We start from the raw sequence: 163,653 nt of genomic DNA on the forward strand, positions 1-163,653 counted from the left end.
ATAAGGCTAAAATATTGGTTCTTATCCATTCCGATAATGGCGGAACTTACGAACTGGCTAAAGAAATAGCCAAAGGAATGGAAAGTGAAAATAATGCAGTTCCTTATATCAAATTAGTCAAGACCTCACAAAATCCAACCCTGAAAAATCTTCCTGTAGCCACAGTGGATGAATTAACCTCTTATGATGGAATTGCTTTTGGTTCACCGGTTTACTTCGGGAATATCAGTACAGGAATGAGTGAGTTTTTATCGAAAACCGTTCCGTTGTGGACCAATCATGCTTTGGAAGGAGTTCCTGCTACGGTTTTCATGTCAGCGGGAAGCGGAGCAGGAAAGGAACTTGCTCTTCAGGCCTTCTGGAACAGTCTTGCTGTGCACGGGATGGTATTGGTATCTAATGGAATTCGTGGAACAGAAGAGCTGAATAAAGCCATTCCACAGGGAAATACGGTGTTGGGAGTTACCAGCATGGCCTCATTAAAAGATGTGGAAAGACCTACCAAAGGAGAACGGAATATTGCTGAACTTCAGGGAAGGAATTTCGCAAAAATAGCACTGGCGTTAAAGGATACTCACCCAAAGAAAACAGTTGCGGTTGCGGAAAATCACCAGAATTTCAATGAAATATTAAAACAGAAAAATATTACACTTCCACAGGTTCCAAAACCGGCAGGAAATTATCAGCCGTTTATCCGTTCCGGAAATCTGGTATTTATCAATCAGGTTGCTTTAAAAGACGGTAAAATTTTCAATCCGGGGAAATTAGGAGTAGAAGTGAATGAACAGCAGGTAAAAGACGCAACAAAAGTAACCATGCTGAACGTAATTTCAGTGTTAAATGAAGCAGTAGGAGGAGATTTGAGCAGAGTAAAGCAATGTGTTCAGCTTACGGGAATCTTTAATACTAAAGATGATTATACAAAACATGCAGATCTGATGAACGTTGCTTCTGATCTGGCTGTAGAAGTCTTCGGGGAAAAAGGAAAACATGCCAGAGCAACTTTGGGAGCTTCTTCTATTCCTGTAGGCTCTTCAGTAGAGATTCAGGCTGTTTTTGAAGTAGAATAGTTTTCCGTAATCATTTAATGTTTTTTCACATAAAAATCTTTCAGATCTGACAGATTACACTGACCATACAAATCTGCGTAATCTGTAAAATCTGCGAGGAATAAAGAATTATATTCTCATTATAACCTGTGCGGTCAAAATCTGGAAAAAATCTCAGCAATCAAAGGAATACTCTGTTCCAGCTGTTCCTCAGAAAGCGCTCCATAGCTTAATCTGAACCCATTTATATTATTTTGACTGTATTGTTTGGGATGAATAATCTTAATGTTTTTTTCCAGTAATAAAGTTGTTACCACATCCCAATCCAATTGTACTTTAGGAACAATCCAAAACGCCAGACCACCTTCGGGCAGCGTAAAATCGGCTATATCTTTCATGTGTTTCTTCAACAATTCAAAAACAAAGTCTCTTTTGTTCTTATAATGAACAGTTGCTTTTCTGATATGCTTTTTTATGGCACCTTCTTTAATGAGCTGGAGGACCGCCTGTTCCATAATGACATCTCCATGTACATCAATAATCTTTCTCAGATCGCCAATTCTTTTCAGCAAGTCCTGGTTTTTGGTTGCCAGATAACCAATTCTCAAGGCAGGTGCTACTACTTTACTTAATGTTCCGATATACATGTAATTGTGCAGTTCGGGAAAACTTGAAATCGGGAGAATAGGGCGATATCCGAAATGAAACTCATTATCATAATCATCTTCAATAATGGTCATATTATATTGATTTGACAACTCAATCAGTTTGAGTCTTCTTGACAGGCTTAGGGTAACTGTTGTAGGATATTGTCTGTGAGGAGTACTATATAATGCTTTTATATTCTGATGTTGTTTTAAAAGCTTTTCCACAGCCTCAATATCAATTCCTTCATGATCTACAGGTACTGACAAAAGCTGTGCTCCTGCATACTGAAACGCTTGCCATGCAGGCTGATAGCCGGGATCTTCTACAATAACTATGTCACCGGGACTTAAAAGACTCTGAGCTGTAAGGAACATTCCCATCTGACTGCCTCTGGTGATAGAAATTTCGTTTTCATGAATATGCATTCCCCGTTGATGATTAAGCATCTGAGAGACCATTTTTCTGAATTCCATATCGCCATGTTCATCTCCATAACCCATCATCTGCCATTTGGCTTTGATGCTGAAAATTTGCCTGTAAGCTCTTGCCAGTTCTGTTACAGGGGCAATTTTACTATCGGGATGGCCATCATCGAAATTAATTAAAATTCCATTAGGCAAGACCTGCTGATTTTTAGAATCATGGAGTGCATCTGCATTTTTTACATGCAAGACAGGGAGCTTTTCTGATACGAAAATACCTTTTCTTTCTTTTGAAATGACCCATTCTTCATTGATCAGCACCTGATAGGCTTCTACAACAGTATTTCTGTTGATTTTTAACGTTTGGGCAAGGTTTCGGCTTCCTGGAAGGGCATCCCCCGCTTTTAATCTTCCTGTACGAATATCAGTGATAATAGTATCCGCAATCTGTAGATAAACTGCTTTATCAAGCTTTTTATCAATTTCTAATTCCAATTTCCAAGGACGTAACATCTGGACTATCTATTTATGTAAAAACTGAATCATTTAAACAGTCCAAATATAAAATAATTTTGTCATGCAATAAAGCACAAAACCATAATAATTTTAAAATCATGGACAAGAAACAATTCAGCTCTAAAGATTTCCACGAAACTTTCGCAAGACCAAAGTATGTAAAACCAAGCCATTTGATTCATAAAAATGTAGAAAACGCAGGAGAACACAATCAGTTTTCAACAGAAAGAAAGCATCCCGTTTTCTTTGTAGATCTACCGAGTAAGAATGTGAGCATGACGATTGGAGGCTTAACTCCCGGACAGCAAACCAACAGACACCGTCATACTTATGAAACCGTATTATTTGTAATCGAAGGAAAAGGCTGGACAGAAGTAGAAGATGAAAGAGTACACTGGGAAGCTGGTGATGCGGTATACATTCCTTCCTGGGCCTGGCACAAACACCAGAATCTGAGCGATACCGAACCTGCCAAATACATCGCCTGTGAAAATGCTCCTCAGCTGCAAAACTTAGGTGTAGCCCTGAGAGAAGAAGAAGGAAGAGACCTTTAGTATCAAGAGTTTAAACCATTAAGGCGAGTAGTTGTTAATTGGATTGATATCGGATATGATTTTTTTTAAGCGAAGCTACCCTTAATACTCTTAACAATTTATTCTCGCTTAATGGTTTAAAAATAATCTTAAACTTTTAAACAAAGAACATGAAAAATGTACCATTCAAAGGGATTATAGCCTATCCCATAACGCCTTTTGATAAAAACGAAAAAGTAGATATTCCGCTTTTCAAACATTTGGTAGAAAGGCTCATCACCTCCGGAAGCCATGGTATCGCTCCATTGGGGAGTACAGGAGTCATGCCTTATCTGTCGGACGAAGAAAAAGAAGAAGTGACGGAAGCTACTTTACAACAGGTAAAAGGCAGAATTCCGACATTGGTAGGGGTTTCTAATCTTACAACAGAAAAAACCATTCACCATGCTCAGTTCGCAGAAAAAGCTGGAGCAGATGCGGTAATGATTATCCCGATGAGCTACTGGAAGCTGACTGATGATGAAATTGTAGCGCATTATGATGCCGTAGCCAGTAAAATTTCCATTCCAATTATGGCGTACAATAATCCGGCAACAAGTGGAGTAGACATGTCTCCGGCTCTCTTGAAAAGACTTCTTGAAATTCCTAATGTAACGATGATCAAAGAAAGTACGGGAGACATACAGAGAATGCATTATCTAAGGAGAGAACTTGGTGAAGAGGTTGCATTCTATAATGGTTCCAATCCTTTGGCTCTGGCTGCATTTTCTGCGGGAGCGAGAGGCTGGTGCACCGCAGCTCCCAATCTCATTCCCGAACTGAATATCAGTCTTTATAATGCAGTGGAGGAAGGTGATCTTGAGAAAGCAAAAACAATTTTCTATCACCAGTTTGATCTTTTAAAATTCATTGTGAACAAAGGATTGCCAAGAGCCGTGAAATCCGGTCTTAATATTCTGGGGGAAGATGGCGGTAATTTACGAAGCCCTTTAAAACCTTTACACGAAAAAGAAACCGAAGAATTAAAAAATATTATTGAAACCCTTATTAATTAGTAAAAATCGTATGAAAAAGTCCATTTTTTATCATGCAGGATGCCCTGTATGTATCAGTGCAGAACATGATATTGTTAGCCTTATAGGTTCGGAAAATGTTGAGATTATCCATTTAGGTAATGACAAAGGCAAAATTGAAGAGGCTGAAAAAGCGGGTGTAAAATCTGTACCTGCAATAGTAACTCCCAACGGGAATGTTCTTCATATTAATTTTGGAGCGTCTATGGAAGATGTGAAAGGTTAGATTATCGCATTAATTCTTGTATAAACGGCTCAAACTTTTGAGCCGTTTTTAGTATTGAAAAACGCAAGGACGCAGAACAAATATATGCGTTGTGTTTATCTCCGATAAAATTGAATGCTGCTGATTTATCTCTCGCAGATTATACAGATTACGCAGAAAATTACACAGAAATCTGCTTAATTTGCAGCATCTGCGAGAGAATTATTTTTATTCAGAACTTTTTAAATCGTTGCATTTCCCTCAACACCGTCTGAATTATCGGTTTTGTTTCCTGTGATTGCAGATGCGACAAAGCTAAAGAGACTGACCAGTTTCCCTGCTTTGGTGTCCCAATAATAAGTTTCTTTAGGTTCTACACGGATAATGGTAACATTGGGGTCATCTTTTCCGTCAAACCATGCTTTAGCCAGTGGAGACCATTTATCTTCTATCGTTGCTTTATCTTTATAAACAGAAGCTTTTCCGTAAACTGAAAGATACTGGGAATCGCTGTTGTTCATAAAAAACAGCTGTACTCTCCGGTCTTCTTTTATTTCAAAATTCTTGTTGCTGGTTCCGCTGCTGATAAACCATAGATTTCCACTGTCATCAGTTTCTTGTAGAGTCATAGGTCTTGAATTGACAGGAATCGTTTCCAATTCTGTACAGAACATACATATTCTTGCTTTTTCTGACAGTTCTTTGATCTTTTTGATCGCTTCAAGGTGGGTAAGGTTTTCTGTTGACATATTCTTATATTTTAGTGATTGGTAAGTAGTATAAGATTCAAATACCTGACCAAAAGAGGATAAAGTGTGGTATCTTATATAAATTTCTTTTCGTTTTTGGAAATCACAACGAAGAAGGATGAGTGTTAATTCCACATAAAGTTCAAGAATTTTATCAATTTTATCTCCCGCAGATCACTCAGATTTCGCAGTTGATTGTGTATATATCTTTGTAATTGACAAAATATGCGAGAGAATTAAATAAGTGATTTTGCATGTCTTAAATTTGGAGATTGTCTTTTTCTGTCAATAAGTTTTCTGTAAATTTGATGGATGCAGATTTCGCCTCCCAAACACTTGGCTCCTTATATCAGACATTATATCTTTTTGGAAAATTCCCAAGAGGATATAAAAAGTTTAAGGCTCTTTACGGATGGAAGTTCCGGATTGATACTATCCGGAGACATGAATCTGTATTCCGGTATTTCCGAGGACCAGATGCCATTTTCCTTTTTCTATGGTACATTAAACGGTTACAGGGATTTCTTTTCAAAAGGTAAATTTTCTCTTATGGCCATCGTATTTCAACCTTATTTTTTGAATATTCTTTTAAAAACCTCTGCCAAAGAAATTCGCAATCAGATCATTTCCGTGGAAGATATTTTGAAAAATAAGCTGGAAGTGTTTCAGGAGAAATTGTTTAATAAAGAAAGTCCTTTAGCTATAATCAATGATCTGAATATCTTTTTTACGCGTTTTTTATCCGAAAGAATGAGTGCAGATCATCATTTAATAACAGCGACACAGCAATATATTCTTCAAAGTAAAGGCTCTGTATCCTCCAAAGATTTGCAGTATTTCACCGGATATTCTGAGCGTCATTTAGAACGAAAGTTTGACTATCATATAGGAATATCTCCCAAAAAATATGGAAATATCATCCGTCTTCATTATTTTTTAAGCCTTATGAATAACGGGATTGATGATAAAAATATGACCACACTTTCTTACGAAGCGGGATATTCTGACCAGTCTCATCTGATCAGGGAATTTAAAAATAATATCGGGCTTACTCCTAAACAATATTTACATACAGAAAATAAAATGGCAGTTAATTTTATTGAGCTGTAAATTGAAATGGCGGTTTTATACAATTTTTAAGAAGCGAGACAGCCTAGTTTTGCTTTAAAAAAATTATGAATATCAAAATTTCGACGGCACAATTTGAAAACAAAAGTGGTGATAAAGTTTATAACCTATCCGTTATAGAAAAATTAGCTGGTGAGGCAGCATCCAAAGGGTCTCATGTAATTGCCTTCCATGAATGCTCCATTACAGGCTATACTTTTGCCCGAAAGCTTTCCAGAGAACAGCTTCTTGATATTGCAGAACTTATTCCGGATGGTGAGAGTATTACAAGGCTACAAGAGATTTCTACTCAATATAATATCACCATACTAGCCGGATTGTTTGAGAAAGATGAACATGATAACCTCTTCAAGGCTTATGTTTGTGTAGATAAAACAGGACTGAAGGCGAAATACAGAAAATTACATCCTTTTATTAATCCTAATCTTACACCCGGAAATGAGTACTGTGTATTTGATATTATGGGTTGGAAGTGTGGAATTCTTATCTGTTATGATAACAACATCATTGAAAACGTGAGAGCGACCAGACTTCTCGGTGCAGAAATTATTTTTATGCCTCACGTCACCATGTGTACACCATCCACAAGGCCGGGAGCTGGGTTTGTAGACCCACAGCTTTGGGAAAATAGGGTAGCAGATCCTACGTCTTTACGTCTGGAATTTAATGGAATGAAGGGCCGGGACTGGCTGATGAAGTGGCTTCCGTCCAGAGCTTATGATAACGGAGCGTATATTGTTTTTTCAAACCCAGTTGGTATGGATGATGACCAGCTTAAAAACGGGTGTTCCATGATTATAGATCCTTTTGGAGATGTGATTGCAGAATGTCACTCATGGGAAGACAGTTTTGAATCAGCAGTAATTACTCCTGAAAGACTTACTCAGGCAGGAGGATATCGCTATATTAAAGCCAGAAGACCTGAATTATACAGAGATATCATTGGGCAGGAACATTCACCAGAACAAAAAGTAGTTTGGCTTACTGATAAAACTCTTTAAAAAAATTGAATCTCTTCTGTCAGTAATGTTCGGAAGAGATTCATTGCTTATGGGTTAATTGTTTTCTGAAGATCTGTCCAGGCACCTCCGTTGTAGATATGTTTAAAACCTCTTTCTTTGAGGATATTCTCTGCTTTTACACTTCTGAGTCCGTGAGAACACACTGTGATGTATGTTTTTTTCGGGTCTAATTCTACATACCGTTCTCTGATTGTTCCTAAAGAAATATTCACAGAACCTTCTATATGTCCTGTTTCATATTCCTTTTCTGTTCTTACATCCAAAATAACAGCTCCTTTTCTGAGGAGTTCCGGCAAACCATTATCTAAAGTCTGGAATCGGTAAACTCTGTAAACTATATACAGAATGAGAGCTATTCCACAGAATATAAAAAGGCTTTTCATAGCTTGCTCAGAATTTTTTTGTCAATATAAAAGGTTCCGAAAGGAATAAAGCATGCCAAAATAACTTTCCAGGTTATTTCTTTAAATTTCCAGTTTTGTTCCACTCCAACACTTAATGTATTGAACAGAAATAGCAGGAATAATGTTCCGTGAACAGGGCCAATAAGTCTTACCCATAAAGGATTGTCCATCCAGTATTTCATAGGGACTGCAATAAATATCAGAGTCAGTAAGGAAATTCCTTCCAAAATAGCCAGAATCCTCAACCGGCCGATTTTTGTTTTAAATAAATCTATCATAATTATCTGAAATAAGGTCTGTTTGCAAAAGGAGAAAAAGGCCACGGAATGACAATGAAAATTATGATCAGTGCTATAGAAAACCAGATCCCCATAGTTTTGAATTGTTCTTTATCCGAAGGTTTTCTTTTGGCTAATGCAGAACCGATCGTGATGATAATAATGGCTGTAATCATCAGCGAAATATGGATCAGTCCGAAAAATACATGTTCCAAAGAGTCTTTGGCTTCGTTAAAATTTTTCCAGAAGTATTGAATCATTGGGCTTTTGAAGTAAAATATCATTCCTATGACCAGTTGAATATGAGCTATCGTTGCAGTCCAGTGTCTTACCTTATTATCTGCTCCTGCAAATTTTCTGTTGGAAAAATATCCATTGAAAGAACGGTAAATCGCATAGATCAGGCTTATTAAAACCAACCATCGGGTGAGTGAATGTAAAAAAGTAAGGGTTTGATACATCGTTTATTTTTTTGAACACAGCAAAGGTAAAATAAAAACATACTAATTAGTATGTTTTTTGAGAAAAAAATTATTGAAGCGTGTTGAAATAAGACTTAAGTCCTTTTAAATAAATAAGATATACTTCTTTTGAGTTTTCTAATTTGCCCAGGTTTCTTACTCCCCAATAGCCCGAAATGACAAAAACACTTACTTCTTTTGCATTTACTTCTTTGTTGATGATTCCTGCTTCTTTACCTATCTCAATACTTTGTGCAAGGGCCTGTTCCCATTCTTTTGAAAGTTCATGCAAAGCGTGTGTAAAAGCATGATGCCAGGGGGCCATTTGCTGTACGAAATTGGAAGTAGGGCAGCCATATTCCACTTTTAAAAAATCGTTTTCAATCAACAGATGATACATGATATCATAAATACTGTCTAAAGGATTCTGACTGTTTTGAAGAGAGTCAATGAACATTTTCCTGAAATTGGGTTTCATCAGATCTGTAATAATAGCAAGCCCCATTTCATCCTTGGTTTTAAAATGATAATAAAAAGCTCCTTTCGTCACCTGAGTCGTTGCAATAATTTCATCTATGCTTGTAGTCTGAAAACCTTTCACATAGATCAATTCGAACGCTTTCTGGAGAATGGTAAGACGGGTTGCTTCTGATTTCTTCATTAAAACTGATGATTATTTACAAAGGAACACATTTTAAATGTAAAATAAAAACTATCATTATTCTGATACTTTAATACAATTTAAATAATTTTTATAATACGAAAAATCGTCAGAACTTTGCCTTGTCAATATCAACAAAATACAAGACAATGAACTTTCAAAAAGAAATACAGATCAATCCTGCAACACAGACCGCTAAAAAAGGTCTTCCTGCAGCTTTATGGGCATTAACAATAAGTGCTTTCGGAATAGGAACTACAGAATTTGTTATTGTAGGGCTGCTTCCTACCGTAGCCTCAGACCTGGGAATTACCATACCTTCCGCAGGGCTGCTGGTGAGTCTCTATGCGATAGGAGTGGCAATCGGAGCACCGATATTAACGGCATTAACAGGGAAAATCCCACGCAAGATGCTATTGGTATCCATCATGCTTTTATTTGTTATCGGGAACGGGCTGGCATCTATAGCTCCTGGTTTTATCACTTTAGTTCTGGCCAGAATACTTACGGGATTGGCCCACGGGGTTTACTTTTCCATAGGTTCTACCATTGCAGCGTCGCTGGTTCCTGAGGAGAAAAGAGCCACCGCTATTTCTATTATGTTTGCCGGGCTTACCCTGGCGATTGTAACAGGAGTTCCACTAGGAACATTTATAGGACAGCATTTCGGATGGAGAGCGACTTTCATAGGCGTTTCAATCCTTGGGATTATAGGGTTAATTGCCAGTTTACTATTGGTTCCCAACAATCTGAAAAACGGGAAAACAGCATCTTTAAAAAGTCAGTTTAAAGTGCTGGGAAACAAACGTTTGATTTTTACCTTTTTAATGACTGCAATGGGATATGGAGGTACGTTTGTGGTGTTTACGTATCTGTCGCCAATTTTGCAGAAAATTACAGGGTTTAAGGAATCTACGGTTACTTTTATCCTTCTGGTTTATGGAATTGCCATTGCTTTAGGAAACCTGATTGGTGGGAAAGTAGCGAATAAAAATCCTCTGAAAGCCCTTCTATGGATGTTTGCCGCACAGGGATTGGTATTGCTGGCGTTTTATTTCACTGTAAGCAGTCCTGTTTTAAGCATCATTACCCTTTTTCTGTTAGGAGCTTTATCATTTGCTTCTGTTCCCGGACTTCAGTTATTGGTGGTACAGATTGCTGAAAAAGAACTTCCGGGAACTGAGGATGTAGCTTCGGGGATCAATATTGCTGCTTTTAATATCGGTATTGCGATCGGATCTTATGCGGGAGGAATGATTGTTACCTCTTCCTTAGGTTTGGCAAGTACGCCATGGATAGGTGCTTTATTCCTGCTGGTTACAGTTTTGATAACCATGTATAGTATTGGTTTAAGTAAGAAAAATTAAGATTTACTATATTTATTGGAATTATCAACCCTTGTCAAGGTTTTAAACCTTGACAAGGGTTTCATGTAAAAAAATTTCAACATTTTAGTAAAACTCATTTTCGAGCAACAAAATCTACCAGAGTTAACACCTTTAGATCACTAAATTTCATAGATTTCAGCATCGGTAAACACAAAAAATGTACTTTTCTTAGGCAGATTTTTTGTATCCAGTCCTGTAAACTCACTGAAAGCGGGTAATAATAATTGATTGCTGCTAAGGGCAAAACAGGGTAATCTGATATTTTTCACCGCAGAATTCAGTACAATTCCAGGGTGAATATGCCCGGTAATCTGAAATCCGGATTTTATGCTGTCAAAATCATGGATAAAAGTAATATCTTCTATTTCGAGAAATTCAGACTTATGATTAAAGCATAATTTTTCCTCCAAAGTTTTTGAAATACGATCGTGATTTCCTTCAATAAGATAAAATTGTATATCTGGATACCGGTTTTTCCATATACAGAATTCATCCACATCAGAATTATCCCCGGCATGCAGCAAGTCTCCAACAACAATAAATTTTTCAGGCTGAAAATATTCAATCAGTGCGGATAATCTTTCCAGATCACTTTTCATAATGTGATTGGCCAGTGCAATCCCATTTTTGCGGAAATGAGCGGTTTTTCCAATATGCAGATCAGATAGAATCAAGGCTTTTTCTTTTTGCCAGAATGCTGCCCGCTGATTGGTCAGAGTGAAAGTTTTATTTTGGATGGAAATATTTTTGGTTGCTATAAACACTTGATAGATTGAAAATTGAAGGATCAAAGTTACATTATTTAAACCGGATCAGCTAACTTTCCGGCTTACATGAAATTTCTCATCAAAAATATAAGTCAGTGGAAACCCCGTAGCAATTTCTCTTTCTAAAATCTCTTCAGGAGAAAGATGTTCCAAATACATAATTAAAGCACGCAGGCTGTTTCCATGGGCTACAATCAATACATTTTCGCCCTGCTTCAATAAGGGCTTTATTTCGCTTTCGAAATAAGGAATCACTCTGTTATAAGTATCTTTAAGGCTTTCACCTCCGGGAGGAACCACATCGTAAGACCTGCGCCAGATATGAACCTGCTCTGCACCATATTTCAAGGCGGTATCTGCTTTATTTAATCCTTCCAGATTTCCGTAACAGCGTTCATTGAGTGCTTTATCTTTAACGACAGGAATATCCGGATTTCCTATTTCATCCAGAATGACAGAGAGGGTATGCTGTGCTCTGATCAGGGCAGAGGTGAATGCTATATCTATTCTTTCTCCTTTTAGCGCAATACCTGCTTTTTTAGCTTCTTCAATACCGGCTTCAGTTATATCGATATCTTTCCACCCTGTAAATCTGTTTTCCAGATTCCAGAGTGACTGTCCGTGACGGACTAAGAACAATTTTTCCATTTTTAAATTTTATTTCAACTTCCAGGAAGGTATACTCTAAGTTACGATGATTATCCAGACTTTTCAAGAAAATTAACATAGAATATTAGGCTATGAATAAGATTAAAAAGAGCAGGGAACTCATTGAAAAAACATCGGATTGACCATCAAAGATCACTTATATCAGACAGTTTCAGCATTCTTTTAATTCTCGCATCCAGTCCTTCACTTGAAAGCGTCTGTCTTAAGCTGTCTACTTTAATGGGGAAACTCAACGGAGTAAAAGAACGGGAATGTTTTAAAATAATTTTGGATTTTTCAATTCTTTTAAAAGCTTCAACAAGCCGTTGTTCCTGAAGCTGCATATTGAAGACTTCGGTATATGCCTGTTTTATTAAAAAATGATTGGGGTCATGATCTTCCAATACTTTAAAAATCAGTCCGGCAGAACTCTGTAATGATTTGTTAGAACGTTGCTGGCCTGCATAATTTTGAATCACCATTCCGGAAATTACTGCAATATCACGAAATTTTCTCCTTGCCATTTCCGCAGAATTGATACTTGCGATCACATCATTCATCAGATGATCCCGGGTTAAAATCTGCTGGAGATTGTCTTCATTTAAAGGAATTTCTTTATCACTGAACAGCTCAAATCCGTAATCGTTCATTGCCATGGAAAAGGAGATAGGCGCAAGTTTTGAGATCCGATAAGCAATCAAGGCAGCCATTACTTCATGAACGAGACGCCCTTCGAAAGGATACATAAACAAATGATATCCTTCACGGTTTTTGATCATTTCGACCAGAAATTCATTTTCTTTGGGAATATGGGAGTTTTTTTCCTGGTTGATTAAAAGCGGGTGTAAAAATTTAAGCTCTTTTTCTGAAGCTTTCGGATTTAGAGCATGTGATAATTTTTCTCTCAGAAAATGCCCCAGATTGGAACTCAAAGGAAGCCTTCCTCCCAGATAACTCGGAACCAGGGCTTTTCCTTTAGCTGCTCTCACATACACTGTCATATCTTTAATAATGACAACCTCCAGTGTACGTCCCGCCAGAATGAATTTTTCTTCTTTTTTTAATTTTGAAATAAAATATTCTTCAATCATTCCGATATAGCCTCCGGAAATAAATTTTACCTTCAACATGGCATCACTCACAATGACCCCCATATTCATCCGGTGGAGCATAGCAATTTTCCGTGAGGTGACTTTATAAAGACCGTCTTCCATAATGACGATCTTGTGGTATTCTTCATAGTTTTTTAATACACTGCCGCCAATGGTAAGGAATTCCAGAATACTTTTCCATTCCTCGTCCAACATTTCCTGAAAAGCATATACTTTTTTAATTCTCTGATACAGTTCATCGGGATAAAATCCGTCTCCAACCGCCAATGTCATCAGAAACTGAACCAGCACATCAAAACACAAAACCTGTGGTTCTCTGGGCTCAACCACTTTCTGTTTTACGGCTTCTTTTAGCGCTGCCACTTCAATGAGTTCCAGAGAATGGGTCGGAACACAATAAATTTTAGAGGTTTCAAAAGGGGAGTGCCCGCTTCGTCCTGCTCTTTGAAGAAAGCGCGCAACACCTTTGGCTGATCCTACCTGAATAACAGTGTCTACAGGTTTAAAATCAATTCCAAGGTCTAAAGATGACGTTGAAACTACAGCTTTTAATTTTCCGGAACTTAAATTTTCTTCAATCCAGATTCTCAGATGGGCATCAATGGAGCTGTGATGGATCGCAATCTGGCCTGCAAAATCAGGGTAAGCCTCCAGTAAAAGCTGATACCACATTTCACTCTGGCTTCTGGTATTTGTGAATACAATGGTAGATTTTGATTCCAGAATAATAGGAACCACTTTATCTGCCAGTTTGTTTCCAAGATGTCCTGCCCATGGCAATATTTCAATTTCGTTCGGGAACACCGGCAGAATATCTATTTTCTTATGTTCTTTGGCTGTAATTTTTGTCTTTTTAATATCATACGGAATAAGCACTTCCATGGCTTCATCCAGATTTCCGATGGTTGCGGTGATTCCCCATATTTTGATCTTCGGAACATATTTTTTAAGCTGAGAAATCCCAAGTTCTACCATGACACCGCGCTTTGAACCCAGTAATTCATGCCATTCATCCACAGCTACGCATTTCATATCGGTGAAAAACCTTTCATTATTTTTCTGCGCAAGGAGCAAATGAAGACTTTCAGGGGTTACGACAAGAATTTCAGGCATCTTTTTGACCTGCTGTTGTCTTACTTTCGGATCCGTATCTCCATTTCTCACGCCTACAGTCCAGTCAAGCCCGATTTCATCAATGGCTTCCTGCATCGCTTTTGCAATATCTTTTGACAGAGACCGGAGAGGAGTAATCCAGACCATTTTCAAGCCTTTTTTGTATTGTTCGGGATGATTCAGGAAATCAGAAATTAAGGCTAAAAAAACAGAAAAAGTCTTTCCAAAACCGGTAGGAGCAACGACCATTCCGCTGTATCCGTTTCCAAATTTCTTCCAGGTTTCCAACTGAAATTTGAAAGGAGCAATACCTTTATCAGTCATCCATTGCTGAATGATCTTTAATCCGGTGGTATGTTCGAAAGTTGCCAATTCTATTTTTATTTAATTTTTAACGCTAAGACGCTAAGATTTTATAGGATATTATTTATTTTTTGATCGCAAGGGCGTTTCACTTAGCAAAGTTTGCATTTTTACATAGCTGAACGGAGTGCCTTTGCGAACGAAAATATTAGAAATAATTTTAAAAACTTTTGCGTTCATTGCATTAAAATATTACTGCATTAATTTTTTTAAACCAAATTCCAACGCAAACGGCGCTAAGAGTTTGTATGAGAGTGTTTTATTTTTCGTTCGCAAGGGCGTTTCACTTAGCAAAGTTTTCATTTTATCAAAGCTGAACGGAGTGCCTTTGCGAACGAAAAAATTAGAAATAATTTTAAAAACTTTTGCGTTCATTGCGTTAAAATGATTACTGCATTAATTTTTTTAAACCAAATTCCAACGCAACCGGCGCTAAGATTTTGTATGATCGTGTTTTATTTTTCGATCGCAAGGGCGTTTCACTTAGCAAAGTTTGCATTTTATCATAGCTGAACGGAGTGCCTTTGCGAACGAAAATATTAGAAATAATTTTAAAAACTTTTGCGTTCATTGCGTTAAAATAATTACTGCATTAATTTTTTTAAACCAAATTCCAACACAAACGGCGCTAAGAGTTTGTATGAGAGTGTTTTATTTTTCGATCGCAAGGGCGTTTCACTTAGCAAAGTTTGCATTTTTACATAGCTGAACGGAGTGCCTTTGCGAACGAAAATATTAGAAATAATTTTAAAAACTTTTGAGTTCATTGCGTTTAAATAATTACTGTATTAATTTTTTAATTTCTTCCAAATCGTCAATTTCGTCTACGGTTTTGTCTTTCCGCCATCTTACAATTCTTGGGAATCGGAGAGCTACACCACTTTTATGACGATTGCTGAAACCTATGCCTTCAAAAGCAATTTCAAAAACCAGTTCTGCTTTTACCGTTCTTACAGGACCGAACTTCTCAATGGCATTCTTGGTAACAAACCGGCTCACCTCCATGATTTCTTTATCCGTTAATCCTGAGTAGGCTTTGGCAATGGTCACCAGACTATCTCCGTTTTTCACGGCAAAACTATAATCTGTGTAGTAAGCACTTCGTCTGCCGCTTCCTTTTTGCGCGTAGATCAGAACGGCATCAATGGTAAAAGGATTAATTTTCCACTTCCACCAGTCGCCTTTTTTCCTTCCGGAATGGTAAGGTGAATTTTTTTGTTTTAACATCAGTCCTTCGCTGTTTACGTCTCTTGAATTTTCACGAAGAGAATTCAGTTCTTCCCATTTTTCAAATTCCAGACTTTTGGAAATACTGATACGTTCGGGCTTCTCATTCAGTAATAATTCTCCCAGTAAAGCTCTTCTTGCAGAGATGGGTTTTTCTCTCAGGTCGTTATCTTCAAGTTCCAGTAAGTCGTAGACGAAGACTTCAATCGGAATTTCTGAGAGCATTTTTTTAGTTAAAGTTTTCCTGTTTAATCTCTTTTGTAATTCGTTAAAATTTAAGACCTTACCATCGTTCACTGCAAGTATTTCTCCATCCAGGACAAAGTTGCCTTTCATAGCTTGTACGGCTTCTGAAATTTCCGGAAATTGTTCTGTGACGAGTTCTTCACCTCTTGACCAGATGAAAACCTCATCATTTCTTCTTATGATTTGCCCGCGTATTCCGTCCCATTTGTATTCTACCAGCCATTCATCAGGATTTCCAAGTTCTTTGGTTTCTTTTTCCAAAGGATAGGCTAGGCAGAAGGGATAAGGTTTTGAATTGTCAGGATTTACATTTTCTGCATCAATAAGTTCTTTGAAGGAAACTTCTTCAGGCTGCCATTTTCCCATTAAGCTATGCATTAAAGCACTCGGTTCCTGTCCTGAAAATTTCGTCAGTGCATTGATTAATGTTTTATCTGAAACTCCAATCCGGAAGCTTCCGCCAATTAATTTATTGAAAATCAATCGCTCGGTATAATCCAGCCCATTCCATGACTGCAGTACAAATTCTTTTTTTTCTACATCTGTTTTGCCTTTCAGACTTACGATATCATTCATCCATTCTGATAATGAACGTTCTATTTTTTCCTTCGGAGGCGGAAGAATTAGTGACAACGTTTCTCCAAGATCGCCTACCGAAGAGTAGGATTCCTGAAACAGCCAATAAGGAAGTTTGGTAATTTCCAGCGCCCATTCTTTCATGTAATTGGTATTGACATTTCTCTTAGGTCTCTTGCCGGTAAATAAAGCGATAAACCATACTTTATCTTCATCAGGAGCACGCTCGAGATAATCAATGATCGCATCAATTTTAGCATTGGTTTTATTGGTTGTTTCCAACGCGTTGATAAGGTCTGCAAAATGTCTCATGATGCCGGATTTTGTGAGATTTCTTTTTCAGATTCTTCTTCGTCTTCTCCGTAAAGTGTTTCTACAACATCTGCTTTAATTCCTGTTTCATTCAGATATTTGGAAAAAACTTCTGTCTGTCCGTGAGTAACATGAACCAGCTCTGCTTCAGTTGCTTTTACCGTTTGCAATAATCCTTTCCAATCTGCATGATCACTCATGGCAAATCCTGCATCAGCGCTTCGCCATCTTCTGGCACCGCGCACCTGCATCCAGCCGGAACATATCGCTGTTGCCGGATCTGGAATCTTTTTAATAATATTACTGTCGAGCAAAGCAGGTGGTACAATGACAATTTCGTGTTCCATCTCTTTCGGGCGTTCTCTAAAATCCGCAATGGTGTATTCAGGAAGATCAATTCCTACTGTTTCGAAGGCTTCATTAAGCTTTCCGATAGAATAATGAACATATATTTTCCCTAATTCTTCCACTGCTTTCATAATGCGCTGGGCTTTCCCTAAAGAATACCCGATGAATACAGAAGTTTTATTGTTTTCTTTATTTTTCAGAACCCAGTTCTGGAGTTTTTTATTTAAGTCCGGAACTTCCAGCCAGTTGTAAATAGGCAGCCCAAAGGTGCTTTCTGTCACAAATTCATTGCATTTTACCAGTTCGAAAGGAGTACTTAGCCCATCATCCTGAACTTTATAATCTCCAGAAATGACAGCCACGTAGCCTTTATACTCAAGCTTTATCTGTGCTGAACCAATGATATGTCCGGCAGGGTGAAGTGAAAGTTTTACTCCATTGATGGTAATCACTTCTCCATATTCTACGCTCTGGCATTCAATATCTGGTCCAATTCTCTGGTACAGAATAGGTTTGGTAAAATGGTGACAAAGGTATTTTTTCATTCCCCAGCGGGCATGATCAGCATGACCATGGGTGATAACAGCCATCTCTACGGGTCTCCAGGGATCTATATAAAATTTTCCCTGGGGACAGTAAATGCCTTTTTTTGTAAATGTGATTAATTTCAATGGTGTAACTGGTTTATAGAATTAGCTTCAAAAACTTAACCAATTTACAATAAAGTGTTTATTTTTTAATTTTTGTGGTATGAGATTTTATGAAGTATTCCATATTGTAGGAATGATTATTTATAATAGGTTTTGGCTTAAGCCAATGGAATGTTTTAAAGAATAAATGGGCTAAAGCCCATTTCTATTGATATTCTGTAATGTTAAATAATGAAAGGAGGGATTACAATTGGATTGTAAAGAATAAAAAAAGCTGTTCCCAATTGAAACAGCTTGTATCGTTTATTTTTCATTCAGCACGTCATTTACGAAGTCAATCCATTGATAATCCGGAATGGTTTTGTCGATGAAATAATCGGGTTGAATACCTTTTTCGTCAATGGCCATATCAGGAATACGAAAGCTTTTGGAGAGTGCATAGCCCAGTTTAAACTCGTTACAAGGGGAATTTACAAAATACATATTGGAGATATCCAGAACTCCGGCAGTAGTGGTTCCGAAAAGCTTTACTTTTTTACTTTGTTTGGCAGCCAGTAAAAATTCTTCTGCAGTACTTCCGTTTCCGTTGTTAATGATGATTCCTACATTCTTTGGATATGGTGAAATTTTATCCATTTTGGTGATTCCTACAATTTTTCCATCATCCTGAAGGCTTACAAATTTACCTAAGTTCTTGCTGAGCTTGTCATAAGCTTTCTTCAGATATTCTCTTTCATCTGCCTGCATACCATATTTCTGATAGTTGTCATAGAAATCAAGCATTCTCTGGTTATTCAGTTTTGTAGAATAAAGCTGTGTTCTTACACTTCGGATAGGGTTTGTGTAGAGATAAGGAATAATTTTGGCAAAACTGTTATCACTTCCACCACCATTATATCTGATATCAATTATTAGGTTTTCTGTACTTTCAATTTTAGATTTATTGGCTGTAATGACGCTGTCAATATCTTTTTTCAAAGCACCATTAAATGAAGGGATTCTCAAAAGCAGTGTAGTTTTATTAAGCTGCTTCAGGAACGGTTTTTGTGCCATAATAGCCTCATAATACGTTTCAATTCCTTCTTCTTTTTCAAATTTCGGGGAAACTCTTTTCAAGGTAAAGTCATTGATTTCAAGATAGTTTTTTCCTACAAGTCTCATATCGTGAATTTCCTGTCCGGTTTTATTTCTCAGATAATAGGTTCCTTTGGTTTTATCGGCGTTGAAAGTCAGTTTTAATTCATTAGGTTTCCAGTTTTCGGCTCCGGACTGTATGATAAAACCTTTATAGACTTCCCCGAACTTTTTAATACCTATTGTATAGGGTTCAACTTCCCAGATTCCTTCAATATCTGAATCATTTTTAGATGCAGCTTCTTTTTTGAACTTTTCAAGATCTATTTTCACCAATTCTGTTTTGGTATTTTCATTGACTGCTGGGAGGGCCTCGGTAGCTTTATTTTCTATTTTTGAAACTGAAAAATGACCTGATCTGAAGAATTTAAGCCAGTCATATATTGTCTGATAACATTCTGTATCGGATTTTGCATTTTTGATTCTTTTCAGAAAGTCATCATTATGAGCCTGATAAGCTGGAAGACCTTTTTTATCAATCACATACTGATATCCGGCATCATTTTCTTCAAAGGTCTTTTTTACCCACTGATAATTACTTTCACAATTGCAGTTTTGAGCAGAGCTAAAAGAAGTAGAAGTGATAAAAATTAAAAAAAGTGTTTTAATTTTAAGCATATGTTAGTTATTAGTTTTGTTGTAAAGCTTACAAATCTAACGATAATTCTGTTTTTTTATGATGCAAAAAAGAGAATTATTCTAAAAAAAATGTTTTCTGGTGCACTTTCTGAGCTTTTCAGCACTATGAAAATGAACTTTCAGGCAATATGGACCTTCTTAAAATCTTTGAAATTTGTCCATCATTAAAAAAGAATACAATGAGTAAAACAATTTTAATTACAGGGGCAGCAAGTGGATTTGGAAAGATAGCAGCTTTTGATCTTGCTAAAAAAGGACACAGAATAATCGCTACAGCTCAGGTCTATCCTCAAATGAGTGATTTAATCCGTGAAGCTAAAGAACAGGGAGTTGATCTGACTGTCGACAAACTGGATGTAACAAGCCAAAGAGATGTAGAGTATATTGTAAAGAAGTATAATGATATTGATATTCTCATCAGCAATGCCGGAATTATGGAAGGCGGTCCGATTGCTGAACAGCCCGTAGACATTATCCGTTCTATGTTTGAAGTGAATGTATTTGGTGCCTTGAATCTTGCACAGGGTTTTATCAAAAGGTTTGTAGAAAAGAAAAGTGGAAAGATTATTTTCACGTCTTCGATGGGAGGTTTATGGACCGTTCCTTATGTTGCGGCTTATTGTGCTTCAAAACATGCTTTGGAGTCTATTGCAGAAGGGTTGAGGACTGAATTGGCTCCGTTCAATATCAAGATTGCAACTTGTAATCCTGGTGTATTTGGAACAGGTTTCAATGATAGAGGCGTAGATTCTATTTTCCATTGGTATGATCCGAAAACCAACTTTACTCCGGAATCAGCGTTTGACGGGGCTGCAGAATCTTTAACACATCAGCTTGATCCTCAGTCTATGGCCGAAGTGATTGTAAATGTAGCTTTAGATGACAACAGCAACTTCAGAAATGTTCATCCGAAGGAAACCGAAGAGTTTGTAAAACAGCTTCAGGCAGAGGCATGGACCGCAAAAAGTTAATGTCATGGAATTGAGTTATGAAACAGCCGAAAAGGCTTTGCAAACAGCCAGGGAAAAAGCATTATCTCTAAATATTCCTGTAACTATTGCTGTGGTTGATATGGGCGGACACCTTATTGCATTAGCAAGACTGGATAGTGTTTATGGAGTGATTGATTTTGCCGTTAAAAAAGCAAGAACTGCCGCTATGTTTGCTGTAAATACTGAAATGATGGGAAGTATTATCTCAGAAACAGGCATCCATGGATACGGAATGCTCAATTCAAATGAAGGACTTTTAACTATTGCAGGTGGTGTTGTTCTGAAGAATACAGAAGGAAAAATTATTGGTGCTATAGGTTCTTCAGGGGGAAGCCCGGAGCAGGATAAGGAAATTGCAGAAGCAGGAGCACAGGCTATTGCTTAAATTTCAGATATTTGCATGATGGAAAATACTTCTGAGATCATATTTGACCAACTGGTTTATTCATGCGCCTTTGAATCTTACAGAGGCCATGAGGAATTTATTCCGGATCACTTTCTGGGATTTCAGATATCCGGAGAGACTCATGCTTTTCATGAGCATGGTAAAACGGTGATTAAAGAAAATACAGTAGTTCTGGTCAGAAAAAACCAACTGATCAGAACGATCAAATATCCTTCAAGCCATGAAAAGTATCAGTTTGTTTCCATTACATTGGATGATGAAACGCTGAGACAGTATGCTACAGAAAATAAAATAACCGTAAATACAGTTTTTAGTGGTAATGAGCGGTTATTTTTTGAGCCTGATGATTTTTTTAAGAGCTATTTTACTTCTCTTATTCCTTACATTAATAAAACAAAGAAAATTCCCCCAAAGTTAGCAGCATTAAAGGTGAAGGAAGCTATTGAGTTACTTTTGCTGAGTAATCCGGATCTTAAAAACCTTCTTTTTGATTTTTCTGAACCGCATAAAATTGATCTTAAGGAGTTTATGAATAAAAACTTTATGTTCAATGTTTCTGTGAATGCTTTTGCAAGGCTTACAGGGCGTAGTCTTTCGGGATTTAAAAGAGATTTCAGCAAAACTTTTGAGATGACACCCAAGCAATGGCTGAAAGAAAAAAGATTACAAGAAGCCTATTATTTAATTAAGAACAGAGATAAAAAGCCTTCAGATATTTATCTTGATCTGGGGTTTGAGAATTTGTCTCACTTTTATTCTTCTTTCAAAAAGAAATTCGGGGTGAGAACTACTGAAATATAGCTTTAACCCTTAAAAAAACACAATTATTCTATATGTAACTGTTGGAAAAACGCAAAGACGCAAGAAAGGTTTTACAATGTGACTGTTCTAAGGCGCAAAGATTTTATCTCTGATAAAATGTGATCCTAAATTGTTGATTAATCACAACATCTGCGTAATTCTCCAGGATCTGCGAGAATCTATCAATCATTTATGATTTTCCTGCCTCTTTGCGTTTTCTTACTGTTATGGGATCATATTTTCTGATCTCAATCTTTCAAATACCTGTGTAAAAGAGTCTTCTGTACTTGTGTAAGCTGTAAAGCCCAGTTTTCTGCTTTTAGACATATCACACATCACTTCCAATGGTCTTCCCAGATCCAGGTCAGTATGCCATGCAGACGACAGACGGTTAAGATTACTTTCTTTGAGATTATATTTTTCTGCAATGGCTGTCCAGGTTTCGTGATCGTTTTCAATTTCTTTTTCAAGAGGTCTTATAGTTCCGTTGAAACCTTCAGCTTCTACACCGAACCAGTCTGCCAATCTTTTCCAAAGCCATTTCCATCGGAAAACATCTCCGTTAGCAATATTAAAAGCCTGGTTTTTTGCTGATTCTGTAGATGATGCCCAAACCAATTGCTTAGCCAGGATTCTTGCATCAGTTACATCTGAAACTCCGTTCCATTGAGCTTCTGAGCCCGGCCAGATGAATTTTCTTCCGGTTTCTTTGCAGATGCTGGCATATACAGCCAATGTAGCTCCGATATTCATAAGATTTCCTACGGCATATCCAACGACTGTGTGAGGTCTGTGAATACTCCATGTAAAACCGTCTCTTTCAGAAGCTTTGTATACTTCGTCTTCCTGTGCATAATAAAAGTTGGGAAGCGGAAGTCTTGGATGTTCTTCTCTGACAGGTGTTTCAGGTAAAACTCCTTCTTTAGCATAAGCCTCGAATGGGCCCAGATAATGTTTAAGTCCTGTAACCAAAGCTACATGCTGAACCGATTTTTTAGGAGATAAAACGTTTAGCAGGTTTCTCACCAATAGGCTGTTGACACGGATATTTTCTTCTTCGGTGTCATTGCGCATCCATGTGGTAAAGTAAATATGAGTGGGAGAGATCCCTTCTAATGCTTCTGTAAGGTTCTGCTCATTCAACAGGTCTGCTTTAATGGGACGAAGTCCCGGGATATTGGTGTTCGGGTTTCTGGATAATCCGTATGTTGTCCAGCCTTGTGCAATCAATTCCTCAGCAAGGTTACTTCCTGTAATTCCGGTAGCACCTACTACCAATGCAATATTTTCCATAAGTATTGTAAAATTTCTTGTACAAAATTATGGCTGACAGAAGGCTTCTCCCCTTGATCTGGATCATACATTTGGGTTGATCTGGATCAAGGATTATTCAGAGAATTTTTTTTACGGATTCTGCTTACGGTTTCAGGAGCAAGACCAAGATAAGAAGCAATAAGGTTGTGTGGCACTCTTTTGATCATTTCAGGATTCTTTTGTGCCAGTTGAAGATATTTTTCTTCAGCAGTATAGCTATTGGAAACAATGAGCCTGTAATCTTTCGTTACGAGACTGTTTTGGTATAAAATTCTGAAATACCGATCCATCACCGGGATCTCCAGCATCATTTTTTCGTAGTTTTCCAATGTGATCGTCAGTACTTCGGTTTCTTCAATTGCATCAATATTGAGTACTGATTTTTCCTGATTGATAAAGCTGTTGAAATCTGAGATCCACCAGCCTTCAAAGGCAAACATATTGATGTGCTCATTTCCTTTTTCATCCAGAAAATAAGACTTCAGTAGTCCTTTGCTTACAAAAGACAACGATTTGCAGACATCTCCTTCCTGAAGAAGATACTGTTTTCTGCGAAGTTTTTTAAGGGTAAAATAAGATTGAACCTGATTCTTCTGTTCGTCTGTGATATCAACCTTATTTTCGATATGGGAAAGCAGCACTTCAAACATCCAATAAATATTTCATCAAAATTACTATTTTCAAATGCATCAGAAACTTTATTTTTCAAAATCATAGAGGTTGATGCCTATTTCCTCATTTTTAATTTTTACAACCCTTGTATTCAACGGATAGAAAATAAATTCTGCAGCTCCCTGAATTTTCGCCTCCAGAAGATGGCCTGCCAAGGCGGTGTAATCTTCTCTTCCCAATGTAATATGAAGGTGAAGAGTTTGTTTTCCTTCTATTTCAGACACATTTCCGGAAATATTGGTGACTTCCATCTGTTCTTTGAAAGTCTTGTCTACATATTTTTTGGTCGCCGGATTAAAGAAACGAAGGGTGGCTTCACTTACAGCTCCTATACCGGTAACTTCTCCCGCCAGGATATTTTGGTTTTGAATAAAGTCTGTTAAACTCTCTACAATATTGGAATGATTATAAAGACTAACAATGTAAATATGATCGGCTTTTCTGGCAGACCAATGTTTTCCTTTATAATTCATAATCGAAAAATTTATTCTATAGTTTTTAAATAATTGATGATTCCTATCACATCCTCTTCACCAAAACCTTTGTCATGCGCATTTTGATAGGTTTGAATCAAAGATTCGGATAAAGGATAATCAGCGCCTGCATTTTTAGCGAGAAGAATATCTTTCAGCATCAGATCAAGGGCAAATGCCGGAGCGTACTCATTAGCAATAAGCATAGGTGTTTTTACTTTGGTAGCACCGCTTCCGCTGGCACTTTCATTGATGATTTCCAGCATATCTGATCGTTCAATTCCTAATTTTCCTGCCAATAGAACTGTTTCTGCCAGTCCCTGATAAATGGTAGACAGAAAATAATTGATCGATAGTTTTCCTGCAATTCCTTTTCCGTTTTCACCCAAATGTTTTACAGATTTTCCTATTTTCAAAAGATAAGGCATCGCACGGTGGATGTCTTTTTCTTCACCTCCCGCCATAATAATCAGGGTTCCTTCTTTTGCAGGTAAGGTACTTCCGGCTACAGGAGCATCAATAAACGATGCTTCTTTTATTTTGAGAGCCGCAGCGGTTTCTGTAGAAGTTTCCGGAGAAATGGTACTCATATCCACAAAGAGCTTTCCCTGAATATTTAATGGAATGATTTCTTCATATACTGCTTTTACAGCAGTGTCATTAGTTAACATTGTGAATATAATATCACTGTTTTGTACCAGGTCTTTAACTTCGGTATAGACTGTAGACTTTTCCTGAAAATCTTTGGCTTTTTCAGAGGATCTGTTATAAACCGAAAGAGGGAATCCTGCTTTTTCAATATTTTTTGCCATTGGATGGCCCATATTTCCTAATCCGATGAATCCGATTTTTTCCATTGTCCTGATTTCTATTTTGTTATTAATTAAATTGTTATGTTTTCAATCTTCTGAGTGAAGAGGAGTGATCTTAAGGAAATCGATAAGTATATAAAATACGTCTGTTTTGCAGCAAAATACCGACCAAACAGCTCCATTACAAAATTAAGTTTTAATTATATTTTCAAACATAAGTTTTTAAAACCGGAGAAACTTTCAGAAATTTACAGCAAATAAGAATTAATGAAGATTGTAGATATAGACAACTGGAACAGAAAAGAGCATTTTGAATTTTTTTCTAACATGGCAAGCCCTTATTTTGGATTTACAACGGAGGTAGACTGTACAAAAGCATATGATATTGCAAAAGAAAAAGGCTATTCTTTTTTTGCCTATTATTTTCACAAATCTATGGTGGCGATCAACAGAGTGGAGGAGCTAAAGCTCAGAATTATTGATGGGCAGGTGATACTGTTTGACACCGTTCATGCCGGCAGTACAATTGGCAGACCGGATGGTACTTTCGGTTTTTCATTCACTCCTTTCTCAGAAGATTTCGAAACATTCAATGCAGCTCTGCAGGAAGAAATAAAAGGAGTACATGAAAGTGCAGGGTTGAGACTTAGCAATGAAAGGTTGGGGAAAGATCATGTCAGACATACTACTATTCCTTGGAATTCATTCAGTGCGATATTGCATCCAACAGATTTTAATACTACAGAATCGGTTCCTAAAATTGCTTTTGGACGATTCAATATCCGTGAAGGAAGAAAATATCTTCCGGTGTCTGTTGAAGCACATCACGGATTGGCAGATGGAATTCACCTTTCGAAATATCTGGAAGAGTTTCAGAAAGAGTTGGACCAGAATTAGAGACCATATTTTTAATCAAGTATAAGCAGAAGCCGGCTGAGTCCGGCTTTTCCATTTTAATAATAAATCTTCCCGCGTTCTATTTTCAAAATCTGATCTTTTTCCAGTTGTTTTATGGTTCTTATAACCGTTTCCACACGCAATCCTGTCAATGAAGCAAGCTGCTGCCGGGTAAGGGGAATCTGGAAAGAATAATGGTTTTTATCATCATGGTAGCTTTTCAGATAATCCATCAGAAGTTTTAGTTTGGAAACGGGGTTTTGAAATGAGAGGTTATAAAGCATGATATATTTATAATACATCCTTTCGGCAAGACATTGATAGACATTGAGTGAAATTTCAGGGTTACTTTGAAGCAGTTCCAGAAAATTCTGTCCCGGCATTATAAAAATACTCGAATCTTCTATTGCGACAGCATTCATAGGATAAGGTCTGTTGACGAAAAGTAACGACTCTCCAAAGCTGTGACCGTCTGATAATATATTTTGGATAAACTCTTTACCGTTTTCCGTATAATTATTGAGTTTAATTTTCCCTTTTTCAATCTGGTAATAATGTATAGGAGAATCGTCCTCACGAAAAATAATATCTTCTGCTTTATAATTTTTCATTTCGGCACCAAATGAGATAAGTAAATTTTCAGGGATCATGGTAGTTATTTAATTTTCATCTAAAATTTTAAATAATCTTTTAGAGACTGCTGATGTTTAAAATTTTATAATGATAAAGGAACACCCATTTCATTTATTTCTCCTATGATGTGGTACCATTCATATACCACAAATGTTTAGTTTTTTCCGATGAACAGGTTGAAAACATTGATTGAGATCATAAAAAGTTAACGGAATTACACAGTACATTTACTTCCTGTCAAAATAAGGACCCAAGTAATAGGGAACAAGCTGATAAAAGCAATTATGATATTTTACTCAAAATATAACGTGGTATCTATGTGGTACACGTATTTAATAAAATTTTAATCATTTTTTCTTTCTTTGCCAATGTAAAAATGGAAAGAAATTCAAATGTGTGATTTTTTAACAGAATTATTCAATTAAATCGAGTTATATACCATAATTTGTTACGTAATATTAACTAAAACTTGTAGAATTTTGAATACATAAAAATTATTTTGTTCCCGGTATTGATTCAGCAAAACACAAATTGAACAGTAAAAAAAAGACTTTGTACAGATACACAAAAGATGTGGTATCTGAAATAAGAGATGAAAAAGTATTATGAAAAATAGAAACCCTGAAACCAACTTAGAGGATTTAACCCAAAAGATTCTTGTACAAGACGAAATAATGGCATTAGCTAAGGCAAATTCTCCTCGTCTTTTGAATAAATTCAGATTGGTTTATCCTGATTTTTTTAAAAAGTTATCTGATATACAGCCTTCGCTTAAAAACTCTGAACTGATCTTTTGTATTTATCTTAAGCTCAATATGACTACCAAGGAAATAGCAACCTGTATTTTTGTGACTCCAAAAGCAATACAGAACAGGAAAAACAGGATCAGAAAAAAGCTGAATATCCCTTCTGAATTCGATATCTACAAATGGTTTAATGAAATTTAAACCATTTTTTCTGTATTTACACTTCCACTATGGCTTTATCCAAATCATGATATAAAAGAATTTTCCAGTTGTTCTCTCTCGCTTCTTTTTCCCATCTGAGCCTTAATTCCATAGCTTTCCTGCCATCGTAATCGCTTTTATAGGCTAAATGGTATTTTAAATAGGAAGCCTGCGGAAGATCATCAGCGCCGTAGAAAGCCGTTTCATCATTTTCTCTGATCCAGAACACCTGCATAAAAGGAGTGTGCCCACCTACCACTTCATAGGAAATTTCATCTGTGATCTGCCCCCGATCTTCATTCATCCAAATAATATTGGGGAGCTGAATCAACTTTTCCAGCATATCAAAATCAAAAGAAGGATTTCCTTTCTTTTCCATGGCAAAATCCAGTTCACGTTTCTGGATATAAATCTGAGCATTCGGAAAAGCAGCTTCGAAACCAGTTTCTGTAAGCTTTACAGCGCCTTCAATATGATCTTTATGGAGATGGGAGAGTAATAACTTGGTGATCTGTTCAGGACGAATATTTTCCTTTTTAAGAATTTCTGAAACCACCGTTGTTCCGGACTCATTTTTCCAGCCAATCCCGGCATCCAAAAGGATATAATCATTTTCCGTAATGATAAGAAACGGTTGAACAGACATTTTGATTCCTCCGATGGTATCAAAATTTTCTTCTGTTAAAAGGGTAAAGTCTTTGGTTTTGCTTGCCGAAAAATTACCTTCTTTAAGTGGAATGATTTTCATGCTGCAAATTTCCTCAATATTTCTAATATTCAAAAGGTTTTTCATCGATATATATGATCAATAAAAACAATCACAGCGTCATAATACTGAAATTATTCAACTTATCGCAGAATTACGAATCATTCATAAAGATGTAAAAGATAAGAGTGGAAATTTTCTTTTTTTAATGATTATCTTTGATCTCTTAAAAATCTGACGGTACCTTCCGTTGGGCAACTTTCAATTCAAAAAAACTTTATACGCAATGCAGGAGAATTCTTCCCATGGTATTTCCCGGACGGTCATCTGGCTTATGGCCATTATTTCCGGACTTGTAGTCGCCAACAATTATTATAATCAGCCTTTATTGGCACTCATCTCTGAAGAACTTCAGGTTTCTGAAAGTGCTGCGAGTAAAATTTCTGTCCTTACACAGATTGGCTATGCATTAGGATTGCTGCTGATTGTTCCTTTGGGAGATAAGTTTTTCCGCAAGAAATTAATTTTAATTGATTTGTGCCTGGTTTTCGGATCACTTTTATGGATGACTTTTGCCACTCAGTTGTGGATGCTGTATGCAGCCAGTTTACTGATTGGAGCTACATCAGTAATTCCGCAGTTGTTTGTCCCTATTGCTGCAGAGCTTTCATCTGATAAAGAAAAATCTTCTAACATAGGATTGGTCATGTCCGGATTATTACTGGGAATTCTTCTTTCCCGTTTTGTGGGTGGAATTGTAGGAGAAGTCTGGGGATGGAGAGCCATGTTTGGAATTGCAGCGGGACTGATGATCCTTGTCTGGCTTGCTGTTTATAAAATGCTTCCGGAGTTGTCTCCTAATTTTAAAGGAACTTATAGAGAGCTGATGTGTTCTGTAGCCCAACTTGCCAAAACACAACCGATTCTTCAGCTGGCATCATTCCGTGGAGCAATGGCATTCGGATCGATGTGTGCTTTGTTTACCACATTGGTTTTTCATATGGAAAAACCACCTTTTAATGCAGGATCTTCTGTAGTGGGGAGCTTTGGGTTGGCAGGTGCCGTAGGAGCTTTAGCCGCTGCGAAAGTGGGAAAATTGCAAAAGTATCTGGATATTAACAGGATTATATTGTACTCTTTATTGATTGTGATTGGAAGCTGGGGCTTTACCTATTTTGCAGGAGAGACCTATTGGGGTTTGATTGTAGGAGTAATTCTCGTGGATCTGGGAGTACAGTCAAGTCACATTATGAACCAGACCAATTATTTTTTGATTAAATCCAATGCTGTCAACAGACTGAATACCGTATATATGGTATCTTACTTCATCGGAGGATCACTGGGAACCTGGCTGGCCTCTATTGCCTGGCAAAAGGCTCAATGGACCGGTGTTTGCTTTGTAGGAACAGTATTTGGCGTATTGGCTTTGATTGCCCATGTTCTGTTTTGTAAAAAAGTGAATAAAGCGTAGGGGAAAAGTATTTTTGTTTTATACTTAACCTGTTTTGGGTTTCGGGGGATTTTATCGCAGATAAAATCCCCCGAAGTTTTTTTATGATAATTCGTCTGCATTTTCCTGTGCCTGCATCAGTTCTCTGTGTTTACCGCCCCATTCATCAAGCTGTTTCCAAATGGGGATCAGTTCTCTGGCAATATCCGTAAGTTCATAGTCTACTCTTGGCGGAACTTCAGCATGGACCGTTCTTTTTACCAGGCTTTCTTTCTCCAGTTCTCTCAGCTGAAGAGTTAGCATTCTTTCCGTTATTCCTGAAATAGAGTTTCTGATTTCACTGAAACGTAGTTTTCCGTCCTTTAATTTATTTAAAATAATCAATTTCCATCGTCCGCCGATTTTACATACAGCATAGCTCAGATCACATCCCTGGATATATTGTCTGTTGATATTATTCGTTGAATTTTCTTTGATCTTACCCATTACTTACAAATTTGTTAGTACCATACATTTAGCCGTATACACTGCAAATGTAAGGTTTGAGATTTAATTTTGTCCATCAAAACAGAAAATAACTGCAATAGAAGAACGATAGCGCTCAAGTTCTCAGCAGAAACAACAATAATTTAAATTAAAAATATAATGCAATTAACACCTAAGATAACACAGATTTTAAATCACTTAGAAACCATACAACCTTTCAATCCTCAGGATTCTTTAGATGGTGCACGCAAATTTCTTGAAACCATGTCTCTTCAGCTTAGCGGGAAGAAAGAATCAGTAAACATGATTGAAGAGCTGGATATTCAACAGAATAATCATCAGATTCCGATCAGAATTTATCGTCCTAAGGGAAGAGAAATTCAACAGTCGTCAGCTATTATTTATATTCATGGCGGATGGTTTATTGCAGGTGGTTATGAAACCCATGATGCGGTTGTCCGTAAACTGGCGAATAAAACCGGATCAGTCGTTATTTTTATAGATTACCGTCTTGCTCCCGAACATCCTTTTCCTGCTGGTTTAAATGATTGTATTGATGGGGTAAAATGGGTATTTGAAAATGCAGAATCTTTAGGAATTGATCCTGATAAGGTTGGAATCATAGGTGACAGTGCCGGAGCAGCTTTATCAACGGCAGTTTCTATTCAGCTAGGAAAGCATCTGAAGTTTCAGACCTTGATTTATCCTGCAGTAGACAATCAATTGAATTCAAAGACCTGGGAAACTTATGAAAACGGCCCGGTTCTTAATAAACAAGGGGGCATAGAAGCCTGGGCAGGGTATCTTCCGGAAGATGAGAAGGATAACCCTCTGGCAATTCCTGTTTTAATCAAAGATTTTAAAGAAACACCACCTACTTTAATCATTCTGGCAGAACATGACCCTTTGCTGGATGATGGGAAACAGCTTTCTGAAAATATGAAAAATGCAGGAGTTGAGTTTAAAACAAGCCTCTACAAAGATATGGTTCACGGATTTATGCACATGGGAGAATTGTTGGAAGAAGTACAGTCAGCGGTAAATGAAATGGCTGATTTTGCCCATCAAAACTTAAAATCTGAGGAATAAGGATCATGAAGAAATATGCATACATTGGTTGTCTCGGATTTATAGCGGTTATTACAACAGAATTTGGGGTCATCGGAATTCTCCCGCAAATTGCAGAACATTATAAAATCAGTATAGACAAAGCAGGATATCTCTTGAGTGCATTTGCTTTAATCATTGCGCTTACAGGACCTTTTATGACCTTGCTTACATCAGATTTTGACCGTAAGAAGATAATGCTTACTGCGATTTTCATGTTTCTGATTACAGGATTTGTATCGTCTTTTTCGCCTCCTTTCTGGCTGCTGATGCTGGTGAGAATTTTACCCGCATTCCTTCAGCCGGTGTATATCGCGACGGCACTATCTGTGGCGGTATCCAAGGCAGATGAACGGAAAAAGAATCAATTGATGGGAATCGTTTTTAATGGAGTAGCTATTGCCATGGTAACAACAGTACCTTTTGCCACCTGGATTGCCGGGCTTTGGACCTGGGAATATTCATTTATGATACAGACTGTAGTGAGTTTGATTGCTCTGGTAGTCATTTATTGTATGCTTCCTCCAATGCCTGTGAAAGAGAAAAAGTCTTATGGGAATCAGATCAGAATATTGAAACAGCCTCCATTTGTACTGAGTACGCTGACTAATTTTTTCATGATTACAGCATGGTTTTCTACGTACAGTTATTTTGCAGATTATCTGAACAAAGCCAAAGGAATGGATACATCAATGGTAAGCTATATGCTTCTGTTATTTGGAATTATCGGAGTATTTGCCAATGGAGTAGCCGGAAAAATGCTGAATAGAAATGTCGCAGGTACCACCGCTATTTTTCTTTCCGGAACGATTGTAGTACCTGTTCTTCTCTATTTTTCTGACGGAAACTTATGGGCAACAATGGCAGTGATCGGAATCTGGGGATTTCTGTATTCACCTAGCTTTTTGAATGCATCCACTTATATGATCTCTTCAGCTCCGGAATCTCTGGAGTTTGCCAACAGCCTTGCTACATCTTTTGGAAATCTTGGAGTAACGGTGGGAACTACAATCGGAGGATGGGTAATCGTTACAAAAGGAGTAGAGTATATCCCATGGATAGGTGTTGTTTTTGGACTTCTTGCTTTTACAATGATGATTCTAAAAGGGGTCGTAGAGAAGCGTAGCCACGTACTGTCCACCTGTCAGAATTAAACTGTAATAATTTTTGTTACATTAAATAAAATACACTATCTTTGTACTATTAATTTGAAATTGGTTTAAGCTTTTATTTTTAAACCATTAAGATTTAAAATGAGAGTTTAAGAGTATTAAGATAAGCTTCGCTTTAAGCTTTAAAATCAGAATGATTCATCTTAACTATACTTTATCTCTTAAAGCTTTCTTAATGGTCTTAATAGATATTGAATATTTTTTTATAAGTTTAAATAGTTTCTTGATGTAAAATTAAATACAATGAAAATAGAAATCTGGTCGGACGTGATGTGTCCGTTTTGTTATATCGGAAAAAATAATTTTGAACAGGCTTTGAATAAGCTTCCTTTTAAAGATGAAGTAGAAGTAGAATGGAAGAGTTTTCAATTGGATCCAAGCTTAGATCCGAAGGAAACTCAGGATACCCTGCAATATTTCAGAGAAAAGAAAGGATTCCCTGAAACTCAGGCTACCCAAATGCTTGGACAGGTAACTCAAATGGGAAAAGGAGCGGGAATTGATTTTAATTTTGGCAAAACTTTGATCACCAATACCTTCAGTGCCCATAAATTGCTTCATTTAGCTAAAAAGCATAACAAATCCAATGAAATGGAAGAAGCATTATTTATTGCCCATTTTATTGACGGTAAGAATGTGGGAGATACAGAAGTTCTCGTTGCTCTGGCCGAAAGCTTAGGAATTGATAAAGAAGAAGCAAGACAGGCCATTACAACAGATCAACTTGATGATGAAGTCAATCAGGATATTCAGGAGGCGAGAAACAATGGGATTTCCGGAGTTCCTTTCTTCGTTTTGAATGGTAAATATGCTGTTTCCGGAGCGCAGCCTGCAGAAGTATTTGAAAATGCACTCCAGCAGACGTACAAAGAAACGGTGAGCCCGTTTAAGGATCTTTCCGGTGAAAACGGAGCTTCCTGTGATGCAGAGGGATGCAGCATGTAAGATATAAGAACCCCAAAATAGTTTTATTTTGGGGTTTTTAATTGAATAGAGTCTCGTATCTTTGTCATACAGTGTTAATAGCTGTATAAATCTGATCTCTCAATGATAAAAATTAACAACGAAACGCATTATTCAATTGACGATACTCTTTTTGTTTTCGCATTAGATTCTGAAGCAGGAACTGTTTTCGACGATAAAAATAAATTAATTACCGGCATCGGAAAAGTAAATGCCGCTATTGAATTAACCAAAGAAATTCACGTCAGAAAACCTAAACTGATTGTGAACTTAGGTTCTGCGGGTAGTAAAGGATTTCACAAAGGTGAAGTGGTATGCTGTACAAAGTTCATCCAGAGAGATATGGATGTAAGAGGATTAGGATTTCAATTGTATGAAACACCACTATCCGGAGTACCACCAGTGCTGGAATACGGTCTTAAAATGGAAACCCTCAAAGAAGGAATCTGCGGAAGCGGAGACAGTTTTGAAATGAATCATTCTGAGACAGATTACAATATTGTAGACATGGAAGCTTATCCGTTGGCATTGATTGCTCAAAAGGAAAACATTCCGTTCCTGTGTTTAAAATATATCTCCGATGATGCCGGAAGTGATGCGGCAGACGACTGGAGCGTACAGGTGCATCTTGCTTCTGAAGCCTTCAAAAAAATATTATTTTCATAAACAAATATAAATCCTGAACAAAGTTTCAGGATTTTGTTTTCTATTTGTATTTTTACTTTCAACTCACCACTCCTATGAAAGTTACTTTTTATCAACCGATGCATTCTGTTTTGAAAGATTATATTGAAGGATATTATTTTATAGAAAAAGATGACAGTCAGAAAACGATAAAATATCTTACATTTCCAGACAATTATTTTATTGTATCAGCATGTCAGGATGTTGCTATGACGCAGGATAAAGGATGGGTAGAAATCACCAGATCTTCTTCTGAGAATTTTGTGGTTGATTTTGTATTCAGATGCTCTGTTCCTACTGAAATTTTTTACCGTCAATCGGTAAATGAAATTACAGTCTACTTTAAACCATTAGGGATTTATCATTTTTTTACCGCCCACAAAAGTCAGGATCTGGAGCAGGAAATCCATCTTTCAGACTTTATAGACATTATGAATACTGTTTTGAAAGAGTCGGACAGGACAATACAGATTGAAATTCTGGAAAATTACTGGCTATCAAAATTCCGAAAGAGAGAACTACCGTTGGCTTATACCCTGTTGGAAGATTTTGAAACCGAAATGAGCATTGAAGCAATTGCGGTAAAAAATAATATTACACGGCAATATGTAAACAAAATTTGCCAGCGGTATCTGGCTAAACCAGCGTCAGAATTCAGAAAAATCCAACGGTTTCGTAATGTATTGATATCCAATAAAAAATCCAGGAATCTTACAGAGCTGTCCTATGAAAATCTATTTTATGATCAGTCTCATCTTATTAAAAATTTTAAAGAACTCACCAGAATAAGCCCGGGAAAATTCTTTGAGAATGTAGATACCAGACAAAATAATATCTGGTTATTTATCTGAGTTTCCATTTTTACAATTTACACAGATTTCATTGAAATACATTTGTTGAAATATTAAATTCTTATTTCAATGAAAAAAATAGGTATCGGGCTTTTCCTTGCCACTTCCTTGTTCTCGTATGCCCAGAGAAATGATACTTCAGGGGTGCTTATTGATATTACCGAAAAAGTTAAAAGTCATTATATTGATAAAGAAACTTATAAAAAAGTAGACTCTCTGTTTCAGAGTGAAATGAAAAAAGGAACTTTTAATGAACTCAATAAAAAAGATTTCGCGGCTCTTCTGACCCAAAAGTTGAGAACAACGATTAAAGATGAACATTTTTTCGTGAAATATATTGAAAACTATACCTCAGAAAAACAGCTGAGTAAAAAAGAAAAAGAAAAATTAAACAATGAACATAACCGTCTTGAAAATTTTGGATTTGAAACAGTACAGCGGCTTCCGGGTAACATCGGATACATTAATTATAAAGGCTTTGCCTCTCCTGAAGCCAGTGAAAAAACATTGGCTGCCACTATGAATTTTGTTGCCAACACCCATTCCCTGATTATTGATCTCAGAGAAAACGGCGGAGGAGAAAACGGGATGCTCCTTTTATTTTTAAGCTATTTTTTTGATCAGAAAAAAGATCTTTATACCACTTATTTCAGACATAATCAGAAAACGGTTGTAGACAGTACTCAACCCAAAGTTCTCGGACAGAAATATCTTCATAAAAAGATTTATATTCTTACCAGTAAAAAAACTTTTTCGGCTGGAGAAGCTGTAGCCTATTTTTTGCAGCAATATAAACTTGCCGAAGTAATTGGTGAAAAAACAGGGGGTGCCGCTAATCCTGTAGATCATTTTATGGTTCAAAATCAATATTTACTGCTTGTTCCAGCAGGAAAAATAACCGCTTTAAGTACTCAAAAGAACTGGGAACATATAGGAGTGATCCCCGATCAGGAAGTGAACAGCGAAGATGCTTTAAAGACGGCTCACATCAAAATTTTAAAAAATATAATAACATCAGAAACAAAAACAGAACTAACCTTACCCGAAATAAGAAATCTTATTTATAAATTAGAACAATAAATACCTATTATGTCATCGATCATTATCAATACATCCAGCGAAAAAGACCTCGAAATACTTCAAAATATTGGTATACAAACCTTCACTGAAACGTTTGCAGAAGATAATACTGAAGAGGCTATGAAAAAGTATCTGGAAGAAAGCTTTAATACTGAAAAGATAAAATCAGAGTTGAATAATCCTGGTTCATTTTTCTATATTGCCTGGGAAGAAGACAATCCGGTTGGTTACCTGAAAGTCAATGCCGGAAAAGCACAGACAGAACTTCAGGATGAGAGCAGCCTGGAAATTGAAAGAATCTATGTAAAGAAAAGTCATCATGGAAAAAAAGTAGGGCAGCTTCTTTATAATCAATCTCTGGAAACTGCTAAGCAGCTTGGTAAATCATACTTATGGCTTGGAGTTTGGGAAAGAAACCTGAGAGCTTTACAATTTTACAAAAAGAATGGATTCGTTGAGTTTGATAAGCATATTTTCAGACTGGGGGAAGAAGAACAGACGGATCTGATGATGAAAAAAATACTGGATTAAACCTTTTTAACCACAGATGACACAAATTTTCACAGATGATTATGTAATACAATTCTTTATACCTTCTACATACTAAAATGAACCATTCAGAATTTATAAAGCAGATTAATCAGTATTATCCTTTATCCGAAGAAACAATTAAAGATTTACTGGATATCTGTACAGAAGAGTACTACCGCAAAAATGATCTTCTGCTGGAATCCGGTTCTATGGCCAGATATTATTACTTTCTGCGGTCGGGACTGATAGGGTATTATACCGTGGATGATGACGGAAATAATATCTATAAAATCTTCTTTGAAGAAAACAGCTTCGTAGCTTCCACAGCAGCCATTATTAAAAATGAACCCAGCGATTTCAATATCATAGCACTGGAAGACTGCTCAGTGATACAATACCCTGCCAAAGCCTACCGTGAATTACTTGAAAAGCATCATGACCTGGCTCTTTTTCACCTCTGTTACCTGGAAAAAAACTGGGTAGTGAAAAAAGAACCATTGGAAGTCTCCCTGAAATACGAAACTGCAAAAAAACGATATTTACAGTTACTGGAAACCCCGTCTTTATATAACAGACTGAAACAGCATCACATTGCTTCTTATCTTGGAATAACACCTACACAATTAAGCCGGATCAAAAAGGAAATAAATACTGATTAAATTTTTCAGATATTTTTAAGCATCAGCTATTAAATGATTTATTTCATGTTACTGGGATATATTTTAATATTATGTTAACTTTGTAGTATATCACAAATAAGAGATATAAATAAATCCAAATCATGAAACTACACCACACGTATTTTTATCATCCTGAGTTGGTAGAAAATAATGCTGCTGTTATTGAGCACTTTGAACTCCAGGAAATTTCAATGCAAAAAATCCAGAATGCTTTAGGCAGGGAAGTCCGTTTTATTGTTCCTGAGAATTCTTTTGAAACTTCACTTTCCATGGGAATAAAAGCTGCAAGAGGAGTTCTTCATGAAAGTAATATTTCTATTCTCGATATCGATATTATTATTTTTGTGAGCAGCTCTCCCGAGCATCATATTCCTTGTGATGCTATCCATATCCATCATGCATTGGAGGGAAAACCTGATACTATGTGTTATGATATTAACGCCAACTGTATTGGAGGGTTTATCGCACTGGATCAGGTATCAAAATACTTAAAAGAAGCCGGCACAGGAACAAATGCTTTAGTCGTTTGTGCTGAAAAATTTTCAACGATATTAGATCCTGATAATCCTACGACAGCTTTTGGTTTTTCAGATTCTGCTTTTGCCTTCATTGTAGAAAATGATGGGGATTCTGCCTCAGGATTAATAGATGTATTGTATTATACAGACAGCAGCTTTTGCAATACCGTACTGTATCCGCCTAAAGGAAGGTCGGAGCATCGTCATGGTGATCTAGCAACCTGGGACCGTATTTTTGACGGAATGGGAAGTGTCAATTTTGCGGTGGATAATATCAGACAGTTTTTAAAACGGAATCAGATCAACCTGGAACAGATTGATTTGTTTTTATTTTCACAATTTTCCATAAAGAATATCAATATGATCCAGGGTTATTTTCAGCTGCCAGAGGAAAAAATTCCTTTTTACTCTAAAGAACTGGGATATACCGGAGCTTCCAGTCCATTTTTAGCTTTACACAAATATCAAAAAGAAGTAAAGCGTTTGAAAAAAGGAGATTATATTCTCATATGGACGCTGGGAACAGGTTATCAGGCAGGGTTAATGCTTTGGAGATACTAATGATCACCATTTTGCAAATTGATCCCATAGTATTAAAACAAAATAAATTAACAAAAGCTTCAACATATGTTGAGGCTTTTTCTCTTTTTCTGACGCAATTTTGCGCTGTCATAAAATCATTGGTACACTATATGTTTTACAATAAGAAACCTGTGATCATCATTAATTAAACATTTCTCAACATGAAGAAGCTTATCAACATTGTATTTGTACTGACGGCATGTATTCAGTTATCAGCACAAAAAATTATTCATCAGGAAATTTTCAGTCCGAAAATGAATAAAAAGATCAAAACAGTGATCATTACCCCAAATCTTCAGCCTAATACCACCTATCCATCAGTTTATATCCTTCATGGTTTCAGTGGAAATCCGGACAGAATTATTAAGCAGGATATTCCGGATCTGGTAAAAAAAGCACAGGAACTGAAAACAATCTATGTGCTTCCGGATGGGAATTACAGTTCATGGTATGTAGACAGTCCAATCGTTAAAGACTCACAATATCAAACCTTTATCGGAAAAGAACTGGTTGAATTTATTGATAAAAATTATCCAGTGAAAGCAGAGAAAAAATTCCGCGGTATTTTGGGATGGAGTATGGGAGGCTATGGGGCAACCAATATCGGAGTGACTTATAATAAAACATTTGGTATTGTAGGAAGTTCCTGTGGAGCGTTGGATTTTAACTCTTTCGGAGAAGGCTATCAGAAATACATGGTGAATAAAGTTTTGGGACCACTAGAATCTATCAATCCTAATTTCCTTACTGACAATAAAGTAAAATTGATGGCAGGAGCAGGACAGCAATATATTTTTGATTGTGGTACAGATGATACCCAAATGATCAATATGAACCGTAATTTTCATAAAAAGCTGACTGAAATGAAGGTCCAGCATCTCTACACAGAATCTTTAGGCGGGCACGTTCCGGAATACTGGAGCAGATCATTATCGGAGCAATTGTCTTTGTTTGACAGGTTTTTTAAACAATGAACCCTTTTTTAAGTTTCGGCTAAAGCCATTTTGAATTTATATTTAATTATTAAACGGGCTAAAGCCCGTTCCTATTAAATATTGATTAGTTTTTATATCAATAGAAGCGGGCTTTAGCCCGCTTGTTTTTTATTGTTAGTGTAATATTGGCTTTAGCCGAAACTTAATACCCCTATATCCTTGTCAAGGTTTAAAACCTTGACAAGGATTAACCAGAAAAAATCCTTTTTGAGCCATGCCCAAAAAGGATTTCAATTGATTGATGTTCAAAAATGCTAACTAAACTGCATTTTAAAAATGTTGAAAGTTTTTACCCAAATGTTCCTCTATCACAAAGAACGGATCTTCTGTAAGCGTGTGTGCTCTCATATCAATAAGGCTCACTTTACTCATCATACGAAGCATAATTCTTCTCTCGCACGGATGTTCTATTCCGTCAATATTTCTTACTCCCGCACGGAAAGCTGATCTTCCATGAGCACATAAATGATTATTAACCAGAATAACATCTCCTGCCTGAGGTGTGAATCCTGAATAAATCAAATGTCTGGCTTCTTCCCAGAACTCATGCAGTGTACTTTGGGCTTCTTCTGATTGTCTTATACTGGAATTGAAAAGTTGTTCTGCAGCATCAAACCTCATAAACGGAAGGCTGTAATTCCCATACAATACAGAATCTAATGTCTCTTCTTCATTTTCTCCTGTTTCCAGATTGGCATCTTTCGGAATTTTATAAATAGGCTCAAAAAGAGGTCTGTAATTGTCCCCGATAGACTCATGAGAACGGATAGAATAAAGGGTAGAAGGAACCTGTTCCTCATTTCTGACATACATAAAGCTTAAAAAGTCAGCCTGATGTTTCAGAAAAGCGTCTTCCGTATGGACATATAAATCTGTAGAAGATCCTGATCCTGTCTGTGTTTCCTTCATTTTTTCGTCAGGAATAATGGCATGGATCAGTCCGCCGCCCTTACGTTGTGAATAATATTGTACAGGTTTTGAAGGAAGTGCCCCATGGATAAGTGCACATGCAAAACCATATAAATTAAATTTTGAATAATCTGCCGCCTGCCAATTGGGAGGGGTAGAGCCTATATCCTCCTGATCGATATCCATTAATCCTGTAAAGATCAGGGCACCATACTGATTTTTTGAAAAGTCACTTGCAAAATCAGCCGCTATGTTTAAAATTCTCTCCGGTAAGAAATAAGACGCCAGCTGATGTACATGCTTTATAAAATCACGGTTTTCATAATTGTCATACTTTTTCTGAAGATGCAATGCCGCATCTTTTATCATTCTTCTTTCCTGAGAGGTGACTTCTATGACCGTAGGAAGCAGTTTTACCGCTGTTAAACAGTCTTTATCTAAAATTTCTGTAGAATTCATTAAAAAAAATTTGGTGTTAAGTAATAATTTTTATCTTTGTTTTTAATTATTCTAAATAACAATAGCTGGTTCAAATTTAGTAATAATTACGTAATCACCAAATAAAATATAATAAAAAATGCAAAATTTAAAAACCTGACTATCAGATATATATAATCGCATATCAAAAAAACCATAACAACTCACAGATTTAAAAAATCACATTACAAAACTTTTATGAACAACAATTTAATATCCCTAGAAGAGCTCGCAAGTACAACTGCACCCCACATTTCGGGGAATTTTGGGAATATTTTTCATCCTGACAATTATGATCATTATCGTAATGCTGTCAACAGTACTTTAGACCTGGTTCAGGAATTTCTTTACAGAAACAACAAACCTTTCAGTGGTATCGAAGCCAAAACAATGAAAGGAATGGTACAACAGATAGACCTTAATCAAAAACTTTCCAATTATAATGAGCTTCTGGCAGAAGTAGATGATATTTATGTGAAACATGCCACAGCTTTTCACCTTCCACAATATGTAGCTCACCTTAACTGTCCTGTAGTAATCCCGGCATTGGCAGGAGAAATTCTTGTAAGTGCCATCAATTCTTCACAGGATACTTATGATCAGAGTGCCGGAGGAACTTTTATGGAAAGAAAACTGATCGATTGGACTGCCGGTCAGATCGGATATAATACGAATGAAAGCGACGGTGTTTTCACCGCAGGAGGCTCACAGAGTAATCTGATGGGATTGGTCATGATGCGTGACTGTTTTTCTCAGAAAAGATATAACCACAATATTAAAATGGATGGTCTGCCAGCGGAGGCAAGCCGTTTCAGAATATTTGTTTCAGATAAATCTCACTTCAGCAATCTGAAAAATGCGTCTATTATGGGGCTGGGTGAGAAAAGTATCGTTAAAGTTCCTACTGATGACCGTTTCCGTATGGATATTTCTCTTTTGAAAAAATACATCAAGAGAGAAGAACAATTAGGAAATATTCCAATTGGAATTGTTGCTACCGCCGGAACCACAGACTTTGGAAATATTGATCCACTGGATGATATCGCGAATATTGCAGAACAATATAACATCTGGATGCACGTAGATGCCGCCTATGGTTGTGCTTTATTATTAAGTGAAAAGTACCGTGATCTGATCAATGGTATTGAAAGAGCAGACTCTGTAACGATTGATTACCACAAATCATTCTTCCAGCCGATCAGCAGCAGCGCTTTTATTGTTAAAAACAAAAAAGAACTGTTGATTCTTAAACATCACGCCGATTATCTGAATCCGAAAGAAATGGACGAAGAGGAAATTCCGGCACAGATCAATAAATCCATTACGCAAAGTACCCGAAGATTTGATGCTTTAAAACTTTGGTTTACCATAAGAATGATGGGGAAAGAACAGTTGGCAGAATATACAGACACGGTGATTGATCTTACCAAAGATGCAGCCGCAATGATTACGGAAGATGCAGATTTTGAACTTCTTTCTGATTCTGACTTAAGTGTTCTTGTTTTCAGATATATCAATCCGGAAATCAGTGATCTGAATGCGCTGAATCAGTACATCAAGATGAAACTGTTCTACAGCGGGGAAATCCTTGTTGCAAGTACCAAAGTGGATGGAAACTTCTATCTGAAGTTTACTTTCCTGAATCCGATTACGACTACGGAAGACATTCATCAAATTCTCACCACAATCAAAAATCATGGAAAAGACTTTAATTCAGAAAAATAGAACGGGAGAAAAAGCCAGAGAAATTACTTTCAGAATTCTGTTGAACGGAATGCTGAGAGAACTGGGAAACGGAAAATTCTATCAGGGCGTTCCGAAATATGATCTTCTTACAGCAAAGGCTCTTCGGAACAGTGATTATTCATTGTTTATGAGATTTGAAATGAAGAAAAGCGGACTGTTTTTATTTGCTCCGGTTTCCTATCGTTCCGAAACTCTTTTTCATGAATACGGACCTGTTTTGTGGGCGGTAGATCATCAAAATCAGGAAGTTTTTGAAGTGAATGATCAAAAGCTTACTGAGCTGGTTTACAAAGAACTTTCTGAGACTACCAACGAAACGGGTTTCAGAAATTTTGTGGAAAGAATTCAAAGCAGCTTAAGAAATCTGGAACTGACAACAGAAGCGTGTCTCCAGGATGATCAGCTTTTAACTTATTCTTTTCTTGAATCTGAGCAAATGCTTCCGGCAGGACACAATCTGCATCCTTTCACCAAATCAAGAATGGGATTCTCTGAGGAAGAACAGCTATTGTACGGTCCTGAATTCGGGAAAGGATTTCAGCTGGATTATTTCCTGATTCATAAAGACTGCATCACGGAAAAGTCACTTCCAGGAATTTCAGCAAAAGAAATCTTCGAAAAATGGACTTCTTTACCGGAAAGCTACGATTTTGAAAACATCAATGATTTTTATATAGTTCCATGCCATCCATGGGAGGCACAGTATCTTTTATCAACAGCAGAATATCCTGAAATGCTGGGTTCCGGGAAAATTATTCACATCGGACCTTTGGGAGAGGATTTTTATGCAACATCTTCTATAAGAACGGTATACAATCCGGATTTCAGCTGGATGTTGAAATTTTCTCTGCATGTTTTAATGACAGGCTCTGTAAGAACGAACAGCTTAAAAGATCTCAACAGAGGATATGCTTCCGCAATATGGTGGCAGCATCAAAAAACTTCATTTGAACAAGATTTCCCGAATTTTAAATTATTACTGGAACCATCCACGTTAAGCGTTCATTATGAAGGAAAGAATATGGATAGTCTGAATATACTGCTTCGCGAAAATCCTTTTTCAAATGAAGATAAAGTCATTCTCTTAGCAAGACTTTGCCAGGATGAATCTACAGATGGTTTCAATTTTACAACGCACTTCTTTAAAAATGTTTCCAATCAATTAGGAGTAGATGCAGAAAAAGCAGCGATTATCTGGTTTGAAAAGTATGTAAATCTATTGCTTTCTCCTTTAAACAGATTGTACAATCAATTAGGCATGGCTCCTGAAGTTCATCAGCAGAATCTGCTTGTACAGCTGGATAATCAATTGCTTCCTCAATCTATTTATGTGAGAGACGGACAAGGTTATTTAATCAAAGACAGTTTTAAAGAAAAATATGAGTCTCTGATCAAAGATTATCCTGAAATAGAAGATCTTTTCATCAGAGATGAGCGTCTTCTGGACATTATTTCTCATCATCTTTTGGTAAGTAATCTGAGTGCATTGATTGCTTCAATAGGCAAAACAGGATTGGTGAAAGAAAGAAGATTAATCCATATTCTGTACAGAGAGTTTGAAAATCTTCACGAAACTGAACCTTCATCATTAACGGAGTATGCTTTGAATCAAAGATATTGGGCAGTAAAATCAAACCTTCAGTCGGCGGTTGCTGATGTAGACGGCGGCGTGAATGCTTCTTCAATTTCATATGCTAAAGTTCCGAATCTTCTTCACAAACATTTCTTCTCGGATCAGCTAATCAATCCACAGGGAACAGAAGTTTTCTTTAAAAGATACTTCCAGAAAGAAGACGTAACCATGAGTATGCGTCCTATAGATCTTGAAAACGACCTTGAAATGCTTCATGAATGGTTCAACCGTGAACATGCCGTAAAAATTTGGCAGATGAACTGGCCCATTGATGAGCTGGAAACGTACTACAGACTAATGCTTCCAAGTGATGAAGCGCACAGTTATATCATCGCAGGAAACGATGAACCTTCTTGTAATATTGAGGTGTATTGGGCTTGCAGAGATATCGTAGGCGATTATTACGAAGTGCTGCCTACCGATTACGGAACGCACCAGTTCATTGCACCTATTGATCCTAAAAAGAAATTTGTATCTCCATCCACCCAATCTATGGTTGACTATGTTTTTGCACAGCCACAGGTAGGAAAAATGGTAGGAGAAGGGTCTGTAGACTCTCTTGCGTCTATGATGAACAAAGCTCATGTAGGCTTCAAAGTAGATAAAGTAATAGAAATGCCTCATAAAAAAGCCAATCTGAACTTCTGTTACAGAGAATGGTACTGGGAAAAATTTCCACAGAATAAAGAGGTACAAATCACCACAAACATCACAAAAAATGACTAACGAAGCCGTATACAATGTAATAGGCATAGGTATAGGTCCTTTCAATCTGGGACTTGCCGCATTATCTAATCCGATTTCGGAACTGAAAACCCTTTTCCTGGACCAGAGAGATGGTTTCGACTGGCATCCGGGACTGATGATTGACCATGTAACCCTGCAGACCCCATTTTTATGCGACTGCGTTTCCATGGCTGATCCTACGAATCCTTTAAGTCTTTTGAATTATCTGAAAGAAACCGGAAGACTGTATAAGTTTTTTATCAGAGAAGATTTTTTCATTCCGAGAAAAGAATACAACCGTTACTGCCAATGGGTAATTGAACAGCTTCCACAATGCCGTTTCTCTACTCAGGTAGTGGATATTACTTATGAAGAAGGTTTATATCATGTAACTACGATTCACACCAAAACCAAAGAAACTACGGTTTTCAAAACGGAAAGGTTGATTTTAGGAACAGGAACACAGCCTCATATTCCTTCTTTCATTCCGAAGGATGATTCCCGTGTTATTCACACCAGTTCTTATCTGTACAGAAAAGAAGAGCTTTTGTCTCGTGGTAAAAAAATAGCAATTATCGGTTCTGGCCAGAGTTCTGCAGAAGTTTTTTATGACCTTCTTCAAAACAGAAATGAAGAGACACAACTGGGATGGTATTCCCGTCCGGACAGATTTTTCCCCATGGAATATTCTAAGTTGACGCTGGAGCTTACTTCACCTGATTATGTAGAGTATTTCTACAACAGAAGTGAGTCTGCAAGGAAAACCATTTTAAGCAAGCAGCAAGCTCAGTTTAAAGGAATCAATTATGATCTGATCAATGATATCTACGATTTTATTTATGATCTGAATATCGACAATGCGGATCCTAATCTTAAAATTATTCCTAACAGCCAGTTGAATAGAGTAGACAACAGCAATCCGGATTTCATCAATCTTGAATTTACCCAACTGGAACAGGAAGTACCTTATGATCAGGAAGCAGATTATCTGATTTTGGGAACAGGATACCGTTACCACGAACCTGCATTCTTAAAGAATATTCAGGATAGAATCAAGAGAGATTCCAGCGGATTGTTTGATGTTAACAGAAATTATTCAATAGACCACAACGGAGGGGAAATTTATGTGCTTCATGCTGAAGTACACACTCACAGTTATATTTCTACTGATCTTGGAATGGCTGCATACCGTAATTCCTACATCATCAATGATATTCTGGGAAGAGAGCATTATAAAATTGAAAAGAAAATTGCTTTCCAGGATTTCGATGTGGAAAAATATGCTGATTTACCAACTGCCAAAATTTAATCAAAAAATGAACACCAACTTAAAAAATACAATAAGCCAGGAAACCTGGAATCAGGCCAACAGAAATTTAATGGCTAAAACCATCGCAGAATTGATGCACGAAGAGCTTCTAAAGCCTGTGATAACCTTTGAAAATAAAAACGGATATACTGTTTTTACCCTTGAAACCGGAGTTGAAAATATTGTCTACAGCTTCCGCGGACAGGAAAGAATGATGGATTACTGGCATATTGATAAAGACAGTATTACAAAAACAGAAAACGGTGAAGATTTGTCTTCTGTAGATGTAGCGGCTTTCTTCCTGGAAATGCAGACTGTTTTTGATTTAGACCCTTATACCATTGCAAGATATACTGAAGAATTACTGCATACTTTGTATTGTGATGCTTTAATTTTATCAAGAGGAGTAATGTCTTCAAAAGACCTTGCGGATGCGGATTATCAAACGGTAGAGCACAATATGACCGGACATCCTTGGGTAATTGTGAACAAAAGCCGATTAGGTTTTTCTCCAAGAGATCTTAAAACATTTGCCCCTGAAGCCGATGAAAATTTAAAAGTAATCTGGCTGGCTTCTCATAAAAGCAGATCGTCATTCCAGTCTTTGGAACACATTAACAGAGACGAGTTTTACCGTTCAGAAATAGGAGAGGATTTATATAATGATTTTCAGCAGCAGCTGTTGAACAAAAGAAAAGTTGTTGAAGATTATCATTTTATCCCGGTACATCCATGGCAGTGGGAGCATAAGCTTCAGATTCATTTTGCCGGAGATATTGCTTCCGGACTTTTAATCCAATTGGGTGAGGGTAGTGATACGTACAGTCCGCAGCAGAGTATCCGTACTTTATTCAACGTAGATCATCCTAAAAAAAGATACCTGAAAACGGCTGTTTCTATTCTGAGCACGGGAAATATCAGAGGATTATCACCTAAACAGATGAAAATTGCTCCAGCTATTACAGATTGGGTAAAAGGCTTAATTAAAGACGATGCTTACCTTGAGAACAAAGAGACTATTTTCTTAGGAGAAGAAGCAGCAATCACCTATCTGCATCCACAATATGGAGCTATTGCGAGTGTACCTTATCAATATAATGAATTCCTTGGAGCATTATGGAGAGAAAGTGCTGAAAATTATCTGAAAGAAGACGAACAAATGGTAACTATGGCTTCTTTACTGTATGTAGATGAAAGTGGAGTTCCATTGGTTCAGGCATTTGCTGAAAAAGCAGGAGTGAGCATTAAAGAATGGATTGAAAGCTATCTTGATGCTTATCTTACCCCATTATTACACATTTATTACACCCATTCATTATGTGTAACACCACACGGAGAAAACATTATGGTTGTTTTGAAAAACGGAGTTCCGAAGAGAATCGTCATCAAAGACTTTGTGGATGATATTGTACTTACCACAGAAGCCAGAGAAAAGCTTCCTGCACACCTTGCGGACGGTTTGATCCAGTCTTCCAATAAAGAAAATATCCCATTGTTTATTTTGCTTGGAGTTTTTGATGCCTTCTTCAGATACCTGTCGAATGCTTTGCATACCTATTCCAACTTTAATGAAGAAACATTCTGGGAATTGGTTCACAACTGTGTAGAAAATTATAAAGCTGAGAATACTCACCTTCAGGAAAGATACGAAAAGTATGACCTGTATGTGCCGGCATTCAAAAGATTCTATATCAACAGTCTGCGTCTGAAAAATAACGGTTACAGTGAGAATAAAGCATTTGCTATTCCGAGAAAAGACGGAGCACTGCCAAATCCGCTGTATCAGATTGCCAATAAAAATTCAGTAGCAGCAGTATGAGGAAATTCCTGCATATACTAAAAGAAGGAGCGGTTTTTACGTATGGAGCCATAGCCGGAAAGAAAGTTGAACTGACTTCCGGAAGTATAAACCGTTCCATCTTTAGTCTTGCCATTCCTATGGTGATGGAACTTGTCATGGAATCTGTTTTTGTAAGTGTCAATTTATTGATTATTGCAAAATTAGGCGACAAGGTTCTTGGGCTTGTGGGAATTACCGATAACTACATCAACTTTGCTTATGCCATTGCAGTAGGTTTGGGAATTGCAGCAGCAACCCTTACCGCCAGAAGAGCGGGCGAAAAAGATAAAGAAGGAATGGGCAGAACAGCCCAATACATTATCTTGCTGGCTCTGTTTTTTGCAGTGCTTATTGGCGGTGTTTCCTGCTTTTTCGCATCAGAAATTGTTGGTTTTCTGGGAATCAATGCCAGTACGGTAACCGAAGGCGTTTCTTTCTCAAGACTGGTCTTCCTGAGTATCGGGCTTGTGATTCTCCGCCTGTCTGTGAATGGACTTTTCAGAGGGGCTGGTGATGCCGATATTGCTATGAAATCACTTTGGATCTGCCATATTTCCAATATCATCTTTGCGGTGATCCTTGTTTTCGGATTAGGATTTATTCCTGCTTTTGGATTGATGGGATTGGCTTATGCTACGGTTTTATCAAGGCTTTTAGGAGTTTTATACCAGGCTTTTGTATTTGCCGCAGGAAAAACCAGCATCAGCATCAGAGTTCCTTTACAGCTTGATATTCCTTTGCTGCAAAAGATTCTGAAACTCGCCTTTGGAGGATTGGTTCAGTATATCATTCCAACATCCAGCTGGCTGATTATGGTGAAGATTATCTCCACTTTCGGAACCACAGCGCTTGCAGGATATATTATTGCCCAGCGTATTGCTTCCGTAGCTACGATGCCTGCCTGGGGAATAGGAAATGCTGCCGGAGTTCTTACAGGACAGAACTTAGGTGCCGGAGAACCGGAACGTGCTGAAAAAACAGTCTGGAGAGCCGGAACAATCAACATGACGTATCTGGTACTTGTAGCCTTATTCTGGCAGATTGCAGCGGAATATGTGGTGAAATTCTTCACTACAGAACCGGAAGTTGCCAGATATGCGGTTCAATACATCCATGTAGTATCTATGGCTTATCTGCTTTTAGGATTCACTATGGTGATCAGCCGTGCTCTGAATGCGGCCGGAAATATATTACAGGTTACGTTGCTGTACCTCGTCATGTTTTATGTGATTCAGCTTCCGCTGGCTTATCTCTTAGGAGTAAGATTTCAGTGGGAACTGAGAGGAATATTTACTGCCATTGTTTCTTCGGAAATAGTTTTGGCTGTGCTATTCCTCATGATTTTTAAAAATGGAAAATGGAAAACTATAAAAATTTAAAATGAACACTACAGAAGAATTTTATGAAATTATCGCCTCTGCCATCGCCATAAAGAAAGAATTGGTAGATGAAAAACTAACGTATCAGGAAATCCCGGAATGGGATTCTATGTCTCATCTTCTTATCGTAGAAGCACTTGAGCAGTTTTATCAGATCAAGTTTGATTTTAACGATATTCTGGAGATGGGAACCGTCGGAAAGATTCGCGAAAAAATGAAAAAATACGATGTATTCGTAGAAAACTAAGCATATGAAAATTTTAGAAAATGTAATTGCTAATAAGAACTTAAGGTTTACAGATGCTTCCACCGGTACAACAATACCGGTGGGAACACTGTACCGGTCTTTAGGCTTAAACCCGGTAGAAAAAGGGCTGCTCTTTTTATACAATGACAATCAGCTGTCCAGTATTGAAGTGCTGCTCAATTTTTACGGAACAGCACATACCATTGCGGTACTAGGGCAGAAACTGCATGAGGAATTCAAAGAACGTATTGAGGCAGAATACCGTCCGAAATACATCTTTGATCCGCAAAGAGAAGTCATTGAAGGATATACTCTGAAAGCATTCTCAGACAACATCAACATCTTCGCAAAGGATGATTATAAGAGTGAAGTTACCATTCATCCTGACATTAAAATCCTTTTGAGTACGTCCGGAACAACTGGTGTTCCGAAACTTGTTAAATTATCTGATGAAAGCCTTTATCAGAACGCATTGAGCATCCTTCAGTACATGCCGGTTCAGGGAACGGATGTAGTTCCTTTAAACGTTCCGATCAATTTTGTGTATGGATTCTCTATTTTTACCACCAACTGTATGCGTGCCGGAAGAATCGTGTGTACAGATAAAGACATTATGCAAAAAGCATTCTGGGACGAAATGGAGGAGTACGGCTACAGTACTTTGGGCGGTGTTCCTTTTCTTTATGAAAACCTGAACAGAATAGGATTCTTCAGAAAAGATTCTCCAAGTCTGAGATATTTTACCCATACCGGAGGAGTAATCAACGCTGAGCTGAGAAAAACGATTTTCTCTTATTGCCACGAGTTTAAGAAAGATTTTTTTGCACAATACGGACAAACGGAAGCAGGAGGCAGAATGGCTTACCTAACCACAGAAGGATTGCTGGAAGAAGAAACATCAATCGGAAATGTGGTAGAAAGAGGAAGCTTCAAAATTGATCCTGAAACGGACGAATTGCTTTTTTCTCATGTCAGTATTTTCGGAGGGTATGCCAATAAACTGGAAGATCTTGCTATGTATGAGCAGCCTTCTGTACTGCATACCGGAGATACCGCCAGAAAAGGTGAAAACGGAATTTATTATATCACAGGAAGAATAAAACGTATTATGAAGCTTTTCGGAATACGTCTTAATCTGGATGAGGTAGAATTTATTCTTAAAAATGAAATGCAGGGCAATACTTTCGTCTGTCTGAATGCCAATGATAAAAAAATCGTGGTATTGTATGACAATCCGGAAATAGATCCTCAGATCATCACCGAAACCATTAAAAATAAACTGCGTATTAACCCCCAATATGTACGCACAGAACGTATAGAATCATTCCCATTATCACAAAACGGTAAAATAAACTATCCCCTGTTACAAAACTTACAGCATGAAAACATCTAAAACCCTTATATTACTTCTTGGTCTTGCTTTATCTTCAAATTCGCTTTCTGCACAACAGGGCGACAGAATTCATGGCAAAATCATGCTGTCTGAAAAAGCACCGGTAAAAAATGCTATTTTAAGACTTGTCAACACGTCTTATCAGGCAAAAACCAATAATTTAGGAGAATATTACTTTGAAAATGTGCCACCTGGAGAATATACGCTTCAGGTGGTTTTAAATGACATCGAACTGATGAGGGAACCCATCCACATTCAGAAAGATGTCTATGAAATCCCTGCGATCTACGCTCCTTTACACAACAATGTGATTGAAGGAATTACCGTATATGCAGTGAGCAGAAATAAATTTTTGGATAAAGACAGTACTTCAGTGGCTAAAATGCCTTTGAAAGTGCTTGAAAATCCACAGGCTTACACCAGCATCAACCAGCAGATCATGAAGGAACAGCTTACTTACGATATTTCGGAAGTATTGAAAAACGTTCCGGGTATGGTAAAAATGCAAGGTAGCCCGGGAAGAGGTTCCGGAGACGGAAGTTTCTACTATAGCCTTAGAGGTTTCCCTACCAAAGTATCGATGGTAGATGGAGTGCCTGCAACCACCAACGGAGAAATAGATCCTGCCGATCTTGAGCGTCTTGAAGTGATCAAAGGACCTTCAGGAACATTGTACGGAGGTGCTGTAACTTCTTTTGGAGGTTTGATTAACGCTGTAACCAAAAAACCGAAAGATTATTTCGGGGGTGAAGCTTCTTATCTGATGGGAAGCTATAATCTGAACCGTGTAACCGCTGATGTTTACGGTCCGATCACAGAATCCAGAAATATGTTATTCCGTTTGAATGCCGCTTATCAGTATCAGAACGGATTCAGAGATTCTGAATTCAGGAAATCATTCTTTGTGGCACCTACTGTAAGCTATCAGGTTAATGAAAGGTTGAAATTTAACTTAGGAGCTCAGATCTATAATTATGAAGGAACAAACACTCCGATTATTTTTCTGGCCAGAACAAGACCTTATGTTGCTCATACACCAGATGAACTTGGATTCGACTGGAAAAGATCTTACTCCAACAATGATATGACTTTAAAAGCTCCGTCTATCAATGTAAAAGCAGAGGCCAATTACAAAATTTCGGATCAATGGACTTCGCAAACGTTGCTTTCAAGAAACTTCAGAAAAACAGAAGGGTTATATCAATATCAGTTTATCAGAGGGACAACCAGTGATGCTCTGCTGGAACGTAACGTACAGTGGCAGAACTCGGAAGCTTCTTCTACAAGTGTTCAGCAGAACTTCAACGGAGAATTTAATATCGGAAAAATTAAAAATAAAGTGTTGATCGGATTAGATTATTTAAATCAATCGATCAACAATAATCATTCTCCGATTGTAGTATATGATTATATTGATGGGACAAATCCTACGGGGCCGGTAGTGGCACCTGTAACCGGAGTTTATGGTAACATATCCAGAGATCTGGCACTTCAGAAAATTCAGACTGCAACTCAGGCTGCTATTGTGGCAGGTAAAACACCTTTGGTGAGAAATAATTCTGCATCCAACCTTTATGGAGCCTATATTTCAAACGTCACTTATATTACAGACCGTTTGATTACGCTTTTAAGCTTACGTATGGATCATTATGAAAGTAAAGGACAGCTTAACCTTAATGATAACAAGCGTACGGGTGATTTTAACCAGACTGCATGGTCTCCAAAAGTGGGAATCGTTTACCAGATCCTTAAAGATCAGTTATCTGCTTATGGTAACTATATGAATGGTTTCAGCTATACAGCACCTGTTGTGCAGCAGCTTCCGGACATTAGCGGGGAAATGAAGCCTCAGATGGCTAATCAATGGGAAGTAGGATTAAAAGGAAATCTTTGGAGAAATAAAATTAATTTCACCGTTGGATACTACGATATTCTTGTGGATAATATCCAGAGAGGAAGTGGCGTAATCCGTGACGGAAAAGAATATAATATTGTTGTTCAGGATGGAACACAGAGAAGTAAAGGAATTGAGATTGAAACCATCATGAATCCTGTTCAGGGATTAAACATTATGGCCGGATATTCCTATAACCACAGCAGATTTGAAAAAGCAGATGCAGATGTAGAAGGACGTCGTCCTGAGTCTGCAGGTCCTGCGAATGTATTCAATTCATGGATAAGTTATATTCTTCCGATCAAAGGACTACAGGGACTTGGAGTTGGTTTCGGGGTAAACCGTGTCGGAAAACAGATTACCGGAAATAAAGTGAGAACCGGACAGTTTATATTTCCTGCCTACACCTTGATCAATGCTTCTATCTCCCTTGAAAAAGAAAGATACAGATTAGGATTTAAAATGAATAATCTGGGCAATGCACAATATTTTGCAGGACAGGGAGTGGTAGTCGCTCAGATGCCTCGTAATTTTGTCGCTGAGGTAAGCTTTAAATTTTAAGGATGAAATTAAAGTTGAGAAAAATTGCATATCAGTTACATCTATGGCTCGGACTAACGTCCGGGCTTATAGTTGTTATCATGGCCGCTACAGGATGTATCCTGGCTTTTGAAGAAGAATTAAAACATATTGTTCACCCCAACCGACATTACGTTGAAAATATCGGAAGAAACAAGCTTTCACTGTCTGAACTTACGGAAAAAGCAGAAAAAGTACTTCCTGAAGGTTTAAAGGTCAAAAGGGTAGTCATGCCTTCTGATCCCTCACGAACCTATGTATTCCGTACCTTAAAAATGGATAACGAAGCATGGACGTATTGGGGAACTTATCTTTATTATTATCGGATTTATATAGATCCTTACACCGGAAAAGTGCAGGAAGTAGAAGACGCCAAAAAGGACTTCTTTGAAATTGTACTGGATCTTCACAGAAGACTTCTGCTGGGGGAGAAAATCGGAAAAACGATTACCGGTTATTCCACATTGATATTTGCCGTGATTCTTCTATCGGGCCTTGTGATATGGTATCCCCGAAAAATGAGTAAAGCCATGCTCAAAGGTATGTTCTTCATTAAAACGTCAGCCAATTGGAAAAGGATTAACTATGATGCTCATAATGTATTGGGATTCTACGCCATCATTCCTTTACTTTTAATCTCTTATTCTGCATTGATATGGAGCTTTGAAGATGTAGATCAATGGGTAAAGAATACATTGAACGGAAATACGCCCACAGAAAAGAAAGCAAAAAGTATAATCCCTTCCGAAGAATTTTCAAACCGGAAAAATATCCTCAATCTGATTGGAAATACTATGGAAAAAGGATTGAAAGACAAGAAATCAGCCCTTGTCAATTTTCCAAGATCGGAAGAAGGAACGTATTATGCTGAGCTGACTTATGACGGCAGGCAATACAGAAATGAACATTTTAATTTTGATCAATATTCAGGAGATATTTTAAAATCTCAATCGTATAAAAATAAAAATATCGGATATGGAACCGCATTAAGAGACAGAAATTATGATCTTCACACCGGAAGCATCCTGGGACTAACCACCAGAATGATCTATTTTCTGGCTGCTATTATCGCACTTTCACTCCCGATTACCGGTTTTATTATCTATTTGAATAAGAAAAAGAAGAAACCAAAACATAAGAAAAACAAAGTGGTTTTTCCTTCTCATCATTAATAAAGAGAAGAGGTTATTTCAAAAGTGTCATTCTGAGCGAAATGAAATGTAGTGAAGAATCTCATAAAAGATATTATTGAGATTCTTCCTTCGTCAGAATGACAAAAGTCAAATCATTTGACCTTTGACATAGCTTTTTCTTCTTTCAAAAGTAAAATATAAAGTATCAAATTTTATCGCAGATAAAATCCTCGCGCCTTAAAAACAAAACGTTATCATCTAACTTGCGTCTTTGCGTTCAAAAAATTAAATAATCTTTTTTTTGGAAAATCGCAAAGGCGCAATTTTTTAATCTCTTAGTACTTTTTTTTAAGACACAGGAACATTTCGACTTCGCACCATATTAGATATAATTTTTCACAAACTTTATTGGTATCTATGAAAAATCTGCAGAATCTCCTAAATCTGCGAGAGATGTAATTACCCAATCAATCCCTTTACATTTTTTGAAAAAACTTCAATTCCTTTATTCATCTCATCAAAATTAAGATCTCCAAATCCCAGACGCATGGCTGTAAGCCCTTTATTCTGATACAGCAACGTTTTTGGAATGAAAAGGTTGTCCTTTGCACAATTTCGGCTTAGCTGCATCAGATTCAGTGGAATATTCCATTCCAGCCATATAGCAAGCCCTCCGGAAGGTCTTTGAAAAGTAATAAAATCCCCAAGATTTTCTTCTAACAGCAAAGCAAAATAATCACGTCTTTCCTGATATACCTTTAAAGACTTTTTCAGATAACGGTTGATTTCCCCTTCTGCAATCATTTCTCCAAGGGCTCTTTCCATCAGAATATCCCCCTGACGGTCAATAATTCCCAGATATTTACGCATTTCTGTCATCAGATTCTCAGGAGCAACAATAAATCCTGTTCTGAATCCTGGAGCTAAAGACTTCCCGAAAGAGCCGATATAGATCACCATTCCGTTCGTATCCGCACTGGCTAAAGGAAGAATGGGACTTTTATCGTAGTGAAATTCATAATCGTAATCGTCTTCCAGGATAATAAATCCGTATTCATTCGCTAATTCTAATAACTCAAATCTTCTTTGAGCACTTAGTGCAACGGTAGTAGGATAGTGGTGATGAGGTGTCAGATAAAGCATCCGTATTTTCTGCTTTTTACACGCTTCCCGTACACTTTCAACGATAATTCCTTCCTCATCAATGGGAATAGAAACAATGTCAACTCCAGCTTTCATAAAGATCATATTGACGGAAAAATAGCTTAAAGCTCCTACCAATACGGTGTCACCAGCCGAGAGAAGAATTTCGGAAACAATATAAATACTCATTTCCGTGCTTCGGGTGATGAGCAGATTGTTCTTGGAAATAGGAAGTCCACGGGAAAGATTCAGGTATTGGGATAAATGTTCTTTAAAAAATTCACTCCCGTCATGATTATAATGGCCAAAAGCTTTCTGGCTGGATTTACGTTTCAAAATAGAACTGTAAAACCGGGAATGCTGTCCGATTTGGGTTAAACGGATATCCGGTACCCCATCATTAAAGACATACTCACAATTTGAATGCTCAAAAGGGTTGTCAAGAATATTGGATGTTTTGAATGAAAAACCAGTGGAAACAGGATAGTTTTGAAGGTTATTGTGCTCAAAATCGTTCAATTTAACAGGTTTTTCCTGATCTTTTCCAATGACAAACGTTCCTTTGTTGGGAAAACTCTCGGTCCAACCTTGTGCAGAGAGTTCATCATATACCGCAACCGCTGTATTTCTATGGATTTCCAGTATTTCACTGAAAGTTCTTGTTCCTGGAAGTTTCGTTCCAAAGGGAAGAAACCCTCTCTGAATCGCGTTGATCAGCTGATTGGCAATTTGCAGATAGATAGAAGTCTCTGATTTTCTATCAATTCTTATAAAACTTTCGTAGGGAATCTTAACCGGACTATCCATAATATCAAAACTGGCACCATGTAACCATCCGGCAATATACTACTTTTGACATCAAAATAAAAATCTATGGAATTTCATCATCTGTTAAAAAAAATTGTACAGGAAGGAAGTACCCACGCCAAATGGCTGAACACCCTTTCTTTTATGGAAAATGCCGGTGCAAGAAAAATATCAAAATGTGAACATCCAACTCTGGTTTCTCAGATCCAGCTGAAACATGCTGCTGAGGAACACCGCCACGCTTATTATTTAAAAAAACAAATTGGCAAAATAAACCCTGAGCTCTGCAAAACCTACGAAAGCACAGAACTTCTGGCGCCTATCGCCACAAGCCAATATCTTCATTCGTTGGATATTAAAGCCTGTCGTTATCTTCAGAAGGCTTTCAATCTTGACAAAACAGATATTAAATATGCCGCTTACCTTTTTGTAACGTATGCGATCGAAGTTCGTGCAGATGAGCTTTATCCGGTCTATCAGGAGGCGCTTACTGAAGCTTCTTCTAAAATCATGGTGAAATCTATTATTCTGGAAGAAGAAGGGCATCTGGAAGAAATGATTCATCAGCTTAATGAATTTTCACCAGACTGGAAAAACCATGCGGACCATATTCTGACTATAGAAAAAGAATTGCATGAAGAGTGGATCAATGCCATTACCCAGGAAGTCGCTCAGTTGAATTATGCTTAGCCATAGCCCTCATTTTCAGGAATCTCTTGACAAAAGAAAAGAGGAGGGAACGTTAAGATGTTTAAAACTTCAATCAGATGGAATTGATTTTTATTCCAATGATTATCTGGGATTGGCAAAAAGTAAAGACCTTCAACATTTAATGCTGGAAAAGGTTATCAATAGCCCTCAGTTGCTTTCCGGAAGTACAGGTTCAAGATTGATTAGCGGGAACAGTGATATGGCAGTTTCCGTGGAAAAGGATATCGCTCAAAAACATCAGTTTGAGTCTGCATTGCTTTTTCCATCCGGATATAATGCAAATCTGGCTTTGTTTTCTACGTTTCCCAACCGCCATGATACTGTGATTGTTGACGAACAGATTCATCGTTCAGTACATGATGGCTGCAAACTATCCAATGCTAAAAAACTTAAATTCAAACACAATGATACTGAAGATCTTGAAAATATTTTAAAAAGACAGGAAGGTCATTGTTATATCGCGATAGAAAGTGTTTACTCCATGGAAGGCGATTTTGCTCCTCTTCAGGAAATAGCATCGATTGCCAGTACATATAAAGCCTCTTTGATTGTAGATGAAGCTCACGCGTTCGGCGTTTTTGGATATGGATTGATTGAAAAATTACAGTTACAGAACCATGTTTCAGCAGTAGTTGTGACGTACGGAAAAGCTCTTGGGGCTCATGGAGCAGCTATTCTTTGCAATGAAACAGTGAAATCTTACCTGATCAATTTTGCAAGCCCATTTATTTATACTACATCAACACAGGATTTCCAGTGGATGAGTATCAAAACAGGATATGAATTTTTAGATCAAAACCATGAACTGGCTGAAAAACTTCAGAATAACATCAAAGTTTTTCGCAGCAGAAAATTAAAGTCTCCATCAGCAGAAAACAGTCCGGTTCAGGCTATTGTGATCCCTGACAATCAAAAACTGAAAGAATTACAAAACATTTTATCCGGAGAAGGACTTTTAACCTATGCCATCTACAGCCCTACAGTAAAAGAAGGAAGTGAACGCTTAAGAATATGCCTTCACAGCTTTAATACTGAAGAAGAAATTATAAAACTGACAGGAATTATTAAAGAATTTATTTAAAACTTTCACGAATCCCGAACCCCGCATCACGAAAAACATGAAATTATTTATAACAGGAATAGGAACCGAAATAGGAAAAACAGTCTGCTCAGCCGTTTTGGTACAGCACTTTAAAACAGAATATTGGAAGCCCATACAGTCCGGAGATCTTCATTATACGGACAGTCATAAAATTGAAGCCTGGACAGATACCGGCTTTTGCCACCCGGAAACTTACCGTTTACAGCTGGCAGCCTCACCCCATCAGTCCGCAAGAGAAGAAAATATCACCATCAATCTGAATGATTTTCAACTTCCCAAAACAGCAAGCCCATTAATTGTAGAGGGAGCCGGAGGCCTTATGGTACCCATTTCGGACACTACTTTTATGATTGATCTTATTGAGGAGTTAAACCTTCCTGCAGCATTGGTAGTCAGAAATTATTTAGGATGTATTAATCATAGTTTATTATCAATCATCGCGTTACGACAGAGAGAAATTCAGTTGGAATATTTAATTCTTAACGGAGATTTTCCGGAAGACACAGCAAGAGTGATCTGCAGTTTTATCGAAAAAGAAACAAAAATTATAAAGATTCCCGAAATCAAAAACACAGATAAGGAATCTATACAACTTGCTGCAAAGCAATTAACAATAACAAAAATAGGATAATGGATACAAAAACAACATTGAGAAACAATTGGACGAAAGAAGAAATTGAGGAAATTTATCACCTTCCACTCATGGAACTGATCTATAAGGCAGCCACCGTACATCGTGAATGGCATGATCCTTCTGAAGTACAGATTTCCACTTTATTATCCATCAAAACAGGCGGATGTCCTGAGGATTGTTCATACTGCGGACAGGCAGCCCGTTATCATACCAATATTAAAGTACAGGCTTTGTTACCTACAGAAACTGTAATTGCTCACGCTCAAAAAGCAAAAGATTCGGGATCTTCAAGGTTCTGTATGGCAGCAGCATGGCGTGAAGTTCGTAATAACCGTGATTTTGACAGGGTAATTGATATGGTAAAGGGAGTCAATGATCTTGGTCTGGAAGTTTGCTGCACGCTGGGAATGCTTACCGAAGAACAGGCAATCAGACTACAAGAAGCTGGATTATATGCTTACAATCATAATCTTGATACTTCCGAACAGTATTATGAAGAGATCATCTCTACCAGAACTTTTGACAATAGAATCAATACCATCAATAATGTAAGAAAAGCAGGAATCACAGTATGTTCCGGAGGAATTATCGGACTTGGAGAAACCCACAGAGACAGAATTTCTATGCTTTTAACGTTGGCAACAATGCCAAAACATCCGGAATCCGTTCCTATCAATGCATTAGCGAGAGTAGCAGGAACACCATTAGAAGATAACGAAAAAGTTGACACGTGGGAAATGGTAAGAATGATTGCTACTGCAAGAATCGTAATGCCGTCTTCTATGGTAAGATTAAGTGCCGGACGTATTGAAATGTCTGAAACAGAGCAGGCGTGGTGCTTTATGGCAGGTGCCAATTCCATTTTTACAGGAGAAAGAGAAACCTTATTGGTAACACCTAATCCGGGAGTTTCAGAAGATATGCAGATGCTTCAGACATTAGGGCTGAAACCTATGATGAAAAAAGAAACATGCTGTTAAATAATTATGAATTATAAATGATAAATAATGAGTGATGAGTTGGATTATTGGTATTATAGCGCTTATTATAAAATTGGTTTTTGAATTTTTATAAACTGCTCTACAAGTTGGAAAACGCAAAGACGCAAAATCTTTTGTAGTAAGTAATATTTTAAGGCGCAAGGATTTTATCTCCGATAAAATTAAACACATTCTTTGCTGAAAATCTTTGATTTTCTTGCGCCTTAAAATATTCGCAATCTATGATAAAACTTTGCGCCTTTGCGATTAGTCCAACATTTACGCCAACATATTCAACTAAATTATTGTTAAATCCAATTCCATCACTCATTTCTACTTTTTAGATCTATAATATGAATACAATAACAAAAGAAATCAGCCTGCAGGAGAGAGATAAAGCGGTGAACTGGCATCCGTACACGCAGATGAAAACAGCTGATGATGCCATTCCTATTGTAAAAGGAAAAGGAATTTATCTTTATGATACCGAAGGAAAAAAATATCTGGATGTCGTTTCATCATGGTGGGTAACATTGCACGGCCATTCTCATCCTTATATTGCGCAACGTGTTTTTGAACAGTTGAATACACTGGAACAGGTGATTTTTGCAGGATTTACCCATGAACCTGCTGTACAGCTTTCAGAAAATTTACTGAAACTTCTTCCGGGTGGCCAGGAAAAGGTCTTTTATTCGGATAATGGCTCTACCGCAGTAGAAGTTGCTTTGAAAATGTGTATTCAATATGCATACAATAAAGAGAATAAGAAAACAAAGATTTTAGCTTTTAAAAATGCCTATCACGGAGATACCTTCGGAGCCATGTCTGTAAGTGGAAAAAGCTTCTGGACAAAACCTTTTGAAAGCATGCTGTTTGAAGTTGTTTTTATAGATACACCCAATGCAGAAAATCTTGAAAGCCTGCAGAAACTGATTAAAGAATTAGCTGATGAAGTGGCTTGTTTTATCTATGAGCCATTAGTTCAGGGAGCTGCCGGAATGTTGATGTATAAAGCTGAAGACCTTACTCAGCTGATGAAATTCTGTAGGGAAGAAAGCGTTCTTATGATTCAGGATGAAGTTTTTACAGGATTTGGAAGAACAGGTAAGCTTTTCGCTGCAGATTATCTTACGGAAAAGCCGGATATTATGTGTTTTTCAAAAGGATTGACAGGAGGAACGATGCCTATGGGAATTACAACCTGCTCCAATGAGATTTATGAGGCTTTCCTTTCTGAAGACCGTTATAAAACCTTATTTCACGGGCATTCGTTTACAGCCAATCCTTTAGCCTGTACAGCGGCTCTTGCCAGTATGGAATTACTATTGACAAATGAAACTCAAATGAATATCAACCGCATCACTCATCAGCATTCAGAGTTTGTGAAAGCACTTGCTTTGCATCCTCATGTAGAAAAGGTACGTCAGATCGGAACTATTTTAGCGTTCGATTTTAAAACCGGGAATGATACTTCTTATTTCAATGAAATAGGGAAGAAGCTTTACAATGAATTCTTACAGAGAGGGATTATCATGAGGCCGTTGGGAAATGTAATCTATCTGGTTCCTCCTTATTGTATTACATCAGAAGAATTGGATTTTGTCTATCAGAATATTACGGAGGTTCTGGATCAGTTTAGAGAATAAACGATCTGTTCCGGTAATAATTATTTTTAATTTTTTTAATATACCTTATAGGTTTCCAGAACCTATAAGGTTTTTATGTTGAATGTAAGCACCTGTATTTTTTAAATTTCCTGTTCTGCTTTCTTCAAAATAGTAATCAATTCTTTTAATTCATCTTTGTTGAATTCCAGTAAGTTCTGATTAAAATGATTGGAAGGAATTTTTATATAATGAATCCATGAAGAAAGTTTTTCACGATAAACACTTCCGAATTCAATATTACTCATCGTTACAAACTTATATCTGGTTTCCTGGCCAGCCTTTTCGTTTTCTTTCTGTTCTACAGTCTGAAGAGCCTGAATCAGTTTTCCCAACTCATTTTTGTCAATAGTAAGTGTCTTTTTGGAGATTTCATCAAAGGTTTCATATTCATACATGATTCCAAGAAGAGTATCCGAAGAATTGCCGGAAATATCTTTCGTTACAATTTTTTGAATATTCAGATTTTTAAACTTACCTAAATTGGTGATTTTCTTTTCAATTAATGTCCCTTTTCTTGAATTGACAGTTAGTCCGCGGGATGTGGTACTGGATCTTTGAATCGTTGGTGGTGGTGCTATCTGTGCAGTTATCCATGCGCCTATTGCGCAGGAGATCAAAATAATGATTCTTTTCATTTGTAAAAATTGTTATTAGTTTTTATATCATTCAAATTACAGTGTAATTTTCAACAATATATAAAATATTCAAAAATAATTTTATCCCAATTCATTTCCCCATGAATGAAGTTCGGAAAGGATAGGTCCCAGTTTTTGTCCTTTCTCTGTTAATTTATAATACACTTCCGGTGGGAAATTATAAACTTCAATCCTTTCAATAATAAGGTCTTCTTCCAACTGTTTCAGCTGTTCTGCCAATACTTTCTTGGAAACCCGGGGCATATTCCGCCAAAGTTCCACAAAACGGACCTGGTTTTCTTCAAAAAGGTTGTGCAGGATCAAAGGTTTCCATTTCCCTGAAAGAATATCCAGGCTTCGTCTTAATCCGCAGTTTTTAAATTCTTCAAAATTCATAACACAGTTGAATATTTGTGGTTAACTTTTTGGTAACCTTCGATTGTTTTACCCTCTTCGGGCAATAGCTTTGTTCTACAAACATACTCAAAATGAAATTACAATTATGGCGCAATGCTACATTGCTATTGAATATTGATGGAATTTCCATCCTCGTAGATCCCATGCTGGGCGAAAAAGGCTCTATGGGAAAAATGCCGATGACAGAAAGCAAATTACTGAATCCATTGGTAGATTTGCCTTTTAATAAAGAAGAATTAAGTAACAGATTAAAAGAAATTGATGCTGTTGCCGTCACTCATCTTCACCCTGATCATTGGGATTCTGAAGCTGTGAGACTTCTTGATAAAAATATTCCTATCATCTGCTCAGATGTTATTTCAGATCATATTGCAGCACAGGGTTTTACCAATATTATTGCTGTGAATAATAAGATTCAATGGAAAAACATTACAATATCAACCACCAAAGGGCAACATGGAACCGGAGAAATCGGAGAGAAAATGGGCACCGTGAATGGTTTTGTTTTAAAAAAAGACAATCAATCAGTCTATATTGCAGGCGACACGATTTGGTATGATGAAATTGCAGGGGAAATTGACAAACATCAGCCGCAGCACATCATTGTGGCAGGAGGAGCCGCCACTTTCTCTGTAGGAGATCCTATTATTATGACCAGTGAAGACATCGTAAAAGTTTGTGAATATGCACCGGAATCTACTGTTTGGGTAACGCATCTGGAAGCCCTGAGCCACTGTAGGGAAGACAGAAAATTTATTCAGAAAAAGATCCTTGAAAACGGATTAGCGGAAAGATGTTTTATACTTGATGACGGTGAAGAGGTAAGCCTGAAATATCTATGAAATAAATAGCAGGAGTTCTGGCTTATTTTTTGAATATTCCCTGATAAATAATGTGTATGCTGTCAGTTTTTCTCTTACATCTTGATTGGAAAGAATTATTATTGGGGCATGAAGAATGGTCTTTTCTTTTAGAGATCATTCTTCGTACCATGATTATGTTTCTGGCTATTATTATCGGACTTAGAATTTTGGGAAAAAGAGGAGTAAAACAGCTCTCAATCTTTGAGCTGGTCGTCATTATTGGCCTGGGATCGGCAGCAGGAGATCCTATGTTTAATAAGGATGTCGGAATCATTTCATCCCTTATTGTTTTTATTGTTATTATTCTCCTTTATTCTATTGTGACGTATTTTATCGGCAAAAGTAAAAAATTTGAAAATCTGGTGGAAGGAAAGTCCATCTGTCTGATAGAAAGTGGTGAATTCTCCATCAAAAACTTTCAAAAAGAAAATCTTGGGAGTGACGAATTCTTTGCAGAGTTGAGGCTCAAAGGGGTTTCTCAGCTTGGGCAGGTTGAAATGGCTATAGAAGAAATATCAGGAGAAATCAGTGTATTCTTTTTCGAAGATGAATCTGTCAGATACGGGCTTCCTATTATGCCAGGCTCATTAAATTATCCGCTACAACACCTTCACGAGGAGGGACATTACTCTTGTATATTCTGTGGGTATACTGAACATAAAAAAGCAGGTAATGCCGGACGCTGCCCCAAATGCCAAAAAGAAGAATGGGTAGCATCCAGCAATAAAAGACGTGTGACCTGACCTTTGACCATCCTAATCCTCAACAAACTTATTTCTTGCCGCTTTCATTCCAAAATACAGCATCAGCAATACAGCACAGCTTAATAAATAGAATGAACTGTTCCAGGAAATATCCCAGTCATGTAGTTTTCCAAACAGCGGTGGCCCGAACGCAGCAATCAGATATCCCACAGACTGAGCCATTCCTGATATTTTAACCGCATTGATACTGTTTTTCGTTCTTGTGGAAAAGAAAAGAATTGACAAGCTGAAAGACAATCCATTAGAGATACCAATAATTACTGCATTCACATAAATCCACTGTGATTTCAGGAAGACAAACATCATGGTACTTCCAAACATCAAAGTACATATGAAAAGGATCATAAGTCTCTGGTCTTTCATTTTACTGGCAATAATCGGACAACAGAATGTCACAGGAATCATGGTAATCTGAATCACAAAGAACACCCAGCCGGAGCTTTCTCCCTGCATATGAAAGTCAGCAAGAAAGGAGGGAAGCCATGCTACCAGGCAATAATAAAATAAAGACTGCAGTCCCATAAAAATACTGATATTCCATGCCTGTGCAGATTTGAACATATTAAAATCTGATGTACTGAGTGCTGTTTTAGGTGGAGCCGGATTTCTTTTGTTAAATATGAATTCCAATGATAAAACAAGGAAACCCAATGCAGCAATCACCAGCCATATTCCCAGAGATCCTTTCCATCCAAAACCTGTCAGTTCTCCAATTTTTACACTGAACCCGGAAGCTAAAGCTGCCGTAAGATTCATTGATACAGCAAAAATTCCTGTCATAAGACCTATCTGCTTCGGAAAATTATTCTTAACATATCCCGGAGTAACCACATTTCCGATGCATATTCCTAAACCAATAAATAGAGAGCCTAAAAACAAAAGCCACAGGGAACCACTGATCCTTAAAAATAGCCCAAAGCTTAAAATAATTAGAGAATACATCAGAAGTTTGCTGATTCCGAACTTATTGGAAAATCTGCTTACCAATACAGAACAGGCGGCAAACATAAACAGCGGAATAGAAGTAAGTAAACTCACCTGAAAATTATCCAGTTTCAAAGCATCCCGTACTTCTCCGAGAACGGGAGCAACCGCCACAATCGGTGAGCGGAGATTGCTGGAAATGAGGACAACTACCAGAACATTAATGATTAATAAAACATACGAAGCATTCTTTTTTACTTCATTCTTCATCATAATAAAACTTTTGTACAAAATTAACACAGTAATTTTGTTTAATTTTGCCAAAGTTTTAACCTGAAACGACATGAACGGCAACGACAGTATCAAAATAGATGAACTTAAAAAGCCTTATTTTGTATGGTTTGAAGAAAACTGGGTGCACGATAATGTTCTGCATCACCATCAGAAGGGACAGCTCGTGTACGTGGAAAGTGGTTTCCAGTATATTACGATTGAAGAAAAAATCTATCTCCTTCCTCAGAATCATGCGGTATGGATTCCTCCCAATGCCGTCCATAAAACCGATTCTCATTCTGAAAAGATCAAGCTGATGATTATGTTTGCGGAGATCAGTACACAAGAACCTTTTTATCACGAAGTGAATGTATTTTCTGTTCCTCCTGTACTGAAGGAAATGATAAAATATGCAGAAAAATGGTCTAAACTGATGACTCCGGATCATCATGAGAGCCTGTTTCTGAAAGCATTGTTCAACGAACTTCCACGATTTGTAGAACATTCCCTGACTCTTCATATCAGTCTTCCTAAAGATAAACGCCTTGCCAAGGTCATAGAACATCTCCACAGTCATTACCGGCAGGAGATTACAATGGAAGATCTCAGTGATGAAGCCCTGCTATCTTTCCGTACTCTGGAACGTATTTTCAAAAAAGAAACAGGTCTCACCCTAAGCAAATATCAGCAAATGCTTCGGATCATCAAAAGTCTTGAATATTTAAGCTCCGGGAATCTTACGGTTTCAGAAACAGCTTATGAAGTAGGGTACAAGAGTATTCAGGCTTATACCAGAAGTTTTTATTCTGTGATGAAATTCAGGCCGACTGATTTTATTAAAACCATTCAATAGGTTTTTAATTTGTATAAAAGCAGACTAAAATTATTAAAAAAGGAGAGTTATTAACATTATAAAACTTCATACATTCCTTTAAAGAAAAGCAATTAACCGAATTAAAAAAGAAAATATTTCACATTTTGGCCATTTTTCCACTTCAATAGTCAATATTCAATTATGATATTATTGAAAATAAAAAGGTCTCCACGGATGGAGACCTTAAAAAAACACAAATGATGAAAAAAAATTATTTCGATTCACAAATATAAACAAAAATCATGTTATGCAAAACACCATATGCTTATTTTTTTTAAAAATTATTGATTTTTCCTACGAATAATTATTTCATAAATCTTCCCTGTTTTCTTTAAGATTCCGAAATCAGCAATATAAAAACCTCTCCTGATAAATATAATTCGCCATCTGAAGAATTGTACGCATGTTTTTTAAGCAAAATAAAGAAATCTAAAAAAGTGAATTATTATTAGAATACCACATTATAAAGTCAATAATTAAACAAACGTTTAACTATTTTGTGATTCTACTCATAAAATTCTGAAAGTTTTTTGTACTACTTTGGATCAAAACCTATCGTATGAGTCCAAAGATATTTAAAGGAGTTCCTGCACAAAAATTCGGTGGCTTCCATGATACGGAAAGCAGAAAAGTATTTGATCAGGACCTGATTCCGGAAAAGTTTAACCTGTTAAAAGAAAGGTTCTTTTCAGTTAATAATTGGGAAAATTATACCGGGAAAGCTTTCGCTGCATTTAAATTGTATGATTTTGATGGTAGTCCTGTGGATCGCGAACCTCAAAAAGGAGATTTTATCCGCATTGATATTCCGGGTCCGGGAGATCCTGAGGCTAAAGGGTACGATTGGGTAGAAATAACAGATATCTGCTTCTATCAGGACAGTTTTTCTGAAAGTATATCGATCACCTGCAGGCCATCAGTAGATCCCCAAAATAAGAAAAACCGTCACATTGCTCATTTTTACAGTTCTGCAGCCAGCTCAACCTTTATGATATCCAGAAATATTGCTTATTTAAAAGCAGCGGTATACGGACGAAATGAAAGACCCAACTGGAACGCAAAGTTTCCAGATGTCATCAGAAATCTTGCTACTGCTATAGGCGGAATGATGGGGATTGCAAAAATACAGTGGAAGCAGCTTACTGATAGTTTTCTGGATTTTGATTGAATCCATGCGCCGTTTTTGATCCCGATCATCGTTCTGCCTGCTCCGGCATTTTAATTTCGCAGGATATGATTATTATTTCCGTAAAAGACAAAATAAAGCTGGCTCTTCCAATATTACTACTGGTCGTTGCAGGGCTTATAGTAAGTTTTACCGTGATCGTTCCCTCTATTGATAAGAGCCCGGAAATGATTTTTTATGTTGTCCTTCCTCCCATATTATTTGATGCAGCCTGAAATACTTCTTTCCGGATTTCAAAAAAAGAGTTTGCATCAATTTCCCTGCTGGCAGTAGGATTGGTTTTCCTGACACTACAATTATTGCAGCACCATCAGTTATATATTTACATTGTGTAGTTAAATGTTTACGAATTTCATTATTTGTTCTCATGGCTGTTTTTATAGATTTGTAACGTTTTCAGTACATCATCTGACAAAAGTAATTATTTTAAAAGTGCTTTGATTTTTCCTTTTTTAAGAAGGGATGAAAACATCTGGAGCATGATTCCGGTCCCTGTTGCTGGGGAAGCATTGATAAAATTTTAGCGTTGTCAGCTGTTCCTGCTTTTGCAAAGGCAATAAGCAGAGTGGGTCAGGAGAGAAGATGTGTTTGGGTAAAAAAGATGACTTAACACTGCAAAAATAAAGGCCATTCTACCATTGTATTCAGGGCCTCTGCAAAAGATTACAGAATTTTTAAAAAAAATAAATAATGAGATTACAAGAATTTATTGATTTTGATTACACTCAATTTGATGGGCATGTTCATAGTGCTATTCGCAATTATATAGATAGCACTATGAATTGGGAAATCTATGGTCAGCTTACTAATGAATCAGAGGAAATAGGAATGCTTGGTAAGCAGGCAATTGAGAAAGCATTTGAACAATACAAAGAAAGTCACCCTGCATCTAAAAACACATTTGAATTTTTTGCGGGTAAAGAGCTTGATGAATTGGTGGGAGACTTTAAAGCAAAGGGAGTTGATTTTTATGTACTGACAGCATCTGCCTATCCAAAAGTTATAAAGTATTTATATCAACAAAATGGATTTAAAAATCTGGAGAATATTCCAATATTAACAGTTAGTGCTACTAAGAAGGAGCAGATGGCTATTGATAAGAACAAATTGATAGGTAAAATAGAAGATGAGATCCGAAAAGAAAATGATCAGGTATTCAGCGTTTTCTTAGATGATACAGCTGAAAATATAAATGTATTTAAAGAAGACAAAACAAGAACTGAAGATTGTTTTTTGGGAGAACTTATTGGTGAAAATGGGATGAACAAAGATTTTATCAACAAACATCGAGAATTTTTAGATTCTACAATACAAAAGTATAATATAAAGCCTAAAGATACCAGTGTTCAAGAATCAAAATCAAATTTTATACCTACTGCTGATATACCTGCTACATCTGGCGCAAGCGAGCAATTAAAACCAGAAGATAGTAAGCCTGTTTTTGTTCTGAACTCAAGTAAATTGCTGGCTAAGAGAAAAATGCGAAACAACCAGGCTTTGACAGACAAACAAACAACTGATCAGCCTGATTATGCAAACCAGAAAGAAAAAGCAATAGGAGGTGAAAATCATCAGGCCAATAATAGTGAAGCTAATAATTTAAAAACTGGTAAACCTAATCTGGAAAAGTTTATGAACACCAGTAATGCACTCAACCCACAAATAAAAATATCACCAATAACTTCAAAAGCGAATAGCATGCAAAAAGGTGAATCTCAAAATACAATTGATAGTAAAGCGGTTCGCAGATAATTGACAACAATTAAAAAACCGCCTAAAGCTAATTGGTAAATTCCTTGATATTCAGCATTATCCTTGCTTTCCTAAGTAAGGATAATATTTAAAAGCAGCCGTATATAGACGAAATGAAAAACCCAACTGGAACGCGGAGTTTCCCGATGTCATCTGAAATATTGCTACTGCTATAGGCGGAATGATGGGTGTTGCAAAAATACAATGGAAGCAGCTTACTGATAGTTTTCTGGATTTTGATTGAATCCATGCGCCGTTTTTGATCTAGATCATAGTTCTGCCTGCTCCGGCATTTTAATTTCGCAGGATATTATCACGCTATGGCAGAACTTGAAAAGATCATATGGGTATCCATCATTTTAATGATTATCATTTCCGTAAAAGACAGAATAAAGCTGGCTCTTCCTATAGTACTGGTCGTTGCAGGGCTTATAGTAAGTCTTACCGGAATCGTTCCCTCTATTGATATGAGCCCGGAAATGATTTTTTATGTTGTCCTTCCTCCCATATTATTTGATGCAGCCTGGAATACTTCGATTCCGGATTTCAAAAAAGAATTTCCAACAATTTCCCTGCTGGCAGTAGGGCTGGTTTTCCTGACCACCACCATTATTGCCGTGATTGTTCACAGCATCATTCCCGGATTTACGTGGCCTTTATCTTTTGTATTGGGTGCTATCATTTCACCACCTGACGCTGTTGCAGCAACAAGTATTACAAAGAATCTTCCGTTACCACAAAAATTAACCACTATTCTTGAAGGAGAAAGTCTTCTGAATGATGCATCCGCCTTGATTGCCTATAAATGTGCTGTTATTGCTATTACAAGCGGTATATTTTCTTTCTGGAATACGGGAATACAATTTATGGGGATCAGTATTGGAGGGATATTCATTGGATTTCTGATAGGTTTTATATTTTTAAAATTGCATAAGTATTTTAATACCAACTCCAGTGCAGAAACTTTTGCTGTGATCCTGCTTCCTTTTGCAGCGTATAGCTTTGCCGAACATTTAGGATGTTCGGGAGTATTGGCAGTTGTGGTATTGGGAATGTTTCTATCCTGGAATTCATTTTCCTTATTCAGCTCAGCCAGTAGATTACAGATGAGCCATTTCTGGGATGTTATTATTTTTATTCTGAACGGATTGATTTTTTTGATTCTGGGAATGCAGCTGCCTTCAAGTATTTCACATATACCCTCTACTGAATTACCATTATTGATTCTATATGGCTTTCTCCTATTTATTATACTCGTCATGATAAGGTTGGCTGTACTTGCTTTATTTCCTGTTTTTTCCAACCAGTCATCCATTAACAAAGGAAATCGTTTTCTGACCCAGTCTAAAAAAGAATATATTATCCTCTCATGGTCGGGAATGCGTGGAGTAGTTTCTCTGGCCGCTGCTTTGGCACTCCCTTTCCGGGATAATTCAGGGTTTGCTATAGAACAGAGAAATACCATATTATTGATCTCATTTGTAGTGATCATTTTTACATTGGTAATTCAGGGGCTTACGCTTCCAAGATTAATCAAACTGATAAAACCTTCCACACCGGACAAGGAAGAAGAAAAAGATCTGAATAGGCTTCTGCTAAAAAAATCGAATTCTTTCCTAAAAGATTTTAAACCGGGAAACATTACTACTGAAAACGCCCTGAAAATTATGACTGAAAAGCTGAAAAAAGAACAGGAACAGCTTCTTCGAACAAACGGAAACTTCTTAGATTCAGACTCTGTTGAATCGAAAAAAGCATATTTCCACCTGGAGCTTGAACTTGCAGATTTTCAAAGAAAAGAACTGATCAGGAATTACTATAGAGGAGCATTCTCTCTTGAATCTATTCGTAAAAAAGAATGGGAACTGGATTTCTGGACAACTACAGTATATCAGGAACTCAATACTTTACAACATAATCCTGCATCAAAAGAGTAACGGTTCATCCTTTTTTGATCTAAGTCAAAGCTTGGTATCCGTCACACAAAGACCTTTGTACCCGAATATTTTAAACAAAATTTATGAGTACAACATTAGAAAAGGGACAGACTATTAATTTCTATCAGGCAACAGCTCCTATTATCGTTTCGGTATTTGCGGTTTACCTTACCATAGGAATTGCGTTAGGAGTACTTCCCAGGTTTGTTCAGAGCACGTTGGGCTTTGACAGTATTATTATAGGACTTGTGATTGGTCTGCAATCATTGTCAACACTTTTAACCCGTGCTTATTCCGGAAAAATCACAGATACCAGCGGTGCTAAGAAAAGTAAAATGTCCGGCGTAATACTGGCTGTTATTGCAGGAATTGCTTACGTCCTGGCGGTATTATTTCAGGCTCAACCGATTCTGGCACTTGCTTTTCTTTTATTGGCAAGAATTATTCATGGGGTTGGCGAAAGTTTTCTGGTTACCGGAGCATTAACGTGGGGAATCGGTCTCGCAGGACCTTCCAGCTCAGGGAAAGTCATGACCTGGAATGGTATTGCCATGTATGCGGGAATTGCCATCGGAGCTCCCATCAGTATCTGGTTAAGTAAAGAGTACAGTATTCTGCCTGCTTTTCTTTTTATTACCTTACTTCCGCTGGTAAGCTGGCTTTCTACAGCAAAACTTCCTTCTATTCCTGTGGATAAAGATCATATAAGAACACCTTTCTACAAAGTAATTGGTGCCATATCGGGCCAGGGCCTGAGCCTTGCTTTTTCATCAATGGCTTTTGGATGTATTGCCTCTTTTATTGCCTTATTTTTCTCTCAAAAAAATTGGGGTGATGCTTCACTGGCTTTTATGATCTTCGGGGCTTGTTATGGGCTGACCAGAATTTTCTTTGCTTCTTTTCCGGATAAATACGGAGGCTTTACAATAGCCTTGATCTCTCTGATTATCGAAGTGGCCGGACAAATGCTGATCTGGACCTCTGCATCCAAAACATTGGCCATTATCGGATGTGGATTAACGGGGGTAGGATTTTCATTGGTTTTTCCGGCTTTGGGCGTTCTTGCCATTCAAAAAGTAAAGCCGCAGATGAGAGGAACGGCGCTAGGAGCTTATGTCGCATTTGTTGACCTTTCATTAGGGCTCGCAGGTCCTATTGCCGGGCTCATTGCCGGTTGGTTCGATTATCAGATGGTATATCTGTTCGGAGGAATCAGCTGTGTGATTGCAATGATTATTTTACTATTTAACAAAAAATAATAATGGAACATTCCCTAACATCTCAAGTAAAAGAAACGAAAAAAATACGTTCTGTATTTACCGTTAAAAAGAAACTCTTTATTACACCGCATTTAATCCGTGTCATATTTGATATTGATGAAAACCAGGCTGAACTATTGGCTAATGTTAAGTCCGGTTCTAATAATAAAATCTTTATCCCCACCGGAGAAGAAAATCTCGCTCTGATCAGAACATATACCAACAGAAAAATTGATCTGGAAGAAAATGAACTGAGCATTGATTTTATAGCTCATGGTGACAACGGACCAGCTTCTGCATGGGCATTGAAGACCAAACCAGGTGATGTATTGGAAATAGGAATGAAAGAAAGTACAAAGCCTTTAATTCCTGAAGCTGATTTTTATCTGATGGCAGGAGACGCAACGGCACTACCAGTGATTTGTGCCATCGCAGAACAATTTCCATCTTATGTAAGAGCAAAAATACTATTGGAAGTAGCAGATAAAGACGACGAATTGATCCTGTGTTCTGCGGCAGATATTTCGGTTGAATGGCTGCACAATCCTCATCCTGAGCAGGGAAGCAAGATTGCAGAAGTAGTAAAATCTGTTCAGTTTCCGCCCGGAGTGTTGAAAGAATATGTTTACATCGCTGCAGAATATTCCACTGTACGTGAGCTTCGTACGTACTTTAAAACAACGCTGGAATGGGATCCGCATGGGATGTACATTTGCTCATACTGGAAAGCCGGACAGGCAGAAAACCCGTAGATATTGGAGATGAAAGGATGTAAGCAAAGCCATTTATCACTATTTTTGCTTACATGCAGGAACTTTTAACGTCATATATCAACAATAGAATATCGGTAACGGATACAGAAATGGAAACAATTCTGTCCTATTTCAGACCTATCCAATTAAAAAAGAATGAAATGCTCCTTTCCAACGGGCAAAACAGTCAGAGAACATTTTTTGTTGTAAATGGCTGTCTCCGTATATTTTTCATCAATGAAGAAGGACAGGATTCTACCCGATATTTTGCTTTTGAAAATCAGTTTGCAACGGCACTTACCAGTTTTATTACTTCTGAACCCTCTGAGGAATTCATAGAAGCTGTAGAGGATTCAGAAGTATATTATATTACCCATAAAGATTTTTATCATCTTTTGGATATTATCCCTCAGTGGGAAAAATTTTACAGAATATATCTGGAAACTGCATATGTAAATAATACCAAAAGATTGATGTCATTCCTTGTCCAGGATGCACTTGAAAAATACCGCCAGCTTCTGGATGAAAATCCTGTGGTGGTAAGAAGGCTTTCCAATAAACTGGTAGCTTCCTATCTTAATATTTCACAGGAGACACTGAGCAGACTGAAGTCAAGGCTTTGATTTTTGTTTGGTAATCCTAACATTTTCAGGAAAGGGTATTATTTATTTAAACTACTTTTAAACAAGCTAAAATTCTCAAAAAATTAATACTAAAGCCCACTCAGGAAAAATTTAAGCCTTATATTTGTACTCATGTTAAAATGGATCTCCATATTATGTTCAATGATGTATGTGCTGGCTACCACCAATGCGGGGGAAGTATTGAAAGTACCTATGTTTGTGGAACATTTCATGGAATACCATGGAAGCTTTTCAGAATTTGTAATGGAGCATTATGATAACCACAAACAGGATTCAGACTGGGATACCGATCAGAAACTGCCGTTTATCAATCCACCTATCGTACTTACCGTACACGCCCAGCTTCCGGAGCTTTCCTTTGAAATAAAAAAACCTAAGGAAATTACTGTTTCAAAGAAAAGCAGTATCTACAAGGAAAAAGATTTTTCCAACCAATACCTTTCTCAGATTTTCCAGCCTCCACGGCTTTCTTAATTGACTTCATATTGAAAATTAATGCTTTATGTTCTTACCTAAAGCAGTGAATTCTTGTTACATATCAATTAATCCGCAATGCATTGTATTGATGCTTAACCCTTAACCAAAGAGTTACAAATGCTTTTTTGGGCACTTTAAGTTTTGGGAGAATTTCAGCTTTTATAAAGCATTCCGGATTATCAATTAATAGTTTTTCCATGTTAAATAAAATTATTGAGTTTTCTGTAAAGAATAAACTCATCATTGCTCTGTTTACAGTGGCCCTCATCCTTTTTGGAGTCTATGAAACCACTAAACTTCCCATTGATGCCCAGCCGGACATCACCAATAATCAGGTTCAGATCATTACCACTGCTCCTTCTTATGGTGCAGCAGATATAGAACGCCTTGTTACATTTCCTATCGAACAGGCTACCAGCAATATCAGCGGAATAACGGAGCTGAGAAGTTTCTCCCGTTTCGGACTTTCATTAGTGACGGTAGTTTTTGACGATAAGACCGATGTGTATTGGGCTCGTCAACAGGTTCAGGAACGGTTGCAGCTTGTTCAGGACAATATACCAGCCGGAATCGGCAAGCCGGAATTAGGGCCTATTTCAACAGGATTGGGAGAGATTTTCCAATATGTGGTAAGAGCCAAAAAAGGATACGAAAATGTATATGATGAAACAGAACTGAGGACTATTCAGGACTGGGTGGTCAGAAGGCAGCTTCTCGGAACCAAAGGTGTGGCGGATGTCAGCAGTTTCGGAGGAAAGCTGAAACAATACGAAATTGCCATTAATCCAAATAAATTACAGGCGTTCAACATCAATATCAATGATGTTTTTGCCGCGCTGGAAAAGAATAACCAGAATACCGGAGGTGCATATATTGAAAAGAAAGAAACCGTTCTGTTTATCCGCAGCGAAGGACTTCTGGGAAGTACGGAAGATATCGGAAGCATTCAGGTAGCGGAAACGAAAGAAGGTATTCCGGTACATATCAAAGATGTAGCGTCTGTGAAGATCGGTTATGCGACAAGGTATGGCGCGATGACTTATAATGACACCGGAGAGGTTTCCGGAGCAATTGTTCTGATGCTGAAAGGAGAGAACGCCAATGTCGTGATTGGAAATATCAAACAAAGACTGGAAAAAATCCAGGAATCATTACCGGAAGGAGTAGTAATTGAGCCTTTCCTTGATCGTGCTAAAATGGTAAATAACACCATCAGTACCGTAAAAACAAACCTGATGGAAGGAGCTTTGATCGTTGTTTTCATTCTGGTTTTATTCTTAGGAAATTTCAGAGCAGGATTACTGGTGGCTTCCGTTATTCCTTTGGCCATGCTTTTCGCCATTATTATGATGAATATTTTCGGGGTTGGAGGAAATCTGATGAGCCTTGGAGCGCTGGATTTCGGTCTTATTGTGGACGGTGCTGTTATTATTGTGGAAGCCGTGCTGCATCAGCTTGCCCATAAAAAGCATTTTGGAAAAGACAATATGCTCAGCAAGAGAGAAATGGATGATCAGGTTTCCAGCTCTGCGACCAAAATGGTTAACAGTGCGGTTTTCGGGCAGATCATTATCTTAATCGTATATCTTCCGATCTTTACCCTTCAGGGAATTGAAGGAAAGATGTTCAAGCCTATGGCTCAGACTGTTGCCTTTGCCCTGATCGGAGCATTTATTCTTTCCCTGACTTATATTCCGATGATGAGTTCTCTGGTATTAAGCAGAAAGAAAAAAGAAAAAGAGAACATCTCGGACCGCGTCATGGGTAAAGTGGAAACCGGACATCAACGATTACTGATGAAAGCTCTTAAATTCAGAAAAACGATCATCATTGGTGTGTTGATCCTGTTTGCAGGTGCTGTTTTTACCCTTTCCAGAATGGGTGGAGAATTTATTCCGTCTCTGGAGGAAGGTGACTTTGCTGTTGAAATGAGAATTCTTCAGGGAAGTAATATCAATGAAACCAAGAAAGCCACCACACAGGCAGCGCATATTCTTTTAACACAGTTTCCTGAAGTAGAAAAAGTAGTCATGAAAATTGGGAGTGCAGAAATTCCTACGGAACCTATGCCTATGGATTCCGGAGATATGATCGTCGTTTTAAAACCTAAAAAGAAATGGACTTCCGCAACAACATTTCCTGAACTTTCTGACAAAATGAGCAAAGCATTAAGCGTTATTCCCGGCCTCACCACCAGTTTCCAGTTTCCGGTACAGATGCGCTTCAATGAACTGATGACCGGAGCAAGACAAGATGTGGTATGTAAGATTTACGGCGAAGATCTTGACAGTCTTGCCACGTACGCTAAAAAGATTGGAAGCATTATTAACACTGTAAAAGGGGCACAGGATCTATATATCGAGCCGGTAGTAGGCGCTCCACAGGTTGTGATTGATTATAACCGTTCGGAACTTTCCCGATACAATATTTCAGTGGCGGATATCAACAGGGTAATTAATATGGCTTTTGCCGGACAAACTGCAGGAGCACTGTATGAAGGTGAGAAAAAGTTTGATATCGTTGTCCGAATGGATAATGAGCATAAAAAAGATATTACCAGCATTCAGAATCTTTTGGTTCCTACTTCTTCGGGAGAACAGATTCCATTGTCACAATTGGCTAAAGTAGAGCTTAAAAACAGTCCGAACCAGATTCAGAGGGAAGATACTAAAAGAAGGATTATTGTAGGTTTTAATGTGAGAGGAAGAGATGTACAGAGTATTGTGGAAGAACTTCAGCAAAAAGCAGATAAAAACCTGAAATTATCACCGGGCTACACAATTTCTTATGGAGGAGCTTTTGAAAATTTAAATGAAGCCAAGGCCAGACTGGGAATCGCAGTTCCTATTTCGTTAGTGATGATCTTCCTGTTATTATTTTTTGCTTTTGGTTCTGTAAAACACAGTCTGCTGATCTATACCGCCATTCCTTTATCTGCGATAGGAGGTGTATATTTTCTGGCTCTGAGAGGAATGCCTTTCAGCATCAGCGCAGGGGTAGGATTCATTGCCTTATTTGGGGTTGCCGTACTTAATGGGATTGTTTTGATATCAGAATTTAACCGATTGAAAAAGAATGGAATAGCCAACACCAGCAGAATTGTACTGATAGGCACAAAAATCAGACTGCGTCCGGTCTTAATGACGGCTTTTGTGGCTTCACTGGGGTTCCTTCCCATGGCAATCAGCAACGGTGCAGGAGCAGAAGTACAGAGACCTTTGGCAACGGTGGTGATCGGAGGGTTAATGCTTGCAACTCTTTTAACCTTGTTTGTCCTTCCCATTTTATACGTCCTGTTTGAACATATTAATAAAGATAAAATGAAATTCTCAAAAAAACTCAGCTATAAAAAATTGTCTGTTTTCCTGTTGTTAATATCCTTCGGAACTTATCAGGCTCAGGAAAATATTACCTATGATCAGGCTTTGGAAAAAGCATACCAGCAGAATGGTACTCTTAAAAATTCAAAATTAGTCTCAGATTATCAGGAAAAACTGAAAGCCAGCTATCTGGATATTCCACAGACGGAAATTACCGGAGGATTTGGTCAGATTCAGGGTGAGGAAACGGATAATTCATTCGGAATCTCTCAAAAATTCAGTTTTCCAACGGTGTATTCAAAAAGAAAACAAATGCTGGATGCCGAATGGTCTGCCAGTGTCATCAATCAGAATCTTACCAAAACACAGCTTACCAAAGAAGTAACAGACGTTTTCTACAGGATACTGGTGCTTCAGGAGAAGAAAAAAGTGCTTGAATACATCAGCCAGCTTTACAATAATTTTGCAGACAAAGCCGGATTAAGATTAAAAAAAGGAGAAGCCAATATTCTGGAGGAATCCACCGCCGAAATTCAGAAAGAACAGATCAAAGTACAGTTGAATACCCTTGAAAATGATCTGAATATTGCAAAACTTCAGCTTCAATTATTACTACAATCTACAACACCTTATCAGCCCATTGCTGACCAGCCTACGATGAAAATGGGGCTTCAGATTTCAGAAGAAATGGTACAACAGCATCCCGAACTTCAATATCTGCAGCAACAGATCAAAGTGGGAGAGGCAGAAGTACAGCTTGAAAAAAGCAGACTGCTTCCGGATCTGCTTATAGGATATACCAATCAGAGTATGAAAAACATCAATAACAATCGTTTCAATTCAGTTCAGGTGGGCGTAGGAATTCCGCTGTTTACCAAAGGACAGAGAGCTATGGCAAAGGCAGCACAGGCTAAAATTGCCATCTCTGAAAATCAGTATCAGAGAAAAGAAATAGAGCTTAAAAACAGATTGAAACAACAATTGGCTAATTATATGAACCAACAGCAGATCATCGAAAATTATGAACAAAAACAGCTTCCGAAGTCTGAAACCATTCTAAAAACCGCTCAGAAACAGATGGAAGTAGGAGAAATAGATTATCTGGACTGGGTAATCCTGGTGAATCAGGCCGTAAAAACCAAAGCAGATTATATTGATCAGCTGGAAAAGCTTAATCAAACCGGAGCCGAAATTCAATTCTTAATTTCAAAATAATACATCATGCATTTCAAGAATATATCAATATACAGCCTTGCTTTCATCCTTACTTTATCTTCATGCTCAGGAAAAAATGAGGAGGAAAAAACAATTTATGAAAACACCAAATTTTCTAAGAATGACAAAAACTCCGTTCATCTTACAGAAAAACAGATTCAGTCTGTAGGATTAACAACAACCAGTATTCAGAACAGGAATATGGAAAAGCTGGTGAAATTAAACGGAAAGGCAGAAATTGCACCTTCCCACATTAGTTTAGTTTCCAGTATTATGGGTGGGCATATCAAATCAATCAATGTTATTAATGGAAGTCATTTTAACAAAGGGCAGGTGCTTGCAGTAGTAGAAGATCCACAATTTATACAATTGCAGCAGGATTATCTGGTGACCAAAGCTCAGCTTGAAGCGGCAAGATTGAATTTCAACCGTCAGAAAGATTTGAATACAAGCAAAGCCAGCAGTGACAAAACCATGCAGACTGCTCAGGCAGATTATTCTACTTTGAATGCTACTTTAAAAGGGCTTGAGGAAAAACTGAGAATCATCGGAATTAATGCCAAAGGTCTGACTACCGGAAATATCAGAAGTAAAATCAATATTTATGCTCCGTTTACAGGTTTTGTAAGCAAAATTCTGGTGAATAACGGACAGTATATCAACCCCGCAGATACTTTATTTGAATTGATCAATCCGGCTGGATTACTTTTAGAACTCAAGATTTTTGAAAACGATGTGAATGATGTAAAAGTAGGGCAGGAAATTTTGGTGTACAACAATCAGAATCCTGACGTGAAATCCAATGCAAAAATTATCAGCGTAGTTCCTAGTATTGAAAACGGAGGTTCTGCAACGGCAATTGCCAGATTATCTTCTGTGAACACGGAATTTGTAAAAGGAATGTACGTGAATGCCGAAGTGAATATCAGCAGCCGTTATACAATGGGACTTCCAAACGAAGCCGTGGTGTCTTTTGAAAATAAAAATTATGTTTTTGAAGATCTTGGAAAATCCAATTACAAAATGATTCCTGTAGTGACCGGAATCGCTGATGATCACTTTACAGAGATTTTAAAAGCCGATTTTTTAAAGGATAAAAAAATTGTTCAGAAAGGCGCTTACAGTCTTCTGATGATGCTTAAAAACAAAGCTGAATAGTATTAAATAAATTCTATATCATTAAAAAAGATCATTCTTTTGAATGGTCTTTTTTATTTAATATGACTAAAAAATAAACGTAAAGTTATCACAGTTACGTATATAAAGTAAAGAGTGCAAAGGGAGAATCAATTTTATCGATTTATTTATGCAAATGTATAATCATAAAGCTTCTTCAGCGACACAGTCGCACTTCTTTGCCTTCTCAAAATGAGCATCTGAACCATTGTTACTTTGCGTTAACGAAAATAGAAACATGACATTTGACATGTTTTACATATTGATAAATACTATTTAACGCATAATTCATTTTAAAATAATATTTTTAAGAAGTGAATAGTTGTAAAGGATTTTTAGATGAATAACAAAAGAACTTTTATCAAAACTTTATGACACAAAAACCTTTGCACAATTTCCATATTCCAGTAATGGGTCTGGCTTACACTATCGACAGCCCGATTCGTGTTGCCCAGTATGGAATTTCTTCCGTCATCTCTATTATTGATGATGAAATCCTGGAAAAAATGAAGAACTTTTATAACAAAAAGTTCAACCTTGACTATTTCGGGATCTCAACAAAAACAGAAGATTACAGAGCAAAAAGAGTTACCGCTTATCTGGATATGGTAGATGATATCGTGAATGAAAAATTTGAATCTTTCAAACAGGAAATCAGCAAAAACAAGGAAGCTTTGAAGGATTTCATAGCTATGCTTCCGAATACTTCAGATCTAAAAAACAGCTTACAACATTTAATCCATCAAAAGGAGAACTGGAGTTCCAATATTAAAAACTTCATTGAATCGAATTTAAAGCCGGGAAGTATTGATGTCAATATCATGACGAAAGTAGATAAAGACAACTATCAGAATAATGAACAGCTTCCTGTGATGTATAACGATGCACATGCCTCACTGCGCGGATTTGCCAAAAGCAAATTATCATCATCAATGGTTCTTTCTGCAGGGATGAATCCCCGTTTGTACAGCTATATGGAGGAGTTTGAAGATTTTTTCCCGGACGAAAACGGAAACATCAAAAAGAAAATTATCCTTAAAGTAAGCGATTTCCGTTCGGCTATGATTCAGGGGAACTTTCTGGCCAAAAAAGGATTATGGGTTTCTGAATACAGAATAGAATCCGGATTGAATTGCGGAGGCCATGCATTTGCTACTGAAGGAATGCTTCTCGGGCCCATTATGGAAGAATTCAAGCAGAAAAAAAACGATCTGATACAATCTGCTCATGCCTTAATGACGACTGCTTTGGAACAAAAAGGAAGATATGTAGTTTCCGAACCTTTAGAAATGAAAATCACTGTTCAGGGTGGAGTAGGAACTTCTGAAGAACATGAGTTTTTATTGGCTAACTATAGCGTAGACAGCGTAGGATGGGGTTCCCCATTTTTACTCGTACCCGAAGCGACATCGGTAGATACAGAAACCAGAAATTTACTTGTACAATCCCAAGAGCAGGATTTCTATCTGAGTAATATTTCGCCATTGGGAGTGCCTTTCAATACCGTAAAAGGGACATCTAACGAAGTATTGAAGTTTGAAAAAGAAGCAAAAGGGAAATATGGAAGTTCTTGTCCTAAAAAACTTCTCGCACTCAGCAAAGAATTTTCTCCGGAAGGAACCTGTACCGCTTCCAGAAAGTATCAGGATATCAAACTGAAAGAACTGTTCGAAAACAAGCAAACCTTGACCGAAAAGGAATTCAATAAAAGAAAATCCGAAATTACCGATAAAGCCTGCCTTTGTGTAGGACTTGTGAATGCAGCATACATGGAACAGAACCTTGAAATTAAAGGTGAAAAGCAAGGCGTGGTGATATGTCCCGGACCGAATATTGCCTTCTTTGATAAGGAAGTTTCTCTTTCGGAAATGGTACAACACATCTACGGAAACAATAATATTCTTTCAGATAATCAACGCCCGAATATGTTCATCAACGAATTGAAAATGTATGTGGATTACCTGAGAAAGGAAATCACCGAATGCACTGTACAGATTACCCATTCGCAGACAAAAAAATGGAATGCTTTCAGGAAAAATGTTCTTGAAGGGATAGCATATTATCATGAGCTTTTTACAGCATCATCATTCTTCAGCAACGGTTTATCAACCATCCATCTTCAATTACAGGAATATAAACTTCAGCTTATTGCTATTGAGATTCCGCAGGTTGAAAAATAACCGTATTTTTAATTGATAGATAATAAAAACAGCTTTTACATGGCTGTTTTTATTTTTTTAGTTACTAATTAAATCACATGTATTTTGTTAGAGAGGCACAAAAGCGTAAGAGCATTTCAACTTTGATCAATGTGAGATTTTAAATAGACAATATGATATAAATTTTTCTCGCAGATAAAACAGATTACGCAGATATTGATATTTAAATCAGCGTATTCTGCAAAATCAGCGTGAGATAAAAAATAAACTATGATGTAATCAATTTTATAGGAGATAAGATTTTGCGTCTTAAAACAGTTAGCTTTTAATTTATTTGCTCCTTTGCGATTTTCCAACAATGGCATTAATCAAAAAACTGAGGAAACATCAGCATTCCCATTTATAATAACTATAGGCAGAATGGCTATTTTGAATATTCCCCAGGCTTAATATTTCTTACCTTAGAGGTCACTTAATAAATTATTTTTATGGAAAAAAGAAAAATCAAAAACACCGATTTATCGATTGCCCCAATCAATTTCGGAGGAAATGTTTTTGGATGGACATTGGACGAGAAACAGTCTTTTGATATACTGGACCGCTTTACTGAAGCCGGATTCAATTTTATAGATACTGCAGATACCTATTCATGGTGGGTGAACGGTAAAGGCGGACAGTCTGAAGAGATCATCGGAAAATGGATGAAAAGCAGAGCGAACCGTAATGACATTGTTCTGGCAACCAAAGTAGGTTCAGAAACGAAGGAACATGGTTATGATATCAGCAAAAAGCATATCCTTAAATCTGTAGATGAGTCTCTGCTAAGACTTCAGACGGATCATATTGATCTTTACTACACGCATTTTGATGATAATACCACTCCGGTGGAAGAAACGCTTTCAGCTTATGATGAGATTATTAAAGCGGGAAAAGTACGTTATATTGCGGCTTCCAACTTATCTCCGGAACGTTTGAAAGCATCATTTGAAGCTGCCGAAAAGAATAACCTTCCCAAATATGTTGCCTTACAGCCTCATTATAATTTAATGGAAAGAGAAGGCTTTGAGCAAAATTATGCTCCTCTGGCAGAACAGTTTGACTTAAGTGTATTTCCGTATTGGTCACTGGCGGCAGGTTTCTTAACAGGTAAATACCGTGATGAAGCAGATCTGGCAAAAAGTGCAAGAGGTGAAGGGGTAAGAAAATATTTAAACCCTAAAGGACTTGAAGTTCTAAAAGCACTGGATCAGGTAAGTGCAAAGCATAATACTACACAAGGAACGGTTTCTTTAGCATGGTTATTATCCAATCCTTTAATTACAGCACCTATTGTAAGTGCGACCAGTGCCTCACAGCTTGAAACAGTCTTCAATGCGCCAAAACTTATTTTGGATCAGGAGGATATTGAGCTGCTGAATAACGCAAGCAACTAATTTTCTCGACTTTCATTATAGACTAAAATGAAATCCGTTCATTGCTGAACGGATTTTTTATGATGTGACGAGGCTAACCACCCCGTCAAAAATTCTTTGAATTTTCGCCACACCTCCGGAGGAGGGGAATGGAGTTCTTCAGTTGTGATATTCTACTTTGAATATTAATCGGAATATTCCTTCAAAAGCTGTCTGTAGCTCATTAATATGGAAGATTTTGAAATAAAACCGATAAAATCATTATGGTCACTTACTACAGGTAAATTCCATACTCCCGTATCATCAAAGGTCTGAAGGATATCCAGTGGTTTATTTTCGCGGTGCAGAACAGCTGGCGGAGCTTTCATGATCTGCGCAACCGTCTGCGAGGTTTCCGTTTCTTTGTTAAAAAGATATGGTCTTATATCATCTAATGTAAGAACTCCTCTCAGTTTTCTGTTTTCATCCACAACGGCGAAAATATTTTTATCCCCGTTCTTTACCATTTCAAACAGTTCTGTAACGGATGCATTTTCATTAATGGTCTGTGAATATTTATCAATAAAATCTTCTGTTCTTAAGGCAAAAAGAAGGTTTTTGTCATGTTTATTTGTGAAAATTTTTCCTTCATCTGCCAATGATTTTAATTCCGGTGAAATTGGGGAGAACCATTTGGCAATAAGGTAAGATATGATGGAGGCAATCATCAGAGGGATAAACAAATCATATCCGAAACTTGACTCTGCAATCAGAAATATAGCCGTAAGCGGGGCATATAGCACACCACTCATGGCACCTGCCATTCCAACCAGCACAAGATTCGTTACCGGAACATCTGTAAAACCAATATGCTGGCAAACCAATGCAAATAAATAGCCCAAAGTTCCTCCGGCAAAAAGAGAAGGAGCAAAGTTTCCGCCGTTCCCTCCGCTAAAGATCGTGAATGAGGTGGCAAATGCCTTTAAAAGCAATACCAGAACTAAAAATATAATAATGGTCCAGTCTCCGATCTCAAAATACCTGAAAAAACTGTTTTCAATAATAGAGTAGGTATTTCCGTTGGTAAAAGCTTTTACCGTTTCATATCCTTCCCCAAACAACGGTGGAAAAAGAACACATAACAGGGAAAGTACAGCGCCTCCAAACATGGCTTTACGCATTTTAGAGAGCTGAAGCCCTTTTATAAAATGCTCTACTTTTTGAGAAATAATCACAAAATAACGGGCATATAACCCTGTAACAATTCCCAAAATAAGATAATACGGAACATTTTTATAGTTGAACGGATCTCTGGTGTAAAATCTGAAAAGAACATCTTCCTGAAGCAAAATCCTTGATAAAAGGCTTCCGCAGACTGCAGCCACAACCAGCGGAATAAAATCTGTGAAGACTACTCCGGTTAAAAGAATTTCAAAGGCAAACATAATCCCGGCAATAGGAGCATTGAAAGCAGACGCAATCCCGGCAGTAGCACCAGCAGCCAGCAACAACGTACGTTCTTTATAACTCAGTCTGTAGGTCTGCGCATAATTGGAACCAATAGCAGCTCCGGTAACGGCAATAGGGCTTTCCAATCCTGCCGAGCCTCCCAATCCTACGGTAACAGCACTTTGTATCACCTGAGAATACATTTTAACGGAGGCCACAATACTGGAATTCTGTGCAATTTCGTATAAAATAGCCCCAATACCTTTACGATCCTGACCTTTGAACAAAGTCAATACAATCATCGTTGTCAGAACAATTCCTAAAAAAGGAAAAACAATATAGAATAAAATCTGATATTCAAAATGAACTTTATTCGTAATAAAATAATGAATATTGTGCACCAGGGTTTTCAGGATAACTCCCGCAAGGCCAGCTGTGCAGCCTACCAGAATTCCGGAAAGAACAAGAAACTGATTTCGGCTCAGCCTGTTGTTCAGCCAGTGCAGAATAAGTTCATAACTGCGTGCTTTTTCAAGTCCGTATTTTTGGAAATCTCTTTTAAATTTAAGGAAACTAAGGTATTTTTTTTTGTTGTGAATTTTCACCGTCGAAATATTTTACACTATCATCAGATTGATACAGCACCGTAAATTTATGAAATATATCACAAAAAATATAGTAAAGAGACTTTTTCAAAATATATCGATGACTGTTTATTTCTATCAGTCTTATCTTATTTCTTTAGATTTTCCTGAAAAAATCAATCCAACGGCCAGTGCTCCAAGGAGTCCTGCGCCTGCCAAGATTAATGGTTTCTTTGGAATAGAAAATAATGTTTTTCCGTCAATTCTCATATTTCCTGTTGAAGGGTTCTGTACATTTCCTCCGGTATTTTCATCTTTATGGGCTTTTTTCATTAGCATTCTCACCCCAGCGGAAGATGCATAACGTATTATTCCGGGAAACATTTCATATAAGTTCTTAAAAACTACTGCTGACCAATCCGGATAAGAAGCTTCCATTGGATTTTTGGCTGTTTTTACAATTGAAGCTGCTAGTTTACGAGGATCAAACGCTGGAGGAGGTGTACTGAGTTTTATTCCTGAATAATTAGCCGCATGGTCTATTCCTGAAGATTTCTGAAAACCGGGGTAAAGTGCGCAGATATGAATATCAGGAAAGTCTGAAACCTCTCCCTGCAATGTTTCTACCATTCCGCGGACTCCAAATTTTGAAGCAGTATAGGCTGTTCCATAAGGTGCGGGCATCCATCCTCCGATAGAAATATTATTCAGGAGAACTCCTTTTTTCTGTTTTTTAAAAACAGGAAGTACCGCATGTGCCGAATGCATATATCCCAAAAGGTTTGTTTTAACAATCTGATCACTGACATCAACCGGAATTTCCTCAAACTTACCAAATGCAAGCACTCCCGCATTATTGACCCAGTAATCAATTTTTCCGGTGAATTCAAGGGCTTCTTTTACAAGGTTCTGAACATCTTCTGCAACAGAAGTATCGGTAGGGACGGCAAGCACTGTAGCTCCCAGTTTTCTGCATAATTCAGCGGTTTCTGTAAGCGCTTCTTCTCCTCTTGCTGCCAGCACAAGATCAGCTCCCTGCTCTGCAAAAGCTTCTGCCGTAGCCTTACCAATTCCGCTTGAAGCACCTGTGATGACAACTGTTTCTCCAAAAAATGGAGGTCTTCTTTGATTTTTCATAATATGATAGATTTAAGTGTTCTTATTTTTTTATCATGATCCGTTTTCTGTATTTCTTTTTGGAAAGAGGATCAGCCTGATGGATGGGTTATTGGTGATAAACAACCGGAACCAGTCCATCGCCAGCTGAAGTTTATTTTTAAACCCTACCAGCGGAATGATGTGAATGAAAAGCCAGGTAAGCCACGCTATAAAACCGTTAAAAGAATTTTTCGGAAGATCTACAACCGCGTTGTATTTGGATATAATGGCCATACTTCCTTTGTCATTGTACCGGAATTGCTCCAGGACCTTTCCGTCTTCTATCCGTTTAAAATTGGCAGCGAGGTTTTTACTCTGCTGAATGGCGACCTGAGCAAGTTGAGGATGTCCTTTAGGATATTTTTCTTCGGAAAGCATCAGACAAATATCTCCCAACGCATACATATTGGTAGTTCCGGTTACTTTATTATAGTCGTCCACTAGTATTCGTCTGCCTTTTCCAATGGTTTCTTCCGGTAATCCGGGGATTTCTTTTCCAATGACTCCTGAAGTCCAGATCAGGGTTTCGGTTTCGATAGAGCTTCCGTCACTTAAGATGACTTTATTATCCGTATAATCCTTTACAGAAACATTGAGAAGAATTTTCACCCCTAATTCTTTCAACTTATCATAAGCCGTTTTCTGAGCCAGTTGGCTCATGGGCGAAAGTAAAGTAGGCAAGGCATCAATAAGATAAAGATTGGAAAGGCCCAGCTTGATTTCCGGATATTCTTTCTGAGCAATATATTTTCCCATTTCTGCCAGCATTCCTGCCAGTTCTACTCCTGTGGGTCCACCTCCTGCAATAACAATATTCTGAAGTTTTTCGGCTTCTTTAATATTTTTATTTCTGGCCGCTTCTTCCAGCGTGAGCAGAATATGGTTTCTGAGATACAGGGCTTCTTCGATATTTTTCATAGGAAGAGCACATTTTTTCACGTTTTCCATTCCGAAAAAATTAGACTCAGTGCCCAATGCCAGCACCAGATAATCATAGCTGAGATTTCCGGTATCTGTTTCTATCGTCTTATTTTCCGGATATACTCTGACCAGACTTCCCATGTGAAATTTCACATTTTTATTGTTTGAAAACAGTTTTCTGAAAGGATAACTGATATTGGAAGCTTCTATAAACGAAGTAGCTACCTGATAGATAAGCGGAGGGAAAAAATGATAATTGTTTTTGTCAACAAGGGTTATTCTGAACCTTTTATCATTCCTGAGAGATTTGATAAGATTAATGCCCGCAAATCCTCCTCCTACGATTAGAATATGCTTTTTCATAGTATGTGATTATTTCAAATGGTGTACTGAATTTCATTCAATAACAAGACCAAAGGAGGTATAAAACAAATATTTAACATAATATACAAATTGCTGAAACAGCCTAAATATCAGCTCTCATTAAGAATTTCAGGTTTCAGCAGGTATTTTCTTTTTAACGTTTCATCCGGTATCAGCACGATGTTTGTACTTTACTGCTTATCCAACACTTTAAATATTCATCTATGAAATCACACATTTTAACAGAAAAGCACCAACTGGGAATAGGGGGTGTAGCAATAGGAACAGCTTTTGAAAATATTACAGATGAACAGGCTTATGAAATTCTACAGACAGCCTGGGAAACCGGAATCCGGTATTATGATACGTCTCCCTGGTACGGATTGACCAAAAGTGAAAGAAGATTTGGACATTTTCTTAAAGATAAAGACAGGGATGATTTTATTTTCTCAACCAAAGTAGGAAGACTTTTTCATCAGGTTCCTGAATCCGATGTTCCGCCAACCATGTGGAAAAAACCTCTTGATTATGACTTTTTTCATGATTATACGGCCGATGCCGTAAAGAAATCTATCGAAGACAGCCTGGAAAGAACGGGGTTGAGTCGTATTGATATTGTTTATATTCATGATCTGTCTGAAGATCAGGTAGGAGACCGTTATCCTTATTTTCTGAAACAGGCAAGAAACGGAGCTTTTAAAATTCTTTCTGAACTTCGCAGTCAGGGTGTTATAAAAGCATGGGGAATGGGTGTTAATAAAATTGAACCTATTTTAGATTGTATTGAATCTGCTGATCCGGATATCTGCCTTTCGGCAACACAATATTCTATTCTGGAACATGAAGATGCTGTGGACCGTCTTCTTCCTGCAGTTAGAAAAGCAGGGGTGAAACTGGTTTCGGGAGCAGGATATAATTCAGGATATATAGCAGGAAGAGAACGTTATAATTATAAAGATGTGATTCCGAAGGGAATGCATGAAAAGAGAGCCAGAATGACTTCCATTGCTGAAAAGTATAATATAAGTCTTATTGATGCCGCGCTGCATTTTGTACTGGCCGCAGATGAATTTGCTTCCATTATTCCGGGAGCCAGCCAGCCTGACCAGGTAAAAGACAATCTGAAGGCTCTTAATACCAAGATTCCGACCGAATTCTGGAAGGAATTGAAAAATGAAGGACTGATTTATGAGAAGGCACAGATTCCAGAGGAATAACATATTTTCATTTTTCATTCTTTAAATAGTTTAAATTCAAAATTTCTTCTAAATTTAATGATAGATTTATCGCATGAAAATTCTTATCATTGAAGACGAAGCCGAACTTGCACAAAGTATTTCCGAATATCTGTCCGGAGAAAATTATCTCTGCGAATCTGCCAGAACGTTCGGTGAAGCTATGAGTAAAATAGAAGCATTTGATTACGACTGTATTTTACTGGATATTATGCTGCCGGACGGAAATGGCCTTACCATTCTTGAAGCACTAAAAAAGCAACAGAAGCAGGACGGAGTGATTATTATTTCTGCAAAAAATGCCCTTGATGATAAAATTGAAGGATTAAAACTAGGTGCAGACGATTATCTTACCAAACCTTTTCATCTTTCTGAGCTTATGGCAAGGGTTTATTCTATTATCCGGCGGAAGCAGTTCAGCAGTTCTAATGTGGTAAAACAGAATGAACTTAAGATCGATTTATTGGCAAAAACTGTTACAGTAAATGATGAACTTATTTCTCTGACCAAGAAAGAATTTGATCTCCTCATTTATTTTATCGGCAACAAAAATAAAGTCATCTCCAAAAGTACCCTGGCGGAACATCTTTCCGGAGATTTTGCAGATATGCTGGACAATCATGATTTTGTTTATGCTCATGTAAAAAATCTTAAGAAAAAGCTCTATGATGCTGGATGCGGGCATTATCTTAAAACAGTGTACGGAACGGGGTATAAATGGGAAAGCTAGAGTAATTATGAATGATGAGTTATAAATGATGAATTGTTATGAGTGAAAAGAAAAATGTGCTGAAAGATAAAAGTTTTGGTTTTGCGATAAGGATTATTAATCTTTACAAATATCTTGCAGCTGCTAAGAATGAATATGTTCTGAGTAAGCAGTTGTTAAGAAGCGGAACAGCAGTAGGAGCCTTAGTAAGAGAATCACAAAATGCTGAAAGTAAAGCAGATTTTATTCATAAACTGGCTGTTGCTAAAAAAGAATGTGATGAATCTCTTTACTGGATTGAGCTTTTGTTTCAGACAGATTATTTATCATCCACAGAATATGAAATCATCAATAATGAAGCCACAGAAATATTAAAAATAATCCGAAGCATCACCATTACAACAAAAAATAAATCATAACTCATAATTTATAATTCATCATTATTGTGAAGCCTCTACTCACCAAAACTACCAAACCCTTTTTGATCTACGTACTTATTGTACTGATGATCAGTATTCCTGTGTATTATTTTGTGGTGGATACGATCTGGAAAAATGAGCTGGATGAGCACAACCAGATTATTGTAGAAAAAACGGCTTATGAATTCAATCAGCTGCAGCTTTCAGAAGAAATGCTTAACAAAAGCCTTGCATTATGGAATCATATCCAGCCCGAAACCAATATTGAAAGAATTTCTACCAGCCAGGTAAAGCGGGACAGTGTTTATACATACGAAAGGCATCTGCCTTTTATTTCGGAACAGAAAAAAGAGCGTTACAGATGTCTTAAAAAAGTAATTTACATTCATGGCAAACCTTATCTTTTTACCATAGAGACCAATATTGAGGAATCTCATGAAACCATAGCCGTTATTGCCATTATTACTATCTTCTTTTTTGTGATGATTGTGGTTGGGCTGTTATATCTAAACAGAAGGCTTTCCTCATCTATCTGGAAACCGTTCAGAGGCACATTGGATCAGTTAAAGAGTTTCAACCTTAACAGTCAGAATACGATAGAATTTCCGGCTTCTGATACTGCGGAGTTTGAAGAACTCAATCAATCTCTATATAAACTTATAGAGCGTAATGTGTCTACCTATAAAACCCAGAAAGAGTTCACTGAAAATGCTTCCCACGAATTGCAGACTCCTCTGGCTATTATTAAAAACAAACTGGATCTTCTGCTTCAGGATCAAAACCTTACCGAAAAGCAATACAGCATTGCAGAGGATATGAACAGAGCACTCACAAGAAGTTCCCGCATCAATAAAAACCTTTTGCTGCTTGCTAAAATTGATAATAACCAGTTCGACAGTTCGGAAGCTATTTATTTTGATCATTTGCTTCATCAAAGCATTGATATTCTCAGAGAACATTTTGAGCAAAAAAATATTTCAGTTACAGAACATATTTTAAATGGAGTACAGGTAATCGGAAATAATATTCTGACAGAAATATTAATCAATAATCTTATCATTAATGCCATTCGTCATACGGCTGTCGGAGGCAGCATTTCTATACAGCTTACCCATTCTGTTTTTGAAATTTCCAATTCAGGGACTGAGAAACTGAATACGGACTTCTTATTCAAAAGATTTTCAAAACTTTCAACGGATAACAGCGGAAGCGGGCTGGGCTTGTCTATCATTCAGGAAATTTGCAGGTTTCATCATTGGACTATCAGTTACAGGTTTGAAAATCAACAGCATATTTTCTCCGTTAAATTATAGTTAAAAAAATCGCGGTTTCCCGTAATTCTAAATTTCTTCTAAATCGGTTTGCACCTTTGTATTGAAAACATACTGAGGTATAAATTGTATTAAGAAAATGAAAACTGTAAACAAAGTTGCATCCGTAACCCTTCTTTTCTGGCTCATGAAAATTGTTGCTACCACATTAGGAGAGACTTTGGGTGATTTTATTTCTATGACGCTTAACCTGGGCTACATAGTAGGTATTCTGGTTACTCTGGTATTCTTTTTCATCATTTTATCTGTGCAGCTTGGTGTGAAAAAATATATACCAGCTGTCTATTGGATGGTGATTATAGGAACAACCACCTTAGGAACGGAAATCTCTGACTGCATCGACAGAACACTGAAAACCGGATATCTGGCTGGTAGTCTAATTTTACTTTCCGGCCTTTTACTTTCTTTGTTTTTATGGTATAAAAAGTACGGTAACCTCGAAGTGTATCCCATTTTTGAAAAGAATAAAGAACTGTATTACTGGACTGCGATTTTATTTTCCAACAGCCTGGGAACTGCTTTCGGAGATTTTCTGAGTGATAATTTAGGGCTCGGATATATGACCGGAGCTTTGATTACCGGACTGATTATTCTGATTGTGGTGGTGCTTCATTATGCCACCAAGATTAATCATGTGTTGCTGTTCTGGATTGCTTTTGTTTTCACCAGACCATTTGGGGCTACTTTCGGAGATCTTTTAACCAAGCCTTTAGCGAAAGGAGGACTGGATCTGGGAACTCTCAATGCTTCTTTGATTTCCCTTGCTCTGATGGTATTGATGATCATCATTTCACAAAGAAAACACAACCGGGAATTACCCCTTCAAAAAGAATAATTCAAGACCTGTTATAACGAAAACGATTTTTAAAGAAAATAAAAACCAGAAGAATGAATAAAACAGCCCTGTTATTTTTTCCGGCCTGTATAGTGGTTTCTTCCCTTGTTTCTGCACAGACAGCTTCTGTGACGGCTTCAGGAAGGATCACGGGTATAGACAAAACAGCATTGCCTTATGCTCATATTATTTTAAAAAAAGAAAAAGACAGCACTTTTACAGCCGGAACAATTACCAATGAAGAAGGAAGGTTTTCTCTTACCGGAATAAAACCAGATCATTATGTTCTGGAAACTTCCCTTACCGGATATAAAACACAGACACAGCCTGTTTTTATAGGAAGTCTTTCTGAGTTTCTGGAAATCCCCACAATTGAGCTAGTTCCTCAACAGGAAACAGAAAACAAAATAGAGGCGATTACCATCACCGCTTCCAAAAAGAATGAAATAGACAGCCATCTGGATAAGAAAACCTATTCTGTAGCCGATAATATCAGCCAAAGTGGTGGATCCGTATTGCAAAGTATGCAGAATCTTCCCGGAATTACGGTTCAGGATGGTAAAGTACAATTGAGAGGAAACGATAAGGTTACTGTACTGATTGATGGGAAACAGACTGCTCTCACTGGTTTTGGAAGCCAGACCGGATTGGATAATATCCCTGCTTCTGCCATTGATAAAATTGAGATCATCAACAATCCTTCCTCAAAATATGATGCGAATGGAAATGCTGGTATCATCAATATCATCATGAAAAAAAATAAGCAAAACGGATGGAACGGAAAAGCAGGATTCACCACAGGTTTAGGCTCACTTTGGGTGAGAAGGGAAAATCTTCCCACGATAAGACCGCAGTATACACTCACTCCAAAGATTAATCCCTCATTGTCTGTTAATTACAGAAAAAACAAAGTCAATATATTCTTACAGGCAGATAATCTTTATACAGAAACCCTTAACAAGAATGAATTTGTAACCCGTACTTATGATGACGGAACAATTATTAATTCCCAGCTGAAAAGAAACAGAAATACCAATTTCTTTACCACCAAAGCCGGAATCGACTGGAATATTGATCCTCAGAATACCCTAACCATTTCAGGAATGTATGGAAGTGAAAAAATTATTGACCGGGGAGATCAGCCGTTTTTCAATGGAGATCTGTCTCAGCGTTTGCGTTTATGGCAGTTTCTGGAGGATGAACTGAAAACAACCGTGATGGGAACAGCTTCTTATCAGCATAAATTCAAAGAAGCCGGACATGTGCTGAATGTGGGATTCAACTATACGTTCCATAGAGAGGATGAAAAATACTTCTATGATAATTATCTGCCAGCTTCTACCGGAACGGATGCTTTTAAGCTATTATCGGATGAACAGGTATACGATTTCAATGTAGATTATGTGAAACCCTTGAAATATGGACGTATTGAAACGGGAATTAAGCTGAGAAACAGAAGCATTCCCACCAATATGAATTTTATTCCGGGCACTAACTCTGTGTTGGATGTTTCTGCCGGTGGAAAAGCAGATTATAAAGAATTTATTCCAGCCGTGTATGGAAATTATATTTTTGAAAATGAAAAATGGGAAGCAGAATTGGGACTCAGACTTGAATATGTGAAAATTCAGTATGATGTAAATCCTAACCATCCTACGTATAAAAGTGACGGATACAATTACACCCAGCCATTCCCGAATTTCAGGCTGGCGTATAAGCTTGATGACCGTAATAAGTTCTCTGTTTTCTACAACAGAAGAGTAGACCGTCCCAATGAAGTGGATATCAGGATTTTTCCAAAATATGATGATGCGGAGATCATTAAAGTGGGAAATCCGGCATTACGTCCTCAGTTTACGAACTCTATTGAACTTGGATATAAGCACAATTGGAATAGCGGATATTTATATTCTGCATTATACCATCGTTTTGCCAATGGAACGATCACCCGAATTTCCAGTATTGTTCCGGGCAGCACCCTTATTTATGCCATCTTCCAAAATGCAGGAAAGAGCTATAATACAGGGTTTGAAACAATTTGGAACCAAAAAGTATCGGATATTTATTCCCTGAATGTCAACGGAAATATCTACCGTAATCAGATTGATGCATTTACTGTACAGAATCTGTATCCTCAACCTAATACATTCTCTGCAGATCAGCAAACCGCTATCTCAGGAAATTTTAAGATGAACAATGTTTTTCATTTCTCCAAAGGGTTGGATATGCAGTTTACCTTGGTGTATCTGGCCCCGGATATTATTCCTCAGGGAAGAATACAATCAAGATTCTCAATGGATGCAGGCGTAAAAAAAGCGATTCAGAAAGGGAAGGGGGAACTTTTTTTCAATGCTTCGGATCTGCTCAATACAATGGTGATCAAAAAGTCTGTACAAGGTAATGGATTTGCTTATACCAGCAATGATTACTACGAAACCCAGGTGATTCGTTTGGGATACAGCTATAAATTTTAATACAGAATCGGATAATTTTAATGTGATTTAAAATGAAAAAACAGTTTCAAAAAGCGCTGGTGTATGCAATGATTTTAAGCTCAGTGGTAAGCCGGATCAATGCTCAGAATACCAATGACACGATACGTGTGCAAGAACCTGTACAGGATAGCATGAGCACGAAGGAAGTTCAGAAAAACACCCTGAATTATAAAAGTCTGATCATTCCTGCTGCATTTATTACCTATGGAGTAGCAGGTCTTTCCATCAAGAATCTGAAGCAGCTTAATCTATCCACTAAGGTTGAAATCAACGAACATCAGCCTAAACAGATACAACTGGATAATTATACCCAGTATGCTCCGGCAGTAATGGTTTATGGGCTTAATGCAATGGGGATAAAAGGAAAACATAATCTGAGAGACCGCACCATTATTTACGCTTCGTCACAACTGATTGCGGCTGCCTTTACCATGCCTTTAAAATATCTGGTCAAAGAAGAAAGACCGGACGGTTCCAATACGTTGTCTTTTCCTTCTGGGCATTCTGCCACCGCATTTTCTTCCGCACAATTTATGTTCCGGGAATATAAAGACACCAATTTCTGGCTCAGTATCTCCGGATATCCGTTCGCTGTTTTCACCGGAGTATACAGAATGCTGAATGATAAGCATTGGCTGGGAGATGTCATAGCAGGAGCCGGATTCGGAATTCTTTCTACAGAACTGGCCTATTGGCTGTTTCCAAAAATTGATAATTTATTACGGGGAAAAAATAAAGTGAAAACATCGCTTTCATCCACCATGGTCATGCCTTTCTATCAGAATAAAATTGTGGGAATTGGCCTGGTAAAAACCTTCTGATATAAAAGAGGTTGTTTCAAAAGTGTCATTCTGAACACAGACTGAAAGTTTGCGAACGTAGTTCATCAATGTAGTGAAGAATCTCATATAGTTGTTCATCAATAAGATTCTTCCTTCGTCAGAAATCGAAGATTCGACGTAGTCAATGACAAAAGCCAATTGTTTGACTTTTGAAACAACCTCTTTTCATTATACGACTTTTGCTTTACGGATTATTTTGGCTAATACATTGGGAAAGAATCTCTTCAGATAAACTGCCATAACTTCTTTACCGCCTATCGCTTTTTGTCTTTTCTGTTTTTCAATGGCAGAAAGCATCTTTTTGGCAAAAATATCAACAGGCATTCCATTCTTTGTGGCATCATCCATGGTACCCTGTAACGAACCATCTCCGGTGACTGCATTAATAGAAATATCAGTCTGTATAAAACCCGGACAAATGATCGTAATCTTAATATTCTGGGTGAATAATTCTGCCCTCAAGGCATCAAAAAAGCCATGTAATGCATGTTTTGCACCGGCATATCCGCTTCGCATAGGAGCACCGAAAATTCCCATTAAACTGGACACAACCGCGATCTGTCCTCCTTTATTTTCAATCATATAAGGTACAACTGCTTTAGTAAGTGCTACTGTTCCGATATAATCAATATCGATAAGCTGTTTATCAACTTCAATATCGGTTTCCATGGCTAATGACCGTTGTGATAATCCGGCATTATTAATCAGAATATCAATCTTTCCGAATTGTTCCGATGCATTTGCTGCAATGGAGGGCATTTCTTTATAATTTTTAAGATCTAAAGGAATCACCGCATATCGCTCTTTACTCAAACCAGCTTTCTCAGCAACGGAATGAAGCTGTCCTTCTTTTCTTGAGGAAAGGATAATTTTGGCGTTACTGTTTGTGGTAAGTTCTTTTACCAAAGCTTCGCCAATGCCTGAGGATGCTCCTGTAATCCAGATGACTTTATGATCGAAATAGCTACTCATAATTAATACTTTTATTCAATTTTAAAGTTCGGCAATATATTGTCCGGCTTTCATTCCTGAGAAGATACAACCTCCCAAAAATGTTCCTTCCAGAGCTCTGTAGCCATGCATTCCGCCACCGCCAAAGCCCGCCGCTTCTCCTGCAGCATAGAGTCCTTCAATAATACTGTCATCCTCTCTCAGCACCTGACCATTCAGATTGGTTTTTATTCCACCCAATGTTTTTCGGGTTAAAATATTAAGACGTACAGCAATCAAAGGCCCGTTTTCAGGATCTAAGATCTTATGCGGAGCAGCAACACGTCCCAATTTATCCCCTAAATAATTTCTGGTATTCCGGATGTAATTAACCTGAGTGTCTTTTGAAAACTTATTGTCCAATTCACGGTCTCTGGCTTCAATCTGAGATTTTATGTTTTCATATTTCAACAGGGTATTTCCTGCCAGTTCATTCATTCTTTTAACCAGATCTTCCAGGTTATCTGATACAATAAAGTCTTTTCCGTGCTCTTTAAAAGCCTCTACAGGTCCGGGTGCTTTTTTACCAAAAATCCTTTTCAGAAAAAGCCCATAATCTTTATTCGTAATATCCGGATTCTGTTCCGAGCCTGAAAGGGCAAATTCCTTTTTGATAATTTTCTGGGTAAGAATAAACCATGAATAGGAAAACCCTGTTTTCTGGATATACTGTAAAGTCCCCAAGGTATCAAATCCCGGAAGAAAAGGAGCGGGGAGACGTTCACCTTTAGCATCAAACCATAGCGATGAAGGCCCGGGCAATATGCGGATTCCGTGGTTGGGCCAGATAGGATTCCAGTTTTGTAAGCCTTCGGTGTAGTGCCACATTCTGTCCGGATTGATGATATGAGCGCCTGTATTTTCTGCAATGCCTATCATTTTTCCGTCCACATAAGCTGGAACACCACAAACCATATTTTCAGGCGCTTTGCCAAGTCTTTCCGGCCAGTTCTTTCTTACCAATTCATGATTCGCGCCAATTCCTCCGGAAGCGATGATAATATTCGGAGCTGTATATTCAAAAGACGAGATTATGTTTCTGTTGGTTGCAGCACCTCTTTCCTGAGTATCATTTTCCAGAACATCACCTTTAAGACCTTTTATTTTACCGTTTTCTGTAATAATTTCAGTTACCCGATGTCTGAATTTCATCTGAAGCAGTCCTTTTTCCTGAGCTTTATAAGCTTTTTCAACAAAAGGTTGTATCACGCCAGTTCCTGTTCCCCAGCTCACATGAAAGCGGGGTACGGAATTTCCGTGACCTATTGCGGAACCATCACCACGTTCTGCCCAGCCTACCATAAACATCAGCTTGATTCCCAGTTTGGAAATGTATTTGTATTTTTCACCTGCAGCAAATTTCAGGTAAGCTTCTGCCCATTGGCGGGGCCAATAATCTTCCGGACGGTCAAAACCAGCAGTTCCTTTCCAGTCCTGTAAAGCCAGCTCATAAGAATCTTTGATGCCCATTCTTCTTTGCTGGGGTGAATTGATCAGAAATAATCCTCCGAATGACCAGAATGCCTGTCCACCCATATTCTGTTCTGTTTCCTGATCCAAAAGCAGTACTTTTTTTCCGGCATTGGTAATTTCCATAGCAGCAGTAAGCCCTGCCAATCCGGTTCCGATGATGATGGCATCTGGCTGGAATTTTTCTTCCATTGGTAAGTGTTTATATTCAATAATATATCACATAAATGTATAAAATTATTCATTACACGGTTTAAATTTAAAAATTTTAATAAGCTTTATTTGACTAATCCAACCCTGAACTCCGAACTTTTCAACTTATCTTTGTGAAAAATAGAAGAATGAAATATGTGTTTATCATTGCATGCTTTGTCTGTTCCATTTTCAGTCAGGCACAGCAAAAACAAGATCCATGGAAAGACAGCCAGCTGATGGATCCGGCGTTACTGGCTACCAGAATTGAAAAAAATAAAACAAAAGATCTGGTGATTATTTCAGTAGGGCCTGAAGCTATTATCAAAGGTTCTGTAGATATTGGACCGACGCATGAACCTGAGAATCTGGAAAAGCTGAGAAATTATCTTAAAAATATTCCGAAGAACAGAGAAATTGTGATCTACTGCGGATGCTGTCCTTTTGTAAAGTGCCCCAATATTCGTCCTGCATTTGCTTTGCTGATGGAAATGGGCTTCAAAAATGCAAAGCTTTTAAATCTTCCGAAAAATATCAAAACAGACTGGCTTGATAAAGATTACCCTACCAATGATTAATATGAAGAACGGCTTTAAACTGCTATTTTTTATCCTGTTTTCAGGATATATTACCGCTCAAAACAAAATAGAAGTAGGGAAGAAAGCTCCTGAAATTACAATGGCCAGGGCAGATGGAACTTCATTTTCTCTTTCTTCATTGAAAGGGAAGCTGGTTCTGATTGATTTCTGGGCAACCTGGTGCACTCCATGTGTAGAAGAACAGCCACAACTGAAAACGATGTATGATACTTATTCTGAACAGATAAAGAATAATCAGTTTGAAATAGTGGGTGTTTCTTTAGACAAGAATAAGGAAAGCTGGCAGAAAGCGATTGACAGATTTCAGATCAACTGGATACAGATCAGTGATTTAAAATTCTGGAAAAGCCCTCTAGCAAAGCTTTATGAAGTAGATGAACTGCCTTTTAATGTTATTATAGACGGGCAGGGAACCATTGTAGCTAAAAACCTTCATGGCAAAGAACTGGAAGATTTCATTAAGAAAAATCTGACACTGAATTAAGACGACGGATCGTTTTCAGAAGATAATATAAAAGAGTGGTAAGTTATTGTACCACTCTTTTTAGTTGAAAAAGATAGAAGCATTTGTGTCTTAGAATCTTGTTATAACCATGTAAAAATATCTCATAGAGACAGGTTACTGATTATGAGGGCATTTATTATTATGTCTTATCCAAGTGTAAATATACTAAATTGTATTTATTAAATCACTAAATAATGAAATATTAAAAAGATTTAATATTCCATTAGCAAAAATTACTCAATAAAGTTACACGACAGAAAATAATGCTGATCATTAGAATAGTTTAAGACCAACGATTCCCACTACAATCAACAAAGCAGAGAGCAATCTTAAAATACTGGCTGAATCCTGGAAAAAGAGAATCCCCACCAATAAAGTTCCCACTGCACCAATTCCTGTCCAAACAGCGTATGCCGTTCCTATAGGGATGCTTTTTTGAGCAAACCAGAGAAATCCGCCGCTAACAGTCATGCACAGAATTGAAAAAATGATCCAGCTCCACTTATTATTTTCCGGCTGTTGAGAAAGTTTAAGCCCCAAAGACCATCCGATTTCAAAAATTCCTGCGATAATTAATGCAATCCAGTTCATACTATATGTTTTAATGATATTGAAAATGAAATCTATTCAACAGAATTCATTTGTTTTTACTTTACAAAGTTACCGTTATCAATTCGTTGTCAATGATATAAACTAAGTGATCCGGCAAAAAAAAGAGATGGACTGTATTTTAGAGAAGATGAAACGTTCTACACTTTCAATAGAATAGGATACTATTGAAATTTATATTTATAGCGCATTGGGTTTGCTCACATATTTATTTCCTTTCACAAAAAAACGCCAGGGAAGAAGCGCATCTTCCTGTGCATAAGCAACACCTATACGGGGACCTGCAGCGATTTCATCCGGAGTATATGAAATACCATGATCTTCAATCCAGATTTCATGTCCGGAAAGATCTTTTCGGTTCAATGAACGGTCGATGCCCAGGGCTTTGGCCGCTGATCCTGGCCCTGCAGAAATGGCTGGTTTTGAAGCAGGCATATTCCTCCTCAATTCCATAATTTCTTTACCGATCAAAGGTTCAACAGCCCTTACCAGAACGGCATGAGGCTCGTCTTCTACTGAAGTTACTACGTTGAAAAGGTGATGGATTCCGTAGCAAAGATACACATAAGAAATTCCGCCATGACTGTACAACGTTTCGGTTCGGTCTGTCCGTCTGCCTCCATAGGCATGGGATGCTTTATCCTTAACACCAAAATAAGCTTCTGTTTCTACAATGATACCCGCTGTTTTCTCACCATTAATTTCTGTATAAAGTATTTTTCCCAAAAGGTCCTGAGCCAGAAAAAGAACATCCTGATTGGAATAATAGGAGAGAGGCAGTTTCATAAATGATGAGAAATTATTTACTCAAATTTAGTAATAATCTTAAGGAAATGAAGCTACCTTGAGCAAACAAAAGATACCACAAAAAGTCACATCTCATAAAATAGTGAGTAATTTGGCATATCCATTGTTGTTTTTTATGTAACATCATTCCACACCACTATAAAAAATTATAGGTTTTGACACTTATTTTTCCCTGGAGCAATCCGGGGAATTTTTGTGTAATGCTGAACACGGTTCTTAATCATTTAAAAAATAAAAAAGTCCCACATCATTGTGAGACTTTCATTATTTATTTTGCTCCCGGAGGGCAGTGTTCTTTTAAATACCTGGTAAACATAGTTGTAAGATGCAGGGATGTTCCTTCACCTTCATTAATAGCGTGGCTACGGTTAGGATAAGACATCAGCTGAAACTGTTTGTTGTATTTTACCAGTTCGTTAATGTAAACTTCCGTATTTTGGTAATGTACATTGTCATCACCTGTTCCATGAACCAACAGAAGATTACCTTTCAGGTTTTTAGCATAAGCCAGCGGGGAACCTTTCACAAAATCTTCTCTGTTTTCCTGCGGAAGTCCCATATAACGTTCCTGATAGATATTGTCATAGAATAACTGATTGGCAACCGGTGCAATGGCAATTCCGGTCTGATAAATGTCAGGATACTGTCCCAAAAGGTTCAGGGTAGAAGAACCTCCACCGCTCCAGCCCCATACGGCAACTCTTGAAGTATCGATATAAGGCCATTTTGCAAATAAAGCTTTCGCACCCATCGCCTGATCACGGATATTCATCTGCCCTATTTTACGATAGACAGACTTTCTCCACTCGCTTCCTCTGGGAGAAGGTGTTCCCCGGTTTTCAAGAGAAACATATAAATAACCGTCTTCAGCCATATCTCCGGCATATAACCAATTCCAGCCGGTATAAAAATCATCAGTTACGGTTTGCAGCGCAGGTTCTCCATATACGTAGAAAACGACCGGGTATTTTTTATTAGGATCAAAATTTTTAGGCTTTACTACCCAGCCATCTAATGTAATACCATCCTGTGTGGTAATCTGGAAAAATTCAGCTTTAGATTTTGCGGGATCTGCTTTTACGGACCTGTTGGCTGCAACCAGTTCTTTATGTTCCGGAAGCGATACCACAGAGCCTGTTGAGAGTGAATTGACACTGGTATTCGTAAACATGGCAATTTTTCCGTTAGGCGATATGGTATAAGTATTAGAACCCGTATAGGATTCAGGGGTTACTTTTTGGGCTTTTCCTCCCTTCATACTTACCTTGTACAGGTATTTCTGAGTGGCATTATTTGGGGAAGCTAAAAAGTAAATCTGCTTGTTCTTAACATCAAAGAATTCCGGTTTAATTACATCGAAAGCGTCTTTCGTAATCAATGTTTCTTTACCATTCATATCTATTTTATAAATATGTCTCCATCCGTCTTTTTCAGAAAGCCATAAAAATTCTTTTCCATTATCAATCCAGTCCCAGCCTTTTGGATCGTTGTCATTCCATCGGGTTTTTATGTCAATCCATGCCGCATCGGTTTCTGTATGAATCGCCTTACTGCTTCCGGAATTGGCATCTGCTACGATAATTTTACTTTGATTCTGCTTTCTGTTCAGTTGCTGAAGAATAACGGATTTAGAATCCAGCACCCATTCCATTCTTGGGATATAGTTTTGCATTTCATCTCCTGCAATATCAGCTTTCTTTGAAGATTTGGAGGCCAGATCATAAAACCAGATACTGCATCCGGAAGGATTTTCTCCCACCTTTGGATATTCTACCGGAACGGTAAAAGAATACAGACTATCCGTATTATTGATCATCAGAAAGTTTTTCGTACCACGGGCATCCAGCTTCCAGTAAGCAATTTTATTACCATCGGGAGACCATCTGAAACCATCCTGAGTTCCGAATTCCTCTTCATATACCCAGTCGAAAGTTCCGTTGATCATTCCGTCTGTACCATCTGTAGTGATTTTAGTCTGCTGATTGCTGGCAAGATCTTCAACATAAATATTATGCTTAGATACATAAGCGACTTTTTTGCCATCCGGAGAATACTTTGCAAACATCAGTGAGGAAGCAGGTAACCCTTTTCCCAGTTGGGTAAGCTTTTTGGTATTTTTGTCGTAAATCCAGTAATCTCCACGGGTATTATCTCTCCATACTTTTTTTGTATTGGCAAAAAGCAATAAACTTTTATCATCAGGAGATACCTGAAAACTTTGTACTTGTAAGGCTTCAGAACTTCCGGCAGGAACCAGCTCGCTGCTGCTTAAAAGGAGCTGATCTTTTCCGGGATGCAATAGATCAACAATTTCCACTCCTTTTTTAGTAAATGAATAATAAGCGTTGCCATCCGGAGTCCATTGTGTCTTCTGTGCCGCGAATGGTGACATGCACAGGAAATACAATGCAATAGCTGTTAGTTTTTTTATATTCTTCATAGTTCTATTTGAATTAAGCTCAATGTTCAGCTCTGTAATTTTCAATTTCTTCAACGGTTTTGATCAATCCGTTACCCAGAAGTCTGTACCCATTGTCTGTGATCAGGAAATCATCTTCCACACGGATTCCTCCGAAATTCCGGTATTCATTTACTTTATCATAATTAATAAAGTCTGCGTTTTTATTTTCAGCCTGCCAAATGTCAATCAGTTCCGGAATCATATAAATACCAGGCTCAACTGTTACTACAAAACCAGACTCTAAAGCTTTCCCTAAACGTAAAGATTTCAATCCGAATGTTTTGGTGTCTTTTGGTTCGTCTTCAGTATAGCCAATATACCGTTCTCCAAGGTCTTCCATATCGTGTACATCCAATCCCATCATATGCCCGAGTCCACATTGAAAAAATAGGGTATGAGCATGATTCTTTACCGCATCTTCAGGGTTACCTTTCATCAATCCAAGATCGATAAGTCCTTCTACCAGATGCTGTGCTGCTTTGAGGTGAATATCTTTAAATCGGATTCCCGGTTTTAAAAGGTTTTGAGCTTGATTAAAAGCATTCAGAACCACTTCGTACATTTCCTTTTGCTTCGTGGTAAAAGTCTTCCCTACAGGAAAGGTTCTGGTAAGATCACCCGCATATCCCATTGCGGTTTCTGCTCCGGAATCATTCAGGAAAAGATCGCCTTCTTTCATGGTATTAAGACGATAATGATTATGCAGAATTCCTCCGTTGATCGTCACAATAGGAGGATAAGACATCTGACATTCTTTATTGGCTGCAAGATACTGGATCGCGTTGGCAATTTCATATTCTTTCATTCCCGGCTTCGCTGCGCGCATGGCAAGTAAATGCATTTCATTGGACACATTCACAGCCTGTTCAATCTGTACAATTTCCTGAGGTTCTTTGATCGAACGCTGTTTTACAATAGCTTTAATCATTTCCACAGAGGGCTGCAGTTCTGCAATTTTAATCCCAAGAAGATCTCCCAGTACAATTTTATTGGAAGACTGATAAGGTGGGAGATAATGGACTTTTCTTCCTGAAGCTTTTGCTTTTATAATATATTGAGAAAGCTCAGCATACGGTAAAGTTTCCTGCACTCCGGACTTCAGGCTTTTTTCTTTCAAGGTTTCCTGTCTGCCCATCCATACAATATCATCGATACTTAGTTCATCTCCGAAAACAATAGTCTTATTCTCATCAATATCAATAATCGCTGCAATGCGGGGTTCCTGAATTCCGAAATAGTATAAATAGGTACTGTCCTGGCGGAAATAATAAGGATTGTGTTCAAAGTTTACAGGATTCTCTATATTTCCCAGAAATAATAAGATTCCGTTAGACACACTTCTTTGTAATACTGACCTTCTGTCTTGATAAATTTGTGCTGAAAACATATATTATGAATACTTTTTATTTTAAAAGTTTAAAGTTACGATTTTGTACTATTTATAGTACTTTATTCATTAAAAATAAGAATATGTAAAATTTGGATTTTAATCTGATAGTCAATGTTCATATTTTGCTTAACTTCAGCAATATTTTAACCATGCTAATCTAATAACCCGGTAAAACATTCATATTATGATGAAGAGTCTCCAGTTTTCTGTTCCGGCCGATACCAACAAAAGTATCCGCATTCAGGAAGATATTATGCCTAATTTCTATCCTTATTTCCATCGTCATACAGAAACACAGATCATGTGGATTCTTAGAGGGCATGGAACACTGGCTATAGAACAGAATCTCTTTAATTTCGAGGCTGGTGATATTTTCTATCTCGGAGCCAATCAATCCCATGTTTTCAGGGGCAGTTTTGATAAAAATGAAAAGCAGAAGGTTCATGCCATCTCTATCTTCTTTGATCCTCATAAAAAGATCGCTGCATTTTTCGGCTTACCGGAATTTGAGGAATTAAAAAATTTCATCAATCATTCAGAAGTAGGGTTCAAGGTGGCTTCCAAACTAAAAAAAAGTATCGCAGAAGATATTGCTGCACTGCAAAAAACAAAAGGAGTAGATCAGATTATAGATTTTATAAGGATTTTAAACCATCTTATGCAAAACAGGCATTTGCATATTCCGTTATCTTCAGAAAAGAATCTGCCTGATCCTATTTCTGATACTGACCAAAGAATTATAGATGCACAGAATTTTATCAAGAAAAATTTTACCCAACATAAACTAACCCTTAATCTCATCGCCAAAGAAGCCTGTATGACGCCTCAGGCTTTTTGCAGGTCTTTTAAAAAACGTACCCGCATTACTTATACTGAATATCTCAATGAGCTCCGTGTACAGCGTGCCTGCAGACTTTTAACAGCCAGTAACATGTATAGCATTTCTTCTGTAGCTTTTAATAGCGGATTCAATAGTCTTACTAATTTTAACCGGGTTTTCAAGTCTATCATGAAATATTCACCTAAAGAATATCTGAAACACTATAAAGAGGCTACCACAGAGCAATAAAAAACAACATGTTAAAATACGGTTAGAACCTATTAAAATATTAACATTTACCGTTTTAAAATTCACTTAGTTTTGAATAAATATTATTTGATATGAGTACAAAACTAAACTGGGAAGGTATTTATCCCGCTGTATTAACGCCTTTTACAAAAGAAGGAGGGATAGACTTTGAAATGTTTGCCATCAATACAGAAGCCCAGATTAAAGCAGGAGTTCACGGGATTATCCTTGCAGGAACATTAGGTGAAGCCAGTGCTTTGGAAACAGAGGAAAAATTTGAACTGCTGAAATATGCCAAAAAGATAACACAGGGAAGAATTCCTGTCATTCTCAATCTTTCTGAAAATACGACCAGAAATGCCGTCAACTTCGCCCAAAAAGCAAAAGAATTAGGGGCAGATGGCCTGATGCTTCTTCCACCAATGCGTTACAAAGCTGATAACCATGAAGTTGTTGAGTACTTTAAAGCAGTGGCTTCTGCTACAGATCTTCCTATCCTTATTTATAACAACCCTGTAGATTATGGAATATACGTTTCTCTTGAAATGTTTGAGGAGCTTATTGAATATCCGACCATCCAGGCGGTAAAAGAATCAACAAGAGATCTGGCGAACGTAACCAGAATGATCAACCGTTTTGGAAAAAGAATTAAAATTCTTGGAGGAGTAGATACTATTTGTCTGGAAACCCTGATGCTTGGAGCAGACGGTCTTGTGGCAGGTCTTGTAGATGCATTTCCTAATGAAACCATGACGATGTACAACCATGTGAAAGCCTATGAATATGATAAAGCTGTAGCAATTTACAGATGGTTTATGCCATTGCTGGAGCTGGATATTCACCCTAAACTTATCCAATATATTAAACTCGCTGCAACAGCAGAAGGAATAAGCAATCCGTATGTAAGAGCTCCACGTCTTGAACTTCATGGAGAGGAAGCTGAAAGAATTCAAAAAATCATTGAAGAAGGCAGAGCTAGTCGACCTGTATTATTAATACCAGAACAACAAATATGATGGAAGAAACATCAACACAAAATATTGATCAAAGAATCCAGAGGGCTGCTGAGGCCTTTCAGTTTCTTAAAAACACCACTGTCACTGAACGGGCAGAATTTATGAATGCTGTCGCTGATCAGATTGAAGCTTTGGGAGAAGACCTTTTGGCTGTTACTCATAGCGAAACTTCATTGCCATTAGCCAGACTAATTGGTGAAAAAGCCAGAACTGTAGGACAATGGAGAAGCTATGCTAAAGCTGTTGCTTCCGGGACATATACAGAAGCCCGAATTGATCTTGCCCAGCCTGAAAAACAAAAAGGAGATCTCAGGAAATACAATGTAGGCATCGGACCTGTTGTTATTTTCGGAGCCAGTAATTTTCCTTTTGCATTTTCTACTGCAGGAGGCGATACTGCCAGTGCTATCGGTGCAGGCTGCCCTGTCATTATAAAAGCGCATCCGGCACATCCTCAGACTTCACAAATGATGGCTGCTGCTATAAGTATGGTTGTTAAAGCCTTTGGATGGCCTGAAGGAGTTTTTAGCCATATCACCGGAACTTCCTATGAAATCGGAGCTTATCTCACTCAGCATAAAGACATCAGGGCAGTTGCATTTACCGGTTCTTTCCAGGGTGGAAAGGCTCTGTTTGATATTGCCAACAGCCGTGAAAGTCCTATTCCTGTATTTGCAGAAATGGGAAGTATCAATCCTGTATTTGCCTTTCAAAACTTGCTTGAAAATAAAGCAGAAACATTGGCAAAAGAATATAGTACTTCTTTAACGTTAGGAGCAGGGCAGTTTTGCACCAATCCGGGAGTGTTTATTGCTTTGAAAGGGAAACCGCTTGACCGTTTTATCAATGCATTAAAAGAGGAAATTCAAAACGTGGCTCCCGCTACAATGCTTCATAAAGGGATATTGGAAAGTTTTGAAAAAAACAAAAATATTGTAACAAAGCGGACAGATGTTGAAATGATAGCTTCATCAAATACAGACGCAGAAAATGATCAGGGAATCGCTTCAGTGATAAAAACCAATGCCCAGACCTTCCTGAATAATCCTGTATTGAGTGAAGAAGTCTTTGGACCGTTTGGTATTGTTGTAGCGTGTGAAACAGACGAAGAACTCATCAAGATTGCCCAACAGTTAAAAGGACAATTAACCATTACTATTGCCGCTACCCATGACGATGTACGGGATAATAGTATGCTAATCCATATTCTCAAAGATAAATGCGGAAGGCTACTATTCAATGGAATGCCTACAGGAGTAGAAGTTGTGTATGCCATGCAGCATGGTGGTCCTTTTCCTTCCACTACCGATTCCCGTTTTACCTCTGTAGGACCGGATGCTGTTAAACGTTTTGTTCGTCCTGTTTCTTTTCAGAACTGGCCGGATGAATTTTTACCGGAAGAACTAAAGAATGACAATCCGTTACAAATTAGCAGAATGGTGGATGGAGTAATGAATTCAGAATCATTAAAATTACAAACCACATGAACAGAACATTTTTTTGTATAGATTCTCACACCTGTGGATGTCCTGTCCGTCTTGTTGCAGGTGGTGCTCCTATTTTAAAAGGGAATTCCATGATGGAACGCCGACTTCATTTCATGAAAGAATACGACTGGATACGAAAAGGATTGATGTTTGAACCCCGTGGTCATGATATGATGAGCGGAAGTATACTGTATCCTCCTGCAGATGAAAATAATGATATTGGAGTTTTATATATTGAAACCAGCGGATGTCTTCCCATGTGCGGACACGGAACAATCGGAACGGTTACCATTGCTATTGAAGAAGGACTTGTTGTACCTAAAATTCCGGGAAAATTACGTCTTGAAACACCTGCGGGACTTATTCTCATCGATTATATACAGGAAGGAAAAAAAGTAAAGTCTGTAAAGCTGACGAATATAAAATCTTTTCTGTATGCTGAAAACCTGGAAGTTGAATGTCCGGATCTTGGCTTAATAAGGGCTGATGTCGCTTATGGCGGAAACTTTTATGCTATTATAGATCCTCAGGAAAACTTCAGAGATATCTCTGATTTTACGGCCAGTCAGCTCATCCACTATGGAAAGATTATCCGAAAATTACTCAATGAAAAATATGAATTCATCCATCCGGAAATTGAACATATTACAGGATTAAGCCACATTCAGTGGACGGGTAATCCTACTGATCCTAATGCGAGCGGAAGAAATGCCGTGTTGGTAGGTGAAAATGCTTTAGACCGTTCACCATGCGGTACAGGAACTTCGGCAAGAATGGCTCAATGGTATGCTAAGGGAAAACTGAAAGAAGGGGAAGAATTTATTCATGAAAGCTATATTGGTTCACAGTTTATCGGGAGAATTGAAGAGACTGCTACTTTAGATGGGAGACCAGCCATTATTCCGTCAGTAGAAGGCTGGGCAAGAATTACCGGCTATAATCAGATTATTATTGATGATGAAGATCCTTATTGGCAGGGTTTTCAGGTAATGTAAACAAGCATATGACACAGAATAAAGGAAAAGCACTGATTATCGGTGCAGGAATAGCAGGATTAAGCTCAGCGTATTACCTTTTACAAAAAGGATGGCAGGTGGAAATTGTTGAACAGAATGATCTTGGCAACAACTGTTCCTATGGGAATGCAGGAATGATTGTACCTAGCCATTTTACCCCATTGGCTGCACCGGGAGTCGTTGCTCAGGGAATACGCTGGATGTTTGACAGTAAAAGTCCGTTTTATGTAAGGCCTTCACTCAATTCCAGGCTGGTTTCCTGGGGATTGAAGTTTTTGAAACATTCCAACCAGAAACATGTTGATTACTCTGCGTCAGCCATCCGGGATCTCAACCTGGCAAGCAGCAGACTTTATAATGAAATTGCAGGAAAAGACGAATTTGATTTTGAGCTGAACCAGAATGGTATTCTAATGCTCTATAAAACAGAGAAAGTTGCGGAAGAAGAGATAGAACTGGCTTACAAAGCCATCAATATGGGGTTACCTGTTGATATTCTGGATAAGAAAGAAATTCAGGAACTCGAACCTAACGTTCAATTGGATGTCATTGGAGGGGTCAATTATAAATGCGACGGCCATATGAATCCCGCGAAACTGATGAATCAAATGATCTCTTATCTTAAAAATAGGGGAGTCATTTTCCATACTCATCATCAGGTAACAGGCTTTAAAACTTTTGGAAATACGATTAAAACAGTTGTTGCCAACGGTAAAGAATTTACTGCCGACCAATTTATCATGACAGGAGGTTCATTTTTACCTGAGCTTGCCCAAAAAGCAGGTATTAAAATTCAATTAATGCCCGGGAAAGGGTATTCGTTGATGCACCAACCGGAAAATCCTCTCAATACATTAGAGCATGCCGCTTTATTACTTGAAGCCAGAGTAGCAGTGACCCCAATGAACGGACAGATCCGTTTCGGCGGAACGATGGAGCTGGCTTCCCATCAGGATAAAATTAATATGAAAAGGGTAGAAGGAATCATCCAATCCATCCCCAAATACTTACCCGATTTCAAGGTTGAACCTCCAAAAGAATCTGAAATCTGGTTCGGATACAGACCTTGTGCACCCGATGGACTTCCCTACTTAGGACAGTCTTCCCAACTGAAAAACCTCATTATTGCAGGCGGCGGCGGAATGATGGGATTAAGCTTAGGACCTATTTTTGGAAAAACAGTTTCAGAACTTGCCAATGACGAAAAGCCAACGGTTGAGATAAAGATATTCAACCCTGAAAGATTTAATTAAAAAAACATCACATAACACACAAAATTAAACCCAAATAATTTATTAACAACCAAATCCAAAATTTATGAAAAAATTTAAATTACTACTACTTGTTTCCCTATTTCCAATAATAGGTTTTGCGCAAGAAAAAAGACCTCATGAGTGTAAAGCAGATGAAATAATGAAACAACATTTTAAACTGCATCCTGAATCAAAGGCTGAATATGAAAAATTTGAAAGATACACTCAAGATTTCATGAAAAAAATGAGATCAAACAAAAATTCAGTGGATAAGTCTATCAATAATCCAACCTACATTATCCCCGTTGTTTTCCATGTGTATGGAGAATCTCAAAGTAATGTAAAAGTAAATTACCAAAAAGTAGTCAACTTACTGGAACAAATCAACCTAAATTTCAATGGAATTAACACTGATTCAAACACTGTAGATCCTGATTTCCAATCTATCAGAGGAGCATTAAGTATTGAATTCCGATTAGCTAAAATTGATCCAACCGGAAAAGCAACAAGCGGAGTGGTATTTCACCCCTTCAAAGGCGGATATGGCAATGGAGGCGGATATGATGCAGAAATCGGTGCTGATGCATGGGATAATTCAAAGTATATGAATGTATATATCCAAAATGACTTATATGCTAATAAAGATTTATATCAATCAGGAGTTGCATGGTATCCGGATTCATACATGACTTCAGTAAATACGGCCAGAGTTGTGTATAATGGGCGTTATATATTTGATGCCGCAGGAACAGTAGCTTCAAACGAATTTTCTGATACATTCACGCACGAATTTGGGCACTGGCTCAATCTTCAACACACGTTCAATGTTCTTTGTTCAACTTCAAACCCTGGTAATGATGGTGATGGAGTGGCTGACACCCCTGTGGAAAATACTTCTTCCGGATTGGGATGTAACTCTGGTAACAATTGTCTTGGACAAAAAGTAAACGTTGAAAACTATATGGGATACAATGGCTCTTCCGGCTGTTATAAAATGTTTACCAACGGACAGGTTAACAGAATGCTGGCAGCATTAAACCATCCTTCGCGAATGAATTTATGGCAGCCTGCCAACTTGGCCGCAACCGGAGTTGCCAATACGCCACCCAGGCTGACCCTTAGCAACAGTACATTTACAGAGAATTTAAACAATAATGGAGCCGTGTCATTAGATGGAACAGTATCATCTGCCCCTGCATCAAAGATTACGCTAAACGGAACAACATTTGCCCTGCCAAATGGAACAACTCTTACTTCAGGAACCCATTTCACTTCTTCATTGCCAGCAGGATTAACTGCAAGTATAGTAGTTACAAGCCCTACTACAGCTACACTTACCATCAATGGTGCTGCAACCAGTCATTCTAAAAGTCAGGTCCTGAATTCATCAATTACATTCCTGAATCCGGCTATAACAGGGGGCACAACATCATTAGGATCAACTACAGCTTTGGCCTTAACTTTTTCTTATAAAGATCCTTATAAAATAGTTAAAGGAAATCCTCTGGAAAGTTATGCCAACCCAACACCAACAACAGTAACCACCAACTCAGGGGCAACTTGGAAATATTTTATCATTAACCCGGAGCTTAGTGATGATGCAGGGTATGGCGCCTGGTACTATGGAGCCAATCAATTAAAATTGGAAACTTATTGGAAAGGATTAGTTTGCCAAACAGGAACACGGAATATCTCTTTAATTCCAGCCTGTACCACTATAACAAATGCAAATAATATAGGGTATCCAACTTGGACTCCCGGACAACTGGATGTGTATACTCCTACCTATACTACCTGGTCTGGTAAAACAGCCTATGTTGGTTTTAGAAACCAATTCGAAGGCTACGATATTAACGGCTATTTCAAAGTGAGCGTTGGTGCCAATGGTTCAAATTATTCTGTCACTGAGTTTGCATATAATACTCAACCAAATGGCAGTATTACAACACCTTGTGCATTATCATTCTCCACTGCAGACGTTGATACAACCAACTCAGAAACTTCCATCTATCCAAATCCGGTTTCTGATGTATTGACTATTAAAACAAAAGGGGAAATTAAATCAATTTCTGTTTATGATATGTTTGGAAGAAATATGAATGCTAAAGTTAGTGGTGATAAGGTTGATGTTAAAAACTTCCTAAGCGGAACTTATTTAATTGATATTGAAACTTCTTTAGGGAAATCTTCTCAGAAATTCATTAAAAAATAGGATCCAACAGTATATTGCTACAATATAATCGTTAGTAAATGCTTTTATTTCAACTGTCTCTTTTTTTGAGATGGTAGAGGATTAAGATGGGCTCATTGAGCTCATCTTTTTTTATTTCACATTCCTAAAGAAACATCTTGTATGACAATTTATTATGTCATTGACAGGGTTGATTTGAGAAAATCCTATAGTGGATGTATTATTTTTTCAAATTTTCAGCAATAATGGGTTTAATTTTAAGCCCATTTTTTTTTATATTAAATGGGTATTCAGTTATAATTTCAGATTTATTTACCTAATTTTATTCGTGAATTAAACATTTACATTTTATTCTTTTCTATGAAATATAAAAATGACACGATCATTATTCGTGAATTTACGCCTGAAGAATTTTCTTTATTCTCTACTCTTTTTGAAAATGAGAATGTAACCCGGTATCTGCCTTACAAAACTCCTGAAGAGTACAAGGAAATGTTTGACAAAGCGTTGGCAGATTATGAAGCAGGTCCATTCAGCAGATGGGGAATATTCAGTACCCAAAATGATGATTTTGTGGGAATGTGCCTTGCCAGAGTATTTCTGGACAATCCGGAACAGATAGAAATAGGGTATACCTTAGGAGAAAATTATTGGGGAAAAGGTCTCGGAACCGAAGTCTGTAAAGCACTTGTTGATTATTGCTATTCATTACATCCTAAAAAGGATATCGTTGCGGTAACCGATCTTGATAATATCGGTTCTCAAAAAGTACTTCTGAAAAGCGGTTTCAGTAGAGTTGAAAATCTTGCACGAGAAGATAGAGAACTGGCTTACTTTGTTTTAGAGAAAGAGTAAAATTATCAAGTTTCTTTTTCCCACAGAGTGCACAGATTTGCACAGATGATTCTATATATATAATCTATGCCAATAAAAATCTTTGATTTTTTAAACTTAAGTGAACTTTTCAGCAGTCCATTTGTAACTTAAAATCAACTTAAGTGTTTTTATTTCTGTGACTTTTGTGGTTAAATTATATTTTTCCACTACAGATCTTAGAAAATTGACACAGAGTCTGGGTATAAATAAAAATCAAAATTTTAAAACTTAAGTGAACTTTTCAGCAGTCCATGTGTAACTTAAAATCAACTTAAGTGTTTTTTATCTTTTGTGAATTTTGTGGTTAAAATACAAAGTCTTCCGCTATAAAAACATTTCATTTATCAGATAATTTATCATAACTTGCAGGAATTATGATGTCGAAACGTTGCAAATATGCGCTTAAAGCAATGGTCAGATTAGCAAGGAATTATAACCAGGGCTTTCTGCCAACTTCCGTTATTGCACAGGACGAAAATATTCCCAAGAAATTTCTGGAACAGATTCTTCTCGAACTTAAAAGAGCCAAACTCGTTAACAGCAAACAGGGGAAAGTAGGAGGGTATTATCTTTTAAAATCACCTGATGAGGTCTCATTAGCAGATATTTACCGTATTTTCGATGGTCCTATTGCGCTTACCCCATGTGTTTCTTTAAATTTTTACGAAGCGTGTGACGATTGTGTAGACGAAGCAGTCTGCTATCTGAGAAAAGAATTAATGATCGTTCGTGAAAAGACCAGAACTAGCATGATGGAAGCTACTCTGACTAAGTTTATTACTAAAGATTAAAATTTTTTTTATTTAAATTCTACTATTTTGATAGGAGTTATAGAATTTTATATATATTTGCAAGACTTAAATCTCAATTCAAAATGAATAACAGTCTGGAAAATGAATTCGAAAAACTTGTGAAAGAGGCTAATGAAGCATCTTTTCAAACCAATGCACTGCAAATACTGACTGAAAGATTCCCGGGTAAAGTGATCTTTTCAACCAGTTTCAGTTACGAGGATCAGGTCATCACTCATCTGATAAAGGATTTAAATATTGAAATATTCACCCTGGATACGGGAAGACTTTTTGAACAGACTTATGAAACCTGGACTTCCACCAAGGCTTTCTTTAAAAAGAACATCAAAGCCTATTATCCGGATACGGAAGAGCTAAGAGAGTTTGTCACAGAAAACGGTCCTGATTCATTCTATCAATCCGTAGAAAAAAGGAAAGCATGCTGTACGATTCGAAAAGTTCATCCTTTAAGAAAAGCACTGGAAGGCTATGAAGTATGGATTACAGGTCTGAGATCCGAACATTCTCCCAACAGACAGAATATGCCTCAGCTGGAATGGGATCCGGATAACAGGATCATCAAATTTCATCCCATCCTTCACTGGACCACAGAACAGGTGACAACCTATGTAAAGGATCATCACTTACCATACAATCACCTTCATAAAAAAGGATTTGTAAGCATAGGGTGTGAGCCCTGTACAAGAGCGATCAAGGAAGGAGAAGATTTCAGAGCAGGCCGTTGGTGGTGGGAAGATGCCAACAAAAAAGAATGCGGTCTGCATATTCATCAATAAAAAAAGAAAAAAATGTCAATACATCAGTTAAACTATTTAGATCAGCTGGAAGCAGAATCTATTTACATACTAAGAGAAGTAGCAGGTCAGTTTGAGCGTCCGGCTTTATTATTCAGCGGCGGAAAAGACAGTATTGTACTGGCTCATCTGGCGAGAAAAGCTTTCTTTCATGGAAAAATCCCATTTAAGTTTGTCCATGTAGACACCGGACACAACTTTCAGGAGGTATTGGATTTCCGTGATCAGCTGGTAGAACAGCTAGACGTGAATCTGGTAGTCAGAAAAGTGGAAGATACGATAAAAAGTAAAAAACTGACTGAGGCTAAAGGTAAATTCCCGAGCAGAAACTGGCTGCAAACCTACACGCTACTTGATACCATTGAAGAATTTGAATTTGATGCCTGCATAGGAGGAGCCAGAAGAGATGAAGAAAAAGCAAGAGCAAAAGAAAGAATCTTCTCCGTTCGTGATGAATTCGGGCAATGGGATCCTAAACTTCAGCGTCCGGAGCTTTGGAATATTTTCAACGGAAAGATTCACAAAGGAGAAAATGTAAGAGTTTTCCCAATCAGTAACTGGACAGAGCTTGACATCTGGAATTATATCCGAAGAGAAAAAATTGCACTTCCTTCCATCTATTTTTCGCATGAAAGAGAAGTGATCGACTTCAACGGACAATGGCTTGCCAACTCTTCCCATGTTGTCTTAGAACCTGAAGATATCATCACTACCAGGAAAATCCGTTACCGTACCGTAGGAGATATGACCTGCACTGCAGCTGTAGAATCTAATGCTGTAACAATAGATGCTGTCATAGAAGAAATTGTAGCCACCAGAATTTCAGAACGTGGCGAAACCAGAATTGATGACAGGGTAACAGAAGCCGCTATGGAGGACAGAAAAAAAGGAGGCTATTTTTAGATAAGCAATCAGCGATGAGTAATAAGTAATAGGATAAACACCTTTACTTCTTAACGACAGAACATTACTCATTACCAATTACTCATTATTTATAATTAAAATTCGGATGGATATATTAAGATTTATAACAGCAGGAAGCGTAGATGACGGTAAAAGTACCCTTATCGGAAGACTGCTTTACGATAGCAAAAGTATTTTACAGGACCAGTTGGAAGTCCTTGAAAAACACTCAAAAAACAAAAATGAAGACGGAGTAGACCTTGCCCTTTTAACGGATGGTCTGCGTGCAGAAAGAGAGCAGGGAATCACCATTGATGTTGCTTACCGCTATTTTTCAACTGCAAAAAGGAAATTTATCATCGCAGATGCTCCCGGGCATGTACAATATACGCGTAATATGATCACCGGAGCTTCTAACTCTGATCTGATGGTTATCCTGATTGATGCCCGAAAAGGAGTGATTGAGCAGACCAGAAGGCATTCCATCATCGCCTCTTTATTACAGTTGAAAAAGGTTGCTGTAGCCATCAATAAAATGGATATGGTAGATTATTCCGAAGAAGTTTTTGAAAATATAAAATCAGAATATGCAAAAATTGCAGAAAATCTGGGTTTAAATGACGTCAGCTATTTCCCCATTTCAGCATTAAAAGGAGATAATATCGTTTCAACATCTTCGAGAACAGAATGGTATGAAGGAAATTCCCTTCTGGAATACCTTGAAGAAGTAACGATTAATGAAGAAAAAAATAATGGAAGCCGTTTTCAGGTTCAGTACGTGATTCGTCCTCAGACTGAAGAGCTTCATGACTACAGAGGATATGCCGGACAAATATTAAGCGGAAAGTTCACCAAAGGAGACAAAATCCACATACTTCCTGCAGATCTGACTACAGAAATAACAAAAATTGAGATCAATGGCATTGAAAAAGAAGAAGCCTTTGAAGGTCAGCCAGCCGTTATCCATCTTGCTCATGATGTAGATATCAGCAGAGGAGATATTTTTGTTACGGAAGAACATGTTCCCACCGTTGAAAAAGATCTTGAAATTCTTTTATGCTGGCTGGATCAGAAACCTTTGCAACCAGGGAATAAATACCTTCTGCAGCAGAACAGCAGACTTGTAAAAGCTGTGGTAAAAGAGATCGACTATAAGATCAATGTCAATACCCTTATCCGGGAGCAGGCAGATGGTGAAATTAAACTGAATGAAATTGTGAAAGTTACCCTACGAACGGCACAACCTTTGGTCTATGACAGCTTTACCCATAACAAAACAACGGGCTCTGCCATTTTGGTAGATGAAACGTCCAATTCAACGGTAGCAGCCTGTATAATCCAATAGAAAAAATGGCAATTTCCGATCAATTAATAGAAAGAATTCATCAGACCAAGCAAAACAGCATTCATGGATTCTTTGATAAAATAAAGACCAAAAAGTGGGTGAAGGATTTGTATGAAACACTATTCCTTCCTCAGAATGACAATACTGAAGATCAGCTGAAAAGAAATTTTGAAGCACTGCAGGAAACACTTTCAGTCCTTATTCATACGGTAACAGGCGATAAAACCCTTACTGAAAAACAGGTGAGTCAGTTTTTTGAAGCGTTACCGGAATTATATAACCAGTTGGTGCTGGATGCAAAATCCATTTTGGAATTTGATCCTGCTGCCGATTCTCTGGAAGAAGTATATCTGGCGTATCCGGGCTTTTTTGCCACGTATGTCTACCGTATTTCGCACCAGCTCTGGAGTCAGGACGTGAAGATTTTACCCCGTGTCATTTCAGAATATGCCCACAGTAAAACGGGAATTGATATTCATCCGGGAGCCACCATTGGAAAGTCTTTTTTCATTGATCACGGAACAGGAATTGTGATCGGAGAAACAACCATTATCGGGAATAATGTCAAAATTTATCAGGGAGTAACCCTTGGTGCATTGAATGTTTCCAAAGAAAAAGCCCATCAGAAAAGGCATCCCAATATAGATGATGATGTGATTATCTACTCGGGAGCAACCATTCTGGGAGGTGAAACGACAATTGGCAGAGAAAGTATTATCGGAGGAAATGTCTGGGTTACACAGGATGTTCCTGCCAATTCTCTGGTCTACCACAAAAGCGAAATAAAAATAAAGGATAACAGTTCATTACCGGAATCATTAACCTTTGTGATTTAAGAAAAAACAAAAATAAAAAGTACATTGATATGAAATTTCAGAATGCATTAGAAACGATTGGAAATACACCCGTCGTGAAAATTAATAAACTCTTCAGTTCAGATCACGAAATCTGGATCAAACTTGAAAAAAGCAACCCTGGAGGAAGCATTAAAGACAGAATTGGCCTGGCCATGATTGAAGATGCAGAAGCCAAAGGATTATTAAATAAAGACAGCGTTATTATAGAGCCTACCAGCGGAAATACGGGAATAGGACTCGCTTTGGTAGCTGCCGTAAAAGGATACAAACTCATTCTTGTCATGCCGGAAAGCATGAGTATAGAACGTCGTAAAATTATGGAAGCCTACGGAGCAGAATTCGTGCTTACTCCAAGAGAAAAAGGAATGAAAGGGGCTATTGAAAAAGCTAATGAACTGGCTGAACAAACACCCAATTCATGGATTCCAAGGCAGTTTGACAATCCTGCCAATGTACAAGTACATATAGAAACCACTGCTCAGGAAATTCTAAAAGACTTCCCGGACGGACTGGACTATATCATCACAGGAGTAGGAACCGGAGGTCACATCACCGGAATCGCAAAAACAGTAAAAGAAAAATATCCTAACGTAAAAGTCATTGCTGTAGAACCGGAATTATCTCCTGTATTAAGCGGAGGGAGCCCGGCACCACACCCGTTACAGGGATTAGGAGCAGGCTTTGTACCTTCTATCCTGGATATTACTCTTTTAGATGGCGTGATTACAGTAGGCAAAGAAGAAGCTTATGAATATGCCCTTAACGCTGCTAAAAAAGAAGGCCTTTTTGTAGGAGTTTCTACAGGAGCCGCTTTAGCAGCCATCGCCAAACATTTACCGGAAATACAACCTAACGCTAAAATCCTTACCATCAATTACGATACAGGAGAAAGGTATCTCTCTGTAGAAGGACTCTTCTAAATCCTTAATTAACACCTACTTCAATGAAAACAAATATAAAATCACCAAAGGTCTTCCTTATCGGTGCAGGGCCCGGCAACCCTGAACTGATCACTGTAAAAGCAGTAAAAGCTATCGCAGAAGCAGACGTTGTTTTATGCGACCGTCTTGTAAGTCCGGAAATTCTGGAAACCTACGTTAATGAAAACACAGAAATCATCTATGTAGGCAAAGAATGCAGCAAAAATGCTTCCACTCCTCAGTCTCATATCAATACTTTGATGGTGGAATATGCCCTTCAGAATAAAACGATTGTAAGATTGAAAGGAGGAGACGTTTCTATTTTCTCAAATATTCTGGATGAATTGCAGGCTTTAAAACAACATCATATTCCCTATGAAATCATTCCGGGAATTACAGCTGTTTTAGGAGCTGCAGCGTTTGCAGGTATGCCCTTAACAGCAAGAGGATATTCTACATCTGTTCGTTTTCTGACCTATTATAAATCGGAAATCGTAAGTGAAGAATACTGGAAAGAACTGGCTTTGACCAATGATACTCTTGTTTTCTACATGTCTAAAGGAAACCTTACTCCTCTTGTGGAAAAACTGAAAGCACTTCAGATTTCAGGTGATAAAAAAATTGCAGTCATTGAACAGGCTACGACTCCTTTCCAAAAAGTGTACACATCATCATTTGATGATTTTAATGAAAAATTCGGAGACAAAAACTTTGCTTCACCTTCATTGGTGGTAGTGGGCAAAATTGTAAATCTCCATGAAGAATTTTCATGGCTTGAAAATGCTGAGCAGGAAGGTCTTTATTTTAAATCAGTAGAAAACGGAAGTCTCATTCCAACCACTCAAAATTTCTTTGAATATGCTGTCTGAAACTAAATTAAATGTATTAAAACAAATCTCCGGAGAACTCTCCAGAGACGAAGCTATATGGGCAAGCGGATATCTTGCAGGTATTGCCGGAGGATCATCACTTACAGCCGTACTGCCACCACAGGAAACGAATACTATTGTTCAGAATGCTGTAAAAAAAATAACCCTGGCTTACGGTACGGAAACCGGAAACAGTAAAAAACTCGCTACAGCCCTTGCAGGTATCGTGAAGAAAAAAGGACTTCAGGTAAAACTGGCTGACCTTTCCCAATACAAGCCCAAAGATCTGGCGAAAGAAGAATTCTTTTTTGTAGTCATCAGCACTCAGGGAGAAGGTGAGCCGCCAGCGTTAGCCAAAAAATTCTACAATTATATTTATGAAAATGAAATTAATCTTAGCGGACTAAAATATGGGGTATTGGCGTTGGGAGACAGCAGTTATCCTTTATTCTGCCAAACCGGTGAAGATGTAGATTCACGTTTTGAAATATTGGGTGCTCAGCGTATTATTCCATTAAAAAAATGTGATATTGATTACGAGCAGGAAGCTTCTCATTGGATAGAACATGTATTTGAAACCGTCAATAAAAATGCAGGTCAGAGTACAAAAAATGTTTCAGTTCCAAAAGCATCTACCGGAAGAAAGAAATATCAAGGAAAAGTTTCAACCATCATCAACCTGAATGATATTACGTCTGAAAAAGAAACCTATCATATTGAAATTGAAACCGAAGATTCCCTTGTGTATCAGCCTGGTTCGGCTTTGGGAGTGATTCCTTTCAATTCAAAACAAGTAGTTCATGAAATCATTACTTTAACAGGAATTGATCCTAAGAAACAGGTAGAAACAACAAAAATTACGGATTCTGTAGAAGAACTCCTGCACAAGCATCTTAACATCAGTTATCTGCTTAAATCTGTGGTTGCTCAATATGCTAAGATAACGGGACATTCCATCCCGGAAGTTAGATTAAGCCTTCTTGATCTGCTTAGGATTTACCCGGTAAAAAATGCTGATGAATTTGAAGAAATCATTCAGATACTGACAGCGCAAGCTCCACGTTTGTATTCAATTTCTTCCTCTGTGGAAGCGCATGGTGATACTGAAATTCATATTACTGTAGCCAAATCAGAATTCTTTATTGATCATCAGAAACACAACGGATTATGCAGTGGTTTCCTGAGTGAATTCAAAGAAGGAGAAGAGGTGGAATTTTATATTCAGGAGGCAGGACATTTCAAATTGCCGGAAGCAGATAAAGATATCATCATGATTGGTCCGGGAACGGGGATTGCGCCTTTCAGATCATTCCTTTGGGAACGTGATGCCACAGGAGCAGAAGGAAGAAACTGGCTGTTTTTCGGGGACAGAAACTTTGTATCCGATTTTCTTTATCAGGCAGAGCTTCAGGATTTTCTTAAAACAGGCAGCTTAACGCATTTAGACCTTGCTTTTTCAAGAGACACCGCAGAGAAAGTGTATGTTCAGCACAGACTGGAACAAAATGCTCAGGAAGTTTTTTACTGGCTGGAAGGCGGAGCTTCTGTGTATGTATGCGGAGCGAAAGAACCCATGGCCTACGACGTAGAACAAACGCTTCTCAGTATCATCCAAAATGAAGGAAAACGCAGTAAAGAAGATGCTGTAGTTTACCTGGAAGAAATGGAATTGAGCGGCAGATATGCTAAAGATGTTTATTAAAAAAGAAGTACCCGTAAAAATTAAAGGAAACAATTATGAACAACAATAAAGAGAACCTTTCACCGGTAGAAAAAATTAAAACCGGCAGTAACGGACTCAGAGGAACTTTAAAGGAAAGCCTTGCAGATAACTTCACCGGAGCCATCAGAGAAGATGACCAGACTGTCATCAAATTCCACGGAATGTACCAACAGGACGACAGAGACAGAAGAGAAGAACGTGTCTCCAAAAAACTGGAGTGGCTGTATTCTTATATGATCAGATTAAGACTTCCTGGTGGTTTTTTAACTCCTCAACAATGGGTAGGGTTGAATGAAACAGCAGAAGATCATTCCACAGGAACCATAAAAGTAACCACAAGGCAAACCATTCAACTTCATGGTATTTTAAAATCTCATTTAAGACCAACCATTCAGAGCTTTAATCTGCAGCATCTGGATTCTATTGCAGCATGTGGGGACGTCAACAGAAATGTTACCTGTACTGCCAATCCTTCGGAATCACCTTTACAGCAGGAAGCCTACGAACTGGCAGGAAAAATCAGCGAAATGTGTCTTCCTAAAACTAAATCTTATTATGACATCTGGATTGATGACGAACTTCTGGTAGACCGTAAAGCAGAGGAAGATCCTCTATATCAGGACAGATATCTTCCGAGAAAACTGAAAATTGGAATTGCAGTTCCGCCTAATAATGATGTAGATGTATTCATCAATGATATTGCTTTAATCGCCATTATCGAAAATGATAAAATTGTAGGTTACAATATCGCTGCCGGAGGAGGATTAGGAGCAACACACGGAAATGAAGCCACTTACGCCCGTCTTGCATCCATTCTTGGATTTGTAGATACGGAAGAAAAAGTATTGAAAGCGGTCTACGAAATCATCACAGTACAAAGAGACTTCGGAAACAGAAGCGACCGAAAATTATCAAGATTAAAGTATACAATTGATAAATTGGGTATCGACCAGTATAGATCTGAAGTAGAAAAAAGAACAGGATTCAGTTTTGAACCTGCAAGAGAATTCAAATTTGAACAACGAAAAGACCGCTATGGCTGGATTCAGAATCATGAAGGAAAATGGTTTTATACCGTATTTGTAGAGCACGGAAGAATTCTTAACACTGCAGAATATCCTTTAAAATCAGGATTACTAAAAATCGCACAAACTGGAAAAGCCAATTTCCGATTTACCTGTAACCAGAACCTTATTCTGGCAGATATTGACGAAAAAGATAAGCCTGAAATTGAAAACATTTTAAAAGAACACGGAATTTCGGATTATACGAATGGGGCAAGTGCCTTACGTAAAAATTCTGTTGCGTGTGTTGCCCTGAACACTTGTTCATTGGCTTTGGCAGAAGCACAGCGTTATTTGCCTTCCTTAGTCACAAAAATAGAACCTATTCTTGAAAAATATGGACTGCTGGAAGAAGATATTACCATCCGTATGACCGGCTGTCCAAACGGCTGCGGAAGATCTCCCAATGCTGAAATCGGATTTGTAGGTACAGCTTATGGGAAATATAATCTTCACATCGGTGGAGACCGCTTAGGAATGCGACTGAATACAAAATTTAAAGAAAACATTGGTGAAGAAGAAATCCTGACCACGCTGGATGAACTTTTCGGAATTTATGTACAGAAAAGACTTGCAGAAGAAACATTTGGTGATTTTTCATACCGTTACTTACACACCCTAAATTAATTATATGGCTAATTTTCATTATGATCTGAAAAAAAACAAAAAAACTCAACCTCTTCATTTAGGCGGACGAATGTGTATGTGTTGTTGATTTTCAAAATAACAATACAAACAAAGCTGTTTGAAGTTTTTGAATTATTATGAAACTTTACGAGACTGTCATTGCGAACCGAAGGTGAAGCAATCTCAGCAATACTATTAATGGCTTAAACCACTCCGTCAAAAATTCTTTGAATTTTCGCCACCCCTCCAAAAGAGGGGAATTCTAAGCCCTTCAATTGTAATTGTAAACAATATAGAAGACTTTCATCATAGAAGTAAAAAAATTCAGACAGCTTCATTCTCAACCTAAAAAATGAAGCAAAATGAAAAACAAAAAACAGGGAAATTTTCTACCAAAAGCAGGTATTATTGCATTCACATTTCTATTCTTTAACTTCGCAGAAGCGCAGCAGCAGCTTATAGAGCTTAGCGGAAGCATCAAAAATACAGATACACGCAAAAGTCTTGACTCTGTAAAAATACAGATCGAAAATACACAGGACATTGCATTAACTGATAAGCTGGGTAATTTTAAGCTCAGAACCAGAGTTACCATTCCATTTCGGGTAGTGGTTCAAAAAGATGGTTTCACGAGTCAAACTGTTGAAATACTTTCACCTTCCAACAAAATAACAATAGGGTTAAACCCACAAAATACAATTATTGATGATGTCGTGATTTCCGCATCCAGAGTTCCGGAAAAAATATTAAGATCACCAATTGCCATTGAAAAAATTGATATTAAAACCATCAGAGAAAGTCCGGCAGCATCATTCTATGAAACACTGGAAAATGTAAAAGGGCTTCAGCTTTTAACCTCAAGTCTTACGTTGAAAATTCCTAATTCAAGAGGTTTCAATTCTCCTAATAATTTTCGTTTTATGCAGCTGGTAGACGGAGTAGATGTACAGTCGGCAACATTGGGAGTACCGTTGGGAAATGCCATTGGGCCTACAGAACTGGATATTCAATCTATGGAAGTTACGCCTGGAGCCGCTTCTGCATTATACGGAATGAATGCCATCAATGGTTTGGCAAGTTTACAGACCAAAGATCCGTTTACTTCCGAAGGAATAAGCGTTTATTTCCGTGGTGGAGTGAATCATGTAGACAATGTTAACCATAAAATAAGTTCGTTAGGAGAAAGTGCTATCCGTTTTGCAAAGGTGATCAATAAAAACTTTGCTGTTAAAGTCAATGCCTCTTATTTCAGCGGAACCGACTGGATTTCCAATAATCTGACCGATCAGAATTCAGGATCACTTGTTACAGCCAATCCTAATTTTGCACTGGCCAACAATCCGGCAGAAGACCTTTGGAATAAATACGGTGATGAAAGAAATAACCGTGTAGCTGTAAAGGTGGACTACAACGGAAAACCAACCACGTTCAATGTTTCCAGGACTGGCTATCTGGAGAAAGATCTGGTAAGTCCGGATGTGAAAAATATCAAGTTTGATGCAGGATTGTACTACCGTTTCGGAGATCAGTGGAGAACCTCTTACGTGTATCGTTATGGCTTACTGGACGGAACTTTCCAGAGAGGAAATAAAATCCGTCTGCAGAATGCTACGGTTCAGAACCATAAAATAGAACTCACAGGAAAAGAACTGACCTTCAGAGCTTATGTATCCATAGAAAATACGGGAGATTCTTATAATCTGAAACCGTTGGCAGATAATCTTGATCTTACCAACCTTTCCAATACGAACTGGAAAAATATATTTCAAACGACGCTCCAGAATAGCCTGAATTCAGGAGTTAATCTTAATGATGCATTCACCTTAGCGCGCCAGGAAGCAGATAAAAACAGAGTTGTACCGGGAACGGCAGCCTTTGAGCAATTAAAAAATACCATCATCGGAATCAACAACTGGGATTCGGCCAATGGAGGTGTAGCAGGAGCTCCGGCAACGGGCGGAGCAAAACTTGAACAGAAATCCCGCTTTTATCAGGGTGAACTTACCTACGATTTCAGCAGATTTGTGAAGATATTCAACCTTCTTGCAGGTGTAGATTACCGTTTGTACAGCATTACTCCGGATGGAAACAATTTTGTCGATTTCAACCGTCCGGTGAATGAAAGAAACATTCCTTTAGCCAATGGTACTTTTGGAAAAGATGTGATTTATCAGAAATATGGTGCTTTTGCACAGATTACCAAGCTTTTCTTTGATGATAAATTAAAAATTAACGCAGCTTTACGTATCGACAGAAACCCTGAATTTGAAGCAAAACTGAATCCGAGAATCAGTGTTGTCTATTCTCCGGTGAAAGAGCATAATTTCAGAGCTTCTTTCCAGAACGGATATCGTTTTCCATCACTATTTGAAGCCCTTTCTTTTGTGAACAACGGAAACGTAAGAAGAGTAGGCGGACTTTCAAAAGTGAATGACGGATTAGGCTATCTGGAAAATTCTTACACATTGGCTTCCATTGATAAATTCACCTCAGCAGTAAATGCAGATGTAGATGCAGGGAAAACCCAGGCTCAGGCGGCTCAGGATAACAAACAGCTTTTAACTGTAGCCAATCTGCAGAAATTACAGCCGGAAAAAATCAATTCATTTGAAGTAGGGTATAAGTCCACTTTTTTCAATAATAAACTTGTGCTGGACTGGGATTTTTATTACAATATTTACGAAGGATTCCTTGGTCAGGTAGAGGTGGCAGTTCCAAAAAACAGTCAGGTAGGAAGCAATACCGCTGTTCTTGCTATGCTCGATAGAAGCAAACAGGATCGTTATAGAGTTTATACCAACAGCAACAATACGTACAAAAGCTATGGAACGTCTTTAGGAATTCGTTATAATATCACAGGAAATTATAATGTGAATACCAATGTTTCTTATAATGATCTTGCTTCCAATAATAGTTCAGACCTGTTTATCACCGCTTTCAACACCCCGAAATGGATGGTAAATGTAAGTGTTGGAAACAGAGAGATTGTTAAAAATATAGGGTTTACCCTTGTGGCAAGATGGCAGAGTGGCTTTATGTGGGAAAGTCCTTTAGCATCCGGAGCAATTCCTGCTTACTATACGATTGATGCCCAGGCTACATGGAAACTTCCTGAAATTCGTGCGAATATTAAAATTGGAGCCACCAATCTGCTGAACCGTCGTTATTTCCAGTATGCAGCAGGTCCTGAAATCGGAGGACTCTACTACCTCGCTTTTACTTATGATTTAAAACTGTAATCAGGATGAGCAATTCATTATATCCCATATTTTTAAAACTTGAAAACCTTTCACTGCTGATCATCGGTGGTGGTAAGGTTGCTTTGGAAAAACTGGAATCTGTATTAGGGAATTCACCCGAAACTTCCATCAAACTGGTAGCCAAAGAGATTATCCCCGAAGTCAGAACCTTACAAAATCAGTTTTCCAATATTATAATGCACGAAAGAGCCTATGCCGATCATGATTTTAATGATGCTGATCTGGCCATTATTGCGGTAAATGATATTGAACTGGCAGGGGAAATCAGAGAAAAAGCCCAGGAAAAAAATGTACTGGTCAATATTGCCGACAAGCCGGATCTATGTGATTTTTATTTGGGTTCCATTGTTAAAAAGGGAAGTCTCAAAATAGCCATTTCCACCAACGGAAAGTCCCCGACCATTGCTAAAAGATTAAGGGAAACCTTTACAGAAGTGATTCCTGATGAAATGAATCATGTATTAGACAATATGCAGCATATCCGCAATCAACTGACCGGAGATTTCAATTACAAAGTAAAAGAACTCAATAAAATTACTACGGAATATCTGTCAGACGGAAAAGTTGCTGCAAAACCAGACATGGAAATTGAAAAACTGATCAGTATAACAAAAACTGCTCAGAGAAAAGCCAATATTTATCTGGCCATCATAGGAGTTTTACTGCTTTTCGGACTGTTTGGACTTGTGGTGTATCAGTTCAATCTTTCCGGAGATATCCAGTATTTTCTGAATAAAGATGGTCATGTTTTTTACTGGATGCTGTTTGCCGGATTTATGGCAGAGATTGTTGCCGGCTCCATGGGAATGGGATATGGAGTGATATGTACCACGATCCTTTTGCTACTGAATGTTCCGCCTCCCGTTGTAAGCGCAAGTATTCATTCTGCAGAATCTTTTACCACTGCAGCCGGAAGTTTCAGTCATTATAAACTGGAAAATGTCAATAAAAAAATGGTATGGGTTTTATTCCCGCTGGCTATTGTAGGCTCTATCATAGGTGCTTTAACGTTGTCTCACTATGGCGAACACTACGCTCATATTGTAAAACCTATTATTGCCTGCTACACCTTGTATCTTGGAATCAATATTTTAAAAAATGCATTCAAAGATAAAAAATCAGGGCAACGGAGAACCAAAAGAAGAACAAATCTCAGAGTATTAGGTTTGGTAGGAGGTTTTATCGATTCTTTTGCAGGAGGTGGTTGGGGACCATTGGTAACCGGAACATTGATTAAAGAGGGAAGAATTCCCCGTTATGTAGTGGGAAGCTCTACTGTTGCTAAGTTTTTACTGACTATTACGAGTGCCATTACCTTCATTTTTACCATTGGTATCCATCACTGGAATATTGTGTTGGGGCTTTTGCTGGGTGGTGTTTTTACCGCTCCGTTTTCTGCGATGCTTACGGCAAAACTTCCAACAAAGAAAATGTTCGTGGTGGTAGGAATGGTGGTTATTGCCATGAGCCTTATTACGATAATAAAATCAATCTTATCGTAAGACAAGTATAAAATTAAAGAAAAATAAGCGCAAAGATTTTAATGTTTTACTTTATTTTGAGGGATCATAGGGAAAAATTAATGATACAGTTTACGGACATTATCATTACTCATTTTTAGTAAAAATCTGAAACCATTAAAACTTTGCGTTTTTTATTTTTAAATACTTTTTAACTTTATAGTTCTCTGGAGGTTTTGGGTACGCAAAGACGCAAAATGAAATAAAAAAAACTGTTATAAGAACACAAGGATTTTATCTCCGATAAAATTGAATACAGCATACTTTGTTTTTTATCTCACGCTGATTTTGCAGATTATGCAGATCTTAATAAAAAATCTGCGTAATCTGTATCATCTGCGAGAAAAATGAATAATACTTCCCGCTTTCTGAAAATCTCCCATTGAGCAAAGTTGAAATATTCTTATGTCTTAATTATGATAAAGTTTACTCATGATAGTATCAATTAAAAGACTTCCTGAAATCTAAAGGAGAAACAGCAGTCTGATTTTTAAATAAGCGATGAAAAGACTGAGGATGTTCAAATCCTAAATTGTAGGCAATCTCCGAAACAGACATTGTAGTGGTAGACAACATTTCTTTTGCTTTTTCAATCACTCTGTTCTGAATATGCTGCTGGGTTGTCTGTCCCGTATGAACTCTCAGCATATCACTCAGATAATTGGGACTTATTTTCATCTGTGCAGCCACAAACTGTACTGTAGGAATCCCAGTGACCAGCAGTTTTTCATTTTTAAAATAATCATCGAGCAACGTTTCAAGCTGGGTTAAAAGATCATGATTCACTTTTTTCCGGGTTAAAAACTGACGGTTGTAGAACCTGTCACAGTATTTTAAGAGTAAATCAATATTGGAAACCAACAAATCCTGAGTAAAACCATCCATATTGGATTCAATCTCTCTGCTGATATTATCCATGATGTCCGTTACCGATTTTTCTTCTTTCTCAGAAAGATACAGGGCTTCATTGGCAGAATAAGAGAAATAGCCATAATCCTTTATAGCAGATGCTAGCGGATATCCCTGCAGAAAATCAGGGTGAATAACGAGTACATTTCCTCTCACCTCAGAAAGTAAAATATCTTCAAACTGAAGTACCTGATTAGGAGCAATGAAATACATAATTCCATCCTCAAAATCATAATAATGCTGTCCATATTTGCATCTTCCAGCACAGTCTTTTTTTATCGAAACTACATAGAAATCTGTGGTTACAGCACTCAGAATAGTTTCCGGATCAACATTCACTTCATTAAAATCAAACACACTGATCAAAGGATTGGAAGGCCTTTTCAAGTTCAGGAAGTTGTGTAATGCAGTGATGGATGTTACTTTTTCGGGAGCTTTCATTTTATTTCTTTTTTACCACCCCGTCAAAAATTCTTTGAATTTTTGCTACCGCTCCGGAGGATGGGAATATTTTGTCCTTCGGTGGTGGTATTGGTGTTTCTAAGGTACTTATTTTAAGGGATTATTTTGTCGTTTGCTGTTCTTTTTTTATCTGTTCAATTCCCTGTCTGTAGGTCGTTACCGGAAATTCTGGAAATCTTTTCCTGAATTTTGAATCATCAAACAGATTATCATATTGGTATCTTGGAAGCAGTTCCTGTAATTCTTTTGCATTTTTGTTGAATAAAGATCCTACGGTAAAAGCCAGTTTTGGAATAACAGAATACCTTAACTCTTTGCCATAAATGTTAGAAGCTAAGGCAATGAATTCTTTATAAGTTAATTTATGATCATCCACGGGTAGATGCCACGTCTGTCCGTAAGCATCCGGAGTATTTCCAATTAAAGCAGTGGCGCGGCTTGCATCAGGTGTCCAGATCAGGCTTCGCAGTTGATCATCTCTTAAAGGTACTTTCAGCTTTTTATTCTCCTTAATTGCATTGAAAATAAGGCTATTCGTAATACTCTGCGTTTTTCCAGGGCCATAAAATTCAGGAGCCCTGCAGATTACAGCCTGTATTGTTCCGGCTTTCATCTCTTTTAAAAGCATTTCTGTCATCTGTTTTCTTACAATTCCTTTTCTTCCGACAGGATCAAACGGGGTTTGTTCGGTTAAAACAAGATTGTTTTGAGGATACATATAGGTGTTATCAAAAAACACGAGCCTGGTACCATTGATTTTACAAGCTTCAATAACGTTTTTCATGATGACCACGAATTGCTTTTCCCACAGATCGGTATCCATAGGAAGTCCAAGGGTGAAGTAAGCAATTTCACTTCCTTTCACAGCTTCAATTGCTTTTTCTCTGTCTGATAAATCTGCAGAAAAAACAGTGTCAGTATCATTTACTTTTTTAGCATTTCTGCTGACAATACGGATATCTGAGGTATAGTTTCTCTTAAGCTCTCTTGCCAGTTCTTCACCAATCTGTCCATTGGCTCCTAATATAGTTTGCATCATTTTTTATTTTGAGGGTTATGTATTGTGTTGAAAATAAATTGAATATCCTCAACAGCTGTTATTGATGATGCAAAATTCGGGCATAATTGTAAAAACAGAGTAGCAGAATCTATGGAAGTTGTAACATAATCTCAGATCACGTAAAAAACCGGGAAAGAAAAGCTGACAAAATTTGAATAATATCCTTCTTCTTATTCTCTCTGTAACCTTTTATATCCCGGTCTTAATCGTTTTCTTTGTTCTTTATCATTTTCTGTCCAAAGCCAGACCATTGTCATCAATTCTGCTGATCAAAATGTAGAACAATCCTGCATAGATCATCTGAATGCCCATTGCTTCCCAGTTTTCAACAGTGCTGCTTCCAAAAAGTAACAGGATAATCAGAGAAGCTCCGGCTATAGCCGCAATACGGGTTTTAAAACCAATCATCAGCAATAACCCGATGAGAAATTCTAAAAAGGGGAGTGTAACACCAAAAAGATGGACCAATGGCTGTGGAAGCCAGCTTGTTTCAAAACCTTTCATCATTCCTGAGGCGAAGTCCTGCAATTTTACGAGGCGGACCAATCCATGTCCCAAAAGGTTGATTCCCATCGGTACACGCAGGAAAAAATAGGCTGTTTTTATATTATTCATAGAGGTATTTTTAGGATGGAAGAGCGAAGATGGAAGATAGAAGTTATACAAGTCATAAAACTGCTGTACAGACTTCGATAACTTCCTGCATCCAGCTTCCAGCCTCCTTACTTATTAAACTTTTCTTCGCTGTTATCAATCGGAGTATCAGCATCATTCATCACCATTTTGGCGATATCATCTTTTCTCATAAAGACGACACCCTGTTTTTCTTTGGTGTATTTAATAAATTCTTCCATGGCATGAACCATTGCAGGTGTTCCTCCGATTCTGTCATGGAAACTGATGCTCATCATTCTTCTTTTTGATGCACCTTCTTCATACAAACGGTCAAACTCAAATTTCAGCTGTGCTAAAAACTGATCAGGACTCCAGTGTTTTCCTTCAATATTGACAATATCATTGTTACGAAGCGTATAAGGAACGACTACAAAGTTTTTTCCTTTTACTTTGGTAATGAAAGGTTCATCATGGCTTAAGTCATCGATATGATATAAAAAGCCCAGATCCTGTAAAACTTTAAGGGTATTCGGGCTTCTTCTCAGCCAGTTGGCATTATAACCAACAGCTTTCTGTCCTGTAATCTTTTCTACAACATCCACACCTTTCTTTACGAAATTCAGTTCGTCAGCATAATTTTTATTCCACTGGTTATCCCAGGTAAAGCCATGAGCTGCAATTTCATGACCACCGTTGGCAATAGCTTTGGCAACTTCAGGATATCTTTCAGCAGCGGTTCCCACGACATGGGAGGTTACTTTGATATTGTATTTTTTCCATAAATCCAACATCCGGTAAATTCCTTCATTTCCTCCGTAGCGATACCAGCTTTCTGCAGGAAGATCCGGCTGCCCTTTAGGTAGAGGAGTTCCACTGAAAGGACTTTCAGCGCCTTCCGGCTGTCCACCCGTTTCAAACTGCATGGAAACGGAAATAACCAATTGAGCTCCATTCGGCCAGTATTTTTTTGTTCGGGTCTGTTTTTCATGCTGCTGCTCTTTTTCTGTTGTATACCTTTCATGATCAGAAAAGGACATCAGAACAATTGTCGAGGCAAGCAGCAGTACTGATTGTTTTATATATTTCATTTTGAATGTATTGATAAGACAAAATTCATCAATAATCCATTGTTATATATTGTAAAAATTAATGGTAAATTTGTAAAAATTCATTCCACTATGAAACGAATCGTTAATTTCAACTCTTTCAATGTTTTCAGTATTGAAAAAGAAAGCTGGGATGTTGAATATCACAATCATAATTTTTACGAACTGATCATCATAGAAAGTGGAAAAGGATTTCATCATCTTAACAATATTACATTTCCCTATAAAAAAGGAGATGTTTTTCTCTTAAGGCCAAGTGATGGCCATGAATTTTCAATTAAAAACAAAACGAAATTCATTTATATAAAATTCACAGAGCAGTATATCTGGGAAAATTTACTGCCCAACAAAAAGAATGAACTTAAAAAGGCTGTACAGCTCCTGATGGAAGATCATTCCTTCGTGTATGAATCAGCGATTAAGAGTAAAACAGACAGGATGCATCTATTACAGCTTGCCCGGATTCTCCTATATGAATTCAGTCATAAAAATACCTATAACAAAGAGATAACTACAGACCTCTTTTCCAGTATTATTACGATTCTGATCCGGAATACAATGCAAAATACTGCTGCAAAAAGCAGGATTGCACAAAATATAAGCAAAATTGAGAGGATCTTATATTATATCAATGTCAATGCGTTGGATGCAGATAAAATGAAAATTGAAAACCTGGCCAAAGAATTTATGCTGTCTCACAATTACATCAGCATTTACATCAAAAAACAGACGGGATTCTCCATACAACAGCATGTCATACAGCATAAGCTGAAGACTGCTGAAAAGCTTTTACTGCAAAGCCATTATAATATAAGTGAAATTGCCGACAGGCTGGGTTTCAATGATGCCAGCCACTTCCATAAAATGTTCAAGGTGTATAAGGAAATGTCTCCTTCTGAGTTTAAAAAGAAAGGTTTATCTTATTGATTATCTGATTAAATATTTTTTATATCTTTAATAGTCAAACCTTTAATCCTATGAAAACAAGTGCAGGTATTTTGCTTTTTAAAAAAGAAAAAGGCAATCTGTATTATTTTTTGGTTCATCCCGGCGGGCCGTTCTGGAGGAATAAAAATCTTGGAGCATGGTCTATTCCTAAAGGCGAGATTCTTCCTGACGAAGATCCATTGGAGCGTGCACTGACAGAATTTAAAGAAGAAACGGGAAAAACAATAGAAGGGAGCTTCATCGAATTATCACCCGTTACACAAAAAGGAGGAAAAACTGTTTATGCATGGGCGTTAGAAACTGATCTTGATACTTCCGACCTTTGCAGCAATACTTTTTCATTGGAATGGCCGCCTAAATCAGGTAAAATAATAGAAGTTCCGGAAGTAGATCAATGGATATGGTTTGATTCCGCAGAAGCACAGCAACGCATCAACACAGCACAGAAGGATTTTATAACAGAGCTCGAAAGTATACTAAAAATCAATAACACTTAAAAACAAAAACCATGAAAAAATTAAACAGAAAAGCATTGAAAAACGTGATGGGAGCAATCGGTATAGAATTGAATCTTCCTCTTCCAGTAGGAGTTTGCCTTGGCAATCTGCTTTCTCTATGTCCTCCTCACTCTCATTGCCGTGCAGATGAAAGGTGCTATCCTGATGCTGCAGGTCCTTGTATCAACGGACTTTGTCCTTCAGGCTATCACTGCCATTCCGGAGAATGTGTACGATAAAAGAGAACAAACAAAAAACCTTTATCAGATCTGATAAAGGTTTTTCATTATAGGGTAAGGTTTTACCGCTTTATCCCAATTGCTATTAATGCACTGGATGTTAAAAAGATATCATCAAATACGGTCAGTGATTCTACATCATTGAATCCTGAAGGAAGCAGGTCATTTTTATTAAAAGACAATTCAATAGAAGGATCATAAGAGGCAATGATTCTCACTTTTGAGTATCCATTATAATCTACTTTAAATCCTTCAAACATACAGTTCTGCTCGGCCTTCTGATATTCAGCATATTCTTCAAAACCCACAATATCCGTTCTTTTTCCATCATTATGATCCAAAGATTTCCATGCGGTATAATTTTTAGGCTCTTTCAGAATCTCTCCTTTACGGTCTACAGGAACAAACATTCCAAGAGTCAAACGCTTCTTTAAGAAATTGGCATAATTATTCATCAGATTCAGAATCTGAAGATCGGCATATCCTTCGTGTGAATAATACTCCAGCACGAAAGTTGTCATCGGAATCAGCTTAAGAGAAGCATCAGTCGGCATATTTAGTCTTTACTTTTTTGGGCGATAAAAATAGTATTTTTATTTACGCTACCCAATGGAAACAGATGAATAGGATGGAATTTATACCCATTCTGAATAACAATAACTTTAGGACAAACTCTCATTTTTCATTATTTTTGAAGGAATAACCATTCAAACCATTATGAACACCTCTGTGAAAGACATGAAAACTTTCGCAGATATCAATTACAATATGTTGAATAAGATACTATTGGCAGCAGGAATCATTCAATGCTGCTTCTGCAATATCCAGGCTCAGAGTGCCGGAGCACGCCCGGTCTATACCTCCGAATGGGGTCACCTTTATCGTGAAAATGGAAAAAATAAAGACGTTTTGGGAATCTTTTCTACCGAAGCACCGGTTTACCTCCTGGATTCTACCCAAACACAATACAAAGTACAGGTAAGCAACGGAGATATTGGTTTTATAGACCGCCAGCCACTCCAAAAGTCTATGCGTGGGAAAAAATCAGCGGATGAGCCACTACAATATTTCTATAGAGGAAAAGAGGGATATCAATGTCCCCATTTTTATGTGCAGGGATCAGAATTGCGTGTACGAAAAGGACCTACAACAGAAAGTACGGCAACACGAAAAGCAGCTTTAAATGAACTGATGTGCATTGATTATGTACCTCTGTATCAGGATGGCTGGGTATATATTGGCGACCATTTCCACGAGAATCCGGAATATATCCAGATGAAATACCTGGGAACAGAACTTACCTACGACCAAATTCTGAAGGATTATCTGGCTGCAAAAGGAAAGAACAAGGAAAAAGAACTGACTCAGGTTGGAAGATTGCGCGAAATCGCATGGCTGGAAGATAAAAATCTTAAACAAGCATTACTTTATTGGAAAGAATCTTATTCAGGGATAGAAAACCCAAAAGTAGATATCGATTTTGAGCTTCTTCTGGCAGATCAATTGGCGAAAAAGCCCCAAACTGAAATCTATGAGAAAAAGCTGAAAGGGTTAAATATGCATTTCACATGGAAAGAAACCCAACTTTTTGACGAAAAAATTACAGAGACAAAGGTGAAACAGCTGGAAATGCAGAAAGTAAAAGACATTCCCAATACCCCTGAATGTGGCTGGGAACCTCAATATTTTTACAGAACACCTGATATTATTGTAGCCTTTGAAGAATATAAAGGAAAAGTTTCCGGAAGTATTTACAAAATGTTTTTTAATAACGGAGGAGCTGTGATTCTCGGCCATGAACGCATGGATTCCCATTATAATGAAAAGGATTTTGTTACCCGTTTCGGAGATCTGCTCTCAACACGCTGGATTGCTTCTCCTCACGAATATTATATTCAAAATGGAGATGCAGGGGTTTTTATTTTTACATTCAAAGAGGGAAAACTTTTCAGCTATGAATGTATGTTTTATTGTTAAAAAATTCTAATCATTTTTATCAATACAAGTGGGCTTCAGCGGGAACTTAAAAGATAGTAAGTTTTGGCTGAAGCCATAGGATTTAATGATCTTAGTAAAACGGGCTAAAGCCCGTTCCTATTGAATATTTACAATTTTTTCCAAATATTTTTTAGTATCTGCGATAATGACAACAATTAATTATTTAATAATTTTTAGATCAATTTATTTATCAATAGGAGTGGGCTTTAGCCCACTTATTTTATAAAGTATTCTTCCATTGGCTTTAGCCGAAACTTAAAATGTTTTCTAGCATAAGTATTAAATTTTAAAGCTGTATCTTTACTTCACCAAACAAAATATTACAATATGTCATTTATAACACCGGAAGGAGCCAGGAAGGCTCAGCTATCCCTATCTGAAAGGGCACCCGTTGCTCATTCCATTCTCTCAGGGGAAGAGAATATTTCGAAATACAACAGTGGAGTATGTCATGATGTGGTTGCTTATGCATTGTATATGCGTGGTGCCAGGATAAGTCCTACTCAGCTTGCAGAATCTGCAGGACAAAAATGGTTAACTTTATTCAATTATCCGGCTGGAGAAAAATGGGACGGATACACACCTATTCCTGCAGGAAAAGCCATTGGTTTTTACAGACTTATTGATAAAACATTCTTTCACTCAGCGATTACAACAGGAAACGGAAATGAAATCAGATCTGTCAACGGATTTTCATTAGGATCGGCATGGACAGTACCTGTGGATATGAAATGGGTATTGGGCAAAAAGAATTCTGACGGAACCTTTAATTATGATGGTACCAAAATAGAAGTTTATATTTCTTCTTTATAGCAGATTTATATTTCAATACAATAAAAGGCAGATCAGCATATTCGCTTTTCTGCCTTTTTATTTTTTAAGCATCAGCACACTTCGGGCATATCCCGCTGATGATAAAATTATATTCCTGTGCGATAAAATGTTCCGGTAAACTGATTTCCGGAATAGCGTTTTCAATGCACGTCACAGAATGACATTCCTTACAGTTAAAATGAACATGATTGTGAAAATGCTGTTCATGTGAGCATTTTCCACTGCACTTAGCAAAATTTACCACCCCGTCAATATTGACGATCTTGTGTATAGCGCCTTCGTTTTCAAGCCTTTCCAACACCCTGTAAATAGTTACTCTATTGCACAGATCTCCCAGTTTCTTCTGAATATCTGAATGGGTAAGGGCTACATCTGAACCATTGATAAGGTTTAAAATTTCCGTTTTGGCGTGCGTATTTCTGACCTGTTTCATATTTTAATGCAACAAAGTTGCGTTATTTAAATTTTTATCTCTACTTTTGCAACAAAGTTACGATAAGAAAATTAATCCATACTATTATGAAATCAAAAATTCTTGATGCTGTAGGAATCTCCGCTGCTGTTTTATGCCTGATTCATTGTATTGTCTTTCCGTTATTATTAATTGTTCCTCTGGGAATATCCCATAACCCTTATATTGATCTGGCTTTTCTTTGCATTGGAGCCGTTGTGGTGTTCAGAATAACGAAGAAAATGGAAAACCGATGGCTGAAGTTTTTATTCTGGGCATCTATAGCTCTCATTTTCATTTCTATATTGGTAGATTTCCTGTTTGAAGTCCATATTCCTCTCATTTATGCAGGAGCTGTCGGATTAATTACCGGTCATATCATCAATTTTAAAAATCATAAACATTAAGAGCATGACTAAAAAACTTCCTGTAACGGTACTCAGCGGCTTTCTGGGAGCTGGAAAAACGACACTACTGAATCATATTCTTCACAATAAACAAGGATTAAAAGTAGCAGTCATCGTGAATGATATGAGCGAAATTAATATTGATGCACGCCTTGTTGAAAATCAAAATACCCTTTCAAGAACTGAAGAAAAACTGGTAGAAATGAGTAACGGCTGCATCTGTTGTACACTTCGTGAAGATCTTATGGTAGAAGTAGAACGTTTGGCAAATGAAAACCGTTTTGATTATCTCCTTATCGAAAGTACGGGAATCAGTGAGCCTATTCCTGTTGCACAAACCTTTACTTATATTGATGAAGAGAGCGGCATAGATTTATCTCGTTTCAGCTATGTTGATACAATGGTAACGGTGGTAGATTGTTTCAATTTCATGAATGATTTCGGATCCAATGAAATGTTGCTGGATCGTGATCTTACCGATATGGAAGGCGATTACAGAACGATTGTCAATCTTCTGACCGACCAGATTGAATTTGCCAATGTGATTATTCTAAACAAAACAGATCTTATAGATAAAGAAACATTAGGTTTTTTAAAAGCATCGATCAGAAAACTGAATCCCGATGCGACACTTTTACATTCAGAGTTTGGGAAAATTGAACCGAAAAAGATTTTAAATACCCAACTTTTTGATTTTGATAAGGCACAGTCGTCCGCAGGCTGGCAAAAAGAATTACAAGCCGATCATCACACCCCGGAAACTGAAGAATATGGAATAAGCTCATTGGTTTTCAGAGATAAAAAACCTTTCCATCCTATAAGATTGTGGGAATATCTGAATCACCATTATCCACAAGGAGTCATCAGAGCTAAAGGTTTGTTCTGGTTAGCCTCAAGGCCCAACGATGCCTTGAATTTTTCTCAGGCAGGAGGTTCTTTCAGGCTTGAAAAAGCAGGCGTTTGGTGGAGTAGTATGCCTATGAATTACAGGGTTCAGTATTCTTCATTTGTAGAAAACCAACAGTTCATAGAAAGCAGATGGGATAAAAACTGGGACGACAGAATTAATGAATTGGTGTTTATCGGACAGAATCTGGATAAAGAACAAATGTTATCAGATCTCCAACACTGTCTTATTAATGAAAGAGAAAAAGAACTGTTTGATAAAAAACAAAGTTTTGAAGATCCGTTTCCGAAGAATATTTAAAATTAACCTTTAATTAATGCAACATTGTTTCGATAAAGAATTAAATACGATAACTTACAGCATTATTTCAAAAACAATATGGACAGAAGAAAATTTCTAAAAGGATCTGCACTACTTTCAGGGTTATTGACCTTATCACCATCTGATCTATGGAGCTTCGGGAAAAATACCGAACTGCACCAGAAAGGAAAAGCGAAGAATATCATCTTTATGGTAAGTGACGGGATGAGTCTGGGAACACTTTCAATGGCAGATTTGTATTCACGGAACATGTTAGGAAAAGGAAGTAACTGGCTTAATCTGTATCATGATAAAAAGGTAACCCGAGCTTTAATGGACACCGCTTCTGCAAGTTCTATCGTAACAGATTCTGCTGCCGCCAGTTCAGCTTTTGGAGGAGGAATAAGAGTTAAAAACGGAACCCTGAATATAGGGCCCAATGGAGAAAAGCATCTTCCCATATGGCAGAAATATAAAAAAGCAGGAAAGAAAGCCGGTTGTGTGACTACAGTAACCATTACTCATGCAACTCCTGCCGGATTCTGTATAAATTCTTCCCAAAGAAATGCTGAACCTCAAATTGCAGAAATGTATGCAGAGCTGGAATTCGACGTGCTCTTAGGAGGCGGAGACGAGTTTTTCAACCCTGCAAAAAGAGAAGACAAAAAAGATCTCTATTCCGTTTACAGCAAAAAAGGATATAGGATTCTGAAAACACAAAATGATCTGAAAGAAATCAAAAAAGGAGAAAAACTATTAGGAATCTTCAGTACAGGAGCATTACCGTATACCATTGACAGAACGCATCTTACTGAGTACAAAAATACACCAACTCTTGCCGAAATGGCTAATACTGCTATCCATCAGATGAAAGATCATCCAGAAGGTTTTGTCCTTCAGGTAGAAGCCGGAAAAGTAGACTGGTCTGCTCACGCGAATGATGTTTCTGCTCTTATCCATGATCAGCTGGCGTTTGATGAAGCTGTAAAGGCAGTCATAGATTTTGCGGAAAAAGATGGAAATACTCTGGTGATTATCACAACAGACCATGGAAACGCCAATCCGGGAACCATTTATGGAGCCGATGCTACCAAGAATTTTAACAGCATTTCAGAATACAAATACACCAACGAATATATTCTGAACAAGATTCACAAAGATGATTCGGTAAAAGATATTAAAGACTGGATTTATGAAGGCAATAAAATCACACTGAACGATGATGAAGCCAGACATATTTTGAGTTTTTACAACGGACTTGAAAAAGAAGAAGGACTTTATAATTATAAGAAACTGCCTTTTAAATTATATTCAGAAATTCAGAAAAGCAGGAATTCTGTGGGGTGGATCAGCATGGATCATTCCGGAGATTATGTGGAAGTAGCGGCTTATGGTCCTGGAAACGAGCTTTTACAGCCGTTTATTAAAAATACAGACCTTCATGATCTGATGCTGAAGGCCTGTCTGGTATAGACATTCATATTTTTTCATATTTAATTATTTGGGAGATACGAGGCGGATTGATTGTGTCCGCCTTGTTTTTTTTGTGCATAGAAATAAACTTTCATCAAAATTACATAGTAGGTGTTTTTACTTATTTCACATTAAGTAGAAATACTATTGTGGTATTCTGCCGATTGAAGTAACTTTATAGTACCATCAATTTAAAAAAAACTTAAAAACCGTACTATGAACCATGTAAAATACAGAGTGGGGAAATGGCTGCCCTCAGACAGAAAGTTCCTCAACACCTGGCTGGAAAAAAAAGTAAAACAGGCTCAAAACAGCAGACTTCCAATGAATCCGGCCGTTGCTGATCTCAGGGACGCGATCTACAATGATCCTGTTTTATATATGAGCTTTACCAGCATGTATGATGAGATCCCGCAAGGATACAATGAACCTGTTAAAAACTTCGAAACCATGCTCCTTATTATCAATCAGGTTTTACAGGAAGCGCCTTGCTACAGTGTTATAGAAGATAATATAGGACTTGTAGGATTTCCCATCAATGCGATTGTAGACTGGGCAATGGGAACACAGGCAGGATATTTAACGTTTCTTCATCCCGAAGTGAATCAAAAACTAAGCGTTATTTTAGCAGAATGGAAGACTTTTCTGGAATCTCCGGCATCACAATATGTTTTGGTGAATGGTCCGGTAAACCAACCACAGCCGGATTACACCAATCCTTTAGGCTGGTTTTCACCACAAGCCCTGGAAGCCATTGCCGCCATGGATCCTTTAAGAGGAAAAGGGAATAATCCTGAAGATCCTTTGCAGAATTTCATTTACAATTATCAATGTCAACCTGATGAACCTTATTTTGGATTCAAAAGCTGGGACGATTTTTTTACCCGTCAATTTAATCCGGGAGTGAGAGAAGTAAGTCAAGAAGACAAAGATCCGTCAGTGATTGTTAACGCCTGCGAATCGGCTCCTTATAATTGTGTTACCAATGCCCAGATGAAAGATAAATTCTGGATGAAAGGGCAGCCTTATTCCTTACTGGATATTATGAACCATCATGAACTGGCTCAGAAATTTGGTGATAACAGCACAGTCTATCAGGCATTTCTTTGTGCTAAAACCTATCATCGATGGAACAGTCCGGTAGATGGTACCATTGTAGCCATTGAGAATGTTCCGGGAACCTATTACGCTGAAGCTCCTATTGAAGGTTATGATCCTTCCGGCCCCAATGATTCTCAGGGATATATCACAGAACTGGCTACACGTGCCTTGATTTTCATCCAGTCGGATAATGATAAAATAGGATTGATGTGTTTTGTCGCTGTTGGAATGGCTGAAGTATCCAGCTGTGAAATTACAGTAAAAGAAGGAGATCATGTTAAAAAAGGAGATCCTATAGGGACCTTCCATTTTGGTGGATCTACCCACTGTCTGATTTTCAGGCCTGAAGTCAATATTGATTTTGACTTCCATGGGCAGACACCTTGCCTGAATACCTATAACATTCCTTTGAAAGCAAGAATCGGAGTAGTCACAAACTAGATCATACGTCAAAATCATATGTATCAATCATAGAAACAGAAAATAATTTTCAGTTTCTATGATTTTTTTATAGAAGTTATGAAACAGTAAACTTTTCCATAATTCTGTTCTCAAAACAGATGAAACGCTTTACACTAAAACATACAACATGTTATTTATCAACAAATTAAATAGCATTATATACAATTTAATCAAATGATTAAAATATTTGATTAAATTATACCCTTTATGTTTTTGCCGCAATTTATCTTATTGCTTTACTCGGGTTGGGACTGCTCATATCCACTTTTGCTGATACCCAGCTGCAGGCCATGTTTATTGCCTATTTCTTTATGATGGTATTTATGCTGATGAGTGGTTTTTTACGAATACCGAAAGTATGCCGGACTGGGCCCGGAAAATGTCTAATCTTACGCCAGTAACTTATTTTATTAAAGTAGTAAGACTTATTATATTGAAAGACAGCTGATTACATGAAGTACAAACCGAATTCTTTTATCTGATAGGATTTGCCATTGTTCTCAACGGGCTTGAGATTTATAATTACAGAAAGACCAATTAAACAAAATGAAATGGGTGAAACTTATATTTCACCCATTACAAACATATTTTCCATAGTAGGAACGCTGCTTCCGCCTTCTTTTTCAAGCGTAATAGCAAAAGCCTGAGCTTCCGGTATACTGGCCAAGGCAATCCTGCTGTCTTTATCTTCAGTGTACATTCCGGCATTTACCGGTTTCCCGTCTTCTATCGCCCAAAGCTGATATTGCATACCTTCAGGGGCTTTGGGAAGTTTTTCTGCATTCAGATAGACTTCTTTTGTTTTTTTATCCCAGAAAACCATGGCTTTGGCCTCTGTATGTTTTTCTACACCCTTCAGCATCACCATCTGCATATCAGGATTAGAAAACATATCAATCTTAAGATTCATTTTCTCCATAGCCCGATCCTGATTCTTCTTGTCTGCCATCATCAATGCCATTTTCTCCTGATTGGCAGATTGCGTATTCATCCAGAATACGTTTCCGCCAACACTTACCAGAAATAATACCGAAGCTGCTATAGCATAGGTTTTCCATGGAGTGCTTCTCTGAATCTCCTTTCTGTCTGTATTATTTTCTGCCTGTCTTCCTACTACAGGAATATCTGGTGAAAGAGCAGGAGTTATTTCTTCAACCACCTGTTCCTGCTGAATTTTATTCCAGATCTTAGATTTCAAATCACCTGGAGGTGTTACAGCCTGAGCTGTAGCAAGTTGTTCCAAAGTTTTCTGTGCTTCTTCAAAAGCCGCTTTCACTTCAGCATTATTCTTCATCACACACTCCAAAATCCCTGCTTCCTCGGGAGAAGCATGACCAAGAATATAAGATTCTATAATTCCGGATGATATGTATTCTTTAGTGTTCAATTTATTGATAATCTTTTAGCAAATCTTTTAATTTCATCAGTGCATTCCGCATTTTCGTTTTTACCGTTCCCAGCGGTATCTTCAGTTTTTCGGATATTTCATGCTGGGTATATCCCTGATAATAAGCAAGGTTTATAAGTTCCTGCTTGTCTGCTTCCAGATCTTCCAGCACGTTATTAAATCCGATATAATCGGAAGAATTATTGGTAGTTGAAAGTTCTGCAGTATTATATACGAAATCGGGAAGTGATTGGTTTTTAAGCTCATTCTGGAATCCTTTAGACTTTAGATAGTCGATAGCCGTATTACGGGCAATATTGATCATCCATGTATAAAACCGCCCTTTGGACGAGTCATACTGATGAATGGAGTTCCATATTTTAACAAAAACATCCTGAATAACTTCTTCGGTATATTCTTTAGACTGAACGATTCGAAGAATGATTCCATACAACGCACCGGAGTAGTGGTCATACAGATAATGAAAACCGTTTTCGTTTTTTTCTTTTAATAAAACGATAAGTTCTTCTTCAGAATAGGTTGTTTTAATAATATTTATTTTTCTGCTCAAATGTAATAAAATAAAACATATAGTCAACAAAATCCAATACATATTTTATTTCATACATGTTTTCCTGAGAATTATTGAAAAATATTCAATTTTTAAATAGTATTTCAGAAGTTGATTCTATTATCCACGAAAAATAATCCACTACAAATCAGATAGTTATAATTTATTTTGTTTTTTTTCAATCTAAAACAAAACCAGCCTCGTAAATGATTTTAAAAACACATTCAATATAATTAACTAAAAATCAACGTAATGAACACACATTCAAGAATCACAATTTTAGCAATGGTAGTTTTATCATTTGCTTTCAGCGGGAAGGTAACTGCACAAACGATGAAAGAAAAAACAGTAATGGTAGGAGGAGCTCCTATGTATCCTTCCAAGAACATTATTGAAAATGCGGTCAACTCCAGGGATCATAAAACCCTTGTAGCTGCCGTAAAAGCTGCCGGTCTGGTAGAAACATTACAGGGAGCAGGACCTTTTACCGTATTGGCACCTACAGATGCTGCCTTTGCAAAACTTCCAAAAGGAACGGTAGAAAATCTTGTAAAACCTGAAAACAAAGCCACACTTACTTCTATCTTAACCTATCATGTTCTTCCCGGAAGATACAGTGCTAAAGAAATTTGGGCCGCTGTAAAAGCAGGGAATGGAAAAAGTATGATGAAAACTGTACAGGGAGAGGATCTTACTTTCTGGACCAAAGGAAAAGACCTTTACATTAAAGATGCAAAAGGAAACAGCGCCAAAGTAACAATTGCTGATGTGAACCAATCTAACGGAGTGATTCATGTAATAGATACGGTATTGATGCCATAATAAATTCTAAGATTTCAGACAGCATATTCACTATGCTGTTTTTCTTTCTTTTATATCTAACACTAGAAAAATTAATAGTATGAAAAAATCAATTCAGGTTTCTAATCAAGGTGCCACCCTTGATACCAGCAGAAGAAACTTTTTAAAATTAAGTGGAGTGGGACTGGCCATCGCAGGTCTTACCATCATCGGATGTAATGACGATGATGACTTTCAGATCATAGAAGAATCCAAGTATGATCTTGGAACAGGAGATGTAGGCGTACTCAATTATGCCTATGCTCTGGAACAGCTTGAAGCCGATTTTTATACCAAAGTAGTCAACAATTTTTATACGGGAATTTCCAGTATTGAAAAAGAGGTTTTTACAGATCTCTACCATCACGAGGTGATTCACAGAGATTTTTTCAAAGTTGCGATTAGTGGTGCTACAGATCATGTACTCCCTAAACTTGAATTCCAATATCCGAATGTGAATTTTAATGACAGAAATTCAGTATTGGCTACCGCAAAAGCATTGGAAGATACCGGTGTTGCAGCTTATAATGGAGCGGGAAAATATATTTCCAATTCTGCCTATCTTGTGATTGCCGGCAAAATAGTTTCTGTGGAAGCCAGACATGCCTCTGCCATCAGAAATTTAATCAATCCCGGATCTGCAGATTTCTCGGGAGATGATGTGATAGATGCCAATGGACTTGATCTCGCCAAAGAGCCGAAAGACATTGTAATGGCTGCCGGAGCATTCATCAAAACCCCTTTTACCTGGAAAGAAAGAGGGATCAACTAATCATTCACCTTAAAAACTCACATTATGAATATTCTTAGATTACTGGACAAGCTTTCTGATGATAAATTTTTCACTTCAGAAGCTTCAAGACTGGAAACCATGACGAATATTTCTTTATTCGGAAAAAAAGCAGCTACAGCAGCTGTACCTCTTGGATTAGGAGCAATGATGGCTACTCCAGCCAAAGCAGAAGCTCCCAAAACGGCATTAACAGGTATGGCTTTAAAAAGTACACTCACAGATGCTTTACAACTGGCATTGGTACTGGAATACCTGGAAAATGAGTATTACAGTATAGGATTGTCCACACCAGGATTAATCCCTAATGGAGACAGAACCGTTTTCATGCAGATTTCAAAACATGAATCCGCCCATGTAAGCTTCCTGAAAAGCACGCTGACTTCTTTAGGAACAACTCCCGGAAATAAGCCTACGTTTGATTTTACAGCCGGAGGAAATTTCATGCCTTTTACAGATTATAACCAGTTTCTTATCCTTGCTCAGGCCTTTGAAGATACCGGAGTAAGGGCTTATAAAGGACAGGCAGGAAATGTGATGTCCAATAAAGTGGTCCTTCAGGCAGCATTACAGATTCATTCCGTTGAAGCAAGACATGCGTCACAGGTAAGAAGAATGAGAGCCAACAAAGGGTGGATTGAGCTTGCGAACGGTGGAAGTATGCCTTCAGCCACCAATCCTGTATATGCCGGAGAAGACAATACCAATCAGGCAGGCTACAACACAGCAACTTTATTTGGTGCTGCGGCAGGTTCTGCAGCGTATGATGAAATTTTAAGTGGCAGCGATGCACAGGCTATTGCTTCCCTGTTCATAGTTTAGTTGTGATTTGGATGATGATAAGTGGTGAGTCCATTTCCGAATTTTCCGGGAATGGACTTTTTTTAATACTTAATCATCAGCCTTTAAAAATATTCATATTTAAGATGTATTATACAGCAGATTTCATTCACTAAGCATCTTATTATCAGACAAGGTATTTTTATCTTCATAATAGATATTACTTCTTTTTTTATTTAAAACTTTTTCCCGTTAATTTTAAATAAACACACATATAGCTTTATTATCAAATTTCCTGTAACGGAATACGAAATAATTTCGTAATTTGGTTTACTTATTAAAATAATAATTTAAAGCACTTAAAAATATTTAAAATATAAACTTTAATGCCTTGATTATCATTTTTTAATAATCAAAAAAGAAAAGTCTCTAATTGTTGATATAGTATATGAAGAAGTATCCAATTCCTGCGAATGAAGAAGGGAGAATGAAGAAACTGGAGTATTTTGATCTTTTAAACCTTGAAAAAGATCCCCAGTTAGACATTTTTGCAGAAACAGCATGTCTGGTGACAGACTGCCCTGCAGCGCTTATTGCCATGATGGAAAGCGAAACCCAAACCATTCAGAGTTGTGTGGGAATGGCTCTTGATTTTGTAGACAGAAAAAATACGGTATGCCAATATTCCATTGCAAGTGGAGAAATTCTGATCATCAATGATACATTATTGGATGAAAGATCATCAGAAAATCCACTTATTCTTGCTGGTGGAATCCGGTTTTATGCAGGAGTACCTTTGATTGATGATGAAGGATTCGCATTAGGAACCATTTGTGTTATCGATTATAAACCTAAAACCATCACAAAAGACCAGATATCTGCTCTGAAAAAAATAGGAGACGCCATCACAAAAATTCTTACAGGCAAAAGGAAAAATATCCAGGCTGAGTATTTTCAACAAACTTTTACCATTTCCAATAACCTGATCTGTGTTCTGGATAAAGACTTTTCACTGAAAGAGAGTAATCCTGCTTTTGAAAACACCTTTCAAATGGATAAAGGTCAGATTCTTGGCAAGAATTTCCTGGATCTGATAGGGAATCATAATTCTCAACTCCAGTTACTTTCCAAAAACCTTCCCAATACAGATGAAGAAGTTACATTTACTACTTCCACAAAGATAGATGATACCCAAACGATTATTATTGAATGGTATTTAAAGCTCAATCAGAATCATTCAGAGATTTTTTGTTTTGGAATTAATATCACCCAACGTATTGAAGAAAAGCTTAAACTGGAAAGCTCTGAACGCCGCTTCAGAAGCTTCTTTGAAAACGCTATAGGCTTGATGAGCATGCATGATATGGAAGGAAATATCATTGCGGTCAACGAAAAAGGAAGAGAAACCCTTCAATATTCTGCTGAAGAGGTAGAACGGTTGAATTTAAAAGATCTTGTTCCTAAAAAGAACTGGCCTCTTCTCGAGCAATATCTCGAAAGAATTAATAAAAACCATGAAGATTTCGGGACTATGATCCTGAAAGCAAAAGGAGGTGAAGAAATGATCTGGATGTACCACAATCTTGTGGAGATCAATAAAGAAGGAAAACCCTATGTGGTGAGTACAGCACTGAATGTTACGGAAAGAGTAAGTTTGGAAAAAGATCTTGTTCATACCAAAAAAATGCTGGAGCAGACAAGTGCCGTTGCTCAGGTAGGAGGATGGGAGGTTAACCTGAAAAACAACACGGTTTTTTGGTCGCAGTCTACCCGGGAAATCCATAAAATAGACAAAAATTTCCAGCCTGATTTTGAAAATGCACTGGGTTTTTACAGTGAAAAAAGCCGTGAAAAGCTGGAATCCTTATTCGAAAAGGCTATAAAAGACGGCGTTCCCTACGATGAAGAATTACAGCTTATACAAAATGACGGTGTGATGATCTGGGTAAGGGTAAAAGGTATACCGGAATTTGAAGATGGAGTATGTACCAGAGTCTACGGAATCATTCAGAATATTGATACCTTCAAAAATATCTACCTTGAACTGGCCAGAAAAGAAGCTATGCTGCAGTCTTTTGTAAAATACGTCCCTTCTACAGTAGCCATGTTTGATAAAGATCTCAATTATGTTTCCGTAAGCAGAAGCTGGAAAGATGAGTTTCAGATGAATGACATCAGACTTATTGGAGAGAACATGTTTAAAATATCACCCAATGTACCGGATGAGAGATTAAAAATCTATCAGGATGCACTGGCAGGAAAGGCCTATAAAAACGAAGACATGGCCATAGAAGTGCCCGGTAAGGGAATCATTCAGCATTACAGCGTGGAGGTGACACCATGGTATCTTTCCAATAATGTTATAGGAGGAATTATTGTTTCTGCACAAAATATTACACCCTCCGTAAAAATCAATAGAGAACTGAAAAATGCCAAAAAAATGGCAGATATTGCCAGCAAAGCAAAGTCTGAATTCTTAGCCAACATGAGCCATGAAATCCGGACTCCGCTGAATGGTGTTATCGGTTTCTCCGACCTTCTTCTAAAAACGCCATTGAATGATATACAGACTCAATACCTCAATTATATCAATGAATCAGGAGAGAACCTATTGAATATCATCAACGATATTCTTGATTTCTCGAAGGTAGAATCCGGAAAAATGGACCTTATCATTGAGAAGTCTAATATTTATGACATGGTAAGCCAGGTGATCAATGTAATCCTTTACCAGTCGCAGAAAAAAAATATCGAATTACTGTTGAATATAGAACAGGGACTTCCGGAAACCATCTGGCTGGATGAATCAAGGTTGAAACAGATTTTGGTCAACCTCCTTGGAAATGCTGTGAAATTTACAGAACAGGGAGAAATAGAACTTAAAGTAGAAAAGCTGAATCTGGACAGCAAGAATATCAAATTGAGATTTTCGGTAAGAGATACCGGAATTGGTATCCCTAAAGAAAAACAACAGCATATTTTCAATGCCTTTACCCAGGAAAACAGTTCTATCAGCAAAAGATATGGTGGAACAGGTCTGGGATTAACTATTTCCAATAATATTCTGAAATATATGGGAAGCAGCCTCTCGTTAGTAAGCGAACTTCAAAAAGGATCTGTTTTCTATTTTGATATCGAAGTTCCTTATGAACTATCTGATCGTCATGAAGACGAAGATCTGAAAATAAACAAGGTCCTTATTGTTGATGATAATGAAGCCAACAGGATTATTATTCAGCATATGCTTGCTTATAAAAATATAGATTCAAAGCTTGCAGCCAATGGAATGGAAGCTCTTCAGATATTGCTTGCAGGAGAGCGTTTTGATGTCATTCTGATGGACTATCATATGCCTATTATTTCCGGGCTGGAAACGATAGAAAAAATCAAGGAATTGTTCAGCAAACAAAATGAATCCTCTCCTTTGATTATTCTCCACACGTCTTCCGAGGAACATGATGTAATCAATTCTTTCCGTCAGGAAAACAATTCATTCTTCCTGCTGAAGCCTATCAAGTCTGAAGAACTCTATAAAACATTGAGACGAGCGGTAAAAAATACGGAGAAAGAGATCATCAGCATTTCACAACCGGAGACAGAAAGCTCCATACTGATGCATGCTCCGCAGGTTTTACTGGTAGATGACAACCCGGTCAATATGGTTCTAAACCATAAAATGATGCGTTCATTGGTTCCGGATGCAGAGCTTACAGAAGCTACGGATGGACTTCAGGCGGTTTTGCAGTGTAAAGAAAAAATGTTCAATATCATTTTAATGGATGTTCAGATGCCGGTAATGGATGGTATTGAAGCAACCAAACAAATACGCTTACTCCCGGAATATTCCAATGTCCCTATTATAGGGGTAACGGCAGGTAATGTGCTGGGAGAGAAAGAAAAGTGCCTGGATTCCGGGATGAATGATTTCCTGCCCAAACCTTTAAGACAGGCAGATCTGCTGGAAATGCTTAAAAAGTATATCATTAACGAAAATAATAGCCCTGTTGAAGATTCTTCCCATCAGGAAAATTACCTCGATATAAATATCCTGAATGAGCAGATAGGCGATGATGATGAGGATTTCAGAAAAATATTCCTAAATCTTGTGGTAGATCAGCTTACTCAGGCTGAAGAGAATATCAAAAAAAGCACTGCAGAAAAAGACAGTGCCAATCTAAAACTCATTCTTCACAAGCTTAAAGGAACTGCAGGAACAGCAGGATTGGTAAGACTTACTGAACGTACTGCCAACTGGGAAAATAAAGCAGATCCTGACATGGATTTTATCTCCATGGAAGAAGAAATTATCCGAGAGATAACAACAGGATTACAATTAATTAAAAATCTAATACAATAAAAAAACTAAAATTATGCTGATTCTAATCGCCGAAGACGACGAACTGATTCTAAAAACGATTGAACACAAATTATTAAAAGAAGGACATGAAGTGATCCTTACCCGAAACGGAAAAGACGCTATCGAAACTCTTAAAACCAGAGATGTAGATCTGGCGATCACAGATATTATGATGCCGTTTGCCTCCGGAATTGAAATACTTTCAGCCATTAAAACCATGGGCAAGCAGACACCGGTGATCATGCTTTCCAGTATGGGGCAGGAAGAAGTAGTACTGAATGCTTTTGACCTCGGAGCTGCCGACTTTATTGTGAAACCATTCAGTCCCAACGAATTGATATTAAGAATAAAAAGATTTTCTTCAAAATAAACTGCAACCATGTTTCTCACCACTTCTGTGCATTTTCTTTTTCTTGTTTTTCTGGGAATGCTATCCTTAGTACTCTTACTGATCATCGTTGTACTGATTTACAGCTTTTATCAGTACAGAGAATCGGTTCAGGCCTTCAGATGGTCTGAAGTGATCAATAAAAAAATCTCAGAAGTGATTGTATATGGTGAAGAGGAAATGCTTGCAGACACTAACTTTTCAGCATCTTCCGGTAGTCCTTCATTCAGAAATTTATTCCTTCAGAAACTGGCAGAATCCGAGAAAAAATTTTCCGGAGCAGCGCAAAATAAACTTAAAGACTTATTCCGTGAATATGGTCTTCAGGAAGAAGCACTGAAAAAACTCAATCAAAAAAAAGAACATATCATTGCAGGAGGATTACAGGAACTTACTGCGATGCACGTGGAAGAAGCATTGCCAAAGATTTCTACATTTTTAAGCCATCCTTCAGCTCAGGTGTATCAGGAGGCGCAATATGCAATGGTTAACTTTAAAGGATTCGAAGGTCTTCATTTCCTGAACAGCATTTCCTCCAAAATATCAGAATGGCAGCAGCTCCGCCTGCTTATTTCGATAACGCATATTCCCGAGAATTCTGATGAAAGTATTAAAAGCTGGATGGAAAGTCCTAATGAGTCCGTAGTTATTTTTACCCTTAAACTTTTAAGAAAATTTCAGATATTATCACTATATCCTATAGTAACCGGCCTACTGGATCATCCATCTGTTGATGTAAGAATACAGGCAGTACAAACTTTATTATCACTGGAAAATTCTTCCACCATTGCTCATCTTATGGAAACATATCCCGATCAGCCGGTTGAAGTACAGAAAGAGATTCTGAAAGTCATGAAAAAATCGAAAGACCAATACAGCACGGATTTTCTGAAAAACCAATTAGTGAACAATATTGATTCAGGGATAAAGGTGAATGCCGCAGAAGCTTTGTGCGCTTTGGAGCAACAGGAATACCTGGCAGAAATATCTCAAAAAGAAACCTCTTCAGAAGAACTCATTCAAATTATTAAATACGCATTACAGGAAAAAGTATGTTAGAATTCTCACACATCATCTATGAAGTTGTTATTTGGCTGTTTTTGGTTTACGGAACAGCAGTAACCCTTATCTATGGCTGGATAGGAATCTATGCGCTTGGCGCTGTATTGCGTTATAAAAAAGAAAATACATTTACAGACTACAGCATCATTGCGGCCAATCCCAATGCTCCGGTATTCAGTGTTATTGCTCCGGCATATAATGAAGGAATGACCATTGTGGAAAATGTACGTTCCCTCTTATCTCTTTACTATCATAATCTTGAAATTATTATTGTAAATGACGGAAGTAAGGATGATTCCATTCAAAAGCTGATCGAAGCTTACGAACTTGAGTCTGTAGCTTATTTTATTCAGGGAAAAATAGAAACCAATGCGGTAAGAGGAGTGTATAAAAGTAAAAATCCGGCTTTCAAAAAACTGATTGTTGTTGATAAAGAAAACGGAGGAAAAGCCGATGCTTTGAATGTCGGCGTTAATATTTCTTCCGGTGAATACCTGGTCTGCATTGATGTTGACTGTATTCTCGAGCAGGATTCGATTTTAAAACTCGCAAAACCAATGCTGGAACAGACCGACAAAAAATTCATTGCCTGCGGTGGAGTGATTCGTCTGGCCAACAATTGCGTCATTGAAAACGGAAAAGTAGTAAGTGTCAATATGCCGAAAACCCTGCTGGGAAGAACACAGGCATTAGAATATATCCGGGCTTTTGTACTTGGACGTATGGCATGGTCCAGAGCATCAGGACTGATTTTGATCTCCGGTGCTTTCGGAGTCTTTGACCGGAAAATTGTACTGGCCTGCGGCGGTTATGATAAAAACACAGTAGGAGAGGACATGGAGCTGGTGGTAAGAATGAGAAAGTACATGGAGGAAAAAAATAAGCCTTACGAAGTACTTACTATTCCGGATCCTCTATGCTGGACAGAAGTTCCCGAATCCAAAGATATTCTTAGAAAACAGCGAAACAGATGGATGCGCGGCACCATGGAAACCCTTTGGAAACACAGAAAAATGATGTTCAATCCGAAGTATAAAAAACTAGGGATGGTAAGTCTTCCTTATTGGTTCTTCTTTGAATTTCTCGGTCCGCTCATCGAATTTTCTGGATACATTATCTTTATCATCTTTTTATTGCTCGGAATTATCAACTGGCCGTTCTTTATCGTTCTGTTCGCCCTTGTGATTTCAATGGGATTCTTATATTCCATCTATGCGATACTGGTGGATCTCGTAAGCCATCAGGTCTATACCAAAAGAAAAGACTTCTTTAGATTAATTTTCACCGCTTTTTCCGAACCTTTTTATTTTCATCCTATTGTGGTAAAAGCAGGCGTTAACGGATTTATAGATTATTTCAAAAAATCTCATGGCTGGGGTGAAATGACAAGGCAAGGGTTCAATCAAAGCACACAGCATTTACCACTTAAAGAAAGAATATATGCTATTCTCCAGGTAGGACTCAAAAAATGGGGAATGCTGGCCCTGGTTTTCTTTGCTTTATTTTTAATAGGAGTAACCGCAGAATCTCTATGGTACAAATATACCTTTCCAAAATTTGAAACATCAGCCATTATTGGCCGTCTTTTCTTTGAAAATATCTTATTTGCACTGCAGCTGACTTTCTGTGTTGGAATTCTATATCTGATTATTAATTTTATCAAAGAAGGCTGGGCAAGGATCCTTGGAGTGCTAACCCTGGTTGTTGTAGCCGTTACACAGTATATCTTATTCCTGTATTTTTCTGAAAGCCGTAACGTATTAGGTGCAGATCTTTTATACTACAGCAAAGAAGAGATGAAACAGATTTTGCAGGCAAGCGGAATGCTCAACTTTAAAAACTTTGCATTACTGGGAATTTTGATAGCGGCTTCTCTTGTTCCTTTATGGATTGCCGGTAAAACAGCGTTAAAATCAATCTATCCAGGAATGATACTATTGATTTTCGGGTTAGCAGCATTCTTTATTCCTTCCAGTTTAGTAGGAGCAAAGGTTTTGAATTCCGAAAGTGAGTTTAATCAAAATGCGGCAAAAAGTAAATGGGCATATTTCTTTAAATCCAACGAAGAAAATTTCATCAGCGACCATCCGGAACTTACTGAATTGCTGAGCAATAATGAAAATTTCACGACCAATGCGGAAATGATCGATAAAAACTTTCCGTTCTGGAGAAAAGAAATCACACCAGACTTTCTGGGATCTTACTTCAACAGGTCTGAGAAAGTCCCCAATCTTGTTTTTCTTGTTATGGAAGGCTTCGGACATGCGTATACATCCCCGAAAGGATATATCGGCAACTTCACCCCTTATCTTGATTCCTTATCCAGTAGAGGGCTGTATTGGGAAAACAGTTTAAGCTCAGCAGGAAGAACATTCGGAGCATTACCATCATTGACGGGGTCACTTCCTTTCGGAAAGAACGGCTTCCTTGAAATAGAAAAAACACCGGAGAATTTCAATCTTTATAATATCCTTAAAGCAAACGGATTTGAAACAGGATTTTATTACGGAGGTCATGTATCATTTGACCGCTACCGCGAATTCCTGGACTACAGTGGGGTAGATCATATTGTAGATGAAGCCTCATTCGCTAGTCCTTACCGTAAGCTTCCTGCCAACAACGGGGAGAGCTGGGGTTATGAAGATCAGGCTGTTTTAAGTAAAATGCAGCAGCAGCAGAAACCACAGAATCAGCCGTATTTCAATATGATACTTACACTTTCAACCCATAATCCTTTTTTAATCAACAATAAGGATTATTATGAAAAGTTGTACAACCAAAGGCTTAACTCAGGGATTTTAACCAAAGAACAGAAAAAATGGGCAGCCGCGCACAAAAATCAGCTCATCTCCGTATTGAACGCTGATGATGCCATGAAAGGTTTCTTTGAAAATTACAGCAAACGCCCGGATTTCAAAAACACTATTTTTGTCATTACAGGAGATCACAGTATGCCTGAAATTACTTTAGAATCTAAAATTGACAGATTCCATGTGCCCTTATTGATCTATTCACCCTTATTAAAAGAATCAAAACGTTTTCATAAAACAGTAAGTCATTTTGATATTGCACCTTCTATTTTAGCCTACTACAGAAATAATTATAAAATCACTACCCCTTCTACAGTAACGTGGGTGGGAAGAGGCTTCTCCGCAGATTCTGAAGTCAGCAAGGCCGGAATTCCGATGATGCAGAGTAAAAACCAGCTTATAGATTTTGTATCTGAGAAGTATTATATTCACGATGGACAGCTTTTCACCCTTAAAGACATGGAGGAAGATAATTCCAATGATGCCGCGGCCATGAGTAAAATCAACGGAAGGTTCAATCAGTATAAAAGCATGAATGCTCAGTTTTATTCCACGAAAAAACTAATGCCGGATTCGGTCATGGTCAACTTTAAGAAAAAAACAAAATCAAAGTTTTAAAACTTTCGGGTATAGCTTAAAGTAATATCAAACTGATTTCCTTTCTCCCCCGGACGGAATTCCTGGTTGTAATACATGGTTCCTACAGAAAAAAGATTGACGGAGCGGTAAGAGAAATTATACTCAGCACCTACTTTAAAGGTTTTAAGCTTAAAGGTCTCATTTTCCAGAAGGTTATTTCGGTATTCTTCCGGGCTTATCCCGGTTCCGATCTGAAAAGCAAAATAGTCCTGAGCTCCTTTAGTATAATAACGCACCGTTCCTGTATAAGAATGGGAGATGTTTTTGCTGTCAGGCGTTATGTAAGTACGGAGATTGAACCAGAAATTTTTGTAGTATTTTCCTACAGCTGCAGTATACATCCAGATGTTGTTGCTGAAATGAAGCTGACGGTATCCCAGTTCTGCCTCAAAACTATGAGGAAGATTGGCGTTCAGGGAAACTCCGGTACGGTATTTCGGAAACAGACCTACATCATCAGAATATCCTCCGCCTACATAAAGGTAGAACATTTTGGAAAGTCTTGGATACGCCTCCAACTCAATTTGTGTACCGCCTTGTGCAAATTTGTTCGCATAGTTACCACGAAGAATCACAGAACCAATAGGTGTAATTCTCTTATAACTTACCCCTACAATATGCCAGTCATCATCAAACTGCCTGTCAAAATGGGAATAGTTGTAAATAATTCCAATAGCATTTTTAGAAGACAGATCCGTGATTCTTACTGCAAGAGCCCTTGCTTCTGTATTTTTTGGATTAATACTTAATAGAGTAGTTACCGCTTTATCAGCTTCCTCATAATTGTCCATTCCAAAATATACTTTTGCTTTCAGGAGTAATAATGGTTCAGATTTAGAATGATAAGAAAGTCCCTTATCTATAATTTCGATAGCCTTGGTATTCTGATCATTCCAGTATTCCAATGAAGCATACGCCAGGAAATAATCTTCATCCTGAACCTCTCTTTTTCCGAGATCTTCAAACACGGCTCGTGCTGCAGCCAGATCTTTGTTCCAGGTATATAATCTTCCCAAAAAAACAGAAATATCAGTATAATTGGGAGCTTTTTCCAATGCTTCTTTTGCCAGCGCAATAGATGTAACATAATCTTTCTGTTCGAAAGCAGTGGTACGGGCTTTAGCAAATAGTTCATCAGCAGTAAGACTCTGTTGGCTATATAGGGTAACGGGAAAAAGTAATGCTAATAAAAAGGTCTGATATCTTTTCATCGAGGTTTATTATTAATGAGCTACATCTTTATCACAAATATATTGAACTTTTATCTCTCAGCCCAGAGATTATTCATCAAAACTTATTTTTTAAGATTATTATTCCACAAAACATCAGATAATAGATATTTATGATGGAATAATTATTGTCGTAATTAAAAAGAATTGATTTTTTAAAAAGCTTCATCATGAAAATAGCAACGTATAACGTGAACGGAATCAACGGCAGACTTCCTGTTTTACTCAAATGGCTGAAGGAAGCTTCACCAGACATCGTCTGCCTTCAGGAGCTAAAGGCTCCACAGGAACGTTTCCCTGTACAGGAAATCAATAAAGCTGGATATCAGGCGATATGGAAAGGGCAGAAAAGCTGGAACGGAGTAGCTATACTGGCAAAAAACAGAGAAATCACCGAGGTGCAAAGAGCTTTACCGGGTGACCCAGACGATGTTCAAAGCCGTTATATAGAGGCTATTATTGATCAAATGGTCATCTGCTGCCTGTATCTTCCCAATGGAAATCCTTATCCCGGACCTAAATTTGATTATAAATTATCCTGGATTAAACGTTTTAAGAGGCGAACCAATCAGCTCATCAAAATGGAACTCCCTGCCATCCTTATCGGTGATTTTAATATCATTCCCGAACCTATGGATGTATATAAACCTGAACGTTGGGAAAATGATGCGCTATACAGAACGGAAGTGAGAAAAGCATTTAAAGATCTTCAGAAAAAAGGATGGCTTGATTCTATACGAAGTCTCTATCCGGACGAGAAAGTCTATACCTTCTGGGATTATTTGTATAAAGCGTACGACCGCAATGCAGGAATGAGATTAGATCATATTCTATTAAGCCCATATCTTCAGCCTAGACTGGCTTCCGGTGGAGTAGACAGTCATGTACGGAGTTGGGAAAAAAGTAGTGATCATGCTCCCGTGTGGGTTGAGCTATCGGATCATTTATAATAAGAGAAGTTCATCTATAATAAACTCCCGGAGTAAAAACCAGGAGTATATTAATAACTATTGTAAATATTAAGATTGTTTACGGCGTCGGCCTGAAACCTTTTTATCAAGATCCCGGATATCCTGTCTCAGTTCACGGAACATCTCTTTAAAATTGTAGCTTTCATAATCGCCTGGTTCAAAATCTTCTGGGAAAATTCCTGAAGCATACTGCCAGATTTCCACTACATCTTCAAAAGGAATATCATAAGGCTCATAAAATGAATTGTCAGCACTTACACAGATGGCATTTTCTTTTCTTTCTTTAAAACGCTTGTAGGTAATTCCATCATTTAAGGTCACAAAAACATAAGTTTTACCTTGCTTCAGTTCATTGATTCCTTCTACATATTTTCCAACAATATATGATCCGTTCCTGAACGGGGGCATAGAATCTCCATCTGCAGGAAACGCTCTGTATTTTCCATTGGTAAGAAAAGGAAGAGCAATACGCTGAAGACTTTCGATATAGTCTATATCACTATAACCTTCCAGATACCCCATTGAAGCTTTCTGAGGAATAATTTCTATCGTATCATTTCCATGATTATCTACCGCAACCGGAAGAACAATTCTGTTATCGGGAAGCTTTAGCATTTCATCTATCGGATGCTTCTCAATATCTACAGACAGCATAAGGTCAATACTTACGTGGAAATATTTTGAAATTTTCACCAGCAGCTCGATTGGTGGTTCAGAAATTCCGTTTTCATATTTTGAGTACCGGACTCTTGAAATCATGAGTTCATCGGCTACATTCTGTTGGGAGAGCTTTCTCCTGGCTCTTAAAAAGCGTATATTATTTGAAAAAACTGACATTGATATAAGTATGTCAGCAAAAATACAAAATTTGATCCCGTTATCAATAAACAGAAAGATTTTTACTACCGGAAGAACACAAATTTTAGCTTTCTTTTTTCCATTTTCCTGAAAATGACTCCACGGGAGTGTTTCAAATGATCAGTTTTTCCTTACCAAAAGCTTATTTACAGGTTCAATGACACAGCTTCTATTAATATTGAAAAATAAACATCAATAAAGAGTATTTAATGCAAAAATAATAACTCTAAATTCCACAAATTGAGTTATTATTTTTAACTTTTAGAAAATCAATCACATATAAGTGAAAACAATATTTTTATTAAAACACAATCATATTAATGAAATATTAAATAATAAAAACATATAATTAATTTATTGAAAATAATTTGTAATAATGAACTTATTATTCATATATTCGTGATGTAATAATCATATAAAATTATAGTTATGAAAAACTTAAAAAAATTGGACAGAAACGAATTAAAAGCTATTTCAGGTAATGGATTACTAGATCCAATCGGCGGTCTTCTAGGTGGACTAGGAGGCGTAGTAGGTGGAGTAGTAGGCGGTGTAGGTACTATCGTTGGTGGTGTAGTTACTGGCGTAGGATCTACAGTAGGTGGAGTAGTTGGCGGTGTAAGCACTGTTGTAACTAACGCTTTATGCCAGACACAATGTGTTGTGAATGGGGTAATCCACATCAAATTACTTGAGTGCGGATCAACTTGCTAGTCAGCAAGCATTACATGTAAAAAACAGACCGCTCTTTTCAGGGCGGTTTTTATTTTTAAGATCATCAAGAGATATGCATATGAAAGGTCGCCCTTTATTTTTTTGGCGAACAGCTCAATTATTGCTCAGGCAAAATGAGACCAATAGTTTGAAAATCGTATCAGTCAATTAACTTGAAGCCAACCCCTCTGATATTTAATATTTCTACTGTCGGATCAAGAGCCAGGTATTTACGCAGTCGTGTTATATAGACATCCATGCTTCGTGCCGCAAAAATATTATCATCACCCCATAGTTTAAGCAAGGCTGTTTTACGTTCCAGTACCTGATTTTTGTTAATAAGCAGCAGATGTAATAATTCGGCTTCTCTCTGGGATAAATCAATTGTAATGTTTCCCAGGACAATTTCAAGTTTTTTAAAATCAAAATGAAACTTACCAATTGTGTTATCCACTAAGTTGGCTGTATTAGTTTCCCCTTGATTTACCGAACATCTTCTTATTAATTTTTTTATTCTTAACATAAGCTCTTCCATCCCAAAGGGTTTTTTCATATAATCATCTGCCCCAATTTCCAATCCCTTTATAACATCAGCAGTTTGTGATTTAGCTGTTAAAAAAATAATAGGAACCAGATCATCTATTTTCCTGATATCTTCAACCAAAGAATAACCATCCTTTCGGGGCATCATAACATCCACTACACAAATATCGGGCTGTCTATTTTTAAATTTTGTCCAGCCTTCTACACCGTCGCCTGCAATGTCTATTTCGAAACCATTCATTTCTAAAGTTTCTTTGATGATCATTGCTAACATAGCTTCGTCTTCTACTAATAAAACTTTTATTGTATTCATATATGTGGAAATTTTATAATAAAAGTGGTTCCCAAATTTAATTTGCTTTTAACGGTAATTTCTCCATTTAATGTATTCACAAGCTCCTTTACAAAATTCAAACCCAATCCATAACCTTTTACATCATGGAGATCTCCTGTAGGAACCCTGAAAAATTTATCAAATATATAAGGAAGGTATTCGGAATTAATACCTTTACCGTAATCCTCAACTAAAAACTGAATTCCATTTTTAGCTGGAGAAACTTCCAAAAGAATATCTTCCGTAGTACCTGCATATTTTACCGCGTTATCCAACAAATTAGAAAGTACCGTATCAATAATATAGGGATCAGTGTAAAAACTGTCCTCTTTTAGTGTATTGATATATTTTATTTTGATGTCTTCGTTAATAGTAAATCTATTGACAATGGTTAGAATTAAATCATTTAAGTGAACTTCAACAAGGTTGGCAGAACTTGAACGATCACTGTATTTCACAATATCCAGTATCCTGTCTACATTTTGATCAAGCTTGTTCAGAATATCATTATTGAGAGTAAGGTATTTTTTTGCCTTGTCCACATCATTAATTGCATTAAAGTTTAACAAGGCCTCATTTGATGATTTTAGTACGCATATCGGAGTCCGGAGCTCATGGGTCATATTGTTGATAAAGTCGTTTTTAACATCATCCAGTTTAGATTGTCTTTTTATAGTAAGAGCCATAAAATAAAGGCTTCCCCCAGATAAAACAATAAGAGCCATTGAAATTAATAAAGGAATTAAGTTGTGTTTAAACAGATACCCATCTAAATTTTTAACTTGAATTTTAATAAACAAATCTTTTTTGGAAAATGGAACGGGTACATAGTAAGTTTCTTTCAGGGGTGTTTGATTATTGCTAAAAGTAAGATCAAAATCGAGAGGAATATTGTTTTTAGCCAACTCTTGTTTCAATATCTTTTTTAAATCCTTTAAATCAATTGATTTATTTGATGAAATAAGTTGAGACAAAATTTTCTTCACATTATCTAATTGATTTTCGGGTATTTGTATATCTTGCATTATTGAAAAATTCTTCTTACTTCCCCGAACAGGATATTTTTTCGTAACATAATATAGAAAAGAATCATCATCTTTTATTACCGGCAATGTATCAAATTGCTTTAATTCATAAATGTCAATACTTTTCTTCAATATATTCTCAATATTGTTTTTTACATTTTCTTCTGTTGTTTTATATGAATTATAGACCCAGTATAGTTGGAAAACCAAAATAGAGGTGGCTGTAATTGAAACAATTAAAAATACTTTTCTAAATTTTTTTTTCACTTTTTATTCTGCAATTAAGGTTAGAGTAAGAAAGTTTGTCAACATGTTTTTGTATCACAAATGTACAATTTATTTACCCTTTGATTTACAGTGGTTAACACTAGTTAACACTAGTTAAATATCGATTAACAATTTTACTGATAAAGTGTATTTAAGTTTGTATTGTAATTAATCAAAAATAAGTCTTGAAATGAAATTTAGAAATTGTTTTTTATTAATTCTGCTATTTTTAACAATAGGAATTAATGCACAGATAAAAAATCCTGTAAAGTTTAAATTCACCATCAACGACCTGGGGAATAATCAATACGAAGCGGTATTGAATGCTACTATGGAAAGCGGATGGCACATTTACTCTAAAGATCTACCGGAAGATACCGGAATTCCGACCGAGTATAAAGTAACAGGAAAGAATATCGAGTTGATCGGAAAATTTACCGAAGTAGGTAAAAAGCATGAAGAATTTTCTGAAGCGTTTGGAGGAACAATTGTTTTCTACTCCAATTCTGCAGGATTTAAGCAGAAATTTAAATTAAAAGATCCGACAAAACCCGCAGATGTCACTTCTGAGATTACGTATCAGACCTGTGACGACAGAGTTTGTCTCGCTCCCAATACTTTAGAATTCAATCAAAAAGTTACGCCAAAAGGAGTAACGGAAGAGGCTACGACCGAGGAAACTGCAGGTCCTGCAAAAGACTCTGTAAAAATAACGGAGACGGTAACTGAAAATCCTGCAAAAACAGAAGCTACGATCACAGAAACTTCAAAACTGGATCCCAAGCAGCTGAAAATTGAAAGTATTAATTTCAAAAAACCATTGACGGATTGTGGTACCGCCTCTACCAAGGTGGATGAAAATTACTGGACGTATCTATTCTTAGGATTTATCGGAGGATTAATTGCTTTGCTTACGCCATGCGTTTTCCCGATGATTCCACTTACCGTTTCATTCTTTACAAAAGGAAGTAAGGACAAAGCAAAAGGGAAAAGGGATGCTCTTATTTATGGGTTTTTCATTCTTCTTATCTTCGTTTTACTAAGTATTCCTTTCCATATTATTGATGGAATCGCCGGAAATATCTTCAACGAGATTTCGACCAGTGTATGGCTGAATATTGCGTTCTTTATCATATTCATCTTCTTTGCCGGAAGTTTCTTCGGGTATTATGATATTACTTTACCAAGTTCTATTGCCAACAAATCTTCCAAAGCAGAAGAGGCAGGAGGAATTATCGGTATTTTCTTTATGGCATTGACCCTGGTAATTGTTTCTTTCTCATGTACAGGACCTATTTTAGGAAGTTTACTGGGAAGCGCAGTAACAGGTTCATCCAACGTTCCGATGCTGTTGACTTTTGCGTTGGCAGGATTCGGGCTGGCATGGGCAATTATTTTTGGATTGCTGGCATTATTCCCGCAGGCATTACAAAGTCTTCCGAAATCCGGAGGATGGATGAATACGGTAAAAGTTGTTTTAGGATTCGTAGAACTGGCATTAGCATTGAAATTCTTGTCTAAAGCAGATCTTGTATCCAAAACATTCTTCTTAAAAAGAGAACTTTTCATTGCGATCTGGATTATTATCGCCTTAGGATTAGC

The 163,653-nt window shown here is 37.5% G+C and carries 144 protein-coding genes and 1 pseudogene (1 of these 145 running past the window's edge); 99 read left to right on the forward strand and 46 right to left on the reverse strand.

Features of this window, described 5'->3' with window-relative positions; translation table 11 throughout:
- Nucleotides 1-1,070 carry the 3' portion of an Atu1372/SO_1960 family protein gene (locus tag DDF69_RS06850; protein WP_114820116.1) on the forward strand. Its footprint begins 67 nt before the window's first position, so the window shows 1,070 of its 1,137 coding nt (coding positions 68-1,137); its start codon lies beyond the left edge, outside the window; it ends in the stop codon at nucleotides 1,068-1,070.
- A 134-nt stretch (nucleotides 1,071-1,204) separates the two neighbouring features.
- Here DDF69_RS06850 and DDF69_RS06855 read toward each other — a convergent pair whose 3' ends face one another.
- On the reverse strand, nucleotides 1,205-2,632 hold the full coding sequence (locus DDF69_RS06855) for a PLP-dependent aminotransferase family protein (protein ID WP_114820117.1): 1,428 nt from the start codon (nucleotides 2,630-2,632) through the stop codon (nucleotides 1,205-1,207).
- Between the two features lie 101 nt (nucleotides 2,633-2,733).
- On the opposite strand from DDF69_RS06855, the gene DDF69_RS06860 reads away from it, so the two are divergent.
- From DDF69_RS06860 to DDF69_RS06870, 3 genes are all read left to right on the forward strand, one after another.
- A complete protein-coding gene (locus DDF69_RS06860; RefSeq protein WP_034698222.1) occupies nucleotides 2,734-3,189 on the forward strand; it encodes a cupin domain-containing protein in 456 nt (151 codons plus the stop codon).
- A 149-nt stretch (nucleotides 3,190-3,338) separates the two neighbouring features.
- A complete protein-coding gene (locus DDF69_RS06865) occupies nucleotides 3,339-4,223 on the forward strand; it encodes a dihydrodipicolinate synthase family protein (RefSeq protein WP_114820118.1) in 885 nt (294 codons plus the stop codon).
- Between the two features lie 10 nt (nucleotides 4,224-4,233).
- A complete protein-coding gene (locus DDF69_RS06870; protein ID WP_114820119.1) occupies nucleotides 4,234-4,467 on the forward strand; it encodes a thioredoxin family protein in 234 nt (77 codons plus the stop codon).
- Between the two features lie 221 nt (nucleotides 4,468-4,688).
- Here DDF69_RS06870 and DDF69_RS06875 read toward each other — a convergent pair whose 3' ends face one another.
- A complete protein-coding gene (locus DDF69_RS06875; RefSeq protein ID WP_114820120.1) occupies nucleotides 4,689-5,195 on the reverse strand; it encodes a pyridoxamine 5'-phosphate oxidase family protein in 507 nt (168 codons plus the stop codon).
- 312 nt (nucleotides 5,196-5,507) lie between these two features.
- On the opposite strand from DDF69_RS06875, the gene DDF69_RS06880 reads away from it, so the two are divergent.
- Nucleotides 5,508-6,305 (forward strand): helix-turn-helix domain-containing protein, encoded by a 798-nt coding sequence (locus DDF69_RS06880; RefSeq protein WP_114820121.1) that lies wholly within the window; start codon nucleotides 5,508-5,510, stop codon nucleotides 6,303-6,305.
- A 65-nt stretch (nucleotides 6,306-6,370) separates the two neighbouring features.
- Nucleotides 6,371-7,324 carry a nitrilase family protein gene (locus tag DDF69_RS06885; protein ID WP_185144324.1) on the forward strand — a complete coding sequence of 318 codons (954 nt, stop codon included), beginning with the start codon at nucleotides 6,371-6,373 and terminating at the stop codon, nucleotides 7,322-7,324.
- A 47-nt stretch (nucleotides 7,325-7,371) separates the two neighbouring features.
- Here DDF69_RS06885 and DDF69_RS06890 read toward each other — a convergent pair whose 3' ends face one another.
- The 4 genes from DDF69_RS06890 to DDF69_RS06905 all read right to left on the reverse strand — a co-directional run bounded on the left by DDF69_RS06890 (nucleotide 7,372) and on the right by DDF69_RS06905 (nucleotide 9,149).
- Nucleotides 7,372-7,728, reverse strand: a complete 357-nt coding sequence (locus DDF69_RS06890; protein ID WP_114820123.1) for a rhodanese-like domain-containing protein — start codon at nucleotides 7,726-7,728, stop codon at nucleotides 7,372-7,374.
- Complete coding sequence (locus DDF69_RS06895; RefSeq protein WP_114820124.1) at nucleotides 7,725-8,027, reverse strand: DUF3817 domain-containing protein; 303 nt, start codon at nucleotides 8,025-8,027, stop codon at nucleotides 7,725-7,727. The genes DDF69_RS06890 and DDF69_RS06895 overlap by 4 nt, the downstream gene beginning before the upstream one ends.
- Before the next feature lie 2 nt (nucleotides 8,028-8,029).
- Nucleotides 8,030-8,488 carry a hypothetical protein gene (locus tag DDF69_RS06900; protein ID WP_114820125.1) on the reverse strand — a complete coding sequence of 153 codons (459 nt, stop codon included), beginning with the start codon at nucleotides 8,486-8,488 and terminating at the stop codon, nucleotides 8,030-8,032.
- A 70-nt stretch (nucleotides 8,489-8,558) separates the two neighbouring features.
- Nucleotides 8,559-9,149, reverse strand: a complete 591-nt coding sequence (locus DDF69_RS06905) for a TetR/AcrR family transcriptional regulator (RefSeq protein WP_114820126.1) — start codon at nucleotides 9,147-9,149, stop codon at nucleotides 8,559-8,561.
- Between the two features lie 149 nt (nucleotides 9,150-9,298).
- Here DDF69_RS06905 and DDF69_RS06910 point away from each other — a divergent pair, with 149 nt between their 5' ends.
- Nucleotides 9,299-10,516: an MFS transporter gene (locus tag DDF69_RS06910; RefSeq protein WP_114820127.1), complete on the forward strand. Its 1,218-nt coding sequence runs from the start codon at nucleotides 9,299-9,301 to the stop codon at nucleotides 10,514-10,516.
- 140 nt (nucleotides 10,517-10,656) lie between these two features.
- On the opposite strand, the gene pdeM is transcribed toward DDF69_RS06910, so the two are convergent.
- The 6 genes from pdeM to DDF69_RS06950 form a co-directional block, all read right to left on the reverse strand.
- Entirely contained in the window at nucleotides 10,657-11,328 is a 672-nt protein-coding gene (gene pdeM / locus DDF69_RS06915) for a ligase-associated DNA damage response endonuclease PdeM (protein ID WP_228411937.1), read from the reverse strand.
- Nucleotides 11,329-11,349: 21 nt separating this feature from the next.
- The gene (locus DDF69_RS06920; protein ID WP_114820129.1) at nucleotides 11,350-11,952 is read right to left on the reverse strand and encodes a 2,3-bisphosphoglycerate-dependent phosphoglycerate mutase; all 603 of its coding nucleotides are present in this window, start codon (nucleotides 11,950-11,952) and stop codon (nucleotides 11,350-11,352) included.
- Between the two features lie 146 nt (nucleotides 11,953-12,098).
- Nucleotides 12,099-14,549 carry a ligase-associated DNA damage response DEXH box helicase gene (locus tag DDF69_RS06925; protein ID WP_114820130.1) on the reverse strand — a complete coding sequence of 817 codons (2,451 nt, stop codon included), beginning with the start codon at nucleotides 14,547-14,549 and terminating at the stop codon, nucleotides 12,099-12,101.
- A gap of 771 nt (nucleotides 14,550-15,320) precedes the next feature.
- Entirely contained in the window at nucleotides 15,321-16,901 is a 1,581-nt protein-coding gene (locus DDF69_RS06940; RefSeq protein ID WP_114820133.1) for an ATP-dependent DNA ligase, read from the reverse strand.
- Nucleotides 16,898-17,920 carry a ligase-associated DNA damage response exonuclease gene (locus DDF69_RS06945; RefSeq protein WP_114820134.1) on the reverse strand — a complete coding sequence of 341 codons (1,023 nt, stop codon included), beginning with the start codon at nucleotides 17,918-17,920 and terminating at the stop codon, nucleotides 16,898-16,900. Before DDF69_RS06945 ends, DDF69_RS06940 begins: the two co-directional genes overlap by 4 nt.
- 282 nt (nucleotides 17,921-18,202) lie before the next feature.
- Nucleotides 18,203-19,651 (reverse strand): S41 family peptidase, encoded by a 1,449-nt coding sequence (locus DDF69_RS06950; RefSeq protein WP_114820135.1) that lies wholly within the window; start codon nucleotides 19,649-19,651, stop codon nucleotides 18,203-18,205.
- A gap of 200 nt (nucleotides 19,652-19,851) precedes the next feature.
- Between DDF69_RS06950 and DDF69_RS06960 the strand changes: the two genes are divergently transcribed.
- The 3 genes from DDF69_RS06960 to DDF69_RS06970 are packed head-to-tail and all read left to right on the forward strand — an operon-like array spanning nucleotide 19,852 to nucleotide 21,871.
- Nucleotides 19,852-20,643, forward strand: a complete 792-nt coding sequence (locus tag DDF69_RS06960; protein WP_114820137.1) for an SDR family oxidoreductase — start codon at nucleotides 19,852-19,854, stop codon at nucleotides 20,641-20,643.
- A 4-nt stretch (nucleotides 20,644-20,647) separates the two neighbouring features.
- Nucleotides 20,648-21,049 carry a GlcG/HbpS family heme-binding protein gene (locus tag DDF69_RS06965; protein ID WP_114820138.1) on the forward strand — a complete coding sequence of 134 codons (402 nt, stop codon included), beginning with the start codon at nucleotides 20,648-20,650 and terminating at the stop codon, nucleotides 21,047-21,049.
- Between the two features lie 15 nt (nucleotides 21,050-21,064).
- On the forward strand, nucleotides 21,065-21,871 hold the full coding sequence (locus DDF69_RS06970) for a helix-turn-helix domain-containing protein (RefSeq protein ID WP_228411938.1): 807 nt from the start codon (nucleotides 21,065-21,067) through the stop codon (nucleotides 21,869-21,871).
- A gap of 225 nt (nucleotides 21,872-22,096) precedes the next feature.
- Here DDF69_RS06970 and DDF69_RS06975 read toward each other — a convergent pair whose 3' ends face one another.
- The 4 genes from DDF69_RS06975 to DDF69_RS06990 all read right to left on the reverse strand — a co-directional run bounded on the left by DDF69_RS06975 (nucleotide 22,097) and on the right by DDF69_RS06990 (nucleotide 25,187).
- Nucleotides 22,097-23,164 (reverse strand): SDR family oxidoreductase, encoded by a 1,068-nt coding sequence (locus DDF69_RS06975; protein WP_114820140.1) that lies wholly within the window; start codon nucleotides 23,162-23,164, stop codon nucleotides 22,097-22,099.
- Between the two features lie 86 nt (nucleotides 23,165-23,250).
- Nucleotides 23,251-23,835, reverse strand: coding sequence for a Crp/Fnr family transcriptional regulator (locus DDF69_RS06980; protein ID WP_114820141.1), 585 nt, complete (start codon nucleotides 23,833-23,835; stop codon nucleotides 23,251-23,253).
- 48 nt (nucleotides 23,836-23,883) lie between these two features.
- Nucleotides 23,884-24,330 carry a PPC domain-containing DNA-binding protein gene (locus tag DDF69_RS06985; protein ID WP_114820142.1) on the reverse strand — a complete coding sequence of 149 codons (447 nt, stop codon included), beginning with the start codon at nucleotides 24,328-24,330 and terminating at the stop codon, nucleotides 23,884-23,886.
- Between the two features lie 11 nt (nucleotides 24,331-24,341).
- Nucleotides 24,342-25,187: an NAD(P)-dependent oxidoreductase gene (locus tag DDF69_RS06990; protein WP_114820143.1), complete on the reverse strand. Its 846-nt coding sequence runs from the start codon at nucleotides 25,185-25,187 to the stop codon at nucleotides 24,342-24,344.
- A gap of 222 nt (nucleotides 25,188-25,409) precedes the next feature.
- Between DDF69_RS06990 and DDF69_RS06995 the strand changes: the two genes are divergently transcribed.
- On the forward strand, nucleotides 25,410-26,039 hold the full coding sequence (locus tag DDF69_RS06995; RefSeq protein WP_114820144.1) for a chloramphenicol acetyltransferase: 630 nt from the start codon (nucleotides 25,410-25,412) through the stop codon (nucleotides 26,037-26,039).
- Between the two features lie 56 nt (nucleotides 26,040-26,095).
- Here DDF69_RS06995 and DDF69_RS07000 read toward each other — a convergent pair whose 3' ends face one another.
- Nucleotides 26,096-26,689 carry a Crp/Fnr family transcriptional regulator gene (locus DDF69_RS07000; protein WP_114820145.1) on the reverse strand — a complete coding sequence of 198 codons (594 nt, stop codon included), beginning with the start codon at nucleotides 26,687-26,689 and terminating at the stop codon, nucleotides 26,096-26,098.
- Nucleotides 26,690-27,277: 588 nt separating this feature from the next.
- Between DDF69_RS07000 and DDF69_RS07005 the strand changes: the two genes are divergently transcribed.
- Nucleotides 27,278-27,619 (forward strand): helix-turn-helix transcriptional regulator, encoded by a 342-nt coding sequence (locus tag DDF69_RS07005; protein ID WP_114820146.1) that lies wholly within the window; start codon nucleotides 27,278-27,280, stop codon nucleotides 27,617-27,619.
- A gap of 16 nt (nucleotides 27,620-27,635) precedes the next feature.
- Here DDF69_RS07005 and DDF69_RS07010 read toward each other — a convergent pair whose 3' ends face one another.
- Complete coding sequence (locus DDF69_RS07010) at nucleotides 27,636-28,367, reverse strand: MBL fold metallo-hydrolase (protein WP_114820254.1); 732 nt, start codon at nucleotides 28,365-28,367, stop codon at nucleotides 27,636-27,638.
- Nucleotides 28,368-28,611: 244 nt separating this feature from the next.
- On the opposite strand from DDF69_RS07010, the gene DDF69_RS07015 reads away from it, so the two are divergent.
- Complete coding sequence (locus DDF69_RS07015) at nucleotides 28,612-29,796, forward strand: MFS transporter (protein WP_114820147.1); 1,185 nt, start codon at nucleotides 28,612-28,614, stop codon at nucleotides 29,794-29,796.
- Between the two features lie 81 nt (nucleotides 29,797-29,877).
- Here DDF69_RS07015 and DDF69_RS07020 read toward each other — a convergent pair whose 3' ends face one another.
- Nucleotides 29,878-30,261, reverse strand: a complete 384-nt coding sequence (locus DDF69_RS07020; protein WP_114820148.1) for a winged helix-turn-helix transcriptional regulator — start codon at nucleotides 30,259-30,261, stop codon at nucleotides 29,878-29,880.
- A 159-nt stretch (nucleotides 30,262-30,420) separates the two neighbouring features.
- Here DDF69_RS07020 and DDF69_RS07025 point away from each other — a divergent pair, with 159 nt between their 5' ends.
- The 10 genes from DDF69_RS07025 to DDF69_RS07070 all read left to right on the forward strand — a co-directional run bounded on the left by DDF69_RS07025 (nucleotide 30,421) and on the right by DDF69_RS07070 (nucleotide 39,403).
- Nucleotides 30,421-31,350 (forward strand): alpha/beta hydrolase, encoded by a 930-nt coding sequence (locus DDF69_RS07025; protein WP_114820149.1) that lies wholly within the window; start codon nucleotides 30,421-30,423, stop codon nucleotides 31,348-31,350.
- Between the two features lie 5 nt (nucleotides 31,351-31,355).
- Nucleotides 31,356-32,522, forward strand: coding sequence for an MFS transporter (locus DDF69_RS07030; RefSeq protein WP_114820150.1), 1,167 nt, complete (start codon nucleotides 31,356-31,358; stop codon nucleotides 32,520-32,522).
- A 261-nt stretch (nucleotides 32,523-32,783) separates the two neighbouring features.
- Nucleotides 32,784-33,485 (forward strand): DsbA family oxidoreductase, encoded by a 702-nt coding sequence (locus tag DDF69_RS07035; protein WP_114820151.1) that lies wholly within the window; start codon nucleotides 32,784-32,786, stop codon nucleotides 33,483-33,485.
- A 102-nt stretch (nucleotides 33,486-33,587) separates the two neighbouring features.
- Nucleotides 33,588-34,169 (forward strand): nucleosidase, encoded by a 582-nt coding sequence (locus DDF69_RS07040; protein WP_114820152.1) that lies wholly within the window; start codon nucleotides 33,588-33,590, stop codon nucleotides 34,167-34,169.
- A 74-nt stretch (nucleotides 34,170-34,243) separates the two neighbouring features.
- Nucleotides 34,244-35,038: an AraC family transcriptional regulator gene (locus DDF69_RS07045; RefSeq protein ID WP_114820153.1), complete on the forward strand. Its 795-nt coding sequence runs from the start codon at nucleotides 34,244-34,246 to the stop codon at nucleotides 35,036-35,038.
- A 69-nt stretch (nucleotides 35,039-35,107) separates the two neighbouring features.
- Entirely contained in the window at nucleotides 35,108-36,118 is a 1,011-nt protein-coding gene (locus DDF69_RS07050; protein ID WP_114820154.1) for a S41 family peptidase, read from the forward strand.
- A 9-nt stretch (nucleotides 36,119-36,127) separates the two neighbouring features.
- Nucleotides 36,128-36,649, forward strand: coding sequence for a GNAT family N-acetyltransferase (locus DDF69_RS07055; protein WP_114820155.1), 522 nt, complete (start codon nucleotides 36,128-36,130; stop codon nucleotides 36,647-36,649).
- 77 nt (nucleotides 36,650-36,726) lie between these two features.
- Nucleotides 36,727-37,308: a Crp/Fnr family transcriptional regulator gene (locus DDF69_RS07060; RefSeq protein WP_114820156.1), complete on the forward strand. Its 582-nt coding sequence runs from the start codon at nucleotides 36,727-36,729 to the stop codon at nucleotides 37,306-37,308.
- Nucleotides 37,309-37,430: 122 nt separating this feature from the next.
- Nucleotides 37,431-38,408 carry a 3-oxoacyl-[acyl-carrier-protein] synthase III C-terminal domain-containing protein gene (locus tag DDF69_RS07065; RefSeq protein WP_114820157.1) on the forward strand — a complete coding sequence of 326 codons (978 nt, stop codon included), beginning with the start codon at nucleotides 37,431-37,433 and terminating at the stop codon, nucleotides 38,406-38,408.
- Nucleotides 38,409-38,590: 182 nt separating this feature from the next.
- Nucleotides 38,591-39,403, forward strand: a complete 813-nt coding sequence (locus tag DDF69_RS07070) for an alpha/beta hydrolase (protein WP_114820158.1) — start codon at nucleotides 38,591-38,593, stop codon at nucleotides 39,401-39,403.
- 291 nt (nucleotides 39,404-39,694) lie between these two features.
- On the opposite strand, the gene DDF69_RS07075 is transcribed toward DDF69_RS07070, so the two are convergent.
- Complete coding sequence (locus DDF69_RS07075) at nucleotides 39,695-40,792, reverse strand: TauD/TfdA family dioxygenase (RefSeq protein WP_114820159.1); 1,098 nt, start codon at nucleotides 40,790-40,792, stop codon at nucleotides 39,695-39,697.
- Nucleotides 40,793-41,008: 216 nt separating this feature from the next.
- Between DDF69_RS07075 and DDF69_RS07080 the strand changes: the two genes are divergently transcribed.
- From DDF69_RS07080 to DDF69_RS07120, 9 genes are read left to right on the forward strand one after another with little or no spacing between them, the layout of a single operon-like run.
- Complete coding sequence (locus DDF69_RS07080; protein ID WP_114820160.1) at nucleotides 41,009-42,535, forward strand: pyridoxal phosphate-dependent decarboxylase family protein; 1,527 nt, start codon at nucleotides 41,009-41,011, stop codon at nucleotides 42,533-42,535.
- Nucleotides 42,507-44,915 carry a GNAT family N-acetyltransferase gene (locus DDF69_RS07085; protein WP_114820161.1) on the forward strand — a complete coding sequence of 803 codons (2,409 nt, stop codon included), beginning with the start codon at nucleotides 42,507-42,509 and terminating at the stop codon, nucleotides 44,913-44,915. The genes DDF69_RS07080 and DDF69_RS07085 overlap by 29 nt, the downstream gene beginning before the upstream one ends.
- On the forward strand, nucleotides 44,908-46,224 hold the full coding sequence (locus DDF69_RS07090; protein ID WP_114820162.1) for a lysine N(6)-hydroxylase/L-ornithine N(5)-oxygenase family protein: 1,317 nt from the start codon (nucleotides 44,908-44,910) through the stop codon (nucleotides 46,222-46,224). The genes DDF69_RS07085 and DDF69_RS07090 overlap by 8 nt, the downstream gene beginning before the upstream one ends.
- 7 nt (nucleotides 46,225-46,231) lie before the next feature.
- Nucleotides 46,232-48,043: an IucA/IucC family protein gene (locus DDF69_RS07095; RefSeq protein WP_114820255.1), complete on the forward strand. Its 1,812-nt coding sequence runs from the start codon at nucleotides 46,232-46,234 to the stop codon at nucleotides 48,041-48,043.
- Nucleotides 48,040-49,443: an MATE family efflux transporter gene (locus DDF69_RS07100; RefSeq protein ID WP_114820163.1), complete on the forward strand. Its 1,404-nt coding sequence runs from the start codon at nucleotides 48,040-48,042 to the stop codon at nucleotides 49,441-49,443. Before DDF69_RS07095 ends, DDF69_RS07100 begins: the two co-directional genes overlap by 4 nt.
- A gap of 1 nt (nucleotide 49,444) precedes the next feature.
- The gene (locus DDF69_RS07105) at nucleotides 49,445-49,690 is read left to right on the forward strand and encodes an acyl carrier protein (protein WP_002979498.1); all 246 of its coding nucleotides are present in this window, start codon (nucleotides 49,445-49,447) and stop codon (nucleotides 49,688-49,690) included.
- Between the two features lie 4 nt (nucleotides 49,691-49,694).
- Complete coding sequence (locus DDF69_RS07110; protein ID WP_114820164.1) at nucleotides 49,695-51,083, forward strand: AMP-binding protein; 1,389 nt, start codon at nucleotides 49,695-49,697, stop codon at nucleotides 51,081-51,083.
- Nucleotides 51,070-53,538, forward strand: a complete 2,469-nt coding sequence (locus DDF69_RS07115) for a TonB-dependent receptor (protein WP_114820165.1) — start codon at nucleotides 51,070-51,072, stop codon at nucleotides 53,536-53,538. The genes DDF69_RS07110 and DDF69_RS07115 overlap by 14 nt, the downstream gene beginning before the upstream one ends.
- 2 nt (nucleotides 53,539-53,540) lie before the next feature.
- On the forward strand, nucleotides 53,541-54,728 hold the full coding sequence (locus tag DDF69_RS07120; protein WP_114820166.1) for a PepSY-associated TM helix domain-containing protein: 1,188 nt from the start codon (nucleotides 53,541-53,543) through the stop codon (nucleotides 54,726-54,728).
- Nucleotides 54,729-55,148: 420 nt separating this feature from the next.
- Here the strand turns inward: DDF69_RS07120 and DDF69_RS07125 are convergent, their stop codons facing one another.
- A complete protein-coding gene (locus tag DDF69_RS07125) occupies nucleotides 55,149-56,639 on the reverse strand; it encodes a PLP-dependent aminotransferase family protein (protein WP_114820167.1) in 1,491 nt (496 codons plus the stop codon).
- A 66-nt stretch (nucleotides 56,640-56,705) separates the two neighbouring features.
- On the opposite strand from DDF69_RS07125, the gene DDF69_RS07130 reads away from it, so the two are divergent.
- The 4 genes from DDF69_RS07130 to bioB are packed head-to-tail and all read left to right on the forward strand — an operon-like array spanning nucleotide 56,706 to nucleotide 60,066.
- On the forward strand, nucleotides 56,706-57,329 hold the full coding sequence (locus tag DDF69_RS07130; RefSeq protein ID WP_114820168.1) for a hypothetical protein: 624 nt from the start codon (nucleotides 56,706-56,708) through the stop codon (nucleotides 57,327-57,329).
- Nucleotides 57,322-58,431, forward strand: a complete 1,110-nt coding sequence (locus DDF69_RS07135; RefSeq protein ID WP_114820169.1) for an aminotransferase class I/II-fold pyridoxal phosphate-dependent enzyme — start codon at nucleotides 57,322-57,324, stop codon at nucleotides 58,429-58,431. Before DDF69_RS07130 ends, DDF69_RS07135 begins: the two co-directional genes overlap by 8 nt.
- A 37-nt stretch (nucleotides 58,432-58,468) precedes the next feature.
- The gene (gene bioD / locus DDF69_RS07140) at nucleotides 58,469-59,083 is read left to right on the forward strand and encodes a dethiobiotin synthase (RefSeq protein WP_114820170.1); all 615 of its coding nucleotides are present in this window, start codon (nucleotides 58,469-58,471) and stop codon (nucleotides 59,081-59,083) included.
- Nucleotides 59,083-60,066 carry a biotin synthase BioB gene (bioB, locus tag DDF69_RS07145; protein WP_047374806.1) on the forward strand — a complete coding sequence of 328 codons (984 nt, stop codon included), beginning with the start codon at nucleotides 59,083-59,085 and terminating at the stop codon, nucleotides 60,064-60,066. Before bioD ends, bioB begins: the two co-directional genes overlap by 1 nt.
- 151 nt (nucleotides 60,067-60,217) lie before the next feature.
- Here bioB and DDF69_RS07150 read toward each other — a convergent pair whose 3' ends face one another.
- Entirely contained in the window at nucleotides 60,218-60,397 is a 180-nt protein-coding gene (locus tag DDF69_RS07150) for a hypothetical protein (protein ID WP_114820171.1), read from the reverse strand.
- A gap of 22 nt (nucleotides 60,398-60,419) precedes the next feature.
- Between DDF69_RS07150 and bioA the strand changes: the two genes are divergently transcribed.
- On the forward strand, nucleotides 60,420-61,712 hold the full coding sequence (bioA, locus tag DDF69_RS07155) for an adenosylmethionine--8-amino-7-oxononanoate transaminase (protein WP_114820172.1): 1,293 nt from the start codon (nucleotides 60,420-60,422) through the stop codon (nucleotides 61,710-61,712).
- 101 nt (nucleotides 61,713-61,813) lie between these two features.
- Here the strand turns inward: bioA and DDF69_RS07160 are convergent, their stop codons facing one another.
- Complete coding sequence (locus tag DDF69_RS07160) at nucleotides 61,814-62,368, reverse strand: hypothetical protein (protein ID WP_114820173.1); 555 nt, start codon at nucleotides 62,366-62,368, stop codon at nucleotides 61,814-61,816.
- 81 nt (nucleotides 62,369-62,449) lie between these two features.
- Nucleotides 62,450-62,764, reverse strand: coding sequence for a winged helix-turn-helix transcriptional regulator (locus DDF69_RS07165; protein WP_114820174.1), 315 nt, complete (start codon nucleotides 62,762-62,764; stop codon nucleotides 62,450-62,452).
- A 92-nt stretch (nucleotides 62,765-62,856) separates the two neighbouring features.
- Between DDF69_RS07165 and DDF69_RS07170 the strand changes: the two genes are divergently transcribed.
- Both DDF69_RS07170 and DDF69_RS07175 read left to right on the forward strand, forming a co-directional pair.
- Nucleotides 62,857-63,627 (forward strand): MBL fold metallo-hydrolase, encoded by a 771-nt coding sequence (locus DDF69_RS07170; protein ID WP_114820175.1) that lies wholly within the window; start codon nucleotides 62,857-62,859, stop codon nucleotides 63,625-63,627.
- A gap of 56 nt (nucleotides 63,628-63,683) precedes the next feature.
- Nucleotides 63,684-64,391 carry a DUF421 domain-containing protein gene (locus tag DDF69_RS07175; RefSeq protein WP_114820176.1) on the forward strand — a complete coding sequence of 236 codons (708 nt, stop codon included), beginning with the start codon at nucleotides 63,684-63,686 and terminating at the stop codon, nucleotides 64,389-64,391.
- Between the two features lie 12 nt (nucleotides 64,392-64,403).
- On the opposite strand, the gene DDF69_RS07180 is transcribed toward DDF69_RS07175, so the two are convergent.
- A complete protein-coding gene (locus tag DDF69_RS07180; protein ID WP_228411939.1) occupies nucleotides 64,404-65,609 on the reverse strand; it encodes a CynX/NimT family MFS transporter in 1,206 nt (401 codons plus the stop codon).
- A 70-nt stretch (nucleotides 65,610-65,679) separates the two neighbouring features.
- Between DDF69_RS07180 and DDF69_RS07185 the strand changes: the two genes are divergently transcribed.
- The 13 genes from DDF69_RS07185 (at nucleotide 65,680) to DDF69_RS07250 (ending at nucleotide 83,793) form a co-directional block, all read left to right on the forward strand.
- Nucleotides 65,680-66,462 carry a helix-turn-helix domain-containing protein gene (locus DDF69_RS07185; protein WP_114820177.1) on the forward strand — a complete coding sequence of 261 codons (783 nt, stop codon included), beginning with the start codon at nucleotides 65,680-65,682 and terminating at the stop codon, nucleotides 66,460-66,462.
- Nucleotides 66,463-67,042: 580 nt separating this feature from the next.
- Nucleotides 67,043-67,651 (forward strand): hypothetical protein, encoded by a 609-nt coding sequence (locus DDF69_RS07190; protein WP_114820178.1) that lies wholly within the window; start codon nucleotides 67,043-67,045, stop codon nucleotides 67,649-67,651.
- 65 nt (nucleotides 67,652-67,716) lie between these two features.
- On the forward strand, nucleotides 67,717-67,884 hold the full coding sequence (locus DDF69_RS07195; protein WP_228411940.1) for a hypothetical protein: 168 nt from the start codon (nucleotides 67,717-67,719) through the stop codon (nucleotides 67,882-67,884).
- A 475-nt stretch (nucleotides 67,885-68,359) separates the two neighbouring features.
- Nucleotides 68,360-69,421 carry a hypothetical protein gene (locus DDF69_RS07200; protein ID WP_114820179.1) on the forward strand — a complete coding sequence of 354 codons (1,062 nt, stop codon included), beginning with the start codon at nucleotides 68,360-68,362 and terminating at the stop codon, nucleotides 69,419-69,421.
- 320 nt (nucleotides 69,422-69,741) lie between these two features.
- Nucleotides 69,742-71,358 (forward strand): Na+/H+ antiporter, encoded by a 1,617-nt coding sequence (locus DDF69_RS07205; protein ID WP_114820180.1) that lies wholly within the window; start codon nucleotides 69,742-69,744, stop codon nucleotides 71,356-71,358.
- Between the two features lie 83 nt (nucleotides 71,359-71,441).
- A complete protein-coding gene (locus DDF69_RS07210; protein ID WP_114820181.1) occupies nucleotides 71,442-72,617 on the forward strand; it encodes an MFS transporter in 1,176 nt (391 codons plus the stop codon).
- A gap of 2 nt (nucleotides 72,618-72,619) precedes the next feature.
- Nucleotides 72,620-73,369 (forward strand): siderophore-interacting protein, encoded by a 750-nt coding sequence (locus DDF69_RS07215; RefSeq protein WP_114820182.1) that lies wholly within the window; start codon nucleotides 72,620-72,622, stop codon nucleotides 73,367-73,369.
- A gap of 53 nt (nucleotides 73,370-73,422) precedes the next feature.
- Nucleotides 73,423-73,992, forward strand: a complete 570-nt coding sequence (locus DDF69_RS07220) for a Crp/Fnr family transcriptional regulator (protein WP_114820183.1) — start codon at nucleotides 73,423-73,425, stop codon at nucleotides 73,990-73,992.
- Between the two features lie 132 nt (nucleotides 73,993-74,124).
- Complete coding sequence (locus DDF69_RS07225) at nucleotides 74,125-74,487, forward strand: hypothetical protein (RefSeq protein WP_162800883.1); 363 nt, start codon at nucleotides 74,125-74,127, stop codon at nucleotides 74,485-74,487.
- A 200-nt stretch (nucleotides 74,488-74,687) separates the two neighbouring features.
- On the forward strand, nucleotides 74,688-79,025 hold the full coding sequence (locus tag DDF69_RS07230; RefSeq protein WP_114820184.1) for a CusA/CzcA family heavy metal efflux RND transporter: 4,338 nt from the start codon (nucleotides 74,688-74,690) through the stop codon (nucleotides 79,023-79,025).
- Between the two features lie 6 nt (nucleotides 79,026-79,031).
- Nucleotides 79,032-80,183, forward strand: coding sequence for an efflux RND transporter periplasmic adaptor subunit (locus DDF69_RS07235; RefSeq protein WP_114820185.1), 1,152 nt, complete (start codon nucleotides 79,032-79,034; stop codon nucleotides 80,181-80,183).
- A 389-nt stretch (nucleotides 80,184-80,572) separates the two neighbouring features.
- Nucleotides 80,573-82,381 (forward strand): hypothetical protein, encoded by a 1,809-nt coding sequence (locus tag DDF69_RS07240; protein ID WP_114820186.1) that lies wholly within the window; start codon nucleotides 80,573-80,575, stop codon nucleotides 82,379-82,381.
- Nucleotides 82,382-82,848: 467 nt separating this feature from the next.
- A complete protein-coding gene (locus DDF69_RS07250; RefSeq protein ID WP_114820188.1) occupies nucleotides 82,849-83,793 on the forward strand; it encodes an aldo/keto reductase in 945 nt (314 codons plus the stop codon).
- Between the two features lie 164 nt (nucleotides 83,794-83,957).
- On the opposite strand, the gene DDF69_RS07255 is transcribed toward DDF69_RS07250, so the two are convergent.
- From DDF69_RS07255 to DDF69_RS07265, 3 genes are all read right to left on the reverse strand, one after another.
- Nucleotides 83,958-85,805, reverse strand: a complete 1,848-nt coding sequence (locus DDF69_RS07255) for a chloride channel protein (RefSeq protein ID WP_114820189.1) — start codon at nucleotides 85,803-85,805, stop codon at nucleotides 83,958-83,960.
- A gap of 123 nt (nucleotides 85,806-85,928) precedes the next feature.
- Nucleotides 85,929-86,921: an SDR family oxidoreductase gene (locus DDF69_RS07260; RefSeq protein ID WP_114820190.1), complete on the reverse strand. Its 993-nt coding sequence runs from the start codon at nucleotides 86,919-86,921 to the stop codon at nucleotides 85,929-85,931.
- A gap of 33 nt (nucleotides 86,922-86,954) precedes the next feature.
- Entirely contained in the window at nucleotides 86,955-88,226 is a 1,272-nt protein-coding gene (locus DDF69_RS07265) for an NAD(P)/FAD-dependent oxidoreductase (protein ID WP_114820191.1), read from the reverse strand.
- Between the two features lie 224 nt (nucleotides 88,227-88,450).
- Here DDF69_RS07265 and DDF69_RS07270 point away from each other — a divergent pair, with 224 nt between their 5' ends.
- The 7 genes from DDF69_RS07270 (at nucleotide 88,451) to DDF69_RS07300 (ending at nucleotide 96,071) form a co-directional block, all read left to right on the forward strand.
- Nucleotides 88,451-89,443, forward strand: coding sequence for an aldo/keto reductase (locus DDF69_RS07270; protein ID WP_114820192.1), 993 nt, complete (start codon nucleotides 88,451-88,453; stop codon nucleotides 89,441-89,443).
- A 73-nt stretch (nucleotides 89,444-89,516) separates the two neighbouring features.
- Nucleotides 89,517-90,191 (forward strand): response regulator transcription factor, encoded by a 675-nt coding sequence (locus tag DDF69_RS07275; RefSeq protein WP_114820193.1) that lies wholly within the window; start codon nucleotides 89,517-89,519, stop codon nucleotides 90,189-90,191.
- 38 nt (nucleotides 90,192-90,229) lie between these two features.
- Nucleotides 90,230-90,589 (forward strand): four helix bundle protein, encoded by a 360-nt coding sequence (locus tag DDF69_RS07280; RefSeq protein ID WP_185144325.1) that lies wholly within the window; start codon nucleotides 90,230-90,232, stop codon nucleotides 90,587-90,589.
- A gap of 26 nt (nucleotides 90,590-90,615) precedes the next feature.
- On the forward strand, nucleotides 90,616-91,902 hold the full coding sequence (locus DDF69_RS07285) for a sensor histidine kinase (RefSeq protein ID WP_114820195.1): 1,287 nt from the start codon (nucleotides 90,616-90,618) through the stop codon (nucleotides 91,900-91,902).
- Nucleotides 91,903-91,999: 97 nt separating this feature from the next.
- Nucleotides 92,000-92,755 carry a hypothetical protein gene (locus tag DDF69_RS07290; RefSeq protein WP_114820196.1) on the forward strand — a complete coding sequence of 252 codons (756 nt, stop codon included), beginning with the start codon at nucleotides 92,000-92,002 and terminating at the stop codon, nucleotides 92,753-92,755.
- Between the two features lie 53 nt (nucleotides 92,756-92,808).
- Complete coding sequence (locus DDF69_RS07295; RefSeq protein ID WP_114820197.1) at nucleotides 92,809-95,229, forward strand: TonB-dependent receptor domain-containing protein; 2,421 nt, start codon at nucleotides 92,809-92,811, stop codon at nucleotides 95,227-95,229.
- A 32-nt stretch (nucleotides 95,230-95,261) separates the two neighbouring features.
- On the forward strand, nucleotides 95,262-96,071 hold the full coding sequence (locus DDF69_RS07300) for a phosphatase PAP2 family protein (protein WP_114820198.1): 810 nt from the start codon (nucleotides 95,262-95,264) through the stop codon (nucleotides 96,069-96,071).
- A 189-nt stretch (nucleotides 96,072-96,260) separates the two neighbouring features.
- Here the strand turns inward: DDF69_RS07300 and DDF69_RS07305 are convergent, their stop codons facing one another.
- Both DDF69_RS07305 and DDF69_RS07310 read right to left on the reverse strand, forming a co-directional pair.
- A complete protein-coding gene (locus DDF69_RS07305) occupies nucleotides 96,261-97,064 on the reverse strand; it encodes an SDR family oxidoreductase (RefSeq protein WP_114820199.1) in 804 nt (267 codons plus the stop codon).
- A gap of 21 nt (nucleotides 97,065-97,085) precedes the next feature.
- Complete coding sequence (locus DDF69_RS07310; protein ID WP_114820200.1) at nucleotides 97,086-98,744, reverse strand: FAD-binding dehydrogenase; 1,659 nt, start codon at nucleotides 98,742-98,744, stop codon at nucleotides 97,086-97,088.
- A gap of 134 nt (nucleotides 98,745-98,878) precedes the next feature.
- Here DDF69_RS07310 and DDF69_RS07315 point away from each other — a divergent pair, with 134 nt between their 5' ends.
- Nucleotides 98,879-99,322, forward strand: coding sequence for a rhodanese-like domain-containing protein (locus tag DDF69_RS07315; RefSeq protein ID WP_228411941.1), 444 nt, complete (start codon nucleotides 98,879-98,881; stop codon nucleotides 99,320-99,322).
- A gap of 1 nt (nucleotide 99,323) precedes the next feature.
- Nucleotides 99,324-99,827, forward strand: coding sequence for a TlpA family protein disulfide reductase (locus DDF69_RS07320; protein ID WP_228411942.1), 504 nt, complete (start codon nucleotides 99,324-99,326; stop codon nucleotides 99,825-99,827).
- A gap of 294 nt (nucleotides 99,828-100,121) precedes the next feature.
- Here the strand turns inward: DDF69_RS07320 and DDF69_RS07325 are convergent, their stop codons facing one another.
- The 4 genes from DDF69_RS07325 to DDF69_RS07340 all read right to left on the reverse strand — a co-directional run bounded on the left by DDF69_RS07325 (nucleotide 100,122) and on the right by DDF69_RS07340 (nucleotide 105,112).
- Nucleotides 100,122-100,439 carry a DMT family transporter gene (locus tag DDF69_RS07325; RefSeq protein WP_114820203.1) on the reverse strand — a complete coding sequence of 106 codons (318 nt, stop codon included), beginning with the start codon at nucleotides 100,437-100,439 and terminating at the stop codon, nucleotides 100,122-100,124.
- A gap of 198 nt (nucleotides 100,440-100,637) precedes the next feature.
- Complete coding sequence (locus DDF69_RS07330) at nucleotides 100,638-101,243, reverse strand: DNA-3-methyladenine glycosylase (protein ID WP_114820204.1); 606 nt, start codon at nucleotides 101,241-101,243, stop codon at nucleotides 100,638-100,640.
- Nucleotides 101,244-101,532: 289 nt separating this feature from the next.
- On the reverse strand, nucleotides 101,533-103,704 hold the full coding sequence (locus tag DDF69_RS07335; protein WP_114820257.1) for a S9 family peptidase: 2,172 nt from the start codon (nucleotides 103,702-103,704) through the stop codon (nucleotides 101,533-101,535).
- A 19-nt stretch (nucleotides 103,705-103,723) separates the two neighbouring features.
- Nucleotides 103,724-105,112, reverse strand: a complete 1,389-nt coding sequence (locus DDF69_RS07340; RefSeq protein ID WP_114820205.1) for an aminopeptidase P family protein — start codon at nucleotides 105,110-105,112, stop codon at nucleotides 103,724-103,726.
- A gap of 187 nt (nucleotides 105,113-105,299) precedes the next feature.
- On the opposite strand from DDF69_RS07340, the gene DDF69_RS07345 reads away from it, so the two are divergent.
- The 18 genes from DDF69_RS07345 to DDF69_RS07430 all read left to right on the forward strand — a co-directional run bounded on the left by DDF69_RS07345 (nucleotide 105,300) and on the right by DDF69_RS07430 (nucleotide 128,699).
- Nucleotides 105,300-106,184 carry an AraC family transcriptional regulator gene (locus DDF69_RS07345; RefSeq protein WP_228411943.1) on the forward strand — a complete coding sequence of 295 codons (885 nt, stop codon included), beginning with the start codon at nucleotides 105,300-105,302 and terminating at the stop codon, nucleotides 106,182-106,184.
- Nucleotides 106,185-106,276: 92 nt separating this feature from the next.
- Nucleotides 106,277-107,200, forward strand: coding sequence for a dihydrodipicolinate synthase family protein (locus DDF69_RS07350; RefSeq protein WP_114820206.1), 924 nt, complete (start codon nucleotides 106,277-106,279; stop codon nucleotides 107,198-107,200).
- A complete protein-coding gene (locus tag DDF69_RS07355; protein ID WP_114820207.1) occupies nucleotides 107,197-108,687 on the forward strand; it encodes an aldehyde dehydrogenase (NADP(+)) in 1,491 nt (496 codons plus the stop codon). Before DDF69_RS07350 ends, DDF69_RS07355 begins: the two co-directional genes overlap by 4 nt.
- Entirely contained in the window at nucleotides 108,684-109,682 is a 999-nt protein-coding gene (locus tag DDF69_RS07360; RefSeq protein WP_114820208.1) for a 4-hydroxyproline epimerase, read from the forward strand. Before DDF69_RS07355 ends, DDF69_RS07360 begins: the two co-directional genes overlap by 4 nt.
- 8 nt (nucleotides 109,683-109,690) lie before the next feature.
- Nucleotides 109,691-110,956 (forward strand): NAD(P)/FAD-dependent oxidoreductase, encoded by a 1,266-nt coding sequence (locus tag DDF69_RS07365; protein ID WP_114820209.1) that lies wholly within the window; start codon nucleotides 109,691-109,693, stop codon nucleotides 110,954-110,956.
- A gap of 244 nt (nucleotides 110,957-111,200) precedes the next feature.
- Nucleotides 111,201-113,168, forward strand: coding sequence for a zinc-dependent metalloprotease (locus tag DDF69_RS07370; RefSeq protein WP_162800884.1), 1,968 nt, complete (start codon nucleotides 111,201-111,203; stop codon nucleotides 113,166-113,168).
- Between the two features lie 339 nt (nucleotides 113,169-113,507).
- Nucleotides 113,508-114,002, forward strand: coding sequence for a GNAT family N-acetyltransferase (locus DDF69_RS07375; protein ID WP_114820211.1), 495 nt, complete (start codon nucleotides 113,508-113,510; stop codon nucleotides 114,000-114,002).
- 395 nt (nucleotides 114,003-114,397) lie between these two features.
- Nucleotides 114,398-114,814: an RrF2 family transcriptional regulator gene (locus DDF69_RS07380; RefSeq protein ID WP_114820212.1), complete on the forward strand. Its 417-nt coding sequence runs from the start codon at nucleotides 114,398-114,400 to the stop codon at nucleotides 114,812-114,814.
- Nucleotides 114,815-114,897: 83 nt separating this feature from the next.
- Entirely contained in the window at nucleotides 114,898-115,611 is a 714-nt protein-coding gene (locus DDF69_RS07385; RefSeq protein WP_114820213.1) for a phosphoadenylyl-sulfate reductase, read from the forward strand.
- 12 nt (nucleotides 115,612-115,623) lie between these two features.
- Entirely contained in the window at nucleotides 115,624-116,532 is a 909-nt protein-coding gene (gene cysD, locus DDF69_RS07390) for a sulfate adenylyltransferase subunit CysD (protein WP_114820214.1), read from the forward strand.
- A gap of 106 nt (nucleotides 116,533-116,638) precedes the next feature.
- On the forward strand, nucleotides 116,639-117,877 hold the full coding sequence (locus DDF69_RS07395) for a sulfate adenylyltransferase subunit 1 (protein ID WP_114820215.1): 1,239 nt from the start codon (nucleotides 116,639-116,641) through the stop codon (nucleotides 117,875-117,877).
- A gap of 5 nt (nucleotides 117,878-117,882) precedes the next feature.
- Entirely contained in the window at nucleotides 117,883-118,713 is an 831-nt protein-coding gene (gene epsC / locus DDF69_RS07400; protein ID WP_114820216.1) for a serine O-acetyltransferase EpsC, read from the forward strand.
- A gap of 29 nt (nucleotides 118,714-118,742) precedes the next feature.
- Entirely contained in the window at nucleotides 118,743-119,654 is a 912-nt protein-coding gene (gene cysK, locus DDF69_RS07405) for a cysteine synthase A (RefSeq protein WP_114820217.1), read from the forward strand.
- Nucleotides 119,655-119,677: 23 nt separating this feature from the next.
- Nucleotides 119,678-120,523: a uroporphyrinogen-III C-methyltransferase gene (cobA, locus tag DDF69_RS07410; RefSeq protein ID WP_114820218.1), complete on the forward strand. Its 846-nt coding sequence runs from the start codon at nucleotides 119,678-119,680 to the stop codon at nucleotides 120,521-120,523.
- Complete coding sequence (locus tag DDF69_RS07415) at nucleotides 120,513-122,225, forward strand: sulfite reductase flavoprotein subunit alpha (RefSeq protein WP_114820219.1); 1,713 nt, start codon at nucleotides 120,513-120,515, stop codon at nucleotides 122,223-122,225. Before cobA ends, DDF69_RS07415 begins: the two co-directional genes overlap by 11 nt.
- Before the next feature lie 35 nt (nucleotides 122,226-122,260).
- Complete coding sequence (locus DDF69_RS07420) at nucleotides 122,261-123,937, forward strand: NADPH-dependent assimilatory sulfite reductase hemoprotein subunit (RefSeq protein ID WP_114820220.1); 1,677 nt, start codon at nucleotides 122,261-122,263, stop codon at nucleotides 123,935-123,937.
- Nucleotides 123,938-124,299: 362 nt separating this feature from the next.
- On the forward strand, nucleotides 124,300-127,176 hold the full coding sequence (locus DDF69_RS07425) for a TonB-dependent receptor (RefSeq protein ID WP_114820221.1): 2,877 nt from the start codon (nucleotides 124,300-124,302) through the stop codon (nucleotides 127,174-127,176).
- Between the two features lie 5 nt (nucleotides 127,177-127,181).
- Nucleotides 127,182-128,699 (forward strand): TSUP family transporter, encoded by a 1,518-nt coding sequence (locus DDF69_RS07430; RefSeq protein ID WP_114820222.1) that lies wholly within the window; start codon nucleotides 127,182-127,184, stop codon nucleotides 128,697-128,699.
- 459 nt (nucleotides 128,700-129,158) lie between these two features.
- Here the strand turns inward: DDF69_RS07430 and DDF69_RS07435 are convergent, their stop codons facing one another.
- The 4 genes from DDF69_RS07435 to DDF69_RS07450 form a co-directional block, all read right to left on the reverse strand.
- Entirely contained in the window at nucleotides 129,159-130,067 is a 909-nt protein-coding gene (locus DDF69_RS07435) for a helix-turn-helix domain-containing protein (protein WP_114820223.1), read from the reverse strand.
- Between the two features lie 121 nt (nucleotides 130,068-130,188).
- Complete coding sequence (locus DDF69_RS07440; RefSeq protein ID WP_114820259.1) at nucleotides 130,189-131,124, reverse strand: NAD-dependent epimerase/dehydratase family protein; 936 nt, start codon at nucleotides 131,122-131,124, stop codon at nucleotides 130,189-130,191.
- Nucleotides 131,125-131,373: 249 nt separating this feature from the next.
- Nucleotides 131,374-131,763, reverse strand: a complete 390-nt coding sequence (locus tag DDF69_RS07445) for a DoxX family protein (protein ID WP_114820224.1) — start codon at nucleotides 131,761-131,763, stop codon at nucleotides 131,374-131,376.
- A gap of 107 nt (nucleotides 131,764-131,870) precedes the next feature.
- The gene (locus tag DDF69_RS07450) at nucleotides 131,871-132,851 is read right to left on the reverse strand and encodes a polysaccharide deacetylase family protein (RefSeq protein WP_114820225.1); all 981 of its coding nucleotides are present in this window, start codon (nucleotides 132,849-132,851) and stop codon (nucleotides 131,871-131,873) included.
- 90 nt (nucleotides 132,852-132,941) lie between these two features.
- Between DDF69_RS07450 and DDF69_RS07455 the strand changes: the two genes are divergently transcribed.
- From DDF69_RS07455 to DDF69_RS22015, 3 genes are read left to right on the forward strand one after another with little or no spacing between them, the layout of a single operon-like run.
- Nucleotides 132,942-133,796, forward strand: a complete 855-nt coding sequence (locus tag DDF69_RS07455; RefSeq protein WP_114820226.1) for an AraC family transcriptional regulator — start codon at nucleotides 132,942-132,944, stop codon at nucleotides 133,794-133,796.
- A gap of 50 nt (nucleotides 133,797-133,846) precedes the next feature.
- Complete coding sequence (locus DDF69_RS07460; protein ID WP_114820227.1) at nucleotides 133,847-134,314, forward strand: NUDIX hydrolase; 468 nt, start codon at nucleotides 133,847-133,849, stop codon at nucleotides 134,312-134,314.
- An 11-nt stretch (nucleotides 134,315-134,325) separates the two neighbouring features.
- The gene (locus DDF69_RS22015) at nucleotides 134,326-134,553 is read left to right on the forward strand and encodes a hypothetical protein (RefSeq protein WP_162800885.1); all 228 of its coding nucleotides are present in this window, start codon (nucleotides 134,326-134,328) and stop codon (nucleotides 134,551-134,553) included.
- 62 nt (nucleotides 134,554-134,615) lie between these two features.
- On the opposite strand, the gene DDF69_RS07465 is transcribed toward DDF69_RS22015, so the two are convergent.
- Nucleotides 134,616-135,107, reverse strand: a complete 492-nt coding sequence (locus tag DDF69_RS07465) for a hypothetical protein (RefSeq protein ID WP_114820228.1) — start codon at nucleotides 135,105-135,107, stop codon at nucleotides 134,616-134,618.
- Nucleotides 135,108-135,270: 163 nt separating this feature from the next.
- Between DDF69_RS07465 and DDF69_RS07470 the strand changes: the two genes are divergently transcribed.
- Both DDF69_RS07470 and DDF69_RS07475 read left to right on the forward strand, forming a co-directional pair.
- The gene (locus tag DDF69_RS07470; protein WP_114820229.1) at nucleotides 135,271-136,530 is read left to right on the forward strand and encodes a hypothetical protein; all 1,260 of its coding nucleotides are present in this window, start codon (nucleotides 135,271-135,273) and stop codon (nucleotides 136,528-136,530) included.
- A gap of 348 nt (nucleotides 136,531-136,878) precedes the next feature.
- Nucleotides 136,879-137,364: a hypothetical protein gene (locus DDF69_RS07475; protein ID WP_034697952.1), complete on the forward strand. Its 486-nt coding sequence runs from the start codon at nucleotides 136,879-136,881 to the stop codon at nucleotides 137,362-137,364.
- 64 nt (nucleotides 137,365-137,428) lie between these two features.
- Here the strand turns inward: DDF69_RS07475 and DDF69_RS07480 are convergent, their stop codons facing one another.
- Nucleotides 137,429-137,818 (reverse strand): Fur family transcriptional regulator, encoded by a 390-nt coding sequence (locus DDF69_RS07480; RefSeq protein ID WP_114820230.1) that lies wholly within the window; start codon nucleotides 137,816-137,818, stop codon nucleotides 137,429-137,431.
- Nucleotides 137,819-137,904: 86 nt separating this feature from the next.
- Between DDF69_RS07480 and DDF69_RS07485 the strand changes: the two genes are divergently transcribed.
- The 5 genes and pseudogenes from DDF69_RS07485 to DDF69_RS07505 form a co-directional block, all read left to right on the forward strand.
- Nucleotides 137,905-138,243, forward strand: coding sequence for a MerC domain-containing protein (locus DDF69_RS07485; protein ID WP_114820231.1), 339 nt, complete (start codon nucleotides 137,905-137,907; stop codon nucleotides 138,241-138,243).
- A 4-nt stretch (nucleotides 138,244-138,247) separates the two neighbouring features.
- The gene (locus tag DDF69_RS07490; protein WP_114820232.1) at nucleotides 138,248-139,450 is read left to right on the forward strand and encodes a GTP-binding protein; all 1,203 of its coding nucleotides are present in this window, start codon (nucleotides 138,248-138,250) and stop codon (nucleotides 139,448-139,450) included.
- 78 nt (nucleotides 139,451-139,528) lie between these two features.
- A complete protein-coding gene (locus DDF69_RS07495; protein ID WP_114820233.1) occupies nucleotides 139,529-140,923 on the forward strand; it encodes an alkaline phosphatase in 1,395 nt (464 codons plus the stop codon).
- Between the two features lie 216 nt (nucleotides 140,924-141,139).
- Nucleotides 141,140-142,465, forward strand: a complete 1,326-nt coding sequence (locus DDF69_RS07500; RefSeq protein ID WP_114820234.1) for a phosphatidylserine decarboxylase family protein — start codon at nucleotides 141,140-141,142, stop codon at nucleotides 142,463-142,465.
- A gap of 221 nt (nucleotides 142,466-142,686) precedes the next feature.
- A pseudogene (locus tag DDF69_RS07505) lies at nucleotides 142,687-143,027 on the forward strand (ABC transporter permease); the annotation flags it as partial.
- A gap of 21 nt (nucleotides 143,028-143,048) precedes the next feature.
- Here DDF69_RS07505 and DDF69_RS07510 read toward each other — a convergent pair.
- Both DDF69_RS07510 and DDF69_RS07515 read right to left on the reverse strand, forming a co-directional pair.
- Nucleotides 143,049-143,873 (reverse strand): anti-sigma factor domain-containing protein, encoded by an 825-nt coding sequence (locus DDF69_RS07510; protein ID WP_114820235.1) that lies wholly within the window; start codon nucleotides 143,871-143,873, stop codon nucleotides 143,049-143,051.
- A gap of 1 nt (nucleotide 143,874) precedes the next feature.
- Entirely contained in the window at nucleotides 143,875-144,444 is a 570-nt protein-coding gene (locus DDF69_RS07515) for an RNA polymerase sigma factor (protein ID WP_228411944.1), read from the reverse strand.
- 252 nt (nucleotides 144,445-144,696) lie between these two features.
- Here DDF69_RS07515 and DDF69_RS07520 point away from each other — a divergent pair, with 252 nt between their 5' ends.
- The 7 genes from DDF69_RS07520 (at nucleotide 144,697) to DDF69_RS07550 (ending at nucleotide 156,089) form a co-directional block, all read left to right on the forward strand.
- Nucleotides 144,697-145,266, forward strand: coding sequence for a fasciclin domain-containing protein (locus DDF69_RS07520; protein ID WP_114820236.1), 570 nt, complete (start codon nucleotides 144,697-144,699; stop codon nucleotides 145,264-145,266).
- Between the two features lie 79 nt (nucleotides 145,267-145,345).
- Nucleotides 145,346-146,056 (forward strand): ferritin-like domain-containing protein, encoded by a 711-nt coding sequence (locus DDF69_RS07525; RefSeq protein WP_114820237.1) that lies wholly within the window; start codon nucleotides 145,346-145,348, stop codon nucleotides 146,054-146,056.
- A 24-nt stretch (nucleotides 146,057-146,080) separates the two neighbouring features.
- Entirely contained in the window at nucleotides 146,081-146,896 is an 816-nt protein-coding gene (locus tag DDF69_RS07530; RefSeq protein WP_114820238.1) for a ferritin-like domain-containing protein, read from the forward strand.
- Nucleotides 146,897-147,302: 406 nt separating this feature from the next.
- Nucleotides 147,303-151,211: a response regulator gene (locus DDF69_RS07535; protein WP_114820239.1), complete on the forward strand. Its 3,909-nt coding sequence runs from the start codon at nucleotides 147,303-147,305 to the stop codon at nucleotides 151,209-151,211.
- Nucleotides 151,212-151,224: 13 nt separating this feature from the next.
- On the forward strand, nucleotides 151,225-151,581 hold the full coding sequence (locus DDF69_RS07540; protein ID WP_114820240.1) for a response regulator transcription factor: 357 nt from the start codon (nucleotides 151,225-151,227) through the stop codon (nucleotides 151,579-151,581).
- A gap of 9 nt (nucleotides 151,582-151,590) precedes the next feature.
- Nucleotides 151,591-152,658 (forward strand): HEAT repeat domain-containing protein, encoded by a 1,068-nt coding sequence (locus DDF69_RS07545; RefSeq protein ID WP_114820241.1) that lies wholly within the window; start codon nucleotides 151,591-151,593, stop codon nucleotides 152,656-152,658.
- The gene (locus tag DDF69_RS07550) at nucleotides 152,652-156,089 is read left to right on the forward strand and encodes a sulfatase-like hydrolase/transferase (RefSeq protein WP_114820242.1); all 3,438 of its coding nucleotides are present in this window, start codon (nucleotides 152,652-152,654) and stop codon (nucleotides 156,087-156,089) included. The genes DDF69_RS07545 and DDF69_RS07550 overlap by 7 nt, the downstream gene beginning before the upstream one ends.
- Here DDF69_RS07550 and DDF69_RS07555 read toward each other — a convergent pair.
- On the reverse strand, nucleotides 156,086-157,321 hold the full coding sequence (locus DDF69_RS07555) for a YaiO family outer membrane beta-barrel protein (RefSeq protein WP_114820243.1): 1,236 nt from the start codon (nucleotides 157,319-157,321) through the stop codon (nucleotides 156,086-156,088). The two genes, DDF69_RS07550 and DDF69_RS07555, sit on opposite strands and share 4 nt — an antisense overlap.
- A 188-nt stretch (nucleotides 157,322-157,509) precedes the next feature.
- On the opposite strand from DDF69_RS07555, the gene xth reads away from it, so the two are divergent.
- Entirely contained in the window at nucleotides 157,510-158,289 is a 780-nt protein-coding gene (gene xth / locus DDF69_RS07560) for an exodeoxyribonuclease III (RefSeq protein WP_114820244.1), read from the forward strand.
- Between the two features lie 69 nt (nucleotides 158,290-158,358).
- Here the strand turns inward: xth and DDF69_RS07565 are convergent, their stop codons facing one another.
- Complete coding sequence (locus DDF69_RS07565) at nucleotides 158,359-159,147, reverse strand: XRE family transcriptional regulator (RefSeq protein WP_114820245.1); 789 nt, start codon at nucleotides 159,145-159,147, stop codon at nucleotides 158,359-158,361.
- 450 nt (nucleotides 159,148-159,597) lie between these two features.
- On the opposite strand from DDF69_RS07565, the gene DDF69_RS22020 reads away from it, so the two are divergent.
- Nucleotides 159,598-159,882 carry a bacteriocin-like protein gene (locus DDF69_RS22020; protein WP_002979306.1) on the forward strand — a complete coding sequence of 95 codons (285 nt, stop codon included), beginning with the start codon at nucleotides 159,598-159,600 and terminating at the stop codon, nucleotides 159,880-159,882.
- 160 nt (nucleotides 159,883-160,042) lie between these two features.
- Here DDF69_RS22020 and DDF69_RS07575 read toward each other — a convergent pair whose 3' ends face one another.
- Both DDF69_RS07575 and DDF69_RS07580 read right to left on the reverse strand, forming a co-directional pair.
- Nucleotides 160,043-160,738, reverse strand: a complete 696-nt coding sequence (locus DDF69_RS07575) for a response regulator transcription factor (RefSeq protein WP_114820247.1) — start codon at nucleotides 160,736-160,738, stop codon at nucleotides 160,043-160,045.
- Nucleotides 160,735-162,051 (reverse strand): sensor histidine kinase, encoded by a 1,317-nt coding sequence (locus DDF69_RS07580; protein WP_114820248.1) that lies wholly within the window; start codon nucleotides 162,049-162,051, stop codon nucleotides 160,735-160,737. Before DDF69_RS07580 ends, DDF69_RS07575 begins: the two co-directional genes overlap by 4 nt.
- Before the next feature lie 190 nt (nucleotides 162,052-162,241).
- On the opposite strand from DDF69_RS07580, the gene DDF69_RS07585 reads away from it, so the two are divergent.
- On the forward strand, nucleotides 162,242-163,653 hold a 1,412-nt coding region (locus DDF69_RS07585), incomplete at its 3' end, for a protein-disulfide reductase DsbD family protein (RefSeq protein WP_114820249.1).

It is taken from the genome of Chryseobacterium sp. KLBC 52 (genome assembly GCF_003347605.1).
Classification (GTDB): domain Bacteria; phylum Bacteroidota; class Bacteroidia; order Flavobacteriales; family Weeksellaceae; genus Chryseobacterium.

Bases quoted from the DNA above. Each gene is read 5' to 3' on its own strand.
- DDF69_RS06855 (WP_114820117.1), bottom strand. From the start codon at position 2,632: ATGTTACGTCCTTGGAAATTGGAATTAGAAATTGATAAAAAGCTTGAT.
- DDF69_RS06860 (WP_034698222.1), top strand. From the start codon at position 2,734: ATGGACAAGAAACAATTCAGCTCTAAAGATTTCCACGAAACTTTCGCA.
- DDF69_RS06865 (WP_114820118.1), top strand. From the start codon at position 3,339: ATGAAAAATGTACCATTCAAAGGGATTATAGCCTATCCCATAACGCCT.
- DDF69_RS06870 (WP_114820119.1), top strand. From the start codon at position 4,234: ATGAAAAAGTCCATTTTTTATCATGCAGGATGCCCTGTATGTATCAGT.
- DDF69_RS06875 (WP_114820120.1), bottom strand. From the start codon at position 5,195: ATGTCAACAGAAAACCTTACCCACCTTGAAGCGATCAAAAAGATCAAA.
- DDF69_RS06880 (WP_114820121.1), top strand. From the start codon at position 5,508: ATGCAGATTTCGCCTCCCAAACACTTGGCTCCTTATATCAGACATTAT.
- DDF69_RS06885 (WP_185144324.1), top strand. From the start codon at position 6,371: ATGAATATCAAAATTTCGACGGCACAATTTGAAAACAAAAGTGGTGAT.
- DDF69_RS06890 (WP_114820123.1), bottom strand. From the start codon at position 7,728: ATGAAAAGCCTTTTTATATTCTGTGGAATAGCTCTCATTCTGTATATA.
- DDF69_RS06895 (WP_114820124.1), bottom strand. From the start codon at position 8,027: ATGATAGATTTATTTAAAACAAAAATCGGCCGGTTGAGGATTCTGGCT.
- DDF69_RS06900 (WP_114820125.1), bottom strand. From the start codon at position 8,488: ATGTATCAAACCCTTACTTTTTTACATTCACTCACCCGATGGTTGGTT.
- DDF69_RS06905 (WP_114820126.1), bottom strand. From the start codon at position 9,149: ATGAAGAAATCAGAAGCAACCCGTCTTACCATTCTCCAGAAAGCGTTC.
- DDF69_RS06910 (WP_114820127.1), top strand. From the start codon at position 9,299: ATGAACTTTCAAAAAGAAATACAGATCAATCCTGCAACACAGACCGCT.
- DDF69_RS06920 (WP_114820129.1), bottom strand. From the start codon at position 11,952: ATGGAAAAATTGTTCTTAGTCCGTCACGGACAGTCACTCTGGAATCTG.
- DDF69_RS06940 (WP_114820133.1), bottom strand. From the start codon at position 16,901: ATGAGACATTTTGCAGACCTTATCAACGCGTTGGAAACAACCAATAAA.
- DDF69_RS06950 (WP_114820135.1), bottom strand. From the start codon at position 19,651: ATGCTTAAAATTAAAACACTTTTTTTAATTTTTATCACTTCTACTTCT.
- DDF69_RS06960 (WP_114820137.1), top strand. From the start codon at position 19,852: ATGAGTAAAACAATTTTAATTACAGGGGCAGCAAGTGGATTTGGAAAG.
- DDF69_RS06965 (WP_114820138.1), top strand. From the start codon at position 20,648: ATGGAATTGAGTTATGAAACAGCCGAAAAGGCTTTGCAAACAGCCAGG.
- DDF69_RS06970 (WP_228411938.1), top strand. From the start codon at position 21,065: ATGATGGAAAATACTTCTGAGATCATATTTGACCAACTGGTTTATTCA.
- DDF69_RS06975 (WP_114820140.1), bottom strand. From the start codon at position 23,164: ATGGAAAATATTGCATTGGTAGTAGGTGCTACCGGAATTACAGGAAGT.
- DDF69_RS06980 (WP_114820141.1), bottom strand. From the start codon at position 23,835: ATGTTTGAAGTGCTGCTTTCCCATATCGAAAATAAGGTTGATATCACA.
- DDF69_RS06985 (WP_114820142.1), bottom strand. From the start codon at position 24,330: ATGAATTATAAAGGAAAACATTGGTCTGCCAGAAAAGCCGATCATATT.
- DDF69_RS06990 (WP_114820143.1), bottom strand. From the start codon at position 25,187: ATGGAAAAAATCGGATTCATCGGATTAGGAAATATGGGCCATCCAATG.
- DDF69_RS06995 (WP_114820144.1), top strand. From the start codon at position 25,410: ATGAAGATTGTAGATATAGACAACTGGAACAGAAAAGAGCATTTTGAA.
- DDF69_RS07000 (WP_114820145.1), bottom strand. From the start codon at position 26,689: ATGATCCCTGAAAATTTACTTATCTCATTTGGTGCCGAAATGAAAAAT.
- DDF69_RS07005 (WP_114820146.1), top strand. From the start codon at position 27,278: ATGAAAAATAGAAACCCTGAAACCAACTTAGAGGATTTAACCCAAAAG.
- DDF69_RS07010 (WP_114820254.1), bottom strand. From the start codon at position 28,367: ATGAAAATCATTCCACTTAAAGAAGGTAATTTTTCGGCAAGCAAAACC.
- DDF69_RS07015 (WP_114820147.1), top strand. From the start codon at position 28,612: ATGCAGGAGAATTCTTCCCATGGTATTTCCCGGACGGTCATCTGGCTT.
- DDF69_RS07020 (WP_114820148.1), bottom strand. From the start codon at position 30,261: ATGGGTAAGATCAAAGAAAATTCAACGAATAATATCAACAGACAATAT.
- DDF69_RS07025 (WP_114820149.1), top strand. From the start codon at position 30,421: ATGCAATTAACACCTAAGATAACACAGATTTTAAATCACTTAGAAACC.
- DDF69_RS07030 (WP_114820150.1), top strand. From the start codon at position 31,356: ATGAAGAAATATGCATACATTGGTTGTCTCGGATTTATAGCGGTTATT.
- DDF69_RS07035 (WP_114820151.1), top strand. From the start codon at position 32,784: ATGAAAATAGAAATCTGGTCGGACGTGATGTGTCCGTTTTGTTATATC.
- DDF69_RS07040 (WP_114820152.1), top strand. From the start codon at position 33,588: ATGATAAAAATTAACAACGAAACGCATTATTCAATTGACGATACTCTT.
- DDF69_RS07045 (WP_114820153.1), top strand. From the start codon at position 34,244: ATGAAAGTTACTTTTTATCAACCGATGCATTCTGTTTTGAAAGATTAT.
- DDF69_RS07050 (WP_114820154.1), top strand. From the start codon at position 35,108: ATGAAAAAAATAGGTATCGGGCTTTTCCTTGCCACTTCCTTGTTCTCG.
- DDF69_RS07055 (WP_114820155.1), top strand. From the start codon at position 36,128: ATGTCATCGATCATTATCAATACATCCAGCGAAAAAGACCTCGAAATA.
- DDF69_RS07060 (WP_114820156.1), top strand. From the start codon at position 36,727: ATGAACCATTCAGAATTTATAAAGCAGATTAATCAGTATTATCCTTTA.
- DDF69_RS07065 (WP_114820157.1), top strand. From the start codon at position 37,431: ATGAAACTACACCACACGTATTTTTATCATCCTGAGTTGGTAGAAAAT.
- DDF69_RS07070 (WP_114820158.1), top strand. From the start codon at position 38,591: ATGAAGAAGCTTATCAACATTGTATTTGTACTGACGGCATGTATTCAG.
- DDF69_RS07075 (WP_114820159.1), bottom strand. From the start codon at position 40,792: ATGAATTCTACAGAAATTTTAGATAAAGACTGTTTAACAGCGGTAAAA.
- DDF69_RS07080 (WP_114820160.1), top strand. From the start codon at position 41,009: ATGAACAACAATTTAATATCCCTAGAAGAGCTCGCAAGTACAACTGCA.
- DDF69_RS07085 (WP_114820161.1), top strand. From the start codon at position 42,507: ATGGAAAAGACTTTAATTCAGAAAAATAGAACGGGAGAAAAAGCCAGA.
- DDF69_RS07090 (WP_114820162.1), top strand. From the start codon at position 44,908: ATGACTAACGAAGCCGTATACAATGTAATAGGCATAGGTATAGGTCCT.
- DDF69_RS07095 (WP_114820255.1), top strand. From the start codon at position 46,232: ATGAACACCAACTTAAAAAATACAATAAGCCAGGAAACCTGGAATCAG.
- DDF69_RS07100 (WP_114820163.1), top strand. From the start codon at position 48,040: ATGAGGAAATTCCTGCATATACTAAAAGAAGGAGCGGTTTTTACGTAT.
- DDF69_RS07105 (WP_002979498.1), top strand. From the start codon at position 49,445: ATGAACACTACAGAAGAATTTTATGAAATTATCGCCTCTGCCATCGCC.
- DDF69_RS07110 (WP_114820164.1), top strand. From the start codon at position 49,695: ATGAAAATTTTAGAAAATGTAATTGCTAATAAGAACTTAAGGTTTACA.
- DDF69_RS07115 (WP_114820165.1), top strand. From the start codon at position 51,070: ATGAAAACATCTAAAACCCTTATATTACTTCTTGGTCTTGCTTTATCT.
- DDF69_RS07120 (WP_114820166.1), top strand. From the start codon at position 53,541: ATGAAATTAAAGTTGAGAAAAATTGCATATCAGTTACATCTATGGCTC.
- DDF69_RS07125 (WP_114820167.1), bottom strand. From the start codon at position 56,639: ATGGATAGTCCGGTTAAGATTCCCTACGAAAGTTTTATAAGAATTGAT.
- DDF69_RS07130 (WP_114820168.1), top strand. From the start codon at position 56,706: ATGGAATTTCATCATCTGTTAAAAAAAATTGTACAGGAAGGAAGTACC.
- DDF69_RS07135 (WP_114820169.1), top strand. From the start codon at position 57,322: ATGCTTAGCCATAGCCCTCATTTTCAGGAATCTCTTGACAAAAGAAAA.
- bioD (WP_114820170.1), top strand. From the start codon at position 58,469: ATGAAATTATTTATAACAGGAATAGGAACCGAAATAGGAAAAACAGTC.
- bioB (WP_047374806.1), top strand. From the start codon at position 59,083: ATGGATACAAAAACAACATTGAGAAACAATTGGACGAAAGAAGAAATT.
- DDF69_RS07150 (WP_114820171.1), bottom strand. From the start codon at position 60,397: ATGAGTGATGGAATTGGATTTAACAATAATTTAGTTGAATATGTTGGC.
- bioA (WP_114820172.1), top strand. From the start codon at position 60,420: ATGAATACAATAACAAAAGAAATCAGCCTGCAGGAGAGAGATAAAGCG.
- DDF69_RS07160 (WP_114820173.1), bottom strand. From the start codon at position 62,368: ATGAAAAGAATCATTATTTTGATCTCCTGCGCAATAGGCGCATGGATA.
- DDF69_RS07165 (WP_114820174.1), bottom strand. From the start codon at position 62,764: ATGAATTTTGAAGAATTTAAAAACTGCGGATTAAGACGAAGCCTGGAT.
- DDF69_RS07170 (WP_114820175.1), top strand. From the start codon at position 62,857: ATGAAATTACAATTATGGCGCAATGCTACATTGCTATTGAATATTGAT.
- DDF69_RS07175 (WP_114820176.1), top strand. From the start codon at position 63,684: ATGCTGTCAGTTTTTCTCTTACATCTTGATTGGAAAGAATTATTATTG.
- DDF69_RS07180 (WP_228411939.1), bottom strand. From the start codon at position 65,609: ATGATGAAGAATGAAGTAAAAAAGAATGCTTCGTATGTTTTATTAATC.
- DDF69_RS07185 (WP_114820177.1), top strand. From the start codon at position 65,680: ATGAACGGCAACGACAGTATCAAAATAGATGAACTTAAAAAGCCTTAT.
- DDF69_RS07190 (WP_114820178.1), top strand. From the start codon at position 67,043: ATGAGTCCAAAGATATTTAAAGGAGTTCCTGCACAAAAATTCGGTGGC.
- DDF69_RS07195 (WP_228411940.1), top strand. From the start codon at position 67,717: ATGATTATTATTTCCGTAAAAGACAAAATAAAGCTGGCTCTTCCAATA.
- DDF69_RS07200 (WP_114820179.1), top strand. From the start codon at position 68,360: ATGAGATTACAAGAATTTATTGATTTTGATTACACTCAATTTGATGGG.
- DDF69_RS07205 (WP_114820180.1), top strand. From the start codon at position 69,742: ATGGCAGAACTTGAAAAGATCATATGGGTATCCATCATTTTAATGATT.
- DDF69_RS07210 (WP_114820181.1), top strand. From the start codon at position 71,442: ATGAGTACAACATTAGAAAAGGGACAGACTATTAATTTCTATCAGGCA.
- DDF69_RS07215 (WP_114820182.1), top strand. From the start codon at position 72,620: ATGGAACATTCCCTAACATCTCAAGTAAAAGAAACGAAAAAAATACGT.
- DDF69_RS07220 (WP_114820183.1), top strand. From the start codon at position 73,423: ATGCAGGAACTTTTAACGTCATATATCAACAATAGAATATCGGTAACG.
- DDF69_RS07225 (WP_162800883.1), top strand. From the start codon at position 74,125: ATGTTAAAATGGATCTCCATATTATGTTCAATGATGTATGTGCTGGCT.
- DDF69_RS07230 (WP_114820184.1), top strand. From the start codon at position 74,688: ATGTTAAATAAAATTATTGAGTTTTCTGTAAAGAATAAACTCATCATT.
- DDF69_RS07235 (WP_114820185.1), top strand. From the start codon at position 79,032: ATGCATTTCAAGAATATATCAATATACAGCCTTGCTTTCATCCTTACT.
- DDF69_RS07240 (WP_114820186.1), top strand. From the start codon at position 80,573: ATGACACAAAAACCTTTGCACAATTTCCATATTCCAGTAATGGGTCTG.
- DDF69_RS07250 (WP_114820188.1), top strand. From the start codon at position 82,849: ATGGAAAAAAGAAAAATCAAAAACACCGATTTATCGATTGCCCCAATC.
- DDF69_RS07260 (WP_114820190.1), bottom strand. From the start codon at position 86,921: ATGAAAAATCAAAGAAGACCTCCATTTTTTGGAGAAACAGTTGTCATC.
- DDF69_RS07265 (WP_114820191.1), bottom strand. From the start codon at position 88,226: ATGAAAAAGCATATTCTAATCGTAGGAGGAGGATTTGCGGGCATTAAT.
- DDF69_RS07270 (WP_114820192.1), top strand. From the start codon at position 88,451: ATGAAATCACACATTTTAACAGAAAAGCACCAACTGGGAATAGGGGGT.
- DDF69_RS07275 (WP_114820193.1), top strand. From the start codon at position 89,517: ATGAAAATTCTTATCATTGAAGACGAAGCCGAACTTGCACAAAGTATT.
- DDF69_RS07280 (WP_185144325.1), top strand. From the start codon at position 90,230: ATGAGTGAAAAGAAAAATGTGCTGAAAGATAAAAGTTTTGGTTTTGCG.
- DDF69_RS07290 (WP_114820196.1), top strand. From the start codon at position 92,000: ATGAAAACTGTAAACAAAGTTGCATCCGTAACCCTTCTTTTCTGGCTC.
- DDF69_RS07295 (WP_114820197.1), top strand. From the start codon at position 92,809: ATGAATAAAACAGCCCTGTTATTTTTTCCGGCCTGTATAGTGGTTTCT.
- DDF69_RS07300 (WP_114820198.1), top strand. From the start codon at position 95,262: ATGAAAAAACAGTTTCAAAAAGCGCTGGTGTATGCAATGATTTTAAGC.
- DDF69_RS07305 (WP_114820199.1), bottom strand. From the start codon at position 97,064: ATGAGTAGCTATTTCGATCATAAAGTCATCTGGATTACAGGAGCATCC.
- DDF69_RS07310 (WP_114820200.1), bottom strand. From the start codon at position 98,744: ATGGAAGAAAAATTCCAGCCAGATGCCATCATCATCGGAACCGGATTG.
- DDF69_RS07320 (WP_228411942.1), top strand. From the start codon at position 99,324: ATGAAGAACGGCTTTAAACTGCTATTTTTTATCCTGTTTTCAGGATAT.
- DDF69_RS07325 (WP_114820203.1), bottom strand. From the start codon at position 100,439: ATGAACTGGATTGCATTAATTATCGCAGGAATTTTTGAAATCGGATGG.
- DDF69_RS07330 (WP_114820204.1), bottom strand. From the start codon at position 101,243: ATGAAACTGCCTCTCTCCTATTATTCCAATCAGGATGTTCTTTTTCTG.
- DDF69_RS07335 (WP_114820257.1), bottom strand. From the start codon at position 103,704: ATGAAGAATATAAAAAAACTAACAGCTATTGCATTGTATTTCCTGTGC.
- DDF69_RS07340 (WP_114820205.1), bottom strand. From the start codon at position 105,112: ATGTTTTCAGCACAAATTTATCAAGACAGAAGGTCAGTATTACAAAGA.
- DDF69_RS07345 (WP_228411943.1), top strand. From the start codon at position 105,300: ATGATGAAGAGTCTCCAGTTTTCTGTTCCGGCCGATACCAACAAAAGT.
- DDF69_RS07350 (WP_114820206.1), top strand. From the start codon at position 106,277: ATGAGTACAAAACTAAACTGGGAAGGTATTTATCCCGCTGTATTAACG.
- DDF69_RS07355 (WP_114820207.1), top strand. From the start codon at position 107,197: ATGATGGAAGAAACATCAACACAAAATATTGATCAAAGAATCCAGAGG.
- DDF69_RS07360 (WP_114820208.1), top strand. From the start codon at position 108,684: ATGAACAGAACATTTTTTTGTATAGATTCTCACACCTGTGGATGTCCT.
- DDF69_RS07365 (WP_114820209.1), top strand. From the start codon at position 109,691: ATGACACAGAATAAAGGAAAAGCACTGATTATCGGTGCAGGAATAGCA.
- DDF69_RS07370 (WP_162800884.1), top strand. From the start codon at position 111,201: ATGAGATCAAACAAAAATTCAGTGGATAAGTCTATCAATAATCCAACC.
- DDF69_RS07375 (WP_114820211.1), top strand. From the start codon at position 113,508: ATGAAATATAAAAATGACACGATCATTATTCGTGAATTTACGCCTGAA.
- DDF69_RS07380 (WP_114820212.1), top strand. From the start codon at position 114,398: ATGATGTCGAAACGTTGCAAATATGCGCTTAAAGCAATGGTCAGATTA.
- DDF69_RS07385 (WP_114820213.1), top strand. From the start codon at position 114,898: ATGAATAACAGTCTGGAAAATGAATTCGAAAAACTTGTGAAAGAGGCT.
- cysD (WP_114820214.1), top strand. From the start codon at position 115,624: ATGTCAATACATCAGTTAAACTATTTAGATCAGCTGGAAGCAGAATCT.
- DDF69_RS07395 (WP_114820215.1), top strand. From the start codon at position 116,639: ATGGATATATTAAGATTTATAACAGCAGGAAGCGTAGATGACGGTAAA.
- epsC (WP_114820216.1), top strand. From the start codon at position 117,883: ATGGCAATTTCCGATCAATTAATAGAAAGAATTCATCAGACCAAGCAA.
- cysK (WP_114820217.1), top strand. From the start codon at position 118,743: ATGAAATTTCAGAATGCATTAGAAACGATTGGAAATACACCCGTCGTG.
- cobA (WP_114820218.1), top strand. From the start codon at position 119,678: ATGAAAACAAATATAAAATCACCAAAGGTCTTCCTTATCGGTGCAGGG.
- DDF69_RS07415 (WP_114820219.1), top strand. From the start codon at position 120,513: ATGCTGTCTGAAACTAAATTAAATGTATTAAAACAAATCTCCGGAGAA.
- DDF69_RS07420 (WP_114820220.1), top strand. From the start codon at position 122,261: ATGAACAACAATAAAGAGAACCTTTCACCGGTAGAAAAAATTAAAACC.
- DDF69_RS07425 (WP_114820221.1), top strand. From the start codon at position 124,300: ATGAAAAACAAAAAACAGGGAAATTTTCTACCAAAAGCAGGTATTATT.
- DDF69_RS07430 (WP_114820222.1), top strand. From the start codon at position 127,182: ATGAGCAATTCATTATATCCCATATTTTTAAAACTTGAAAACCTTTCA.
- DDF69_RS07435 (WP_114820223.1), bottom strand. From the start codon at position 130,067: ATGAAAGCTCCCGAAAAAGTAACATCCATCACTGCATTACACAACTTC.
- DDF69_RS07440 (WP_114820259.1), bottom strand. From the start codon at position 131,124: ATGCAAACTATATTAGGAGCCAATGGACAGATTGGTGAAGAACTGGCA.
- DDF69_RS07445 (WP_114820224.1), bottom strand. From the start codon at position 131,763: ATGAATAATATAAAAACAGCCTATTTTTTCCTGCGTGTACCGATGGGA.
- DDF69_RS07450 (WP_114820225.1), bottom strand. From the start codon at position 132,851: ATGAAATATATAAAACAATCAGTACTGCTGCTTGCCTCGACAATTGTT.
- DDF69_RS07455 (WP_114820226.1), top strand. From the start codon at position 132,942: ATGAAACGAATCGTTAATTTCAACTCTTTCAATGTTTTCAGTATTGAA.
- DDF69_RS07460 (WP_114820227.1), top strand. From the start codon at position 133,847: ATGAAAACAAGTGCAGGTATTTTGCTTTTTAAAAAAGAAAAAGGCAAT.
- DDF69_RS22015 (WP_162800885.1), top strand. From the start codon at position 134,326: ATGAAAAAATTAAACAGAAAAGCATTGAAAAACGTGATGGGAGCAATC.
- DDF69_RS07465 (WP_114820228.1), bottom strand. From the start codon at position 135,107: ATGCCGACTGATGCTTCTCTTAAGCTGATTCCGATGACAACTTTCGTG.
- DDF69_RS07470 (WP_114820229.1), top strand. From the start codon at position 135,271: ATGAACACCTCTGTGAAAGACATGAAAACTTTCGCAGATATCAATTAC.
- DDF69_RS07475 (WP_034697952.1), top strand. From the start codon at position 136,879: ATGTCATTTATAACACCGGAAGGAGCCAGGAAGGCTCAGCTATCCCTA.
- DDF69_RS07480 (WP_114820230.1), bottom strand. From the start codon at position 137,818: ATGAAACAGGTCAGAAATACGCACGCCAAAACGGAAATTTTAAACCTT.
- DDF69_RS07485 (WP_114820231.1), top strand. From the start codon at position 137,905: ATGAAATCAAAAATTCTTGATGCTGTAGGAATCTCCGCTGCTGTTTTA.
- DDF69_RS07490 (WP_114820232.1), top strand. From the start codon at position 138,248: ATGACTAAAAAACTTCCTGTAACGGTACTCAGCGGCTTTCTGGGAGCT.
- DDF69_RS07495 (WP_114820233.1), top strand. From the start codon at position 139,529: ATGGACAGAAGAAAATTTCTAAAAGGATCTGCACTACTTTCAGGGTTA.
- DDF69_RS07500 (WP_114820234.1), top strand. From the start codon at position 141,140: ATGAACCATGTAAAATACAGAGTGGGGAAATGGCTGCCCTCAGACAGA.
- DDF69_RS07520 (WP_114820236.1), top strand. From the start codon at position 144,697: ATGAACACACATTCAAGAATCACAATTTTAGCAATGGTAGTTTTATCA.
- DDF69_RS07525 (WP_114820237.1), top strand. From the start codon at position 145,346: ATGAAAAAATCAATTCAGGTTTCTAATCAAGGTGCCACCCTTGATACC.
- DDF69_RS07530 (WP_114820238.1), top strand. From the start codon at position 146,081: ATGAATATTCTTAGATTACTGGACAAGCTTTCTGATGATAAATTTTTC.
- DDF69_RS07535 (WP_114820239.1), top strand. From the start codon at position 147,303: ATGAAGAAGTATCCAATTCCTGCGAATGAAGAAGGGAGAATGAAGAAA.
- DDF69_RS07540 (WP_114820240.1), top strand. From the start codon at position 151,225: ATGCTGATTCTAATCGCCGAAGACGACGAACTGATTCTAAAAACGATT.
- DDF69_RS07545 (WP_114820241.1), top strand. From the start codon at position 151,591: ATGTTTCTCACCACTTCTGTGCATTTTCTTTTTCTTGTTTTTCTGGGA.
- DDF69_RS07550 (WP_114820242.1), top strand. From the start codon at position 152,652: ATGTTAGAATTCTCACACATCATCTATGAAGTTGTTATTTGGCTGTTT.
- DDF69_RS07555 (WP_114820243.1), bottom strand. From the start codon at position 157,321: ATGAAAAGATATCAGACCTTTTTATTAGCATTACTTTTTCCCGTTACC.
- xth (WP_114820244.1), top strand. From the start codon at position 157,510: ATGAAAATAGCAACGTATAACGTGAACGGAATCAACGGCAGACTTCCT.
- DDF69_RS07565 (WP_114820245.1), bottom strand. From the start codon at position 159,147: ATGTCAGTTTTTTCAAATAATATACGCTTTTTAAGAGCCAGGAGAAAG.
- DDF69_RS22020 (WP_002979306.1), top strand. From the start codon at position 159,598: ATGAAAAACTTAAAAAAATTGGACAGAAACGAATTAAAAGCTATTTCA.
- DDF69_RS07575 (WP_114820247.1), bottom strand. From the start codon at position 160,738: ATGAATACAATAAAAGTTTTATTAGTAGAAGACGAAGCTATGTTAGCA.